The following is a 228604-nucleotide window of genomic DNA, read 5'->3' as shown; positions in this document are numbered from 1 at the left end:
CCGGACGGGTCGGCCACGATCACGGGATACGGGGCCAGACTCCAGATGCCTGACACGGGACGCTGCTCGGTTCTCGTAACGGAGTTTCCCTTGGTAGAGGCCATGAAGGGGGGCCCGCCAACGGCGAACCGCACCACCTTCCAACTGGACAAGAAATACTTACCTGACGGCAACCATCCCGCACCTTCGCTCTCCATGGCAACCGACCCCCCGCCCGTCGGCGCCCGGAAGAGTCATGCCGCGCGAGGACTTTCACGCGGAAGTGCCAGATCCTTCACAGAAGAACCATGGGGCTGGGAACCTCGCTCCGCCGGTGGGGAACGCGCCCCGATCCGGGTGCGTCAGACCGCTGCCGGGCGGCCGTGCCAGTCCAGGCACACCACCAGGGAGTCGTCCGCGGCCGGTCCGGAACCCCGGTGCCCCAGCAGCTCTTCCAGCATCGCCCGGGGAACTTGGGAAGCGGGCAGCAGACGCGTGCCGATGATCACCCTGGCCAGGGCGTGGAGGCTGTACTTCTCACCCGCGGGGGACAGGGCGTCGTAGACACCGTCACTGATGAACAGCAGCCGATCGCCGGGCGCGACGGCGAAGTGCTGCGGGACGTGGACGGAGTCCTCGAACATCCCCAGGGGTATCTGCGGGTCCATGGCGATCGGCTCGACGACGTCCGCGCGAAGCCGCCAGATCCGGGGCGACCCGGCGTCGATGATCTCCACGTTGCCGGTCGGCAGGTGAAAGCGGAGCAGCAGGGTGGAGAGGTACTGGTGTCCTTGGTGCTGGCCGTAGATCGCCTGGTCGGCGAGGAAAGCCTGGCCGGCCAGGTCCAGGCCGGCCCGCCGGGCGTTGCGCAGGGCATTGATCGCGAGGTTGGTGAGCAGAGCGGCGTCGATCCCTTCGCCCATGCCGTTGCTCACGGTGAGAACCAGGTCGTCGGCGGAGGCCGACCAGTCGAAGCTGTCGCCGAAGATGGCGTAGGCGGGCTCCAGTTGGGCGCCGATGCTGTACTCGGGCCGGGAGCAGGAGCGTCCAGGGAGCAACTGCCACTGCATCTCCGCGGCCAGGGTCAGGCGCTCGGTCCGGCGGGCCTGGAGAAACAGATCGGTGTCCCGTCCCGCGACCACGATTTCGTGCGCGAGCGCGTCCGCGCACTCCCTGAGCTCTTCCCTGACGTCCGCGCCGAGACCGTTCGCGCCGAGACCGTCCGCGCCGAGATTGTCCGCGTCGACGGGCAGGGTGACGCTCAGCACCCCCAGCCGGTCGCCACGAACACTCACGGGCACGAACACCGTTACGGTGGACGCGGGGCCGTCGACGCAGTGCGGCTCCTGGGTGCCGAACGCGCGGCCCGCGGCCGTGCCGAGAAGAGGGAGCGGGGGAGCGGTGTGGGGCAGGACGTGCACCAGCCGCAGCTCGGTCATGGCGTAGTCGGCCATCAAGAGCTCCACCGACACCGCGCGGTGCCGATGTTCGATCAGGGCACGGAGTACGTCGAAAATCTCATGTGGCGCGGCCTCGCGCAGTACGCGTTCCACCGCGCGGGGTCTGTCCACCGGTACGGGACCTGCTTTCCTTGACATATCTTCATCACGCGACTGCCCACGAATCGACCAGCCGGAACGAGCACGCCGTGCTCCATGGGAGTGTCACATGCGCGAGGACCCCGTTCACCTCCATCCGCGGGTGCCCGAGCCCCTGCCTGAGGTCACACACGCCCTCGATCTCATGGAGATGGCCTGGGACCACGGCCGGGACGTCCTGAGCACCGCACCGGTCTCCAGCGCCCAGATCCGTGTGATGTACGTCATCGAACGCGAGCCCGGCATCAACCTCAGCGCGCTCCGGCGCCATCTCGCGGTGGCCGCGCCGTCGGCCACCCGCCTCTGCGACCGACTTCAGGCTGCCGGGTTCCTCCGCAGAATCCCACGTCCCGAGGACCGGCGCGAGACGCGACTGGAACTCACCGAAGCCGGTGTCGCGCACCTGCGCGAGATCCGCCGTCGGCGCGAGCAGGCCCTCCGGCTGGCCATGAGCCGTATGACGCCCACCACCCGTGACGCCCTGGTCACCGGGCTGGCCGCACTCTGCGAAGCCGTCGCCGAAACGCGCCCGCACACCGGCGAGTTGCCGCACCACAAGAGCGCCTGACCGGCCCGTCCCGCGCGCGGGCGGATCCCCGTCGGCAGGGGGCCGGTCCGAGCCCTTGCTCGCGCTCGTCGAGGTCTGGGGTCACACGAAGAAAGCGGTGAGTTCCCGCACGATGTCGTCGGGGCGTTCCTCGGCGAGATAGTGCCCCGCCCCTCTCAACTCGACGTAGCGTGCGTCTGCCGCCAATCCCTCCATCTGTGCGAGAAGGAGGTCGTAGTACTTGCCGCCGATTCCGAGCAGCGGCATGGCCAGTACCGGGTAGTCCTTCAGGTCCGCTATGTCCTGCTGAAAGGTCTGGTACCAGCCATTGCCCCCGCGGATCGCGTCCGGCGCGTTGTACGCGGCGGCGTATACGGTCCGGGCCTCCTCGCTGAAGGCTCCGGGGTCCCCGCCCTGGAAGTCGATCAGCCAGTCGATGATGAACCGGAACCGCCCCTCCAGGAGCTGTTCGGGCAACTGGTCGAGCTGGTTGAACGCGAACCACCACGGCGCCGGTTGGCCGGGCTGGGGCAGCATGCGCAGTTCGTTGAACACCTCGGTGGGATGCCCGGCCTCCCACAGGGCGACCTTCCGGGTCGCCTCGGGGTGGTTCGCGGCGAAGCTGTGCGCCACCATCGACCCGATGTCCTCGCCTGCGACATAGGCCCTGCTGTGCCCGAGGGAGCGGAGCAGTTCGTAGATGTCTCGGGCCATGTTCTTCTTGTCGTACCCGCCCGCGGGCTTGTCGGAGTCGCCCATGCCGCGCAGGTCCGGGGCGATGACCTGGTAGTGCCGCGCCAGCGGCGGCATGATCTTGTGGAACTGGTACCAGGTGCGTGGCCACCCGGGGAGCAGGACCAGGGGGTCCCCCTGGCCTCCGGTGACATAGTGCAGCCACGTGCCGTTGACTTCGGCGAAGCGGCTCGTGAAGCCCTTGACCATCAGTGTCGTCGGTGTCGTCGGGGTCCTTGGTTTCCGGGGCCTCGGGGCGGCGGCCGCGGTGCCGGTCGACAGGCCGAGCAGGGCCGCGGTACCGGCACCCGCGGCGACGCCGAGCACGTTGCGTCTGCCCAGCCGGTGGGAGAGCGCGGGGCGGTCGGACTCCTTGGGGCTCATGTGTGGAACTCCTTCTCGTTTCGGGTGCGTTCGCCGTGTTCGCCTGTCGTGGAGTGGCAGCGGTACGGGCGGTCGTCCCGGCGGGTGAGCGCATCGGTCCCGCCCTTGCTCCACCCGTGGCCGTGCCCTCCACGGGAATTAAGCACCGATCGGTACCGATTGGCGCGGAGGGGACTGTAGTGCTTCCGAACCGATTAGTACAGAAGCGCCAAGTGGTCGGCCGCGGTTGCCCATCACGGCCGTACCCGCTGTTCGGCGATGATGGGGTGTCACACGCCCCTCCGTCCCATCTGCCGCCAGCAGGAGCCCCATGGACATCGACCTGCTCGTCATCTACACCGACAAGCTCGACGCCTGCCACGCCTTCTACACCGGGCTCGGACTCACCTTCGCCAAGGAGCGGCACGGGGCAGGCCCGGAGCACTACGCGGCCGAGTCGGGCGGCACGGTTTTCGAGCTGTACCCCAGCAGTGCCCGCCGTCCCGCCACCGGCTCACTGCGCCTCGGTCTCACCCTCCCGGCCGGCGCAGGCGCCACCCCCGGCCGGCGCACCCTCACCGACCCCGACGGCCGTACGGTCGTACTCACCGTCCAGGAACAGACGTGACCGCGGTGCCATGCCGGCGGAAGGGGGCACCCGTCGCGCGTCTCCACCCTGGTCCGCACACGACCTAGGCCGGCAGGCGTGGGTCAGTCCTCGCTCCGGTGGGTGACCGGAGCGTCGGTGCGGTCGCCGGGGAACTCGTACCAGCGGCGCTGGAGGCATACGAACTCCACGTCGGCGCGTACCAGTCGCATGAACCCGCAGACGGTGTCGGTGAGCCGCTCCTGGGAGCCGGAGTGGGCGAGTCGGCCGTCCTCGGTGAATGCCTCGTACGCGCGGGGCAGGCTGAACATGTCGGGGTAGACCCGTGTCCCCAGGTGCTCCAGCGGGACCCGCAGCGCCCACAGGCCGCGGTTGCCGCCGATCATCGACGGGGAGGACGAGACCAGCAGCGCGTGCTTGGTCTTGAACGGCTGCGGCTGGACTCGGGAGACCCAGTCGATGGCGTTCTTCAGCAGTCCTGGAACGGAGGCGTTGTACTCGGGCGACGAGATCACGAACGCGTCGCAGCGCTTGATCCGTTCACACAGGGCCAGGGCGCCGGTCGGCAGCCCTTCGGAGTCCTCCACATCCCCGTCGTACAGCGGCATGTCGAATTCCCGCATCCTGGCCAGGTCGACGTCGGCGCCGGTCTCGGCGATCAGGTTCGACGCCAGCGAGGCGAGCCGCGCGTTGGTGGACCCGGCGCGCAGCGCGGCGCCGAATACCAGGACCCGAACGGGATCCGGCTGAGCGTCCATGGTCATCCTGCGGTCTCTTTCCCCGGGCGGTTGTCCCCGTCAGTCAGTCTTCCCCAGCCCGGCCCGCCGCACCACACGACACTCGACCACCCCTGCCGGAAGCCGGGTTCTCCAGGGTGCGGTCAGAGCGCGATCACCAGCACGGGGCCCTCCCCGCATTTGCCGTAACAGCAAACGCTTTTGCTTGATCGTTCGGCGCGAGCGCACCATCCACACCATCGACCGGTGATCGACCGGCCTTCGAGCGGCCACCGAGCGGCCGTCGAACCGGTCGGGGTTTCCGGCCGACGACACGTCCTGACGGCGGTCGCGGCTGACCGCCACCTACAGAGGAGAGCACTGTGTCCAGCGATTGCATCGATGGTGACGACGCGTTGACCGGGTACGACAGGTGGCGTCGGAGCCGGTGGGAGGAGATGGCGGGCCCGGACGGGAAGGCGGGCCGCATCGCCTATCGACTGATCACGGAACCGGGTCAGGAAGTCCCCGAGGTTCCGGGGCGGTGGACGTCCACCGGCTTCTCGGAGAGCCTGACGCTGACCGCGGCCCGTGCGGAGGGCGTGTCCGTCGATGACCAGGCCGTCGACGGCGCGGTGGAACTGACCGGCGCCAGCCGTCTGTCCTTCCCCGGCGGGCGGCGCGGCACCATCGAGGAACTGCGGGGAGCCCATGTCCTGGTCGTGTGGGATCCGGCCGCGCCCGGCCTCGTCGGCCTGCGTGGGATCGAGGCGTGGCCGTGGGACCCGGCCTGGACCGTCGAGGCGGAGTACCGTCCGGCGGATGCCGGACGCCTCCTGGAGTTCACCCGGCTGACCAGCCCGAAGATGCGGGACACCCTCCCGGCCCCTGGTGACCTCGTCTTCGATCTGGGAGGTGAGCGGCACACGCTCCGGGCGTTCGGTGTGGGCGGCGACACCCTGCTGATCACGTTCACCGACGACACCAGCGGCACGGACACACCCGGCATGGGCCGGTGGCTGATCCTGCCCCGGCCCCAGGACGGTACCGGTACCGCCCGTCTCGACTTCAACCGGGCCGTCGTTCCCCACCACATGTTCGCGGCGGCCTTCCCCTGCCCCCTGCCTCCCCGGGAGAACCACCTCCCCCTGCGCGTCGAAGCGGGGGAACGCGCCCCCGTCTTCGAAGAGAACGCGGCCGTCGGCACCACCGTCGGCCCCCCCGTCTGACATCCGCCGCAACCGGCGCACCCCGAAAGGAAGAAACACATGACACCCGACCAGGACCTTCGCGTGGCAGCGGTGCACTACCTCCGGCAGTGGGAGGCGCGGGACTACGCCACGATGCGATCCCTGTGCACCGAGACCGCCGTCGTGTGGCACAACGACGGAAGCGGTGACCAGCCGATCGACGAGAACATGGAACTGCTGAAGCAATTGGCCGCCGACGTCGGGACACTTCGGTACGACATCGTGCGGCAGTTCCAGCACGGCGACGAAGTGCTCCAGCAGCAAGTGCTCCACCTGACCATGACCGACGGGTCCCGCAGCGACGTACACGCGGCGATGTACTTCCGGTTCGACGGCGGCCTCATCGACCGCATCGAGGAGTACTTCAACGTCGTACCGCTCGACGCATCCCTGCCGTCGCCGTCGCCGTCGTCGCCGTCGTCCGGCTCGCCCGAACAGCGCTGACCGGGGCCGCTCCCGCCGAGCGGTCGGCCGAGGCAGGGCCCGGCAGCAGCGCCGGCCCGGGCCCTGCCCCCGCTCCCCACCGCGAGACCCCACCGAGTACCCGAGTTGGGTGAGGCGGTGCCCGGCAAGGGGCGCTTCCCATCTTCAAATACCCCGCAGGGGCGCACCGTTCAAGAGGAGTCCTAGTCGTGTTCTTCGTCGACATCCTGGAATTCGAGGGCCTGGGCAACCGCAGTTACCTGTCCGGCGGCCCCCGTTCGGCGGTGGTCATCGATCCGCCGCGTGACATCGATCAGGTCATCGCCGCGGCGGCCCGGCGAGGCGTGCGCATCGCTTTCGTCGCCGAGACCCACGTACACAACGACTATGTCACCGGCGGCCTGGAACTGGCCCGGGTGACCGGGGCCCGCTACCTGGTGCCGGCCGCCGCGCACGTGTCCTTCGCCCACACCCCGGTGGCCGACGGCGACACCGTGACGGTGGACGAGGGCCTGGTGCTGCGCGCGCTCGCCACCCCCGGGCACACCCCGCACCACACCTCCTACGTCCTCGCCGAGGACGGGCGCGGTGTGGCGGCGTTCACCGGCGGATCGCTGCTGATCGGCACGGTGGGCCGCCCCGATCTGGTCGAGCCGCGGCTGACCGGGCAACTGGCCCGTGCCCAGCATGCCTCCGCCCACCGCCTGGCCGACGAGCTGGACGACGAGGTGCCGGTGCTGCCCACCCACGGCTTCGGCAGCTTCTGCTCCTCCTCGCAGGCCGAGGGGGACGCGACCACGATCGGCCAGGAACGCGCCACCAACGACGCGCTGGCCCTGGACGTGGACACCTTCGTCGCACGGATGCTCGCCGGGCTGGACGACGTGCCCGCCTACTACGCGCACATGGGCCCGGCCAACGCCGCGGGGCCCGCGCCGGTCGACCTCACCCCGCCGGGGCGTGCGGACGCCGAGGAGATCGCCTCCCGGCTGGCCGCCGGTGAGTGGGTGGTGGACCTGCGCGGCAGAACGGCCTTCGCCGAGGGGCATGTGACGGGGTCGTTCAACTTCGAGAGTGCGGGCAAGCTCGCCACCTACCTGGCCTGGCTGATCCCGTGGGGCAAGCCTGTCACCCTGCTCGCCGACACCCCCGCGCAGATCACCGACGCACAGCGAGAACTGACCCGGGTGGGCATCGACCGCCCGGCCTCCGCCGCCACCGGCGACCCGGGCACCTGGGTCCGCGCCGGCGAGCGGCTCGCTTCCTTCCCCCGCGCCCGCTTCGCCGATCTCGCCGATGTCCGTGAGCGCGGCGACGGCGCGGTCGTCCTGGACGTGCGCCGGGACTCCGAGCGCGCGGGCGGCTTCATCGACGGCTCGGTCCACATCCCGATCCACGAACTGCCCGGCCGCATCTCCGAAGTACCGCCGGGGACGGTGTGGGTGCACTGCGCCGGCGGGATGCGCGCGGCGATCGCCGCCTCCCTGCTGGACGCCGCCGGGCGCGACGTGGTCGCCGTCGACGACGGCTTCGACGCCGCCGCCGGGGCGGGACTGATCCTCACCCGTCCCGACGGCACCGCCGTACTGGACGGCACCGCCGTACTGCCGGATGTCCGCGAGACACCGGAGCGGAGCGCCGGGCACGCGCCCGGCGCGCTGCTCACCGGCGAAGGCGGCGGCAGCGGTGTCCCAGCGTGAGCGCGCTGATCCTGGCCCTGATCTGCGGGGCCGTGGTCGGACTCGCCCTCGGCGCCCTCGGCGGGGGCGGCAGCGTCCTGGCGGTGCCCGCGCTGATCTACCTGCTCGGTTTCACCCCGGCCGCCGCCACCACCGCCGGCCTGATCATCGTCACCGCCACCTCGCTCACCGCCCTGTACGCCCACGCCCGAGGCGGCACCGTCCGCTGGAGGGCCGGCGCCCTGTTCGCGGCGGCCGGATTCCTGCCCGCCGCCGCGGCCGGAGCCGCCGCCTCCCGCCTGCCGCAACCGGTGCTGACCGCCGCGTTCGCCGGCGTCGCCGCGCTCGCCGCCGTCAGAATGCTGTGTCCCAGCCGGGCGAGCACCGGTCGGACGCCTGGGGTGCGACCCGTGAAGGCGGCCGGCACCGGCGCCGGGCTGGGTGCGCTGACCGGGCTCCTCGGGGTCGGCGGGGGCTTCCTCGCCGTCCCCGCCCTGGTCACCGTGCTGGCCTTCGAGATGCGGGCGGCCGTCGGCACCAGCCTGCTGGTCATCTCGGCGAACTCGCTGGCCTCCCTGGCCACCCGCGGCGCCACCACCGCCGGCATCGACTGGGCGGTGGTCGGCCCCTTCACGGGCGCTGCGATCCTCGGCGTCCGGGACGGCAGACGCCTGGCCGCCAAGGTCACCGGGCTCCTGCTGCAACGTACCTTCGCCGTCGTGCTGTTGGCCGTGGCCGCCTTCATGCTCGTCGACGGCCTCACCTGAACCGGGCCGTCCGGCGCCGGGTGGAAGATGTCCTCGACGAGTTCGCTGGTGACGGTGGACCTGGGAGGTCCTTCGGCGACGACCTGTCCCTCCTTCATCGCGATGATGTGGGTCGCGTAGCGGGCGGCGTGGTCACGCGTGATCTCGCATCTGCTCGGTGGGGTGCTGGGCGTCCTCGCGTTCGCCCGTGCTGACCAGCCCTGTCTCGTAGGCGACGATGACCGCTTGGACACGATCACGGAGTCCGAGTTTGGCGAGGATGCGGGCGACATGGGTCTTGACGGTCGTCTCGGCCAGGTGGAGGCGGGTGGCGAGTTCGGCGTTGCTCAGTCCTCGGGCCAGCAGGCCGAGGACCTCCAGTTCGCGCGGTGTGAGCGAGGCGAGGTCACGGTGGAGGGCGGCGGTGTCGCTGCCGCGCCGGGCGAACCGCTGCACGAGACGGCGGGTGATGGCCGGTGCCAGGAGGGCGTCGCCGGTACGGACCGTGCGGACGGCCGCGGCCAGGAGCTCGGGCGTGACGTCCTTGAGGAGGAAGCCGCTGGCGCCGGCGGACAGTGCCGCGTAGACGTACCGGTCGAGGTCGAAGGTGGTCAGAATGATGACGCGGGGTTCGCCAGGGGCGCCGGTGAGGATACGGCGGGTGGCCTCCAGGCCGTCCGTCCCGGGCATCCGGATGTCCATCAGGACCACGTCGGGCCGGGTGCGGCGGGCCGCTTCGACGGCTTCGGCCCCGTTGGCCGCCTCGGCGACGACATCGATGCCGTCGGCGCCGAGGATCATGCGGAATCCGGTACGGACCAGAGTCTGGTCGTCGGCGAGGAGCACGCGCGGCGGCTCGGTCACGGTGCCTCCAGGGGAATCAGCGCTTCCACACGATAGCCACCGGACAGACGCCGGCCGGCGTTCAGGGTTCCGTCGTGGACGGCGAGGCGCTCGCGCAGCCCGATCAGGCCCCGGCCGTCTCCGGTGGCCGAGCCGGCGCCCGAGTGCCCACCGGTGTCGGTGACTTCCACCCGGAGCCGGTCAGGGCCGTACTCGACGGTCACGGCGGCGAGGGCGCCCGACGCGTGCTTCACGGTGTTGGTCAGGGCCTCCTGGACCACGCGGTACGCGGCGAGTTCGAGGCCGGGCGGGAGGGGACAGGGCGGGCCCGTCACGGTGAGGTCGACCGCCAGGCCGGTGTCCCGGACCCGCCCCACGAGGGTCTCCAACTGGTCCAGGCCGGGCTGCGGGGCCAGCTCCGCCGCCGTATCGACGTCCGCGCCCCCGTCCGTCCCCTCGTCCCCGTCGGCCATGGTGAGCAGTCCCATGACATGACGCAGCTCGGTCATGGCCGCCCGGCCGCCCGCCTCGACGGCGAGCAGCGCCCTGCCGGCCTGCTCGGGGGAGGTGTCCATGATCTTGCGGGCGGCGCCCGCCTGGATGATCATCACGCTGACGTTGTGCGTGACGACGTCGTGCAGTTCGCGGGCGATCCTGGCCCGCTCGTACTCGACCGCCCGGCGCAGCGCCTCGGTCTGTTCACGTTCCAGGGCGGAGAGACGGGTGCGGCCCTCGTCGGTCCGGAGTTTCCAGGTGCGCACCCCGATCGCGGCCACCGCCATCGGAGCCAGGATCAGCAGCGCCACGTACTCGTTGGGGACGATCGGTGTCACCGAGTTCCCGGACGTGCCGACCAGCAGGACCGCCACCGGCAGCGCCGCCAGGGTCGCCACCCGGTAGGGGCTGTGGACGGCGGCGCTGTAGACGGCGATGACGAACGCGTAGAAGGTGAGCCGCGATACGTCGTACGGGGTGAGCAGCGTCGCGGCCGTCACGACGCACAGCACGGCGAGCGGGTAGCGGCGGCGGAGCGCGAGGGCGGCCGAGGCGACGAGCGCGAGGGTCGCCATGAGGATGAGGCCGTCGAGGCCGGAGGGCGGCACATGGTGGACCACGCCCGGTGGGAGCAGGCGTACCTGGTGCTTCGAGTTGTCGACGGCGTAGTAGAGGGTGGCGATGCCCATCGCCAGCGCCAGGAGCGTGTCGAACCGCCGGGCGCACCGGGTGAGTTGCGGCGGCGGGCCGGCCGGGTGCCTGACGTCACGGATCGCCGTGCGCAGCCGCTCCGGCGTCGTACGTACGTTCATCACCGGTTCATTGTCGCCGCCGCGCGCGGCCCCGCGAGTCCGTCCCGGTGGCCATTCCCTGCGCGGCGGATACATCAGCCGCCTACATCGCAGGGATGACGTTTCCGGGGCTCGTCCCAGCGCGGTACCGCAAGGGGTCCGGGCGGGCGACGTGTGCGGGCGGGGCCCGCTCCTAGCGTTCACGGAGCCATCCGCCCTTACCCGAGGAGCCCTTTCATGACCACGCCGGTGATCGAACTGAGCGGGGTGAGCCGCCGATACGATGACGGCCCGCCCGCGCTGCACGAGGCGTCGCTGACCGTACGGCCCGGCGAGGCCGTCGCGATCCTCGGCCCTTCCGGCAGCGGTAAGTCCACGCTGCTCAACCTGATCGCGGGCCTGGACCGGCCGGACACGGGGACCGTCACCGTGGACGGGGTACGGGTGGATCATCTGGGCGAGGCCGGATCGGCGCTGTACCGGCGGTCGAAGATCGGCATGGTCTTCCAGTTCTTCAACCTGCTCGACGATCTGACCGTCGCCGACAATGTCGCCCTGCCCGCGCGGCTCGCGGGGGTGGCCCGTGGCGAGGCCGACCGCCGGTCGGCGGAACTCCTGGAGACCCTCGGCATCGACCGGCACGCCCGCGCCTACCCGGGGCGGCTGTCCGGCGGCGAGCGGCAGCGCGTCGCGGTGGCCCGGGCGTTGATGAACCGGCCGCCGCTGCTCCTGGCCGACGAGCCGACCGGGGCCCTGGACACGGCGGCCGGACAGGACGTCAGCACGCTGCTCACCGACCTCAACGCGGAGGGCCAGACCATCGTCGTGGTCACCCACGACCTGGCGCTGGCCGCGTCCTGCACGCACCGTACGGTCAGGATCGCCGACGGCCGGATCACCGAGGACGTCCGGTCGGGCGCCACCGCCCCGGAGGCCGTCCGATGAGCGCGCTCGGCACGGTGGTGCGCTCGGGGGTGGGACGGCGCCGGGTGCAGACGCTGGTCATCGGGCTCGCCGCGATGATGGCGGTGGCCGCCTCCGTCCTCGGCGGATCGCTGCTCGTGGTCTCCGGCGCGCCCTTCGGCGACGCCTTCGCCAAGCAGCACGGGGCGCATCTGTCCGTCCAGTTCGACGCGGGCACGGTGAGCGCCGCGCGGTTGTCGGCGTCCAAGGACGCCGAAGGGGTGAGCGGCGCGGCCGGTCCGTTCCGTACGGCGACGGTCACCCCGCGGTCGGACGGGGCCAACCCCGGATGGCCGATGACCGTGGCCGGCCGGGGCGATCCCGGCCGGGGCGTGGACGAGGTGACGCTGCTCGACGGGCGGTGGCCCGCGCGCCCCGGCGAGATCGTGCTGTCCGCAGGGGCCGCGCTCATCCCGACCATGGGCATGAGGATCGCCTTCACCGGTCTGCCCGGCGACCCGACGCTGACGGTGGTCGGTGTGGCCCGCTCGGTGACCGGGACCGCCGACGCCTGGGTGGTTCCGTCCCAGATGCCGGCGCTCACCGCGCCCGGCAGCGGCGGCTACCAGATGCTCTACCGCCTCACCGACGCGGGGACCGCCGCGCAGATCGCCGCGGGCCGCGCGGCCGTGACGGAAACCCTGCCGCCGGGGGCGGCCGTCGGCGAACGGTCCTGGCTCACCGTCAAGAGGTCCGCCGAGCGCGACACCGCCGTCTACGTCCCGTTCCTCATCGCGTTCGGCGCCCTCGGCCTGGTCATGTCGGTGCTCATCGTCGGCAACGTCGTCGCGTCGGCCGTCGGCATGGGGACGCGCCGCATCGGCGTCCTCAAGGCCATCGGCTTCACCCCCGCCCAGGTGGTACGGGCCTACGTCGGCCAGGCGCTGATCCCGGCCGCGGTCGGCACGGCCCTCGGTGTCCTCGCCGGCCACCTGCTCGCCGTCCCCGTACTGGCCGAGACCGAGCAGGTCTACGGCACCTCGTCCCTGACCATCGCCCCCTGGGTCGACCTGGCGGTGATCGCCGGGGTGCTCGGCCTGGTGGCGGCGACCGCGTGGGCGAGTGCCTGGCGGGCCGGCCGGCTGCGTACGGTCGACGCGCTCGCCGTGGGGCGTACCGCCTCGGCGGGGCGCGGCCGGTGGGCGGCGCGCCTGGCCGGCCGGCTGCCGTTGCCGCAGCCGGTCTCCCTGGGCCTGGCCCGGCCCTTCGCCCGGCCCGCCCGCGCGCTGGCCATGGGCACGGCGGTCCTGTTCGGCACCATCGCGGTCACGTTCACCGTGGGGATGGGCGCCTCGCTCGGCGAGGTGATGAAGGCCAAGGCCCACGACGTCGCCGATGTCGTCGTCCCCGCGCCCTTGCCGGACTTCGGCCCCGAAGGCCCTGGCTCCCGCCCCGGCGAGCGGCCCGAGCCCGATCCCGCCGCGGTCGCGGCGGCCGTCGAGGCGGGCGCCGGGACCGGGAAGTACTACAGTGCCGCGACGGTACGGGCGACCGTGTCCGGCCTGACCGGCATCGTCGACGTGATCGCCTTCTCCGGCGACGCCTCCTGGGGCGGCTACACGATGGTCTCGGGCCGCTGGATCGACAAGCCCGGCGAGGCCACGGTCCCGACCCCCTTCCTGGCCGCCACCGGCACCCGCGTCGGCGACACCGTCACCCTGAACGGCCTGGCCGAGCCGGTCACGGTCCGGATCGTCGGCGAGGTCCTCGACCCCCGCAACGACGGCATGCAGGTCTTCACCGACGCGTCGACCCTCACGGCCGCGCGTCCCGACCTGACGGAGTCGAGCCATCACATCGCGGTCACGTCAGGCACCGACGTGTCCCGCTATGTCGAGGCGCTGAACAAGGACCTGGCACCGCTGGGGGCCACCGCCCGGGCCGGCGGGCTCGACGCGGGCGGCGACATGGTCGTCACGCTCAACGCGCTTTCCGCGGTCCTCACACTGATGCTCGTCGCCGTCGCCGCGCTCGGTGTGCTCAACGGGGTGCTGCTCGACACCCGCGAGCGCGTCCGGGAGATCGGTGTCCACAAGGCGCTCGGCATGACGCCCCGGCAGACCGTCACGATGGTCATCACCTCGGTCGTCCTGACCGGACTGGTCGCCGGCGCTCTGGGCGTGCCGCTCGGGGTTGCCCTGCACGGCTGGGTCATCCCCGCGATGGGCGACAGCGTGGGGCTCCGCTTCCCCGGTTCCGTCATCGCCGTCTACCACGGGGCCGAACTGCTCCCCCTCGCACTCGGCGGCCTGCTCATCGCCACCCTGGGTGCGCTGCTGCCCGCGAGCTGGGCCGCCAGGGCCCGGACCGCCACGTCCCTGCGTACCGAATAGGAGGTCGGGTGCGGCGCGCGTCGCTCGTGGCTCAGGGCATCAGGGCTTCAGGGCATCAGGGGGAGCTTGCCGATGATCTTGTCGACCCGGTTGCGCGGGCCGACGATGCTGACCGCGCAGTACTCGATGTCCTCGGTCCCGGTCTCGCCCACGGCCGCGATGAAGTCGCTGTAGACGCGGGTGCTCTGGGCGGCCGCGGGCACATCGGCCACGAAGGTGTCGGTGCGGGACACCGCCTTGGCGCGGATGGCACGCAGCGTGGCGGAGTCGGCGACGAGCACCGAGCAGCCCGTCCAGGGCAGGCCCGGGTGCACCGCGCCTTCCGCGTCGGCGGCGTGGCTGCCCAGCAGGCCGGGGACCGAGGTCACGGTGGGGGCCGCGGCGCAGACGGCTGCGTTGGCGGCCCGGCCGGGCGGAAGACCGGAGTCGACGACCACGACCCACTTCAGCCGGGCCTGACGGGTGGACAGGGAGTAGTCCATCTCCTCGGGCGCGAAGCCGACCGCCGTCGTCCCGGGAGCGTTCACCACAGACATAGAATCCTCTTTGCTTGTTCGACCAGGTAGGCAAAGACTAGGCAGACGTGCGGAACCGCAACGCCGGTTCTGAACTTCGTTCGCCTGACGCGGGAGGATCGAGGGTTTCGGCGCACGTGATGCGCCGGTCGCGGGAAATGCCCGGCATCCGTACGGAGCCGGGGAAGGAGAACCCCAGGCAACGCGGCCGGTGGCCGCACGTCGTACGCCGTAGGGTCGATTTCATGGAACTTGATGCGCTGGACCTGGCCCTTCTGCGGGAGCTGCAGAACGACGCACGGCAGACCAACCGCGACCTCGCGGCCAAGACCGGGGTCTCCCCCTCCACATCGCTGGAGCGGGTACGGCTGCTGCGCGAGCGCGGTGTGATCACCGGCTACCACGCCGCCCTGGACCTCGACGCGGCCGGCCGGCCCGTCCAGGCGCTCATCTCGGTACGCATCCGGCCCCCGGCCCGCCCCGTCATCGAGGGGTTCCGGGAATGGGCGGCACGGCTGCCGGAGGTGATCGGCCTGTTCGTCACCTCCGGCACGCACGACTTCCTCCTGCACATCGCCGTCGCCGACGTCGACGGCGTGTACGGCTTCGTCATCGACCGCCTCACCGAACGCAGAGAGGTCGCCGACGTGCAGACCACCATGGCCTACGAGCACGTCCAGTCCCGGTACATCGAGCCGGCCGGCCCCGCTCGCCCCCGCTTCTCACGCGGAGCCCGCTGACGTGGTCCAGGAGGAGTGCGTGCCTCCGGAGCCGCACTACACCTGGTGAACCCCTGAGGAGGCGGCCTCGCCGCTCGAACGGCGGTCCGCGGCCTGCGCCCGGTAGCGGCCCGGCGTCGTACCGAACTCCCGCTGGAAGGCGTGGGAGAGGGCGTACGGACTGCCGTAGCCGACCCGGCCGGCGATGGCGGCCAGCGTGTCCGGGGTGTCGCGGAGCAGGGTGGCGGCGAGGATCACCCGCCACCAGGCGAGGTAGGACATCGGAGGGCGGCCGACCAGGGTGGTGAACCGGCGCGCCAGGGTGGGCCGGGAGACGCCCGCCGCCGCGGCCAGCAGGTCGTTGCTCCACCGCGCGGCCGGGGCGGAGTGCAGCGCCCGCAGGGCGGCGGCCGTCACCGGGTCACCCAGCGCACCGGGCCAGGCTCCGCCGGTGGCTTCGGCCATCCAGGCGCGGATCATGTAGACGAGGAGCAGGTCGAGCAGGTTCGGCAGCGCGACGCAGGAGCCGGGCCGCACCTCGTCCAGCTCCCCGGCGAGCAGGTCGATGGCGGCCCGGAGTTCGAGGTGGCCGCCCACTCGGCTGGGCAGGTGGACGACCTCGGGGAGTTCCGCCATGAGCGGGTGCATACGGCTGCAGTCGAGCGAGTACGTGCCGCAGAGCACCTCCGTCCCATCGCGATCGGGCCGGGCTCGCGACCCCGGCCCCGGGCTCGCCCTCGCCGCGATCGCAGCCGCCGTACCCGACCCAGCCGCCGTCCCCAGGAGCAGTTGATCGGCCGGTACCGCCTTCTCCCTCGCGGTCGCCGCGTCGACCGGGGAATCGGCGAGCACACGGCCCGTGCCGTGGGGCAGCAGCACCGCGTCACCCACGCCGAGGGACACCTGGGCACCGCTGTCGGTCAGCAGCCAGCAACTGCCCTTCAGGACGACGTGAAAGCCCGCGCCGTCGTACGGGTCCAGCCGCGCGCACCAGCTACCGCCCATCCGCACCCGCTGGGACGCGGGGTGCCCGAGGCGCACGGCGGAGATCGCGTCGCTCACCACATCCATCCACCCAGGATATCTCCCGTCTGAGCCATGAGACGGAGGCGTATTTCATTGAGCTGGATGCGCATTGAGGGGATCGTTCGCCGTTCCTAGGGTCGAGCACATGAAGAATGAGAACGAGCGGGTGCAGAGCATGGTGCTGGGGGATGTCGAGGTCATCCGGGTCGTGGAGTGGCACGAGCCGTTCCTGCCCACCTCCGAGTTCCTCCCGGACGTCGGTGCCGAGGTGTGGAAGGACAACGAGCGGTGGCTCGCACCGGACCACTGGAGGCCGGACAGCGACAGGACGGTGATCGCGCTGCAGTCCTGGGTGCTGCGCAGTGCCGGACGGACCGTCCTGATCGACACAGGAGCGGGCAACGGGCGCGAACGACCGGGCATGGCGCCGTACTTCCACCGGCGTCAGGGGGATTTCCTCGGCCTCCTGGCGAGCGCCGGGGTCCGCCCGGGGGATGTCGACGTCGTCGTCAACACCCACCTCCATGTCGATCACGTCGGCTGGAACACCGTTGAGGCGGACGGGCAGTGGGTGCCGACGTTCCCCCACGCCCGCTACCTCATTCCGGCCGCCGACGACTTCCACTACGGTCCGGACAACGCGTACGGGAACGGCGCGCAGGAGGTCGACCGGCTGATCTACGAGGACAGCATCGCGCCCGTCCACCAGGCCGGACAGGCCGTGCTGTGGGACGGCCTCCACCGCATCGACGAACACCTCACCCTGGAGTCCGCGCCCGGCCACACCCCCGGCTCCGCCGTACTGCGACTCGCGTCCGGCGGCGACCGGGCGGTCTTCGTCGGAGATCTGGTGCACAGCCCGGTGCAGATCCTCGACCCCTGCTGCAACAGCAACGCCTGTCTGGCCCCGGAGCAGGCGGTGGCCAGCCGCCGCCGGATCCTCGGACGGGCGGCCGACGAGCGCGAACTGCTCGTCCCCGCACACTTCGGTGGCGCGGGCGCCCTGGAAGTCCGGCGCGGGAGCGGCGGGTTCGCCCTCGGCCCCTGGGCGGCATTCGGCCCGAAGGGGAGGGCCTCCGCCTCCGGGTGAGCCCTCCGGTCCCGCGTTCGCCCCCGCGCTCTCGCCGGCAGCCGTTCAGGCGGGCAGATGGATGGCGGTGGCGATCAGTCCGTGTGCGGCGATCCAGCGGCCCGGGAATTCACCGATACGCCGTCCTCCGACGACAGGACCCGGTACCAGAAGCCGTGCGTGGAAGGTCCGTCGGACCGGATCGATGTCGATCTCCGCCTCGGAGAAGTCGAGTTCGCGTCCGGTGAGGGGATACCACGTCTTGAAGACGCTCTCCTTGGCGCTGAACACCAGCCGGTCCCAGCTCACTTCCGCGTGACGTGCCGTCAGGGCCGCGAGGTGTGAGCGCTCGGAGGGGAGGGTGATCGCCTCCAGCACACCCTCCGGCAGCGGAGCGTCGGGCTCCGCGTCGATGCCGAGCGAGGCCGTCTCCCCGGACCGGGCCACGACCGCGGCGCGGTAGCCGTCGCAGTGCGTCATGCTGCCCACAATGCCCTCGGGCCACTGCGGCGCCCCGCGCCGGTTGGGCAGCAGCGGGACGGGCGGCAGGCCCAGGGTGTGCAGCGCGCGCCGGGCCAGGAGGCGTACGGTCGTGAACTCCCGCTGCCGTTTGGGGACCGCCGAGGCGACCTGCGCCTTCTCCTCGGGGAACAGCTCTTCGCCCGGCTCCGGCGTGTCGTCGTAGGCAGCCTCGACGGCGACCCCGGCGGGCAGAATCCCCCCGATCACCGGGCGCCCTGCCCGGCCGGTACGGGCAGGATCTGACGCAGCGGAAGTCGCGGCGGCCTCTTGCGCCACTCGCGCGGATAGCCGATGGAGACCTCCTCGAAGCGCACGCCGTCGTGCCAGGTGACCCGGGGGATGTGCAGATGCCCGTAGACCACCGAGGCGGCACGGAAGCGCACATGCCAGTCCGCGGTCAGTTCGGTGCCGCACCACTGGGCGAACTCCGGGTAGTGCAGGACGCGCGTGGGGTCCCGTACCAGCGGGAAGTGGTTGACCAGGACGGTGCGCAGCGAGGGGTCGACGGCCGACAGCCGGCGTTCGGTCTCCTCGACCCGGGCCCGGCACCAGGCGTCCCTGCCCGGGTAGGGGTCCGGATGCAGGAAGTACTCGTCCGAGCAGACCACACCGGACTCGTGGGCCAGCCGCAGCGACTCCTCCATGGTGGTGGCGCCGGGCGCCCGGAACGAGTAGTCGTAGAGGACGAACAGCGGCGCCACCGCGACCGGGCCGCCCGCGCCGCGCCACACCGGGTAGGGGTCCTCGGGGGTGGCGATGCCCAACTCCCGGCACAGCTCGACCAGACGGAGATAGCGCTTCTTGCCGCGCAGGTCGCACGGGTCCTGCGGGTGGGTCCACAGCTCATGGTTGCCCGGAGCCCAGACGACCTTGGTGAACCGGTCGCTCAACAGCCGCAGCGCCCATTCCACATCGGCGTACTTCTCGGCGACATCGCCCGCGACGATCAGCCAGTCCTGGTCCGATTCCGGGCGCAGCTCCTCGACCAGGGAACGGTTCTCGTCGTACACGACGTGCAGATCGCTGACGGCCAGAAGTTTTCCGTCGGGCACCATTCAGTCCTTTTCCGTAGGGCTCGAACAGCGTTGTCCGCACCGGGGCGTGGGGCACTTGCGATCATCACACGGAAGAGCGCGGGGAGCCATGGGCACCGGCCGCGTGCGGGCGTGCGTACGCGCCCTGTTCACGGATCGGTTCCTCGTGCGCCCCGCGCCCCGGCCCTGCCGTACGCGATGTTCCCGGCGAGCGTGCGGTGTCAGACGGACGGGGTGGTGAAGTAATGGCCCTGTTCGAGGTCGTCGACGAGTCCGGGCCCCGTCGGCCGCCACCCCAGCAGTTGGCGGGTGTACGCGCTGGAGGTGGGGCTGTCCATGCCGAGGAGGCCGGCCAGCCAGGTGAAGTGGTCGGCCGCGTCGTCGGGGGAGACCGGCGCCACGGGCAGGCCGAGGTGCCGTCCGATCACCTCGGCGACGGTACGGATCGGTACGCCCTCGTCCGCGACCGCGTGCAGCGTGGAGCCGGCCGGAGCGTTCTCCAGCGCGAGCAGGAAGAGACGCGCCGCGTCGGAGCGGTGCACGGCGGGCCAGCGGTTGGTGCCGTCGCCGATGTATCCGGAGACGCCCTTCTCGCGGGCGACGGCGACGATGGCGGCGAGGAAGCCGTGGTCCCCGTCCCCGTGCACGGTCGGTGGGAGCCGTACGACCGACGAGCGGACGCCGCGCTCCGCGAGGGCGACCGTCGCGCGCGCGTTGTCCTGCCGCTTGGCCAGGCCGTCGGCCTCGCCGGGCGTCTGGCCGTCCTGTTCGGTCGCGAGCCGCCCCGGCGCCACTCCGAGCGTCCCGGAGGCGAGGAGGAACGGGCGGTCCGAGCCGGCGAGTACGTCACCGAACGCGTCGATGGCGCGCCGGTCCGCGTCGGCGGCCTCGTCGAAGCCCCCGCTGAACGCGATGTCGTGCTTGAAGGCGAGGTGGATCACGCCGTCGGACTCGTCGGCCGCGTCCCGCAGCGCGCCGAGGTCGTCGAGCGTGCCGCGGCGTACGTCCGCCCCGGCCTCGGTGAGGGCGGCGGCCGAGGCGTCCGAGCGGGCCAGCCCGATGACCTGGTGGCCGGCGCCGATGAGTTCGGGGACGACGGCTGAACCGATCCAGCCGGACGCGCCGGTGACGAACACACGCATGGGAGAACCTCCGGGTGAGTCGACCCTCCTCGCCGCGGGGCGCCAGGACGCCAGGGTGCCAGGGCGCGCGAGGTATGGCGAACGGGTCCATGTCAGTTGCTGTCATCGACCGTAACACGGGATGTCAGTCACTGCCATGGCATGGGGACGCGGCATCAGGTCCGACGCGAAAGAGCCCCCGCCTCTCCATGAGGCGGGGGCTCGTCCGTACCGTCGGCGCGCGTTCGCGGGGGCGGGCGATGGCGCCGCCCCCGCGAACCGGGGCCGTCAGACGGTGGTGAAGGCGGCGAGGACACCGGCCGCCAGGGCGGAGCGTTCGACCATGCCGCTGAGCGTCACATGCTCGCCGCGGGCGTGCGCGCCGCCGCCCACCGCGCCGAGTCCGTCGAGGACGGGGGTGCCCGCGGCGAGGATGAAGTTCCCGTCGCTGGCGCCGCCCACGGCCGTCTCGCGCAGATCGAGGCCGAGCGGCGCGGCGCAGGACCTGGCGAGGGCGAAGACCCGGCCGACGCCCTCGGTGCGCTCGAAGACGGGGCGGTTCCAGCCGCCTTCGACCTTCAGGCCGGTCCGGGCGTCGACCGGGGCGAGTCCGGCCAGCGCTGCGTCCAGGCGGGCGCGTTCGCCGGAGGTCGCGACCCGGATGTCCAGATGCGCGGTCGCCTCTCCCGCCGTCACGTTGCTGCGGGTGCCGCCGCGCAGCACGCCGACGTTGACGGTGGTCCCGGCCGCCGGGTCGGCGAGGGCCTCCAGCGCGAGCACCTGACGGGCGATCTCGACGACCGCGCTGGCGCCCGACGTCGGGTCGAGCCCGGCGTGGGCCTCCACGCCGGTCACGGTGAGGGAGAACAGCCCGACGCCCTTGCGGGTCGTCTTGACCGCCCCGTCCGCGCTCGCCTCGAAGACCAGCGCCGCCCGGGACTTCCGCGCCTCGGCGACGATGACGCCGCTCGACGCCTCGCTGCCGGTCTCCTCGTCCCCGTTGAGCAGCAGGGTGCACTCGGGACGGGGCAGGCCGAGCGCCGTGAGCGCGCGCAGCGCCCAGACGGCCTGGACGAGTCCGGCCTTCATGTCGAACACGCCGGGCCCGGAGATACGGTCCCCCTCCCGGCGGTAGGGCCAGTCCGCCAGGGTTCCGGTGGACCAGACGGTGTCGTAGTGGCCGACGAGCAGCAGCGGGGCGCCGGTGGAAGGACCCGTACCGGCGTAGCGGCGGATCATGATGTCGCCCGCGTCCTCGCGCGGGATCAGCTCCTCGCTCGCCGGTGCGCCGAGGGAGGCGTCGAGCCAGCCGCGCAGCCAGTCGAGGCAGGCCGCGAGGGAGACGGTGTCGTCGCTGGAGCTCTCCTGGGAGGTGTACGCGGCGAGGTCGGCGTCCATCGCGTCACGGTGCTCGTCCAGCCAGCGGTGCACGGCGACGGCCTGCGCGTCGGTGAGCACGGGCCCGGCGGGCAGGCCGTGAAGCCCGCCGCCGTCCGGGTCCGCCGGGCCGGCGCCGGACCCGGCGAGGCGGTCGAGGGCGTCCAGCCGGGACTCGGACATGGTGGACGGGTCCTGCTCCAGCTCCCGCAGACCCTCCAGGACGGCCCGGAGCACCGGGGCGTCCAGGCCGGCGCGCCGCGCCTGCTCGAACACCGTCGCGTAGTGCGTGGTCACCTCCACCGGACGGCGGCGCACGGCCAGGTCGCGCCAGATGCCGCTGCGGTCCTTGGGCTGGGTACGCAGCCACGCGGTCAGCCGGTCGCAGGCGGCGTCGCGCAGGGCGGGGTCGTTGCCGGGCCGGAAGGCAGGCGCCTCGAAGGCGTCGAAGGACTCCAGGCGTATCCCGGCCGCGTCGGCCGCCGCGTACACCTCGGCGGTCAGCGCGTACATCGTGGCGCGGTGACGGTCCGTGAGGTCCGCCATCGGGGCGTCGGCCAGCGCGGTGGCCGAGAGCATCGCGCCGAACGCGGCCTTCGCCCACAGATAGCCCTCGACGTTGTCGCTCGCCAGGGCGGGACCCCACGCCTGGAGGTCGGCGACCAGGGCGCGCACCCGCGCGGAGACCGGCGCGCCGCCCACCTCGCCGATGACGAAGGCGCCGGGGCCGCCGTCACGTACCACGCCCGGTTCGACGAGGTCGGCGAAGATGTTGACGAAGGCGGCGACGGTACGGCCGGCGCCGACGTGCTCGGCGATGAGCGCCTCGTTGAAGCCGTTCTGTACGGAGACGACATAGCCGTCCGGGGCGAGGCGCGGCGCGATCCACTCCATGGCCGCGTCGGTGGCCTGCGCCTTGACGCTGAGCAGGACACGTCCGAGGGACGGGCCCTGGTACGTGTCGGGGGTGGCGGCGTCGAGGCGGACGCTCTCGCGTTCCTCGCCGCGCAGGATGGTCAGCCCGTCCGCCTGGATCGCGGCCACGTGGGCGGCGTCGGTGTCGATGACGGTGACCTGGTGTCCGGCCGCCGCGAGACGGTGGGCGAGGGTGCCGCCGATGGCGCCCGCTCCGACCACGGTGTAGGCATCGCCGGTCATGAGGTGTGTCCCTTCGGGGTGTTCGCGTGGGCGTCCTGTGCGGGGGAGCCGTCGGCCGGGGGCCACAGCCGGGGCAGGTGGGTCGCGCCGGTGCCGCTGCCGCCGTCCACCCGCAGGATCTCGCCGGTCACCCAGGAGGCGTCGGGACCGGCGATCCACACGACGGCGCGGGCGATGTCCGCCGGGGTCCCGGGCCGTCCCAGCGGGTTGACGGAGACGGCCGCCGCGTATTCGTCGGCCACGGGGTTGCAGGTGCTGTCGACGCCGATGAAGCCGGGGCTGACGGCGTTGACGCGGATGCCGTGCGGGCCCAGTTCGAGGGCCGCCGCGCGGGTCGCCATCTCCAGCGCCGCCTTGGAGCTGGCGTACGGGCCCCCGCCGGGCCGGGCGCGGAGCGCCGCGCCGGAGGAGATGTTGACCACCGAAGCGGTCCGGCCCGAGGCGATGGCGCGCCGGGCCAGTTCGGCCGTCGCGAGCACCGGGGCGCGGGTGTTGAGCGCGAAGACGCGGTCCCAGCCCTCGGCGGTGACCTCGGTCATGTCGAGCGACGGGTAGATGCCGGCCGCGTTGACCAGCACGTCCACCGGACCGTGGGTCTGCCAGCCGTCGCCGACGGCGGTGGCCGGTCCTTCGGCCGAGCACAGGTCGCGGACCTGGCAGGCCGCGCCCAGGGCGCTCGCGGTGTCCGCGAGCCGGGTGGCGTCGATGTCGACGAGCGTCAGTCGGTGGCCGGCGGCGGCGAAGTGCTCGGCCACGGCCCGTCCGATGCCGCTCGCGGCGCCGGTGACCAGTACGTGCGCCATCAGGCGAACTCCTTGTCCTTCGTCTCGGGCATGGTCAGGTAGATGATGAGGGAGATCAGGGCGGCGCCGGAGACGTACATCCAGAGCTTGTCGGCGTGGCCGGAGTCGCTCATCCAGGTCGTGACGTACGGGGCGGTTCCGCCGAAGACGGCGACGGCCAGCGCGTACGGGAGGGCGATGCCGGTGGCGCGCACCTCCGGCGGGAACTGCTCGGCCATGATCACCGCGCAGTTCGCGGAGTAGCCGAGGATCAGCAGCATGCCGGTGAGCTGGACCAGGAACAGGACGAGGAAGCTGTCGTTCAGGAGGTGCAGCATCGGCCAGGAGAGAAGGACGAAGCCTCCGGCGAACGCCGCCAGGGTGGGTTTGCGCCCCAGTTTGTCGGAGAGCAGCCCGGCGAAGGGCAGCAGCACGATGAAGACGATCAGACACAGGGTCTGCGAGAGCAGCGCCCGCTCCAGCGGGATACCGGTGGTGAGATTGGCGTAGGTCGGCAGGTAGTTGACCCAGATGTAGTACGTCAGTGTGCCGGCGACGGTGATGCCGGCGACCCGCAGCGCGGCGGCCGGATGCTCGACGAACATGGCCTTCAGCGGGTTCTTCCGGTCCTGTCCGCCGGCCTTGGTCTCGTTGAAGGAGTCGGTGTCCTCGACGGTGACGCGCAGCCAGAACCCGACGAGACCGAGCAGCGCGCCGATCATGAAGGCGGCCCGCCAGCCCCAGGAGTGCAGGGCGTCCTCGCTGAGCAGCGAGGTGAAGGTGGTACCGAGCAGCGAGGCGATCAGGACACCGCCCGCGACCGACACCTGCTGCCAGGACCCGGCGAAGGCGCGCCGTCCCGGCGCGGCGGACTCCACCAGGAACGCCGAGGACGAGCCGAACTCACCGCCCGCGGAGAAGCCCTGGGCGAGCCGCGCCAGCAGCAGGATCACCGGGGCGGCGATGCCGATCGTGTCGTAGCCGGGGGTGATCGCGATGACGAAACCGGCGCCCGCCATCAGACCGATGGTGAGGGCGAGCCCCTTCTTGCGGCCGTGCCGGTCGGCGTACGCGCCGAGGACGGCGGCCCCCACCGGCCGCATCACGAAGCCGACGGCGAAGACGGCGAGGGTGGAGAGGAGTGCGACAGCTCCGTCGGCCTTCGGGAAGAAGACATCCGCGATGATCTTCACGAAGATGCCGTAGAGGGCCCAGTCGACGAATTCGACGGTGTTGCCCACGGATCCGGCCACGATGGCCTTGCGCTGCTTGGGCGTCAGCTTGGTGGACGGGGCGGTGCCGGATGCGGCGGTGTCGGTTGTCACGAGGGGGTTCCTCGCCTTCCTTGGAGCGTCACAGGGGGACGGATCGGGATGCGGGAGTGCGGGTCCTGATTCCTGTGGGGGGTGCGGTGCCGTCGGGCCGGGACAGGGCGGGACGGACCTGGTGGAACGGGCGCGCCGGAGACAGGCGCGCGGTGTGTGCGCCCGCGCCGCCGGGGGAGCGGGGGCCGCGAGGGCGTCCCGGGGTTCGGGGACGCCGGGGTGCGACCGGCTGGTGACGGGGACGGGGCGTGCCGGTGGGCACAGGGCGCCGTCGTCGTCGAGGATCAGGGGATCAGGGGATCAAGGGATCGGGGGATCGGAGGAGTAACCCGTACGGGCCGGTCCTCCCCGAGCGCCGGGGTACGGCGTGGTGCGCGGGTGTGCGGGTCAGCGGGCCGGGTGCCGCGTGAGGCAGTACTCGGCGATCTCCCGGTGGGTGGCGAACCACACCCCGTCGTGCTCGCCGATGTGCGCGAGCAACTCGTCCAGTACGACGAGACGCGAGCGGTGGCCGATGATGTGCGGGTGCATGGTGAGCTGGAACAGGCCGCCGGCCGTGTACGCGGCGGCGAACTCGTCCTGCCAGATCCGGAGCACGTCGCGCGGCGCGATGTAGGGCCGCAGCGAGGCGAAGCGCTCCATCATGAAGTAGGGCGCGTCGTCGCGGATCCACTCCACGGGGATCTCCACCACGCCGGTCGCCTCGCCGTCCTCGACCAGCTCGTAGGGCTCGTCGTCGGCCATCAGCGAGGAGTCGTAGAGCAGGCCCATCTCACGGGTGATCGCCAGGGTGTGCGGTGAGAAGTCCCAGCTCGGCGTGCGGATGCCGACGGGACGTACGCCGCCGATCCGCTCCAGGGTGTCGGCGGCCCTGAACTGGAGTTCACGCTCGGTCTCCGGAGGGAGCGACGTGTTGCGCTCGTGGATCCAGCCGTGGACGGCCAGCTCGTGGCCGGCGGCCGTGTATGCCTTCGCCTCCTGCGGACGCAGCAGCGCGCAGACGGCTGGCATGAAGAAGCTCGCGGGTACGCGGTGGCGCTCCAGCAGGGCGAGGATCTTCGGCACGGCCACGCGGGCGCCGTACTCGCCCTGGGCGAGCTTCGCCGGACGCGTCTCGCCGTCGCGCAGCGCCGGGGTCTCGTGGTCCGAGTCGAAGGACACGGCCACGGCGCAGCGGGCCCCGCCGGGCCAGACGTCCGGCGCGAGCGAGCGTCCGGCGCGTACGTGTCCGACATGACCGCGCCAGGTCCGCTCGTCCCATTCCCACGGCTGCTGTTCGCTCTGCGGCATCGGAATCCGGCCTTCCGTGAGAGACATGTGTGCTCCGGGGCGTGCCCGGAGAGGTACCACTCCGTCCGCCACTGCTCTTGCGTGGCCCGTCGGTGATGGTCCATCGTGGCCATCTCCTGTTCACCAACCCGGGAAATCGACGAGAATCGCCATGGACCGACCTCGCGTGAAGGATTCCGCCGCTTCGCTCCAGGCCGAGCTGGACGAGACGGACCTGGCCATCGCCCACGCCCTGCAGATCGCGCCACGCGCCTCCTGGACGGCGATCAGCGAGGTCCTCGGACTCAGCGCGGTGACGGTCGCCCGCCGCTGGGGGCGGATCTCGGACCGCGGTCTGGCCTGGGTGACGGCGACCGGCAGCCCCGGCCTGTGGCGCTCGCTGTGCAACGCGTTCATCGACGTGGACTGCGAGCCGTCGGCCCGGCACGCGGTGGCGCTCGCGCTGGCCAGGGACCCGCGGACGAAGTCCGTGATGGAGCTGGCCAGCGGCCGGGACATCCACGTCAACGCCGTCACCCGGGATCTGCCGGGCCTCTCCCGGTTCATCCTGGAGCGGGTGAGCCGCCTGCCCGGTGTGGTGCGGGTCAACACCCAGATCACCACGCGCATCCTCGTCGCAGGGAGCGACTGGCGGCTGGACGCGCTCCCCCGTGCGGAGCGGACGCTCCTCCAGGCCGTCGCGGACGAGACCGCGCCGCGTCAGGCCGTACCCGGCGCGCTGGACGGCCCGGAAAGGGAACTGCTGCTGGCCCTCGCCCCGGACGGCCGGCTGCCCGTCTCCGATCTGGCGGAGCGCACGGGCACCAGTCAGACGGCGGCCCGGCGCCGTCTCGCCCGGCTGGAGCGTACGGGCGCCGTCGCGTTCCGCTGCGAGATCGCCCAGCACATCACGGGGTGGCCGGTCACCTCCCTCATGTGGGCGCGGGTGGCGGTCCCGCGGCGGCGGCAGATCTGTGAACAGCTCAGCCGGATGCCGGACGTCCGGCTGCTGACCGCGACCAGCGGCGAGACGAACCTCCTCTTCTCCACCTGGCTGCACTCCGTGGACAGCGCCCACGACCTGGAGGACCGGATCGGGGCCCAGTGCCCGGGGCTGGAGATCGTCGACCACGGCATCGTGCTGCGGACGGTGAAGCGGCAGGGATGGATCCTGGACGAGCTGGGGCGCTGCCAGGAGAGCGCGCCCATCGATCCGTGGTACGACGGGGACATCGCGCTCCCGGAGACCGGCCGGCCCGCCGGTGCGGGCTGACCCGCCGCCGTTCCGTTCATTTCCTCGTGGCCTCTCCCCAGGAGCGGACGGTTCCGGTGTCCGCGCCGAGCCGGGGCGCCGGCGCCGCGGCGGGCGCCGGGTCGCCGGAGAACACCAGCGGCGACCCCGGGGCGAGGAGCTTGCCGATGCCCGGCTGCTCGATCCAGGAGAAGAGCGGGTTCTCCGCCGAGCAGCGCGGATCCTCCTCGTACAGTTGCCGGAAGGTCTGGTACGGCCCCCACAGCACCCCCGAACCCTGGAGCACGGCGCGTACCCCGGCCAGCGTCCGGGACGCGAACCACGGTTCGAGCACCGCGGCGATGGCGTGCCGGGCGGCGTACCGTCCGCCCTCCGTCGTCAGGTCCACGTCCATCAGCGGGCCGGTCATCTCCAGCTTCTCGGTGAGCCCGGTGGCCCGGCCCAGGGAGCGGAACTGGCGGGTGGTGAGGGCCACCACCATGACCCGGCGGCCGTCGGCGGTACCGAAGTCCCGCCCGAAGGCGCCGTAGAGGCTGTTGCCGATCGGCTCCCGGGAAGCGCCGTTGACCTGGACGTCCGCGAGGTAGCCGAGGTTCCCCACCGTGGCGAGCATGACGTCGGAGAGGGCCAGCGACACCTCCTGGCCCTCTCCGGTCGCCCGTCGGCGGCGCTCGGCGGCCAGCAGCCCGACCGTCAGGTAGAGCCCGGCGGCCACGTCCCAGGCCGGCAGGACATGGTTGACCGGCGCCGGTCCTTCACCGGTGGCGTGCGGGAAGCCGCTCGCGCAGTTGACGGAGTAGTCGACCGCCGGGGAGCCGTCGTGGTCCCCGAGCAGGCGCATCATGATCAGGTCCGGCCGCCGTGCGGAAAGCCGTGCGTAGTCGAGCCAGCCGCGCCCCGGCAGATTGGTGACCAGGATGCCGGCGCCCGGGCCGTCCGCGCAGATGATGTCGGCCGCCGCCCGCTGCCCCTCGGGGGTGTCCAGCGGCAGGGTGACCGACCGTTTGCCCTTGTTGAGGCTGGCCCAGTAGAGACTCGTCCCGTCCTGGGTCTCCGGCCAGCGGTGGTAGTCGATGTTTCCGCCGACCGGGTCGATACGGATCACCTCGGCGCCCAACTGGGCCAGGGTCATGGACGCCAGCGGGGCCGCGACGAAGGCCGAGACCTCCACGACGCGCAGCCCCGCCAGGGGACCGCGCCGTTCCTCACGGGCGTTCGAAGACGGCTGCAATGCCCTGACCTCCCCCGACGCACATGGTCTCCAGTCCGAACCGGGCTTCCCTGCGCTCCAGTTCATGGAGCAGCGTGGTCATGATGCGTACGCCCGTCGCACCGACGGGGTGGCCCAGCGAGATACCCGAACCGTTGACATTGACCCGCTCCGCGTCATCGATGCCCCACTCCTTGAGCACCGCGAGCACCTGGCAGGCGAACGCCTCGTTGACCTCGATCAGGTCCATGTCCGCCAGGCTCAGGCCGAGCCGCTTCAGGAGCCGGCCGGTGGCGGGCACCGGGCCGATGCCCATCCGGGAGGGCTCGCACCCCGCCGCCGCCCAGCCCGTGAGGTACGCGATCGGGGTCAGCCCCAGCCGCTCCAGTTGGTCCTCGGCGACGACCAGACAGGCCGCCGCGGCGTCGTTCTGCTGACAGGCGTTCCCGGCGGTGACGGTCCCACCGGATTCCACCGTACGCAGCCCCGCCAGCTTCTCCGGCGTGGTGTCGGGACGCAGGCCCTCGTCGCGGTCGACGACCACGGGACCGCCCTTGCGCCGTGGCACCGTCACCGGAACGACCTCGTCGGCGAACGCGCCGGAGTCCCAGGCCGCCGCGGCCCGCCGCTGGCTGCGCACGGCGTAGGCGTCGGCCTCCTCGCGGCTGATCCCGTAGTCACGGGCCAGGTTCTCGGCGGTCTCGATCATCCCGGATATCTCCCCGAAGCGCTCCACGGGCTGGGCCCGTTCGCGGCCCCGGTCGAGCCGGTCGTGGAGGACGGTGGAGCCGAAGCGTCCGCCCCAGCGCATGTCGGTCGTGTAGTACTCGACGTTGCTCATGCTCTCGACGCCGCCCGCCATGACGACCTCGGCCGCCCCCGACTGCACCATCATGGCGGCCGTCGCGATCGCCTGGAGCCCGCCGCCGCAGCGCCGGTCGAGCTGCATCCCGGCGACCTCGACCGGGAATCCGGCTTCCAGCGCGATCCAGCGTCCTACACACGGCGTCTCGCTGCTGGCGTAGGACTGCGCGAAGACCACATCCTCGATCAGGGCGGGGTCGAGACCGGCCCGCTCGACCGCCGCCGTGGCGACGGCGGCGCCGAGTTTCTCGACGGGAACGTGGCGCAGGCTGCCGCCGAAGGCACCGATGGGGGTACGGACAGGGGCGACGATCGCCGCGCGGGTCATGCGTGTGTCTCCTTGCGTACGCTGCCGACGGACGCGGCGGATTCGACCGGCTCGACGGGCGCGACCGGCTCGGCGGATTCGACCGGCTCGACCGGCTCGACCGGCTCGGCGGTGGCGACGGGCCGGGCCCGGAAGTCGGGGGCGCGCTTGGCGAGGAACGCCCGGACCCCCTCGGCGCTCTCGGCGGAGGTGAACGCCTCGTCGCTCGCGGCCAGCGAACGCTCGATCAGCTCCTTCTCGGTGAGGTCGTGGGCCGCGTCGATCACCGATTTGCACAGGGCCGTCGCACGGGGCGGACGCCGTAGCAGAACGTCCGCCAGCTCCCTGGCGACCTCGACCGCCCGGCCGCGCGGCGCGACCCGGTTGACCAGGCCCCAGGCCAGCGCGGTCGCCGCGTCCACCGGCTCGCCCAGCAGTTGCATCTCCTTGGCACGCCCGGTCCCGATACGGCGGGCGACACGGAACGTGCCCCCGCTGCCGGGAAAGACCCCGAGCGTGATCTCCGGCGAGCCGATGCCGATCTGCTCCTCGGCGACGATCAGATCGCAGCAGACGGCGATCTCCAGACCTCCGCCGAGCGTGTGCCCGTTCAGCGCGGCGATCACCGGCCGGGGGAAGGCCGCCAGCCGCGCGAACAGCTCGTGCTGCGGGCGGAGCTTCTTCGCCACCGCCTCGCCCGGCGCCCGCATCGGCGCGAACTCGACGATGTCGGACCCCGCGCAGAACGCCCGGTCCCCGGCGCCGGTCAGGATCACGACGCCGACGGACGGGTCGTTCTCCACGGCGTCCAGCGCCTCGGTCAGGCCGCGGGTCATCGCGGCGTTCCACACGTGCAGGGGCGGGTTGTCGAGGACAACGGTCGCCACCCCGTCCGTGACATCCAGGCGGACCTGTGCGCCGCTCATCTGTCACCTCCATGGTCGGTGGTTCCTGTTCCGGTTCCTGTTCCGCTGTGTTGCTCAGCGGCGTCGGCCGCGGAGAGAAGGGCGCGGGCGCGGCGCAGGACGGGCGCGTCGACCATCTGTCCGTCGACGCGCAGGGCGCCCGGGGTGTGCCCGCCGGCGTGGGCGGCGTCCCAGGCCGTGGTCACCCTGCGGGCCCAGGCGGTCCCGGCCTCGTCCGGGGCCCGGGCCGCGTGGACGGCGGCCACCTGCTTCGGGTGCACGCACAGGGCTCCGGTGACGCCCAGCTCCCGGGCCTGCCGCGCGGCGTCCGCCAGCGCGTCGGGCCGGTCCAGAAGAGCCAGGGAGAGCGGCAGCGCGAAGGAGGCGATCCCGGCGGCCGAGGCGGCCAGCGCGATCCAGCGGCACGGCTCGGTCAGCACCGCCGGCGTGGGCGCCACACCCAGCGCCAGCGAGAAGTCCTCGCTGCCGAACGCCAGGGCGCACACCCGGGGCGCCCGTGCCAGGTCGGTCAGCGCGAACAGCGCGGCCGGCGACTCGATCAGCGCGATCAGCCCGACCGAGCCGTCGGGCAGCCCGCGCTCCTCCTCCAGTACGCGGAGGAACGCGGCCATCCCGGCGAGCTGTTCCGGGCGCTCGGCCTTGGGCAGCATCACCGCCCGCAGGCCGGGACGGAGCGCGGCCCGCAGGTCCTTCTCCCAGTCCTCGCGGGCCGAGTTGGTCCGTACCACCAGGTACTGGCCTTCCGAGGCCAGCCGGTCGACATGGCCGGACAGTTCGCGGCGCGCCGCTTCCTTCCCGGACGCCGGGACGGAGTCCTCCAGATCGAGGATCAGCCCGTCCGCGCCCCGACGGTGCGCGCCCGCCAGCAGACGTTCGTCGCCGGCGGGGACGAACAGCAGCGACCGCCGAGCGGTGAGGTCCGTACCGGTCATACGGCGTCCACCTCCGCGCTCATCACGGTCCGGCCCCGGTCGTCGGCGGCGTACAGGACCGCACCGGACCCGGTCGGTGTGGCGTGCAGGGTGAGCTCCCGGCCGTCGAAGGCGGGCCGTACCCCGCGGAAGCGGAAGCCGGTGACCCGCGCGCCGGGCCGCTGCCGTACGTAGAGGTCCAGCAGCAGCGTCGCGGTCAGCGGCCCGTGCACGACCAGTCCGGGGTAGCCCTCCTCCTGCCGCGCGTAGGGGCGGTCGTAGTGGATGCGGTGCGCGTTGAACGTCAGCGCCGAGTAGCGGAACAGCAGCACCGGGTCCGGTACGAGGGAGCGCTGCCAGATTCCGGGTGCGGGCGCCTCCTCCGGTGGCCGCTCCCGCGCCGCGACGGATCCCGCGGGTCCGGCGGCGGCGCGGTAGACGATGTCCTGCCGCTCGGTGAGGACCAGGGCGCCCTCCTGCCGCAGTTCGTGGTCGACGGTGACGAAGACCAGGGGGCCGCTGCGTCCCTCGGACTCCCGTACGTCCGCGACGACCGACGTACGGCGGACGGGTACGCCGGTACGCAGCGCCCGCGGGAAGCGGAGATCGCCGCCGGCCCACATGCGGCGGGGCAGCCGGACGGGGGGCAGGAAGCCGCCGCGCCGGGGGTGTCCGTCGGGTCCCAGTTCGCTGTGCGGAGCACGGGGCAGGAAGCAGAGCCAGTGCGCGAGGAGCGGTGCGGCTCCCGTACCGGCCGGGGCATGGTCCAGGGTCGCCGCCAGCCGGGACGCGGTGTCCGCGCTCAGTGTGTCCTCGGCCTCCTCGCGCCGCCCCTTCCAGGCCGCGTAGGTGTCCGTTGCCGTCATGCGGTGGTCTCCTTCAGACGGATGCGTTCGATACGGCCGACGACCAGCAGGAAGGACAGCGCCGCGCCCAGCCCGGAGGCGCCGACGAAGATCAGCGCGCCGTCGAAGGACCCGGTGATGTCGACGACGTAGCCGATGACGATGGGCGTGGTGATGCCGGCCAGGTTGGCGAAGGTGTTGAACAGGCCGCCGGAGAGCCCCGCGGCCTCCTTCGGGGAGGTGTCCGAGACGACGGTCCAGCCGAGACTGCCCAGCCCCTTGCCGAAGAACGCCACCGCCATCAGGACGATGACCACGGTCTGTGTCGAGGTCCAGGCGCAGGCGATGATGCAGGTGGACAGCAGGAGCCCGGTGACGATGGGGATCTTGCGGGCCGCGGTCACCGACATGCCCCGGCGTAGCAGGGCGTCGGAGAGCAGGCCGCCCAGGATGCCTCCGACGAAGCCGAAGAGGGCGGGGATGGACGCGGTGAACCCGGCTTCCAGCAGGGGCATGCCCAGTTCCTTGATCAGGTAGATCGGGAACCAGGTCAGGAAGAAGTAGACGATCGTGGTGATGAAGTACTGGCCCAGGTAGATGCCGATCATCATCCGGCTGCTGAGGAGCTGCCGTACGACGGACCAGGTGTCGACACCGTCCTTGGTGCCGACCGCGGCGGCCTCCTCGATGTCGACGAGCGCGCCGCCCTCGGTCAGGTGGTCCAACTCGGCCTGGTTGACGCGCGGGTGCTCACGCGGCTGACGGTAGGCGATCCACCACCAGACGCTGAGCACGACACCGACGCCGCCCATCACGAAGTACGCGGACGGCCAGCCCCAGCCGTGTGTGAGCCAGGCCATGAAAGGGGTGAAGACCACCGGCGCCGCGTACTGCGAGGAGTTGAAGATCGCGGAGGCGGTGCCGCGTTCGGCGGCCGGGAACCAGGTCGCCACCACACGTCCGTTGGCCGGGTAGGCGGGACCCTCGGCCAGGCCGACCGCGATCCGCAGGACGAACAGCGCGATCATCGCCGAGGCGAGTCCGAACAGCGGGACGAAGCCCTGGAGCAGGGTCGCCACCGACCACGCGAGAATGCTGCCCGCGTACACCCGGCGGGCGCCCCACCGGTCCACGATCCAGCCACCGGGCAACTGGGCCAGCATGTAGGCCCAGGAGAAGGCGGAGAACAGGTAGCCGAGGGTGACATCGCTGATGCCGATCTGGTCCTGGATCTCGGTGCCGGTGATGGACAGGATCGCCCGGTCGGCGTTGTTGAGCGTGGACACCAGGAACAGCAGCGCCACGATCAGGAAACGTGCTCTGCTGCGGCCGGGGGACGGTGACGAGCCGACGGGGCGTCGTGCCCCGGCGACGGCTTCCTGGGAAGCGGCCATGGGATATCTCCATTGACATCATCGGGCAGGTTGGGGGTCTTCGGCGCACCGCGGAATCCGCGCGGGCAGGTCGGCGCGGCCCGTGGGGGGTGCGGCGGCGAACGGGGAGTGACAGGGATGAGCGGTGTGGTGTGTACGGGGCCGGCGCCGCGGCGCCGGACGGTCAGCCGAACCGGCCGCCGGTCACGTGCAGGGTCTCGCCGGTGATGAAGGAGGCGCGCTCCGAGGCGAGGAACGCCACCGCGTCCGCGATGTCCGAGGGCTGCCCGGTACGGCGCAGCGGCTGGGCGGCCACGGCCTTCTCCCGGATCTTCTCGTAGTGGTCCAGCGCACGGACCGCCTCGGTCTCCATGAAGCCCGGCGCGACGGCGTTCACGGTGATGCCGTACCGCCCCTGCTCGGCGGCGAGCGCACGGGTGAAACCGAGAATGCCCGCCTTGGCGCTGGAGTAGTTGGCCTGGCCGGGGTTGCCCAGATAGCTGCGTGAGGAGATGTTGACCACCCGTCCCCAGCGCTGCTCGATCAGAAGCGGCATGACGGCCCGGGTGACCAGGAACGACCCTTTGAGGATCACCTCGATCACCGAGTCCCAGTCGGTGTCCGTCATCTTCGTGAGGAGGGTGTCGCGGGGGAAGCCGGCGTTGTTGACGAGGATGTCCACCCCGCCGAACGCTTTGACGGCCGTCGAGACCAGGGCCTCCACATCCGTGCCCGAGGTGATGTCGGCCCGGACCGCGATCGCCCGGTGGCCCAGGTCGGTGAGTTCCCCGGCGGTCGCTTCCGCGCCCTTCCCGTCGATGTCGGTGATGACGACGCGGGCGCCCTCCCGCGCCAGTCGGTGGGCCGTCGCCGCGCCCAGTCCCCGGGCCGAGCCGGTGATGACGGCGGTCTTGTCGCTGAGTTCCAGATCCATGGTGCGGCTCCTGCTGTGTGGGGTCGGATCAGGTCGTGTCGGGTCAGGGCGGATCAGACCGTGTCGGGCCGGATCAGGTCGGCGCGGCCGGCGTCCAGGACGACCGTGCCGCGTTCGACCGCGGTGGTGCGGAAGGACACGACGTCCCCGTCGGTCCAGGACTCGGTCCGCAGCGTCTCCCCGGGGAGTACGGGGGCGGTGAAGCGGACCCGTAGCCGGTGCAGCCGGGACTCGTCCCAGTCCAGGGCGCCGGACAGCAGGGCGTGCACGGCCACGCCGAAGGTGCACAGCCCGTGCAGGATGGGCCGGTCGAACCCCGCCGCACGGGCGGTCGCGGGGTCCGCGTGCACGGGGTTGGTGTCGCCGTTGAGCCGGTAGAGCAGCGCCGCCTGCGGCAGGGTGGGCAGGTCGCGGACGGCGTCCGGGGGCCGCGCGGGCATCCGGTGGGGCGGCGCGGCGGCGTCCGTCGTGCTGCCGCAGCCGCCGTCGCCGCGCAACAGGCTGACCTGGCCCACCTCCGCCAGGAGCCGTCCGCTGCCGGCCTCCACGATCCGCCGTTCCTGGTGGAGCAGCGCGCCCTTCTCCACGCCCTTGTCCACGACACCGGTGACCCGGGTGTGGCCCACCACCTCGCCCTCCGGCGCGAGGGGCGCGTGCAGGGTCATCGACTGCTCGACGTGCAGCAGCCGCCGCCAGTCGATGCCGGTGTCGGACTCGCGGGCCCAGAAACCGGGGTAGCCGAGCACGTTCGGCATGGTGGGGAAGACCCGCGCGTCCTCCTCCCGTACGTACGCGAGCTGGCGGGCGTCGAGCGGGTCGGTGCCGACACCCAGGCTCAGCGCGTAGAGGGCGCAGTCCCGGGCGGTGTAGCGCCGGCGCACCGGTGCGAACTCCCGCCGCAGCAGTCTCTGCGGATCCATCGTCATGACGCCACTCCCCGCGGCACCACCAGGGCGTCCAGGGCCAGCACACCCTGCCCGGCCTCCCGGACGACCACCGGGTTCAGCTCCAGGGTCTCGATCCGGTCGGCGTGGGCGACCGCGAACGCGGAGACCGTCACCAGCAGGTCTGCGACCGCGTCGACATCGGCCTCGGGCAGGCCGCGGAAGCCGGTGAGCAGGGCGTGCCCCCGCGTCTCGGCGATCATCCGCAGCGCCTCGTCCCGGTCGACGGCGCCGACCCGGGTCGCGACGTCGCGGAACAGCTCCGCCCGCACCCCGCCGGTGCCGAACATCACGACCGGGCCGAAGACCGGGTCGCGCCGTACGCCCACGATCACCTCAGCGCCGGGCGGCGCCGTCCGTGAGACGAGCACCCCCTCCACCCGGGCGTCGGGCCGCGCCGCGGCGGCGCGGGCGGTCAGCGCGGTGAACGCGGCCGCCGCGGCCTCCGCGTCCGCGACACCGAGCACCACACCGCCGATCTCCGTCTTGTGCGGGATGTCCGGCGAGACGATCTTCATGACGACCGGGAACCCGGTCCCCGCCGCGGCCTCGGCGGCCTCCGCGGGCGAGGTCACCAGCCGGGAGTCGGGGAACGGCACGCCCACCGAGGCGAGCAGCCGCTGCGCGGTGGCCTCGGACAGCGGTCCGTCCGGCACCTCCCGGCGCGGTGCCGCCGCCCCGTCCGGCGCGGGCGGCGGACGCTCGAACCCCTCCCGCAGCCGGGCGAGCCCGTCGAGGGCCGCGACGGCCCGCTCGGAGTCGTCGTACACGAGGAAGCCCGCCTCCTCGTAGGACCGTACGACCTCGGGGCGTGCCTCCATGCACAGCACGGTCGGCCGGTCCATGAAGTCCGAAGTGCCCTTGCGGATGGCCTCCTTGATGGACTCGCCGTACGTGGGCGAGTCCGGCAGCATGGTGAACGAGCCGATCACACTGTCGTAGTCCCCCTGGGCGTACATGACGCGGTAGGTGTCGGTGATCAGGCTCATGTCGTTGAGCCAGCCCGCCGTGGTGTCACAGGGGTTGTCGTCGCTGCCCATCGGGTTGATCTCGCGCAGCCGGGCCCTGGCCTCCTCGGGCAGGCCCGCGACGTCCAGCCCGTACCGCTCGGCGGCGTCGCACAGTTGCACACCGAAGCCGCCGGAGACGGTGACGATGCCCACCCTGCGCCCGGCCGGCAGCACCCCCCTGCTGCACGCGTAGGCCAGGTCGACCTGCTCCTGGGTGGTGCGGGCGCGGTGCACACCGTACTGACGGAAGAACGCGTCGTAGACGCTGTCGCTGCCCACCAGGGAGGCGGTGTGGGACTGCGCCGCGGCGGCGCCCGCGTCGGAGGACCCCACCTTCATGAACACCACCGGCTTGCGCTGCTCGTGAGCCACCGCCAGCGCGGTGCGCAGCCGCCCGGCGTCCTGTACGCCCTCGGCATAGGCGAGGATCACCGACACGTCGTCCTGGAGGGCGAGCCAGTGGATGCATTCGGCGACATCGGTGCCTGCCTCGTTGCCGGTCGACACCCAGTAACCGATGTCGATGTTACGGCGACGGCAGAGATAGGCGAGATGACCGCCGTACGCTCCGCTCTGACTGACCACCGCGACATTGCCGCCGGTGGGGATCGCCTCGTCGAAGGCGCTGCTGAAGGTGCCGACGAAGCCACTGGCGGCGTGCAGCAGGCCCAGACAGTTGGGGCCGAACAGCCGGAGATTTCCCTGCCGGGCGATGTCCGCCAGCTCTTCCTGGAGCGCCTGGCCCTCCTCGCCCGTCTCGGCGAAGCCGGCCGCGTAGATCACCGCGGCGCCCACGCCTTTCGCCACACAGTCGGTGACCGCCTGCTTGAGCAGACGCGAGGGGAGGCCGATCAGCGCCATGTCCGGCACCTCGGGCACCGCGTCCAGCGTGGGGTACGCCGGCAGCCCCTGCACCGTCGACCGCTTGTGGTTGACGGGGTGGATGTTGCCCCGGTAACCGGCACGGCGCAGGTAGTGCAAGGCCCGGCCCGAGATCCTGCTCGGGTCGTCCGAAGCGCCGATCACGGCGACCGAACGCGGACGGAATGCCTGCTCGAAGCCTGTCGGAACAGGCGGAGACGGCACGGCTGACATGGGGCGGCTCCCTGGGTGCTGTCCGTGCGTGTGTGGTGCGAGTCACCCTGCCGACCCCGCCGTGCTCATACAATGCCCGCAGCCCATTCGCCAACTCTTGATACACGTGAGGTATCACCATGGAGCTGCGGCAGCTCAGGCACTTCCTGGCGGTGGCCGAAACCCTCAACTTCCGTACGGCGGCGGATCGTCTGCACATGACACAGCCCCCGCTCTCGGTGTCCATCCGGAAGCTGGAGGACGAGATCGGCGCCCGGCTCTTCGTCCGGTCCACCCACAACGTCGAACTGACCGCGGCCGGCGAGGCGGCCCTGGAACACGCCCGCGCCGCCGTCTTCCACGCGGCGGAGCTGGCGCGGGTCGCCGAGTCCACCGCCGCGGGCGCCACCGGGACCCTGCGCGTCGGCTTCGTCGGCTCCGCGAAGAACCGGCTGCTGCCACTGCTGCTGCGCGCCTTCCGCCGGACCTACCCCGGCGTCACACTGAAGTTCACCGAGGACACCAACACGGGCCTCATCGATTCCCTGGAACGCCACACACTGGACGTCTGCATCGTCCGCGTCCCTCTCGTCCGCCGCAGCGACCTGCAGTACGTCACGGTGGAGGCCGACCGCTTCGTCCTCGCCCTGCCGAAGGAACACCGCTTCACGAGCCAGAAGCGGATCACACTCCGGGATCTCGCGGACGAGCCGTTCATCGACTACACCCAGCACGCCATCCCCGGTCTGCACGCCCTGTCCACCATGCTGTTCCGGGAGGCCGGGGTGACGCCGAGGGTCACCCAGGAGGCGGTGCAGGTGGAGACCGTGCTCTTCCTGGTCGGCAGCGGGATGGGGGTGGCCCTCGTCCCCTCCAGCGCCGCCCGGAAGGGCCGCGACGGTGTGGAGTTCCGCGAACTCATCACCGAGGTCGCCCAGCCCCGGCTCGGCCTCGCTGTCGCCTGGAACCCCCGCTACGAGAGCCAGGCCGGACTACGGTTCCGCGCACTGGCCGAAGAGGTCGGCACCGAGGCCGCCCGGCCCTGAGGAGCGGCGGAGCGCGGAGCCGGCAGGGTGGAGACGCAGGCCCGGCGGATCCACAGGCCCGGCGGATCCACGGGGCCGGCGGATCCACGGGGCCAGGGGCGCTACAGGTCCAGGAGCGCCCAGACGCGGCGCCCGTCCTCGCCGGTGTCGGTCCCGCAGTCGGTCACACCGAGCGCCATCAGGTCCTGAAGGACGTGGTCCGAGGGGGCCGCCATGCCGGGGCAGTGGTTCAGGACCAGGACCAGGGCGTGCCGCTTCTCGTCGGCCAGGTGCAGGCTCACCCGCGTACCGCCGTCCGCCGCCGCGGTACGGACCAGGAGCGCGACGACCCCGGCGACGGCCTCCTCGTCCGGCCGGTGCCCCCAGGCCCTGAGCTGGTCGACCACCCGTCGGCCGGCGACGGCCGGCGTCCACTCCTGGCGCTCCAGCGGCCAGTTGACGCCGCGGCGGCCGGCCATCATCACCCGGCGCCGGTCCCGCGTCGCCACGCGCCCGTCCGCCTTCGGCCTGGGCGGATCGGGAAACGGCGGCGAGACGGGCTTCTTGGGCGGAGGCGGTGTCTTCGGCGGGTAGTCGCGGCCGCCGCCGGATCCAGCGTCCACAGGAACCTCCCCACGATGCCGGGGACCCTTCCCCGCGCTGCTCACTCATCGTAGGGGAACCGTCACCGGGGCGTGGGCGTCCCGTTCCTCACGTCAGGGGCGGACCAGCACCTTCAGCGCCGAACGCTGGTCCATCGCCCGGTACCCCTCGGGCACGTCGTCCAGACCCACGGTCCGGTCGAACACCCGGCCGGGCTCGACGGTGCCGTCCAGGACGGCGGGCATGAGTTCGTCGATATAGGCGCGCACCGGAGCGGGCCCGCCCGTCAGGGTGACGTTGGGCCCGAACAGGCTGGCGAACCCGACGGGGGCCTCCTCGTACTGGGGTACGCCGACCCGGCTGATGACGCCCCCGGGGCGTACCGCGCCGAGCGCCATCTCGTACGCGCTCATGTACCCGACGGCCTCCAGCACCGCGTGGGTGCCCTCGCCACGAGTGAGTTCGCGGACCTTGTCGATGCCTTCCTGGCCGCGTGCGGCGACGACGTCGGTGGCGCCGAAGTCGCGGCCCAGGTCCGTGCGGTCCTTGTGCCGGCCCATGAGGATGATCCGCTCGGCACCGAGCTGTCGGGCGGACAGCACGGCCAGCAGCCCGACCGCGCCGTCCCCGATCACCGTGACCGTGGTGCGCGGGTTCACGCCGGCCCGTTTGGCGGCGTGGTACCCGGTGCCGTACACGTCGGACAGGGTCAGCAGGGACGGCAGCAGGGCGGAGTCCTCGCCCACCGGCAGCTTGACCAGGGAGCCCTGGGCCTGCGGTACGCGGATCGCCTCGGCCTGACCGCCGCCGACGTCGCCGTTGGCGAAGAACCCGCCCTGGGGGCAGGACGTGTGCAGACCTTCGCGGCAGAACACACAGGTGTTGTCGGCGTACGCGAACGGGGCCACGACGAGATCGCCGCGCCGGAGCCCGGAGACCTCCGAGCCGAGCTCTTCGACGACGCCGATGAACTCGTGGCCCATCGGCGCGCCCTGCTCGGACGTCTCCATGGTGTGGTACGGGTGCAGGTCGCTGCCGCAGACGCAGGCGCGCACGACCCGGACGATCGCGTCGGTCGGGTGGCGCAGGACGGGGTCGGGCGCCTCTTCCACGCGTACATCGCCGGCGCCGTACATGAACGTAGCTCGCATGAGGGAACTCTCGGTCTCGTCGTGTCGAGGGCATGTCGAGGGGGCGGGCCCGGGTTGCCCGGCAGGCTCTGTCTCCATGGAACGGGACGGGAGCCGTACGCGCATGTCCAGACCGCTTCCACGGTCGGGTGCGGCTTCCCGCTCAGGGCGGCTCGAAATTCCACGCACCCTCACAATGTGAGGATAATTGTTTCGGGTGCGTGGAAATCTTCACTCGATAAACACAGGACGGATATACGGGAACCTGGTCGTTGAAGCGTGGACGATTGGTCTACTATCTCTCGGGGCCACCCTCTTCGACGTACGACCGGACACTCGGCGAGGCAGTGGCGGAACGGCCGTGCGGCGAAACGCGGCCGATATTCTCGTAAAAGGGGGCCCACCGCTTCTCCGGGGGTCTCACGACTCCCTTTCGGTGTCTGAAGAAGGGTGTCATCATGGGCCTCTCGTTGCTGCGGCGGAGGAAGTCGAAAGCGGGCGGCAAGAGGGCGGGCCTGCTGTCCCGGATACCCCTGACGGCCGGGGCGTTCGCCCTGGAGGTCGGCCAGCCCAACGGCCACCCCCTGGACGGCGCGGGCGTCCAGGTGAAGGCGAACCACACCGGACACGTGGTGATGCAGGGCCGCACCGACCCGTTCGGTACCTTCACCGTCGGCCTGCCCACCGGGCGGTACACCGTCCTGATCACCGCGGACGGCCTGCTCCCGACCCACCTCACCGTCGATGTCGACGCGGGCCGCCAGAGCCATTTCCAGGTCACGCTGGAGCACTCGCGCCCCCTGGAACCGCCGCAGCCCGGAATCTGGCTCTTCGACCCGCCGCACACCGCCATTCGGTTCATCGCGCGGCACGTCGGCATGGCCAATGTGCACGGCCGGTTCACCCGGTTCGACGGCGGCGTACGCGTCGGGGAACGGCCCGAGGATTCCTACGCCGAGTGCACCATCGACGCGGCCAGTATCACCACCGGAAACAATACGCGCGACACCCATCTCCGCTCCGCCGACTTCCTGGATGTGGAGAATTATCCGTACATCCAGTTCGTCAGCGAACGTTTCCAGCGCCACGCGGGCAACCGGTGGACCGTGCACGGCAGCCTCACCCTGCACGGAATCAGCCGCACCATCAGTCTGGAAACCGACTATCTCGGATCCGTCAATGGCGGTTACGGGGAAGAACTGCGGTGCGCCGCCAAGGCGCGCACCGAACTCCATCGCGAGGACTACACCCTGAACTGGCGGTCGATGCTCGCCAGGGGGATCGCGATCGTGGGGCCGACCATCCAGCTCGAACTGGACATTCAGGTGATGTTCCGCTGCGACGAGACGCCGACCCCACCGGAATAGCCGCCCCTACGCGGAGCCCGACAGGGAGAAGGCGCCGGCCAGTTCACGCCACTGGGCGCGCGGCAGTCCCGCGGCCGGGTCGTGGTGGAGCACCTGGAGCGCGACATGGTCCGCGCCCGCCGCCCGGTACGCGTCGACGCGGGCGCGCACCGCGTCCGCGTCGCCCAGCGCGAACAGGGCGTCCAGCAGCCGGACACTGCCACCGTCGGTGAAGTCGTCCTCGGCGAAGCCGAGGCGCAGCAGATTGTCCGTGTAGTTGGGCAGTCCGAGGTAGAACGAGAGCATGGTGCGCGCGGTGGTCCTGGCCCGGTCGAGGTCGGTGTCCAGGACCACACCGAGTTCCGGCGCCAGCAGGGCGTCTGGACCGAGCGCCGCCCTGGCCCGAGCGGTGTGTTCCGGCGTGACCAGGTACGGATGCGCGCCCGCCGACCGCTCACTCGCCAGCGCCAGCATCTTCGGACCCAGCGCGGCGAGCACCCGGCTCCGGGCGGGCACCGGTTCGGGGGCGGCGTCCAGGGCGTCGAGATACGCGACCATCGTCGAGTACGGGCGCGCGTACCGCGGGGTGAGCGCGTCATGGCTCACCCCGAGGCCCAGGACGAACCGCCCCGGCGCGGTCCGCTCGATCGCGGCCACCTGCTCCGCGACGGCCGGCGCCTCGTGCTGCCAGATGCTGAGGATGCCGGTCGCCACCGTGATCCGGCGGGTCGCCCCGACGACGGCCCCGGCCTCCTCGACCGAGGGGCTGCCGCCCACCCAGATCGTTCCGTACCCCAGCTCGTCCAGTTCGGCCACGGCCTCCGCGACACGTGCGGCGTCACCGGGGGCGGGCTGGTGGAGGGCCGAACTCCAGATGCCGATCGGGCCGAAGCGGGCGGTGCGGTCAGCGCTGTCAGAAGTCATACGTCGGCCAACCAGGGCCCACGCCCGCCCTATTCCGGGCCCGGCGGAAGTTACTCCGTTCGGCCCCTCCTCAGTCCTGTCCGCCGAAGACGGTCGGACCCCAGTCGATGACCGAGCCCGTCACCACACCGCTGCGGTCGGAGAGCAGGAGGACGACGAAATCGGCGATCTCGTCGACCTGGCCGAGCTTGCCCATCGGCTGGGAGCGGGCCGCCTCCGCGCGCCAGGTGTCGTCAGCCCCGTGGAAGGCGCGCTGGACGACGTCCTCGCCCTCGGTGTCGGTCCAGCCGATGTTCAGCCCGTTGATCCGGATACGGTCCCAGCGGTGCGCGTGGGCGGCGTTGCGGGTCAGCCCCGCGAGCCCGGCCTTGGCCGCCGAGTACGGGGCGAGATGCGGCGGACCGCCGTGCGCGCACTCGGAGCCGATGTTGACGATCGTGCCCGGCTCCCCGCGCGCCACCAGGTCGGCGACCGCGGCCTGCATCGCGAAGAACGGCGCCCGCAGATTGATCGCCATGTGCGCGTCGAACAACTCGGGGGTGGTGTCCAGCAGGGAGCCCCGGGACGTCAGCCCGGCGGAGTTGACCAGGCAGTCGATCCGTCCGTACGCGGCCACGACCTGCTCGACACTGCCGCGCGCCTGCGCGGGGTCGGAGAGGTCGGCCCGTACGAAGGCGGCCTTCGCGCCCGCCGCCGTCACCTCCGCCGCCAGGGCCTCGCCCACCTCCTCGCGGCGCCCCGTGACGACCACGGTGGCGCCCTCCCGGGCGGCGGCCCGCGCGATGCCCGCGCCGACGCCCTGGCTGCCGCCGTTGACGAGGACGATCTTGCCGTCCAGCAGTCGTTCCCCACTCATTCCTGTCCCGCCCTCATTCCTGTCCTCATGCTTGTTCGGCCCCTCGTTCCGGTGTGTTCCGTGTTTCCGTGTGTTCCGTGTTTCCGTCAGGGACGGCGGCGCTCCGCGCCCGCCCGCAGCTCCGCGCGCAGTGTGTCCGGCGACCACTCCTCGGCCAGCGCGCGCCACACCACGTCGGCCTGGGACGGCGGCGCCAGCCCGTCGGCCGGCGGGTCGCGGTCCAGGTTGGTGGGGAAGGCGTACCCCTCGGCGGTGGCGGCGACCACCCGGCGCAGCCACCCCTCGTCGGCGCCCTCCTTCTTGCGCCGCAGCAGCACCGGATGGAGGGCCTCGCACATCGCCGCACGGTCGACGCTCTCCATCGCGCGGCCGAACGCCGAGGAGATCTGCAGCAGGTTCGCCATCCGCCGGATCCCCGCGGACCTGTTGTGTCCCGCGGCGTGGAAGAGCGCCGGGTTGAAGAAGACCGCGTCGCCCTTCTCCAGCGCCAACTGGACGTGGTGCTCCTCGAAGTACGCGGCGAACTCAGGGAGCCGCCAGGCGAGATAGCCCGGCGCGTACTTCTGCGAGTGGGGCAGGTAGAGCGTCGGCCCCGACTCCACGGGCATGTCGCAGTGGGCGACCGCGCCCTGGAGCGTCAGCGCGGGGGAGAGCCGGTGGACCTGGGCCGGATAGCCGGCCGCCCGCTCCTGCGAGAGGAAACCGAGGTGGTAGTCACGGTGCGCGCGCTGCGCGGCGCCGCCGGGGTTGACCACGTTGATCTGCGAGGTCACCTGGTAGCCGGGGCCGAGCCACGCCGTGGCGACGAGCGCCAGCGACTCGTTGGCGTAGTAGTCGGCGAAGACCTCGGGCTCCCGTACGGCCATCTTGCCCAGCGCGTTCCACAGCCGGTCGTTCGCGCCCGCCTCGGCGAAGTGGTCACCGCGGGCCGCGCCCGTCGCGCGCTCCTCCTCGATGAGCGCCCGGAAGGCCGCCGTGGCCCGGTCCACCACACCGTGATCGGCGAAGGCGCCCTTGAGGACGACGATGCCAGGACCGTCCAGCAGTACGCCGGCCAACTCGCCGCTCACCGTACGGAACCCCTCGGGCGTGGCGGCCAGGGCGCGCAGCCGCGCGCTGTCGTACAGCGGCACGTTCTGCTCGACCCGCTCGGCGGACGGGCAGTCGCCCGGGTCCGTCCGCGTCGAGACGAGGGCGCGCAGCTCCGCGAGATCGCAGTCGTCCGCACGCAGCCACGCCGGGGGTCCCGTGGGGATGTTGGACATGGCGGATCCTTCCCGGAAGAGGTGGTTTCTGTCAGTCTCAGGGGCAGGAAGGTGGCGGGCAACCCGCAGAAAGCCATCAAAAACCCCTCAGGCGCGAACCCCGTCGGCCCAGCTCAGGAAGTGGTCATGGCCCATCCGTACACGATCAGGGAAATCGCCCGGCAGGCCGGGCTGAGCGAGGCCACCGTCGACCGGGTCCTCAACGACCGGGGCGGGGTACGGGAGAGCACCGCCCGCGAGGTCCGCCAGGCCGTCAGGGATCTGGACCGGCAGCGCACCCAGGTACGCCTCGGCGGACGCACCTTCATGATCGACATCGTGATGCGGGCACCGGAGCGGTTCTCCTCCTCCGTGCGGGAGGCCCTGGAGTCCCAACTGCCCTCCCTGCGCCCCGCCGTGCTGCGCTCGCGCTTCCACTTCCGTGAGACGGGCCCGGTGTCCGAGCTGATCGGGACACTGGACCGGATCGCCGCGCGCGGCTCCCAGGGGGTGATCCTCAAGGCCCCGGACGTCCCCGGGACCACCGCTGCCGTCGGCCGGCTGGTCGAGGCGGGCATCCCGGTGGTGACCCTGGTGACCGATCTGCCCGGCAGCGCCCGGCTCGCCTATGTCGGCATCGACAACCGGGCCGCCGGGGCCACCGCCGCGTATCTCGTCGGACAGTGGCTGGGCGAGCGCCCCGCACACGTCCTGACCACCGTGAGCCGCGGGTTCTTCCGCGGCGAGGAGGAGCGGGAGATGGGGTTCCGCGCCGCGATGCGCGCCGCGCACCCGGCACGCACCCTCGTGGAGGTCACCGACAGCGACGGTCTCGACGCCACCCAGCGGGACCTCGTCCTGGCCGCGCTGGAACGCGACCGGGACATCAGGGCCGTCTACTCGATCGGCGGCGGCAACGCCGCGACGGTCGGGGCGTTCGAGGAGATGGGCCGGGAGTGCGCCGTGTTCGTGGCGCACGACCTCGACCACGACAACACCCGGCTGCTGGGCGAACGGCGGATCTCCGCGGTCCTCCACCACGATCTGCGCCAGGACCTCCGCCGCGCCTGCCAGATCGTCATGCGGGCCCACGGAGCGCTCCCCGCCGAGGCCGGGCCCGCGCTGCCCTCCGCGATCCAGGTCGTCACGCCGTACAACCTGCCCCCGGAGGTGACGGCCCCCGCACCGGCCGGCGGCTGACGCGGGGGCCGCCGGCGCGGAGGCCGTCCGGGGCCGTCAGCGCGCCGGGGCCAGCGCGGGCAGCGACGACGTGGGGGACGGCGCGGCGCTGTGCCCCTGCTGCCGCGCCAGGCCGGTGGGGCCCGCGGGGAGGCACGCCTGGAGCGCGGCCACCAGCCGCTGGACGTCCTCCTGCGGCCGGACCACCAGCCGCAGGAACTGGCTGGTGCTGCCGAGTTTGTTGCCGCACTCGCGGATGAAGACGCCGTACTGGGTGAGCATCCGGTCCCGCAGCGCCGCTCCGTCCACCCCGTCGGGCAACTTGACCAGCAGGAAGTTCCCCTGGGACAGGAAGACCACCAGGTCGGGGACGGCGGCGAGGGTCTGCGCCATGCTGGCCCGGTCGCGGGAGAGCAGCGCCAGGGACTGGTGGTACTCGACCCCGTACTCCTTGAGCATGAAGACGACGCTCTCGGCGAAGGAGTTGAGGTTCCACTTGGGCAGTGCCTTGCGTACCTTCGCCGCGAGCGCCGGGTTGGCCACCAGATAGCCGAATCTGATGCCGTGCAGCCCGAAGTTCTTGCCGAGGCTCTTCAGCACGATCACGTTCGAGCGGATGGACGCCTCGTCGGCGACGGACGGGGCGCGCTCCGCGTCGACGAAGTCGATGAACGACTCGTCGACCACCACCAGGTCGAGATCCGACAACTCGTCCAGCAGCCAGACCACTTGATGCCGCTTCAGATAGCCGCCGTCGGGGTTGTTCGGGTTGCAGATGACCGCGACCCGCGACCCGCGCTGGCGGATGAACCGTACGTACTCCTGGAGGTCCAGGGTGAAGTCCTGCTCCTCCTGGAGCGGGAACATGTCCACGCGCTTGCCGGTCTCCAGCGGCTGGTCCGTCCAGCGCCCGAAGGTGGGGATCGGGATGGCCAGGCTCTCGCGGACCAGCAGATGGTCGATCCAGGTGATCAGCTCGGTGGAGCCGTTGCCCATGGCGACCGTCTGGGGGTTGAGACCGAGCACGGAGCACAGTTCGGCGGTGACGGTGTCGGCGTCGCTCGGGTAGTACTTGAGGATCGACTCCAGGGACCCCTGCATACGGCCGAACATCTCGGGCGTGGGGAAGTAGGGGTTGCACGGGATGCAGAAGTCGACCCGCTGCTCATGCGCGGTTTCGGCCCTGCGGTAGGGCTCCTGTCCTGACGGGTCCGAGGGGCCGGTGCCCGGCGACAGGCGGCTCAGCATGGCCCAGGACGGACTGTGCGCGGTGGCACGCAGGAGGCCCGTTTCGAGGGGCTGGGACATGAAGGAGGTCTCCTTACGGTCGGTGCTTGCGGGGAGGCGCGCGGTGATCAGCGGGCGCGCCGCCTGAGCATCACGAACATTCCGATGCCCACGACCGCCATGACCCCGCCCGCTGCCACCGGCAGGTACTCGGACGGCGAGTTCGCGGATACGGGGACGGTCCGGGAAGCGGCGGCCACGGGTACGGACGGGTCGGCGCGGGGCGTGGGGGAGACGTTGGCGGCGTCGGAAGGCGGTACGACGGCCGCTTCGGGGGACGAGGGGACGGCGGGGGTCTCGGGGACCGGATCCGTGACGGCGGTGGGGGACGCCGGCGCGGTCGGGACCGGGGGCTGCCCGGGGGCGTTCTGCCCCGCGGAACCGGCGGATCCGGCGGAGTCGCCGGACCCCGCGGTGCCGCCGGAACCCTCGGGGAAGACGACGTCGGAGCACGAGTAGTACGTGTCCGGGGTGCTGGTGTTGCGCCACACCGTGTAGAGCACGTGCCGGCCGGTACGGTTCGCCGGAAGCGTGCCCGAGAGACGGTACGCGCCGTTCACGACCGGCGGGTCCGTGACCGAGATGAAGGGCTTCTCGGCCAGATCGTCCCAGCGCAGCGGGGTGGTCGGGTCGTATCCCTCCCGGGTGAGGTAGAGGTCGAACGTTCCCGTGTGCGGGATCGTCGTCCGATAGGTGAGGGTGAGGCCGGCGCCGGGGCTCAGCCGGGTGGCCGGCCAGTCGGCGCGGGCGAGGTCGAGGCCCCGGTACGCGTCGAGGCCGCCGCTGCAGAGCTGCCCGTCCGGCACGAACTGCCGGTCCCTGCCGTTGACATCGGCGATCCGGAGGTTGTCCCACGCCTCGAACGTCTGGCCGCCGTTGGCGCCGACGGCCGCCTGGCAGGCCGCTGTCGACGCCGCGGCGCCCCCCTCCGGGCCGCACGCGGCGGTGCGGCTCAGCGGGTCGGTCGGCGCACCGTGCGCGTACGCAGGTCCCGCCGTCAGCACCGCCGAGACCGTGAGCAGCAGGGGCACGGCACCGGTGAGAACCGTGGCGACGGTGCGATGGCGGAACATACCTGGCAGACCTCCTCGGCGGGCCCCGACAGCCTCGGCCCCAGCAGCGTGCTGTGTATTACGGCCGGGGCCCGCCGGGTGTTCAGCGAGAAACCAACGATCTTCAGGAGGTGTACGCGGGGCGTTCAGGACCGCCGGTCGGACCCTGCGGGGGACCTTTCGAACCCGCCCCGGTCGACGGTCTAGATCGGCGCGCCGGGCGGGATACGGGGCGGCGGACCGAGCCGTACGGAGTCGTCGCCGGCCAGGAACGCGCTCAGCGTCGCGGACGCCTCGCGTTCCGCCGGGCCGTCCGCCGCGCGCAGCTCCTCGGCGAGCCGCCGCAGCGCGGCGGTGAGCCGCGTCCGTACCACGCCGTGCAGCAGGTCGCCCCGCACCGCGTCGACGGCGGCGCGCAGCACCACCCACCCCGCGGTCTCCCGCACCGCCGCGGCCGCGACCGGGCCGTCGTCCGCCGGAGGGTCCCCCCGCCACACCGTGTCGAGCAGGGCGTCCAGGACCTCCCCGGGGCCCGGCACGGCCGGATCCGCCGCGTGCTGCCAGCCCAGCCGGTTGAGCCGGGCGGGATCCAGCAGCTCCTGCGTGACGAGCGCCGCCGTCGCCTCCACCGCGCCGAACGGGTCGAAGACCCGCCCGGCCCGGGTGTCGAAGTACTCGGGGCTCCGTTCGTAGCGGATGGCGGGCGGGGTGAGCGCGTCCAGCATCTGCCGGGGCAGGGCCAGGTGTTCGGGGCGCAGCAGCTCCGACAGCCGTGCCAGGGCCCGCCGTTGGTCCTCGCCCGCCACCGGTACGGCGCCGCCGCCCGTCTCGCCCGCCAGCCCGTAGCCGTACCGTGTACCGCCGATCAGCCGGGCCACGGCGGCGAGTTGGGAGCGGTGGTAGAGCTGGAGGAGGACCGCGCGCTCCTCCAGCTCGCCGGTCTGCCGGCCGGGCGGCAGCACCGCGCGCGAGAACCCCGCCAGCGCGACCCGCCGTACGGCCAGCGCCTCGTCCAGCGCGGCGAACGGGTCGGCGACGGGGGAGACCCAGAGCACCGCGTCGGCGTGCGCGGCGTCGGGGGCGTGCGCGTCCTCGTCGGTGATGTACACCAGGCCCTGTTCGGCCGCCGCTTGCCGCAGTTCGGCGAGCGCGCCCTCCTCGGCCTGAGCGTCGTCCTGGCTTCCGGCCCCGCCGGGGAAGCGGCCGTAGGCGTGGGCGACCAGGAAGTGGTCCCACGGGCCGAGCCCCTCGCCGTACGCCTCCGAGGAGTCGAGCCGCCCGTCGGGGGTGACGGTGACCCGGGGATGCGGATAGTCCATCACGGAGGGGCGGGGATGGTGCGTACTGGCGAAGTTGTGCATGAAGCCCAGCGCGTGACCGATCTCGTGCGCCGCGAGCTGCCGCATCCGGCCGAGCACCAGCCGCTCCACGGCGGCCAGCCGTTCCGGCTCGTCCGGCTGCCCGTACGGGGCGTGCAGCGCCTCGGCGAGCGCGGTGATCTGCTCCACCCGCTGCGAGCCGAGCCGGACCCGGCCGCTGATGATCTCGCCGGTACGGGGGTCGGTGAGGGCCTGGCCGTGCGACCAGCCGCGGCCGTCCCGGTGCACCCAGCGCACGGAGTTGACGGCGAGATCGTTGTCGTCGATCCCCTCGGGCGCCACCTCGACCCGGTAGGCGTCGGTGAACCCGGCCCGCTCGAAGGCATCCCGCCACCAGTTGCCGCCCTCCACGACGGCGCTCCGTACGGGCTCGGGGACGGCCGGGTCGACGCGGAAGACGATCGGGTGGCGCACCGGGCCCGACGGGGCGGCCGGGTCGAGCGGTTCCAGCCGGAACCGCGGCTGTACCTTCACCCGGCGGCCGGCCGTCGTACCGGCGCCGTGGTCGTCGTGGCCGATGCCGTACCCGCCGGAGCCCGGGTGGTAACGGCGTACCGGCAGCGGCGGGTCGGGCAGCGGGACGAGATGGAGCTGCTGGACGACGGTGAGCGAGCCCGGCACCGGCACCACGTCCCGCACCGCCGCACCCGGCGAGGAGCCGCGGAAGGTCAGCAGGGCGGGCAGCCGGAGACCGCGCGCACCGAGGCCCGCCTCGTCCGTCAGCGGGAAGGAGGCGTCCGGGTCGATCTCGTACGCGCCCTGCTCCAGCGCCGCCAACTGCGCGGCCACGCCGTGCAGATCGGTGAGCGCCAGCCCGGTCGCGTCCACGACCACGGCGCCGTCCTGCTCGCGCAGCGCCGGGGCGCTCCACAGCACCGACGTGGCGAAGGACTCCTCGCCCGCGCGCACGGCGGCGGCGTCACCGGTGGCGAGATGGTGCTTGTTGCGCTGGACGAGCACGACCCGCCCGGCGATCCGCCGGAACACGGCGACCCGCACCTTCCCCGCCTTGCCCCGGTCCAGGGCGAGCCGGCTGGAGCCCACGCCGTGCGAGAGCGAGGCCATCAGCAGGAAGGGTTCGTCGAACCGCCGGACGGCGAGGAGCGGCCGGTGCCCCTCGGTGTCCGCGCAGAGTTCGAGGAAGGGGTGAGGGTCCGGGGCCGCGCCCGGTGTCGGTGCGGGCGACAGGTCGTTCACGCCGGGCTCGCTTCTCGCTGGGGGATCTGAGGGCCGAGGGTCTGAGGGCAGGGGGATCTGAGTGCAGGGGAGATGGTACGTCCCCGGTCCGCGCGGCCCGCGGTGTGCTCAACGGCCGCTGTGCTCAACGGTCGCTGTGCTCAGGCGTCGGCGGGCTCGGCGGGGATCTCGTACGCGAGCCGGAAGCGCTCGCCGGGTACGACGAGATCCGCGGTCTCCAGAGGGCGTTCCCCGGCGAAGTACGTGCGCTCGATGGCGGCGACGGGCGCGCCGGGCGTCAGATCGAGGGCGTCCGCCTCCTCGCGGGTGGCGGTCCGCGCGGTGACGGTCTCGGTGGAGCGGGTGATCTGGAGGCCGATGTACGACATCCGCGCCACCACGCTGCTGCCCGCCAGCGGACCGGCGCCGGGCAGCGAGACGGGGGTGCCGCCGGTGATGCCCAGCGGCTCCCAGCTCACACAGAGCATGGCCGGTCTGCCGTCCCGGGTGAGCAGGTACTCACTGCGGATCACCGGCTCGGCGGCGGGGACCCCGAGGCGCCGGGCGATCTCCTCGGGGGCCTCGCCGGTGGTGGAACGGGGGGTGCCGCGCACCGTACGGCCGTCGTCGGCGGGGGATCCGTCGCCGGGGCGGCCGGTGTCGCCGGGGTGGCCAGTGTCGAGCACGGCGCGCTCGGGGTCCGAAGGGCTTCCCTGGGAGCCCGTGCCGGACGCCTCCCCGCCGCCCGCCGTGACCGCGAGCCTGCCCTGCAACCGCTCCTGGGTCCACGAGCGGGCCATCGTCCCGGAGGAGGGCCGCTCCCGTACGAACACACCGCGCCCCGCGCGCCCCTTGACGAGGCCCTCCGTGGTCAGCAGCCGTACCGCCGCCGTGGCGACGTTCGAGCCGACGCCGTAGTGGTCCGCGAGAGCGGCGCGCGAGGGGAGCGGATCGCCCGGGGCGAACTCGCCCTCGTCGATCCGGCGCCGCAGATCCTCCGCGACCGTCCGGTACGCCGCGACCGCCATCCCTGTCTCACCTTCTGGACCGCGTCTCATCATGCGAGAAGTTTTCCCTGGGTCGGCCCGGCCGGAGTCCGCCCGAAACGGATCTTCCGGATGGTTCACCGATGGCCTGATGCATCAGGTGAGGCCGAAAATCCACTTTCCACGGCAGTCTGCCACGCCCCTCGCGGAACCTGATGCATCAAGGGGCCGCCCGCACGCAACCCCGTACCGCCGCACGAGGGGTCTGAACAGCGCTGTTCGGGATCGGGAAGGGGCTTTGCGCGGCGCCCCCGCCGGGGCTAACTTTCACTTCCTGTCCGCACGAGGCCGTCCGTACGCACGAGGCTGTCCGTACGAGCGTCTCACCAGGCGGGCAGAACGGTGGACAGAAGCACGGCCCCCCCGGACGACAGGTGAGGAGGACGGACCATGACCCAGCGGATCGGGCAGCACGCCGGAACCGGTACCGCCCCCCGCGCCGGAATCAGCGAGCACACGGCCGCCACCCGCAGCGTCCTGCTCGTACCGTCACTCCCCGGGACCCTCGCCACCGGGCTGCGGATCGCCGCCGCCGCCCGCGCCGCCGAACTCGCCGGACAGCCCGCGCTCGCCGCCGCCTACCGCGACCTGGCCCCCGGACACACTGCGGAGGATGCGCGGGACGACGCGCGGACCGCCGCCGTCCTCGCCTTCACCGACCGTGTCACCCTCGCCCCTGACCGGGCCGGCGCCGACCTGCTGGCCTCCCTGGGCGCCCAGGGGCTCGACGCGCCCGCCGTCGTCGCCCTCGCCCAGATCTGCGCCTTCGTCGCGTACGAGGCGCGTGTCGCCGCCGGGCTCGCGCTCCTGGCCGGCGGCCCGGCCGCACGGACCGACGGCCCGCCCGTCACGGACCGGACGACGCCCGGGGCCGGGGACGCCGCGCCCTTCACGCTCGACGAGCTCACCTGGCAGCCCCGGATCCCCGCCGTCGACGCGGACGCGCTCACCGCCGCGCAGCGCGCCGTCATCGACGCGCACGCCACGCTCTCCACGGCCTCGCCGTACTACCGCACCCTGCTCCACGACCCGGCCGCACTCGACCACCGCACCCATGTCTACAACGCGGTCATGTACGGCCGCGGCGGCCTGCCCCGCGCCGAGCGCGAGCTCGCCACGCTGGTGGTCTCCCGGGTCAACGGGTGCGTGTACTGCGCCTCCGTGCACGGCCGGAAGTACGCCCAGCTCTCCCGCGACGAGGCGAGGGCGCTGCGCGTCCTGCGCGACGGGGCCGACGCGTTCACCGCCCCCGGGACACCGCAGGCAGCGGAAGCGGGCACGGACGCCGTCGCCGACGCGCGCGGCTCCGCCGTCGCCCGCTTCGCCGAGGCGCAGACCCGTACACCCCCGGAGGCCGGCGCCCGTCACCTCGCCGCACTGCGCGCCGCCGGGCTCGACGACGCCGAACTGACCGACCTGGTCCACGCCGTCGCCCTCTTCGGCTGGGCCAACCGGCTGATGCTCGTCCTCGGCGACGCGCACCACCCCGGCTCCCCGCTCCCGGACGCCGGATCCCCGCGCACCGACGCGCGGGAGTCCTGTAGGGGGACGTCGGCCCCCGAGCCACGGACCGGCGACGCATAGCCGTCCCCGTGGCCCCGGCCCGACGTCGCCCCGGCTTCCGCCCCCTCGCCCGTATCTTCCGATCCGCCCGACCGGAGACCGCCATGCCTTCCCGCCGTACCCTCCGCACCACCCTCACCGCCGCAGCCGCGCTGACCACCACCGCCCTGCTGGCCACCGCCTGCACCTCCAACGCCGCCGCCCCGTCCGGTGCGGCGGCGGACGGCGGGAACGCCGGAGGCAAGCAGACCATCACCTTCATGGGGTTCTACGGCACTTTCCAGGACTCCTTCACCAAGACGGTGATCGAGCCCTTCGAGAAGGCCAACCCCGACATCACGGTCAAGTACGTCCCCATCCAGAACTCCGCCGAGGTGCTGGCCAAGCTGCGCGCGAGCAGCGGCCGGCCGGTCGCCGACGTCGCCCTCATGGACAGCTCCGTGGCCCCGACGGCCAACAAGGAGAAGCTCTTCGCCCCGATCGACGCGTCGAAGGTCACCAACCTCACGCACCTCGTCGACACCGCGAAGAGCCCGGACGGCTACGGCCCCGCCGTCACCTTCGACAGCCTCTCGATCCTCTACAACGCGAAGAACGTCAAGAAGGCGCCGACGAGCTGGAACGACCTCTGGGACGCCCAGTACAAGGGCAAGCTGGCGATGCCCATCGCGGACACCCGCGGCGTCGCCCTGATCATCGCCCTGGAGAAGATCCTCGGCGGCGACTACAAGAAGGACATCGACCCGGCGATCGGCGAACTGAAGAAGCTGTCGCCCGCCGTCCAGACCTGGCAGCCCTCGCCGGACGTCTACACCGCGATCCAGTCCGGTGACGCGGACGTCGCCGTCGGCTGGAACGCCCGCGGCCAGTACTACAAGGACGCGTCCAAGGGCGTCGTCCAGCCCGTCCTCCCCCAGGAGGGCACCGTCACCCAGGTCAACACGATCAACCTGGTGAACAAGTCCCGGCACAGCGCCGCCGCGCAGAAGTTCATCAACTACGCGATCGGCGCCGAGGCCCAGAAGGCGTTCGACGACGAGGCGTTCTACGCGCCCGTCAACAAGGACGTCGAGCTGGCCGCGGCGACCAAGGAGCGCACCACGGCCTCCGACCAGCAGCAGAAGAACCAGATACCCGTCGACTGGCGCTGGCTCACCACGCGCTACACCGGCTGGGTCGACCGCATCAAGCAGGAGGTCATCGGTGGCTGACGCGCCGGAGGCGGCCACCGGGCACCTGGTGCTCGACGGGCTCGCCAAGATCTACCCCGGCAAGGACGGCGCCGCCGTGCGCGGTATCGACCTCGCCGTGGAACGCGGGAAGATGCTCGCCGTCCTCGGTCCTTCCGGCTGCGGCAAGTCCACCACGCTGCGCATGATCGCGGGGCTGGTCCCGCCCACCGCCGGGCGGGTACGGGTCGACGGCCGCGACATCACCGACGCCCCCGTGCACCGCCGCGACATGGGCGTGGTCTTCCAGTCGTACGCGCTCTTCCCGCACCTGGACGTCGCCCGCAACATCGCCTTCGGCCTGGAGATGCGCAAGATCCCCAAGGCCGAGCTGAAGCGCCGGGTCGACGACGCGCTCACACTCGTACGCCTCGGCCATCTCGCCGGGCGCCGGATCGCCCAGCTCTCCGGCGGCCAGCAGCAGCGCGTGGCCCTGGCCCGCGCGCTGGTCGTCGAGCCGGCCGTGCTGCTGCTCGACGAGCCCCTGTCGAACCTGGACGCCCAACTGCGCTCAGCGATGCGCGACGAGATCTGCCGGATCCAGCGCGAGACCGGTGTCACCACCGTCTTCGTCACGCACGACCAGCAGGAAGCCCTCTCCATGGCCGACCGCGTCGCCGTCATGAACCAGGGCCGGATCGAACAGGTCGGCACCCCCGAGGACATCTACGAGCGGCCGGAGCGCGCCTTCGTCGCCCGCTTCGTCGGCCGCGCCAACCTGCTGGACGGTACGGCCCGCGAGCGCGAAGGGGACCGTACCCCGGTCGACCTGCCCGGCCTCGGCACCGTCCCCGCGGCGGGCGACGCCGTGGAGTCCGGCCGTACGGCCACCGTGATGCTGCGCCCGCACCGGATCGCCCTCGCCCCGGCCACCCAGGGCAGCGGCGGCGGCGCGCGCGGCACGGTGCTCTCCGCCGGGTACGCGGGCGAGACCGTCGCCTACCGGGTGCGCGTCGGCGCCGACGGGCCCGTCCTGGACGTCGAGCGGCCCACCGGGACGCAGGAGCCGTTCGGCCCCGGCGCCGGGGTGGAGTTGTCCTGGGACCCGGCGGCGCCGCGACTGGTGGCCGGTCAGGAGAGCACGGACCGCCCGGAGGACCCGTCATGACGGCGGACCCCGACTCCGTACCCACAGAGCCGCAGGCACCCACGAAGACGCAGGCACCCACGACGGCGCAGGCACCCACGAAGACGACGCCGGACACGGAGGCACCCGCGAAGACGCGCCCGCGCCGCGGCGGCACCGCCCGGCTCGCCCTCGCGCTGCTGCTGCCCGGCCTGCTGGCGCTGCTGCTGACGTACGCGCTGCCGCTGGTCTGGGTGGTGCGCATGTCGTTCAACGAGTCGATGGACGGCGGTCTCATCCGGCAGACCTTCTCCCTCGCCACCTTCGGCGAGGTGCTGTCCAGCTCCCACTACTGGAACGTCATCGGGCAGACGATCGAACTCGGCGCCCTCGTCACCGTGTTCACCCTTGTCGTCTCCTACCCGGTCGCGCTCTTCCTCTCCCGTACCACCAGCCGCTGGCGCAGTCTGCTCGTCGCGCTCGCCATCGCGCCGCTGCTGATCTCCTCCGTGGCGCGCACCTTCGGGTGGATGGCGATCCTCGGCAGCCAGGGCGTCGTCAACAAGACGCTCACCGGCATCGGAGTGATCGACAGCCCGCTCCATCTCGCCAACAACCTCACCGGTGTGGTCATCGCCTCGACGGAGATCTACATGCCGTTCGCCATCCTCGCGATGATCAGCGGCTTCGGCCGGCTCGATCCCGCGCTGGAGCACGCCGCCGCGTCCCTGGGCGCGCCCCGCCGTACCGTCTTCCGCCGCGTCGTCCTGCCGCTCACCCTGCCCGGGGTGCTCACCGCCGCGCTGCTGGTCTTCGTGCTCAGCCTCAGCGGCTACGTCACCCCCCGGCTCATCGGCGGCGGCCGGGTCTTCGTCCTGGCCACCGAGATCTACGACGAGGCCATCACCAGCCTCGACTGGCCGGTCGCCGCCGTCCTGTCGATGCTGCTGCTCGCCGTGTTCGGCGTGGTCATCACGGTCTACCTGTGGGCCCAGCGCGCCCTCGAAGCCCGCTTCACCGGACCCGGGGAGGCCCGCCCATGAACGCGAGCCGTCCGACCCGCGCCGTGTGGGCCGTCGTTCTGACCGTCCTCTATCTGTTCCTCCTCGCGCCCATCCTCATCGTGCTCGTGGAGTCCTTCGACACCTCCACCTATCTGCGCTTCCCACCCGAGGGCTTCAGCCTCGACGCCTACCGGCAGGTCTTCGCCAACGACGCCTTCCGTGAGGGCTTCAAGGTCAGCGGGGTCACCGCCGCGGTGACCGCGCTGCTCGCCGTCGTCACGGGCGTACCGGCGGCCCTCGCGCTGACCCGGCTGCGCTTCCGGGGCCGCGCCGCGCTGGAGGCGGTCTTCCTCTCGCCGCTGCTCGTGCCGCACATCGTGCTCGGGCTCGCGCTGCTGCTGATCCTGGCGCCCATCCCGCTCACCGACACCTACTGGGGGCTGATCCTGGCCCACCTCGGGGTGACCGTCCCCTATGTCGTACGGACGGTCGCCGCCTCCCTGGTCTCGGCCGACCCGCGCGCGGAGGAGGCGGCGCGGACCCTCGGCGCCAACGGGCTCGTCACGTTCTGGCGGATCACCCTGCCGACCATCAGGTCCGGTCTGTTCTCCGGCGCGATCATCGCGTTCCTGCTCTCCTTCGACGAGACGGTCATCTCCCTGTTCGTCTCCGGGCAGAACACCGTGCCGCTGCCGGTGGCCGTACTCCAGTACGTCGAGTACCGCAGCGACCCGTCCGTCGCCTCCCTCTCCGTCCTGCTCGTCCTGCTCTCCGTCGTCGTGGTCGTCCTGGTGGAACGCGGACTCGGGCTGCGGCGCACCCTGCGATCCGGCTGAGCGGACCCCACCCCCCTCCACGTACCGACCGAACGCCCCACCCGCCGTAAGGAGAACACCGTGCCCGTCACCTCGGCGCAGCCCCTCGACCCCACCGCACTCCACCGGGACAGCGTCGTCTTCAACGCGCTCGACTGCACCCCGCTGCCCTGGGCCGACGAGACCTACCTCGGCAAGCTCGCCGTCTCCGGGGTCACGGCGATCAACCACGCGGTCTCCATCTCCCAGGGGTACGACGCCGCCGCGGCGGCCATCGTCGGCTGGCGCCACCGGCTGGCCGAGACCGGCGGCCGGGTCTTCCAGGCGTACGGTCTGGACGACGTCGCCCGCGCCCAGCGCGAGGGCAGCGTGGCCTGGTTCGCCGGGTTCGAGGACAGCAAGCCGGTGGGGGAGGACCTGTGGCGGCTGGAGACCCTCCACCAACTGGGTCTGCGCTTCATGGGGCTGACGTACCAGAACCGGAACTACGCGGGTGACGGCAGCGGCGAGAGCGCCAACGGCGGGCTGAGCCGCTTCGGCCGCTCCCTCGTCAAGGAGTCCAACCGGCTGGGCGTCGCCCTCGACCTGTCGCACACCGGCGAGCGCTCCACCCTGGAGACCATCGAGGTCTCCGGGAAGCCCGTCCTCGTCACCCACGCGGGCCTGACCCACTTCGTCGACAGCCCGCGCAACAAGAGCGATGTCGTCGCCCGTGAACTGGCGGCGCGCGGCGGTGTGTTCGGCCTCGCCGCCAAGTCCGGCTTCCTCACCCCCGACGGGCTGACCCGCAGGCCGGGCGCCGAGGTCTTCGCCGACAACATCGACTACCTGGTCGAGCTGATCGGCATCGACCACGTCATCATCGGCACGGACGTCGGCGACGAGCGCAAGTACTCCCGCGAGGGCATGGCGCGGGTGCGCAGGCTCTACCCGGAGATCCCCATCGTCGGCGAGGACCTCGACCTCGACCGGATCCACCCCGAGGGCCTCGGCACCCCCGCCGACCTGCCCCTCATCACCGAGCTGCTGGCCGGCCGCGGCTACACCGCCGAGGACATCACCAAGATCCTCGGCGGTAACATGCACCGTGTGCTGACCGACATCTGGGACACCGAGGCGTGAGCGCCCGGCCGCTCCGTATCGCCGTCATCGGGGCCGGGCCGCGCGGCACCGCCGTACTGGAGCGCCTCACGGCCAACCTCGGCCCGGCGGGGCCCTGGGCGGACACCCCGGCCGAGGTGCACGTCGTGGACGAGCACCCGCCGGGCGCCGGGCGGATCTGGCACCCCGGGCAGTCCGGACACCTGCTCATGAACACGCTCTCCGGGCACGCCACCGCGTTCCCCGACGACACCGTGACGATGGCGGGACCCGCGACCACCGGGCCCTCCCTGGCCCAGTGGGCGAGCGAACACGAACCGGGCACCGAATCCTGGGAGTTCCCCTCCCGGGCGCTGATGGGCCGCTATCTCGCCTGGGCCCACGACCGGATCGTCCGGGGCGCCGCCCCCTCCGTCCGGATCGTCCCGCACCCGAGGCGCGCCGTCGCCCTGGACGAGGCCGCGGACGGGCGGCTGCTGCTCCGGCTCGACGACGGCACGCGCCTGCTCGTCGACGCGGCCGTCCTCGCCACCGGCCACACCGACCAGCGCCCCTCGGACGAGGCACGGACGCTGACCGCCGCCGCCGAGCGGCACGGGCTGCGTCATCTGCCGCCCGGCCATCCGCACGAGGCCCCGCTCGATCTGCTGGAGCCGGCCGAGCCGGTCCTCGTACGCGGCCTCGCGCTCAACTTCTTCGACCAGCTCACCCTGGTCACCGCGGGGCGCGGCGGCCGGTTCGAGGAGACGGGGAGCGGCACGCTGCGCTATCTGCCCTCGGGCCGCGAACCGCGCCTGATCGCGGGCTCCGGCCGGGGCGTGCCGTACCTCGCGCGCGCCGAGACACCGGGCCGGATGCCGCCGGGACACACCCTGGCCTTCTTCGACGAGGCGGCGGTCGGACGGCTGACCGCCCGCGCGCCGGGCACGGTCGGCTTCCGCACCGAGGTGTGGCCGCTGATCGCCCAGGAGGCGGGCGCGGCCTGGTACCGGACGCTCCTCGATCTCCGGCCCTCGGCGGCCCTACTGCCGGCCGAAACGTTCCTGGAGCGGTACGCGGCGGCCGGGCACGGCTCCGACGCCCAGGCGGAGCTGCTCGCCGACGGGCTGCGCGACGACGCCGACCGCTTCGACGCGCTCGACCTCGACACCCCGCTGGCCGGCCGGACCTTCCCCGACCGGGCGGCGTTCGGCGTCTGGGCGCGGGAGTGGATGCGTACGGACCTGGCGGCGGCGCGCGCACCGGGGCGCAGCCCGGTCAAGGCCGCCGCCGCGGCGGTCGCCGCGGTGAAGGGGCAGGTACGGCGGGTCGTCGCCGCGGGTGTGCTCACCGGCGCCTCGCACCCCGAACTGGCGTGGTTCCGGTCGTACGGCGCCCATGTCGCCAGCGGCCCGCCCGCCCGCAGGATCGCCGAACTGATCGCGCTGAGCGAGGCGGGCGTCGTCGAGTTCCTGGGCGCGCGCCCCACCGTCACCGTCGACGGCGGGGCGGGCCGCTTCACCGCGCTCTCCCCGACCACCGGCGGCCCGCCCGCCACCGCCCGCGCCCTGCTGGACGCCTGGCTGCCCGGCCAGGACCTGGCCCGTACCGCCGACCCGCTGCTGGCCGGGCTCGTCGCTTCGGGGCTGGCCCGCCCGCACCTGGCGGGCGTGGGGGAGGACGCCACGGCGACCGGCGCGCTCGACATCGTCCCCGCCGAGCTGCGGGTGCGCGACGCCTCCGGCCGGCCGCATCCGCAGCTCTTCGCGTTCGGCATCCCCGTCGAGGGCGTGGAGTGGAACACCGCCATCGGCGCGCGGGCGCGCGGCAACGCCGCGATGTTCCGGCAGGCCGACACGATCGCCCGCTCCGCGCTCGGAGCGGCGACCGGCCGGCCGTGAAGGCCGTGAAGGCCGTGAAGCCCGTGAAGGCCGTGAGAGTCGTGTGGGCCGTGCGGGCAGTGGGAGCCGTGGAAGCCGTGCGGGAGCCTCCTCAGCCGAGGAGCGCCGCGATCACCACCAGGACCGGCACCGACAGCAGTGTGGAGAGCAGGATCGACTCCCGCGCCAGCCGTTCGGCGACCCGGTAGCGCGAGGCGTACGTGAACAGGTTCTGCGCCGCCGGCAGCGCCGAGGTCACCACGACGTCGAGCAGCGCCGCGCCGTGCAGCCCGAACACCAGAGCGCCCAGCGCCCAGGCGGCGGCGGGCTGACCGACCGACTTCAGCGCGGCGGAGAGCAGCACGGGGTGACGGTCGGGGCCGCGCCCCGGCAGCGCGGAGCCGCACAGCGAGATCCCGAAGGCCAGCAGGACGGCCGGGACCGACATGTTGCCGATCAGCAGCAGCGGGTCGAGTACGGGTCCCGGCACCGTCCACCCCGTGGCCGCGACGGCGACCCCGCACAGCGAGCTCACGCCGATCGGGTTGCGCAGCGGTGTGGTCAGGCGCTGCCAGAGCGGCAGCTTCTCGCCCGGCCGCGCGAGGTCGAGCACCGTCAGGGCGATCGGTGTCATCACGAGCTGCTGGAAGAGCAGGACGGGCGCCACCAGCGAGGCGTCCCCGAGGACGTACACGGCGATCGGGATACCGAGGTTCCCCGCGTTGACATAGCTGGAGCACAGCGCGCCGATCGTGGTGCGCCCGAGGTCCCAGCGGCGGACCAGGGCGACGGCCACGAAGGCCCCGGCCGCCAGGGCCGTACTGATCGCCGTGATCAGCAGCCGGCTGGAGAGGACGACCGAGAGATCGGCCCGCGCGAGGGTGGTGAACAGCAGGGCGGGCGTGGCCACGTGGAAGGCCAGCTTGGTGAGCACCTCACGCCCGTTGTCGCCGAGATATCTGCGCCGCCCGATCACATACCCGACCCCGATGACGACGGCGATGACGGCGAAGCCGGTCAGTACTCCCTGCACGGCATGTCCCCGTCACGAAGCGGCGCGGACGACGGCGGTGGAGCACATAGGTGGGTCATGCAGCCAACCCTCCCGAGGAACGTCGCTCCAGGTCAACGTGGGCTGGCTCACGCCGGCTCACCCCGGGCCGGGAAGTGGTGGGAACGGCGGACGATCTCACCCGGGGCCGGTGTCGCTCGACGGCGCGCGCTCCTTGCGCCCGTCCCCCTCCTCCCCGTCCAGATGGCCCAGGGTGCCGGTGACCCGCAGCACCCGCTCCAGCGACGGCCTGCGCTCCGTCAGCACGAGGCGCACGCCGTCGGACTCCGCGAGGCGCCGGATCATCAGCAGCGCCGAGAGGCCCATCGAGTCGCACAGCGTGAGCCCACCGCAGTGCAGCTCCAGCCGCGCCACACCCCGGTGGGTACGGAGCAACTGCCGTACGGTGTCGATCACTTCGTACGAGGTCTCGTAGTCCATCTCGCCGTCGAGCCGTACCTCCACGATGTCGGGTGAGGGCGTGGTGACGACGACGGCCAGCGGTTCCGGCGGTGTGGTGGTCATCCGGGCCGTCCTCGGGACGGTACCGGCAGGGCGGGCGGGGCTTGGCGGTGAGGCGCCGGAGCCGAGTGTGTACGGGTCATGGGGTGAACCTGCCCGGTCCGTGGCCTCCCACCGCACTGAGACGGTTCCGGCGCGGCGCGGTGACGGCGACGAGCGCCATGTCGTCGTGGCCGCCCGGGCCCACCCACTCCGTCGCGAGCGTCTGGACGCGCTCGACGACGGCCTCCGCCGGCATACCGGCGCACTCGCCGAGGGCGGACATCAGCCGCTCCTCGCCGAACAGGGCGTCACCGAACGGCCCGCCCCTGGCCTCCGTGATCCCGTCGGAGTACAGGAGGCAGGTCTCGCCAGGACGCAGGAGCGTACGGAACGTCAGCGCCGACACCTCGGGCAGCGCTCCGATGAGGGTGCCGCTGGTCCGCGCCACCTCCACGGTGCCGTCGGACCGTACGATCAGCGGCGCGGGATGACCGCCGCTGGTCAGCCGCAGCTCCACCCCGTGCGCCCGGCGCGTCACCGAGGCGAGCACCAGCGTCGCGAACCGGGTGTGGTGCGAGGTGAGCAGCGCCCCGTTGAGGAGCTTCAGCAGCCGCTCGTGGTCGGGCTCGACCAGCCGCAGGGCCTGGAGGGTGTTGCGGATCTTGCCGGTCAGTACGGCGGCTTCCAGCCCCTTGCCGCAGACGTCGCCCAGCACGGCCTGGCTCTCGCCGCCCCGCTGTTCGGCCGGGTAGAAGTCGTAGAAGTCCCCGCCCACGCGCTGACCGTCACGGGAGGGGCGGTAGCCCCCGGCGAACTCCACCCCGTCGTAGTGGTGCAGCCGGGGCGGCAGCAGATCGCGCATCAGCAGATCCGCGACGGAGGACCGTTCGGCGAAGAGCAGGGCGGCCGAGACGGCCGCGCCCGCGCGGGCGGCGAAGATCCGGGCGAAGGTCTCCTCGCCCTCCGTGAACGGGGCGCGGCCGGGCCGGCGCAGCAGGATCAGCGCGCCCGCGGGGACCCCGTTGCCGGGCAGCGGCGTCACCACGACCGGGCCGATCTCGCCGAACCCCTCGGGCGCCAGCCACGCCGGGGCGGACCCCGGGGCGATCCAGCGCGAGGGCACCGGCGGGAAGCCCCGGAGCGCCTCGGCCAGACCGGGCACGTCCGCCGGGTCGGCCACCGGCGTCCCGTGGGTGAGGGAACCGTCCCGCGCGGCGCGGGTGAGCGGCAGCCGGCGGCCCGTACGCGGTCCGACGACGACCGCCGCGTCGGCGAGGTGCGCGGCGGCGAGGAGCGCCGTGGTGTCCACGCACGTGCGGGCGTCGAGGGACGACAGCAGTTGGTTGGACGCCTCGACGAGGAACGCGGTGCGCTTGCGCTCCGTGTCCAGGGCCCGCTGCGTGGCCCGGTGGTCCGTCTCGTCGCTGAGCCACCAGGTCGTCAGGGAGCCCGAGCCGGTCTCGGCGCCACACGCGCGGTACGAGCGCTCGCCCACGGATCCGTACGCGGTGTGTTCGCGCCCCGCGTGCGCCTCGGCGAGCCAGTGCGGGCCCCGCCGGGAGAGGTCGCTGCCCGCGGTGAGGCCGGGCAGCAGGGTGGCGGCCGCCGCGTTGGCCAGCCGGACCACACCGGTCCTGTCGGCCACGATCACCGGGTGCGGCGAGGACTCCAGGGCCACCTCGCCCACGGCCCCGCCGGTCGCGGAGGAGGTCTTCGGTGAATGCCTCACATAGTGGGACGCCGTGCCTCGGCACGAATCCCCTTCACCCTCTCACTGCTTCGCGTACGTCGTTGTCGTCGTTGTCGTCGTCATGGGGAAAGGAATCCCCTTCCGGGGCGGCCGGAACTCAGGGAGCATCAGCATGCCATGAGCGGCCACGGGAGAGGCCCGGAACGGGGCGGGCGGCCCGAACGGCCAGGACCCGGCGGCGCCACCGCGCCGTTCAGTGCCGTACCAGCGCCCTGATCAGCTTGCCGCCGTCCCCGAGGAGCGTGACCGTCACCTCGGCCAGCCGGTGCACCAGCGGCCACCCGTAGCCGCCCGGCAGCCACTCCTCGCGCCGCTGCGCGAGCGCGGGCAGCCGCGGACTCGCGTCCCGTACCGCGATCTCGACCACTCCGGTGCCCGCCGAGATCCGGAAGCCCGTCACCCCGCCCGCGTGCCGTATGGCGTTCGTCACCAGCTCCGACACCACCAGGAGCACATCGACCGCCGCCTGCTCGGGCACGCCCGGCGCGTGCCGGTCCAGGAAGGAGCGCGCCAGCGCGCGGGCCTCCGCCGTACCCGTCGGGCGCGCGTCCAGCCACGACTGCGCCCCCGACACCGCGTTGTCCGCCCCGTCGTCGACCGTTGTCAATCCCCGCACCCCCCGTACGGCTCCGGCTTCCCTGCCGCTGAGTTCTGCCCGGCGTCAGCTCCGTGACACACCGCACACGGCCCCGAGCCCGGCGGAGAGCATCGCATGTTTCCCCCGCGCGCGGACCGGTGCGCGGCAACCAGTGTGCGGGAACGCCGCGCTCCGCTCCGCCGGTTTGCCGTAACTTCTCCCGGGGGAGCGTTCCTCACACCGCGTGCGGAGCGGCACTCCGGATGTCGCATATGCTTCCCGCCGGGATGACACCGGGTGACCGGCGACGCCGGGTGAGGGGGTGGAGTGTGGTCGAGTTGCCCATGGGCCTCTCGTCGCGTCCGGTGCGAGGCCGCCGTACCTCCGGAGCCATGTCCCCGCCCGCCCCGCGCGAGGGCACATCCGTACGGGAAGCCACCCCCGCCGTACGCGACTCCCTGTGGGCCGTCGACGCGGTCATGCTGCTCGTCGAGGACGACGCGGGGGACGCGCTGCTCGTCGAGGAGATGCTCGCCGACAGCGATCTCGACTCCTCGCTCACGTGGTGCCAGACGCTCGCCGAGGGCCAGCGGTTCCTCGCCGACCGCACCGCTCCCGTCTGCGTCCTGCTCGACCTCCACCTCCCGGACGTCCACGGCGTCGACGCGGTCACCCGTATCCTGCGCACCGCCCCGGACGCCGCCATCGTCGTCCTCACGGGCATGGCCGAGGGCGAGGCCGGGCTCTCCGCCGTGGCCACCGGCGCGCAGGACTACCTCGTCAAGGGGCGCATCGATCCGGAGGCGCTGAGCCGCGCCGTCCGCTACGCCCTCCAGCGCAAGCAGGTCGAACAGGCCGCCGCCGCCCTGCGCGCCAATGAACTGATCGCCCAGGAGAACGCCCGGCTGGAACGCGGCCTGCTGCCCGTTCCCCTGCTGCGCGGCGACGACTTCGAGGCGAAGGCGCGGTACGAACCGGGCCGGGTCCACGGCCTGCTCAGCGGAGACTTCTACGACGTCGTCCAGACCGAGGACGGCACCGTCCACGCGGTGATAGGGGACGTGTCCGGCCACGGAGCCGCGGAGGCGGCCCTCGGGGTCTGCCTGCGCGTCGCCTGGCGCACCGCCGTCCTGTGCGGCACACCGCCGCTGGACCGGGTACGACTCCTGGAGGAGATCCTCGTCGCGGAACGGTCCGACCACCACCTCTTCGCCACCGTCACCTCCCTGGTCTTCCCGCCGGGGGGCCGCGAGTTCCGCGTCGTGCGCGCCGGGCACCCCGGTCTGCTCGTACGCCACGGCGCCGCCGTCACCTGGAAGGAACCACAGGTCGGCATGGCCCTCGGACTGCTGCCCGGCGCGGGCCGCTGGACCGAGACCACGATCCCGCTGCCGCCCGGCGGCCATGTGGTGCTCTTCACCGACGGCCTCTTCGAAGGCCGTACGGGGCCGGCGACCCGGCTCGGCGAGGACGGACTCCTGCGACTGGCGCGGCTCCACGGCGAACTGCCCGCGCGCGCCTTCGTGGACGCGCTGGTCGACGGCGCCACCGAAGGGGCGGCGCCGTACGGCGGACTCGCGGACGACGTCGCCGTGCTCCACCTCGGCTGGGGCGGTACCCCGTGACGCGGCCCCCGCGGGCGCGCCCCTCCTCGCTGTGGCGCACCGCGCGCGCCCGGCTCTCGGTCCAGGGATGGGTGCGCCTCATCCTGGTCACCCTGGTACTGGTCGTCTGCGGCTGCACCGTCATAGCGGGTGTGCTGCTGTCCCGGACCAACGACCGCACCAACGAACTCGTCGACCGGATCCAGCCCGCCCGGTCCACCGCCTTCCAGCTCCAGCGGGCCCTGCTCGACCAGGAGACCGGGGTGCGCGGCTTCGCGCTGACCGCCGACCCGTCGTTCCTCGCGCCGTACGACCAGGGCCGCGCCGACGAGAAGCGGTTCACCGCGCGGATGCGCGTCGTCGTCGGGTCCGACCGGCGGGCCGCCACCGATCTCGACCGGCTCACCCGCGCCGCCGGACAGTGGCGGCGCGACGAGGCGGAGCCCCTGATCGAGTCCGTACGGACCATGGGCACCGTCACGGCCTCCGGGGAACGGCTCGCCGGGAACAAGGCCGCGTTCGACGAACTGCGCCGGCTCTTCACCGTCCAGCAGCGCCATCTCGACGAGGCCAGGGACCACGCACGCGCCGATCTGAGCGACGCCCGCGCGCTGCGCGACACCGTCTTCCTCGTGATCCTCGCCGGCTTCGTCCTGGCCGTGCTGGGCCTCGCCGTCGTCCTGCACCGGATGGTCGGCCGGCCGCTGAACGCGCTGCGGGCCGCGACCGACGGCGTACGCGCCGGGGCGTTCGACCGGCGCATCGAGGTACGGGGCCCCTCCGACCTGCGGGCCGTCGGCGCCGCGGTGGAGGACATGCGCCGCCGGCTGGTCGACGAGATCGCGGCCACGCGGCTGCGTGAGGACCTGCTCGCGGAACAGACCGAGGAACTGCGCCGCTCGAACTCGGAGCTGGAGCAGTTCGCCTACGTGGCCTCGCACGACCTCCAGGAGCCGCTGCGCAAGGTCGCCTCGTTCTGCCAGTTGCTGGAGAAGCGGTACGGCGAGCAGCTCGACGGCCGGGGCAAGCAGTACATCGACTTCGCCGTCGACGGCGCCAAGCGCATGCAGATCCTGATCAACGATCTGCTCACCTTCTCCCGGGTGGGCCGCGTGCACGACGCGTGGCAGGCCGTCGAACTGGACCAGGTCCTGGACCGCGCCCTCGGCAATCTCGCGCTCGCCGTCGAGGAGTCCGGGGTCACGGTCGTACGGGAGGACCCGCTGCCCCGCGTGACCGGCGACCCGACCACCCTCGCCATGCTTCTCCAGAACCTCGTCGGGAACGCGGTCAAGTTCCGCCGCCCGGACGGCCCCGGCCGGATCACCGTCGGATGCGTCGCCGAGGGCGAGGAGTGGCACGTCACCGTCACCGACGACGGCATCGGCGTCGCGCCCGAGTTCGCCGAGAAGGTCTTCATCATCTTCCAGCGGCTGCACGCCAGGGACGAGTACGACGGCACCGGTATCGGGCTGGCGCTCTGCCGTAAGATCGTCGAGTTCCACGGGGGCCGGATCTGGCTGGAGTCCGTGGCCGAGGGCGGCACCCGTATCCACTTCACGTTGCCCGCCATCCCGGACGAGCCCGAGCCGTCCGACGGATCGTCCGGGTCCGCCGACCGGACCGATCGATCCGATCAGCCCGATCTTCCCGAGCCGGCCGAGCCGACCGAGTCGCCCGACGAGGCGGCCGGTGGGGCGAGGCCGCCGCACACCTCCCCTGGAGCCGCCCTGTGAACTCGCACCCCCCGCGCGCCGAACCGATCGAGGTCCTGCTCGTCGAGGACGACGCGGGCGACGAGCTGATGACCCGCGAGGCGTTCGAGGACAACAAGATCCGTAACACCCTGCACGTGGTGCGCGACGGGGAGGAGGCCCTCGACTTCCTCTACCGGCGAGGGGCCTACCCGGACGCGCCCCGGCCCGATCTGGTCCTGCTCGACCTCAATCTGCCGAAGTACGACGGCCGCCAGGTCCTGGAGCAGATCAAGACCGACCCCGAGCTCTCCCTGATCCCCGTCGTCGTCCTCACCACCTCGTCGGCGGAGGAGGACATCCTGCGCAGCTACAAACTGCACGCGAACGCTTACGTGACGAAACCGGTCGACCTCGATCAATTCATCGCAGCCGTCCGGCAGATCGATGAGTTCTTCGTCACCGTGGTCCGCCTTCCCGGGCGGATTCCCGGGCACAGGTGACACCTTTCACGAAACCGGCGGGCATACCGACGGCGTGTGAGGGCATAAGGGCAATCGGAGAAGGGGGTCCCCCGATCGCCTCACCGGTGCGCGGGCAGGAGCTATGAACGAACAGACCATCGCGGGAACGGCCCTCACGGCCATGACCGATTCCGTACAGCCACTGCGGCGGGCCGGCGAGTTCAGCGGAGAGCCCGGCTGTATCGCCGAGGCCCGGCTGCTGGCCGAACGGTTCCTCCAGCAGTTGGAGGCCGAGTGGTTCGCCGCCCTCGGTGACCGTGCCACCGGCGATCTGCTGCTGGTCGTCAGCGAGCTGGTCACCAACGCCGAGCGGCACAGCCACGGACCGTACGTGCTGGAGCTGGAGGGCACGGACCAGCAGGTGCTCGTGACCGTGTACGACAGCAGCTCGGCCCTGCCGCGCCGCTACCCGCGCGACCCCGCCCGGCTCGGCGGGCACGGTCTGGAGATCGTCCACGCGCTCGCCGACCGGCTCACGGCGGAGCGCGTCCCGGTGGGCAAGCGGGTCCAGGCCGTCTTCGACCTGGCGGCCCGCGGGGTCCCGGCCTGACACACACTGCGCCGTACCGCACGTCGCACGGGCCTTCGCCGTCACCTCTCCCGGGTCACCCGGGACACTCGGCTCTCCTGGGCCACCCGGCCCGGGTCTCACTCCTCCTGGCGGCCGAACCAGTCCAGGCAGAGCACCAGCGCGTCGTCCGTCGACTCGGCGTCCCGGTAGGCCGCCAGCTCCCGCAGCACCGCGCGCGGCACCATGGCCGCCGGCAGCAGACTCGTCGCGCTGATCGCCCGCGCCAGCGCCCGGTCCCCGTACGCCTCGCCCTGCGGCGAGACCGCCGCGTACACCCCGTCGCTCACGAAGAGCAGCCGGTCGCCGGGGAGCACCTGGAACGACTCCGCCACGTAGTCCGACTCCTCGAACATGCCCAGCGGGAGCTGCGCGTCGAGGTCGATGCGTTCCACGGTCTTGTCGCGCTGCCGCCACAGCTCGGGCGACCCGGCGTCCACCGCCTCGACCCGCCCCGTGGCCAGCTCGAAACGGAGCAGGAGCGTCGACACGTACGAGGCGCCCCGGTGCTGCTCGTACAGCGCCTGGTCGGCCAGCGCCGCCTGGTCGGCGATGCCGATGCCCGCCCGGCGCGCGTTGCGCAGGGCGTTGACGGCAAGATTGGTCAGCAGGGAGGCATGGATGCCCTCGCCCATCCCGTTGGTCACCGCGAGGGTCAGCTCGTCCGCGTCCGACGCCCAGTCGAAGTTGTCGCCGTGGATCGCGTAGGCGGGTTCGAGCTGGGCGCCGATGGCGTACTCCCGGGCGGTGCAGGCGCGGGCCGGGAGCAGCTCCCACTGCATCTCGGCCGCCAGGGTCAGCCGGCTCGCCCTGCGCGCCCGCTGGTAGAGGTCCGTGTCCCGCTCCGCCACCAGGATCTCGTGGCCCAGCAGATCGGCGACCTGCGTCAGGTCGTCGACGGTCCCCGGGGTGGAGAGCTCGCTCGGCAGCCGGACCGTGAGGATGCCGAGCCGTTCGCCGCGCACGGTGACCGGAAGGTGGTGGTCCACCGCGTCCCGGTGCCTGACCTCCTGCTCACGCGGCTCCTGGCTGCCGAACGCCCGGCCTTCCGGCGAGTTGTGCAGCGACAGCCCCTCGGCGGCGGGGGCCGTGGGGTCGTCGACCGTACGGAGCACCGTGAGCGCGTAGTCGGCGAGGTACAGCGTGACGGAGGTCGTGCCGTACGCCGTGGCGAGCACGCCGCGCAACGTGCCCACCAGGTCGTGCGGCGCCGCCGCGCGGACCGCTCTTTCCACATCCGCGAGTAGAGTCACTGTCGTTCAGCTTTCCTCAAGGGGCCGGTTCGGTCCGGGGTCGGTCCGGGCTGACAGAAGGCAACACCGGATGAAAGGGTGGATCGATGTCCCGTTTCACCGGTCAGCCGTGCCGTCGCGAGCAGGTCGCCGAGGCCGCCTGTGCCGCCTCGGAACTGCTCGAAGTGCTGTGGGGGCGTGGCCAGGAGGCCGCGCCGTCGGGTCCGGTCCCGCCGTCCCAGCTACGGGCCCTTCTCGTCATCGAAACGCATGAGGGAGCCAATCTGCGGACCCTCGGCGAGGCGCTCGGGTCGCGTCCCTCCTCCGTGAGCAGACTCTGCGACCGGATGGAGGCCATGGGGCTCGTCACCCGCTCCCAGAGCCGTGCGAGCCGGCGAGAGGTCGAGCTGCGGCTGAGCCGGCGCGGCCACCAGGCGCTGGACGAGTACCGCGCCTTCCGCACCCGTGAGGTGGGGCTGGTGCTGGAGCGGATGGAGCCGTCGGACGTGCTGATGCTCGCGGAGGGGCTGAGCGCCTTCCGCGCCGCGGCGAACCAGGGGCGGGGGGCCGGGGCGGAGGCGGCCGAGGCCCCGGTACGGAGCCACGTGGCGGACAGCGCGTAGCTCGGCGCATAGCTTCATTCGGGCCCACTTCCTGGCATCGACGCGTTACTCTCCGCGCAGAGCACTTGTGCGGAAGCAGTGAACAGATTGTTGCGCACCAGAGAATGTTGTCAAATGGCAACTATCACTTCTATCGTGGTGCCACTCCTGACCTCTACAGCCCACGAAGGAATCCTGTGCAACCTCATCACAGCGCAGGTCAGGCCATGAGAGTGGCCACGGGACAGAACGGCGACGCGGTCGTGGTCACCGTCAGCGGTGATCTCGACGTGGAGAACATCGCCCCGCTCGTCACCGCGCTGACCGAGGCGGGGGAGAGCGCCACGGGCCCCGTCGTCGTGGATCTGTCCCGCATCACCTTCGCGGACTCCACCACGGTGAACGTGCTCCTCCAGGCCCACGGCACGCTGGGCCCGAGGCTGCGGCTCGCCCAGCCCTCCTCCTTCGTCCAGCGCCTGTTCGACGTCATCGGACTGGAACAGGCCGTGCCGGTGTACTCCACGATCGAGGCCGCGCTCGCGTCCGAGGGAGCCGCGGGGGCGCCCGCCGACGGGACCGACGCGGCCGGCTGACGCGGTGCGCCGGCCGGTGCGCGAACGTCCCGGCCGGGGCGGCCGGCCGGACGGCCCCGGCTCTCAGAGGTAGCGGCGGATGGGGGCGACCGCCCGTTCCAGCGCGCGCCGCCCCACGGAGCGCCGCTTCCACCGGCCCGGCTCGATCCGCTCGCTCACCCGCAGGTCCTCGTCGAAGTCGGCGTCCAGGACAGCGGTGAACTCCTCGTCGTGCACCGCGAGCATGACCTCCTCGTCATGGTCCAGGGAACGCCGGTTGAAGTTGCTGGAGCCGACGAGCGCGGCCTGCCCGTCCACGGTGATCACCTTGGCGTGCATCATCGTCGGCCGGTACTCCCAGATCCGTGCACCGCACGCGAGCAGGTCCTCGTAATGACGCTGCCCGGCCAGCGAGCAGACCCGCTTGTCGGTGTGCGGCCCCGGCAGCAGGATCTCCACCTCCACCCCGCGCCCGGCCGCCCGGCAGAGCAGCTCGACGAAGTACGGGTCGGGCGCGAAGTAGGCGGTGGCCAGCCGCAGCCGCTCCTGCGAGGACTCGATCACCACCCGCATCAGGGTCTGCATGTCCTGCCAGCCGAAGCTGGCGGAACCCCGCACGATCTGTACGGCGGCGCCGCCCCGCGGCGGGTGCTCGACGAACCGGTCCCGCTCGTCGAAGAGCGTGTCGTGGCACTCCGCCCAGTTCTGGGAGAACGCGGCGGCGATACCGTCCACGGCCGGGCCGCGCACCCGTACATGGGTGTCCCGCCACTCGTGCTCGTTCCTGGCGTCGCCGCACCACTCCTCGGCGATCCCCACCCCGCCGGTGTACCCGGTCGACTCGTCCACCACCAGGACCTTCCGGTGGCAGCGGTGGTTCTGCTTGAGCGGGGTGATCCAGAGCGGTTTACGGAACCAGGCCACCTCGACCCCGGCCTCCGTCATCGCGGTCAGCAGCCCCCGCTCGATCAGCCGGCTGCCGAAACCGTCCAGCAGGAGCCGCACCCGTACCCCCGCGCGGGCCCGGTCGGCGAGCGCCCCGGCGAACTCCGCGGCGATGTCACCGCGCCAGTAGACGAAGGTCATCATGTCGACGGTGTGCTCCGCGCCCCGGATGCTCGCCAGCATCGCGGCGAAGATCTGATCGCCGTTGCGCAGCCTGACGAGCTCGTTGCCCTCGGTCGCGGCGATCCCGAGCAGCCGCTCCAGCCGGCGCCGCAGCATCTGAGGCCCCGCTGCCGGAGCGGCGGCGACCGACGAGGTGACCGGAGCGGGCGTCGGGGCGGTGGGCTCCGGCGGCTCCTGGCAGACCGTCATCGGACCCTCGGAACGGGGAGCGCGCGCGGTATCGGGAGGTGGGTCATGTGCACGGACGTGCCTTCCGTCGTCGGATCGGTGGTGCGGAGGGCGCGCGTGGCGTGGTCCCCGCGCCGGGCGCCACCGTCCGCCGTGCTCGCGTATGCCCCCGCCGGTGGAGACCATGTGCCCCCATAGCGGACTTCCTGTACGACTCACCGAAAACAAGATGCACTCGGACACTCTTCGATGGTGATTGCTGGGGTAAACGACGGCAGGAGACAGCCGCACCGACATCCGAACGACGGGGTGAGTCCGATGCAACAACCTCCCATGAGTGACACGCGACCCCACGACCATGTCGAGTGGGCGCTGCGCCCGGAGCTGGCGGCAGAGGCGCGGGAGGCGACCTACGGATTCCTGGCCGGCCTCTCTCCCGAGCCCTCCGCGCACACCTCCCAGAATCTGGTCCTGCTCGTCTCCGAGCTGGTGACGAACGCGATCCGGCACGCGGGCGAGGTGACCTCTTTGCACTTGCGTGCGGACCGCCGCAGCCTGCAGATCGTGGTGCACGACCCGAGCCCCACCCCACCGCAGGACCGGACCCCCGATCTCACCGGCCGGACCGGCGGCTTCGGCTGGCCGATGATCCAGCGCCTGGCCGAGAGGGTCACCGTCCTGCCGCGCGCGGGCGGCGGCAAGACCATCCGCGCCGTGCTCACGCGGTAGCGCGCGGACGCCCGGCGCCGGGCCGCTGCCCGTCACGTCCTCCGTGGCGGGCAGCCGCCGTGTGGCCACGCACCCGGTCCGACGCCCCGTGCGGGCGGCCACCCCTCCCGCACCTCTTGCCGCGTCCGCACCTCTTGTGAGCGCGGACAGGTCGGCCCTACGATGCATACCCGGGACATGAAACGTTTCAATTCTGGGGGCTGCGATGGGCATGGGCTGGACGCGCCGGGGTCTTCTGCACACCTCCGCGCTGGGGGTGGGGGCCGGCCTGCTCGCCGGGCCGGCCATGGGCTCCCCGGCCGCGGCGGCGGCCCCGACCGGGGGCCGGGCCGGGCGGCTCCGTATCGCCTCCGCCACCGTCGAGTACGCCGACCACGTCCTCGGCACCGATGTCGCCGCGCCCCTGCTGTCCTGGGTGCTCGACGGCGGCCGGGGCGCGAGGCAGGGCGCGTACCAGATCCGGGCCGCCACCGGCCGCCGCGCCCTCGCGGCCGGCCGTGAACTCCTCTGGGACACCGGCCGCGTGGCCTCGGACCGTACCGTCGCCGTGCCCTACGCGGGCCCCGTACTGCCGCCCCGTACCCGCTGCCACTGGCAGGTCCGCGTCTGGGACCACGAGGGGCGCGCCTCGGCGTGGAGCGAGCCCGGCTGGTGGGAGACCGCGCTCGGTACGGAGCGGTGGCACGCGCGGTGGATAGGCGCCGACCAGCCCGCCGCGCCGCCCGGATTCGACGGCGCGTCCTGGATCTGGACGGCGGGGGCGACCACGGGCGGCGCCCCCGTCGGACCGCGCTGGTTCCGCGGCTCCCTCGTCCTTCCCGCGGGCACGGACATCGCGCGGGCCACACTCGTCGCCACCGCCGACGACGACTTCACCCTCCACCTGAACGGCCGCCAGGTCCTGCACACCCCCGAGCAGGTGGACGCCTGGCGCACCGGCGCGGCCGCCGATGTCACCGCCGCCGTACGCGCCGCGGCCGGTGGCCCGGTCGTCCTGGCGGCGGTCGCCACCAACCGCGGCGCCGCCTCCGTCAACCCGGCCGGACTGCTCGGGCGCCTCCTGGTCGAGACGGCCGACGGCGCCACCCACCAACTGACCACCGGGGAGCGGTGGCGCGCCAGTGACACCGAGCAACCGGGCTGGGAGCGGCCCGAGTTCGACGACACCGGCTGGACCGCCGCCACCGTGCTCGCGCCCTACGGCCAAGGACCGTGGGGCAGCGGGGTCTCGATCGCCACGCCGGAGGCGCCCGCGCCCCTGCTGCGCCGCGCGTTCACCCTGCCCAAGCCCGTCAGCCGCGCCCGTCTCTACATCAGCGGACTGGCCTACTACGTGGCCGAGTTGAACGGGGAGCGGGTCGGGAGCCAGGTGCTCGACCCGGCCTTCACCGACTACGACGAGACCGTGATGTACGCGGTGCACGATGTGACGGCGCTCCTGAAGCGCGGCGCCAACGCGATCGGTGTCACCCTGGGGCGCGGCTTCTACGGCATGACCACCCCCAACGTGTGGAACTGGCACCGGCCCCCGTGGCACGGCGAACCGCGCCTGCTGTGCCGGCTGGAGGCCGACCACCCCGACGGCTCCCGTACCACCGTCGTCTCCGACACCGACTGGCGCCTCACCGAGGGCCCGACCCTCACCAACTCCCTCTACGCGGGGGAGACGTACGACGCCCGGCTGGCCCCGGCGGGCTGGACCCTGCCCGGTTTCGACGACAGCTCCTGGCGTCACCCCGCCGAGCAGTCCGCCCCCGGGGGCACCCTGCGCGCCCAGCCGCACGACCCCATCGAGGTCATCGAGACCCACACCCCCACCGCGATCACCGAGCAGGCCCCCGGGGTGTACGTCGTGGACCTGGGCCGTACGACGGCGGGATGGACCCGCTTGAGCGTACGGGCACCGGCCGGCACCGTCGTGTCGCTGGTCCACGGCGAGAAACTGAAGGAGGACGGCAGCGTCCACGCCGAGACCGGGCATGTGCCGGGCCGGTTCCAGCGCGACGAGTACATCTGCGCGGGCGGCGGTGCCACCGAGGTGTGGGAGCCGTCGTTCTCGTACAAAGGCTTCCGGTATGTGCAGGTCAGCGGGTTGCCGACCCGTCCGCGCCCGTCCGACGTGGTGGGCAGGACGGTCCATACGAAGGTGGCCGAGGTCAGCGGCTTCGACTGCTCCGAGCCGTTCTACGAACAGCTCGACCGGGCGATGCGCCGCACCCTGCTCAACAACCTGCACGGGATACCCACCGACACCCCGATGTACGAGAAGAACGGCTGGACCGGCGACGCCCAACTCGGCGCGCCCGTCATGGAGTACGCCTTCGGAGTGCACCGCTTCCTCACCAAGTGGCTCGGCGACCTGGCGGACAGCCAGAACCCCGACGGGCAACTGCCGGTGATCGTCCCCAGCGGCGGCTGGGGTTACGGCGACCTCGGCCCCTCGCCCGAGTGGACGACCGTATACCCGTTCCTGATACGGGAGATGTACCGGATCTATGGCGACGACCGGGTGGCCGGGGAGCACTGGACCACCCTGACCCGTTATCTGGACTGGGAGTTGGAGCGGCTGGTCGGCGGTCTCGCGATCACCGCGCTCGGCGACTACCTGCCGCCCGGCTACGGCGGCAACCCGCCCGAGGACACCCGGCTGACGGCCACCGCCTATCTGCACCGCGCGCTCATCCAGACGGCCGAGATGGGCGAACTGCTGGGCCACGGCGGGACGGCGGCCCGCTACCGCACCGCGGCGAACGGTCTCAAGGACGCCTTCAACGCCACCTTCCTCGACGCCTCCGGCCACTACAGAACGGCGAAGGACCCCGGCTACCGGCAGACGTCCAACGCCCTCCCACTGGCCTTCGGACTGGTCCCGAGCGGCGCCCGTGCCTCGGTCGTCGACAGCCTCGTCGCGGACATCACCGCGCGCGGCAACCACCTCAACACCGGGGCGCTCGGCACGAGCGTGCTGCTGCGCGTCCTGTGCGCACACGGCCACCCCGAGGTGGCACACGCCATCGCCACCCAGCGCACGTACCCGAGTTGGGGCTACTGGTTCGACAACGGCGCCGACACCATGTGGGAGATGTGGCCCGTCGACTCGCGCTCGCGCGACCACTACTTCCAGGGCACGGTCGCCCAGTGGCTGTACGAGAACGTGGCCGGGCTGCGCCCCGGGGACGCGGGCTACCGCACCTTCACCGTACGGCCCGACGGCCGCACCGGGGTCACCTGGGCCCGCACCTGGATCCGTACCGTCCGGGGCGAGGCGTCGGTGGCCTGGTCGGCGATCGGCGGCGCGCTGCGGCTCTCCGTCCGTGTCCCCGTCGGCGCGACGGCGGAGGTCCACGTACCGGCCGCCCACCCCGACCAGGTCACGGCGCCCGGCGGCGCCGCCTACCTGCGCACGGAGCCCGGGTTCGTGGTCTACCGGGCGGGCCACGGTGCCTGGGACTTCGTGGGGCGCGCCTGATGAGAGCCCTGCCCGGATGACGGCGACGACAGCGACCGTGGCGACGGCGGCGTGGACCGTATCGACGGCCCGCGCCCCGGCCGCCGGGGTTCGCGCCCCGGCCCCGGCGCCCCCGCGCGGGAACGGTTCACTCCCGTCGCAGCAGATACGTGTCCATGATCCAGCCCTTGCGGGCCCGCGCCGCGGCCCGCAGCTCCCCGATCCGCTCCGCCACCTCGGAGAGCCGGCCGGAGACCAGGATCTCGTCCTCGGTGCCCACATAGGCGCCCCAGTGGATGACGGGGTCGGTATCCAGATGGCGCAGATATGCCTGCTGCGCGTCGAGCATGACCACCACGTCGTCCACCCCGTCGGGCCAGCCCTCGGCGAGCCGCCGTCCCGTGGTGATCTGGACGGGCCGGCCCACCCGGGTCAGCCCGACGCGGTGGCGCGCGGCCAGCGCGGAGACGCTGCTGATGCCGGGGATCACCTCGTACTCGAAACGGACCCTGCCACGGGCCAGGACCTCCTCCAGCACGGCGAGCGTCGAGTCGTACAGGGAGGGATCGCCCCAGACCAGGAACGCCCCGGTCCGCGCGCCGTCCGGGCCCCCGTCCCCGTCCAGTTCGCCGGCGATGGCGCGCTCGATCAGCGCGGCCCGCCGGCCGCGCCAGGCACCGACGGCCCCCGGGTAGCCGGCGCCGTCGGTGTTCCGGTCCCGCTCGGGGTCGGGGATCTCGACCAGCCGATGGACGTGCCCGCCCGTGTGGCGGCGCAGGATCTCAGGGCGCAGGTCGACGGGACCGGCCCTCTCCCCGCCCTTGTCGAGCAGAAAGAACACATCCACGCGCTGGAGCGCCTTGACCGCAGAGACGGTCAGATGGTCGGGGTCGCCCGCCCCGATACCGATGACATAGATCTTCCTCACCCTGCGGAGTCTGCCGTACGGCGGCCGGATCCGCAGGGGACAGCACCACGAGAGCGGACACATTCATAGGATGTCTGAGAACCCATCACCCGGCGCGGGGGACTACCGTGCGGAACCGGAGCCGACATATGCTCCGCCCATGCGCGCCGCCCTCTTCGTCACCTGCGTCAATGACGCCGTGTACCCGTCCACCGGGATCGCGACCGTACGCCTCCTCGAACGCCTCGGTGTCGACGTCGACTTCCCCGAGGCGCAGACCTGCTGCGGCCAGCCGCAGTTCAACACGGGCTACCGGCGTGAGACGGAGCCGCTGGTACGGCGGATGACCAGGGCCTTCGAGGGGTACGACTATGTGGTCACCCCGTCCGGTTCCTGCGCGGCGATGGTCCGCCACCACTACCCGAAGATCGGCGACGAGGCGGCGGCGTCCCTGGCGGCGCGCACCTACGAGCTGACCGAGTTCCTGGTCGACGTGGTCGGCGTGACCGATGTCGGGGCGTACTTCCCCCACACCGTCACCTACCACCCCTCCTGTCACGGAGTGCGTCTGCTGGGCCTCGGCGAGCGCCCCCGCACCCTGCTCGAAGCGGTGCGCGGGCTGGAGCTGAGAGAGCTGCCGGGCGCGATGGAGTGCTGCGGCTTCGGCGGCACCTTCGCCGTGAAGAACTCCGATGTTTCCGCCGCGATGGGCCAGGACAAGGTCCAGCACGCCGTCTCCACCGGAGCCGAGGTGCTGTGCGGCGCCGACAATTCCTGTCTGATGCACATCGACGGCATCGCGAGCCGCGAGGCCGCCCCGCTGCGATCCGTGCATCTCGCGGAGATCCTGGCGTCGACCGAAGAGGAGCCCTGGTCATGAGCGGTACGTATCTGGGGATGCCGGCCTTCCCGGTGGCCGCCAAGGAAGCCGTCGCCAACGAGACACTGCGCGGCAACCTGCGCCACGCCACCCACACCATCCGCGACAAGCGCGCGGTGGCCGTGGCGGAGCTGGCCGACTGGGACCGGCTCAGGGAGGCGGGCAAACGGATCAAGGACCACACGCTGCGCCATCTCGACCGCTACCTGGTCCAGTTGGAGGAGTCCGTCACGGCGGCGGGCGGCACCGTCCACTGGGCCGCCGACGCCGACGAGGCGAACCGGATCGTCGCGGACCTGGTCAAGGCCACCGGCGAGACGGAGGTCGTCAAGGTCAAGTCGATGGCCACCCAGGAGATCGGACTCAACGAGGCGCTCGCCGCCGAGGGCATCTCCGCGTACGAGACCGACCTCGCCGAACTCATCGTGCAGCTCGGCGACGACCGGCCCTCCCACATCCTGGTCCCGGCGATCCACCGCAACCGCGGCGAGATCCGCGACATCTTCCGCGACCGGATGGCCGACTGGGGCAAGGCCGCCCCCGACGGCCTCTCCGACACCCCCGCCGAACTCGCCGAGGCGGCGAGGCTGCACCTGCGCGAGAAGTTCCTGCGCGCCAAGGTCGGCGTCTCCGGCGCCAACTTCATGGTCGCCGAGACCGGCACGCTCGTGGTCTTCGAGTCCGAGGGCAACGGACGGATGTGCCTGACGCTCCCCGAGACACTGATCTCCGTGGTGGGCATCGAGAAGGTGGTGCCGAGCTGGCGGGACCTGGAGGTCTTCCTCCAGACGCTGCCGCGCTCCTCGACCGCCGAGCGGATGAACCCGTACACGAGCATGTGGACGGGCACCCATGACACCGACGGCCCGAGCACCTTCCACCTGGTCCTGCTCGACAACGGCCGCACGGACACCCTGGCCGACGAGGTCGGCCGGCAGGCGCTGCGCTGCATCCGCTGCTCGGCCTGCCTCAACGTCTGCCCGGTGTACGAACGGGCCGGCGGACACGCGTACGGCTCGGTCTACCCCGGTCCGATCGGCGCCATCCTCAGCCCTCAACTCCGGGGCACGGAGAGCGAGATCGACGCCTCGCTGCCGTACGCCTCCTCGCTCTGCGGGGCGTGTTACGAAGTGTGCCCCGTGGCCATCGACATCCCCGAGGTCCTGGTCCACCTCCGCGAACGGGTCGCGGACCAGGGGGGCAAGGGGCACCGGCTGGAGAAGGCGGCGATGAAGGCGGCGGGCTGGGTCTTCGACCACCCCCGCGTCCTGGCGGCGGGGGAGCGCGTCGCGTCCAGGACCCGGGCGCTGCACCCCGCCAAGCCGCCGGGCGCGGGGGCCTGGACGGACGCGCGGGACCTGCCGAAGATGCCGGCCGAGTCGTTCCGCGACTGGTGGAAGCACCACCGCGAGAACGGCGCCGACAACACCGGCAAGGCCGGCGGCGAGAACAACAACCGTAAGGACAACGGGACATGACCAGCACCGCTTCCGGTTCGCGTGAGCGGATCCTCGCCCGAATCCGCAGCGCCGTCGCCGATGCCCCCGACGCCCCGGAGGCCCCCCGCGACTACCTCGACACGCACACCCCGGGCAGCCGGATCGTCGACCTGCTCGCCGAGAACCTCGCCGACTACCGCGCCCTGGTCCACCGCACCGACACCGCCGGGCTCCCCGCCCTCGTCGCCCGCCTCCTGGCCGAACGGGGCGCCCGTACCGTCCTCGTCCCCCCGCTGCTCCCGGAGACCTGGCTCTCCGCGACACCGGAGACGGTGACCCGGGTACCGGACGACCCCGGCGCGAGCGCGGGCGCCCTCGACACGGTCGACAGCGTCGTCACCGGCTGCGCCCTGGCCATCGCCGAGACCGGCACGCTCGTCCTCGACGCGGCGCCGGACCAGGGCCGCCGCAGGATCACCCTCGTACCCGATCACCACATCTGCGTCGTCCGCACCCAGGACCAGGTGGTCGGCTCCGTACCCCAGGCGATGCCGCGCCTGGACCCGACCCGCCCGCTCACCTGGATCTCCGGCCCGTCCGCCACCAGCGACATCGAACTCGACCGGGTCGAGGGCGTACACGGCCCCCGGAGACTCGAAGTCGTCCTGCTCACCGACTGACCACGACCACGGCGGGGGACCGGTGGGCCGGGTCAGGTCAGCCGGGGCGCCTCACGGGCGGCGTCCACCGGCCCGTCAGCGACCCGCGCCGCCAGCTCCGAGGCCCACGCCGTCAGCCCGGCCACGTCGATGCCGTGCGGAGAACGGTCCGGATAGGCGTCGATCACCCCCGCCCCACGCAACAGCAGCCGCGCCCCGCCCGCCGTATTGCCCCGGGCGGCATGCGTCAGCCCGACCGCGAGCTGGGCCATCCCCCGCCACAGCGACCGCTCCGCCTCAGGACCGGACTTCCACGCGTCCTCGAACACCTCGTGCGCATGGAACGGCATCCCCGCGTCCAGCAGCCGCTGCGCCTCCCGAAGGGTCTCCGCGGGCGTACGCACCACCCCCTCCGGCTGCCGCTCCACCCCAGCAGCCCCGTACGCCAACGGCCGCCCCAACCCGTCCCGCGGCCGCGCACTGCGCGCCCGCCCCTCGCTGTCACGATCCCGCCGCTCTTCCTTCATGTACCGATTGTCGCGCGGACGGGCCGCGTCTTTCCGTAGCGCGGAGTGGGGTAATGTTCTCTGCGTGGCCAGCCGCCGGGGGATCTTCCCCGGGAGGCAGGACGCCGGGACGTGGCGCAGCTTGGTAGCGCACTTGACTGGGGGTCAAGGGGTCGCAGGTTCAAATCCTGTCGTCCCGACTTGTGTTTTCGCAGGTCGTAGGCGGTATCGGAGAAATCCGGTGCCGCCTTTCGGTGTTTCCTGGGGGCCGGTTGGGGGCCGGTTGAGGGCCGGTTGGGGATCACGGGGGTCCAGCGGCGTCGATGTTGCGGAGGACGTGTGCGGGGACGCCGACGTCGGCGAGCCAGACCAAGCTGGTCAACATCGTCGTCATCGTGCAGTACACCCGTCGTACGGCCGACGGTGAATACGATGCGGGCAAGGGGAAGAAGATCGGCGTCATCACGGCCTACTGCAAGGGCATGAACAAATGCCCGAACTGGATCAACGAGTGAAGGGCCCCCACGAGGAGAAGACCGAGCAGCAGGCGTACCTCACACGCTTCCTCCTCGACTACAGCGCGGTGCCCCTGACCGGGGGCGTTTTCGTGCGCGGCATCCTCCCGACACCGGACGCGGTCCGGATCGTCACCGGAGCTGCCGACGCCACGGTCCCGGGGGAGCTGACCGCCTATGAGATCCCGCTGTCGGACGAGGACGACGAGCCGCTCACCGCCCCACTGCTGCTGGGCTGGACACGCGCGCTCGTATCCGGCGCCCGCCCCCGCACCGACGCGTCCGTGATGAACATCCCCCTGATCACGGTGGACACCGCCACCCTCGCGCCGGCTCCCCCGACCGATACGGACCGGGCGCTGCGCGTGCTGCGCGCGCTGGCCCGGCCGTTCGTCGAAACCCCACCGGACCCTGCCCTGTGCGGATTCCTCCGCACCGGACAGGACCGTATGCGGCTCTACCTCGCCACCGATCGGACCGACGCCCTGATCGCGGCCGACGTGCAGCTCACCGGCGCGCTGACCGCCCTTCTGGCTGCCCTGCCCGCACTCATCGGAGAGGAGGAACGCTGGATGACAGACCCTTCCGATCCCCACTGCGCCTACGCGGTCGACCTGACGACGTGGTGACCCGCGCTCCGCTCACCCCTTATGTGTAGATATTCGGGGGACCCGCACGCCTGGGGGGCAACGGGTCGCAGGTTGAAATCCTGTCGTCCGAAGGGTGAGGTTCTTACTCCGCCCGGCGCAGGAGCTCTTGCCCGAGTGTTGTCCGTTATATATGACTATTTTTAGCTATACATCGGAAATGCTGCGCCGACGAGCAATCCGGTGCGCCGTGGTGCGAGTGGACGCGAGCCGAAGGACGCGCAGCATGGGTGTCATCCAGGACCGGGCCATGGCCCGGCTCACCGACAAGGCCGGCCTCGCGCAACTGCTCACCCCCCGGGCCCGGCTCCTCGTCGAGATGACCCATGAGCTGGAGTACGAGCGCGTCGATTCCGTGACGGACCTCAGGGTCGGCTCCGTCACCCCCCAGTCCCCGCTCTTCCCGCCCGACTCCCGCCAGGGCTACTGGAGCCAGGTCGTTCCCTCGATCACCCGCGCCGACTTCGGCTGGGCGGGCGAGACGGCGGAACCGGTGTGGATCGACGTGCTCGCCGAGGTGGAGGTCGACCTGGTCGCCGAGACCGACCCCGGCGGGCTCGACTCGCTCGTGGTGAAGGCGGTCGACGACTACACCACGCTCGACGAGTTCCGCGCGCAGTTCCGATTCCTGGACCTCGACGCCTTCATGGCGAGCCACGGCCTTCACACCGTCGAGGACCTGCGCGACTCGGGCGAGTACCTGCGCACCGAGGTCAGGCTGCGCCGGCCGCCTGTCTTCGACCCGGCCGACCCGGCCAACCGCCGTACCGTCGGCCTGGACACCGCCGTTGTGATCGGGGCGATGGACGACGTCGCCGGAGCGGTACGGACGGCCCGCCGCGTCGCCGCCGCGGCGCGCGACCGGCCGCTCGCGCCAGGGCCGTTCGGGGTGCGCGTCGCTCCGTACGCGCTGGCCGTCGCCTTCCCGGTACCGTCGCCCAGGCCGCCGCCCCCGCAACAGGGGCTCGGTCAGGCAGAGATCGAGACCCTGCTCGGCGCCGCCGGCATCGCGGCGCTCTTCCTCGCCTGAACCCCCGGCCCACCACCCGAAGCCCCGGCCCCTCGGCCGCGGTTCCCGGCGCCGCACACCGCGCCCCACACCCTCCCGCTGCCGGAAGGACGCACGTCCCATGCCCACCGATCCCGTCCGCTACGTCCGCGTCAAGACCGGGGGCGTCCCGTTCGCCCCCGCCACTCGCGCCTACGGCAACATCGCCATCCTCGGCCTCGTGGATCCGCCCGCCACCCCACCCGACGACTTCGTCCAGCCCAATGTGCCCACCCTGATCGTCGACACCGGCGTCGCCCGCAGGATCGCCACCGGACCCCTGGGCGACGCCGTGGCGACCGCGCTCGTCCAGGAGCCGGGGCCCAGCGAGGTGTGGGCCGTGCGCCTCACCGACGCCACCTCCGCGTCCCTCGACGCCGCCTTCGCCGAAGTGGCCACGCTCGACGTCCAGCTCGTCGCGCTCGCCGACACCCCGCTCGTCAACACCGCGGCCGCCGGGGTCACGGCCGTACCCACCCCGGCGATCGTCAGGCTCGCCGAACACGTCTCCGCGCCCGCCGGCGACGGCCTGGAACGGATGGGCATCGCCATGCTCCGCAAGGGCGACGCCGACCCGGCCGTGGTCTCCGGCACCCTCGTCACCGACCGCATGGTGTACATGGCGCACAAGAGCGACGAGGACGTCGCCGCCGCCGTGGCCGGCACGATCGCCGGCTACGAGCCCCATGTCTCCCTGCTTCTGAAGAAGGTCAAGGTGAGCTCCGGGGCCTTCAGCGCCGCGGACATCCTCAAGATCAACGGAAGCGAGGGCAAGGACAGCGGCGGCCCGGGAGGCTTCGGCGTCAACTGGCTGGTCGATCCGCCGCTGATCCCCGGTGCGGGTGTCTACCTCGGAGAGGGCTACACCGGCGACCACGGGCCCGGCGCCAAGAAGTACATCGACATGGTCCGCACCGTCGACGACATCACCTTCCGGCTCAAGGCCCAGCTCATCGCCTCCATCGGCAACCTGCGGATCAGCCGCTCCGGGCTGCGCGGTCTCGTCGCCGAGATGGAGACCGTCCTCGAACCCCTGCGGCGGGCCGAGGTCATCGACAGCTACGAGATCGTCGTCCCCATCCTCGTCCTGCTCGACAAGCCACAGCCCAGCCCCGTCGAGGAAGGGCTGATCCTCAAGGCCCGGACCGAGCGGGCCGCCGAGGCCATGGTGAAGGTCGTCTACGCCGGGGCGATCCACCGCATCAACATCGCCTTGAACTTCGAGTAGTCCGAGTCATTCGAGTAAGGAGCCGCCCCATGCCCGACTGGAACACCCGGCTGGAAGTGAAACTCGGTGGCCGGACCATCACGCCGATCACCAACTTCTCCCCGTCGTTCAACGTCCCGCACACGGTCATCCACAGCCTGGAGGCCGACGGCGTCGGCTATGTCCGCCAGCCCTTCACCTTCACCTTCACACTGACCGTCCCCGCGATCGCCTCCGCCGTCGCCGAGCTGACCGAACTCGCGGTCACAGGCGGCGAGTTCGCCATCGCCGTCGCCGAGAAGAAGGGCATCGACTGGGCGTTCTCCTCGCTCAAGTTCGGCCGCTGCGTGGTCAGCGCCGCCCAGCCGAGCAATGTCACCGTCGACGGCGTCCCGCAGGCCACCTTCACCTGCATGGCGCTCAACGTCGGTGTGGAGCAGTGAGCGTGGCCGCCTCGGACGAGCCCGGCGGCGACGCGGGTGACGCCGGCGCCGGCGCGGCCCGGGTCGAGCGGACCGGCATCGCGCTCGTCCACGAGGGCGAGTACGTCCTGCCCGCGCCGGGCAGCGAGGCCGTCGTCACCCACCACGCGGGCGGCGGCACCGCCGTCCACTACCACTTCCCCGTGGAGGTGGAGGTCGTCGGCACCCTCCAGGACCACCACCTGCGGCGGATCGCCGACCACGTCTTCGACGCGCTCGACAGCGAACTCGGCAGCCGGGGGTGAACCGTGACGGACAAGGTGCTGGTCGGCGCGATCCCGCTGCTGTACGTGCAGAGCCTCACCCTCAGCGAGGGCTACCGCGTCGAGCGGATCCTGGGCAGCCGGTTCGCCCAGGCCACCCAGCCGTCCACGAAGACGATCGCCATCGAGGCGCTGCTGCTCGGCCCGGACCGGCTCGCCGTCAAGAAGGCCCTGGAGGTCCTGGCGCTCACCTCGCGCGCCCTGCTCTCGGCGGCCGGGCCGGCCCTCGCGGCCGGCGGCATCCCCGTCGTGTGCGGGCTCACGCTCAGCCTCGACATGCAGATCACCGACCTGCGCTTCGCGCAGAGCGTGCAGAAACGCGACGCGTTCGACGTGTCGCTGACGCTCCAGCACGTACCGCGGGCGAGCCTGACGGCGCTGCTCGGCGAGGCCGCCGACCTGGCCCTCGCCGCGGGCAGCGCCCCCGTCCCCTCCGTACCCGCGCCCGGCGCCGTACCCCGGGCCCCGGGCCCGCCCCTGGGCTGAGCCCCAGGACACCCTGACCCTCGACCATCCGAGAGGAGGCCCCGTGCAAGCGAGCCTGCCCGTCGACGCGGACGAGGGCTTTCCGCAGTCCTTCCGGCTGCGCTTCGGCGACCGCGTCCACCGGATCGAGCTGTACGTCAACGCCACCGAGGACACCGTGGCCCGTGGCGGCCTCCTCGACCTGCTCGGCACCGGGCCGTTCCTCGTCGTCGCCGTCCACCGCGAGGGACCCGCCGCCCTCGTCCCGCTGCTGCGCCGCAAGGCCGTACGCGACCTGCCCTGCCCGGCCGGCGACCTCAGCATCGTCTTCAAGGAGGCCGTCGTCGACGTCCGCAACCTCAACGGCACCGGCAGCTACGGCTCCCGGATCCGCGCGGGGGTGTCCGCCCGATGAGCTTCGCCATCCGCTACAGCGTCACCGTCGACGAGGACAAGCCCGCCGGCGGCGGACCGCTCGGGGCCGTCGCCGCCACCGCCGGCTCCCTCCTCGGCATCGCCGGACTGCCCCTCGACGTCTCCAACGACATCTTCGGCGGCTCGCTCATCCTCGACGCCGACATCACCGTCACCATGCACGAGGGCGCCCTCGCGAGCACTTTCGAGATCGTCCTCGTCAACCCGCCCGGCGACGCCGTCGAGATGCTCCGCGGCAAGCTCGCCGACCAGGCCCTCAAAGTCACCGTCAAACTCGGCTACTTCGACGACCCGGGCCTCGGCCGCGAACCCGTCATGGAAGGCCGGGTCGTCAAACTCGCCTCCTGGGTCGGCGAGGACGGCCTGAACCGGGCTCGGCTCACCGGCCAGGACACCGGCGGCTACGCCCTGCGCATGACCCGGGCCGCCGCCCACCGGGCCAGCTCCTGCCACGCCACGGAGTTCGCCGAGAAGGTCGTCAAGGCCGCCGGACTCACTCTCGCCGAGGGCTCCGTGCTCCTCGCCGACCTCCAGGACTACACCGTGCGCAACCCCACCGCGCTCGGCGCGCTCCGCGACCTCGCCGCCACCGTTCCCGCCCCCGTCGTCATCCGCGGGAAGCGGGTCCTGGTCGGCCCCGTCGTCGGCTCCGACGACCCCGCGCCCGTCGCCTTCGACCCGGCCGTCAACCTCGTCTCGTACGGTGACGCGCAGGGCGAGGAGAGCATCGTCGTCGCCCCCGGCGAGGAACGCCCGCCCAACCGCACCAGCATGGACCTCGTCGTCCTCGGCCACCCCGGCCTGCGGGCCGGCCAGGTCGCCACCGTGAACAACGTCGACCACGTCCCCGACGGCCCGCTGCGCATCACCCGGGTCGTGCACCGCTTCGGTGTCCGTACCGGTTACGTGTGCGAGGTCAAGCTCGCCGCCGCGGCAGCGGGTGAGTACGTCGAGGTCAGCGACGGCGTCCGTTCCTGTGTCGACCGGATGGAGGCCGGCGCCGAACGGCAGCGCCTCGCCCGCCCGGCCGTCGACGTCGGCCAGGTCACCGCGTACAGGGCAGCCGGTCACCAGGTCTCCCTCGCGTACGGGCAGGACCCGCCGCCCGCCATGAGCATGCCCAGCGTGCACGGGGGAGTGGAGGACGATGTCCCCCTCCTCGACAAACCCGTCGCCGCGCCCTTCGCCTTCGGCCCCTGCGGCCTGATGACCCCCGTCTACCCCGGCATGCGCGCCCTGCTCGCGCACAACCGCGGCCTCGTCAACGACGCCGTCGTCGTCGGCTACCTCTGGCCGCGCACCCCCGGCGCCCGCGCCCCCTCGCCGGAACCCGGCGACCACTGGCTCGCCCTGCCCACCGGACTCGGCCCGGACGGCCGGCCCTTCGGCCCCGGCGTCAACGACCTCACCGACGCCAAGGGCGGCCGGATCGTCCAGGCCCGCGGCCTCCGCGTCGGCGTCGGCACCAAAGCCCTCCCGCAGGTCGGCGTCCGGCCCACCCCGCCGGGCGACGACACCCTCACCATCGAGCACCACACCGGCACCACCATCGCCATCGACACCACCGGAGCGGTCACCGTGAGCACGACGGGAAGCAGGATCAGTCTCACCAACGGGGCCGTGAGCCTCTCCCTCGACGGCCCCTCCGTGGAGGTGAAGTGATGCCCTTCGTCCTCACCACCGCCGCCGTGATCCGCTGCAAGCACCAGGGCACCTTCCGCGTCACCGCCTCCCAGCACGCCCTGACCGTCGACGGGAACCCCGTCCTCCTCGTCAGCGACCTGCTCACCGCCACCGTCCCCGACTGCAAGAACATCGACGCCAGCAAGAGCCAACTGCCCTGCGTGAAGATCACGGCGGTCAGCACCGGCGCCAGCCGGCTGCTCTCCGTCCACGGCACCCCCGTCGCCCTCGACACCGCCGAGGGCACCACCCAGGCCAGCCCCGTCCTCCCCGTGGCCTGGCAGGTCGCCTCCGCCGGCCAGACCCGGCTGAGCACCGACTGAAGGACCGAAGGAGCGCACCGACCGTCATGAACGCCCCGGAACCCCTCGGATACAGCCTGCTCCTCGACGACGGCGATCTCGTCGTCGACGGCACCGGCCTCGTCGAGGTGCACGGCCTCGCCAACCTCGTCCAGGCCCTCACCCTGCGGCTGCTCACCCCGTACGGCACCGACCGCTGCGACCACCGGTACGGGCTGAGCGCCGGCGCGGCCTTCGGGCACCCCGGCGGGAAGAGCGCCCTCAAGGACCTGCTGAGCCTGGAGATCGTCCGCACCCTCGCCGCCGACCCGCGCGTCCACGAGGTCGTCGATGTCGCCTTCACCGAGGAAGCGCCCGACAAGCCCGGCGCATCCCGCCCCCGGGTGCTGTCCGTGCGCGTCCTCGTCGAGGCCGTCGACGGCCGCACCACCGCTCTCACCGCCGACGTGGAGGTGTGAACCATGACGTTCGGTGTCACCGACGAAGGCTTCGTCCTCAAGGGCTTCGACGTGATCCTCGCCGAGAGCAGGACCCGCACCCTGGCCGCCCTCGGGCAGAACCTCGACCTGTCGCCCACCAGCCCGCTCGGCAAACTCCTGGAGGTCGGCGCCCAGGAGGACGCCGAGCTGTGGAAGGCGCTGGAGGACCTGTACTACGCGCAGTTCCCCGCCACCGCCACCGGCGCCTCCCTCGACCTGCTCGGTGACGACGCAGGACTGCCCCGGCAGGGCGGCCGCCTTGGCGGCGACGTCACCCTCACCCTCGGTGGCGGCGTCCCCGGCCGCACCTACGTGGTGCCCCAGGGGACGATCCTGCTGACCACCGGGCCCGACGTCCGGGCCTTCGCCACCACAGCCCCCGTCGAACTCGCCGCCGGTACCCCGTCCCGTACCGTACGGGTCCTCGCCCTCGAACCGGGCGACGCCGATGTGCCCGCGGCCGCCGTGAACGACGTCCACCCCGACGACCACGCCCAGTACCTCGCCGACTGGGCGCCCGCCACCCTCATCGTCGGCAACGCCGGCCCCCTCACCGAACTCGTGGCCGAGGACGACGACGCCTACCGGGCCCGGCTCATCGCCCTGCCGTACGCCCTGTGGACCCCGGACGCCGTCCGGCAGGCCGCGCTGCGCGTGCCCGACGTCATCGACGCCCGGGTCTCCGACCCGTACGGCGGCCTCGACGTCTCCCAGGCGTACTTCGGCAGCTTCGACTTCGGCGGCCGCACCTTCACCGAGGACCGCCGCATCGGCGAGCCCTACTTCGCCGAGGTCGCCGTCGCCCACCGCGGCCTGCGCCCCTGGGACAGCCGGACCGGCCCCGGCGGCGCGCCCGTGACCGGCGTCCACGACCTCGTCGCCCAGGAGGTCGACCGGGTCCGGCCCATCGGCATCCACGTCAACGTCGTCGAGGCCGACCACATCGACATCGCCGTCCGCGCCGAGATCGTCCTCATCCACGGCTTCGACAGCGGCCCCGTCATCGACCGCATCCGGGCCCGGCTCGCCGCCGAGATCGGCCGGCTCCGACTCGGCGACGACGTGCTGTACGCCCGGGTGATGTGCGCCGTCGTCGATCAGCCCGGCGTCCAGGACGTCCGCCGGCTCCATCTGCGGCGCTGCCCGCCCGCGTTCGGCCGCTTCGGCTTCGGCGGGGTGCCCTACCAGCTCGCCACCGTCGAGGCCGCCGTCGGCGAGAGCCTCGCCATGGGCCCCACCGAGATGGCCGTCTTCGCCACCGACCCCGCCCTCAGCAGCATCGAGGTGGCCAACCCGTGACCACCGCCACCGACCCGACCACCGCCACCGACCCGGCCGCCGAGCCCGACCCGACCGCCGCGCCCGAACGGCCCCGCCTCGCCGTCGCCGACATGGCGGCCCGGCTCACCGTGCCCTTCGCCCGCGGCTCCGACCAGCTCCACCTCACCGTACGGGGCACAGGCATCGACGCGTACACCTTCGACCTGCACCTCGCCCAGTTCGGCAGCCTCCCGGAACCTCTCTACATCCTCCAGGCCCGGCAGGAGACCGAAGCCACCACCGTCACCCTCACCGTCACCGGCGGCGACACCTTCGACGTCCCGCTGCCCGACGGCCTCGCCGCCGGCACCTCCGTCCCGCTGCCCACCCCCACGGGCCTCCTGACAGGCATTCAATCCACCGGCCTCGCCGGACCGCAGGAGGACTACTGGCGGATCACCGTGCTGCTCGGCACCATGGCCCGCCTGCTGTGGGCCGTCGGCTGGGAACGCGACCACCTGCGCGGCCAGATCGCCCGCACCCTCGGCGTGCGCGGCGTCGAACACGCGGGAGGTGTCCAACTGGACCACATCGGTGCCGGACTCGGCGTCGTCCGCTCCCCGGGAGAGACCGACGACGCCTACAAACGCCGGCTCACCGTCGCTCGCCGCTGGACCCTGCCCACCCCGGCCGGACTCGAAGCCGCCCTCAACGACGCCGTGGGACCCGTCGACGGCAAGGAGAACCCGTTCGTCGTCGAGGACACCGACGCCGAACTCCGCCGCGGCCTGCTGCCCTTGCGGATCGTCCCCACCACCGTCCTCGCCGGCCGCAGCATCGACATCCGCGGCACCGTCGGCGTCCTCGGCATCGACCTGACTCCGCCCGACGCCGACGACCCCTTCCACCCCGACCTCCTCGTCACCCTCGACCCCGCCCACGCCGACACCGACCCGCCCGCCGGACCTGACGCCGACCCCCGTAAGGTCCAGCCGGGCGTCGCCGCCGCCCTCGGCCGGCTCGCCCCCCTGCTCACCGGCCGCGTCCGGGTCCGCGCCGGCTACGACCCGCACGCCGCCGACGCCCGCGCCACCGGCCGCGCCGTCCTCCTCAGCCACCCGGCCACCGACGCCGGCCGGCTCGCCGCCCTCGCCCACCGGGTCGGCTTCGACCTCGTCACCCACCGCCAGGACGGACTCGTGCACGCCGAGTGCGCCCCCGGCGACCTCCTCGGCATCGACCTCGGCACCGGCGTCCTCCCCGTCGGCGGCACCCTCATCCTCACCGCTCTGCCCACTCCACCGCCGTCCGACTCCCTCGTCCGCTGGTCCACGGTGCCCTGCGGGGCCGGACGCGCCCAGTTCGCCCCGCCGGCCGGCGCACCCCCCGGCACGCCCGCGTCCACGACCGCCGAAGGCCCCACCGCCACCCTCACCGGCACCGCCGCCGGCCGGCTCGTCGTCGCCGCCGAACTCCGCCTCGGCGGCCTCACCCTCACGGCCTCCCGCGAGATCACCGTCCAGCCCGTCACCGTCGCCGACGGCCACGCGATCGGCTCCGACGGCACCCCCGACCCCGACCCGCCACCCCCCGAACCCCCCGGCGACGCCCAGCACCCCGTCTTCCTCGTCCGGCACGACGACCCCGTCCACGTCGACTACGGGGCCGAGCCCGGCAACCACGTGATGCGCCGCGAGACCTTCGAACACCTCGACCGGCTGATCGCCCTCCTGCCCGCTGGCGCCGCCAAGCTCGCCGTCCGCCGGGACCTCGGCGCGGGAGCGAGCGCGCTCGCCACGGAAGGCAGGGAACTGCGCCTCGCCCACCCGGACCTGGCAGCCGGGCCGCTCGCGGCGCTCGCCCACCGGGCCGGCTTCACCCACGTCCGGGTCGCCGGCACCACCGTGGTCGTCTCCCAGGCCGCCCAGGACCCCGTACGGGTCACCGCCCCGCACCTCTCCGACGGCGTCCTGGAGACCGGCGCCACCACGACCCTGGCCGTCGTCCCCACCGCCGCCGAGGTCGGCGCCGCCGGCGTGCTCGTCTGGTCCACCGGAGACGGCGCTGCCTCGCTCGTGACCACCGGCCCAGGCGAGACGTCGGTACGGGGTGAACGCCCCGGCCCCGCCTGGGTGCAGGCCGCCTACCGCATCGGCGACAAGTCCGGTCCGTACCAGATGACCGTACGGCTGCGCGACGAACTCGCCGGCCACACCCTGACCCCCGCCACCCACGCGCTTGTCGTGAACCTCCTCGCCGGCCTGCGCCCCCTGGGCGTCGAGGTCGTCACCCGCACCCTCACCGGAGGCAGTCCATGACCGACATCAGTTTCGTCCCCACCTTCAAACACCTCGCCTGGGTGGACAACCGCGACCGGGTCGCGGCCGGCGGACAGAACGGTTTCAACGTCCGCTTCGACGCCATCCAGAAGGACCTGGAGGAACTGTCCACGGTCGTCGGCGATATCGACACCGGCATCAAGGCGGCCGGCCAGCACCCCGCCGTGCCGCGCCTGCTCTCCCTCGCCCCCGTCTTCGTCGCCCTCCCGCCCAGCACGGCCTGGGGCCTGAACCGTTACGGCGTCGCGGTCCGCCGCACCACGAGCGACTCCGACGTCACCGGGCTCCTGAATGTCGCCCCACCCGACGGCGCCAGACTGGTCAACTTCCGTGCCACCGGCCAGAACTCCGGCGCCGGAAGCCTCGCCATCACTCTCTTCCGTTCCCCGCTCACCGGCACCAGCAGCCGCGAACCCCTCGCCCAGATCGCGGCCACCGGTACCTTCGGCGACCCCGTCGCCATCACCCCGGGCAAGGACAAGGTCGAGATGACGGCCTTCCGCTACTTCGTCACGGCGACGCTCTCCGGTGCCGTCGACGGCGACAGCATCGACATCACCAGCATCCAGCTCACCTACATCGCCGACTGAAGGGACCCCCTCATGACCGGAAACCTCTTCATCTCCATGGACTTCGGCCTGAACACGCCGGAGCAGCCGGGAACCGACGACGGCACCCAACGCCCCTGGACGAGCGACAAGCCCGTCTGGTACTCCAACAACAGCATCCGGCTCGACCCGGGCGTCGACATCGCCACCGTCGACCAGCCGACTCACATCAAGGTCCGGGTCAGCAACAAGGGTGCGCAGGTGATGAAGTCCGTCATGGTCGAGGCATGGTTCTTCATCCCCGGCATCGGCGACATGAAACCGCCGGGTGCGTTCCACACCTTCGTCTCCGGGCTGGCCGACGTCCCGGCCGGCGGCTCGACCGTGTTCACCTGTGACACCGATCCGGTGTGGGTCCCCAGCGATACCGACCTGGCGAAGACCAACGGCGGTCACGCGTGCATCATCGCCAACTGCTTCCAGAGCGACGAGTTCGTCGCCGACCCCGAGGGCAGACCCGTCGACATCAACCAGCCCGTCGCCTCCAACGGCGACCAGCACCAGGGTCAGCGCAACATCCAGATCATCAAGGTCCAGAAGGCCGTCGCGTCCGCCCCGCAGAGGGTCACCTACACCACCTACCCGCCAACCAGCAGCAGTCACCACGAGTACCTGGTCAGCGCCACTCACGTGAACCCCGGGATCGAGCGGTTCGACCCCACCACCGAGTCCGTCCTCGTGAGCCAGGAGGGCGTCGAGGCGTTCGAGACCGGCGTGAACGGTGGAAGCGGACTCAACCTGATCACCTCCGGGGGCCCCGTCGAGATCAGGCCCGCCACCGATCCGCCCACCTTCGAACTGCGCACCGAGGGCATGCCGAGGGAGCTCGGCACCCGGTTCCGTTTCGAAGAGGACCGCGCCGACCAGATCGACTCCGAGGTGATCGTCCAACTGCCCCCGGACGCCGAGGTCGGCAGCCTGCACAGCTTCGACCTCGGCATGTGGGCGGACAACGGCGAGCTGGTCGGATCCGGCATGCACGTGCTGGTCCTGGTCACCGAGTAGTCCGGGGCCGGACCGTCGTGGAGACCAGGGAGATCCACGTCCGGGTGCCGGTGAGGATCCGCCTCACCGGCGACCCGGGCCCCGCCGAACTGGCCGCGCTGACCCGCCGCCTCACCGCACTGGTCACCGCCCGGCTCGCCGCCGCCGACCGCGAACTCGCGCGCGGACAGCGCCCCTTGGCCTCACCGGGTGCGGCGGCGGAGGCCCGCGAGCCGTACGACCCGGCCCGGGACGCGGGCCCCGGCTACGGCCTCCCCTCGTACGCGGACGGCGGCCGGCCCGCACAGGTGCCGGTCCGAGGCCGCGCCGAATCCCCTTGGACCGTGGTGCGCACCGGCCGCGCCGGGATCCCCGTCGAACGGTTCCTCGGGTACGTCGAGGAGGTGCTGCACACGCCCTTCCCGCAGGCCGTGCTCTACACCGCCCTCACCGGCACCAGCCGCCCCGTCGACGTCTGGCTCGTCCGCGTCGACCGGCCCTACGTCCCCGACGAACTCGGCCAGGAGATCCTGGCCAGGGCCGCCGCCGGCGCCCGCTCCGAACAGGGTCGGCGCACCGAACCCGCCTGGGTGCTCACCGGCTCCGAAGAGGCACTGCACCGGCTCGTCGAGGCCGACGAGGACGGCACCCTCGCCCCGCGTGTCCGCGGTGTGCCGCCCGGCCATGTCCTGTTCGCCTTCATGCAACTGCCGCGCGTCGACCTCACCGACGTCGCCGTGCCAGGCCCCGGACTGTCCCTCACCATGACCGTGCGCGAGGTCGGCTTCTGCGTCGACCCCGAGGTCTTCGCCCGGGCCGTCGGCGTCCCCTGGAGCCGTTACGCCGAGGAGTTCGCCGAGGACACCGTCACCGTCTGGACCCAGCCCGCCGTGCTGCGCCCCGCCTCCACCCTCGCCGGCGCCGACGAGGACACCCGGCACGAGGCCCTGTTCCTCCTCTTCGACCGGCAGGCCGGCAGCGGCAGCCCGCGCCACGAACCCGCCGCCCGGCTCTTCGTCGCCGACGACACCCACCTGCCCGGACTGCCCGAGGCCGTCCGGCGGCAGACCACCTGGCCGCCCGGCGAAGCGGGCGTCCGGGTCCTCTACTGCCGCGCCGACCTCGACCTCGCACCCGAACGCCTCGGCGCCGCGATCTTCCGCCCCGTCGCCCGGCAGATGGCCGCCGCCCTGGTCGCGCGCTTCGGCGACGCCCGCTTCGGCGACCTCCTCGACCGCGTCCTCGACGAGGCGGCCCCGCACGCCCGCGGCCGCTTCGGCAGCCTCTTCGGCCATGTCCTCGCCGTCCTCGAACAGGAGGGAAAACTCGGCGAGTTCTTCGACGCGGCCGACACCACCGGCCGGTTCGCCCTGCGCCTGGGGCTGCTTCAGCAGTGCGAGGCCACCCCGTACGCCCGCCACCCACGCGTAGGAGCACTGCGCGCCGCCCTCACCGAGGAGCGCCGCGCCACCACCGCCAACGCCTACACCGCGGGCGGCCCCGGGCAGGGCGAGATCCAGCTCCTCCACGACCCCACGGCCACCGTCCCCGTGGGCGGCCTCCTCGGCGACGCCGACCCGATCTACACCAAGCGGGCCGAGGCGATGCGCCCCAAACCGGGCAAGGCCGAGGCCCTGCGGGCCGAACTCCTCGCCCAGCGGCAGAAGCTGGTCGCCGACCTCCTCGCCGGACGGGAGCAACGTGACTACAGCGAAGGGGAGTTCGCCAACGAGGTCATCGAGCGGGCAGCTCGCGCCGCGCATGTCACCGCCGACGACTTCGAGAAGATCCAGGTCGAGTACGGCATCCGGCTGCTGGAGGTCATCCCCGCCGAACACAGCGGACTCGCGTCCTACGACATCAAGTTCGAGATCGTCTCGCGGGCGCTGGGCGGCGTCGAGCCCTGGGGCACGGCCGCCGGACCGCTCGTCGAGGGCGTCGGCGAGTTCGAGGCCCGGCTGGTGCAGTGGCGCCTCGGCCGCCACGGCGAGGTCTTCCGGACCATCAACCTCGCCGTGCTCGTCGTCGGCGGAATCGGCATCGCCTTGGAGGCCGGTATCGTCGCCCTGCTCGTCGAACTCGGCGGCGGCGGAACAGCGGTCGGCATCGGCATCGGCCTCTCCGAGGCGGCCTATCTCCTGAAGGTGCTGCTCGGCCAGGAGGAGGCGAGCCTCGGCGGCTTCGTCATGGCCGCTATCGACGGCTATCTCGGCGCCGTGGGCTTCCGCGTCGGCGCCGGACTGGGCGGCTGGGCCGGCGGCCGCATCGGCACCGCCACCCTGCGCGGCCGGGTCACCTCCTGGCTCACCACCAAGCTCATCACCGGCGCCGTCGGCGGCGCCGCCACCGCCGGCCTGGAGACCTTCGCCCACGACGTCGTCTCCGTCGCCTTCCAGGACGGGCGGTGGAGCGGCATCGACACCTATGTGCGCCGGATGGAGTACGCGGCCGTGGTCGGCATCGTCGCCGAGTTCACCGTCGTTCCCGTCCTGCGTGCCCTCCTCAAACGCGCCGCGCCGACCCTCGTGCGCGCCGCCCTCCTCACCCAACTCCTGCGCGAGGAAGGCGTGTCGGCCCAGCGCTGGGCGGAGGCCATGGCCCTCACCCGTGAGCGCATGGAGCAGACCCTCGGCCGGACCGTAGCCCCACCGGAGGCGCGCGCTTGGACCACCGCCCTGACCGAACGCGTGGACGAGGCCGCGCAGGAGCTCGGCCCCGCGCCCCGGGCGGGCGCGGGCCCGCACGCTGGGCCCGAACCGGCCGGCACCGCACCCGAGGCCGAAGGTGCCGCGGCGCGCCCGCGCCCCGGCCCCGCCGCCCGCTGGCAGAGCCGGGAACAGCTTGAGCAGGCGGCTCTGAAGGACCCGGAGGCGGGCCTCGACCGGGCCTGGTACGAGAACGCGAGCGAGGCCCAACTGCGGGCCCGCGAGGCCGGCGACCCGGTCGCCAAGGAGTACCTGGACGAGCGGTGGGGTGGCCCCCGGCGCCCGTTCCAGCCCGACCGGCCCAGCGACCCCGCCCTCCAGGAACGGCTCCGGTCCGACCTGCGCGAGGCGCGCGCCGCCGTCGAGGCCGAGCGGCGCCGCCTGGAACAGGAGGGGCTGCGCGAACCCGGCACGCGCGAGCGCGGCGGCTTCGAGACCCGTGACCCCCGCGCCGGGCGGCAGAGCGTGCCGCCGACCGCCAAGTCCGCCGCCGGGTACGAGGGCACGGTCGCCGTCGCCCGCACCGACATCCCGGCCCTGGCAGGCGAGCGCTTCTCCGGCGGCTCGCCGCGCGCCCTCGGCTCGTACGACCCCACGCACGGGATCCGGCCGCCGGAGAACGTGGTCGTGCCACAGGCCCACGGCCACGCCGAACAGGACCTCGGCCAGCAGCTCGACGCCCGCCTGAACGCCCTCACCCCGGCCGAGCGGGAGGCGGCGCGGGGCCACACCGTGTCCATCCGCGTCGACCAGGAGGTCTGCTCGATCTGCGCGGCGGCCCTCGGCGGCGGCCCGCGCGCCGGGGTCCTGGCCCGGCTCAGCGCCCGCCACCCCGACCTCGTCTTCGAGGTCACCGCGGACGACACCAGCGCCGTCTACCGGATCGTCGGCGGCAGGAGGGTCCGATGAACCGGCCCGCGAGCACCGGGCCCGGCGGTGGCGGGGCGGGCACCCCGTACCCTCGCCGGTACCACCTGCCCGAGAGCCTCCCGAGGCCCGTCGGGCTCTCCCCGGACACCGCCCGGCTGCTCGGCATCGCCGTCCGGCAGGCCCTCGACGACGCCGTCCGTGCCGCCGAGGCCCGCCGGAACGCGTCGGAGACCTTCACCGGGCCCGCCTCCGGTTCCGGCGGGCGGGGGAGCTCGTCGGGCGAGCAGGCCGTCGGTGCCTATCCGGTGCCCAGCTACGACGACCGGGGCAGCCCGGTCGCCCTGCCGCTCGTACGGGCCTCCGGCCAGGGCGGCGGCCCCGTCGCCGCGGGACGCCCGGCGGGCGGGATCGGCGCCGGCGCGGGCCCGGCCGACGGCGGTCGCGACCTCGGCCGCGGCGCCGGCACCCGCCCGGAGCCGACTCCCGCGCCGCCCAGGGCATGGACCCCGCAGGCCCTGGAGGCTCTGCGCGCCCGCATGGGCCACGGCTACCGCGACGCGGTGATCGGCCGGATCTCCGCGGACAGCCTCGTCGTCGGCGAGCAGAGCATCCGGCTCGTGCCCGCCCTCGGCGACGGCGCCGACCGGGAACGTACCGTCGCCGCCCGGATCGGCGACGGCGCCTTCTACCTCGACCCGATCCCGCGCGACCGGTTCAGGTTGCTGGCCGCCGCCGTGCCCGGCGCGGGCTACGCCGTGCACCGGGTCGGTGCCGACGGGCGCCGCCAGGACACCGGGCTACGCGTACTCACCTGGAACACCGCCACCGTCCCGGCCGGCATCCTCGCGTACACCAGAGACCTCACCACACTCCGCGAGATCACCGTCGTCGGCCGCAGGCCCGGTGACCCACGCGCCGCGGCAGCCCGCATCGCCGATGTCCTGCACCACCTCACCCAGGCTCCGGGCTCGGTGGCGGCGGTCACCCTCAAGGCGTACCTGCGCGACCTCGACGACGACGAAGTCATGGCCTGCTTCGAGGAGTTGCGCAAGCTCGGCCGGCTCGGCGAGACCCTGGCCCTGGTCCGCGTCCGCGAGTTCCGTGCCTACCTCAAGGAACGACACGTGCCCTGGTCGTACATCTTCGCCAACTGGGAGCCCAACCTGGCGGACGGCGCGGCCGTGTTCAGCGGTGTGCTGTGGGGAGCGGGCGAGAGCGTCACCGACGTCCTGGAGATCATCGGCATGCTCGCCGGCTCCGTGTTCTCCGAACGGCTCGCCCAGGAGCGCCACCAGTTCTGGACGGCGGTCGTCACCGCCGTCCAGAACCCGCTGATCACCGGGCAGGAAGGGCTGCGGCAACTCCGCGACACCTTCTGGGAACGCCTTGAGCAACTGGAGTTCTTCGACGCGGGCCGCTTCCTGGGGCAACTGGTGGTGGCCGTCATGACCCTGCCCGAGGCGGTCCGCGCGCTGCCCAAGCTGGGCCGGAGCGCCGTCCGGGTCGTCGCCGCCTTCAACCGGATCGGGGTGGCGGTGCTCGACCGCATCGGGCTCACCCTCAGGGACATGGTCCGCTTCCTCCTCACGGAGCAGCGCGCCTTCGTCACCGACAACAACGTCGTGCTGATGATGAGCGGTGGTGACGACATCCTCGCCTCGGGCCCGAAGGTGAAGGGCACCGTCGCGATCGCGCACGGCGAGGTCGTCCAGGCGGTCAAGGGCGGCACCGCCCTCTTCTCCGATGCCGAGATCGACGCGTGGCTGAAGCGGCTCGACGAACTCCTCAAGCAACCCGCGAAGTCCGGCGCCACCGGGGCCGGCGCGGCAGGAAAGGCCGTGCTGACCGTGGAGGCCCTGGAGGAGCTCGTCGGCGCGGCCCTCGCGGAGCTCGGCGAGGCCCCCGGGAGCGCGACCCTCCCGAACAGCGTGAAGGGCACCAAGCTGCACACCATCTTCAGCCGCCTGGTCAAGGAGCGCTTCGCGTTCAGCGGACTGGAACTCGTCAGCGAGACCAGCCTGCGCTCCTTCGCGAAGCTCCCGGCCGAGCTCCTGGACCTGCCGATCGAGACCTATGTGAAGCGGACCCCGGGCCTGATGCCGTACGAGCGGGAGCTGACCCCGCTGTTCCGCGGCGAGGGCGGCAAGCTCCGGCTGATCGGTGACCTCACGCCCGACCTCGTCGTCCGGGCGCCGGGCGAACTGGTCGTGTTCGACCTGACCAGTGTCGAGCGTGCCCGGCACCTGGCGAAGGACATCCTCTACACCCATCTGCTGAGCGCGACGGGGGAGATCGCCCGGGTCGGCGAGACGTACTGGCGCCACTTCGGCAGGACCACGGCCGAGATCGAGTCCCTCTACCCGAAGGAGGTACGGGCGGCCCGAAAGCAGGCCGAACTCGCCCGGCGCCTCAAGGCCCTGCACGACGCGAAGAAGGGCACCTCACCCTGAACGCCCGAGTCCTGAACACCCGGCATCCCACGCCCAGTTGACCTTGACCTTGACCTTGGCCTTGGTTTGGCCTTCGTCGGCGGCGGGTCGTCCCGCGGTGTGCCGGGGGCGGCCTGGCGGTCGGCGCGTGGCCGTACCCTCACAGGCCGGGCCCCCGGCGGTGCGGCGGCCGGGTCTAGAAGTCGACGGCCAGGTCGGCGGAGTCGAAGAGGACGGTGCCCAGGGCGGTCGCCGGGGGCGCGGTGCCGTCGTTGGAGCCGACGGTGTTGTCGCGGCCCGCGTTGAAGTTGTCGTCCCCGGCGTACTGCACGTTGCTGCCGATGATGTAGACGTTCGTGTCCCCGGGACCCGCGGCGAACGCCGGGGCGGACACGGAGGCCAGGGCCCCGGCGACCAGCACGGTGAGGGCGGCCAGGGCGGGTCTGCGCAGGGAACGGTTCATGACGGTGCCTTCCGGAAGGAGTCAGGGGCTACAACGCAGAACGTAGGGGCCGTTGGCATGCGGCGCGCTCCGACACACAGGCGTCGGATGCCGATGGCGCCGTTCGGCGGAGGGCCGCGGCAGGGGCCGGTACGCGGCGCGCGGTCAGCGCATGGCCTTCCTGACGAGGCTGGTGATCGCCTCCTCGGCCCGGTCGCTCAACTCGGTCACGGCGTAGGACGTGGGCCACAGGCCGTTTCCGTCGTCGAGACGCGCTTCGGTGGTGAAACCGAAGGTCGAGTAACGCTCCTTGTCGACGTGCCCGCTGTGGAAGAAACACACGACCTTTCCCTTCCTGGCGTAGGCCGGCTGCCCGTACCACAGCTTCGGCGACAGCTCCGGGGCGTGGGTGGTGACGATGGCGTGGATACGTTCGGCCACTGCCCGGTCCGGAGCCTCCATCTCCGCGATCTTCGCCAGCACGTCGAGTTCCTGGGTGGCCGCCTTGTTGCCGCGACCACGGTTCGCCTCCTTCCTCAGCTCCGTGGCGCGCTCCTTCATGGCAGCGCGCTCTTCCTCGGAGAAGCCGTCCGTGCTCCTCTTGCCTTTCGCGCCGGCGTCCGCGCCCATCATGGTCACCTTCCTGGTCGTGAACGGTGTGAGGTGCTGCTGACGCTAACCGTGCCGGGGAACCGGCGCTTCTCGATTCCTGATCGATGTGTGTCCCGTGAACGGCTCCATGGCCTTACGATCCGGTCATGACGTCCCCGGACTGCTACACCTGCGGCCAGGAAGCCCGTCTTGAAGAGTTGCCGCTCAGCGAACGGATCGTTCTGGACCGGCACTGGCGTGTGGCTCATGCCTTTGACACCGCACTGCCCGGCTGGCTGGTTCTGCTGCCTCGCCGTCATGTCACAGCGGTTCATGAACTCACCGACGCCGAGGCGGCGACGCTGGGAACGTGGCAGGTGCGGTTGTCCCGTGCGCTGCGCGACGTGACGGGCTGCGTCAAGACCTACGTGGCGCAGTTCGCCGAGCTCGAGGGCTTCGCACATGTGCACTTCCACGTGGTGCCGCGTGGTGCGGACCTGTCTCAGGATCTGCGCGGACCGCGTGTGTTCGAACTGCTCGGGCGGCCCGAACGGCAACGGGTGGCCGCTGACCTGGTGGACGGAATCGCCCGCTCTCTGCACACCCGTCTCACCCCGCCGTCCGAACCCCGGTGACCGACAACGGCGGCCCGATGGTTCAGGCGTCGCCCCCGGCGGCCGGAGCGGTCGACTTCCGGACGACGAGGTCCACCGACATGTCGAGTCGTACGGGAGCCGGCGGCGGGTCGTCGGTGACGGCGCCCAGGACTCGGATGCTCTCCGCGGCCATCGCCTCGAAGGGCTGGCGCACGGTGGTCAGCGCGGGGGCCGAGGACCGCGCGGCGTCGATGTCGTCGAAGCCGACCACCGAGATGTCCTCCGGGACCCGTAGTCCGCGCTCGGCGCACGCCTCGATCACGCCCAGGGCCTGGAGGTCGTTGCCGGTCACGAAAGAGGTCGGGGTGCGGCAGTTGTCCAGCAGGGCGTGGGCCGCGCGCCGGGCCGGTTCCGCCTGGAAGCGTACGGAACGGATCAGCGCGCGGTCCGGGCGGATGTCCGCCTCGCGCAGGGCCGAGAGGTATCCGCCGAAGCGCGCGCGACAGCAGACCAGGTCCAGTGGTCCGGTGATGAGCGCGATCCTCTCGTGGCCGAGAGCGGTGAGGTGCTGGGCCGCCAGCGCCCCGCCGCGCCACTGGGTGGCCCCGACGGCGTGCATCTCCGGGGGAGCGTCGCCGATCGTGTCGAGGATGACCGTGGGCAGACGGGTCTCGGCCAGCCGTCGGCGGACGTCGGGCGGCACGGGGGACAGGACGCATACGGCGCCGGCCGGCCGGTGGGCGAGCAGTTGTTCCAGCCAGTCGGGGTCACCGTCGGCATGGCTGACGGTGAGCGGCCGGCCGGCCGCTCGGAGCACGGCGGAGAACCCGCGCAGGAGCGGCGCGTTGAGGGCGCTGCCCACATTGCCGAAGACCACCTCCACCGACCCGTGGCGCGGCACGCGGCGATGCCACTGGTAGCCGGTCGCCGCGACGGCGTCCATGACCCGTCGCCGCAGTTCGGGGGAGAGGCCGGGCCGGCCGTTGAGCACCTTGGAGACGGAGCTCTGCGATACGTTGGCGAGCTCGGCCACCGTGGTCATCCGTACGGTCGTCCGTCCGTTCATCGCGGTCTCCTCCAAGAGGTCACGTGCGGACCGGGGGCCTTCCCCCGACGGCATGAGGCGGTGCGGTGCTGTCCCGGATCACGAGCGAGGTCGCCAGCTCGATCCGCCGCCCCAGCGACGAGCCGGGCAGCGCCCGTTCCTGCGCGATGAGGCGTACCCCTTCCGCCGCCATCTCCGCCAGGGGCTGGCGGACCGTGGTCAGCGGCGGGGCGAGCATCGTGCAGATCGTGGTGTCGTCGAACCCGACGACGGAGAGGTCCTCGGGGATGCGCAGCCCGCGCGCGCGGGCCATCTGGTAGACGCCGGCGGCCTGCCCGTCGGAGCCCGCGAAGATCGCGGTGGGCCGATCGGGGAGGTCCAGCAGCGCGGCGCCGTGCGCGACTCCACCGGTGAGGAGGAAGTTCCCGTACCGGGTGAGGGCGGGATCGGGGGCGAGTGAGAACTCGCGGTGTGCGGCGAGGTAGCCCTCGTGCCGCTCGCGGGTGCACTGGATCTCGGAGGGCCCGCCGATGAACCCGATGCGCCGGTGCCCGAGTTCGAGGAGGTGGCGGGTGGCGGCGGCGCCGCCCGACCAGTTCGTGGCGCCGACGGTCGGGATGGTGGGTTCGCTGGTGCCCACCGGATCGAGCAGGATGAGCGGCGCCGACAGATCGGCCAGCGCGGCGATCTCGTCGTGGCGGGCGCGGGAGAGCACGAGGATCACACCGTCCGTCGGGCGCGCCCTGCGGACGGCGATCCATTCGCGGATGCTGAAACGCGGATGGCCGGTGGTGGTGAGCGCCAGGGTGTATCCGAGACCGAACGCGGTGGTCTGCACTCCGGATATGAGTTCCCCCGCCCAGGGCGTGGTGATTCCGTCGATGAGAACGTCGAGGATGCCGTCCTGTGGCCGCTGTCGCCCCTTGCGCAGTACGTATCCGGTTTCCTTCGCCGCCCGCGTGACGCGGCCCCGGGTCTCCTCGGAGATATCCGGTTTGTCGGCAAGGACCCGTGACACCGTGGAGATCGAGACCCCCGCCGCCTTGGCCACCGCCGCCATCGTTGCCCGACCGGTCATGCCGGCTCCCTCTCGTAGAGCGCTCTGACGGTACGGCTGTACCGCAAATTCCCGCAACAGTTGGCGGAATATTCCGCCAACTCCTCATGCAAACAACGCGTGTTCCGCGAGTTCTCAACAGCTTCCTTGACACCCGTTTTTACCCGGACTTAGCGTCCGCGTCATGAATCTCCCGCAACTCTTGCGGTCGGTTGCGGAGATCCACGTGCCGGGAATTGCGGGATGGCCCGCCGAACGCGGAGAAGTGATACGTGTCTGCCCCCCAAGACGAAGTGGCCGGCCTCGGTCGCCGCCGGGTCACCGTCCCCGATCTGATCACCTTCGGTTCGCCGGCCGCCGCCGGGCTGCCGCTGCTCACGGCGGTCCTCGGCCGGATCACCCGCCACTACGGCACCGGGCCACTGGATCCCTCCGAGGGGCGGGCGCCGTCGCGGGTGTGCTCAGCGGACGCGTCAACCCGTCCGGCCGTATGCCGATGAGCCTGCCGCGCGGTGCCGGCGGCCAACCGTACAGCTACCTGCATCCGCCGTTGGGCGGGGCGAGTTCCGTCACCGGTATCGACACCGCTCCGGCGGCCCGGTACGGATTCGGGCTGAGCTACACGGAGTTCGCCTACCAGGACTTCGCGGTCGGGGCACGCCGGGTCGACGTCGCCGACGTGATCCGCTGCGCGGTCACCGTACGCAACGCCGGTGATCGCGGCGGCGCGGAGGTCGTGCAGGTGTACGCGTCCGATCCGGTGGCCTCCGTCACGCGTCCGCTCGCCCAACTGGTGGCGTTCGAGCGGATATTCCTGGAACCGGGGGAGTCCGTCCGGGTCCGCTTCGCCGTGCCCACCCGGCTGCTGGCGTTCACCGGCCGCGACGGGCGCCGGTTGGTCGAACCCGGGGCGATCACGGTCGGCGTCCGGCGTGACGCCGGTGATGTGATCAGCGAGGAGACCGTCCGGCTCGCGGGCGCCGTGCACCACGTCGACGGAACGGAGCCCCGTATCAGCACGGTCACGGTCTCCGCTCCGTCGGTGGCCGACACCTGGGACACCTCGGAGACCTTGGAGGAATCGGCGTGAACGCTCGCTGTCCAGCTCCTGGGCGTCCTAGGAGGCCCAGGGCGCCCAGGGCGCCCAGGGCGCCCAGGAGGCCCAGGGTGCCGGGGGAACCTGGGGCGTACGTCGCCCGCTCAGGCGTCCACCACCTCGCGCAGCCAGGAGAGTTGCTTGCGCACGTGCACCGCGTCACCCCCTTCGTGCCCGTTGAAGGGGTACGTGTGCATCTCCCGGTGCGGTGTGCGGCCGGCCAGTTCGCCGTAGCGGTTGAAGGCGGAGTAGGCGCCGCTGGGCGGACACACCGTGTCGCGCAGCCCGACACCGAAGTGCGCCGGGGCGTGGGCGCGGCGCGCGAAGGAGGCCCCCTCCATGTAGGAGAGCGTCCGCAGCGCGGCCTCCGCGGCGTCGCGGCGCACGGCGAGGTAGGCGGCGATCTCGTCGTAAGGACCGGCGCCCGCGAGGTCCAGCGCACGGCGGATGCCGCACAGCAGCGGAGCGCTCACCAGCACCGCCGCGAGGTCCGGGACGAGGCCCGCGACAGCCAGCGCGAGCCCTCCGCCCTGGCTGTTGCCGACCGCGGTCACCCGCGTGCCGTCCACGCCCGGCAGCGCGCGTACGGCGGCGACCGCGCGCACCGCGTCCGTGATCAGCCGCCGGTAGTGGTGGTCGCGCGGCGCGAGCAGGCCGCGCGTGGCGGGGCCGGGGCCACCGGGCGCGGAAGCGTGCGGATCCGGGGTGTCACCCCCGCACCCGTACTGGTCACCCTGGCCCCTGTTGTCCATGAGGAGGTGCGCGAACCCGGCGGCGGCCCAGGTGATCCGTTCGTGCGGGAGGCCGCGCCCGCGCCCGTACCCCGCGTACTCGACGACGGCGGGCAGGGGGTGCGACGCCCCGGCGGGGCGCGTGTACCAGGCGCGCACCGGTTCGCCGGCGAATCCGCGGAAGGCCACGTCCCAGCTCTCGACCAGCCGCAGGCCGGTGTCCACGGGGCGCGCCGACACGACGGGGTCGTGCCGGCCGGCCTCCTTCAGGGTGTCCTGCCAGAAGGCGTCGAAGTCGGCGGGCTCGTCGAGCACGGGCCGGTAGCGCTGCAACTCGTCCAGGGGGAGATCGAAGGCGGGCACGGCACCTCGCACGGCGGTCGGGGACGGCGTACAGCCGTCCGGCCGTTCCGCTGTCCGTCGAACATCTCCGGAGGACGGTAACAGCCCCCGAGGGGAGTTGACGCCCCCTGCGCGGGGCGACGGGGGCACCCGGACGTACTCACGCACCACCACCCTCTGCGGCCGGGCCCCCGGGCCCGGCCACCCACCCCGCACCCACCACGGAGGCCCGAGCATGAGCACCTCCACCGCACTGGACCCGCCACCGGACGGAACCCGTAAACCGCCGCACAGCACCCCTGAGCGGCGGGCGGCCGACGCACAGCCCCCGCCCCGCGAGCTGCCTTCCGCGCGCCGCACCTGGCGCCAGGCGCTGGGCCGTGACTGGCAGTTGTACTCGCTGGCGGTGCTGCCGCTGCTGTTCTTCCTGGTCTTCCGCTACCTGCCGATGATCGGGAACGTGATCGCCTTCCGCCGCTTCCAGCCGGGCGGTTCGATCCTGGGCGAGGACTGGGTGGGCCTGCGCTACGTCCAGATGTTCCTCAGCGACCCCACCTTCTGGCAGGTCTTCACCAACACACTGTGGCTGGGCACGCTCACGCTCGTGTTCTGCTTCCCGATCCCGATCGTGCTGGCGCTGCTGCTCAACGAGGTGCGTACGCGGGCGCTGAAGCGGTTCGTGCAGTCGGTGTCGTACCTCCCGCACTTCCTCTCCGTCGTGATCGTCGCGGGCATCACCATGCAGATCCTCGCCACGGACGGCCCCGTCAACCACGCGCTGCGGACGTTCGGCCACGCGGCGATCCCGTTCCTCCAGGAGCCGGAGTGGTTCCGTACCGTCTATGTCGGCTCGGAGATCTGGCAGACCGCCGGCTGGGGCACCATCCTCTACCTCGCCGCGCTCACCACCGTCGACGACGAGCTGTACGAGGCGGCGCGGATCGACGGCGCCAACCGCTGGCAGCAGACCTGGCACATCACCCTGCCCGGCATCCGCCCCACCATGATCACACTGCTGATCCTCAACATCGGCACGTTCATGGCGGTGGGATTCGAGAAGATCATGCTGATCTACAACCCGCTGACCTACCCCACCGCCGACGTCATCTCCACCTATCTGTACCGGGCCGGCGTGGAGTCCAACAGCTTCAGCTACGCCGCCGCGATCGGCCTGTTCGAAGCGGTCATCGGTCTGGTGCTGATCTTCTCGGCGAACCAGCTCTCCCGTCGTACGGTGGGGACGAGCCTGTGGTGACCGTGTCGGGCGGCCCTCGGCGCCGCACTCCGCGCCCGCGTACCTCGGTGCACGAGCCCTCCCGGGGCTACCGCGTCTTCCAGAGTGTGAACGGGCTGGTCCTGACCGGGGTCGTGGCCGTGACCCTCTACCCCTTCGTGAACATCATCGCCCGCTCCCTCAGCGCGGAGGACCGTATCCGGGCCGGTCAGGTGAACCTGCTGCCCGAGGGGTTCAACCTGACCACGTACCGCCTCGTCGTCTCGGACGGCATGTTCTGGCGGAACTACGGCAACACCGTGCTCTACACGGTGGTGGCCACCGTCATCGCCATGGTGCTCACCACCTGCTACGCGTACGTCCTCTCGAAACACCACCTGAAGGGCCGCAACGCCCTGATCGGCATCGCCGTCTTCACCATGTTCTTCTCCGGCGGCCTGATCCCGAACTACGTCCTCATCACCAGCCTCGACATGAAGAACACCCTGTGGGCGCTGGTGATCCCGAACGCGATCAGCGTCTTCAACCTGCTGGTGATGAAAGCCTTCTTCGAAAGCCTGCCGTCCGAACTCGAAGAGGCCGCGCAGATCGACGGTCTGAGCACCTACGGCATTCTCTTCCGTATCGTGCTGCCCCTGTCCAAAGCGGTGATCGCGACGATGGTGCTCTTCTACTCGGTCTCCTTCTGGAATTCCTGGTTCGGCGCCTTCCTCTACATGGACAGGGCCGAACTGATGCCGGTCACGGTCTATCTCCGCAACATGATCGCCGGCGCGACCGGCGGCGGGAACCTCGGCGCCGAGACGGAACAGCTCACCCAGGTGGGGGCGAACATCCAGGCCGTCACGATCCTGCTCACCGCACTGCCCATCCTCGCCGTCTACCCGTTCGTCCAGCGTTACTTCGTCTCCGGCGTCACGCTCGGCGCGGTCAAGGGCTGACGCGCACCCCCGACTTCGGAACAGAGGAGCAATCGTGAAGAACTCCGGACAGCTATCGCGGCGGAGCCTGCTCGCCGCCGCCGGATTCGCCGGCCTCACCGTGCTCGTCGGCTGCGGCAGCGGTGCGGACGACGCGGACGCGAAGGACCTCTCCGGGAAACAGGCCGGCGCGATGAAGAAGTACGGAGTGGGTGACCAGTTCAAGGCCACCGAGCCGCTCTCGTTCACCATCCTCCACAACAACATGCCGACCTATCCGCTCAAGGAGAGCTGGCTCTTCTGGAAGGAGCTGACCAGGCGCACCGGCGTCACACTCAAGGCGACCGCCGTCCCGTACAGCGACTACGAGAAGAAGAGGGGCCTGCTCATCGGGGCGGGGGACGCGCCCTTCCTCATCCCCAAGACGTATCCGGGCGCGGAGACCGCGTTCGTCTCCTCGGGGGCCATCCTCCCGGTCAGCGAGTACACGCACCTGATGCCGCACTTCCGGGACAAGGTCAGGAAGTGGGGGCTGGAGGGCGATCTGGACTCCATCCGGCAGTCCGACGGCAAGTACTACCTCCTGCCGGGCCTGCACGAGAAGGTGAGGGTCGGCTACTCCCTCGCCCTGCGCACCGACGTACTGGAGAAGGCCGGGCTCGCTCTGCCGACCACCTGGGACGAGGTCCACGAGGTGCTGAAGGGCCTCAAGGAGGCCCACCCCGACGTGTATCCCTTCTCGGACCGCTGGAACCAGCCCGAGCCGGGCGGGGCGCTGCTCAACTTCCTTGCCCCGTCCTACGGCACCAAGGGCGGCTGGGGCTACCAGAACGCCACCTGGGACGCCGACGCGCGGAAGTTCGTCTTCACCGGCGCCATGGACGCGTACCGCCGGATGCTCACGTACCTGAAGAAGCTGGTGTCCGACGGCCTGGTGGACCCGGAGAGCTTCACCCAGTCCGACGACCAGGCCAAGCAGAAGCTCTTCGGCGGCAGGTCCTTCGTGATCAGCAGCAATCCGCAGGTCCTGGCGGACGAGTACCGCACCAACCTGGCGAAGCAGATCAAGGGCGCGTCGATCGGGATGATCCCCGTGCCGGTCGGTCCGGCCGGACCCGTGGTGGCGGGCAGCCGTCTGGAGAACGGCATGCTGATCTCCAGCAAGGCCCTGAAGAGTGAGAACTTCGTCGCGATGATGCAGTTCGTGGACTGGCTGTGGTACTCGGACGCCGGGCAGGAATTCGCCAAGTGGGGCGTCAGGAACGTCACGTACACGACGACCGGAGCCGGCCGGTACCAGCCCCTCGACGGCATCAAGGTCCTGGGCCTGAACCCGGAGGCGAAGAAGGACCTCCAGAAGGACTACGGATTCTCCAACGGGGTCTTCGCCTACGGCGGCAACTGGTCCCTGGTCGCCTCCTCCTTCACACCGGACGAGACGACGTTCCAGGACTCGATGGCCCGGCGCAAGCGCCTCCCCGTCGAGCCCGCCCACCCGCTCCAGGCCATGGAGCAGGAGCAGGCCACGCTCTGGGAGACCCCGCTGAGGGACCACGTCAAGCAGAACACCCTTCAATTCGCCCTCGGCAGACGCCCGTTGTCCGAGTGGGACGACTACGTCGCCGAACTGAAGGCCAAGAACATGCAGCAGTTCATCGACGTGACCAACAAGGCGTACGAACGCTTCCGGAAGGAGAACGGCTGACGATGACGGCCACACTCCCACGCCACCGCGGACCGGACCGTCCGACCGCGACGAGCCCGCCCGCGACGAGCCCGCCCGGAACGGCCGGCCGGCACACCTTCGGCACGGGAGCGCTCTCCCGCGCCGCCGCCCTGGTCCACACCCTGCTCACCGTCGAGCTGATGGTGCTCGCGACCGCCTCACCCGGCCTGGCCGCCCTGCTCCTGCTGCCCCGCTCCGCGTCCAACCTGCCGCTCGCCGCCGTCTGTCTGCTGCCGCTCGGCCCCGCCCTGTCCGCCGCGCTGTACGCCCTGCACCACCGTGGCCGGGACCTCACGGAGCTGCGTCCGGCCCGCGCGTACCTGCGCGGCTGGCGGCTGAACGCCGGGCCCGTGCTCGCACTGTGGGCGCCGCTGCTCGGCTGGCTCTCCGTCATCGGCTTCTCGCTCGTCCACTTCCCCGCTTCGGGCCTTCCCCGCTGGTGGGCCTGGCTGCTGGCGCTCACCGGCCTGGTGTCGGTGCTGTGGGGGACGTACGCACTGGTGCTCACCTCGCTCTTCACGTTCCGCGCCGCCGACACCGCACGCCTGGCCGCGTACCTCCTGCTCCGGCACGCCACGGCCACCCTCGGCACCGCCTCCCTGCTCGTCCTCGCCGGCGGCCTCACCGTGCTCTGCACCGAGGCCCTGCCCGCCCTGCTCGCCGCCCCCCTGCTGCTCTGCCTGCTCCACACGATCCGTCCGGTGACCACCGAGGCCCAGGAGGAGTTCACCGTATGACCACCCCCGAGACCGGCAGGATCGCCTACGGCGGTGACTACAACCCGGAGCAGTGGCCCGAACCCGTCTGGGCCGAGGACCACCGGCTGTTCGACGAGGCCCGCATCGACACCCTCACGGTCGGTGTCTTCTCCTGGTCGCTCACCCAACCCGCCGAGGACACCTACGACTTCACCGTCCTCGACCGGGTCCTGGACCGTGCGGCGGCCGAAGGGAGGCAGGTGTGTCTCGCCACCGGCACCGCCGCACTCCCGCCCTGGCTGGCCCGCGCCCACCCCGAGGTCAACCGCACCGACTTCGAGGGCCGCCGCCACCGCTACGGACAACGCCACAACTTCTGCCCCAGCTCACCCGCGTACCGCCGGCTCGCCGCCGCACTCGCTGACCGCGTCGCCGAGCGCTACGCCGCCCATCCGGCCCTGCTCGCCTGGCACATCAACAACGAGTACGGCGGGGCCTGTTACTGCGACCTGTGCGCCGAGGCGTTCCGCGGTTGGCTGCGCGAGCGGCACGGCGCCCTCGCCGCGCTCAACGACGCCTGGTGCACGACCTTCTGGTCGCACCGCTACACGAGCTGGGACGAGATCGAGCCGCCCAGCGCCCTCACCGAGCACTGGCGCGGACCCGACCACACCGCCTTCCAGGGCATCACCCTCGACTACCACCGCTTCACCACGGACGCCCTCCTCGGCTGCTTCCGGGCCGAGAAGGAGGCGATCCGCCGCCACGACCCGCACACACCGGTCACCACCAACTTCATGGGCGCGTACCGGCCGTTGGACTACCACCGCTGGGCGCCCCACCTCGACTTCGCCTCCTGGGACAGCTATCCGCCGCTCGACGCCCCGCCCACCCGGGCCGCCCTCGGGCACGACCTGACGCGCGGCCTCAAGGACGGCGCGCCCTTCTGGCTCATGGAACAGACCCCCTCCACCACCGCCTGCCGCGACGTGAACCCGCTCAGGCGCCCCGGTGAGCTGCGGCTCGCCACCTGGCAGGCCGTCGCCCACGGCGCGGACGCCGCCCTGTACTTCCAGATGCGCGCCTCGCGCGGCGCCTGCGAGAAGTACCACGGGGCGGTCATCGGCCACGCCGGACGCGACGACACCCGGGTCTTCCGCGAAGTGGCCGAGCTGGGAAGGGAGTTGGCGGAGCTGGGGCCGGTCGCGCTCGGCGCCCGCACCCCGGCCCGTACCGCCCTCCTCTTCGACTGGGACAGTTGGTGGGCGCTGGAGTTCTCGGACGGGCCGTCCCGCCTCGTCCGCTACCAGGAGGTCGTCCACGCGTACTACCGGGCCGCCCGCGCGGCGGGCGCCGACGTGGACGTCGTCGCGGTGACCGCGGACCTCACCCCGTACGACGTGGTGCTCACCCCCGCCCTGCACATGGTCAAGGGCGACCTCGCCCCACGCCTGGAGGCCGTCGCCGCCCGGGGCGGCACCGTCCTGACGACCTTCCTCTCCGGCCGGGTCGACGAGCACGACAACGCCTTCCTCACCGACGTCCCCGGCCCGCTGGCCGGCCTGATGGGCATCCGCGTCGACGAGTGGGACTCCCGCCCCGCCGACACCGCCCACCCGGTCGTACTCGGCACGGGCGACGAAGCCCTGCACACCGACGCCCGCCTGGTCTTCGAGATCGTGCTGCCGCGCGGCGCCGAGCCGGTCGGCACCTACCAGGCCGACTTCTACGCGGGCACCCCGGCGGTCACCCGGCACCCCGTCGGCGGGAGCGGGGGAGAGGGCTGGTACGTCGCGACCGCGCTCGACCAGCCGGGCGTCGACTGGGTGGTACGCCGCGTCCTCGCCCGCCACGGACTCGTCGGCCCGTACACCGGCCACCCCTCGGTCGAGACCGCCGCCCGCACCGCCCCCGACGGCACCCGCCTGTTCTTCCTGCTCAACCACGCGCCCGACCCGGTCTCCGTGACCCTCCACGCGACGGCCGTTGACCTGCTCACCGGTAAACGCGCCGAGCACGGTGAGACGCTCACGATGGACCCGCGCGGGGTCTGCGTTCTGCGCCTGGAATAGGGGGACTTACGACAGCGGTGTGGCCGGTTCAGTGGATCCGGCGCCCGCGGGCGTCCGGCACGCCCGACTTCCGGAAGAAGTACGTGTTGATGTGGTCGCGCCACTCGCGGGCACCGCGCACCTGCTCCTCGTAGCGCTCCGCCACCCGGGCATGGCGTGCCGGATCCACCAGGCCGACGAGGCCGGCCCACACCCGACGCGCCTCCTCGGCCTCCGCCACACCCTCGAAGTGGGTGTCGTAGATGTGCTGGATCACCGTTTCGCCACTGTGCAGCACATGTCCGTACGGCACATGGTGGAAGAAGAGCAGCAGCTCGTCCGGGCAGGTCCCGGGCGACTCGTACACCTCGGCCCACGGCTTCGCGTACTGTCCCGCGAACCCGGTGCCGGTCGCCCGGCTCCGGTCGACACCGACCCCGTCCCGGTCGGCGAAGTGGTACGTACCCCACGGGCTGTACTCGTAGCCGTCCACGCTCGGCCCGTAGTGGTGCCCCGGCTGCACCATGAAGCCGACGCCGAGCGGCGCCGTGTACTTCTCGTACGTACGCCACGAGCCGTCCAGGACCGCGTGCAGCCCGCCGCGCAGCCGCTCCGGACCGGCGGTCTCCTCCGGCACGAAGGACAGCTCGATCCACTCGCGCAGGACGGCGCGCGGATCCGCGTCGGGCCGCCACGCCAGCCGGCCGACCGTGTACAGGTTGGCCTGCGCGAGGGGATGCCCGGTCCAGAACGGGTCGTCCCCCGCGTTCGACACCGCCACCAGGCCGCCGCCGCGCGCCAGCTCCCCGACGCTCGGGCGCCCCTCGCCCTCGGGGCGGAACCGCAGCGCCTCGCTCCACATCGGGCCGAGCCAGCACGCGTGCCGCTGCTGCCCCGTGTACTCCTGGGTGGCCTGGATCTCCACCGCGAGGCGGGTGCCCGGCATCGCGCCGATCACCGGGGAGAGCGGCTCGCGCACCTGGAAGTCCAGTGGCCCGTGCTTCACCTGGAGCACCGCGTTCGGCGCGAACTCACCGTCCAGCGGGGCGAAATGGTCGTACGCCGCGCGCGCCCGGTCCGTCGACCGGTCCCGCCAGTCCTGCCGGTGGTCGTAGACAAAGGCCCGCCAGTGCACCGTACCGCCGTACGGGGCGAGCGCCCCGGCCAGCAGGTTGGCGCCGTCCGCGTGGCTGCGTCCGTAGGCGAACGGCCCCGGCTGCCCCTCGGAGTCGGCCTTCACCACGTACCCGCCGAAGTCGGGGATCGCCGCGTACACCCGGCCGGTCGTCTCCGCCCACCAGTCGGTCACCGCCTCGTGCAGCGGATCGGCGGTGGGCAGGCCGCCGAGCCCCATGGGGGCGGCGAAGGAGACGGACAGATGCGTCCGGATCCCGTACGGGCGCAGCGCGTCCGCGATCGCGGCCACCTCGCCGACGCGATCGGTCAGCAGACGCGCCTCGGCCTCGTGCACGTTCACGTTGTTCACGGCGACCGCGTTGACACCGCACGCGGCGAGCAGCCTGCCGTACCAGCGCACCCGCGCCAACTCCTCCGGTGTGGACCGCGCCAGACCGTCCCGCCAGAACAGCGAACCGCCCGCGTACCCCCGCTCCACCTGGCCCATCACCGGATGCACGGCCACGTTGTCCCAGTGGTCCAGCATCCGCAGCGCCAGCGCCGGGCGGTGCGTCTCACGCGCCCGCTCGCCCCGGAAGGCCGCCTCCCCGAGCCGCACCAGATGGAACAGCCCGTACAGCAACCCGGCCTGGCCCCCGGCCGTCACCCGGGTGACACCACCGGCCCGCACCAGCGCGAACCCCTCGTCCCCGAGCGCGTCCCGGTCGCCGCCCTCTCCGACCTCCAGCACCACGTCGTACGACACACCCGGCGCCCGCACCCCTCTGGCCACCCGACCGCCGAACCGCGCGCAGGCGTACGCCACTTCGCCGTGCACCGTGTCCACCAGCGGCCCCGTACCGGAGATCAGCGTGCGCCGCGAACCGAGGGGACGGAAGACCGCGGGCGGCAACCACGCCGGGTCGACACCGCCGGGCAGTTCGGGCACGGGCACGGGCTCGGATGCGGATGCGGACACGGGCACGGGCACGGGCACGGACACGGGCACGGGCACGGGTTCGGGTTCGGATGCGGGCGCTGTCACTGAGCCTCCTGGGCGCGGGCGGGCCCAAGTATGCCGTGGGAGAGGCGGGGTGGGGAGAGGGCCGTCACCGAGCGGGCGCCGACGGCCCGCGGTAAGCGCTCTCTATAGGCTGGGGTGATGGACTCGGAACCGTCCTTCGAGGACGCCTACTTCGACTACTGCCCCTGGGACTTCCCTCGCCACGCCTCCGCCGCGCAGCGCGCCGCGCAGGCCGCGCGTCAGCGACACCTGTCCGACGCGGGCGCGCGGTTCGGGCCGCGCTGCTTCGTCTCCGGGGCCGCCGGAGTCTTCCCGGACGCCCTTCTCCTCGGCGAGGGCTCCTACATCGCCGGGCACGCCTATGTCACCGGCGAGGTGACGACCGGCGCCGACTGCACCGTCAACCCGTATGCCACCGTGCGCGGGCGGATCACCCTGGGCGACGGTGTGCGGATCGGTGCGCACAGCTCCCTGCTCGGCTTCAACCACGGTTTCGCCCCCGACGAGCCCGTCCACCGGCAGCCCCTGAGCAGCGAAGGGATCACCGTCGGCGACGACGTGTGGATCGGGTCGAACGTCGTTGTCCTGGACGGGGTGACGATCGGCGACCACTGTGTGGTGGGGGCCGGCTCCGTGGTCACCAAGGACCTGGCACCGTGGACGATCGCCGCCGGCAACCCGGCCCGGCCGATGCGCGACCGGCGTGCGCCCGGCGCGTCGCGTGGCGGGGCGCCCTCGGGCGGTACGGGTGACGCCGTCGCCCGCTTCGGCGACCGGGTCCGCGCACAGGCGGCGGAGGTCGTCGAGCGCTGCTGGAACGCCGGCACCGGCCGGTACAGCGACCGTCCTGGCGTCGCGGCGACCGTACGCGCGCACTGCGACGCCGTCGAGGTCGCCGACCTGCTGCTGGGCTCGCCGCCCGCGCACCTGACCGCCGCCGAGCACGCCGAGCGGCTCCGGAGCCTCCAGGACCCCACCGAGGGACTCGTCCCGGAACTGGCCCCCGACGGCGGACCCGGTGTGCTGCCCGCACCCGCCCACGACGGCTGGGTCGAGGACGGCGGCGCCGAGTACCACGTCCTGGCGGTGGGTTACGCCCTGGAGCTGCTGGACTCCGGCTTCGCCCACCCGGTCCACGCCGCGGCGCGTATGACGCCCGAACAGCTCGTCGCCCGGCTGGAGAAGCTGCCGTGGCGGACCCGGGCCTGGTCGGCCGGCGCCTGGGTGGACTGCTGGGCGACCGCCGCCCACCGCAACCGCGCGTGGGGAGCCGGAGCCCCGGGCGCGTGGGAGACGCTGTTCGGCTGGCTGACCACACGGGTGGATCCGTGGACCGGGATGTGGGGCGAGGCCGCCTCGCCCGCCGAGGGACGGCTGCAACTGGTCAACGGCTACTACCGCCTCACCCGCGGCTCCTTCGCGCAGTTCGGGCTGGCGGTGCCGTACCCGGAGCGGGTCCTGGACACCGTACTGGACCACGGCCGTGATCCGCGCTGGTTCGCGGCGGGCCGGGAGAACGCCTGCAACGTACTGGACGTCGCGCATCCGTTGTGGCTCGCCGGGCGGCAGACCGGCCATCGGGCGGCCGAGGTACGGGCATGGGCCGAGGAGCAGTTGACACGCGCGCTGGGGCGCTGGCGGGACGGGGCCGGTTTCGGTTTCGGTCCGGCGGGGGAGGGAGGCGCGGGCCCCGGCCGGGAGCCGGGGCTGCAGGGCACCGAGATGTGGCTGGCGATCATCTGGCTGCTGGCCGATCTGGTCGGCGTGGCGGACCGGCTGGGCTACCGGCCGCGCGGCGTCCACCGTCCGGAACCTGCCGGGCGGCCCCGGGGCGGTGGAAGCGGAGCCCTGGCGCCTTCCTAGCCGAGATGGAGGAGTTCCTCCAGCGGTACGCCCTCGGCGATCCGGCGCAGCAGGTCCGGTTCCGCGCCGTCCGACAGCTCCGCCCGGTGCAGTACGTCCTCCAGCGTGTCCGGCGCCAGGGCGAGCACTCCGCTGGCGTCGCCGAGGATGATGTCCCCCGGCTCGACGCGCACGCCGCCGACCTCGACGGGCACCTGCCGACGCCCCCTCTCGCCGTCGAGCCTCTTGGTGGTGAGGCAGGTGGTGCCGCGTGCGTGGACGGGCAGGCCGGTCCGCGGGTCCTGGAGCGCGTCCACGTCGGTGACCGCCCCGTCGACGAGGATTCCCGCCGCGCCGCGGGCCCGTGCGGCGGCCACCGTCACCGCGCCCACGACCGCGTGCGTGTGATGGCCGCGCGCGTCGATGACCAGGACTTCCGCGGGCCGGAGCCGGATGATCGCCCGGTTGACCGTCGCGGCGTCCGGTTCGTCGAGGGCCAGGGTGGCCGCCGTTCCGATCATGCGCCGCGCGAGACCGGTCCGCCGGATGGACAGGTCCATGAACCCCTCCTCCAGGAAGTGGCCCAGGGTCGGGAAATCGACACCCGCCGCGCGTGCGAGCAGCCGGGTGAGGCGGGGGCGGTCGCGTCCGTCCGGCTCGCCGTTGTCGTCGCCGGCGCCCTGCCCGGTCCGTACCGTCACCGTCACACCTCCTGTTCCGAGGCGACGACGGCGATGCAGTCGATCTCCATCGAGACGCCCCAGAGCCCCACGCACACGGTCGTCCTGGCGGGGCGCCGGCCGGCCATGAAGGTCTCGTACACCCGGTTGTAGGTGTCGAGTTGGCCGGGGTCGCTGAGGTACGCGTTGACCTTCACGATGTGCTGAAGACTCGATCCGGCGGCCGTCAGTACGGATTCGAGGTGGCGCAGGGTCGCGTACACCTCGTCCTCGAAGGTACCGATCGCCTCCCCGGGAGCCGCCGGGATCTGGCCGGTGGTGAAGACGAACCCGCCGGCCGACGTGGCCTGGACGTACGGTCCGACGGCCGCCGGGACACCAGGGGCCGACGCGAAGCGCTCGACGCCGCTCATACGCGGGCCTCACCCTCCGGCGCCGCGGTGCCGGCGCCCTCCTCGGTGATGCTGCCGAAGCGGGTCTCGGAGAGGAGGAAGAGAGCGACCAGGGAGGCCCCGGCGGCCGCGAGGATGTACCAGGCGACGGACGAGCTGTTTCCCGTCAGGGACAGCAGCCAGACGGTGACCGCCGGAGTCGCCGCGGACCCCAGGAGACCGGACAGCATATAGGCGACCGAAAGCCCGGAATACCGGACCCGTGTGCCGAAGAGTTCGGCGAGAAAGGTCGCGATGGGGCCGTAGTTGGCGGAGAAGGCGACGGTCATCAGGGCGTACGCCACGAATGCGAGCGGCGCCGATCCGGTGTCGAGAAGCCAGAAGAAGGGGAAGGAGAGAACGGCCTCCGCCAGGATGCCGGCATAGATGACCGGTTTCCTCCCGAAGCGGTCGGAGAGATGACCGAAAAGGGGAATCAGCAGGAAGGCGATGGCACAGGACGCCATGACCACCCACAGCATCAGATTCTCCGAATGCCCGAGTTCCTGCGTCCCGTAATTCACGCCCGAGGTGATCATCAGGGTGAAGGTCGACCCCGTGGAGAGCGTCGCGACGCCGCCCAGCAGGACCTGGCGCCAGTACTGGCGCATCAGGGCGAAGAACGGGATCTTGGCGTTCGCCCCCGCCTCGCGGACGGCCTGGAAGGTGGAGGTCTCCTCGATGTTCAGCCGGATGTAGATACCGACGCCGACGAGGATCGCGGAGATCAGGAACGGGATCCGCCAGCCCCACGCGAGCAGTTCGGCGGAGTCCGTGAGGGATGCCACCAGCAGGAAGACCGCGTTGGCGAGAAGCGTCCCGATCGGTACGCCGACCTGGACCGTGGAGCCGAAGAAGCCGCGGCGGTCGGCGGGCGCGTGCTCGACCGTCATCAGGACGGCGCCGCCCCACTCACCGCCGAGGGCCAGGCCCTGGACGACGCGGAGCGCGAGAAGCAGGAAGGGCGCGGCGACCCCGATGGTGTTGTAGTCCGGCACGAGGCCGATCGCGAAGGTCGCGGCGCCCATCATCATGAGGGAGACCAGCAGCATGGACTTGCGGCCGACCCGGTCACCGAAGTGACCGAAGAGGACGGCGCCGACCATCCGCGCGAGATACGCGGAGGCGAAGGTGAGGAAGGCGAGGATCGTGCCGACCGCGCCGTCGAGCTGCGGAAAGAAGATCTGGTCGAACACGAGCGCCGAGGCGGTGCCGAAGACGAAGAGGTCGTACCACTCGACGGTGGTGCCGATCACGCTCGCGACGGCGATCTTGCGCATCTTCCGCGGATCGGACGCGGGACCAGGGCCAGGACCGGGACCTGGACCAGGACCTGGCCCAGGACCGGCGGGACGACCGGTGGCGGCCGTTCCGGTGGTGGCAGGCCCGGATGAGGCCGGTTCGGCGCCGGCAGGTCCGGTGGGCTCGGTTCCGGTGAGGGCGGGTTCGGGGACGCGGGGCGTCATGGAAAGCTCCGTTCGGGCACGGCTCGTCGGAAGGCTCTGCTTGCGCGGAATGGATTGGTCAACCTTGTGGCGCGCCCCGGACGGCCGCAAGGAGCATTCGTACACCGTTGACTGCGCTCGGCTGTTCAATTGACCAGTGTGCCTGTCACCGGGGGATGCTCCCGCCCGTCGGTGTGCATGTGCACCGTGTACGGCCGTCAATGCGGATGAGTACGTCCGGTGCCCCGGACGGGGTCGCTCATGACAATGGGAAAGGAAAACGCGGCCCCGAGAAGGAATGAGCAGCGATCGTGAATGTCGAATCTCCCCCACGGTCCGTATCCGCCGGTCATCTGATCGTCGGCCAACTGGAGCGGGAGGGCGTCCGCCGTGTGTACGGCGTTCCCGGGGAGTCCTACCTCGATGTTCTCGACGGTCTGCACGACTCGGACATCTCCACGGTCGTGACGCGGCACGAGGGCGGGGCGGGCTTCATGGCGCTGGCGGAGGGCCGGCTGACCGGACGCCCCGGCGTCGCGCTCGTCACCCGGGGCCCCGGCGCCGCGAACGCCTTCATCGCCGTCCACACCGCCTACCAGGATGCCACCCCCCTGCTCCTCTTCGTCGGCCTGATACCCGTGCCGGACCGGGGGAGGGAGGCGTTCCAGGAGTTCGATCTCACGGGGTGGTTCGGCAGCACGGCGAAGAAGGTCGTCACCCTGGACGATCCCACCGCGGCGGCCCGTGTCGTCGCCGAATGCCTCCACACCGCCCGCAGTGGACGTCCCGGCCCCGTGGTGATCGGGCTGCCGGAGGACGTCCTCGCCCGTTCCGCCGGTACGGCCCGTACCGTCGCACCGCTTCCCGTGGCCCGGCCGTACGTGTCCGAACCGCAGCTCAAGGAGTTGGCAGGCCGGATCGAGCGGGCCCGCAGGCCGCTCGTCGTCGTCGGGGGAGAGGGCTGGACCGCCGAGAGCGGCCGGGCGCTCGTCCGGTGGGCGGCGGAGCGCTCCGTCCCCGTCGTCGCCGACTTCCGCGCGTACGACGCGGTGCCCCACGAACTCGACGGTGGCAACGCCTTCGTGGGCTCCCTCGGATACGGCCGCGGGGACCACGCGGCGGCGCTGCTGGACGAGGCCGATCTCGCCGTCTTCCTCGGGGCTCCGCGCGCCGATGTCCTGAGCGACGGCTACCGGCGCGGTCTCGACGCCGAAACCGTGCTGGTCCTTCCCGGCGACACGCTCGGCCACGCGGGCCGGGTCGACCAGTTCGTCGCGGCGCACGCCCCGGACCTCGCGCTCGGCCTCGCGACCTCGGCCCTGGCGGCCGTGTCCGCGCGGGCGGACGACGGCCGCTTCGCGGCGGCCCGCGCGGCGTACCTCCGCTTCAGCACCCCGGCGCCCGCGGCCCCTCCCGCCACGGCGCACCAGCCCCCGTACGTGGACATGACCGCCGTGATGGAGGTCCTGCGCACCGAACTCACCGACGACGCCGTCATCACCTTCGGCGCCGGCAACCACGCGCTGTGGCCGGCCCGCTATCTGCCGCACCGCGCCCCGGCGTCGCTCGTGGCACCCCGCAACGGCGCGATGGGGATGGGGGTGCCCGCCGCCGTGGCGGCCTCGCTCGCCTTCCCCGGCCGCGAGGTCGTCTCCGTCGCGGGCGACGGCTGCTTCATGATGAACGGTCAGGAGATCGCCACGGCGGTGGCGTACGGCGCCACGCCCCTCGTGCTCGTGGTCGACAACGGCTGTTACGCGACGATCCGGGAGCACCAGGAGAACACGTACCCCGGACGTCCGTCGGGCACCGGGCTGACCAACCCGGACTTCGCCGCCTGGGCCCGTTCCTACGGTGCCTTCGGCGAATCCGTCACCTCGACCGGGGACTTCCGCGGCGCCTTCCTGCGCGCCCGTGCGAGCGGTCTGCCCGCCGTGCTCCACCTCTTCCAGGACCCGTCCGTGCGCGCGCCGTCCGCGACGGCCTGAGGCCACGGCCGCGCCCCCGAACCCTCACCGCCCGCACCGAGAGGAAGACACAGTGAAGTCAACGACCGCATCCGCCCAGGCCCTGCCCCCGCAGCCCGCGCTCAGCCCCGCCGACGAGGCGTTCCTGGAGGACTTCGCCACGATGAGCGCCTTCGGGGCCACCGCCTCGGGCGGTGTCGACCGGCAGGCGGCGAGCGCGGCCGATGTGAGCCAGCGGCAGTGGTTCGCCGAGCGACTGGAGGCCCACGGCCTCCGGGTCGAGTACGACCGGATCGGCAACCAGTTCGGCCTGCTGGAGCGCGTGCCCGGAGCGCCGTTCGTCGTCGTCGGTTCGCACATGGACTCGCAGCCGACCGCGGGCCGGTTCGACGGCGCGTACGGTGTGCTCGCCGCGGCGCACGCCGCGTTCCGGCTGGCCGGGGAGTGGGAGCGGTCCGGCGAGGTGCCCCGGTTCAACATCGCCGTCGTCAACTGGTTCAACGAGGAGGGCTCGCGCTTCGTACCGTCCATGATGGGCAGCTCCGTCTTCACCGGGAAACTGCCGCTGGACAAGGCCCTCGCGACCTGTGACCGCGACGGTGTGTCGGTCAGGGAAGCCCTGGAGCCGACCGGATTCCTGGGCGACGGCGACGGCCCGACGGCGGCGTTCTGCGCGGAGATCCATATCGAGCAGGGCAGGAACCTGGAGAACTCCGGGACGACCATCGGGCTGGTGACGTCGAGTTGGGCGGCGAACAAGTACGAGTTCGTCGTCAACGGGGACCAGGCGCACTCCGGGGCGACCCTGATGGAGGACCGCCGTGACGCGCTGCTCGGCGCGTCCCTGCTCGTCGTCGCGGCGCGTGAGATCGCCGACCGCTTCCCTGGCGTCCTGCACACCTCGGTGGGACAGCTCGACGTCTACCCCAACTCGCCGGTGGTCGTCGCCTCCCGGGTCTCCCTGCTGCTCGACCTCCGCTCCGCCGACGAGTCGGTGCTCCGGCTGGCCGACGAACTCCTCCACACCAGGATCGAGGAGATCGAGGCGACCGCCCGGGTGACCGTCGAGCGCCACCACTCGCACAGTTGGGGTGTCACGCCCTACCAGCGGGAGGGTGTCGAGCTGGCGCGGCGCGGCGCCGAGCGGCTCGGCCTGTCGCACACCGACATCATGACGGTCGCGGGACACGACTCCATCAACATGAAGGACCTCGTACCGACCGTGATGCTCTTCGTGCCGTCCTCGGAGGGCATCTCGCACAACGAGTTCGAGTTCACCACCGACGAGGACATGGTCGCCGGGCTCCGGCTGCTGACCGAGGTCGTACGGGGCCTCGCGGCCGGCGAAATCACCGGGTGACGGGCGGAGAACACGACGGGCTCCGCCCACCCCGGACGGGGTGGGCGGAGCCCGTTGGTCCGGTGGCCCCGCGACTGTGCGCGGCTACGCCTGTGACAGTTGTTGCTGGACGCCCGCCATGTCCCAGAACGCCTTCTGCCGGATGATGAGTCCGTCGGCCCCCACCTCGTAGGTGTTGACGCCGTCGAAGTCGGCGCCGCGGCCGTCCGCCTCGACATGGCAGGTCCAGGTGACGGCCGCCTGGTGGCCGCCGTAGTAGTGGGTGACCGGTCGCAGTGACATGACGGGGAACGCGTCGAAGATTCCCTGCTGGAAGGCGCGGAGGGCCTCCCGGCCGACGACCGGTTCCCCGCCGACGGGGTCCTCGCTGCGGCCGTGCGCCGCGAAGTTCTCCGCCCACGCGAGCGCGTCCCGGCCGGCGATGGCGGCGAAGTAACGGGCGACGGCGGCTTCGGCGGGGAAGCGGCCGGTGGTGTGCTCTGCCACGGTCATGGAGATTCCCTTCGTCAGGGGGCGGTGTGGGAGACCATCACGTGCTTGACCCGCGTGTAGTCGTCGAATCCGTACCGGCTGAGGTCCCGCCCGGTGCCCGACTGCTTGTAGCCGCCGTGCGGCAGCTCGGCCAGGATCACCTGGTGGCAGTTGAGCCAGACGCAGCCGAAGTCCAGCTCCGCGCTGATCCGCGTCGCGCGCCCCAGATCGGCGGTCCACACACTGGAGGCCAGCCCGAAGTCGACGCCGTTCGCCAGCTCCAGCGCCTCCTCCTCCGTGTCGAAGGGCTGGACGGTGACGACCGGGCCGAAGGTCTCGTGCTGGACCACGTCGTCGTCCTGCCGTACGCCGGAGACGACCGTGGGCGCGAAGAAGTAGCCGGTACGGTCCAGACGTGCGCCGCCGGTCTCCACCACGGCGTGCGCCGGCAGGCCGGCGACGACCGCCGAGACCCGTTCGGCCTGGGCCGCGCTGTTGAGCGGCCCGTAGAAGGCGTCCTCGGACGCATCGCCCGTACGGGTGTCACGCGCCGCCCCGACGAGCGCGGCGAGCAGCGCGTCATGGGCCTCCCGCTGCACCAGCACGCGGGTGACGGCCGTACAGTCCTGGCCCGCGTTGAAGAACGCCGCGTCGGCCAGGGCGCGGGCGGTCCGCACCGGGTCGGCATCGGCGAAGACGACCGCGGGCGCCTTGCCGCCGAGTTCCAGATGGACGTTCTTCAGATCGGCAGCGGCGGCGCTCATCACCTGGGACCCGGCCCGGGTGCTGCCGGTGATCGCGACCATGTCCACATCGGGGTGGGAGACCAGGGCGCGGCCGGTGTCGCGGTCACCGCAGACGATGTTGACCACGCCGGGCGGGAAGACCCGGGCGGCCAGCTCGCCGAGGAGCACGGTGGACCACGGCGTGGTGTCCGAGGGCTTGAGCACGACGGTGTTCCCCGCGGCGAGGGCGGGACCGAGCTTCCACACCGCCATCATCAGCGGATAGTTCCACGGGGTCACCTGGCCGATGACACCGACGGGCTCCCGCCGGACGTACGAGGTGTGCCCCTCCGCGTACTCGCCGCCCGCCAGCCCCTCCAGCACCCGCGCGGCACCGGCGAAGAACCGCAACTGGTCCACGCACCGGTCGACCTCCACGACCCGCGTGGTCTCCCGCGGCTTCCCGGTGCTCCGTACCTCCGCGTCCAGCAGCCGGTCGGCGTTCTCCGCGACGAGATCGGCCAGGCGCAGCAGGGCCGCCTGACGCCGGGCGGGCGTACTGCGCCGCCAGCCGGTGAAGGCACGGCGGGCGGCGGCGACGGCGGTGTCGACGTCCGACGCCGACGACCGGGGAGCGGTGCCGTAGACCTTGCCGGTGGCGGGGTCGGTCAGCTCCATCCGGGCCGCGACCTCGGCCGGTTCGCCGTCGACGATGTTGTGCAGGGACAGGTCGGACATTCCGTAGCTCCTTGCGTGCGTGGACGGCCGGGCCCGGCCGTGGTGACCCGTCCTGCTCGCGAGGAGTCAGATGCACAGCCGTAACCCCTTGGGGGGCGGGGCGCCCGGCGCTGTTCTCCCGGATTCCTCAGCATCCCGGCCCGGCGGATGACGGCCAACGTTGAAACATCGCCAATGAAGGCGCCAGAATTGTGCATATGCACGACCACCTCCATGCGCTGCCGGATCCGACGCCCCGGGTCGTCCAGCTCGCGAAAGACTGCCTGGACGACATCGAGCTCCTCACCGGGGAGTGGATCGACGTCGTGCGGCCGGTACGGTCCGCCTACGCCGACCGCGTCCCCGACCAGGAGTTCCGGGACGCCGCCCGGCACGCCTTCGAACTGCTGCTGCGCACCGTCGCCCAGCTCCGCGTCCCCGAGGACGTGGCCACGGTGTCCGAACGGGTCGGTGAGCGCCGGGCACGCCAGGGGGTGCCGCTGGAATCCCTGCTGGACGCGGCCCGGCTGGACTTCCGCGTCGTCTGGGGAGCCATGGTCAACCGGGCACGGGCCGAGGACATGGCCCAGCTCGCGGTGTCGGCGTACCACGTCTGGGAGGCCGTCGAGGGGCACGTGACCGGCATCATGCGCGCCTATCAGCGCACGGTCCTGGAGATGGGGCGCAGGGCGGAGGACGAGCGGCGGATGTGGTTCGCCCGCCTGCTGGACAACGCGGGCCGCAACCCCACCGTCGTACGCGACGCCGCCCTGGCCCTCGGCTTCGACGGCGCGGGCCGCTTCCTGTGCGCCGCCGCCGCCGCGCGGGACGGTGCCCGGCTGCTGCGGGCCACCGCGGCGCTACGGGCCGCCGGGGTGATCCTCCAGCAGCAGCCGGTCGCCTCGGACGAGGTGCTCACCGTCCAGTTGGGGCCCCGCGTCACCCCGCAGAGCGTGCTCGCCCAGCTCGGTGACGTCCCGTGCGGGGTCTCGCCCGTGGTGGAGGGGCTGGGCGCCGTACCGCGCGCGGTCCAGCTCGCCACCGCCACGACGAGGGTCCTCCCGGTCGGGGCGTCGGGGCCGCGCAGGCTGGAGGACAGTTGGCTCGACGTCGTGGTCCACCGGTCGGGGGAACTGAGCGGTGAACTCGCCGACGACGTGCTGGGCGGACTGAACGCGACCGGTGTGGCCGACGTCGAGAAGGACCGCCTGCTGGAGACGGTACGGACCCACCTGGCGGGCAGCGGCTCCATCGTGGACACGGCCGCCGCGCTGTACTGCCACCGCAACACGGTGCAGCAGCGCTTCAACCGGTTCCACGAACTCACCGGCCGCGACGTGCGCCGCCCCGAGGACGCGGCGCTGATAGCGCTCGCGCTCCGGGCCGGGGAACAGCGCGTCCTGGCCCCGCAGAACTGACCGCGCGGGCGGAACCGGCCGCGCGGTCAGCTCTGCGGCGACCTGCCCCGTGGCGACCTGCCCCGTGGCGACCCGCCGCGTGGACAGTCCCGCCGCCGCGCGCGTCAGGCGCGGCGCGCCGCGTTCCGGTGGACGGATTCGGCCGCTCCGGTCAGCGGATGGCTGAAGCCCTGTTCCGAGATCAGCCCGGCCACCTCGGCCAGATCGGCCGCGAAGCGCTCGATCGCCTCGTACGGGAAGCGGTGGCTCGGACCGCTCAGGGAGAGCGAGGCGATCACGGCGCCCGACCGGCCGGTGACCGGTACGGCGACGGCGGTCAGCCCGTCGTCCCACTCGCCGCTGCTCACCGCGTAGCCGCGGCGCCGCGCCTCCCGCGCCGTCGTGCGCAGCTCCGCCACGGCGGGCTCACCGTCCGGTGAGGCGAGCGCGACCCGCCGCAGCAGCGCGTCCGAGGCGTCACCGAGCAGGATCTTCGAGGAGGCGCCGGCCCACAGCGGCTGCTGGTCGCCCACCTCGATCACATGGCGCAGCGGATGCGGGCTCTCCTCGTGCGCGACGCACACCCGGTGCAGATCGTGGGCGACGAAGAGGTTGACCGTCTCTCGGCTCCGGTCGGCGAGTTCCCGCATCAGCCCGCGGGTCTCCCGGGTGACCTCCCACTGCCCGCGCGCGAGATGCGCCCACCGCCACAGGCCGGGCCCCGCGGTGTAGCCGCCGGCGGCGGACCACAGCAGCCCGCTCTGTTCCAGTGTGTGGACCAGGCGCAGCACCGTCGTCTTCGGCAGCCCGGTGGCCTCGGTGATCTCCCGCAGCGAGACGACCGGCCGGTCCTCCGTCAGCAGGGTGAGGATGTCCAGGGCCCGCCGGACACTGCGCACCCCCGCGCCGCCGGCGTCCCGTTCGCCGTCGGACCGGTCGGTTCCGTCGTCCACCGCCACCGCCTCCACGCTCCCGTCGTACCGCGTCCCCCGCACCTTATCCCCGTGGGCGCGGGGCCCTTGCCGGTCCCGTCCGTCCACCGTACGCTCCGCAGGACGGACCGTTTGATCCGCAGAGTGGACCATCGGAGGTTGTCGTGCGCAAGTCCATCGCCACCGTCTCGCTGAGCGGCTCGCTCGGCGAGAAGCTCGCCGCCGCCGCGCGCGCGGGCTTCGACGGCGTCGAGATCTTCGAGAACGACCTGCTCGCCTCCCCGCTCGCGCCGGAAGAGGTACGGGACCGCGCCGCGGACCTGGGCCTGACCATCGACCTGTACCAGCCGATGCGGGACATCGAGGCCGTCCCCGCGGAGCTGTTCGCGCGCAACCTGCGCCGCGCCGGGCGGAAGTTCGAGGTCATGCGCCGGCTCGGCACCGACACGCTGCTGGTCTGCTCCAGCGTCTCCCCGCACGCCGAGGACGACGACGCGCTCGCCGCCGCCCAGCTCCACGCCCTCGCCGAGCGGGCGCGGGAGGCCGGGGTGCGGATCGCCTACGAGGCGCTGGCCTGGGGGCGCCATGTCTCCACGTACGACCACGCCTGGCGGATCGTGGCGGCGGCCGGGCACCCGGCGCTCGGGATCTGCCTCGACAGCTTCCACATCCTGTCCCGGGGCTCCGACCTCCGGGGCATCGCGGACATCCCCGGCGAGAAGATCTTCTTCCTCCAGCTCGCCGACGCCCCGCTGATGGCGATGGACGTCCTCCAGTGGAGCCGGCACTACCGCTGCTTCCCGGGGCAGGGCGGTTTCGATGTCGCCGGACTGGTCCGCCAGGCGGTCCGCGCCGGATACGAGGGGCCGCTCTCGCTGGAGGTCTTCAACGATGTCTTCCGGCAGGCGGAGGCGGGATCCACGGCCGTGGACGCGCTGCGCTCGCTGATCGCCCTGGAGGACGCCGCCGGGATCGCCGGACTGCCGGGACCCGTGGTGCCCTCCGGGGTCGCCTTCGCCGAACTGGCCACCCCCGACCCCGGACCCGTCGGGGAACTGCTGGGCGCCCTCGGCTTCGCCCGTACCGGGAAGCACACCACCAAGCCGGTGGAGCTGTGGACCCAGGGCGAGGCGCGGGTCCTGCTGAACACCGCGGCGGGCGGCCGGCGCGCCTCCACCGCGCTCGCCGCGATCGGCCTGGAGACCCCCGACCCCGGCGGCGCCGCCCGGCGGGCCGAGGCGCTGCTCGCTCCGGTCCTGCCGCGCCGCCGCGCCGCCGGCGACGTACCGCTGGACGCGGTCGCGGCCCCCGACGGCACCGCGCTCTTCTTCTGCGCCACCGGCCGCGGTGGACTGCCCGACTGGACCGGCGACTTCGCCGCGGTGCCCGCCCGGGGCGCGGCGCGGGGGACCGGGATCGGCCGCGTCGACCACGTGGCGCTCACCCAGCCGTGGCACCAGTACGACGAGGCGGTCCTGTTCCACCGCACCGTGCTCGGCCTGAGCCCGCACGACAGCGTCGAGATCGCCGACCCGTACGGCCTGTTCCGCAGCCGCGCGCTCACCGGCGGTACCGGGGAGGCGCGGCTCGGGGAGGCGCGGCTCGTCCTCAACCTCGCCCCCGTACCGACCGAGGACGCGGGACGCGCACAGCACCTCGCCTTCGCCACGGACGACATCGTCGCCACGGCCCGGCTGGTACGGGAGAGGGGCGCGGCGCTGCTGGCCATCCCGGCCAACTACCACGACGACCTCGACGCCCGCTTCGTGTTCGCCCCCGGCGAGCTGGACACCTACCGAGAACTGGGCATCCTCTACGACCGCGACGAACGGGGCGGGGAGTTCCGCCACTTCTACACGGCGTCGACCGGCCGGATCTTCTTCGAGGTGGTCCAGCGCACCGGCGGCTACCAGGGGTACGGCGCGGCCAACGCCCCCGTCCGGCTCGCGGCCCAGGGCGCGGCGGGCCACTGAGCGGACCGGCGGCGCCGCCCGCCCCGCCCGACGCTGCCCTGCCCGTGCTACGTCTCGCCGTTCTCCTCGTGGAGGAGCTGCTCCGCCCAGATCGTCTTGCCCGTCGGGTTGTGCCGGCTGCCCCAGCGCTGCGTGAGCTGGGCGACCAGCAGCAGCCCCCGGCCGCCCTCGTCGAAGGCGCGCGCCCGGCGCAGGTGCGGCACGGTCGTGCTGGAGTCGGAGACCTCGCAGATCAGCGACAGGTCGTGGATCAGCCGGAGCTGGATCGGCGGCGTGGCGTGCCGGATGGCGTTGGTGACCAGTTCGCTGGTGATGAGCTCGGTCGCGAAGATCGCGTCCTCCAGCCGCCAGTCCCTGAGCTGCTCGGTGACATAGCCGCGGGTCCTGGCCACCTCGGCGGGGTCGGCGGGCACGTCCCAGGTGGCCACGTGCGCGGCGTCCAGCACCTTCGTACGGGCCAGCAGCAGCGCCACGTCGTCCGGCGCACCGCCGTCCGGCAGCAGCGCGCTCAGGACCGCCCCGCAGACCGCGTCCAGCGACGCGGCGGGGCGCGCCAGGATCTCGCCGAGCACCCGGCGGCCCTCGTCGGTGTCACGGCCCCTGCCGTCCACCAGACCGTCCGTGTACAGCGCGAGCACGGTGCCCTCGGGCAGCTCGAAGTCGACCGACTCGAAGGGCAGTCCGCCGACCCCGAGCGGCGGACCGACCGACATCTCGACGGGGTGCGTCCGGCCGTCCGGGGTGACCACGACGGGCGGCGGATGGCCCGCCCCCGCCAGGGTGCAGCGCCGCGAGATGGGGTCGTACACCGCGTACAGACAGGTGGCGCCCACCTCGCCCGAGGTCTGCTCGGCGCCCGCCTCCGCGGAGAGCCGGATCACGAGATCGTCGAGGTGGGTGAGGAGTTCGTCCGGCGGCAGATCGACATCGGCGAGGGTGCGCACCGCCGTACGCAGCCGGCCCATCGTGGCCGACGCCTGGATGCCGTGCCCCACCACGTCGCCCACCACCAGCGCGACCCGCGCGCCGGAGAGCGGGATCACGTCGAACCAGTCCCCGCCGACCCCGGGGTGCGGGGTGGCCGGCAGATAGCGGGAGGCGATCTCCACGGCGTTCGCACGGGGCAGGTGGTGCGGCAGCAGACTGCGCTGGAGCGCGAGCGAGGTGTTCTGCTCCCGGGTGAAGCGGCGCGCGTTGTCGATGCACACCGCCGCCCGCGCGGTGATCTCCTCCGCCAGCAGCACATCGTCGGGGGCGAACGGCACGGCGCCCAGGAACCGGGAGAAGACCGCCACCCCGAGTGTCGTACCGCGCGCCAGGACCGGTACGGCCATCACCCAGTGGAAGCCGTACTTCCTGGCGTACGAGGCGCGTTCGGGGATCAGCTCGGCCCAGCGGCGCATGGCCGGGTCGGTCATCACGTTCAGGACGGGACGGCCCGACGCCAGACTGGCCGCCAGGGGAGTGAAGTCCGGATAGACCTGTACGTCCCCCTCCTTCACCCAGGCGTCGGGAGCGCCCTCCTCCGAACGGGAGCGGTGCGCCACCCTGCGCAGCGGTACGGGGCCGGTGACCGGGCCGGGCGGCGGCTCGGCCCCGGCGCTGAGATGCTCCAGCAGATCGACGCTGACGAAATCCGCGAGCTGCGGCACGCACACGTCGGCCAGCTCCCACGCGGTCCGGTTCACGTCCAGGGTGGTGCCGATCCGCAGGCTCGCGCTGTTGAGCAGCAGCAGCCGCTCCCGGGCCAGGACCTCCTCGGTGACGTCGTGCGCGGCCAGGCACACACCCCGCACCCGGCCCTCCTCGTCGCGCAGCGGGGCGAGCCGGGCGGACCAGGCGTGCTCCTCGGCCTCGCCCCCGGTCCGCATGTAGGTGCGGGCGTCGATCCCGGTGCCGCTGTCCAGCACCGCGCGCATCTGCTCGTCCAGCTCACGGCTCTGCGGCTTGCCGCCGATCTCGGAGAGGCTCAGACCGCGGATCTCGTCCTCCGGGAGTCCGATGACCCCGCCCATCGCCGTGTTCACCCGGCGCAGCCGCAGCCCGGTGTCGTACACGGCGATGGCACACGGGCACTGGTCGAACGCCCAGCGGCCCAGCTCGGCGTCCTCGGCCACCGCCTCCGTACCGCGCAGCGCGGACACCAGCAGCCAGCCGCCCGGGGAACCGTCCGTCGCGTCCTGCCGGTGGGCCAGGACCCGGACGTCCAGCGGACGGCCGTCCCGGTGCCGCAGCGTGACCGTACCGTTCCAGCGCGGCGCCCCGCCGTCGGGCAGCAGCCCCGCGGGCAGACCCCCCTCGGGCACCCCGTCCGCCAGCAGCATCGTGGCCCCGCGCCCCACGGCCTCCGACTCCGCGTACCCCAGCAGCCGCTCGGCGCCCTCGCTCCACGAGGTGAGGACGCCCCGCCCGTCCACCGTGGCCGTGGCCGCGGCGGGACAGCCGAAGGGGTCCCCGGGCCGGTCGCCGGGGCCAGAGGGAGGACTGCCTTGGCGCGTCATCGTCGACCGTCCCACGTTCGCCGCACTGCCCCCACACGCGGCTCGGCGCCACGCCGTACGGAACCACGTCCCCAGCGTGGTGCACACGGGGCTCCCCAACAACCGGGGCTGCTCCTTTAAGACCGCCCTCCGAGAAGGGCGGAGAGAGGGTGGGACGGAGGAGAAAGGGGAAAACTGAGGGAAGGGGGTGGTTCATCCCGAGTTGTAGCCTTGACCCCTGGGCCGCCGGTGGTTGTCCGGAAGCCCAGGGCATAGCCCGGCGGGGAGCGAAACACGATGGATGACACGCGCGGAGCGGCTTTCTGGCAGGCGCTGTCATTCACCCAGTCGGACCTGCCCATGGCGGTGTACGACGCCGACCTGCGGCTGCTCCACGCGAACGAACGGATGGGCCGGATCACCGGCCGCACCGAGGACGAGATGCGCGGCCACCGCTCCGGCTTCCTGCTGTACGACGGAGCCGACGTCGACCGTACGGACGACGCGGGCGGCACCGCTGCCCCGGCCGGCGGGATCGAAGCCGCCATGCGAAGGGTGCTGCGCACGGGCGAGGCCGAGTCCCTCCAGACCTCCCGCCGCGCCCCCGGCGAGCGGCACGCCCGCTCCTGGGCCCTCTCCCTCTCCCCGCTCAGGGACACGGCGGGACGGGTGTACGCCCTCGCCCTGACCGGCTTCGAGAACAGCGCGCAGCGCAGGGCCCGCGCGAGCCTCGCCCTGCTCAACGAGGCCAGCATGCGGATCGGCACCACCCTGGACGTCACCCGCACCGCCCAGGAACTGGCGAGCACACCGCTCCCCGCCTTCGCCGACTTCATCAGCGTCGACCTCCTGGACTCCGTACTGCACGGCGACGAACCGACCCCGGGACCGGTCTCCGGCGACGTACCGCTGCGCCGTGTCGCCCACGAGTCCGCCCAGCACCCGGACGCCCGCGAGGCCGCCGTCGCCGTCGGGGACCTCGACAGCTACCCCGAGTTCTCGCCCCCGGCCCGCTGCCTCGCCACCGGGCGCGCCGTGCTCACCGGCCCCGGGGACCGGGCGTACACCGACTGGATGGCGCGCGATCCCCGGCGCAGCGCGAAGAGCACCGACTTCGGGGCCGAGTCGGTGGTGGCGGCGCCGCTGGTCGCCCGGGGCAACGTCCTGGGCGCGGCGCTCTTCACCCGGCGCCTGTACCCGGAGCCCTTCACCGAGGACGATCTCGCCCTCGCCGAGCAGTTGGCGGCCCGGGCGGCGATCTGCATCGACAACGCCCGCCGCTACACCCGCGAGCGCGCCACCGCCGTCACCCTCCAGCGCAGCCTGCTGCCGCGCGGAGTGCCCGCGCAGTCGGCCGCCGAGGTCGCCACGCGCTACCGCCCGGCCGACCCCCGGCACGGGGTGGGCGGCGACTGGTTCGACGTCATCCCGCTGGCCGGCTCCCGGGTCGCGCTGGTGGTGGGGGACGTCGTCGGGCACGGCATCCACGCGTCCGCCACCATGGGCCGCCTCCGTACGGCCGTGCGCACCCTCGCCGACATCGACCTGCCGCCGGACGAACTCCTCACCCACCTCGACGACGTGGTCGTACGGCTCGCCTCGGAGAACTCCGGGAGTACGGGCCCGGACGGCGCCCCCGGCACCGACGAGTACACCGGAGCGAGCTGTCTGTACGTGGTCTACGACCCCGTCTCCCGCCGCTGCTGCGCGGCCAGGGCCGGTCATCCGCCGCCCGTGCTCGCCACCCCCGACGGCGTGGCGCGCCTGCTCGACCTGCCCGGGGGGCCGCCGCTGGGCCTGGGCGGTCTGCCCTTCGAAAGCGCCGAGTTCGAGGTCCCCGTGGGCAGCACGCTCGCCCTCTACACCGACGGACTGATCGAGTCCCACGAGCACGGCGCGGGCACCGGCAGGGGGATGGGCACGGACCCCGGCTCCGGCGTCGACGGCCTCTGCGCGATCCTCGCCGCGCCGTCCCCTTCGCTGGAGACCACCTGCGACACCGTCCTCGACAAGCTGCTCTCGCCGTCCCGTACCGACGACGTCGCCCTGCTGCTCGCCCGTACCCGCGCCCTCGACGTCGACCAGGTCGCCACCTGGGAACTGGCCGCGGAGCCCGAACTCGTCGCCGAGGTGCGCGAGCGCGTCTCCGGCCAACTGGCCGCGTGGGGACTCGAAGAGCTGGCCTTCACCACCGAACTGGTCGTCAGCGAGCTGTTCACCAACGCGATCCTGCACGGCGGCGGCCCCGTACAGCTCCGGCTGATCCGCGACCGTACGCTCCTGTGCGAGGTCTGCGACACCAGCACCTCCGCCCCGCATCTGCGCCGGGCCCGGGTCTACGACGAGGGCGGGCGCGGGCTGCTGCTGGTCGCCCGGCTCACCCAGCGCTGGGGCACCCGCCAGCTCCCCGGCGGCAAGGCGATCTGGGCGGAGCAGCCCCTCCCGAGCCCTGACCCGGAGCTCTCCGCCCCGGCGCCCTGACCCGCTCGGGAGGGCCGTCTCAGACCTCGTCCCGCTCCCGGTGGAAGCCCAGCCCTCCCGGCACCTGGAAGGTCGGCAGGATCTCGAGGTGACCGATGTTGACGTGCCGGGGCGCGCCGATCGCGTAGTCGACGGCGTCCGCGATGTCCTCGGGCTTCAGACACTCGTAGCCCTCGTAGTAGAGGCGCCCGGCCTTCTCCATGTCGCCGAGCAGCCGCCCGAAGATCTCGGTCTCGACCCGTCCCGGGCAGATCTCGGTGACCCGGACCCGGGTGCCGAACGCGTCGATCCTGAGCTGGCGGGAGAGCGTGTGCACGGCGGACTTGGTCGCGTGGTAGACCGTGTTGCCGGCGAAGTTGTGGACCCCGGCGATCGAACTGACGTTGACGACATGGCCGAGGTCCCGCTCCACCATGCGCGGCACGAGCAGCCGTACGAGATGGAGCACGGCCCGGAGGTTCACCGCGACCTGCTCGTCCACGGCGAACGCGTCGGCGGTCAGTACGGTGCCGGTGCGCGAGACCCCGGCGTTGTTGACGAGCACATCGACATCGATCCCCGCGACCGTCGCGGCCAGCGCGTCGGTGTCCGTGATGTCCACGGCGTGCGGTACGCATCCGGTGCGGGCGGCGAGCGCGGCGAGCCGGTCCGTGTCACGCGCCACGGCGTGCACCCGGAGCCCCTGGCGCGCGAGGCGTTCGACGACGACGGCGCCGATCCCGCTCGACGCGCCGGTCACCAGCGCGGTCCTGTAGTCGGAAAAGGTCATGGCGGGTGTTCTCTCCTCAGGTGCCTCAGGTGGGTGCCACCGGTCGCGCGGCGGGTTGTCCGCGTCGCCCGGCGGCGGGCTCCGGAGCGCCGCGCCGCCGGGATCCGCCCGGTCGCGCGGCCCCGGGCCCCCGCCGGACGGGTCAGCCGTCCAGAGCCGCCGAGACCACGGCCTTCGCCTCCTCCTGGACACGGCCGAGATGGTCGGCGCCGAGGAAGGACTCCGCGTAGATCTTGTAGACGTCCTCGGTGCCGGAGGGGCGGGCGGCGAACCAGGCGTTCTCCGTGGACACCTTGATGCCGCCGATCGGCGCGCCGTTGCCGGGCGCCTCGGTGAGCACCTCCGTGACCGGTTCCCCGGCGAGGGTGTCCGCGGTGACCTGCTCCGGCGAGAGGCGCCCGAGCACCGCCTTCTCCGCCGGGGTGGCGGGCGCGTCGATCCGGGCGTACGCGGGCTCCCCGAACCGCGCGGTGAGCGCGGCGTACTGCTCGGAGGGGGTCTTCCCGGTCACCGCGAGGATCTCGGAGGCGAGCAGCGCCAGGATGATGCCGTCCTTGTCGGTGGTCCACACCGAGCCGTCGCGGCGCAGGAACGACGCCCCGGCCGACTCCTCCCCGCCGAAGCCGAGCGATCCGCCGGCCAGCCCGTCCACGAACCACTTGAAGCCGACGGGCACCTCGACCAGCGGCCGGCCGAGGTCCGCGGCGACCCGGTCGATCATCCCCGAGGACACCAGCGTCTTGCCGATCCCGGCGCCCGCGGGCCACCGCTCGCGGTGGGCGTAGAGATAGGAGATCGCGGTCGCGAGGTAGTGGTTGGGGTTCATCAGCCCGCCGTCCGGCGTGACGATGCCGTGCCGGTCCGCGTCGGCGTCGTTGCCCGTCGCGATCGCGAACCGGTCGCGCCGCTCGATCAGCGAGGCCATCGCGTACGGCGACGAGCAGTCCATCCGGATCTTCCCGTCCCAGTCCAGCGTCATGAACCGCCAGGTCGGATCGGTCAGCGGATTGACCACGGTCAGGTCGAGCCGGTGCTCCTCGGCGATCCGGCCCCAGTACGCGACCGACGCGCCGCCCAGCGGGTCCGCGCCGATCCGTACCCCCGCCGCGCGCACCGCGTCCAGGTCGAGCACGGACGGCAGATCGGCCACGTACGTACCGAGGAAGTCGTACCGCCCGGTGCCGGGGGCGGCCAGCGCGCGCCGGTAGGGCAGTCTGCGGACGTCCTTGAGGCCGCCCGCGATGATGTCGTTGGCGCGGTCCTGGATCCAGTTGGTCGCGTCGGACCCGGCGGGGCCGCCGCTCGGCGGGTTGTACTTGAAACCGCCGTCGGCGGGCGGGTTGTGGGACGGGGTGACCACCACGCCGTCCGAGAGACCCACCGTACGGCCGCGGTTGTGCGTGAGGATCGCGTGCGAGACCGCCGGGGTGGGGGTGTAGCCGTCGGCGCTGTCGATGAGCACGGTCACCGAGTTGGCCGCGAACACCTCGACGGCGGTCACCCGGGCGGGCTCGGAGAGCGCGTGGGTGTCGGCGCCGAGGAAGAGCGGCCCGTCGGTGCCCTGGAGGGACCGGTACTCGCAGATCGCCTGGCTGGTCGCGGCGATGTGGTCCTCGTTGAACGCGGTGGCGAGGGAGGAGCCGCGGTGCCCCGACGTCCCGAACGCCACGCGCTGGCCCGGCTCCTGGGGGTCGGGGTGCAGCGCGTAGTACGCGGTCACCAGCTTGGCGACATCGATGAGGTCCTCCGGCCGGGCCGGCTGTCCCGCTCGTTCGTGCGGCATCTGCCCACTCCTCCAGATCGGTCGATCGTTTTGTCGGTTCATCTTCGCGGGTCGCCGCCGCGACCGGCGACCGCCCCGCCGGACAGCCCGTCAGGCCGGTTGGTCCTGCTGGTCCTACCGGTCAGGTTGGTCGGGGGCGACCGTGGACGCGCGCACCATCAGCTCCGGGGTGAACCGGCGCGACCGGGCGGGGCGCCCCTCGGCCATCCCCACCAGCGCGGTCGCCGCCCGCTCTCCCATGACGCGCATCGGCGAACGTACGGACGTGAGGGGGATGGGCAGTTGGGCCGAGAGCGGGACATCGTTGAAGCCCGCCACCGCGACGTCCCGCCCCGGCACCAGACCGGAGGCGCGCAGCGCGCCCATGACCCCGATCGCGGCGAAGTCGTTGACCGCGAAGACCGCCGTGGGGCGGGGCTCGGCGGCCAGCAGCCGGTGCGCGGCGCGCTCGCCGCCGTACACGTCGAACGGCGCGTTGACGACCAGCGCCGGATCCACCGGCACCCCCGCCTTCGCGTACGCGTCCGTGAAGCCCTTCGTCCGCTCGACCCCGGTGGAGGCGTACGGCTCGCCCGCCACGACCGCCACCCTGCGGTGCCCCAGCGACAGCAGATGCTCCGCCACCAGACGCCCGCCGACGATGTCGTCGCAGGTGAAGGAGGTGACCCCGCGTAGTCGTCGGGAGACCAGCGCCACCGGCACCCCCCGCGCGACCAGTTCGGAGGCGAGCGTCGTGTCGCCCCGCGCGTCCCCGAGGAGCAGCCCGTCCACCCGCAGGGCCAGCAGCCGCTCGACCTTGGCCCGCTGGACCGCCGGATCGTCCCCGGTGTTGGCGACGACGGCCTGGTACCCGGCCGCCGCCGCGCCCGCCTCGATGCCCTCGTAGACCGTGGCCAGCACGATGTCCGTGAGCCGGGGGACCAGCACGCCCAGCAGCCGGGAGCGGCCGGTCCGCAGGCTGGACGCGGCGGGGTTCACGACATAGCCGAGCCGTCTCGCCGACTCCCGTACGCGGTCGGCGGTGGCCGCCCCCACCCCGGCCCCGTCGCGCAGCGCCCGGGACGCGGTGGACTGGTGCACACCCGCGTCGGCGGCCACATCGGCCAGGGTCACACCGTTCTCGCCCGGGTCGCGGCCGGCCGGGGGCTGTCGTATCAAGGCGGTGGTCCTCGTTCCTGTCCTGCTGGGAGTGACGGGCCGGGAGCGGCCCGTCACGGCGCCGGCGCCGTCGGCCCGGGTGCCCGTGTTTCGGGAGCCATCATCTTCCATGAAGATCCGATCAAGGGGGTTGCCCTCCGGGGTGAGTGTGGAGCATGGTTGCGCAATCGTTCTCGCAATCGATTGTGGAGCCTCGTATGCAGCTTCGTCTCATCGGCACGGGTGGCACCATCGCCAGCCGCTCCACGCCCACCGGGAGGGTCGCCTCCGTCACGGTGAAGGAGCTGCTGGAGACCGCGCGCGCCTTCCCCGTGCCGGAGTGTGCCGAGGTGACCTGCGTGGAGATGGGCCTGCGGGCCAGCTTCTCGCTCGGCCTCCCCGACCTCGCAGCGCTCGCCGGAGCCGTCGGTGAGAGCCTGCGCGACGGGGCCGACGCGGTGGTCATCACCCACGGCACGGACTCCATGGAGGAGACCGCCTTCGCGCTCTCCCTCGTCCACGCCGACGACCGCCCCATCGTGCTCACCGGCGCGCAGCGCCCCGCCGACGACCCGGCGGCCGACGGGCCGCGCAACCTCGCCACCGCCCTGACCTGGGCCGCCCACCCCGCGGCCCGCGGCCATGGCGTCAGCGCGGTCTTCGACGGCGCGGTCTGGCCCGCCATCGGGCTCCGCAAGACCGACACCCTGGCCCCCGCCGCCTTCGGCGCACCGGGCCGGGGCCCCGTCGCCCGGGTGGACGACGGCCGCGTCCGGCTGATCGGCCGGCCGCCCCGCCCCGCCCCGCTGATCAGCGCCGACGACCTCGGCCGGCTGCCCCGGGTGGACATCGTCCCGCTCTACGTCGGCTGCGACACCGCGCTGCTCGACGCCGCGGTCGCCGCCGGTGCGCGCGGCGTGGTGCTGTGCGCCTTCGGGGCGGGCAACGCCCCGCCGGACGTCACCGAGGCCGTCGCGCGGCTGGTGGCGGACGGGGTCGCGGTCGCCGTCGCCAGCCGGGTGCCGGCCGGGGCGACCTCGGCGGCGTACGGCGCGGGCGGCGGCGCCGACCTGCTGCGGGCCGGCGCGGTCTTCGCCGCCGACCTCTCCCCGTGGCATCTGCGGCTGCTCCTGGCCGCGGCGCTGCACCGGGCCGAGGGGCGGGGGCCCGCAGGGGCCGCCGTGGTGATCCGCGACTGGCTCGCCGACGCGGGACACCACGACGCCGCGCACCCCTGGAGCGGACACCACGACGCCGCGCACCCCGGCGGCTGATCACGAAGGACCACCACCGGCCGGGCGCGCCTCCCTCACGGGCGACCGGCCACCACGTACACCACCACCGGCAGACACCACCACCGGCAGACACCACCACCGGTACATCTGGAGGAGAACCGACATGGCGAAAGAGATTCTGGTTGCCTACGGCGTCGACGTCGACGCGGTCGGCGGTTGGCTCGGCTCGTACGGGGGAGAGGACTCCCCCTGTGACATCTCGCGCGGCCTGTTCGCGGGCGAGGTGGGCGTGCCCCGGATGCTGGAGCTGTTCCGGCGCCGCGGGATGACCACCACCTGGTTCTGGCCGGGCCACTCGATCGAGACGTTCCCCGAGCAGTTCGAGGCGTGTACCGCCGCCGGTCACGAGATCGGGGTGCACGGCTACAGCCACGAGAACCCGATCGCGATGAGCCGGACGCAGGAGTCCGACATCCTCGACCACTGCATCGACCTCATCACCACCCGCACCGGACGGCGGCCCACCGGCTATGTCGCCCCCTGGTGGGAGTTCTCCCCGGTCACCAACGAACTCCTGCTGGAGCGGGGCATCGCGTACGACCACTCCCTGATGCACCGCGACTTCGAGCCGTACTACGTGCGGGTCGGCGACAGTTGGTCGAAGATCGACTACGACCGTCCGGCGGCGGACTGGATGAAGCCGCTGGAACGGGGCGAGGAGACCGACCTGGTGGAGATCCCCGCCAACTGGTACCTCGACGACCTGCCGCCGATGATGTTCGTCAAGGCCAGCCCCAACAGCCACGGCTTCGTCAGCCCCCGTGAGCTCGAACAGACGTGGCGCGACCAGTTCGACTGGGTCTACCGCGAGAACGACTACGCCGTCTTCACCATGACCGTGCACCCCGACGTGTCGGGACGGCCGCAGAACCTGCTGATGCACGAGCGGCTGATCGACCACATCAGCAGCCACGAGGGCGTCCGCTGGGTCACCTTCGACGAGATCGCCAAGGACTTCGTCCGCCGCCGTCCCCGCGGCTGACCCGGCCCCGTCCCGCTCCCTCTCCCCGCTCCCCTCTCCCCGCTCCTCCCCGTGGTGGCCGCCGCCCTCCGTGCCCCGGCCACCGGCGCGGCGCCGGCCCCGTCCCCGGGCCGGCGCCGGGGCCCGGCCCGCTCCCGGCACCGCGCTGTCACGGCGCCACCCCGCGCCCCGTCACCTCCGCACCTCCCCGCCCGCGCGTTCCACTACCGCGGCATCCCCGTCCCCGCGTCCTCTTCGTACGTATCGGAGTCCGCCCGTGAACCCCTCAGCGACATCCTCGTCAGCCGCCGAAACCCCCGGCATAGCCGACCCGGACACCAACACCCCGCCCCGCAAGCTCGTCGTCCGCGCCTCGGTCATCTGCTTCCTGGCCTGGGTCTTCAGCGTGTACGACTTCACCCTCTTCGGCACCCTGCTCCCCAAGATCGCCGAGGACTTCGGCTGGTCCACCGCCACCGCCGCCAATGTCGTCACCGGCGTCACCGCGGGCACCTTCGTCGTCTCGCTCTGCGTCGGCCCGATCCTCGACCGCTTCGGCCGCCGCCCGGCCCTGATGATCACCTCGGCCGGGGCCGCACTCACCTCCGCGGCGACCGCCCTGGCGGGCGGCGCGATCTCCATGGTCGGCATCCGCGCCTTCTCCGGGTTCGGATACTCCGAGGAGGTCGTCAACACCGTCTATCTCAACGAGATCTACGGGAAGCACCCCCGGCGCGGACTGCTCTTCAGCTTCGTCCAGAGCGGCTGGCCGGTCGGCGCCCTGGTCGGCGCCGGAGTGACGGCCCTGACCCTGCCCACCTTCGGCTGGCGCGGCAGCTTCGTGATCGCGGCCGTCCCCGCGCTCGTCATCGCCCTGCTGATGCGCACCCTGCCCGAGTCCCCGGTCTTCCTCGGCCTGAAGAAGGCCCGAGCCCTGCGCGCCGAGGGGCGCCGCGCCGAGGCCGAGGCCGTCGAGAAATCGGCCGGGATCGAGACCGACGCGTCCAAGGCCGGTCTGCGGGAGGTCTTCGCGCCCGCGCTGCGCCGTCACACGCTCTGCCTCTCGGCCGCCTGGCTGCTCAACTGGATGGGCATCCAGATCTTCTCGGTGCTGGGCACGACCGTGCTCGTCGAGGCCAAGGGCGTCTCGTTCAGCAGCGCGCTGCTGGTTCTCGTCCTCGCCAACCTGGCCGGCTTCTTCGGCTACGTCTTCCACGGCTGGCTCGGTGACCGGATCGGCCGCCGTACGACCATCATCATCGGCTGGAGCTGCGGCGGTGTCGCCATGACCGCCATGCTCTTCGGCCCCACCTCGACGGCGGCCGTGATCGGCCTCTACGCGCTCGGGCTGTTCTTCCTGACCGGCCCCTACTCGGCGATGTTGTTCTACATGAGCGAGTCGTTCCCCGAGCAGGTCCGCGGGATCGGCTCCAACGTCGCCCACACCATGGGCCCGGTCGGCGCCATCGTCGGCTCCGCGCTGCTCGGCGCGTTGCTCTCGGCCGGTGCCTCGATGACCCTCGCCGCCTTCATCGCCGGAGCCGTCGGCATCTTCGGCTCCGGACTGGTGATGCTCGGCGCCCGGGACGTCGACCGCCGCCGTACACCCGTACCGGCCCCCGCGGCCGTCTGACCCCTACCGGTCCCCCTACCCGTCCCTCTCCCCGTCCCCCTTCCCGTCCAGCCCGTCCGACAAGGAGATCCCGACACCATGACCGGAGAACGACAGCGCGGCGCGGCCCTCATCACCGGAGGCGCCAGCGGTATCGGCCGGGCGACGGCGGTCGCCTTCGCCGAAGCGGGCATCGACACGGTGATCGGCTTCCACACCGCCGATCCGCACGACCCGGCCGAGACCGTCGAAGCGGTCCGCGCGGCCGGCGGCCGATGTCTCGCCGTCGAGGCGGACGTCGCGACCGAAGCGGGCCCCGAACGGCTGGCGCGGGCCGCCGTGGACACGTACGGCCGGCTCGACATCGCCGTCGCGGCGGCCGGCATCCTGCGCCGGGCGCCGCTCGCCGAACTCACCGACGACGCCTGGCAGGACATGCTCGGCGTCGACCTCACCGGCGTCATGCGCACCTTCCGCTCCGCGGCGGCGCGGATGACAGGACCCGGCGCGCTGCTCGCCGTCTCGTCCATCGCGGGCGGGGTGTACGGCTGGGGCGAGCACGCCCACTACGCCGCCGCCAAGGCCGGGGTGCTGGGCCTGGTCCGCTCCCTCGCCGTGGAGCTGGCGCCCCGGGGCATCCGCGCCAACTCCGTGATCCCCGGGCTGATCGAGACGCCGCAGTCGCTGGACGCGCGCAACTCGCTCGGCCCCGAGGGGCTGCGCGCGGCGGGCGCGTCCATCCCGGCCGGCCGGGTCGGACGCCCGGCGGAGGTGGCCGCCGCCATCCGCTTCCTGTGCGCGCCCGAAGCCTCGTACATCACCGGACAGCAGCTCGTCGTGGACGGCGGTCTGACGGTCCGCTTCCCCGACTGACCCCGCCCTACCCTCACCCCGCCCGGGCCCGACCACCTCACGGAGACTCCATGACCACCCCGACCCCGACCCCGCCCCCATCCTCGGCCCCGGCCCCGCGCACCGTTCTGATCACCGGTGCGGCCAGCGGCATCGGCGCCGCCGTCGCCGAGGCGTTCGCCCGTGAGGGGGCCGGGCTCGCCCTCGCCGACCGCGACACCGACCGGCTGGAAGCCCTGCGCGAGCGGCTGCCCCGTACGGCCGCCGTCACCCTGCACACGCTCGACGTCGCCGACGCCGACCAGGTCAGGGAGACGGTCGAGGAGGTCGTACGCCGCCACGGAGGGGTGGACGTCCTCGTCAACTCGGCGGGTATCCTCACCGAGGTTCCGCTGGCGGAGATGGATCCGGCCGTCTGGGACGAGACCATCGCCGTGGATCTGCGCGGAGTCTTCCTGAGCTGCCGCTACACCCTTCCGCACATGATCGCGCGGGGCGGCGGCCGGATCGTCAACATCGCCTCGCAGCTCGGCCAGAAGGGCGCCGAGGGGCTGACCCACTACTCGGCCGCCAAGGCCGGGGTCATCGGCTTCACCAAGGCGCTCGCCCGGGAGGCCGCCCCGCACCACGTGCTGGTCAACGCGGTCGCCCCCGGGCCGGTGGAGACCCCGCTGGTGGACGGGCTCAGCCCCGAGTGGAAGCGCGCCAAGCAGGCGGAGCTGCCGCTCGGCCGGTTCGGACGGCCGGAGGAGATCGCGCCGACCGTGCTGCTCCTCGCCTCCGACCCCGGTGGCAACCTCTACGTGGGGCAGACCCTCGGCCCCAACAGCGGCGACGTGATGGCATGACGGCCGGCCAGGAGCGGGACGGGCGCTTCGCGGGCCGCCGCGTCCCGGTGGCCCGCCGTACGGTGAGGGGCTGACCGGCGGTGTGCGGAGGGTGCGGCCGTCCCGCGACCCGCTGGACGGAGCGCGTGGCGCCGCTCGGCCCCGGCGGTACGGCCGCCCGGCACCGCGCCGTACGACGGCTGCTCGCCGGGACCCGGCTGACCGCCAGGCCCTGGCCGGGCGGCGGCTGGCAGCTCGCCGACCGGGCCGGGCGCTGGCGCCACTACGAAGGGCTCGACGCGCTCTGGACCGCCGTACGCGCCCTGTCGGGGCCGGTGATCACCCCTGACCCCGGGGACACCACCCGCGTCTGGAGCCTGCCCGATCCGTACGCGCCCGATCCGCACGCGCTGGTCGTCTGGACGGCGGCGGCGCTGCGCGCGGGCCCGGCGTCCGGCGCGCTCACCGTACGGGCGGCGGGCTGGTCGCTGACCGGCGGGCCGGATCCGGACACCGCTCCCGTGCTCCACCGCGAGGAGGCGGATCCGGCGACCGGGGGTGCCGGCGGTGTGTGTGTCGAGGCCCCGTGGGGCGCCCGCGCGCTCGCCACGGACCTGGCGCGGGTGTGCGCGCCGCCGGACGAGCCGGCCTGACCTCCGTACCCGCTCAGGAGCTACCGGCGCAGGAGCGCGCCCCGACCGGTGCGTCAACCCGTTCGATACGATGAACGACCAGGGCTGCCGCACGTCCTCCGGCGTCGTTCCCGCATCACCGAAGGGGTCGAGATGGCTACCATCAGGGACGTCGCCCAGCGGGCCGGGGTCGCGCCCAGCACCGTCAGCTATGTCTTCAACGGCTCCCGTTCGATCTCCGAGGAGACCCGCAGACGCGTCCAGGAGGCCGTCGACGCGCTCGGCTACCACCCGCGCGCCAGCGCCAGGACCCTGCGCAGCAGCCGCACCCATGTGATCGCCCTCGCGCTTCCCCGCGCCGCCGGTGAACGGCACGCCGTGGACGGCCGGTTCGCGATCGAGGTCAGCGACGCCGCCAACACCCTCGGCCACGACCTGCTGCTGACGACCTCCCAGGACAAGGCGGAGGGGCTGCGGCGCGTGGCGCTCAGCGGGCTCGCGGACGCCGCGGTCCTGATGGCGGTCGACATGGAGGACGCGCGGATCGACGTCGTACGCGAACTGGTCTTCCCCGCGGCCCTGATCGGGCGGCCCGCCGACGAGGACGCCCTGCCCTGGACCGACCTCGACTGGGAGGAGGCCGCGGTGCTCGCCGTCCGTGAACTCGCCGCCGCCGGCCACCGCGAGCTGGTCTATCTCGCGCCCGGCGAACCGGAGGTACGGGGGCGGCGCAGCTACGCGCTGCGCGGCATCGCCGGCGCCCGCCGGGGCGCCCGTACCACCGGCGCGGCCGTCCGGGTCGTCCACTCCGTCGGCGATCCGGCCAAACTGGCGCACCGGCTCCGTACGCTGCTGGGGGAGCGGACGGCCGACGGGACCCGGCGGCCGGGCAGCGACGCCGGGACCGGCGCGGCGCCGACCGCCCTGATCGTGCAGCACCCCTCCGCGCACCACCACATCCTGGCGTCCGTGACCGCGGCCGGACTGCGGGTGCCGGAGGACGTCACCGTCGTCGTCATCGGCACGCTCCCGGGCGATCCGTCGAGCAGCCGGCTGCCCCGGATCGACCTGCCGGTGCGGACGCTGGCCACCGAGGTCACCCGGCTCGCCGTGACCGCCGCCGCCGTGCTGCGGGAGGACACCGCGCGCGGTACGGAGCACGCGGAGCCGGGCGCACGGCTGCTCGCCGACTCCGTCGGACATCTGCTGATCGCACCGGTCCTGCTGCCGGGCGCGCTGCCGCTCGGCGCGCCGCGCGACTGACCCCGGCCGGATCCCGCCCGTACGCACCGAAGACCCCGCTCGGCTCTTGTCGCCGTTTCGGCGAGCGCCTACCATCACCGCAGCGCTCAATCGAATCGATTCGACACCTGTTCTCCCACGCGCTCGCACCTGTTCCCCCACCTGCTCGACACCTGTTCTCCCCGCCAGTTCCCTCCGTCGCCGCTCACCCCTCACCCACCCCCACCGCACGTCCGTGCACCCTCCGTACCTCTCCGTCTCCATACAGCGTTGTAGACCGAACGGAGCCCCTCGTATGCACCCGATCCGCCGCCTCCCGGCGCCGGCCGTGCTCCTCACCGCGCTCGTGGCCGTCATCCCTCTCGCCGGCTGCGCGCGGCTGCCCGACCCCGGCACGCTGACGGTTCTCAACTCGGCCACCGACACCCACGAACACGACGAGGAACAGAAGTTCTTCGACCGCTGCGCGAAGCCGCTCGGCGTGAAGGTCAGACAGACCAGCGTCCCCGCCGACCAGGTGGTGTCCAAGGCGCTGCGGATGGCCTCGTCCCACTCGCTGACCGACATCCTCGAACTGGACGGCTCCGAACTCCCGCAGTTCGCCGACACCGGCGGTCTCGTCCCGCTGAAGGACGCGGGCGTGGACGTGACCGGGATGTCACCCGGCGCCGTCTCCATGGGCAGCTTCCGGGGCGACCAGTACGGCATCGCCCGCTCGGTCAACTCCCTCGCGCTGATCTACAACGCCGAGCTGCTGCGCAAGGCGGGCGTCGAACCACCCACCACCTGGGACGAGTTGAAGGCAGCCGCCAGAAAGCTCACCCAGGGCCGGACGTTCGGGATGGCCTTCAGCGCGACCCCCGACGCGGACGGCGTCTACCAGTTCCTGCCGTTCTTCTGGTCGGCCGGCGGCGACGAGGCGCGGCTCGACGACGGCCGGGGCGCCCCCGCCCTGCGCCTCTGGAAGGACCTGATCGACGACAAGTCCGCCTCCAGCGCCGTCGTCACCTGGAACCAGCAGGACGTCAACGACCAGTTCATCGCGGGACGGGCCGCGATGATGATCAACGGGCCGTGGCAGGTCCCGGTGCTCGGCGAGCACAAGGACCTCGACTGGGCGGTCGCCGCGATCCCCGTCCCCGAGGCCGGCCGCCCTCCGGTGCCACCGATCGGCGGTACGGTCATGGCCCTTCCCCGCACCGGCGACACCGGGCGCCAGAGGACCGCGGCACGGATCATCGACTGCCTCAACGAGCAGCGCAACCAGGTCGCCTGGGGCGAGGCCGTCTACAACGTGCCCACCCGTACGGCCGCCGCCGCCGCGTACAAGGCCCAGAACCCGAAGCTCGGCGCGTTCGCCGACCAGGTCGCCACCGCCCGCTCCCGCACCGACCGGGTCGGCTCCCGCTGGCCGGTCGTCTCCGACGCCCTCGCGGGCGCCTTCCAGTCCGTGCTGACCGGCCGCTCCACACCCGAAGCCGCCCTGAAGCAGGCCCAGTCACGGGCCACGGCCGGCGAGTGACGTGAGGAGACCCGCCATGACACCCACCACACCGGCCGCCGTCCCGGCGCCCACCCCAAGACCCTCCGGAAACGCCGACACCGCCACCGACACCGCCACCGACACCGGCACCCGCACCTCGGGCGCCACCGGCGCGCCCGCACAGCGCCGACGCCGGACCGCGGTCCTGCGGATGCTCTTCGTCGCCCCCGCCGTCCTCTACATGCTGGCCTTCTTCGGCTATCCGCTCGTGCGCAACGTCGTCATGAGCTTCCAGCGCTTCACCCCGCGCACCTACTTCACCGGCGAGGCCCCCTTCAACGGGCTCGACAACTGGCGCGGGGTCTTCGGCAATCCGCTCTTCACCGGCTCCCTCTGGCACACCCTGCTCTTCACCGCGGGCTCCCTGCTCGGCCAGTTCGTCATCGGCCTCGCGCTCGCCGTGTTCTTCTCCCGCCGCTTCCGGCTCTCCGGCTTCGTCCGCGCGGTCCTGCTGCTGCCCTGGCTCGTCCCGATGGTCGTCTCGGCCGTCGTCTGGCGCAAACTCCTCGACCAGGACACCGGCGTCCTCAACACACTCCTGATGGACCTGCACCTCACCTCGTCCGCCGTGCCCTGGCTCAGCAGCCCGAGTGTGGCCCTGCTCTCCGCGATCCTCGTCAACATCTGGATCGGCATCCCGTTCAACATGGTGATCCTCTACGGCGGGCTCCAGGAGATACCCCGCGACCTGTACGAGGCCGCAGCGCTGGACGGCGCCGGTCCCTGGCGCACCTTCCGCGGTCTCACCCTGCCGCTGCTGCGTCCGGTCGTCACCGTGGTCCTCATCCTCGGTTTCATGTCCACGGTGAAGATCCTCGACCTGATCCTCGCCCTGACCGGTGGCGGCCCCGCCGACTCCACCCAGACCCTCGGCACCGTCACCTACCAACTCTCCTTCCAGCAGCTCAACTTCGGGCAGGGCGCGGTGGTCGGCAACGTTCTCATCCTGGTCAGCGCGGTCTTCGCCGTGCTCTATCTGCGCGCCAACCGCTCCGACTTCGGCCAGGGGAAGTGACCGCCATGTCCACCACCCACTCCGTCACCCGCCCCACCACCCACTCCACCCCCCACTCCACCGGCCGCCCGCGCGGCGGCCTCTCCACCGCCTTCGCGCTCCTGGTCCTCGCCGTCCTGCTCTTCCCGCTCTACTGGATGGTCAACATCGCCCTCCAGCCCGGCGAGAGCCTGGCCGCCACCCACTGGCTGCCCACCTCACCCGGCTGGGACAACTTCCAGCGGGCGCTGAGCAGTCAGGGCGGCTCGCTGGTGACCAGCCTGGTCGTCGCGCTCGGCGCCGTCGTGGTCTGTCTGGCGCTGGCCGCGCCCGCCGCGTACGGCCTGGCCCAGCTCGGGCTGCGCGGCAGCCGTACGATCGTGTTCGCCACGCTGATCACCCAGATGGTCCCGGGCATCGTCATCGCCAACGCCCTCTACAGCGCCTATGTCGAACTGCGGCTGGTCAACTCCTCGTTGGGGCTGATCCTCGCCGACGCCTCGCTCGGACTGCCGTTCTCCATCGTGCTGCTGCGCGCCTTCATGGTGTCGGTCCCGCGCGAGATCGTGGAGGCGGCGCTCGTCGACGGCGCCAACCGGTTCACCGCCTTCGTCCGGATCGTCCTGCCGATGAGCCGCAACGCCCTGATCACGGCGGGCCTGTTCACCTTCCTCTTCGCCTGGTCCGACTTCATGTTCGCGCTGACGCTCAACACCACGGACGACGTCAAACCGATCACGCTCGCCATGTACGAGTACATCGGCGCCCATGTCAGCGACTGGGGCGCGGTGATGGCGACCGCCGTCGTCTCCGCGGTCCCCGCCGCGATCCTGCTGGTCGTGGCCCAGAAGTACGTGGCCGCCGGGATCACCGGCGGGTCCGTCAAATAACGGCCGCCGCGCCGAACAGGGACCATCGACCCGACGGCCCCTCCGCACCAGCCCCTTCCACAGAGCAGGAGCACTGATGAAGTTCACCGACGGGTACTGGCAGATGCGCCCCGGGGTGACCGCCCGGTACGCGGTCTCCGTCGCCGACGCCGATGTCACCGACGACCGCGTCACCCTCTACGCTCCGGTGGGGCGGGTGACCCACCGCGGAGACACCCTCAACGCCCCTCTTGTGACCGTCGACTGCTGGTCGCCCGCCGAGGGCGTCATCGGCGTCCGCGTCACCCACCACGGCGGACGCGCCCCGAGGACACCGGAGTTCGCGCTCACCACCGGGTCCAGGACCGACGCCGGCAAGGTGGTCAGGGAGGGCTCCACGATCGAACTCGCCTCCGGTGACCTCTCCTTGAGGACCGACACCGACGCGCCCTGGCAGCTCGACTTCACGGCCGGCGGACAGACCCTGACCTCGATCGGCAGCCGCGGCGCCGGCTTCGCGACCGACGCCGAGGGCCGCCACTTCATGCTCGCGCAGCTCTCCCTCGCCGTCGGGGAGAGCGTGTACGGGCTGGGCGAACGCTTCACCCCGTTCGTCAAGAACGGCCAGACCGTGGACATCTGGCAGGCGGACGGCGGCACCAGCAGCGAACAGGCGTACAAGAACATCCCGTTCCATCTCACCAGCCGGGGCTACGGCGTCTTCGTCAACCACCCGGGCCAGGTCTCCTACGAGGTGGGCTCCGAGGCCGTCGGCCGCGTCCAGTTCAGCGTCGAGGACCAGAGCCTGGAGTTCTACGTCATCCACGGTCCCGGACCCCGGGAGATCCTGGCCCGGTACACCGCGCTCACCGGCCGCCCCGCGCTGCCGCCCGCCTGGTCCTTCGGCCTGTGGCTCTCGACCTCCTTCACCACCTCGTACGACGAGGCCACCGTCAACCGGTTCGTCCAGGGCATGGCCGACGCCGAGATCCCCCTGAGCGTCTTCCACTTCGACTGCTTCTGGATGCGCGAGTACCAGTGGAGCGACTTCGTCTGGGACCCGGACGTCTTCCCCGACCCGGAGGGCATGCTCGCCCGGCTGCGCGAGCGCGGGCTGCGCGTCTGCGCCTGGATCAACCCGTACATCGCGCAGAAGTCCCCCCTCTTCGCGGAGGGGATGGCCGCGGGCTATCTGGTCAGGAAGCCCGACGGCGACGTCTGGCAGTGGGACCGCTGGCAGCCCGGCATGGCGCTGGTCGACTTCACCAACCCGGCCGCCCGTGCCTGGTACGCCGACAAGCTGCGCGTCCTGCTCGACCAGGGCGTCGACTGCTTCAAGACGGACTTCGGCGAGCGCGTCCCCGTCGACGTCGCGTGGTACGACGGCTCCGACCCGGAGCGGATGCACAACTACTACACGCAGATCTACAACGAGACCGTCTTCGAACTGCTGCGCGAGGAGCGCGGCGAGGGCGAGGCCGTCGTCTTCGCCCGTTCCGCGACCACCGGCGGCCAGCGGCTGCCCGTGCACTGGGGCGGCGACTGCGAGTCGACGTTCGAGGCCATGGCCGAGTCGCTGCGCGGCGGGCTGTCGCTGGGCCTGTCGGGCTTCGGCTTCTGGAGCCATGACATCGGCGGGTTCGAGGGCACCCCGACGCCCGCGCTCTTCAAGCGCTGGGTCCAGTTCGGCCTGCTGTCCTCGCACAGCAGGCTGCACGGCTCCAAGTCCTACCGGGTGCCGTGGGACTACGGCGACGAGGCCGTCACCGTCACCCGCGACTTCACCCGGCTCAAGCACCGGCTGATGCCGTACCTCTACCGCGCCGCGACCCAGGCCAGGGACGTCGGCACCCCCGTGATGCGCGCCATGGTGCTGGAGTTCCCCGACGACCCGGCGTGCCGCCCGCTCGACCGGCAGTACCTGCTCGGCGACGACCTGCTGGTCGCCCCCGTCTTCACCGAGGACGGCTCCGTCGAGTACTACGTGCCCGACGGCGTCTGGACCAACATCCTCACCGGCGCCCAGGTCACCGGCCCCGGCTGGCGGAGCGAGACCCACGGCTTCGACACCCTGCCGCTGCTGGCCAGGCCGGGCTCGGTGCTGCCGCTCGGCGCCGTGGACGAGGGCCCCGAGTACGACTGGGCGGACGGCGTCACCCTGCGCGTGCACACCCCGGCGGACGGCGCCGAGGTCGTCACGACCGTCCCCGCGCCCGACGGCTCAGGGCCCGCCGCGGTCTTCACCACCCGGCGCGACGGCGACGAACTCGTCGTGGAGACGGGGAGCGCACTGCCCTGGAAGGTCCTGCTGGTGGGCGCCGAACCCACCGGGGACGCCGCCCCCGATCCGCTCGGCGCCCTCCACAGCGCCCCGGCGGGCACCCACCGGCTGGCGGTCCGCCTGAGCTGAGCCCCGGCCGCGTTCCCTCCGCGTTCCCCCAGAGCGTCACCATCGCCATCCTGATCAAATGGGGAGAAATGACCGCATGTGAATGACCGCATGTGTCATGGACGGCTGATGTTCGCACCCTCTGGGGGTACGCATGACCGCACCGAGCGGCACGGACGGTACGGCGGGGACGCCGCCGGCGGACCGGGCGGTCCCCGGCCTTCTCCAGCGCCTCGGGGAGTGGTGCGCACGCCACTTCGTCGTGGTCGTCGTCGCCTGGCTGGTCGCCCTCGGCGGGCTGCACGTGCTCGCGAACACCTTCGGGGGCACCTACTCCGACGACTTCGTCCTCCCGGGAACCCAGTCGGACACCGGCGCCCGGGTGCTCAGCGAGCACGCGCCCGGGGCGGGCGGCACCGGCGCCCAGATCGTCCTGCACGACGGGCGGCAGTCCCTCACCGCCGTACAGAGCCAGATCGACCAGACGGTCGCCTCCCTCCAGAAACTCCCGCACGTCCTGTCCGTCGCGAACCCGCTGCCCGCCACGCCCTCCTCGCCGCCCACCGGAGCGCTCACCTCCGACGGGCGGACGGGCTACATCACCGTCCGCTTCAGCACCAGCCCCACCACGTTCGGCCACTCCTATCTCGACGGCGTGGACCGGGCCGTACAACCACTGCGCGCCGCGGGCGTCGAGGTCGAGTACGGCGGGCCGCTCGGCGAACTGGCCCGCCCCAAGGCCGAGGAGCTGACCAGCGAGGTCATCGGGTTCGGCGTGGCGGTGATCGTCCTGCTGATCGGCTTCGGCAGCGTCATCGCCGCCGGGATCCCGCTGCTCACCGCGCTGATCGCGGTCGTCGTCGGGCTGGCCTGCCTGGGCCTGATCGCCGCTGCCTTCACCTTCGCGAGCGTCTCGCCCACCCTGGCCACGATGATCGGCCTCGGCGTCGGCATCGACTACGCGCTCTTCCTGATCACTCGCCACCGCCAGCAGGCGATGGACGGCGCCCACCCGGTGACCGCGGCGGGCCGCGCGGTCGCCACCAGCGGCCGGGCCGTCATCGTCTCCGGCTGTACGGTCATCGTCGCCCTGGCCGGGCTGTACGTCTCCCAGATCAGCTTCATCGGCAAGCTCGGCGCCGCGGCGGCCGTCACCGTCGTCACCGCCGTCATCGGCGCGGTCACCCTCGTACCGGCCCTGCTCGGGCTCGCCGGGCGCCGTATCGACCGCTACCGGGTCCGCCGCCCGGTCGCGGAAGGTGTCGCCGACCCGGCGGTCGTACGCGCCGAGCGGCGCGCCGGCAGTACCCGGGTCCACACCGGGGCGAGCGGCGGCTGGCACCGGTACGCCCAGCGCGTGGAGCACCACCCGTGGTGGTTCCTGCTGGCCGGGCTGGTGGTCGTCGGCGTCCTCGCGATCCCCCTGTTCTCCATCCGCCTCGGCCATATCGACGACGGGGCCGACCCCACCAGCTTCACGGACCGGCGCGCCTACGACCTGATCTCCGAGGGCTTCGGGCCCGGCGCCAACGGCCCGCTCACCGTCGTCGTCGACCAGAGCGCGGTCCCGTCGGCCGACCGTTCGGCGCTCGCGGCGAACATGACGAAGGCGCTCACCGGCGTCCCCGGCGCGGCGAGCGTCGGCCCGCTCGCCCCGACCAGCGACGGCCAGGTGCTGACCACCACGGTGCTCTCCCGTACCTCCCCGCAGTCCGCCGGGACCGCCGCGCTCTTCCGCCATCTCAAGGACGACGTCCTGCCGCGCGGCGCGGCGGGCACCGACGCGGCGACCTATGTGACGGGCACGACCGCCGCCCAGGAGGACTTCCTCGACCTCATCTCGGCCCGGCTGCCGCTCATCATCGGCGCGGTCGTCGCCCTGGCGTTCCTCATCGTGCTCACCGTGTTCCGCGGGCTCCTGGTCGCGCTGAAGGCCGCCGTGCTCAACCTCCTCTCGATCGCCGCGTCGTACGGAGTGGTCGTCGCCGTCTTCCAGTGGGGCTGGGGCGGTCCCGCGCTGGGAGTCTCAGGGACCGTGCCCATCGAGAGCTACGTGCCGATGATGATGTTCGCCATCGTCTTCGGACTGAGCATGGACTACGAGGTCTTCCTGCTCTCCCGGGTCCACGAGGCGTGGCGGCGCACCCATGACAGCGGGGGCAGCGTCGCGCACGGTCTGGAGATCACCGCGCGGGTGATCACCTGCGCGGCGCTCATCATGGTCAGCGTCTTCGCCGCGTTCATCCTGAGCGACAACATCGTGGTCAAGATGCTCGGCCTCGGTCTGGCCGTCAGCGTCCTGATCGACGCCACGGTCGTCCGGCTGCTGATGGTCCCCGCCGTGATGACGCTGCTGGGCCCCGCCGCCTGGTGGACACCCCGCTGGCTGGACCGCGTCCTGCCGCACGTGGACACGGAGGGCGGGACGGTGGAGGCGAGGGCCGTCACCCCGCCGCGCTGAGAGCGCCCGGTGTCCCCGTGGTGGACCGCGCCGGGGTGCGCGACGGCCGGGGAGCGGTGATGGTGGTCGGGGATACGTTCCGAGCGAGGAGCCGAACATGTCGATGCTCGACAAGCTGAAGAGCCTCATCAAGGGGCACGAGAGCACCGCCCGACAAGGGGTGGAGAAGGCCGGTGACGCGTTCGACCGGAAGACGGGGAACAAGTACCGGGGCCAGGTCGACACCGCCCAGAAGAAGATCAACGAAGAGCTCGGGACGCAGGAGCCGCCCCGGGGCGGCGACCGTCCGCCGCAGAGCTGACCCTCCCGGCCGATACGGCGTGTGCCGCGCGCGAGCGTGGCACACGCCGTACGCGTACGGCAGGACCGTTCCGCCCCGCCGCCCGGCGCGTCGAACCGGAAGCGCTCCGTGCCCGTGTCATGAAGTGAGGTCACACTTGGAGGTGGCCTCACTTCATGACATGGGCACGACTGTCGCTACGAGAGGCATCAACCCGCAATGAGAAGTGTGGAGTTACCTCGCCGCGCCCGGCGCGCGGCCGTCGTCATGGCCTTCGCCCTCGGTGCCGTCGCCACCGTTCCCCCGGCGGCCTCGGCCGCCCCCGCCGCGCGCACCACCCCCGTGGTCACCTGGGCCGCCAGCGCCGACCGGCTGGACACCGCCGTCCCCGAACGGACCCATCGCGTCCTCGTCCGCACCAGCGCGGCTGGCAGCGCCCTGCGGATCCGGCTCTCCAACGCCTTCGGTGAGCAGCCGGTGACCTTCGGCCGCGCCTACGCGGGCACCGTGGCCTCGGGCGCCTCCGTGGTGCCCGGCACCAACCGCCCGCTGACCTTCCGCGGCGCCGCGTCCGTCACCGTACCGGCGGGCGGCTCCGTCTACAGCGATCCGCTGCCGGGCACCGTACGGCCGTACGCGGACCTGGCCGTCAGTCTGTACGTACGGGACGCGTCCGGCACCGCCACCGGTCACCGGATGGGGCACCAGACCTCGTACATCGCGCCCACCGGCGACCACGCAGCCGAGGACGGCGCCACGGCGTACACCCAGCGCACGAGCTTCCGCTACTACCTGGACGCCGTGGTGGCCGACGCGCCGCGCGGCACCGGGGCCGTCGTCACGCTGGGCGACTCGATCACCGACGGCGCCGGCTCCACCGCCGACACCAACCGCCGCTGGCCCGACTTCCTCGCGCAGCGGCTCGGCGACGACCGGCGGACCACGGTCAAGGGCGTCGCCAACGAGGGGATCTCCGCCAACAAGCTCCTCTCCGACGGCGCGGGGGAGAGCGCGCTGAAGCGGCTGGACCGGGACGTCCTGTCCCAGCGCGGGCTGCGGACGGTGATCCTGCTCGAAGGCGTCAACGACATCAAGGCCACCCCGGCGCCCACGGCCGCCCAGGTGATCGACGGCTACCGGCGGATCATCGCGCGGACGCACGCCGCGGGGGCCTGCGCGGTCGGCGCGACCGTCATGCCGTACCAGGGCTGGGGCGAGTGGAACGCGAACGGTGAGGCGGTACGCCAGGAGGTCAACGCCTTCGTCCGGAGCGGCGCGTTCGACGCCGTCGTCGACTTCGACGCGGCGACCGGGGACCCGGCCGCCCCGGCGCGCCTGCTGCCCGCGTACGACAGCGGGGACCATCTGCACCCGAACGACGCGGGCATGAAGGCCATGGCGGACACGGTCGACATCCCCGCCCTGCGCTGCGGCAGGTAGGCCGCGGGCCGCGCGGCGCGCGGTGCGGGGGACCCGTACGGCCCAGCAACGGGCCCCCCTCCGGCGCCGCGCGGCCGAGAGTGGAGACGTACGCCCGATCACGTCCGTGCCACCGAGACCCCCGGAGCCCCGCCATGACCTGTTCCGTCCGACGCGATCTCGGCCTGCTCGCCCTGCGACTCGGCACCGGTGCGGTGCTCGCCGCGCACGGCACGCAGAAACTGTTCGGCTGGTTCGGCGGCGCCGGGCTCGACGGAACCGCCCAGGGGATGGAGGCCATGGGCTTCCGCCCCGGCCGGGAGAGCGCGATCGCCTCCGGGCTCGCCGAGACGGGCGGCGGCGTCCTGCTGGCGCTCGGCCTCGCCACCCCGGCGGCCGGCGCGGCGGCGGCGGGCGGCATGGCGGGCGCGGCGTCCGTGCACGCGCCCAGCGGGTTCTTCGCCCAGTCGGGCGGCTTCGAGTACCCCGGCTTCCTCGGCTGGACGGCCGCCTCCATCGGGCTGATGGGCGCGGGCCGTTACTCCCTCGACCACGCCACCTGCCATGTGCTCGACCGGCACTGGATGGTCCCCGTGGCCTTCGCCGCCAGCGCGGCGGCGGCGGTCGTGGTGATCGGCAAGCGGGCCAGGGCCCTGGCGGCGGAGACCGGGAACGGCGCGGCGGACGACGACGCCACCGGGCACTGACCCGCCGACGCCGGACTACCGGTACGCGCGAGGGGTGGACCACCGCCGACGGTGGCCCACCCCTCGTACGCGTACCGGTCGCTACACCTCCGTGGGCGGCCTGTCTCCGGACGGCGCGTCGGGCGCCGGCCTGCCGGCGGAAGGGCCCGTCGGCACGGGGGCGTCCTTGGCCGGGACACGGCCCTCCTCGGTCGGTCCGCCGCGCGCCCTGATGATCGGGGCGATCAGCCGCTCGTAGAGCTGGGATCCGATGATGCCGCCGATGAGCGGCCCGACGATGGGGATCCACCAGTAGTGGCTGAACCACTGGTAGCTGCCCGGCAGTGCGATGGAGCCCCAGCCCTCGAAGAAGGTGAAGAGCCGGGGACCGAAGTCCCTGGCCGGGTTGATCGCGTAACCGGCGTTCGTGCCGAAGGTCAGACCGATCGCGAAGACGACCAGACCGGTGAGGAACGGGCCGAGGTTGGACCCCGGTGCCAGATTCCTTGTGTCGATGAGCGCACAGATCAGCAGAAGCAGGACCGCGGTCCCCACGATCTGGTCGAGCAGCGGTCCCCACCAGGAATTGCCGAAATACTCCGCGGGGAACGTGGCGAAGATCGAGTAGGTGGAAAGGGACTGTTCTCGCCCGATTCCCGCTTTGGTGTTGGCCGCGTCGATCGCCCACCGATAGGTGGCATAGACGAGCGCGGCGCCGACAAAAGCGCCCACCAATTGGGCGCCCCAGTAGGGGAGGACCTTCCGCCACGGAAAGGTCCGCCGGACCGCGAACGCGAGGGTCACAGCGGGGTTGATGTGCGCGCCGCTGATACCGCCGGCGACATAGACGCCGAACACCACGGCGAGGCCCCAGCCCCACGAGATGATGAGCCAGTTGGCGGGCCCGAAGGCCGCGACCTGACGGCCCGAACCCGGCAGGCCGACGACGGCGACGGCCACGGATCCGCAGCCCAGCAGGAGCAGGACGAGCGTGCCCAGGAACTCGGCGACGAGTTCGCCGCCGAGTCCTTCCGGATAACCTCTTCGGCGTGGACTGCGTACGGCCATGTGCTCTCCTTTTCCCGGGCGGTTCCGCACCGCGCATCACACCTGCCTGACATTAGGTGCCGGGCCTGGCCACCGCGTCCGGGCGGCCGCTCGGAAAAGCCGTCCGTTCCTTCCGACGGCGTACGGCAGACCGGTGATTCCACGCGCCGCGCGGGGGCCGGGAATTACGGAAAGGGAATCAGAACGGCCGCCGGAGGGCAGGGAACGCACGGACACCGGCGCGCACTCCACCCGTGGCCGGGGAACGCGGCGGAGCTTCGCGGGAAACGCGTGGGTTTTCCTCGCGGGCCCGTCGGCCGTCCGGGCGATCCCGCCGCGCGCCCGGCCCGAGCGGCGCCCCGACCGACCAGCAGGGAGACAGGCCCCATGGCAGACCTGAACATCCGTGACAACCGGCCCAAGGGCCGCTTCGAGGCGTACGAGGACGGTCACGCCGTCGGCGCCATCGCGTACGTCGCCCTGGAGGCCACCCCGGAGACCCCCGCCGTGCCCGCCGCGCTGGTCGCGGTGCACACCGCCGTGGAGGAGGGGTACGAGGGCAAGGGCATCGCGGGCACCCTCGTGCGGGAGTTCTACGCGATGGCGGCGCGCGAGGGCGCCTTCGTCGTCCCGCTCTGCCCGTACGCGGCCCGCTGGGCGCAGCGCCACCCCGAAGCGGCGCCGGAGGCCCCGCCGGAGGTGGTCGAGGCCGCGAAGGCGCAGGTGAGGAGCGGCTGACGGCGGAGGAGGGGAGGCGCGGCCACGGCATAGCATCGGGCCATGCTCGTTCTGCTGCACACCTCCCCGGTCCATGTCCCGGTCTTCGACGCCCTGCGGGACGCCGCCCACCCGGGGGTGACACTGCGCCATCTCGTCGCCGAGGAGCTGCTCGCCCGCGCCAGGGCCGAGGGGCCCGAGGCCGTCGCGGCGGAGATCCGGGCCGTGCTCGCCCCGGCGGTGGCCGCGGGCGCGAGCGCCGTGCTCTGCACCTGTTCGACGATCGGGGAGGTGGCGGAGCAGGCCGGGCCCGCGCTCGGCGTGCCCGTGCTGCGGGTCGACCGGCCGATGGCCGAGGCAGCGGCGGCGGCGGGCCGGGTCGTGGTGGTCGCGGCGCTGGAGTCCACCCTGGAGCCGACGGCCGCGCTGATCCGCGAGGCGGCGGCGGGGCGGCCCCTGGAGCTGCGTACGGTACTGGCCGACGGCGCCTGGGAGCGCTTCGAGGCCGGGGACCGGGACGGCTATCTGGACGCGGTCGCCGCGGCCGTCGACGCGGTCACGGAGCCCGGCGCGGCCGAGGTGGTCGTCCTGGCCCAGGTGTCGATGGCGGACGCGGCCGGGCGGGTCCGAGGCGATGTGCCCGTGCTCGCGGGCCCGGGGAGCGGACTGGCCGCGGCGGTGGCGGCCGTGACTGCCGCCCGCTGACCGGGCCGTACGGCCCGGTACGCCGCGCGATCCGTCCGGCGGAAGATCACGGGATCATGCGTGGACCCGGCGCGCGTGGGCAGGCGCACCGGGAGACATTGGGAAGGCACGACTCCCGCACCTCAGGAGGACAGGCATGACCAGTCCGTACCCCGACCCGGTTCCGCCGTCGCCCACCCCGCCGCCCGGCCCGCCAGGACCGGGGCCGGCGCCGGATCCCGTACCCCCGGGACCCGCGCCGTCCCCCGTGCCCTCGCCGCCGAGTCCGGCGCCAGTGCCGGGCCCCGACCCGGTTCCGGGCCCGCCGGACCCCGGCCCCCTGCCGCAGCCGGAGCCGCAGCCGGCGCCGGGGCCCCTCGGCTGAGAACGGCCCCGGCCGGACCGCCGCCGGTCCGGCCGGGGCGTCGTCGGATCAGCCCGTCTTGACCTCGGAACGGTCGCCGCCCCACAGAGTGTGGAACGAGCCCTCACGGTCCGTGCGCCGGTAGGTGTGCGCGCCGAAGAAGTCGCGCTGGCCCTGGGTCAGCGCGGCGGGCAGCCGCTCGGCGCGCAGCGCGTCGTAGTACGCGAGCGCCGCGGCGAAGCCCGGCGTCGGGACACCCTGGTGCACGGCGGAGGCGACCACCGCGCGCCAGTCCTCCTGCGCCGCGCCGATCTCCTCGGCGAACTGCTTGTCGGAGAGCAGGCTCGGCAGGTCGCGCTGCGTGTCGTACGCCTCGCGGATCCGGTCGAGGAACGCGGCGCGGATGATGCAGCCCGCCCGCCAGATCGCGGCGATCGAACCGAGGTCGAGGTCCCAGCCGTACTCCGCGCTGCCCGCCTGGAGCTGGTGGAAGCCCTGCGTGTACGACACGATCTTCGACGCGTACAGCGCCTGCTCGACCTGGTCGGCGAAGCGGGCCGCGTCGGCCTCGCCCAGCGGCGCCGCCGACGGGCCCGGCAGCGTACGCGAGGCATCCCGCAGCCCGGCGTGGCCGGAGACCGAACGGGCGAAGACCGCCTCGGCGATGCCGGAGACCGGGACGCCCAGGTCGAGGGCGATCTGCACGGTCCAGCGGCCGGTGCCCTTCTGCTCGGCCTGGTCGGTCACGACGTCCACGAACGCCTTGCCGGTCGCCTCATCCGTATGGGCCAGCACCTCGGCCGTGATCTCGATCAGATACGAGTCGAGGCGGCCGGTGTTCCACGCCTTGAAAGTCTCCGCGATCTTCGCGGGGGAATAGCCGGCGACGGACCGCAGCAGGTGGTACGCCTCGGCGATGAGCTGCATGTCGGCGTACTCGATGCCGTTGTGCACCATCTTGACGAAGTGGCCGGCGCCGTCCGGGCCGATGTGCGTGGAGCACGGCGTGCCGTCCTTCGCCTTGCCGGCGATCTTCTCCAGCAGCGGGCCGAGCGAGGCGTACGACTCGGTGGAGCCGCCCGGCATGATGCTCGGTCCGTGCAGCGCGCCCTCCTCGCCGCCGGAGATGCCGACGCCGACGAAGTGGATGCCGCGCTCGCGCAGGTCCTTCTCGCGCCGCCGGGTGTCCGCGAAGTGGGCGTTGCCGCCGTCGATGATGACGTCGCCCTCCTCCAGCAGCGGGGCGAACTCCTCGATCACGGCGTCGGTCGGGTCGCCGGCCTTCACCATGATGACCAGTCGGCGGGGCCGCTCCAGCGCCGCCACGAACTCCTCGGCCGACTCCGCCGCGACGAACGTGCCCTCGTCACCGAACTCGTCCACCAGTGCACGGGTCTTCGACGCGGTGCGGTTGTGCAGAGCGACGGTGAATCCGTTGCGGGCGAAGTTCCGGGCGAGATTGCGGCCCATCACCGCGAGCCCCGTGACACCGATCTGGGCTGTACCACTCATGCGTGTGCTCCTGGATATCCGTCGAATTGTGCCGTGCACCGCCAGTAAAGACCCCCACACCCGGGCACGCCAAGAAATACCTGTGGGCACGGGGCCGGCCGGACCGGGCCGCCGGGGAGGGATACGTACCTCCGAACACGGCCGTTCACCGCGTCCCGCGCCGCCCGCACCTGCCCGCGTCCGCCCGGAAACGGGCTCCGTTTGCCGTCATGGCCCGGACCGCACCGGGCGCCGATCGGGCACCGAAGTGACCCCATTCGGGCAGTGATCCGTGTAACACCGACCCCGGCAGTGGGTGTGACCAGGGCATACGTCCTTGGTCAAACGGGCAGACTCGGACTCACTCAATGCCGTGAAGAGCCTGGTCGCAGCGGGTTCCCTGCTTGTACAAACGACGCATGAGCCCGAACGGGTGCTGAGCCGCAGCAAAGCAGGGAAGTGTGTGGTCGTGGACACCGACGAGCGTCGACGAGAAATCCTGGAGATCGCCCGGAGCGACGGGTCGGTGGAAGTCACCGCGTTGGCCGGGAGGCTCCAGGTCGCCAAGGAGACCGTACGGCGGGACCTGCACGCCCTGGAGGGGCACGGGCTGGTACGGCGCACCCACGGCGGCGCCTATCCGGTGGAGAGCGCCGGGTTCGAGACGACCCTGGCGGAGCGCACCACCCGGCTCGTCCCCCAGAAGTCCCGGATCGCGGCGGCCGCCGCCGACCTCCTCGGCGACGCCGAGACGGTCTTCGTCGACGAGGGGTTCACCCCGCAGCTCGTCGCCGAGGCGCTGCCCCGCGACCGGCCGCTGACCGTGGTCACCGCCTCGCTCGCCGTGGCCACCGCCCTCGCCGACGCCGAGAAGATCGCCGTACTGCTGCTCGGCGGCCGGGTCCGCGGCTCCACGATGGCCACCGTCGACCACTGGACCACCCGGATGCTCTCCGAATTCGTCATCGACCTGGCGTACGTCGGAGCGAACGGCATCTCACGCGAGTACGGGCTCACCACCCCCGACCCGGCCGTCAGCGAGGTGAAGGCGCAGGCGATGCGCAGCGCCCGCCGCCGGGTCTTCGCCGGGATCCACACCAAGTTCGGCGCGGTGAGCTTCTGCCGCTTCGCCGAGGTCGGTGACTTCGAGTCCATCGTCACGGACTCCGGGCTGCCCTCGGCGGAGGCCCAGCGGTACTCGCTGCTCGGGCCGCAGGTCATACGCGTCTGACGGCGCGGCCCCGCGCCCGACCGCGCACCGCACCACCCCTGACATCCCGTCACCCCCCCCGTGGCGCACCGGCCATCCCGGCGCACCGCCCTCCCTCTGACCATCCCCCACTTCCCACCCGAACAATCAGGAGATCTCACATGCACTTCCAACAACGACGTCGTGGAGTCCGCATGCGTATGGGCGCGAGCGTGGCCTTGACGGCGCTTCTCGCGGGGTGCAGTGGCGCGGGTGGGGGTTCCTCCGCCGGCGGCGACGACACGCTCAACGTCCTCATGGTGAACAACCCGCAGATGGTCGACCTGCAGAAGCTGACCGCGGACAACTTCACCAAGGAGACCGGCATCAAGGTGAACTTCACCGTGCTGCCGGAGAACGACGTCCGGGACAAGATCACCCAGGACTTCTCCAACCAGGCCGGCCAGTACGACGTCGCCACCATCAGCAACTTCGAGGTGCCGTTCTTCGCGAAGAACGGCTGGCTGCACGCTCTCGACGAGTACACCGAGAAGGACACGAAGTTCGACCAGGGCGACATACTCAAGCCCCTCTCCGACTCCCTCACCGCGGAGGACGGCAAGCTCTACGGCCAGCCCTTCTACGGCGAGTCGTCCTTCCTGATGTACCGCAAGGACGTCTTCGAGGCGAAGAAGCTGACCATGCCCGACAAGCCCACCTGGCAGCAGGTCGCGGACCTCGCCGCCAAGGCGGACGGCGCGGAGAAGGGCATGAAGGGCATCTGTCTGCGCGGGCTGCCCGGCTGGGGCGAGGTCATCGCGCCGCTGACGACCGTGGTCAACACGATGGGCGGCACCTGGTTCACCAAGGACTGGGAGGCGCAGCTCGACTCGCCCGAGTTCACCAGGGCCACCCAGTTCTACGTCGACCTGGTGCGCGAGCACGGTGAGGCCGGCGCCCCGCAGGCCGGTTACGCCGAGTGCCTCAACAACATGACACAGGGCAAGTCGGCCATGTGGTACGACGCCACCGCCGGCGCCGGTTCGCTGGAGGCCAAGGGCTCCCCGGTCAAGGGCAAGATCGGCTACGTGCCCGCCCCGGTCGACAAGACGGACAGCTCCGGCTGGCTCTACACCTGGGCCTGGGGCATGCAGAAGGCGTCCAGCAAGACCGAGAACGCCTGGAAGTTCATCTCCTGGGCGTCCAGCAAGGAGTACGAGACCCTCGCCGGTGAGAAGGTCGGCTGGTCCAACGTCCCGGCCGGCAAGCGCGCCTCGACGTACGAGAACCCGGAGTACCTGAAGGAAGCCGCCGCGTTCGCCGAGGTGACCAAGGACGCCATCGCCAACGCCAACCCGACCGACCCGGGCACCCAGCCCCGTCCCACCGTCGGCATCCAGTTCGTCGACATCCCCGAGTTCACCGACCTCGGCACCAAGGTCTCGCAGGAGATCAGTGCCGCCATCGCCGGCAAGAAGACCGTGGCCGAAGCGCTGAAGAACTCGCAGGCGCTGGCCGAAAAGGTGGGCAAGGACCAGAAGTGAGTACCTCCGTCGGCACACCCCCACGTTCCCCGGCCGGAGCGCCGCGCCCCTCCGCGTCGCACCAGTCCGGCCGGGGCGGCTCCAAGGCCCGCGCATGGGCCACCCGGGCCCCCCTGCTGCCCGCCCTGATCTTCCTCGTCGCGGTCACCCAACTGCCCTTCGTGGCCACCCTGGTGATCTCGCTCTTCGACTGGAACTCGCTCGCCCCCGACGACCGCAGCTTCGCCGGGATCAGCAACTACGGCTCGGTCTTCACGGACGCGGCCCTGCGCGAATCGGTGTTCACCACCGTGCTGCTCACCGCGACCGTCGTGATCGTCAGCGTGGTGCTCGGACTGCTGCTCGCGCTGCTGCTCGACCGCAAGTTCATCGGCCGCGGCTTCGTCCGTACGCTGCTGATCACGCCGTTCCTGCTGGTCCCGGTCTCGGCCGCGCTCATGTGGAAGCACGTCCTCTACAACCCGGAGTACGGGCTCCTCAACGGCGGCTGGGCCTGGTTCACCGGGCTCTTCGGCGTGGAGAACCCCACCCAGCCCGACTGGATCTCCGACATGCCGCTGCTCGCGGTCGAGGCCGCGCTGATCTGGCAGTGGACACCGTTCATGATGCTCATCCTGCTCGCCGGACTCCAGAGCAGGCCCGCCGAGATCATGGAGGCGGCCAAGCTGGACGGCGCGACCGGATGGCAGATGTTCGGCTATCTGACCCTGCCCCACCTGCGCCGCTATCTCGAACTGGGCATCCTGCTCGGCTCGATCTACATCGTGCAGAACTTCGACGCCGTGTTCACCCTCACCTCCGGGGGACTCGGCACCGCGAACCTGCCGTACACCATCTACCAGACCTTCTACCAGGCTCACGAGTACGGACTGGCCTCCGCCGCCGGAGTCGTCGTCGTGATCGGTACGATCGTGATCGCGACCTTCGCCCTGCGCGTCGTCTCGTCCCTCTTCAGTGAGGAGGCGAACCGCGCATGAGCGCTCTGTCCGTGTCCACCACCGGTGTGGCCGCCCGGCCGCATGTCGACAAGTACGCCCCCGCCGCCCGGCGGGCCAGGCGGCGCTCCGCCGGACTGGGCCTGCTGGCCTGGATCGTCGGCATCGTCTTCTGCCTGCCGGCCCTCTGGATGCTGCTGACCTCCTTCCACTCGGAGGCCGACGCGGCGACCAACCCGCCCTCCCTCACCGCCGGGCTCACCCTCGACAGCTACCGGGTGTTCTTCGGCGAGGGCGGCGGCGCGAGCCCCTGGCCGCCGCTGATCAACTCCGTGACCGCGTCGCTCTTCTCCACGCTCTTCGTGCTCCTGCTGGCCCTCCCGGCGGCGTACGCGCTCTCCATCAAGCGGGTGGAGAAGTGGACGGACGTCATGTTCTTCTTCCTCTCCACGAAGATGCTGCCGGTGGTCGCCGGGCTGCTGCCCGTCTACCTCTTCGCGAAGAACGTCGGCATGCTGGACAACATCTGGCTGCTGGTCATCCTCTACACCTCGATGAACCTGCCGATCGCCGTGTGGATGATGCAGTCCTTCCTCGCGGACGTGCCGGTCTCCATCATCGAGGCCGCGCAGGTCGACGGGGCCAGGCTGCCGACCGTCCTGCTGCGGGTGGTGGCGCCGGTCGCCGCGCCCGGGATCGCGGCGACCTCGCTGATCTGCTTCATCTTCAGTTGGAACGAGCTGCTCTTCGCCCGGGTCCTCACCGGGGTCACGGCGCAGACCGCTCCCGTGTTCCTGACGGGCTTCGTCACCAGCCAGGGGCTCTTCCTCGCCCAACTGTGCGCGGCCTCCGTCGTCGTGTCCCTTCCTGTGCTCGCCGCAGGATTCGCCGCCCAGGACAAGCTGGTCCAGGGCCTTTCTCTTGGAGCTGTTAAGTAATGAGGGCTGCGATCGTCGAAGCCGTCGGCAAGGTCTCCGTCACGACGGTTCCCGACCCCACCCCTGGCCCTCGGGACGTGGTTGTCTCCGTCGCCGCGTGCGGACTGTGCGGCACCGATCTGCACATCCTGCAAGGCGAGTTCGCGCCCACGCTGCCGATCATTCCGGGGCACGAGTTCGCCGGTGAGATCGTCGGGATCGGCGCCGACGTCACCGAACTGGCGATCGGCGACAAGGTCGCCGTCGACCCGTCCCTTTACTGCCACGAATGCCGCTACTGCCGTACCGGACGGGGCAACCTGTGCGACCGGTGGAACGCGATCGGGGTCAGCAAGCCGGGCGGTGCGGCGGAGTTCGCCGTCGCGCCCGTCGCCAACTGCGTCAAACTGCCCGACCACATCGACGTCAAGGACGCGGCGCTGATCGAGCCGCTCTCCTGCGCCGTACGCGGATACGACGTGCTCAGGTCGACCCTCGGCGCCGAGGTGCTGATCTACGGCTCCGGCACCATGGGCCTGATGATGCTGGAGCTGGCCAAGCGGACCGGCGCCGCCTCCGTGGACATGCTCGACATCAACCCGGAGCGGCTGGCGACCGCCGGCACGCTCGGCTGCTCGCGCTCCGGCTCCTCCGCGGACGAGTTCGACCGGCCCACCGGCTGGGACGTCGTCATCGACGCCACCGGCAACGCGGGCGCCATCCAGGACGGTCTGGGCCGGGTCGCCAAGGGCGGTACGTTCCTCCAGTTCGGGGTCGCCGACTACGCGACGACCGCCGTCATCGAGCCGTACCGGATCTACAACCAGGAGATCACGATCACCGGCTCCATGGCGGTGCTGCACAGCTACGAGCGGGCCGCCGCGCTCTTCGCCTCCGGGGTGCTCGACCCGGCGGTCTTCATCAGCGACCGGCTGTCCCTGGAGGAGTACCCGCAGGCCATCGAGAAGTTCAAGGCGGGCCAGGGACGCAAGATCGTGGTCCAGCCGTGACCGAGGCCGGCCCCGCCCCCGGCGCCGTGCTCGTCATGGGCGAGGCGCTCATCGACCTCGTCCCCGTGCCGGACGACCCGGAGACTTACCGGGCCCAGCCCGGCGGCGCGCCCGCCAACGTCGCGGCCGGGCTGGCCCGGCTCGGTACGCCGAGCTGGTTCGCCGGGGCGCTCGGCGGCGACGGCTTCGCCCGCATGATCGAGCGGCGGCTGGCCGACTCCGGTACCCAACTCGGCCTGTGCGCGCGCTCGGAGCTGCCCACGACGCTCGCGGTCGCCGACCCGGGCCCGGACGGCACCGGCTACCACTTCCACGTCAGCCGGACGGCGACCTTCCAACTGCCCGACCTCTCGGCCCACGTGGCACGGTTCGCCGCCGTGTACGTGGGCGGGGTCGCGGCCGTCGTCGAACCGGCGGCCGGGGCCGTCGAGGCCACCGCCCGCGCGGGCGCCGCGGGTTCGCTGCTGGTGGTGGACCCCAATGTGCGCGAGGACCGGACGATCGACCCGGAGCCCGCCCTGCGGCGGCTGCGCGAGCTCTGCTCGCTGGCCCATGTCGTCAAGGCGAGCGACGAGGACCTCGTCCGGCTCTGGCCGGGCACGGACCCCGACGAGAGCGGCCGGCGGCTGGCCGCGGAGGGGCGCCTCGTGGTGCTCACCCGGGGTGCCAAGGGCGCCACGGCGTTCGCGGGGAGCGCGGAGCCGGTCTCCGTGCCCGCGGTGCCCGTCGAGGTGGTCAACACGATCGGCGCCGGTGACGCCTTCATGGCGGGCGTCGTCAACTGGCTGACCGCGCACGGCGTGGACGGGGCCGAAGGCGTCGCCGGGCTGCCCCGCGAGCGGGTGACGGAGATGCTCGACTTCGCGTCCCGGGTGGCCGCCTCGGTCTGCGCCCAGACCGGCACGGAGCCGACGAGACCGCCGGGCACCTGACCACCCCCGTACGGCGGACGCCGTACCCGGACCACGCCGTGGGCCGCCGCCCCGCCTCCCCGCGCGACGGCGGCCCACGGCGTGTGCGGCCCCCCGTACCCGAGCGCTGAGATACCGGTGGCGAATTTCGCGACTCCGGGGACGCCACGGGTCCTGGGATGGCACGCTGTGTGCCGATACGCGGCCGTCCGGTGACCGGGACGCGGCCAGTGAGGTCTTGTCACGGTCCTTGCGGAGCCTTTACGTTGGCCGCTGCGACGTGTCCTACAGCCAGTGGGGGAGCCACATCATGGCCGCAACCGGTCGGCATCGCCGATACCAGCCGAGCCGTATCAACCGTGCGTCCCTCACCGTCACGGCGGGCGGCGCGGGCATGGCGCTGCCGCTCCTCGCCGCGGCGACCGCCCACGCGGCGCCGGTGGACGTGTGGGAGAAGGTCGCGGCCTGCGAGTCGACCGGCAACTGGCAGATCAACACCGCCAACGGCTATTACGGCGGGCTCCAGTTCACCCAGTCCACCTGGGAGGCGTACGGCGGCACCCGCTACGCGCCGCGCGCCGACCTCGCCACCAAGGACCAGCAGATCGCCGTCGCGGAGAAGGTGCTCAAGGGGCAGGGCCCCGGCGCCTGGCCCGCCTGCTCGGTCCGCGCCGGACTGACCCGGGGCGGCGACGCGCCCGAGATCACCCCGGCGAAGGCCCGCGACACCGGGACCGCGGTCCAGGCCGACGTCCGGACGAAGAGCGCGAAGGCCGAGCCGAAGAAGGCCGACACGCGGAAGGCCGCCTCGCCCACCTCCGTACCGACACAGCGCGAGGGGTACACCGTCGCCCGGGGCGACTCCCTCTCGGGGATCGCCGCCGAGGAGTCCGTCAAGGGCGGCTGGCAGCGGCTGTACGAGGAGAACCGCCGGATCATCGGCAGCGACCCCGATCTGATCTTCCCGGGGCAGAAGCTCGTGCTCCAGGCGCCCGCCAAGGGCACCGCCGCCGCGCCCAAGGAGACGGCCGCGCCCGTCCCCACCGAGAAGCAGAAGAAGACCGAGGCGCCGAAGCGGACCGCCAAGACCCAGGAGACGGCGAAGCCGAAGCAGCAGGAGAAGCCGAAGCAGCAGCAGGAACGGAAGCAGGAACAGAAGCCCAAGCAGGAGGAGAAGCGGCAGGTCAAGGCGGAAGCCCCGGCCGCGAAACCGAAGACGGCCGACATGTCCGCCCCGGTCTCCGCCTCCACCGGCACCCAGTACCGCCAGTCCGGCTCGTGGGCCAGCGGCTACCACACGGGCGTCGACTTCCCCGTCCCCACCGGCACCTCGGTGAAGGCCGTCGCCGCCGGCCGCGTGGTCTCGGCGGGCTGGGCCGGGGCGTACGGCTACGAGGTCGTCATCCGGCACGCGGACGGCAAGTACAGCCAGTACGCGCACCTCTCCGCGCTCACCGTACGAGAGGGCCAGAACGTCGGCGGCGGCCAGCGGATCGCCCGGTCAGGATCCACCGGCAACAGCACGGGACCGCATCTCCACTTCGAGATGCGTACGGGGCCCGGCTACGGCTCCGACATCGACCCGCTCGCCTACCTGCGCGCGGGCGGCGTCCGCCTCTGAGTCCTGCTCCTGCGGGCGTGGCGCCCGTGGCGTCCGGGCGGCCGGGACCGATGACCCCGCGCTGCCCTCCCGCGCCGTCCGGGACGCGGCCAGCCGCTCCCTGGTGAGCAGGATCAGCCCGCCCGCCGCGACCACACCCGAGGTCAGCGCCAGCGCCGTACCCAGCGACCCGTACCGGAACTCCTCGCCGAACAGCGTCAGTCCCACGGCCGCCGCCACCACCGGGTTCACGACCGTGACCGTGGCCAGCGGGCCCGCCAGCCCCGCGCCCCGGTACGACGCCTGGGAGAGCAGCAGCCCGCCCGCGGCGAGGACCGCGATCACCGCCAGACTCGGCACCTGCACGGTCGGCCGGTCCGAGGTCCAGTCCACCGCGACGGTCTTGGTGAAGACCGAGGCGATGCCGAACGCGACCCCGGCCGAGGCCGCCAGCAGCATGCTCCGCACGGCGGGCCGCCCCACGAGCTGCGCTGCCAGGAAGAGCACCCCCACCGCGCCGAACGTGCCGGCGGCCAGGACCAGCCGCTCCCCGCCGTCCAGCGAATGCGTGTCCGTACCCTCGGTGAGGGCCAGCAGCCCCGCCAGACCCACGGACGCCATGAGCGCGCCCCGCCACGCGGTGCGTCCGGCCCTGCGCCCCACGAAGAGCGCCGCCATGGGTAGCGCGAAGACGATGGTGAGCGCGCCGAGCGGCTGGACGACGCTGAGCGGCCCGTAGGCCAGCGCGACGACGTGCAGCGCCGCCCCGAGCCCGTTGAGGGCCACGGCGGCCCACCACACCCCGTGGTGCAGCGGCGCGTACGGGCGGGCGGGGGTGTCCGTGGCGACATGCTCCTGGAGGATCGCCCCGGACGCGTAGGCGACCGCGGAGACCAGCGACAGGAGAACGGACAGGGCGAGTGCACTCATGCCTTCCACGATCTCTCGCCCGGACGGTTCGCGCGTCGTCCTGGAGAGGTCATTGCGGTGTAATGCCGCAGGAGGACGGACCCGGGCCGATCTCCACCCGTGGGCGGTATTCCAGGTCAGCGCCGTCCCCATGGGCCCGGGACGGCGCTGACCTGGAACAGGACGAACCGGGCACGTACCCACTCCACGCGACCGGCGGTCGCGGAGCGTGACCGCCCGGGTGGGCCGGGTCGCCGACCGGGCGCCGCAGCGGTCTTCCGCGCGGACGGAATCCGGGTGACCATGACAGGGCCGCGTGCGATCGCCGGGCGAGGACGGGGGTGGGGCGTGCGGATCGGTCTGCTCACCCGCGAGTATCCGCCGGAGGTCTACGGCGGCGCGGGCGTCCATGTGGAGTTCCTGGCCGGGGAGCTGCGTGCGCTGGCCGACCTCGAAGTGCACTGCTGGACGGAGGCCACGGAGGCCACGGAGGCCACGGAGGCCACGGAGACGGCGGAGACCGCTGCCGCGGCCGCCCCCGTCGCGGGCACGGACGCCGGGGGAGTGGTACGCCACCGGGCCGCGCCAGGGCTCGCGGGCGCCAACGACGCCCTGCGCACCTTCTCGGTCGACCTGTCGATGGCCGCCGCGCTCGGCGGACGCGACCTGGTCCACTCACACACCTGGTACGCCCACCTCGCCGGTCATCTCGCCAAACTGCTCCACGGCATCCCGCACGTGGTGACGGCGCACTCCCTGGAACCCCTGCGCCCCTGGAAGGCCGAGCAACTCGGCGGCGGCTACGCGCTGTCGCGCTGGGCCGAGCGCACCGCCTTCGAGGCGGCGGACGCCGTGATCGCCGTGTCCCGGGGGATGCGCGCCGACATCCTCGCGTGCTACCCCGCCCTCGACCCCGAGCGGGTGCGCGTCGTCCACAACGGCATCGACACCCGGCTCTACCGCCCCGACCCCGGCACCGGCGTACTGGAGCGGATCGGTCTCGACCCGGACCGGCCCTACGTCCTCTTCGTCGGCCGGATCACCCGCCAGAAGGGCGTCCCGCACCTGCTGCGCGCGGCCCGCGCCCTCGACCCGCAGGCGCAGCTCGTCCTCTGCGCGGGCGCGCCGGACACCCCGGAGATCGGCGCCGAATTCCGGGAACTGGTCGAGGAGTTGGACCGTACCCGCGACGGGGTGCACTGGATCCCCGAGATGCTGCCGCGCCCCGAGGTGATCCAACTCCTCTCCCACGCGGCGGTGTTCGTCTGCCCCTCGGTGTACGAGCCGCTGGGCATCGTCAATCTGGAGGCCATGGCGTGCGGGACCGCCGTGGTCGCCTCGGCGGTCGGCGGGATCCCCGAGGTCGTCGACGACGGCGGTACGGGGCTGCTCGTGCCGTACGACGAACGCCACCCGGAGGACTTCGAGTTTGGGCTCACCGAAGCCGTCAACCGGGTGCTCGACGACCCCGAGTCGGCGCGGAGGATGGGCGCCGCGGGCCGCGAACGTGCCGTACGGGAGTTCGGCTGGGACCAGGTGGCCCGCCGTACGTACGAGGTGTACCAGGAGCTTCTCAGGACCCAGTAGAGGGAGCGGCCATGCGCGGTGGACCTTCGGTGCTCGGGATCGTCCTGGCCGGCGGGGAGGGCAAGCGTCTGCTGCCGCTCACCGCCGACCGGGCCAAACCGGCGGTGACGTTCGGCGGTACGTACCGGCTCGTCGACTTCGTCCTGTCGAATCTGGTGAACGGCGACATCCTGCGGATGTGCGTGCTGACCCAGTACAAGTCGCACTCGCTGGACCGCCATGTCAGCACCACCTGGCGGATGTCGAGCCTGCTCGGCAACTATGTGACCCCCGTGCCCGCGCAGCAGCGGCTCGGACCGCGCTGGTACCTGGGCAGCGCCGACGCGATCCTCCAGTCCCTCAACCTCGTCCACGACGAACGCCCCGACTACATCGCGGTGTTCGGCGCGGACCACGTCTACCGGATGGACCCGCGCCAGATGCTCGCCCAGCACGTCGAGAACGGCGCGGGCGTCACCGTCGCGGGCATCAGGGTGCCGCGCGCCGAGGCGTCGTCGTTCGGGGTCATCACCCCGGGCGCCGACGGTGTCCAGGTCGAACGGTTCCTGGAGAAGCCGACCGATCCGCCGGGGCTGCCGGGCGACCCCGAGCAGGTGTTCGCCTCGATGGGTAACTACCTCTTCACCACGAAGGTCCTCGTCGACGCGCTGCACCGGGACGCCGAGGACGAGAACTCCGTGCACGACATGGGCGGTTCCATCCTGCCGATGCTGACCGAGCGGGGCATGGCCCAGGTCTACGACTTCCGGAACAACCATGTGCCGGGCGAGTCGGCGCGCCAGCACGGCTACTGGCGCGACGTGGGCACCCTCGACTCGTACTACGACGCGCACATGGACCTGATCTCGCCCCAGCCGGAGTTCGACCTCGACAACCGCCGCTGGCCCATCTACACCCACCCGGGCCAACTGCCCCCGGCCCGCTTCGTGGCGGGCGGTATCGCGACCGACTCCGTCGTCGGTCCGGGCTGTGTGATCCGGGGCCAGGTGAGCCGGTCCGTGCTCTCCCCCGGTGTGGTGGTGGCCGAGGGCGCGATGGTGCAGGGCTCGGTGCTCCACGACAACGTCCGGGTCGGACGCGGGGCGGTGGTGCGCGGCTCGATCCTGGACAAGAACGTGGACGTGCCGCCCGGGGCGACGATCGGTGTCAACCCCGGGCGCGACCGGGAGCTGTACACCGTGTCGGAGAACGGTGTCATCGCGCTGGGCAAGGGACAGCGGGTGGTCTGACCGGGGTCCGCGGTCCGGTCCCGCCGCCCGGTCCCGACGCCCGGTCCCTCCCCGGGCGGCGGGACCGGACCTCAGAGCATCCGGCGCCGCCGCCCCAGCCAGGTCTGGGCGATCACCACGACCGCCAGGAAGGCGCCGCTGACGACCTGTTGGTAGGCGGAGTCCAGCGAGCCGATCTGGTTGATGACGTTCTGGATGACCTTCAGCAGCAGCACCCCGACGAGCGATCCGCTGATGAAGCCGAAGCCGCCCGTGAGCAGGGTGCCCCCGATGACGACGGCGGAGATCGCCTCCAGCTCCATCCCCGTACCGAGAATGGTCACCCCGGAGACCAGCCAGGCCGCGTTGAGCGCCCCGGCGAGCCCGGCGCAGAGCCCCGAGAGGGTGTAGACGGCGATCTTCGTACGGGCCACCGGGGCGCCCATCAGTGCCGCGGCGTCCTCGTTGCCGCCGACCGCGTACACGTACTGGCCGAAGCGGCTGCGGCGCAGCACGACCGCGCCCAGCACGAAGAGCGCCGCCGTGATCCACACCGGCAGGCCGATCCCGAACAGGGTGTCCTGGCCGAGCCGGGCGAAGAAGGACGACCCGTCCACCAGATAGGTGTTGGCGCCCTCGTCGGTGACCGACAGCAGCACCCCGCGCGCCAGCAGCATCGCGGCGAGCGTGACGATGAACGGGGCCAGCCGCGCCCGTGCGATCAGCAGACCGTTGACCAGGCCGATCAGCCCGCAGACCGCGAGCGGCAGCAGCAGCGCGACGGCCGTGCCGTACCGCGAACCCCAGGCGGCGAGCACCCCGCCGAGCGCGAAGAGCGAACCCACCGAGAGATCGATCCCGCCGGTGATGATCACAAAGGTCATACCGAGCGCGACGACGGCGAGGAACGCCGAGGAGACCGCCATGTTCGCCACGTTGTCGCCGGTCGCGAAGGTGTCGAAGCCGGCCGAGGCGGCGACGGCCACCACCACGAGGGTGACGAGCGCGCCGTGCCGCTGGGCGAGCGCGCTGAGCCGCTCGGCCCGGCTCGCACCGAACGGATCCCCGTCGTCGTTCAGGGAGTTGGCCTCCCGGGTGTCCACCGTGGTCACCGCTTCCCCCGTTCCCGTGCCGCGTACACCGCGAGCACGATCACCACGGCCTGGGCGATCTGGGTCCAGGACGGCGGCAGGTCGTGTTTGATGAGCGTGGCGGTCAGGAGCTGGATGAGCACGGCGCCCGCCACGGTCCCGCCGATCCTGATCCGGCCGCCGCTCAGCGGCGTACCGCCCACCACCACGGCGGTGATGGCCGACAGCTCCATCAGGGTGCCGAGCGAGGTCGGGTCGCTCGCCTGGAGCCTGGCGGTGGCCAGCACCCCGGCGACCGCGGCCAGGACGCCCGAGCCGACGTAGACGAGGATCAGCACCCGGCGCACCGGCAGCCCGGCGAGCCGGGCCGCCGGTCTGCTGTCGCCGATCGCGAGGAGCTGCCGGCCGAAGGTCGTGCGCCGTACGGTGAAGCCCACCGCCAGCGCCAGCGCGGCGGCGATCAGCACGAGGTACGGGACGCCCAGCAGATCGCCCGAGCCCAGCGCGGCCAGACCCGGGTCCCTGACGTCCTTGAGCTGGGGGAGCAGGACCAGCGCGAGACCGCGCCCGGCGACCATCAGGGCGAGCGTCGCCACGATGGGCTGCACCCCGATGAACGCGATCAGCGAACCGTTGGCGAGCCCGACGGCGGCCCCGCCGATCACGGCGACGAGCAGCGCGATCCACGGCCCGTACCCGAGGTAGAGGGAGAGCAGCGAGGTGGAGAGCGCCATCACCGCGCCCACGGAGAGGTCCACGCCCTCGCTGCCGATGGCCAGCGCCATCCCGAGCGCCACGATGATGACGGGCGCGACCTGCACGGCCTGGGTGCGGAAGTTCTCCGCGGACAGGAAGTGCGGGGTGAGCAGGACATTGGCGAGCAGCAGGGCGGCCACGCCCGCGTAGACGCCGTACTCCTGGAGGAGCGTCAACAGGCGGGCCCGGTCCAGGGGTACGCGCCGCGGCGCCGCGAGATCAGTCATGACGGCCCTCGTCCTCCTGGGGTGCGCTCCCCGCCGCGATGGCGTGCAGCAGCCGGTCCTCCGTCACCTCGGCGCCGGTCAACTCCGCGACCACCGCACCGTCCTTGAGCACCACGACCCGGTCGGAGCCCTCGATCAGCTCCTCCATGTCGGAGGAGATCAGCACCACCCCGAGCCCCTCGCCCGCGAGTTCGTCGATCAGCCCCTGCACCTCCGCCTTCGCACCGACGTCGATACCGCGCGTGGGCTCGTCCAGGAGCAGCACCTTGGGCCGCATCGCCAGCCACCGGGCGAGCAGCACCTTCTGCTGGTTGCCGCCGGACAGCTCACCGACCTTCTGGTGCGGGCCCGACGCCTTGATGCGCAGCCGCTTCATGAAGGTGTCCACCAGCCGGTCGATCCGCGCGTCGTCGACCAGCCCGAAACGGGACAGCCCCGGCAGCGCGGCCAGCGCGATGTTCTCCCGTACGGAGAGCCCGGGAACGATGCCCTCGGCCTTGCGGTCCTCGGGCAGCAGGCTGATACCGGCCCTGATCGCGGCGGGCGTGGACCCGGTCCGTACGGGCGCCCCCGCCACCACCACCCGGCCCGTGTCGGGCGGCAGCGCGCCCGCGATGGCCTTCGCGGTCTCGCTGCGGCCCGAACCGAGCAGCCCGCCCAGCCCCACCACTTCGCCGGGCCGCACCCGTACCGACACCCCGTGCAGAACTTGACGCACCGTCAGGTCATGGGCCTCCAGGACGGGTTCGCCACCCGTGTCGTGCCCGCCGGAGAACTTGGTGAGCCCTTCGCCGCGCACCTCGCCCATCTCGCGGCCGAGCATCAGCGAGACCAGCCGCAGCCGGTCCAGTCCGGCGATCGGGCCGGTGTGGACCCGGCGGCCGTCGCGCAGCACGGTGACGGTGTCGCAGATCTCGTACAGCTCGTCCAGCCGGTGGCTGACGTAGATCACCGCGATCCCGCGCTCCCTGAGCATCCTGATCACCCCGAACAGGGTGCGGACCTCGCGCGGTTCGAGCGACGACGTGGGCTCGTCCATGACGACGACCCGCGCGTCGACCGAGACCGCCCGCGCCAGGGCCACCATCTGCTGGGCGCCGACCCCGAGCGAGCGCAGCGGCCGGCGGACGTCCACCCGCAGTCCGAGACCGCGCAGCGCCTCGTCGGCGGCGCGGTGCATCCGCCCGAAGTCGATCAGCCCGAGCCGGCCGCGGGGCTCGCGCCCCAGGAAGAGATTGCGGGCCACGCTCATCAGGGGGACGAGATTGACCTCCTGGTAGATCGTGGAGATCCCGGCGTGCTGCGCCTCCAGCGGGGTGGCGAACCGTACCGGCTCGCCCCGCAGGACGATCTCGCCCCCGTCGGGCCGGTACACACCGGTGAGCACCTTGATGAGGGTGGACTTGCCCGCGCCGTTCTCGCCGATCAGCGCGTGGACCTCGCCGGGACCGACGCTGAGGTCCACCCCGTCCAGGGCCCGCGCGCCGGGGAAGGACTTGGTCAGCCCGGTGACCGACAGCAGGTGCGGCCGTACGCCGTCCGTCACCTCCGTGAGGGCGTCCGACGGCACGTCAGTATGCCTTGCCCAGATCGGCCTTGGCGTTCTCGGGGGTGTACGCGGTGTCCTGGATGACGATGTCCTGGGAGACCTTCTCGCCCCGGGTGAAGGTGTCCAGGGTCTGGAAGGCCAGCGGTCCGAAGCGCGGATTGGACTCGATGACGCCGGAGATCCAGCCGTCCACGATGCCCTGCACCGCGTTGCGCGTGCCGTCGACCGTCACGATCTTGATGTCGCCCGCCTTCTTGCCCGCGCTCTTGAGGGCGTTGACGGCGCCGAGGCCCATCTCGTCGTTCTCGGCGTAGATCCCGGTGATGTCCGGGTTGGACTGGATGAGCTGCTCGGTGACCTGCTGGCCCTTCTCCCTGGCGAACTCGCCGGTCTGCTCGAACACCACCCGGAGTCCGGGCGCCTCGGCCTTGATCCGGTCCTTGAACCCCTTGGTGCGTTCGGTGGTGACATTGTTCCCGGCGGCGCCGAGGAGGATGGCGACCTTGCCCTTGCCGCCGGTCGCCTCGATCATCCGGTCCGCCGCGCGGCTGCCCTGCTCGACGAAGTCCGAGCCGATGAAGCTCACATAGTCCTTGCAGGCCGTCGCGTTGATCTTCCGGTCGATGGTGATGATCGGGATCTTCTTCGCCGCCGCCGAGCGCAGCACCGGGCCCCAGCCGTCCGAGTTGAGCGGGGCGATGACCAGCAGGTCCGCCCCCTTGGTGATCAGGTCCTGGACATCGCTGATCTGCTTGGAGAACTGCGACTGGGCGTTGGCCGTGAGGAGCTTGATCCCTCGGTCGGCCGCCTCCGCCTTGATGGAGGCCGTCTCCGCGATACGGAAGGGGTTGGCCTCCTTCTCGGACTGGGAGAAACCGACGGTCGCGCCGGCGAGGTCCAGCTTCTTCCCGCCGAACTGGTCGAGGGCGCAGGTCCTGTCGGTCCCGGCGCTGGGGGAGGCCACCACCTGGTCGCCGCCCCCGGCCGCCGCCTTGCTGTCGCCGGAGGCGTCGTCCTCCGACTTGGCGCAGCCGGTCAGGGCGAGTGCGGCGACGAGACTCGCGGCGAGAACGGTCGTGGTGGTGGAGCGGACAGCGGAAGACTTCATGGCGGAACCCCATCTCGGCACGGCCCCGGCGCGCGGAACACCGCCCGGGAGATCTGCTCGTACGGTCTGCTGGTCTGCACGGTCTGCTGCGCTTGTTCGGAAGGTTTTTTACATCGTTGTACGGATCCTGTAAACCCTTCGCGCGAGAACGGCGCCACACGGTCCCGCGAACACTCCGTACGGGCACGTCACGCTCTGCCGCGGGTGCTCTCACGCTCCACCAGCCGGAATTCCGCGCGGAGTTCACGCGCCCGCCGCTCGCCCGTGCCCTGCTCACCGGCCTCGTCCCGGCCGCCGTGCAGCCGCTCCACGAGGGACTGCACGGCGAGCCGCGCGATGGTGTGTTTCGCGGGCGAGACCGTGGTCAGGGTGACCGTCCCGTACCGGCCCTCGGTGACGTCGTCGAAGCCCACCACCGCCACATCCTCGGGCACCCGCAACCCCCGCTCGGAGAGCACCCGCATCGCGCCGATGGCGATCAGGTCGTTGTACGCGAAGACCGCGTCCGGCAGCTCGCCCGAGTCCAGCAGCCGGGCCATCGCCGCCGCGCCGTCCGCGTGCGCCCAGCCGCCGGTCGGCGCGATCAGCGAGTCCGGAGCCGGCATCCCCGCCGCCGCCAACTCCGCACGCCAGCCGCGCAGTCGGAGCTGGGAGGGCTCGTTGACCATGTCCGTGCGCGCCCCGAGGAACGCGATCCGCGACCGGCCCAGCGCGAGCAGATGGCGCACGGCGGTCCTGGCCGCCGCGACATTGTCGATCGCGATGTGGTCGTAGGGCAGGTCGTACTCCCGCTCGCCGAGCAGCACCAGCGGCGCGTCCTGGTCACGGCCGCGCAGATCCTCCGCCTCCAGCTCGATCGGGCTCAGGATCAGCCCGTCGATGACCCGCGCCCGGAACCCCTGGCTGACCAGGATCTCCCGCTCCCGGCTGCCCCCGGTGTGGTCGAGCAGCACGGTGTACTCGTGCTCGGCGGCGGCGTCGATGACCGCGCCCGCCAGCTCGGCGAAGTACGGGTTGCCCAGCTCGGGCACGGCCAGCGCGAGGATGCCCGTACGGCCCTTGCGGAGATGGCGGGCCGTCAGGTTCGGCACATACCCCAGCTCGTCGATGGCCCGCTGCACCCGGGACCGCATCGAGGGCGTGACGTGCCGGTAGTTGTTGACCACGTTCGACACGGTCTTGATCGAGACGCCCGCGCGTTCCGCGACGTCCTTGAGGCTGACGCTCACCGATATCTGCTCCCCGACTCTGGACAGTGCCGCAAATGGCGTGCTGTCATGCCAACTGCCGTTCCTTCCAACGTTGTACAGACTGACGCAACGAGCCGCCACCCTCTCTTCGCAAGGAGGATTCGTGCGCATCCGAAGAAAACTGGCCCTCCTGCTCGCCGCCGTCCTCGGCGTCGCCGGACTCACCGCGGCCCCCGCCGCCTCGGCCGCGGACGACCCGGCCGAGGCACGTGGACTCAAGGGTGAGTACTACACCCAGTCCGCCCCGGGCGCCTTCGACTTCCACGAGCTGAAGGCCACCGTGTTCGACCCGGTCATCGACTTCGCCAATCTGGAGCCGCGGCTGACCGCCACCACCGGACGGGCCGACGACGTCTCCGTACGCTGGACCGGGAAGATCGTCCCGGAGACCTCCGGCGCCCACACGTTCTCGATGACCGGCGACAACGGCTTCCGGCTCTGGGTCGACGGACGCCTCGCCATCGACCACTGGGTCGACGACTGGGACAAGGAACAGACCGCCCAGCCCCTCGACCTGACGAAGGGGCAGGCGTACGACATCAAGGTGGAGTACTTCGAGCACTACGGCGGCTCCAGCCTCCGCCTGCGGTGGACCGAGCCCGGCGGCACCAAGGAGCCCGTGCCCTCCTCCGCGTTCCGGCTGCCCGACGGCTTCGCGTACAACGGCGCCCTCGCCACCACCGTCCTGCCCGACGGCCGCACCCTGCGCCTGGACTTCGGGCAGAAGCTCGCCGCCCCGCCCGCCGGTCTGGCCGGCCACCTCAGCGCGGTCATCGGCGGCGCGCAGTGGCCGCTCGGCACCGTCAAGAAGGACCCGAAAGACGCCCGGCGGCTGCTGGTCACGCTCAAGGAACCGGTCGTCGGCAGGGGCGGCAGCGCCGACCTCCGCTACGACGGGGCCGGCGGTCTCACCGCCGACCTCGGCGCACCCGTCGACCCCTTCTGGAGCAGCGGGCCCAACACCTCGGAGTACCAGCTCACGACCCCCTGGGCCAAGGAGGTCGGGCCCCGCAACGCCCTGCCCGAGTACCCCAGGCCGCAGTTGACCCGTGACGCCTGGCAGAACCTCAACGGGCAGTGGCAGTTCGCCGCGGCGACGAAGGGCGAGAGCCCGCCGGTCGGCAAGAACCTCCGCGAGAAGATCCTCGTCCCCTACCCCGTGGAGTCGAAGCTCTCCGGCGTCGAACGGCACGAGGACCGGATGTGGTACCGCCGCACCTTCACCGTGCCGTCCACCTGGCAGGTGGGCCAGGGCAAGCGGCTCAACCTCAACTTCGACGCCGTCGACTGGCAGGCCGAGGTCTATGTCAACGGCACCAAGGTCACCGAGCACAAGGGCGGTTACGACCGCTTCACCGCCGATGTCACCGACGCGCTGAAGCCCGGCCGCACCCAGGAACTGATCGTCGGCGTCTACGACCCCACCGACTCCCGGGACGGCGAGAACCCGCCGATCGGCAAGCAGCGCCTGGACCCCAGCGGCATCTGGTACACCCCGTCCTCCGGGATCTGGCAGACGGTGTGGATGGAGCCGGTCGCGGCCGACCACATCGGCTCCCTGAAGCTCACCCCCGACGTCGCGGGCGAGAAGCTCGCCGTCGAGGTGCGCGGCGTACGGGACGGCGTGCGCGTCACGGCCACCGCGTACGACGGCCGGCGCAAGGTCGGCACGGTCACCGGCCGCAGCGGCACCGCCCTCAGCGTGCCGGTCCGTGACCCCCACCTGTGGTCGCCGGACGATCCGCACCTCTACCGCCTCGAAGTGACGGCGGGCAAGGACCGCGTCGGCAGCTACTTCGGGATGCGCTCGCTCACGGTCGAGAAGGTCGACGGCACCCCCAGGACCGTCCTCAACGGCACGCCCACCTTCCTGATGGCCACACTCGACCAGGGCTTCTGGCCGGACGGGCTGCACACGGCGCCGACCGACGAGGCCCTCGCGTACGACCTGAAGGCGCACAAGAAGCTCGGCTACAACTCCGTACGCAAACACATCAAGGTCGAACCCGACCGGTGGTTCTACTGGGCGGACCGGCTCGGGCTGCTGGTCTGGCAGGACATGCCCGCCATGAACACGATCAACCCGAACGCGGCGTCCCGTACCCAGTACGAGCACGAGATGAAGCGGATGATCGACCAGCACAGCAGCAGCCCCTCGGTGATCATGTGGGTCACCTTCAACGAGGGCTGGGGCCAGTACGACCAGGCGCGCGTCGCCGACCAGGCCAAGGCATGGGACCCGACCCGGCTGATCAACAACATGAGCGGGGTGAACTGCTGCGGCGCGGTCGACGGCCGCAACGGGGACATCGCCGACGCCCACGGCTATCCGAGCGCCCAACTGCCGGCGCCCGACGGCAAGCGGGCGCTGGTCAGCGGGGAGTACGGCGGCCTCGGCCTCGCCGTTCCCGGCCACGCCTGGCCGGTGCAGCACACCTATGTGGGGGTGGACCAGGCCGCGTACACCGACGCGTATCTGGCCGAACTCGACAAGGTGCGCGCGCTCGCCTGCAAGGGGAGCAACGGCGCGGTCTACACCCAGATCGCCGATGTGGAGGGCGAGCTGAACGGACTGCTCACCTACGACCGGAAGGTGCTGAAGCCCGACACCCAGCGGCTCAAGGCGGCCCACGAGGCGCTGATCCGCGACGCCGAGAACCCGGCCGCCATGGAGTGCGCCACCTCCTGACGGCCGTCCCACGGCCCTGACGACCGACACCGGTGGCCCCGGTCCGCCCCCGCCAGGGACGGACCGGGGCCACCGGCGTCGGACGCTCCGGGCCGCCGGGGCCGGGGCGGGGCGCTCCGGGCGGCCGGAATAGCCTGCCACCTGTCCGCATTACCAAGGGGAGGTTGCCTCAGGGGCGACCGAGCCCACCGGTCAGATGGAGGAGCCCCGTCCATGCCCCACGCCCCTGTGCCGCACCCGCTCGACAACCCCGTGCGCGCCGCCCTCACCGGACCGCACGCGCACGTCGCCGAGCGGTACGGCGCGCTGCTGCGCTACCCGGCCGACATGGCGCCCTGGCTGGCGCTGCCCGCCGACCCGGACGAGACCGACTGGGCCGACGTCGCCGCGTTCGCCGGGCCCGGCGGCGCCCTGGCGCTCGCCGGGTTCGCCGGGGCGCCGCCGGCCGGCTGGGAGGTCACCTTCCAGGGCGACGGCGTCCAGATGGTCGACGCCGGACTCGCCGCGAAGCCGGACGAGGAGGCCGTACGCCTCGGCCCCGCCGACGTGCCCGAGATCCTCGACCTGATCGAGCGCACCCGTCCGGGCCCCTTCTTCCCCCGCACCGTCGAACTCGGCACCTACCTGGGCATCCGCCGCGGCGGCGCGCTCGTCGCGATGGCGGGGGAGCGGATGCGCCCGCCGGGCTGGACCGAGATCAGCGCCGTCTGCACCGACCCGGAATTCCGTGGCCAGGGACTCGCGGCCCGGCTGGTCCTGGCCGTCGCCGACGGCATCCGGTCCCGCGGTGAGACGCCCTTCCTGCACGCCGCCGCCGACAACACCAACGCCGTACGGCTCTACGAGTCGCTCGGCTTCCGGCTGCGCCGGCCCATGAAGTTCCTGGGCGTACAGGTTCCGGCCGGGACGGTCGTCACGACGGTGTAGCGCGGCGGGATGGCGCGGCGGGATAGGATGATGGGATTTTGTTGGCTCCCGCTCCGTCGGTACGCTCCTGACCCGCGGTGATGATCTCGGCAGCCGGCACCACCCCCAGTGATCAGTGATCAGTGTTTCGAGGAACGGCAACAACGATGACGGTGACAGAGGACAGCCCGGCGTACGGCGGCGGCCAGGCGGGCCCGGCCGGCCCGGCCGGGGGCGGCATCCCGGAGCCCCGGGACGGCGTCCCGGAGTTCGGTCCCGGCATCGACCCCGAGCGGATGGCCGTCTGCCTGAGCGTGCTGGACGAACTCGACAAGCTGGACGTCGACCACCCGGACGCGATCGCGGTCCGGCGTGCCACCGCCGGGATCTACCGGACGGTGAAGCAGCGCCGCCGCCAGGAGCGCAGGGCCGCCAAGACCGCCCACGACAAGGCCGTCACCGAGGCCACCGCCACCGGCTCGGCCGAGCGCATCGACGACGAGACCCAGGGCCTGCTGCCGTCCTCCTCGGCCGCCGGGGAGATCGCGGGCATCCTCCAGCGCCCGCGCTCCTGCTACATCTGCAAGACCCGCTACACCGAGGTCGACGCCTTCTACCACCAGCTCTGCACCTCCTGTGCCGCGGAGAACCGGTCCCGGCGCGACGCCCGTACGGATCTGACGGGACGCCGCGCCCTGCTGACCGGCGGCCGGGCCAAGATCGGCATGTACATCGCGCTGCGGCTGCTGCGCGACGGCGCCCACACCACCATCACCACCCGGTTCCCCGCCGACGCGGTCCGCCGCTTCAAGGCCATGCCGGACAGCGACGACTGGATCCACCGGCTGAAGATCGTCGGCATCGACCTGCGGGACCCGGCGCAGGTGGTCGCCCTCGCGGACTCCGTCGCCGCCGCGGGGCCGCTGGACATCCTGATCAACAACGCCGCGCAGACGGTACGCCGCTCCCCGCAGGCGTACAGCGAACTGCTCGCCGCCGAGTCGGCGCCCCTGCCCGCGGGCGAGCTGCCCGCCTCGCAGGTCATCGGCGCGTTCGGCAGCGGCTCCCAGGCCGTGCTGTCGGCGGGCGGCGCCGAGGCCCTGAGCGCGTCCGACGTCACCGGACTGGCGCTGGTCGGCGGCTCCGCCACGCTCGCCAGGATCGAGGCGGGCACGGCGATCGACGCGGGCGGCCTCGTCCCCGATCTGCACGACTCCAACAGTTGGGTGCAGACTGTCTCCGAGGTGGACGCGGTCGAACTCCTCGAAGTGCAACTGTGCAACTCCACCGCGCCGTTCATCCTCATCAGCAGGCTGCGCCCGGCGATGGCCCGGGCCGCCGCCGCCCGCGCCTACGTCGTCAACGTCTCCGCGATGGAAGGGGTGTTCAGCCGCGGCTACAAGGGCGCGGGACACCCGCACACGAACATGGCCAAGGCCGCGCTGAACATGCTCACCCGCACCAGCGCGCAGGAGATGTTCGAGTCCGACTCCATCCTGATGACGGCCGTCGACACCGGCTGGATCACCGACGAACGCCCGCATCCGGACAAGATGCGCCTCGCCGACGAGGGCTTCCACGCCCCGCTGGACCTGATCGACGGCGCCGCCCGGGTGTACGACCCCATCGTGCGGGGCGAGAGCGGCGAGGACCTGTACGGCTGCTTCCTCAAGGACTACGCGCCCGCCAATTGGTAGCCCCGGGACCGACACCCCGTCACAGGACTCCCGCTACACCACCGGCGGAACCCCGGCCGACCGGAACTGGTCCGGTTGGCCGGAAGTTCACCCGAAAGCCAGCCCTATAGAGCGGACTGGCGCTCATCTGGTTACTCTGATGCGCACGGACGGCCAAGCAGGGGACACACCATCCCCACGGCCGTGCTGGGACAGGCCCCCTACCACGGCCGCGGTCCCGTCCGACAAAACGGCGCCACCGCGACGGAACCACCTGTCCCAGAGTTACCCGACACAGAGGAGTGCGCGGTGACACCAGATCTGACGCAGCGAGAACAACGTCCGACGGAGCCCGCCGAGCGTGGTCGCGGGCCCGAGAAGCGTGGTCGGGGGCCCGAGAAGATCGGCAACCTGGAGGTCTGGGCCCGATCGGCCCCGATCCGGCTCGCGGGGTACGAGGACGACCTCGCCGAACCGCACATCCTGCCCGGGGTCGACTGACCGGCCCGTGGAACGCTCCCGTACCCCCGCGCGAGCCGGGGTACGGGACGGCGCGTCTCAGGCGTCGCGCGCGATCCCGGCCAGGGTCCGGCCCAGCCACCGGGCGTACGCGCGCTGGAGCACCGGCACCAGCGGGCCCGCGAGCCGGGCGTACCGGCGGGCCGGGCGGCTGAAGGCCGTGACGGTGAACCAGACGGAGCCGTCCTCGCCCAGCTCGACCACGAAGGACTCCTCGCCGCACTCCGGATGCCCGGTCAGGGTGCCGTACGCGAAGCCCGTACGGTCCCTCTCGTACGCGGTCCACACCACCTCGCACGGCGCGGTCACCCGCAGCCGCCCCACCCCGAGCGAGACCCGCACCCCGGTGCCCGGCTCCGCCCGGGGCGAGGTGGCCGCGACCCCGGCGCCCGACCGCCGGTGCAGGGCGAAGGTGGTGACGGCGGCTCCCGCCGCCTCGAAGGCGGGGCGGCCCCGGCCGATCCTGGTCCGGTGGTGGAGATGGTGATAGCCGTCCGGCAGCGGGCCGAGCCGTGTGGCGCCCACGTCGGGGTAGGTGAAGGTGGCGGCATTCATGCGGCGGTCTCCTTGAGTCGTCGCCAGGACAGGATCGAGCAGAGGGCGAAACCGAGGGCGTTGCCCAGGCCGTGCGTGGCCGCCATCCAGGTGAGGGTGGGACGGGGGAGCCCGGTGGCCTCGCCGAGCGCCCAGCTCAGCGCGAGGGCCATGGTCGCCGCCAGCACACCCGAGGAGACGGCGAGCAGCGCGCGCGTGCACCGGTCCCGCGCGCCGGGTCTGATGTCACGCCAGGTCAGCACCGCGACCGTCCACATTCCCGCGGTCAGCACGACCGCGCCGGCCAGCTCGGTCGCCTCGCCGGTGAAGTAGCCGATCAGGACCGTCAGGGTGCCGAGCGGGACGCTCAGCGCCGCGAACCGGCCCGCGGGGCCCGGCACCGTACGGCAGACCAGGCCGGCGGTGAGTGCCGCGGCGAAGCCGGCGAAGTGGAAGTGCGCGACCGTCAGCCGCAGGGTCGTCAGGTCGAAGCCGAGCAGGTGATGTCCCCACCGCTCCGCGACCAGGGCGACCCCCGCGATCGACGGGGTCACGAGCGCGGTGAGCGCCGCCACCTCCGCCGGGGCGGGGAGCGGGGGTCGGCTCTTCACGGCGCGGATCACGGCGAGCAGCGCCAGGGCGAGGGTGGCGAGCGCGTAGCAGACGGCGAGCGCGGTGGCCGGCGCCCCGCGTGGCAGCCAGAGGGAGACGGCGCCCAGCAGGCCCGGCAGGGGCCACAGGCGGCGTAGCGCCCGCAGACCGGCGGTGGCGGGCCTCTCCGGTGTCTCCAGCAGCCGCAGCCCCAGCGGCACGATCGCCAGCACGCCGACCGTCACGATCATGCTGACCAGCACGGACATCCCACGCCACCCCCGGACTTGAACGCGTTCAGTTCCTTCGGTGAGCCTAAGTCGTTTATTGAACGTGTTCAAGTCCCGGGCGTGTCGGGCTCCTCCGGCTTGCGGGCCGTGGGGGGATCCGGCACACATGGGGAGACATTCACGGAGGAAAAGGCGGGAGATTCTGGTGCGCTCACCCATCGGTCGACGGAGTGCCGCGCTCGTCGCGCTGTCCACGGGCGTTCTGATCACGGCGGGCTGCGGGTGGGGCGGCGGCGGTGGCGGTGGCGGTGGGGAGAACGCGCCGACCGGCAAGGACCTGCACTTCCAGCCCGTCGCGGCCCCCGGACCGGACCCTTTCACCTCGTCGACCGCCGTGGCCCTGCCCGCCCCCGTGGGGCCGGCGGGGCGTGACGCGCGGAGCTCCCCGGGCCCGGCGGCCCCGCAGGGGGGCGCGCGGGGCCGGGCCGCGGACGTACGGACGCCACGCGCCCTGCCCGGCTCCACCCCCGGCCTCTACGGCGGCTCCCCGTCGGCCAGTTGCGATGTGGAGCGGCAGGTCGCCCTGCTCGCCGGGGACCCGGCGAAGGCCCGCGCCTTCGCGCGGGGCGCGGCGCTCGGCCAGACGCCCGTCCCCGACTTCCTGCGCGGACTGACCCCCGTGGTGGTACGGGCGGACGTCCGGGTCACGGCCCACGGCTACCGCGACGGCGCGGCCACCGCCTTCCAGTCCGTGCTCCAGGCGGGCACCGCCGTCATGGTGGACGAGTACGGCATGCCCAGGGTGCGCTGCGCGGGCGGCAGCCCCCTCGGCGCGCCGGTCGCCGCCCAGGGCTCCGTCACCTACAAGGGCAAGCCCTGGCGGGGCTACGAGGCCGACCGGGTCGTCGTCGTCAACCGTGCCGCGCGCCCCGTCGACGCCCTGGTCATCGTGGACCTGGTCGACCACGTCTGGGTCGAGCGGCGGATCGGTACCGACGGCGGCGAGGACCGGCCCCCCGGGACGCCGCCGCCGTACGCCCCGGACGCCGACATCACCGACCCCGAGGCGGTGAAGGCGCCGGGAGCGGTCACCCCCGAAGCCGCCGGCCGCGCGGAGTCCGCGCCGCCCGGCGGCGGCGCCTCACCGTCGGGCGCCCCGGCCGGCCGGGAGCGGCCCGCCGTACCGGAGCAGCCGCTCCCCGCGGACGAGGCGGAGCCCCTGCCGGAGGCCGAGGCGGGCCCCGGTGGCGGATCCGGCGGGGTGCCCGGCGACGACCTCGCCCCGCCCGTGGACGAGCTGTACCCGCCGGAGCCGGACGGGCAGCCCGACGGCCGGTCCGACGGGCAGCCGGACCCCGGTGGGCCGGTCCCGCCCGACGGACCGGCCGCCGACGCCGCCGCGTTCCCGGGCTGACCGGGCGGGTTCGCCGGGCTGACCGGGCGGTTCGCCGGGCTCGTCGAGCCGACCGGGCCCGCCGTACCGTCCCGGGCGCACCGGGATCACTCGAAGAATCCGACAAATGATGACAGAGTGTCCACATGGTTGAACGGGCAGCGGGTCCCCTGTCGCTCCCCGACGACTGGCCCGCCCACGCCGACATCAGCCTGTCCCTCAACCGGATGGGCACCTTCGACTGGGATCTCGACAGCGGACGGCTGCATCTCGACGCCCCGGCCCTCGACGTCTTCGACCTCTGCCCCGACGAGTACGAGGGCCGCCCCGAGGACCTGGCGCCCCGGGTCCCGACCATCGAGTCCACCCGTCTCGACGAACTGGTCTCCCAGGCGCTCCGGGACGGCAGCGAGGGGTACGGCGCGTACTTCCGCGTCCGGCGGCGGGACGGAAGCCTGCGCTGGACCCACATGCAGGGCGTCATCCGCCGGGACGGCACGGGGCGGCCCCACCGGGTGATCGGTCTCGTCCGCGACGCGGCCCAGGAGCTGGCCGACTCCGTCGCGCGCCATGAACTGGGCGCTCTGCGCCGGGTGGGCGCGGGCGTCGTCGAGGGCACCACCCCCGCGCTCGCCCACGCCAGGACCGTCCAGGACGTCATCGACGTCCTCAAGCAGTCCCACGGGCTGGCCCACCTCGGCGCCAGCAGCCTGGTCATGGGCCTGGTGGACGCGGGCCGTATCCATCTGGTCGCCGAGGGCCCCGAGGGCTCCTACGTACCGGGCACCCGGGTCACCCGTACCGACGAGGCGTACCCGATGAGCGAGGTGGTGCGCACGCTCGTGCCCCGCTTCATCGAATCCGCCCAGGAGTTCGCGGACAGCTACCCCATCCTCTGGCCCTCCATCAACGGCCTCGGCATCAACGCCGCCGCCTATCTGCCGCTGATCGCCCAGGCGCGGCCCATCGGGGCGCTCGGGCTGCTCTACCGCGACAGGATCGGCTTCAGCGCCGAGGACCGCAATCTGCTCGTCGCCCTCGGCAGCAGCATCGCGCAGAGCCTCCAGCGGGCCGTGCTCTTCGAGCAGGAGCACGATCTCGCGGAGGGGCTCCAGCAGGCGATGCTGCCGCGCCGGATCCCGGCGGTGCCGGGGGCCGAGATCGCCGTACGCTACCGCTCCGCGCGGCTCGGCCGGGACATCGGCGGCGACTGGTACGACGTGATCCCGCTGCCCGGCGGCCGGGTCGGGACGGTCATCGGGGACGTCCAGGGCCATGACACCCACGCCGCCGCCGTGATGGGGCAGCTCAGGATCGTGCTGCGCGCGTACGCCGCCGAGGGGCACGAGCCCGCCACCGTGATGGCCCGCGCCTCGGTCTTCCTGCACGAACTGGACACCGACCGCTTCGCGACCTGCACCTACGCGGAGGCCGACCTGACGACCGGGGTCGTCCAGCTCGTCCGGGCCGGCCATGTCGATCCGCTCCTCAGGGACACCGACGGAACCTGCCGCAGGCTGCCGTTGCCCGGCGGGATGCCGCTCGGGCTCTCCGCCGCCTTCGGCGGGCTCGACTACCCGGTCGAGACCGTCGAGCTGGACCCGGGACAGACCCTGCTGCTCTACACCGACGGCCTCGTGGAGCAGCCGGGCGCCGATCTCGACGACGGGATGCAGATCCTGGCCACGCTGGTACGGGACGGGCCGCGCGATCTCCAGCACCTCGCCGACCGGCTCTGCGAGGTCGTGGACGCCCGCGGCGGCGAGGACGACGTCGCCGTCCTGCTGCTGCGCCGTGGCGGTACGCGCGCCCCGCGCTCCGGCGGCCGGCTCTACCAGCGGGTCGAGCGGGACGACGCCGAGGGGCTGGCCACCGCCCGCCACATGATCAGGGCGGCGGTCACCGCCTGGGGCGCCCGGGAGCGCTCCGACGCGATCGAACTGGCCGCCGACGAGCTGATCACCAACGCCCTGGTGCACACCGACGGCGGCGCGGCCGTCGTGGTCCGTGTGCTGCCACGACCGGAGCGCCCGGAGCCGGAGCGGCCCGGGACCGGCCGGCGGCTGCGCGTGGAGGTCGAGGACGGGTCGAGCGCGCTGCCGCACCGCCGCGAGGCCGGGGAGTCCGGAGTCTCGGGGCGCGGACTGCTGCTCGTGGACGAACTGGCGGACGCCTGGGGCGTGGAGTCGCGCGGCAGCGGCAAGTGCGTGTGGTGCGAATTCGTCGTCCCGGACCGGCCCGGGCGCTGAACCGCTTCCCCGCCCTCGGTCGATAGATCGGACAGGTCGGCGGCGAAAAATCCCCGAAGGCTTCTTCAGGGGTGTTGACGTCCTCAGTCATCCGATGAATATTCGTCGTGATCGACGACGGACGGACGTCGGCACAGGGGAGGCGGCAGCGGTATGCGGCACACCACGCTCAGGACCGGCGGCACGGTCCGGGTGACCGACCTGTCCTTCGGGGCGGCCGGGATCGGCAATCTCTACACCCCGGTCGACCCCGGGCAGGCGCGCGAGGCCGTCGACGCCGCCTGGGAGGCGGGCATCCGGTACTTCGACACCGCGCCCCACTACGGCCTCGGCCTCTCCGAACGACGGCTCGGCGAGGCGCTGCGCGAGCGGCCCCGGAGCGCGTACACGCTCTCCACCAAGGCCGGCCGGATCCTCGAACCCGTGCCCGGCGCCGCCACCACCGTGCCGGACGATCTGGCCCACGGTTTCGCCGTACCGGCGACGCACCGCAGGGTGTGGGACTTCAGCGCCGACGGCGTACGCCGCTCCGTCGAGGAGAGCCTGACCCGGCTCGGCCTCGACCGGATCGACATCGTCTATCTGCACGACCCCGACGACCACGCCGAGGAAGCCTTCACCCAGGCGTACCCGGCGCTGGAGCGGCTGCGCGCCGAGGGGACCGTCGGCGCCATCGGCGCCGGGATGAACCGGACCGCGATGCTCACCCGCTTCCTGCGCGACACCGACACCGATGTCGTCCTGTGCGCCGGCCGCTTCACCCTGCTCGACGGGTCGGCGCTCACCGAACTGCTCCCCGAGGCCACGGCGCGCGGCCGGAGCGTCGTGGTCGGCGGGGTCTTCAACTCCGGGCTGCTCGCCGACCCGCGCCCCGGCGCGACGTACGACTACACCGCCGCGCCGCCCGCCCTGCTCGACCGGGCCCTGCGCATGGACGCGGTCACCCGGCGGTACGGCGTCCCGCTGCGCGCCGCCGCCCTCCAGTACCCCCGGAGCCATCCGGCCGTCGCGAGCGTCCTGGTCGGCACCCGATCCGCCGCCGAGGTACGGGACGCCGCCGCACTGGCCGAACTGCCCCTCCCCGACGACCTCTGGGCCGAACTGCGCGCCGAGGGACTGCTCACCGAGAACGGAGCCCCCGCATGAGAGTCGCCCTGCACACCAGGGTCCGCGCCGACCGGATCGAGGCGTACGAGGAGGCCCACCGCGAGGTGCCCGCCGAACTCACCGCCGCGATCCGCGCCGCGGGCGCCACCTCCTGGACGATCTGGCGCAGCGGCACCGACCTGTTCCACCTGCTGGAGTGCGCGGACTACGCGGCCCTGCTCGCCGCCCTGGACCGGCTCCCGGTCAACATCGCCTGGCAGGCGCGGATGGCCGAACTCCTCGATGTCGTCCACGACTACTCGGAAGGCGGCGCGGACGCCGGACTGCCCGTGGTGTGGGAGCTGTGACCCCGGTGACCCCCGCCCCCGTCGTCGACGCCCACCACCACGTCTGGGACCTGTCCGTACGCCCCCAGGAGTGGATGACCGGCAGCCGGATGGACCCCATCCGCCGGAACTTCACCCTGGCGGAACTGGCCGTCGAGACACGGGCCGCCGGGGTGGGCGCCACCGTCCTCGTCCAGACCGTCGCCGTCGCCGAGGAGACCCCCGAGTTCCTGGCCCTCGCCGACGGCAGCGATCTCGTCGCGGGCGTCGTCGGCTGGACCGACCTCACCGCGCCCGGCGTCGCCGACACCCTCGCCGAACTGCGCGCCCGCCCCGGCGGCCGGAAGCTCGTCTCCGTACGCCACCCGGTGGAGGGCGAGGCCGACCCGGAGTGGCTGCTCCGCCCCGACGTGCTGCGCGGGCTGGCCGCCGTCGCGGACGCGGGGCTCGCGTACGACCTGCTGGTGCGCCCGCACCAGCTTCCCGCCGCGACCCGGGCGGCCCGGTCCCTGCCGGGGCTCACCTTCGTCCTCGACCATCTCGCCAAACCACCCGTCGCCGAGGGCCGCACCACCCCCTGGGCGGAGCGCTTCCGGGAGCTGGCCGCCCTGCCCAACACCGTCTGCAAGCTCTCCGGGATGGTCACGGAGGCGGCCTGGGACTCCTGGACGGCCGAGGACCTGCGCCCGTACGCGGACATCGCGCTCGACGCCTTCGGGCCGGAGCGGCTGATGTTCGGCTCCGACTGGCCGGTGTGCCGGCTGGCCGCACCGTACGGCGACGTGCTCGACGCGGCGCGTACGGTCACCGACGGGCTCGGCACGGCCGAGCGTGACGCCGTCTTCGGAGGCACCGCGCGCCGCGTCTACACCCTCTGAACCGGATCCGTCTCCTCCCCGGCGGCGGCCCGCGCGAAGGCGTCCCGCACCTCGTCGGGGAACCGGCCGAGCCCGAGCAGCCCGGTGACCGAACCGGTCGCCAGCGCGTGCCAGGTCCCGGCCCTGCGCAGCATCGGGTGGTCGCCGCCGGCCAGCAGCACGGCACACGCCTCGGCGCCCGCGTCCCTGGCGCGGGCGGCCAGCGCCACGCTCTCCCGGGGATCCGTCGTCCGGTCGCGGTCGCCGTGCAGCAGCACGATCCGGCGGCCCCCGAGATGGTCCGCCGGTTCGTCCGGCGGGCACCACGGGGCGAGCCCCACCACGCCGATGACCTGCTCGGCCGCGGCGGCGGCCAGTGCGGCGCGCCCGCCCATCGAATGCCCCACCAGCACCACGGGCACCGGTCCGACCAACTGCTCCAGCTCGTCCAGCGCCCGCCGGGCGTCCCGCGCGGCGTCGGCGCGGGCCCCGTTCCACCCCTGGTGGCGGTAGCGGACCCGGCCCACCACCACGTCGTACCCCTCGGTGGCGCGGAGCACCGCGCGGGTGAACGGCCGCATGCGCGCCCCCGGCGGATTGAGCCGGGTCGGCGGGCGCTCGCTCTCCGAACGTCCGCCGTGCAGCATCAGCACGACGGCGCGGGGGCGCGCGGCCGTCCTGTCGAGGACAAGGGCGGGCCGGACTGCGGCTCGCCGGTCGCTTACAGGCACGTGGGCCTTCCTTCCTGCGGGTGCGGGGATCCCCGCCGGGCGTTCCCCGGAGCCCTGCGGCACGCTGGAACCATGCCGGAAGTACCCGAAGTCGAAGCGCTGCGCACCTTTCTCGACGGCCACCTGGTCGGCAAGGAAATCGTCCGTGTCCTGCCGCTGACGGTCAATGTCCTGAAGACCTATGATCCGCCGCTCTCGGCGCTCGAAGGCACCACGGTCACCGCCGTCGGCCGCCACGGCAAGTATCTCGACATCGTCACCGCGGGCGCAGGCGCAGGCGGTACGGGGGACGGCGGCACGGGGGACGGCGCGCTCCACCTCGCCATCCATCTGGCCCGCGCGGGCTGGCTGCGCTGGAAGGACTCGTTCACCGGCGCCCCGCCGCGCCCCGGCAAGGGGCCGCTCGCCTGGCGGACCGTCCTCGCCGAGGGCGACGGCTTCGACCTGACCGAGGCGGGCACCACCAAGCGCCTCGCCGTCCACCTCGTCCGCGACCCGGCGGACGTCCCCGGCATCGCCCGGCTCGGCCCCGATCCGCTCGCCGCCTCCTTCGACCGTGCCGCGTTCGCCCGGCTGCTCGCCGGTGAACGCCGCCAGATCAAGGGCGCCCTGCGCGACCAGCGGCTCCTCGCGGGCATCGGCAACGCCTACAGCGACGAGATCCTGCACGCCGCGCGGATGTCGCCGTTCAAACCGGTCAAGAACCTCTCCGAGGACGAGATCACCGAGCTGTACCAGGCGCTGCGCACCACCCTCGGCGACGCCGTCGAGCGCTCGCGCGGGGTGGCCGCGGGAGCGCTCAAGGCGGAGAAGAGGACCGGGCTGCGGGTGCACGGCCGTACCGGCGAGGCGTGCCCCGTCTGCGGGGACACCATCAGGGAGGTCTCCTTCAGCGACTCCTCGCTCCAGTACTGCCCCACCTGCCAGACGGGCGGCAGACCGCTCGCCGACCGCAGGATGTCCCGGCTGCTCAAATAGCCGGGACGGGCCGGTCAGCCGCCGCCGATCCGTACCAGCGTGCGGCCGTCCACGGCCCGTACCTCGAAGTGGTCGATCTGGCCGGGCCGCATCGACGCGCCGCCGCGGGTGACCAGCCGCTCGCCGTCCTCCGTACGGGACGCCCAGGTCGTCACCGTCTCCCAGGAGCCGTCCACGCCCACGGCGATCAGCGCGCAGACCCCGGTGACGGCGGGCCGCACCAGCTCCAGATCGATGTTCGTGCCCCAGTCGGTCTCCGTCGTCGTCACCATCGCCGCCGTCCCCGTCGTGTGGTCCGACGCCGTCCACTGCGTGCTCGCCGCGGGGCCCGCGACCGTCGTACGCGTCACCCCGAGGACGGTGAGCGGACCGCCCATCACCAGCGCCGCCGCCACGGCCACCAGCGCGAGCCGCCGCCTGCGGCTGCGGCGCCGCCCCTCCGCCGTACGCCCGAGCAGCCGCGCCAGCATCTCCGGGCCCGCGACGACGACCGGCGCCGTCCCGGCCGGGGTCTGCCGCGCGTAGAGGTCGAGCTGTGTCTTCACCCCGCCGAAGTCACCCAGCGACAGGGTGCACTGCGGGCACTCCATGAGGTGATCCTCGAAGCGAAAGGCGTCCGCGGCGTCGAGCACGCCCAGTGCATAGGCGCCGACATCGCGATGGAGGTCCAAGGTCCGCATGGTGTCTGGTACGCAGCCGGGCGCCGAATCACTCAAAGAAGCCGAATCACACCGAGAAGCCGTGTCCGCCACCGACGACCAGGTCGTTACACTCCGGCGTCATGCTGCGCGTACTGGCTGTGGACGACGAAGAACCGGCCCTGGAGGAGCTGCTCTACCTGCTCAGGGCCGATCCGCGGATCCGGCGGGCCGAGGGCGCCACCAGCGCGACCGAGGCGCTGCGCGGGATCGGCGCCGCGCTCGACGCCGGGCCGGACGACTCCGCCGCCGTCGACGTCGTCTTCCTCGACATCCACATGGCCGGACTGAGCGGACTCGACGTCGCCCGGCTGCTCGCGGGGTTCGCCGAGCCCCCGCTGATCGTCTTCGTCACGGCCCACGAGGGCTTCGCCGTCCAGGCGTTCGACCTGAAGGCCGTCGACTACGTCCTCAAGCCCGTCCGCAGGGAGCGGCTGGCTGAGGCCGTACGCCGGGTCGCCGAACTGGTGGGGGAGCGTACGCCGCACGCCGCCCCGGCCGCCGACCAGATAGCCGTCGAGCTGGGCGGGGTGATCCGCTTCGTCGCCGTCGACGACATCGCCTACGTGGAGGCGCAGGGCGACTACGCCCGGCTGCACACCTGCACCGGCAGCCATCTCGTACGGATCCCCCTGACCACGCTGGAGGAGCGCTGGCGGGCGCGCGGGTTCGTACGGATCCACCGCCGCCATCTCGTCGCGCTGGCCAGGATCGACGAGATGCGGCTGGACGCGGGCGCGATGAGCGTGCGCGTCGGCGACGCCGAGCTGGCCGTCAGCCGCCGGCACGCCCGCGCGCTGAGGGATCTGCTGATGCGGCAGACCGGTCGCTGACCAGGGCCTTCCCCTCGGATCACCGGGCTGCGTACACTCCGGGCGCGAGCCGCTGCCCGACCAGGGCACGACGGGTCGACGGGCACGACGGGGGAGGGGACACCATGGCGGGGGAGCCCGCGGCGCCGCGCCGCGAGATCGTCACCGGGGAGCCCCGGCGGGTACGGCCCCTGCCGCGCTACCGCGCCCAGGCGGAGATAGCCGAGCAGACCGCGCTCGGCGACGCGTACGTACGCTCCCTGATGCGCAGTCAACTGCGCGCCGGACTCACCGCGTTCGCCGTCCTCGCCCTCGTCGCTGGCACCCTGCCCCTGGCCTTCGCCACGCTGCGCGACGCCACCGTCGTGTGGGCCGTGCTGGGCTTCGCCGCCTATCCGCTGCTCACCCTGCTCGCCTGGTGGTACGTACGGCGCGCCGAACGCAACGAACGTGACTTCGCCCGGCTGGTGAAGGGCCGGCCCGTTCCGTGAGCCAGAGCCATCCGGCGGTGGCGATCGCCGTCGTCGTCCTCGCCACCGTCCTCGTCGGCGGTTTCGGGCTGCGGATCTCCCGTACCACCTCCGACTTCTACGTCGCCTCCCGCACCGTCGGGCCGGCCCTCAACGCCGCCGCGATCAGCGGCGAGTACCTCTCCGCCGCCTCCTTCCTCGGGGTCGCGGGACTGGTGCTGCTGCACGGCCCGGACATGCTCTGGTACCCGGTCGGCTACACCGCCGGCTATCTCGTGCTGCTCGTCTTCGTCGCGGCCCCGCTGCGCCGGTCGGGCGCGTACACCCTGCCCGACTTCGCGGAGGGGCGGCTGGAGTCCCGGGCGGTCCGGCGGCTGGTGAGCGTCTTCGTGGTCGGCGCCGGCTGGCTCTATCTCGTACCCCAACTCCAGGGTGCCGGGCTGACGTTGAAGATCCTCACCGGAGCGCCCGACTGGTTCGGCGGGGTGCTGGTCTCCCTCGTCGTGGTGGTGGCCGTCGCGGCGGGCGGGATGCGCAGCATCACCTTCGTACAGGCGTTCCAGTACTGGCTCAAGCTCACCGCGCTGCTGGTGCCCGCGATCTTCCTGCTGCTGGCCTGGCAGGGCGACGGCCGGCCGGCCGTGGACCTCGATCTGACGGCCGCCGTCGCCGGACGCGCCGACCATCCCCTCTACGCGACCTACGGGCTGATCGTGGCGACCTTCCTCGGCACGATGGGACTGCCCCATGTCGTCGTCCGCTTCTACACCAGCCCCAACGGGCGGGCCGCCCGCCGCACCACCGTGTTCGTCCTGGCGCTGATCGGCACGTTCTACCTGCTGCCGCCGATCTACGGCGCGCTGGGCCGGCTGTACGTGCCCGAACTCCCGGGCGCCGAGTACGCCGACGCCGCCGTCCTGCTGCTGCCGGAGCGCGCGATCGGCGGGCTCGGCGGGGATCTGCTGGGCGCGCTCGTCGCGGGCGGGGCGTTCGCGGCGTTCCTGTCGACCGCCTCAGGGCTGACGACCGCCGTCGCGGGGGTGCTCACCCAGGACGTCCTTCCCTCGCGCGGCGTACGGGACTTCCGGCTGGCGACCCCGCTCGCCATGGCCGTCCCGCTCGGCGGCTCCCTGCTGGTCAGCGGGATCCCCGTGGCGGACTCGGTCGGGATGGCCTTCGCGGTCTCCGCGTCGTCGTTCTGCCCGCTGCTCGTGCTCGGGATCTGGTGGCGGCGGCTCACCCCGCCCGGCGCGATCGCCGGGCTGCTGCTCGGCGGCGGTCTCGCGTTCGCGGCGACGGTGATCACGGTGAGCGGTACGGTACGGTCCGGCTGGCCGCACGCGCTGCTGGCCTGGCCCGCCGTGTGGTCCGTACCGGTCGGCTTCCTCGCGATGATCCTGGTGTCCCTGGCCACCCGGAGCCGGATACCGTCCGGCACCAACGCCGCCATGACACGCTTCCACCTCCCGGAGACGCTGATGCCGGGCGGCCGGGACGGCAAGGGAGGCGCGCGATGAGCGGAGCCGCAGGGGGCGCGCGATGAGCGGAGCCGCCCTCGCCGTGCTGATCGTGCTCGGCCCGCTGCTCCTCGCGGGCGGCTTCGTCCTCGGCCGCCGTACCGCGCGCCCCGAGCGGACCAGCGACGTCGGCACCCCCGTCGAGCACGCCACCTTCGAGACCCTGCACACCGCGTCGCTCGCCGCGCCCCCGCTCCGGGCCGGCCTCACCGAGGAGAGCGCCCGCAAGGCCGCCCGCCGGCTGCGCTCCCTGCTCGGCACGGACGCGCTCTGCCTCACCGACCGCGAGCGGGTCCTCGCCTGGGACGGGCTCGGCGGACACCACGCCGAGCGGGCGATGGAGCGGGCCCGGGAACTGCTCGCCAGCGGGCGCGGCACGGCCTTCAGCGACGGCTGCGACGATCTCGACTGCCCGCTGCGCTGGGGCGTGGCGGCCCCGCTGACCGTCGACAACCGGGTGCTCGGCACCCTGATCGCCTACGCGCCGCGCGAGTCCGCGGTGCTCGCCCGCGCGGCCGGCGAGGTGGCCCGCTGGGTCTCCGTGCAGCTCGAACTCGCCGAACTGGACCGCTCCCGCACCCGGTTGATCGAGGCGGAGATCAAGGCGCTGCGGGCACAGATCTCCCCGCACTTCATCTTCAACTCGCTCGCCGCCATCGCCTCGTTCGTCCGCACCGACCCGGAACGGGCCCGTGAACTCCTGCTGGAGTTCGCGGACTTCACCCGCTACTCGTTCCGCAGGCGCGGCGAGTTCACCACCCTCGCCGACGAACTCCACTCCATCGACCAGTATCTGGCCCTCGTCCGGGCCCGGTTCGGCGAACGGCTCTCGGTCACCCTGCAGATCGCCCCCGAAGTGCTGCCCGTGGCACTGCCGTTCCTCTGTCTCCAGCCGCTCGTCGAGAACGCCGTCAAACACGGACTCGAAGGCGCCGTCACCACGAGCCGGATCACCATCAGCGCGCTCGACGCGGGCGCCGAGGCGGAGGTGGTGATCGAGGACGACGGGGTCGGCATGGAGCCGGACCGGCTGCGCCGGATCCTGCGCGGCGAGGGCGACGCCGCCACCGGCATCGGGCTGCTCAACGTGGACGAGCGGCTGCGCCAGGTCTACGGCGACGCGTACGGCCTGGTCATCGAGACCGGGGTCGGCGCGGGTATGAAGATCACGGTACGGGTGCCCAAGTACCGCGCGGGGGTGCACGGCACCTGACCGGCGGGGTCAGAAGAGATGGATCGCGAGATGGCCCAGCGGCAGCCCGAGCTGCCAGGCCGGGGTCCACACCCGCGGCCCCTCCTCCTCTCCCGGGAACTCGCCCGTGCACTCCGGGGCCGGTTCCGCCGCGGAACCACCCGGGCGGAGCGCGCTCCCGCGCGGTGGCGCCACCGCGTCGAGGTCCGGCGCCAGCAGCTCCGTCTCCTCCAGCCAGCGCCAGGCGTCACCGGCCAGCGCCAGATCGGGGTCGCGAACCTCCGAGGCCGACTCGAAGTCGGCCGCCTCCAGCAGGTCCAGGCGTCCGCACACCCAGTCCCGCCAGGACGTCCCGTACGCCGTCAGTGAGCGCCACTCCTCCATCCTGGCCACGACACGCGGGCCGCCCACCGAGCCGTCCGAGAGGAAAATGGTCAGGGCGAGCGCGTCCCGGCCCGCCCGGTACTCCAGTGTCGTCGGCGGCATCAGATCCCCGGTGCGCAGCAGCTCGTCGGCGATGTACTCGGCGTACATCCAAGCCATGGGCACCAGAAGGCCGCCGCCGGCCCCTTCGGTACATTCCGGACGCATTGCTTTTCCGCCTTCCTTTCCTCCCCCGAAGCCTGCTGGGACCGACCACCAATTGCCGGTCGGTCTTAAGGGAGCATTGAACCGGCGGAGACCGCCCCGCGTGGCCAGAAGAGCAGGATCCGGCGGCGGACGGGAGCGGATTGTGACGGGTGAGGCCGAGAGTGACGCGCCCGGCGATGGAGCGGACGATTCCGGTCCGCATGTGCGGTCGCTTCTCGGTGCCTATGTGCTGGAGGCGCTGGAGCCGGCGGAGGACCGGCGGGTCGCGGACCACCTCGCGGGGTGCGACGCGTGCGGCGCCGCCTATCTGGAGGTGGCCGACGCGCCGTCGCTGCTCGCGCTGCTGGACGAGGGCGACCTGCTGTAGCCGGGCAGCTCGCGGGAGAGCGCCCGCAGGGCGTAGTACGAGCGGGACTTGACCGTGCCGGGCGGGATGCCCAGCACCCGCGCCGCCTCGTTCACGCTCAGTCCGCGGAAGTAGATCTGGGCCAGCACCGCGCGGTGCTCACGGCTCAGCGCCCGGACCGCCCGGCGTACGTCGAGCGCCGCGACCGTGCTCTCCGTACGGTCCTCGGGGTCGGCCGTGGCGGCGAGGGTCCCGTCGCTGACCTCCGGGGGGCGCGCGAGGCGTGAGCGGCGCGCGTCGATCGCCAGCCTGCGGGCGACGGTGAAGAGCCAGGGCCGCATCGACTCGAAGGGCCCCTCGAACGCCTCGGGGTGGAGCCAGGCCCGTACCAGGGTCTCCTGGAGCAGATCCTCGGCCCGCTGCCGGTCGCCGTAGGTGAGCCCCAGCAGGAAGTTCAGCAGGGCGGGCCCGTGGTCGCGCTGAAGCTCCGTCAGCGCCCGCTCGTCGGTCGTCTCCGTGGCCGTGGCGGTGGTCATGGTGAACGCCCTTTCCCGTCGGGGTCGCTGTCCTGCGGTGTGCGCTGCCGCCTGCCGTATACGAACCCATGGCGGCGCCGAGGGACAGGGAGCGCACCGAGATCTGCGACGAGCGGTCGCTCACTGCGGCGAGTGGTGCGGTGAACGGTCGGGCGGTGGCGTTCGGCCCCATTCGGGCGTGCTGTCGGCTTGGCTCCTTGACATGCATTTATATGACTATATGGATTCATTGGGTTGGTATTCCGCCCTTTTGTTCCACCGTCCCGTCCGCCAACTCGCGCCCCTTCACGGAAACCGGAGCCCACCCGATGACCCAGCGCATCCGACAGGGAGCCGTGGCCGCCGCCCTGCTCCTCGGCACCACGGCGGCCTGTGCCGGCCCCGGACAGCCGCCCGCCCCGCACGGACCACCGGCACACGGCCCCGCCGCGCAGCGCGGCTTCACGCTGGTGGCCTCCGGCGATGTCCTGCCGCACGACTCCGTCATCGCGTGGGGCAACGAGGCAGCGGACGGTGACGGTTACGACTTCCGGCCCATGCTCGCCGGGGTGAAACCGGTCGTGTCCGGGGCCGATCTGGCGATCTGCCACATGGAGACCGTGTACGGCGAGGAGGAAGGGCCGTTCTCCGGCTACCCGGCCTTCGTCTCCCCGCCCCAGATCGCCGCCGGCCTGCGCGCCACCGGCTACGACTCCTGCTCCACCGCCTCGAACCACGCCCTGGACGACGGCGCCGACGGCGTACGCCGCACCCTCGGCGCCTTCGACAAGGCGGGGGTGAAGCACACGGGCTCGGCGCGCTCCGCGGCCGAGGCCGGCCGCCCCGCCCTGCTGACCGCGGGCGGCGCCCGGGTCGCGCAGCTCGCGTACACCTTCGGCGTCAACGACCAGCCGCTCCCCGATGGGCAGCCCTGGGCCGTCAACCTCATCGACGAACGCCGGATCGTCGCCGACGCGCGCGCCGCCCGCACGGCGGGCGCCGATGTCGTCGTGGTCAGCCTGCACTGGGGCACCGAATGGCAGACCGACCCGGACGACGACCAGCTCGACCTCGGCCGGAAGCTCACCGCGTCCCGCACCGGGGGCCGTCCCGACATCGACCTGATCCTCGGCACCCACGCCCATGTCCCGCAGGCGTACGAGAAGGTCAACGGGACCTGGATCATCTACGGGATGGGCGACCAGATCGCCGGCACGATGGCCAACGACGACGGCGACCAGGACGGACGCGGCAACCAGGGCTCGATCGGCCGCTTCACCTTCGCGCCGCCCGCCGCGCCGGGGCAGCGCTGGCGCGTCGAGAAGGCCGAGTTCGTCCCGCAGCTCATGGACCTCACGTCCGGCCGCGTCGTCAGCCTGCCGCGCGCCCTGCGCGACGAGCCCGACCGCGACGACTACCAGGAGGCCAGGTCGTCGATCACCGCTGCGGTGCTGAGCCGCGGCGCCGCCGCCGACGGACTGACCGAGGGCGACGGCTGACGGGAACGGTGGACGCCCGCTCCGACCAGGCCCCTACGGGACGACGGTCACCGGCCAGCGGCCCGCCTTGACCAGCCGTACCGCCACCGAACCGACGAACCGGTGTCCCGCCGACTCCGAAGCGCCGACCACCACCGCGTCCGCCGTCAGCTCCTCGGCGGCGGTGACCAGGCCGTTGTACGGATCCCCGTGGAAGGTGTGGAACTCCCAGCGGACGTCCCAGGTGTCCTTGACCCGCTCCAGCGATCCGCGGATCTCGGCCACCAGACCCTCGGCGATCTCCCCGGTCGTCTCGGCGACCGGGGCCCCCAGGGCGGCGCCCGCCGCCAGCACGGGCTGTACGTAGACGATCGCCAGCAGCGCGTTCTGCCGCCGGGCGAGACCACTGGCGTACGCGGCGGCACGGAACGAGGACTGGGAACCGTCCATACCGACGACGATCACCTTCGGGCCGTCGGTCCCGCGTTCGAATTCGGTTGGCTGCTGAGTCACGGCACGCAGGCTATCCGCTCTGGTCGGGCCGCCCGGCGCCGGGCCGCCCGGCCCGGCACGGTCCCCACCGGGCCGACCGTCCCGTGAGACACTGCCGTTCCCGCCGGCGCGCGGGGGCCGGGTCGGGCTCCCTCCCTCATCCCATCGGGTGCTTTCCCCGGGATAACCAGTGTTGGTGAACGGCGCGGAGCATCCGCCGTACGAACCATTGGTCATGAAAAAGGATCAGATGATTCTGGGGCGCCGTGGGGTGCTGCGGCTCGCCGCCTGTCTCGGCGTCGCGGTCACCGCCCGGCTGCTGACCGCGGGCGAGGCCGGGACACCGGGCCGCCCCGCCGGGCCGCCGCCCGCGGCGGGGCCGGAGGTGCCGGTGCCGGTGCCGGACCTGCCCCCGCAGGGCGCCGCGGGGCCGCCGGCCGGCGTCGGGCTGCGGCCCTCCGCGTACCGGCTCCAGCCCATGACCGAAGGGGCGCCGAGCGGCCTCGGCAGACCCCTGCCCCCCGTACGCCACAAGCCCTTCCTCGAACTGCCCGAACTGGGCCACACCATGGTGCTCACCTTCGACGACGGACCCGACCCCGCGTACACCCCCGGCATCCTGCGCACCCTGCGCGACCACGACGTCCGGGCGATGTTCTTCGTCTGCGGCGAGATGGTCGACGTCCACCGCGACCTGCTGCGGGAGATCGCCGACGACGGCCATGTCATCGGCAACCACTCCTGGTCGCATCCGCAGATGACCAAGCTCACCCGCTCCGGGATCCGCGGTGAGCTGGAACGGACCAGCGAGGTGGTCGAGGAGACCGTCGGGGCCGCGCCGCTCTGGTACCGCGCGCCGTACGGCGCCTGGAACCGGCACTCCTTCGAACTCGGCGCTGAGATGGGCATGGAACCCCTCGCCTGGACCGTCGACTCCCTCGACTGGACCACACCCGGCACCCGGACGATCGTCCGCAGGGTGCTGGACGGCGCGGGACCGGGCGTCGTCATCCTCTCGCACGACGCGGGCGGCGACCGCTCGCAGAGCGTGACGGCGCTGCGCCGGTATCTGCCCCGGCTGCTGGACGAGGGCTACCGCATCGCGGTGCCGCACCGCTGAACCGCCGGGGGCGGGGGACGGGGGTGTGTACGGCGGTGCGTGGGTACGGGGCCGGTCCCACCGCGGGACCGGCCCCCTGCCGTCAGCGGGTGCCGACCATCCGGGCGAAGACGACGACGTTGCCGTCGTACCCCCGCGTCCTGGAGTAACCGCCGCCGCAGGTGATCACCCGCAGCTCGGCGTGGCCGGTGTCGCCGTAGACCCGGGAGCCGGGGAAGTCGTTCTTGGCGAAGACCTCGACCCCGTACACCTCGAACACGGCGGTGCTGCCGTCGTACCGGTCGACCTCGACGTGCCGGCCCTTCGCCACCGCGCCCAGACCGTAGAAGACGGTGGGACCCGCCTGGTTGTCGACATGGCCGACGACCACCGCCGTACCGCGCTGCCCCGGTGACACTCCGTTCTGGTACCAGCCGGCCAGATTGGGGTCCTGCGGGGGCGGCGCGGCGACCCAGCCGTCCGGGTCGAGCCCCACGTCCATCACCGGCGCGTCCACCTTGATCGCCGGAATGCGGATCCGGGACATCGGTGCGTACGGCAGCGGTTTGATGTCCGGCAGTGCCGAGGTGGCCAGGGCGGCCGGGTCGGGCCTGCTGACCGGCGCCGCAGCGGCCGCCGGCTGCGGCGGTCCCAGCGGTACGTCCACCCCGTTGCGCATCACGGCGATTCCCGTGAGCATGACGAGAGCCAGTACGCCCCAGGGCGAGCGCTTCCTCGACTCCGGGGCGTGATGGTCCTGGCCCATGGTTCTCCCTTCGTGGACGCCTGCACGCACGGTAAGGGCGGAGCGGCCGACCGGCGATCACTGGCGGGCGAACGGGTGGTGCGGGTGCCCGGAGTACCCCAAGCGAGTAACCGGAACGCTCCAACCGAGTAATCCGCCGACAAAACTTCTGACGGTCCGTGACCTGCGGCTCTGCCCGGCCGGACGGCTTTCTGACGGCGTGTCGGCACACCTGCGCGTACCGGGTCGAAATGCGCGCTTCCGGTTGCCCCGTGAGGGTTCGTCATGGAAGGCGTTCTCGTCGAATTTCCCGGAGCGCCGCTTTGGGGCGTCTTCCGCTGGAGGTTCAACGATGCGTGCTTCACGCGCTCTCGCGGTGACCGCGACCGCCTGCGCGGCCGTGGCGCTCTCCGCTCCGCTGGCCGGCGCCACCAATGGCCCCCGCGATGTCTCCGTCAACCCGTTCGAGGTCCACCGGGGCGGCACACTCCACATCCGGGTGGAGGGCTGCGGTCACGGAGGCACGGTCACCTCCAACGCCTTCTCCCGGGTCGAACTGTCCGTCAACTCGTCGGGACACTCCTCGGCGCGCGCCCGGATCCACGACTTCACCACGCCCGGTCACTACAACCTGGCGGTCCGGTGCAGCGACGACCCCCGTACCGTCACGCACCAGTTCCGGGTGCTGGAGGGGCGGGGCGCGCTCGGCGGGCTCGGCGGTTCCGTCGGCCCCAGTTCCACGGAGATGGCGCTCGGCGGCGGCCTGGTCGCCGCGGCGGCCGTCGGCGGATCGTTCTTCCTCACCCGCCGCCGGCGCCTGCACACCGTGGGCGTCTGACCGGACGGGTCCCGGCGGGCCGCCCCGGCCGGGAGCGCCCGAACGGGCAAGGAGGAGCGCGGACGCCGGACGCCCGTCGCCCCGAGCCGGAACGTGGCTCGGGGCGACGGGCGTCCGGCGTCGGGCGCCGGGCGGGTGCGAGGGCGCGGGTGTGGTCAGTGGCCGCGGCCCTCCGCCCGTCGGCGCGCGGTCCAGACCGTTCCGGCCGCGGCGGCCACCACGAGCGCCGTGCCCGCGGCGAGTTCACCCGTACCGACACCGCCCATGCTGCCGCCCAGACCGCCCCGTACCCCGGCGGGCGCGACGCTCGTGGCGGACACGGTCGGCGCGCGGGTCGAGGTGGTCGCCGAGGCCGCGACGGTGAGGTTGGTGCGGCCCGTCGTCCCGTTGCAGGTGAACGAGACCTGGTACACCGCGCCCCGCTTCGCGTCCCAGTCCACGGTGGCGGTTCCCGTACGGCCCGTGGGGATGTTCACGGTGTCGAAGACCGCGGAGGAAGCGGTCGCGGAGGACGCGCAGTTGGTGACGCCGAGGGTCACCCTCCCGCCCGGGGCCACGGTGGAGGGTGTGACGGTGAATCCGAACGGCGTGGAGCCGCCGTGCACCGCCGCGACCGCGGTGGGCGCCGTCAGGGCGAGTGCGGCCACTCCCAGCAGAGCGGTGGTCGTGGCACGTATCGCGCGCATGATGAGCCTCCGGGTCCCCGAGGAGCAGCAGTGGAACCTATTTCCACAGAAGCCGGTACGTGCGCCTCGATGCCGGAAACGCTAGGAGCGCCCTACCACAGCCGCGATCGCTGACGGGCGAATGGGGCACGGCCGTCCCCCGGGTGGCGGACGGCCGTACCCCGTTCGCCGCCGGTCAGCGGCCGATCTGCGGGAACAGTTCGAGGAACGGCGCCGTGGTCGCGCCGATGCCGCGCCCGTACGGGGCGTCGAAGTCCCAGATGAGGAAGAGGAGGAAGGCGATCAGCACACTGAAGAGCCCCGCGAGCAGCAGTTCACGGAACGAGCGGCGGATCTGGAGGACGAAGATCATCCCCACGGTGACCACCGCGCCGATGATGAGGCCGAACCAGACCACCCCCGGCATCGTGTCGCCCGCGTTCTGTCCGCGGGCGCCTCTGGCGTCGTCGGCGGCGGCCACCTGGTCGACCAGCGGCTGGTATGCCTGGCCCTCCAGGTCGGTGCGCGGCGCGTACTGCGAGACATCGGCGCGCAGCTTGTCGAGGAGTTGGGTGCCCTTCGCGCTGAGCGCCTCGTGCCGGGACATGTGCGGCCACTCGGTGTGCACGACGTACGAGACGTACGCGTCGACGTCGCCGCGGATCTGCTCCCGTACCTCCGTGGGGTAGACCTGTACGCGCTGCTGGATCTCGTGGAGCGCCTGCGCCTCCTGGCGTACCGACTCCTGGGCGGCGCCCCTGGCCTCCCAGACGCCGGCGATCGCGAGGCCGAGGACGATCGCGTAGACCACGCCGATCATCATGGTCATGTAGTCCATGACCCCGGGGACATCGGCGGGGTCGTCGGCTTCCTCGCTGACGCCCCGGTTGTTGAAGATGACGATGGTGAGGACGACCGCGCAGGCGGCGGCCATCGCGATGCCCAGGACGAGCCAGTCCGACATGGGACCTCCGTGGATCAGCGGGAACGGGAGCGGGAGCGGGGGCGCAGCACGGCCGCGGCGAGTACGGCGGGGGCCGTGATCAGAAGCATCCGCAGGACGGGGGAGGTGCCGCTCGGCGGCTGTTGACGGGTCGCCTGGCGGTAGGCCGGCAGGGCCACGGCGGGCGGCGACGGTTCGGCGGACGGGGTCGGGCTCGGGCTCGGACTCGGTGTCGGAGAGGGAGCGGGTGGGGGCGGCGTGGGACGGGGCGGCGCGGGCGCGACGGTCACCGGACGCGGCCGGGGCGCGGCGGCGGGCGGCGGTGCCGGTGCCGGGCGGGGCGGTCGCGGGGTGGGCCGGACGACGGGCGGGGGCGGCGGCTTCGGCGTGACCACCACGGGCGGTGGCGGCGGTGGTGGCGGCGTCGGCGGGGGAGGCGGCGGTGGCGGAGGAGGTGGTGGTGGAGGCGGAGGTGGTGGGGGTGGTGGCTTCGGCGGTGGTTCGGGTGGCGGGGGAGGCGTCGGTGTCGGCCGGCAGCCGCCACTGCCCGCCACGGCCACCACCTCCACCGCGTCGCCCGTACCGGTCGAGGCGTAGGCGCAACTGTCCGCCGCGGCGGGCGCCGGGGCGGCGGCCGACAGCGAGATGAGTGCGGCGGCTGTGAGCAGCCGTCCGACGAGCGATCCATACACGGGCAGGAGCTTGGTCATGATCGGGCCCCGGCACGCCGGAAGTTGCTCGGATTCCCCCTGATAGGGGGTATTTGGCACCGGCGAGAACACGCCGCGGAAGTTTTTTCCGGCCGCGTTGAACGGGATGCCGCCTCCGTTCCGTACTTAGGACCATGAGCAGCGCACCCGAGCGCCTCAACCGGCCCATGGATATCAGGAGTTGACATGAACACCTGGCGGAACGCCTCGCTCGCGGTCACCGCGGCGGCCGTACTGGCCCTGACGACGGCGTGCGGTCAGGACCCTGGCACCAACACCAACGGACAGTCCGTCGGCGCCGCGAACCCGGCCGGCGCCGCCGACAGCGGATACGGCGCGGACACCGGCGCCGGGGCGGGGACGGGGGCCGGCGCCGCCGGGGCCGGCACGGCGGCAGCGGCCAAGCCCGCGGGGCAACTCGCCGTGTGGGACAGCAAGAAGCTCGGCAAGGTCCTCACCGACAGTGAGGGCTTCACCCTCTACCGCTTCGACAAGGACACTCCGGCCCCGCCGAAGTCCAACTGCGAGGGCGACTGCGCCACCACGTGGCCCGTCGTGACCGCGGGCGACGCCAAGGCCGCCGCCGGCACCGAGGCATCCCTGCTCGGTGAGGTCACCAGGGCCGACGGGACCAAGCAACTCACCGTCGACGGCTGGCCGATGTACCGCTACGTCAAGGACACCAGCCCCGGCGACGCCAAGGGCCAGGCCGTGGGCGGCACCTGGTTCGCGTCCGCCCCCGACGGCAAGAAGGCATCCCCGGCGGCCGCCGGCGGCGGTTCGGGCGCCGCGGCCGAGGAGCCCTCGGGCGACCTGGCGGGCCTCTCGGTCCGCAAGGACCCGAAGCTCGGCGACGTCGTGGTGGACGCGAAGGGCATGACGGTCTACCGGTTCACGAAGGACACGGCGTGGCCGATGAAGACCGCGTGCACCGGCGCCTGCCTCGACAAGTGGCCGGTGGTCGCCCCCGTCTCCAAGAACGACGTCGACGGCGTCACCACCAAGGGCTTCGTCACCTTCGACCGGCCCGACGGAATCAAGCAGCAGACCCTCAACTGCTCGCCCATCTACACCTTTGTGGGCGACAAGAAGCCCGGCGACACCAACGGTCAGGGCGTCGGCGGCACCTGGTTCGCCGTCACTCCCGACAATGAGCTGGTCGGAGCGTCCGAGTAGTCCCCACGCCGCGTCTCCGACCCAACGGTCCGCCGTCACACTCCTCGGTGTGGCGGCGGACCACATGCACATGCCGACTGTATGTGACCAAGAACGGATCGCTAATTTCCGTTTGGGCTCGCTCTCTTGGCGGTCGATCAGTAGCCTCGGCTCGAACAACCGGCCGTTATCAGGCCGCACCCCGTGGCGACTTGTTGGAGACATCGATGGAGCGTCCCGCCTGGGCCCCGCAGGGCATCGACATTTCGGTGCCGAGCGTTTCCCGCATTTATGACTACTATCTGGGCGGTTCGCACAATTTCGAGGTGGACAGGGAAGCCGCGCGCCGGGCCATGGGGTTCATGCCGGGACTTCCCAAGATCATGAAAGCGAACCGCGCGTTCATGCGCCGCACCGTGGAATTCGCGTCCGCCGAAGGCATCGGCCAGTTCCTCGACATCGGATCCGGGATTCCGGCCTTCGGCAATGTCCACGAAGTCGCCGCCTCGCTCGACCCGGACGCCAAGGTGCTCTACGTCGATCACGACCCGGTCGCCGTCGCCCACAGCCGGGCCGTCCTCGAAGGCAACGCCAACGCCGCCGTCGTGAACGCCGATCTCCGCGAGCCCCGCAAGATCCTGCACAGCCAGGAGGCCGCCGGGCTGTTCGACCTGGAGCGGCCCGTGGCGGTGCTGCTCAACTTCGTCCTGCACTTCCTGGAGGACAAGGACCAGCCCTACCGGGCCGTGGCCGAACTGCGCGACGCGCTCGCCCCCGGCAGCCTCATCACCGTCACCCACGCCTCCTACGACGGCGTCCCGGCCTCCGTGGAGGACACGGACGCCGCCGTCGCCGTCTACACGGAGACCCGCAGCCCGCTGGTGATGCGCTCCCGCGAGCAGATAGCCCGCTTCTTCGACGGCTTCGAGCTGGTCAGGCCCGGCCTGGTGTCCATGCCCGACTGGCGCCCCGGCAGCCCCGCCGACCAGGAGGATCCGTACGCCTACTCGGGCTTCGCCGGAGTGGGACGCAAGGCGTGAGGGAGCAGGGGCAGGAGCCGGGCCCGGCGGACCCGGACGGCCTGGAGGACAGACTCAGAAGGTTCGCGACGATCTGGAGCCGGGCGATCTTCCCGGCGACGGCCACGTCGCTCACGCGCGCCGAGTTCGAGGAGTGCCTGCTGCCGCTGGCCCGCACGCTGCGCGAGGCGCTGCACGCCCGCCCCTTCGACAGCACCCCCGCGGGAGCGGCGGGCACCGCCCTGGTCGCCGCGCACTGCACCGACCCCGAGGCCCTGAGCCGTACCCTCGGCGTCATCGACTCGTACCTGGTCCTGTACTGCGGTACGGACGAACTGCCCGGGGAGGAGAGCCGCGCCCGGTGCGCCCGTCTCCAGCACGCCCTGGCCGCCGGGTACGCCCTGGCCCTGCGGGAGCGGACCCTCGCCGAGCAGGAGGCCGTCGCACGCTCCGCGCTGGCGGCGCGCAGCGACGCGGAGGACGCGCTCCACGCCACCCAGGCCCGCTTCCACGCGGTCTTCGAGGGCGCGGCCATCGGGATCGGCATCGCCGACCTCGACGGCAACGTCCTGGAGGTCAACGACACCCTCACCGAGATGTTCGGCGGGCTCGAACACCATGTCCGCAGCCGCAACGTGAGCGAGTGGGTCCATCCCGAGGACGGCCCCCACGTGTGGCGTCTGTACGGCGAACTGGTGCGCGGCGAGCGTGAGCACTTCCGGGTCGAGAAGGCGTTCTACCGCAACGACGGCACCGTGCTCTGGACCAATCTGACGCTCTCGCTGCTCCGGGACCCCGAGGGCGCCCCGCAGTACCAGCTCGCGCTGATGGAGGACACCACCGAGCGGCGGCTGCTCAATCTGCGGCTGCGGTACGAGGCCACCCACGACGCGCTGACCGGACTGCCCAACCGGACGCTGTTCTTCGAGCGCCTGGAGAAGACGCTCGCCGCGGGCGACGACGCGCGCTTCGGCCTCTGCTACCTCGATCTCGACGGCTTCAAGGCGATCAACGACAGCCTCGGCCACTCCTCGGGCGACCGGCTGCTGGTCGAGGTCGCGGACCGGCTCCAGTCGTGCGCCACCGCGCCGGGCGAGATGGTGGCCAGGATCGGCGGCGACGAGTTCGTGGCCCTGACGACCGGGCCCGGCACCGAGAGCGAGGTGACCGACCTCGCCTCCCGGATCCTCGGCGTGCTGACCACCCCGATCCGGCTGGAGGGCCGGGAGTTCACCGTACGCGGCTCCATCGGCATCGTGGAGGGACCGGCCGCCGGGCGGAGCCCCGCGGAGGTGCTGCGCAGCGCGGACATCACCATGTACCGGGCCAAGGCGGCGGGCGGCAACCGCTTCGAGCTGGCCGACCCGGAGGCCGACGCCCGCGCCATCACCCGGCACGGGCTGACCACGGCGCTGCCGACCGCCCTGGAACGCGGTGAGTTCTTCATCGAGTACCAGCCGCTGGTCCATCTCGACGACGGCACCGTGCACGGCGCTGAGGCGCTGGTGCGCTGGTCCCATCCGCAGCACGGTGTGCTCGGCCCGGACCGGTTCATCCCGCTCGCCGAGCACACCGGGCTGATCGTGCCGCTCGGCCGCTGGGTGCTGGAACAGTCCGTACGGCAGGCCCGGTTCTGGCAGCAGGAGCTGCCGGAGGGCGCGCTCGGCGGACCGCTGCGGATCAATGTGAACCTCTCCCCGGCCCAGCTCCACCACCCCGGACTCGTCGCCGACACGGTCGAGGTGCTGGAGCGGGTCGGGCTGCCGCCGGGCGCGCTCTGCCTGGAGGTCACGGAGTCGGCGCTGATCGGCGCCGACGAGGATCTGCTCAAACCGCTGCGCCAGCTCGCCGAGATGGGCGTGGACATCGCGCTCGACGACTTCGGCACCGGCTACTCCAACCTGGCCAATCTGCGCCGGCTGCCGGTGAGCGTGCTCAAGCTGGATCGTTCCTTCACCCAGGGGATGCAGCAGCATCCGGCCGACCCGGTCGATCTGAAGATCGTCGAGGGGATCGTCTCCCTGGCGCACAGCCTGGAGCTGGCCGTGACGGTGGAGGGCGTGGAGACCGGGGCGCAGGCGGAACATCTGCGCCGACTGGGCTGCGACACGGCGCAGGGCTGGTACTACGCCAGGCCGGGACCGCCCGAGCACCTTCACACCCTGTCGCTGGCGGACGCGGTCTGAGCGGAGCGGCGGCCGGACGGCGACGAACCCGCGGTCCGGGCCGCCGCCGTTCCGGCCTCGCCCTGCGTGGACAGCAGCACCCTCTGCAGCTCCCGGGCGGCACGCGGCGGGGCGACGTCGCTGCGGTGGGCGAGCGCGATCGTACGGCTCAGCCCCGGCCTGGCCAGGGGCGTCACCCGCAGGTCGTGCGCCCGCGCCGCCACCATGCTCGGCACCACCGCCATGCCGAGCTCGGCCCGTACGAAACCGAGCACGGCGTCCATCTCGCCGCCCTCCACGGTGAACGACGGCTCGAACCCGGCGGCCCGACAGGCGGCCACGGTCAGCTCGCGCAGGTCGTAGCCGTGCCGGAACATCACCAGCGGCCGGCCCTCCAGATCGGCGATCCGCACCGGACTCCTGGGGGCCGGGGCGCCGGGCGAGGAGACCACCACCAGGTCCTCGTGGAGCAGTTCGACCGTGGTCAGCGCGGGGGACGCGGCCGGCAGCGGCATCGCCACCAGCGCCAGATCGAGCGCGCCGCGGGCCAGCTCCCGCACCAGATCGTGCGAACCGCTCTCCTCGATCAGCAGCTCGATGCCGGGATGCTGATCATGGAAGGCGCGCAGCACCTCGGGCAGCAGGCCGGTGCACAGACTCGGCGGCGCGCCCAGCCTGACCCGGCCGCGCCGGAGCTGCGCCAGCTCCTGGACCTCGACCCGCGCGGTCTCCGCGTCGGCGAGGATCCGCCGGGCCAGCGGGAGCAGCGCCTCGCCCGCGTCGGTGAGGGCGACATTGCCCCGGGCGCGGCTCAGCAGCTCGGCGCCCAGCTCCTTCTCCAGCGCCCTGATCTGCTGCGACAGCGACGGCTGTGAGACATGCACGCGCTCGGCGGCGCGGGTGAAGTGGCGGGTCTCGGCGACGGCCACGAAATAGACGAGCTGCTGGAACTGCATCTCCCCAGGATACGTCCACGATAGGCACTGTCTATGGACATCAGCCGGACCATGTCTTGGACCTCTCGGGTGCGGCGGCCTAGCGTCATGAACATGGCTCTGGCAACGCGGACGGACAAACGGGCGTCCATGCCCCGCACCCTCTGGGGATCGACGATCGGGAAAAAGACGGTCATGGCCGTGAGCGGCCTGATCATGCTCGGCTACCTCGTCGCGCACATGCTCGGCAATCTCAAGATCTTCTTCGGGGCGTCCGAGTTCAACGGGTACGCCCACTGGCTGCGCACCCTGGGCGAGCCCCTGCTGCACTACGAGTGGGCGCTGTGGCTCGTACGGATCGTCCTCGTCGCCGCCGTCGTCCTGCACGGGGTCTGCGCGTACCAGCTCAGCCGCCGCGACATCGCGGCGCGCCCCAGCCGCTACGTCCACCGGCGGGCGCGCGCGAGCTACGCGACCCGCACCATGCGCTGGGGCGGGATCATCCTCGCCCTGTTCATCGTCTGGCACATCCTCGACCTGACGACCGGCACCGCGCACCCCGGCGGCTTCCAGCCGGGCCATCCGTACCAGAACGTCGTGGACACCTTCTCCACCTGGTACGGCAACACGATCTACATCACCGCGATGGTCGCCCTCGGGCTCCACGTCCGGCACGGCTTCTGGAGCGCCGCGCAGACCCTCGGCGTGGGCAGCGCCGCCCGCGACCGTGTTCTCAAGACCACGGCCGACGTGCTGGCGCTGGCGCTGACCGCGGGCTTCGTCGCCGTACCCGTCGCCGTCATGACCGGAGTGGTGAGCTGAGATGAACGAACCCACCCGTTACACCGAGTACACCACCGGCGCGCCGCTCGCCGACACCAAGGCACCGGACGGGCCCGTCGCCGAGCGGTGGAACCGGCGCCGCTTCGAGGCCAAGCTCGTCAACCCCGCCAACCGCCGCAAACACACCGTGATCGTCGTCGGCACGGGCCTCGCGGGCGGCGCCGCGGGCGCCACCCTCGCCGAACAGGGCTACCGCGTCGTCCAGTTCTGCTACCAGGACTCCCCGCGCCGCGCCCACTCCATCGCCGCCCAGGGCGGCATCAACGCCGCGAAGAACTACCGCAACGACGGCGACTCCGTCCAGCGGCTCTTCTACGACACCGTCAAGGGCGGCGACTTCCGCGCCCGCGAGTCCAATGTGCACCGGCTCGCCGAGGTCTCCGTCGAGATCATCGACCAGTGTGTCGCCCAGGGCGTCCCGTTCGCCCGGGAGTACGGCGGACTCCTCGACACCCGCTCCTTCGGCGGCGTCCAGGTCTCCCGTACGTTCTACGCGCGCGGCCAGACGGGCCAGCAACTCCTGCTCGGCGCCTACCAGGCGCTCTCCCGGCAGATCGCCGCCGGCGCCGTCGAGATGCATGCCCGCACCGAGATGCTCGACCTGCTCGTCATCGACGGGCGGGCGCGCGGCATCGTCGCCCGCGACCTGATCACCGGCGAGATCACCCCGTACTTCGCCGACGCGGTGGTCCTCGCCTCCGGCGGCTACGGCAACGTCTTCCATCTGTCGACCAACGCCAAGAACAGCAACGCCACCGCGATCTGGCGGGCACACCGGCGCGGCGCGCACTTCGCCAACCCCTGCTTCACCCAGATCCACCCCACCTGCATCCCGCGCTCCGGCGACCACCAGTCGAAACTGACCCTGATGAGCGAGTCGCTGCGCAACGACGGCCGGATCTGGGTGCCCGTGGCGCCCGGCGACACCCGCCCGCCGGCCGAGATCCCCGAGGACGAGCGCGACTACTACCTGGAGCGGATCTACCCGTCCTTCGGCAACCTCGTCCCCCGCGACATCGCCTCGCGCGCCGCGAAGAACGTCTGCGACCAGGGACGCGGTGTCGGCCCCGGCGGCCAGGGCGTCTACCTCGACTTCACCGACGCCATCGCCCGGCTCGGCCGCCGGGCCGTCGAGGAGAAGTACGGCAACCTCTTCGAGATGTACGAGCGGATCACCGCCGAGAACCCGTACGAGGTCCCGATGCGGATCTACCCGGCGATCCACTACACCATGGGCGGACTCTGGGTCGACTACGACCTCCAGACCACCGTGCCCGGCCTGTTCGCGATCGGTGAGGCCAACTTCTCCGACCACGGCGCCAACCGGCTCGGCGCGTCCGCCCTCATGCAGGGGCTCGCGGACGGCTACTTCGTCCTGCCGTCCACCATCAACGACTACCTCGCCCGCCACCCGCACCACGACACGGTCGACGACTCCCACCCCGATGTCGCCGAGGCCGTCGCCGACACCGAGGACCGGCTGCGGCTGCTGCTCGCGGTCGACGGCGACCGTACGCCCGAGTCGTTCCACAAGGAGATCGGCGAACTCCTCTGGGAACACTGCGGGATGGCCCGCACCGACAGCGGGCTGCGCAAGGCGCTCGACCGCATCCCGCAGATCCGCGAGGAGTTCTGGCGCCGGATCAAGGTGCCGGGCACCGGCGAACAGCTCAACCAGTCGCTGGAGAAGGCCAATCGCGTCGTCGACTACCTGGAACTCGCCGAGCTGATGTGCCTGGACGCCCTGCACCGCACCGAGTCCTGCGGCGGCCACTTCCGTGACGAGTCGCAGACCGAGGGCGGTGAGGCGGCCCGCCGGGACGAGGAGTTCTCGTACGCGGCGGCCTGGGAGTTCAAAGGCACGGGCAGCGCACCCGTCCTGCACAAGGAAGACCTCGTCTTCGAGTACGTCCACCCCACCCAGCGGAGCTACGCATGAGGCTCACCCTGCGCGTCTGGCGCCAGCCCGACGCCGACACCCCCGGCGCCATGGTCACCTACGGGCTCGACGGCATCTCCGAGGACATGTCGTTCCTGGAGATGCTCGACACCCTCAACGAGGAGCTGATCCTCAAGGGCGACGAGCCGGTGGCCTTCGACCACGACTGCCGCGAGGGCATCTGCGGCGCCTGCGGTGTCGTCATCAACGGGGACGCCCACGGCCCCGAACGCACCACCACCTGCCAGCTCCACATGCGCCACTTCGACGACGGCGACACCATCGACGTCGAACCCTGGCGGGCCGGTGCCTTCCCCGTCGTCAAGGACCTGGTCGTGGACCGCTCCTCCTTCGACCGGATCATCGGGGCCGGCGGATACATCACCGCCCCCACCGGCGCCGCCCCCGAGGCACACGCCACCCCGGTGCCCAAACCCGACGCCGACTCCGCCTTCGAGCACGCCGAGTGCATCGGCTGCGGCGCCTGCGTCGCGGCCTGCCCCAACGGCTCGGCGATGCTCTTCACCTCGGCCAAGATCAACCACCTCAATGTCCTGCCGCAGGGCGCGCCCGAGCGCGAGACCCGCGTCCTGGACATGGTCGCCACCATGGACGAGGAGGGCTTCGGCGGCTGCACGCTCGCGGGGGAGTGCGCCACCGCCTGCCCGAAGGGGATCCCCCTGCCGTCGATCGCGGCGATGAACAAGGAGTGGCTGCGGGCCACCCGTAAAGTCGCCCGCTGACGGCCCGTCGGACCCCGGCGGCGCGCGGCGGCGCGCGGCCGGGCCCGATGTCCCGCACCCTGGAGCACAGGAACGACCAGGGAGCGGGTGGAGCCATGGGACTCGGACGGCGGGCGCTGCTGCTGGGCACCGGCGGGCTGCTGGCGGGGGCCGCCACCGGGTGCTCCGGGGGCGCCCGGACGGGGGCCGCCGTCCGGGCGCGTCCGTCCGTACCGCTGCCGACGACCACCCCGTGGCGGCCCGACCGCGACGACGTGGACCCCGCCGTCAAGCTGCGCGCCGTACAGGTCGTGGAGGCCATCGGCGCCTGGCCGGCCGGGCAGGGCGGCGCGGCGGCGGCGAAACGGCGGGTGGCCGCGCTGGGCGCGGCGCCGGCGCTCGTGGACGCGGCGGGGGCGCTGCTGCCCGCCGCCGACGAGGCCGTGCTCCAGGTGATCGACGCCCAGTACGGCGGGATCCTGGCGGCCTCGGCCAGTGTGCTGGTGGTCTGCCGGCAGTGGACCCCGGACCACCCGACCGGCACGACCGGTACCACCGTGGACGTACGGCTCAGCCGGGCGCGGCCCCGCTGGGAGGTCACCGCGCTCCACCCGGCCAGGCCCGGCGCCGCCGTCCCCGCGCTGCCCGCCGCCGCGCGCGAGGTGCTGGCGGAGTCGCGGATCACCCTGCCGCCCGCCGCGGCGGCGGACATCCGCAGCGGCCACATCCACGAGAGCGTGCTGCGGGCACTGCTCCGACTGGCCGGTACGTACCGGATGTACGTGAGTGTGATCCGCTCCGGCCATCCGCTGGACGTCTTCGGCACCGACCGGCCCAGCGACCACCCGCGTGGCCGGGCCTTCGACGTCTGGCAGATCGACGGCCACGCGGTCGTGGACCCGGCCACCTCCCGCCGGCTCGTGGAGACCTTCATGCGGGACGCGGCGGCGGCAGGCTCGTACAACGTGGGCGGTCCGGTCCAGCTCTCCGGCGGCGCCGCGGGCCAGTTCTTCAGCGACGCCACCCATCACGACCACGTCCACGCGGGGTTCACGGCCTGAGCGCCGGTCTCCGGCCCGCCGGGCGGTGGGCGCCCGGGAGCCGCACTCCGTGCCGCGCCCGGGAGCCGCACTCCGTGCCGCGCCCGGGAGTGTCACTCCGTGTCGTCGAGCCGGAATCCGACCTTCATGCCGACCTGGTAGTGCTCGATGTCGCCGTCGACGATGTGGCCGCGTACTTGTGTCACCTCGAACCAGTCCAGCCCGCGCAGCGTCTGGGCCGCGCGGCTGACGCCGTTGCGGATGGCGTCGTCGACGCCCTCGTGCGAGGTGCCGACGATCTCGGTGACCCGGTAGGTGTGGTGCGACATGGGGCCGTTCTCCTCTGCAGGTTTCACGTTCACGCCTTCACACGTCGCGGGGGCCGCGGCGTCACTCCACCGTGCCCCACCCGGCCGTTCCCCGCGAGGCCACGGTGGCGCCCGCCGCCCTCTGGGAGAGTGGTACGGATACCCGTACCCCCATCCGGAGGATGCGACCTCATGCGCCTGCTGCTGATCCGCCACGGCCAGACACCGTCCAACCTCGCCGGCCTCCTGGACACCGCCGCGCCCGGTCCCGGGCTCACCGCGACGGGGGAGCGGCAGGCCGCCGCGCTGCCCGCCGCGCTGGCCGACGAGGACATCGGGGCGCTGTTCGTGTCGACCCTGGTCCGTACGCGGCTCACGGCGGCCCCGCTGGCCGTCGCGCGCGGACTGGAGATCCGGGTCAGGGAGGGGATCAGGGAGCTGGCGGCGGGGGAGCTGGAGATGCGCGGCGACGAGGAGTCGATCCGGCGCTATCTGACCACCGCGTTCGCCTGGTCCGCGGGCGAAACGGAGCTGCGGATGCCGGGCGGTGAGAGCGGGGCGGAGGCGCTGGCCCGGTTCGACGCGGTGGTCGCGGAGGCGGCGGCGACGGGCGCCGGTACGGTCGCGCTGGTCAGCCATGGCGCGGCGATCCGGATGTGGACCGCCGCCCGCGCGCGGAACGTGGACGTGGACTTCGCCGCGGCCCACGCGCTGGCCAACACGGGCGTCGTGGCCCTGGAGGGCGCCCCCGAGGCTGGCTGGAAGGCTCTGACCTGGGCGGGCACGGTGCTCTCCCCGCGCGACGTCGTGGCCGAGGACGGCGGCCCCGCCGGCCGCGTGCTGTAGGGGAAGCCCCTGGAGTGGTGTGGTCCCCGCCATTCAGCCGCCTCACATCCGCACTCCGCCGTGTGGTCATGTCAAATCCAGTCGGTCACGGAAGAAACGAGGTGCCGGGTCCACGCGCCCGCGACGGACCCGGCACCCTGCCCTCCCTACGGCACAGGAGTCCGCCATGCCCGCCCCCGCTCCCGCCACCGTCCTCTCCCCCGCCCCGCTCCCCACCCCGGGCCCCGCCGCCGGTGCCGAGCCGCGCTACCTCGTCTCGCTCGCCCGCACCCAGGAGGACGTACGGGCCGCCCAGCGCCTGCGGCACCTCGTCTTCGCCGGGGAGCTCGGCGCCCGGCTCGACGGACCCGAGCCCGGTCTCGACACCGACGAGTTCGACGCGTACTGCGACCATCTGCTGGTCCGGGAGGAGTCCACCGGCGAGGTCGTCGGCACGTACCGGCTGCTGCCGCCCGAGCGCGCCAGGGCCGCCGGACGGATCTACTCCGACAGCGAGTTCGACCTCGCCCGGCTCGCCCCGATCCGCCACGACCTGGTCGAGGTGGGCCGCTCCTGCGTCCACCCGCTGCACCGCACCGGCGGCGTCATCGCCCTGATCTGGGCCGGGCTCGCCCGCTACATGACCACCACAGGACACAACTGGCTGGCGGGCTGCTGCTCGGTGCCCCTCGCCGACGGCGGCGCGCTGGCCGCCTCCACCTGGAACCGCGTCAAGGACAAGCACCTCGCCCCCGAGGAGTACTGGGTCACCCCGCACCGGCTCTGGACCCCGGAGCCCGCCGCCGAGGCCGCCGCCCCCGCCGAACTGCCGCCGCTGCTCCGCGGCTATCTGCGGCTCGGCGCCTGGGTGTGCGGCGCCCCCGCGCACGACCCGGAGTTCGGCGTCGCCGACCTGTACGTCCTGCTGTCGATGCGCCGCACCAACCCGCGCTATCTGCGGCACTTCCTCTCCCTCGCCCCCGCCGCATGAGCGCCTGGCTGCCCACCGCGCCCTGCACCCCGCGCGACTGCTCGCGCCACCGCGGCCCGGCGGCCGGTACGGCGACCGGAGCCGGCCGTCTGCTGCTGGGGATCCCGCTCGTCCTGTGCGGCGCGCTGCTCGCGCCGCTCCTCGCCCCGCTGGGCGCGGCGGTACGCGACCGGCTCACCCGGAGCTGGTCCCGTACCGTACTGCGCGCCTTCGGCCTGCGGATCACGGTGCACGGCGCGGGGTCGTACGGCGCGGGGTCGTACGGGACGGGGGAGTACGGGACGGGGGCGCGTGGGGCGGCGCGCGCCGTGGCCCCACGCGGCGCCGGGATGCTGGTCGTCGCCAACCACATCTCCTGGCTGGACATCCCGCTCCTCGCCGCCGTCTTCCCCGGCCGGATGCTGGCCAAGAGCGAGATCCGGCGCTGGCCGCTGCTGGGCGCGCTCGCCGCCCGGGGCGGCACGCTGTTCGTCGAGCGTGAGCGGCTGCGCGCGCTGCCCGACGCCGTACGCACCCTCTCCGGCGCCCTCGGGGCGGGCTCACGGGTGATCGCCTTCCCCGAGGCGTGCACCTGGTGCGGCCGGGAGCAGGGCCGGTTCACCTCGGCCGTCTTCCAGGCCGCCGTGGACGCGGGCGCCGCCGTCCGGCCCGTACGGATCACCTACCGGGCCCCGGACGGGGAGCCCTCGGGGGCGCCCGCCTTCGTCGGGGACGACACACTGCCCGCGTCGCTGTGGCGGGTCGTGGCGGCCGGCGGGCTCATCGCGGAGATCACCCTCCTGCCGCCGATCCCGGCCGGCCACCACACCGACCGCCGCGCGCTGGCCCGTACGGCGCACCGCGCGATCACCTACGGCGCCCTCGCGTACGGCCCCCTCGCGCACGGCGGCGGCTCCCGTGGGGGCGCCGCGCCGTACGCGAGGGCCGGGGGCGTCCCCCGTCAGACCGCCGTCGCGAGCGACAGGGCGAACCGGCCCGCCGCGTCGGTCCACCAGTGCGTCAACTCCATCCGCGCGGCGGACAGTTCGGACCTCACCCGGTCCTGACGGAACTTGGCCGACACCTCCGTACGTACCTCCTCACCCGCGTCGAAGTGCACCACCAGATCCAGCTCCGGGATCTTCACGGTGAGCCGGGAGCGGGCCCGCAGCCGCATCTCGATCCACTCGTTCTCCGCGTCCCAGAGCGCCACATGGTCGAAGGCGTCCGGCGGGAAGTCGGCGCCCAGCTCACGGTTCATGACGGTCAGCACGTTCTTGTTGAACGCGGCCGTCACACCGGCCGCGTCGTCGTACGCCCTGACCAGTACGGACTCCTCCTTGACCAGGTCCGTGCCGAGCAGCAGCCCGTCCCCGGGGGCCAGCAGCCCGCGGACCGAGGCGAGGAACGCGGCGCGCTCGGCGGGCAGCAGATTGCCGATCGTGCCGCCGAGGAACGCGACCAGCCGGGGCCCCGGGGTGTCCGGCAGCGAGAGGCCGCCGGTGAAGTCGGCGACCATCGCGTGCACTTCGAGCCCCGGATGGTCGGCTAGCAGCCCCTCGGCGGCCCCGCTCAGCGCGCTCTCGCTGACGTCGACCGGTACGTAACTGGTCAGGTCGGGCGCCGACTCCAGCAGCAGACGGGTCTTCTCGGACGACCCCGACCCCAGCTCGATCAGGGTGCGCGCGCCCGTCGCCGCCGCGATCTCGGGCGCCCGGGTGTGCAGGATCTCCCGCTCGGCGCGCGTCGGATAGTACTCGGGCAGTGTGGTGATCTCCTCGAACAGCTCACTGCCCCGGGCGTCGTAGAACCACTTGGGCGGCAGTGTCTTGGGCGTACGGGTCAGCCCGTGGAGCACATCGGCGCGCAGCGCGGCGTCCGTGGCGTCCTCGGGCAGCGTGCGGGTCAGCAGGAACGGGCTCACGCGGGAAGCTCCTTGAGAGGGGAGAGCAGGACGTCGCCGCGGCTCGCCACGAGCAGCGTGCGGTCGGGGACCTCGCGCCAGCGCGGGTCGTCGTCGTACGGCTCCGAGGCCACCAGGGTGGGATCGTCACCGGATCCGGCGCGGTACCAGAGTGTGTCCCCCCAGGCTGTCGCCGCTATCCGGGCACCGTCGGTGAGCAGCAGGTTGAGCCGGGACCCGGGCGCCGCGTCCGCCACCTCGACGACGGTGTCGGCCAGCGCCTGACCGAGGTCGTCGCCCGCCCGCAGCCGGTGCAGCACCAGCGCCCACACCAGCCCCGAGTCGCTGCGCGCCACCAGCGAGAGCAGCTCCTCGGCGGGCAGCGCCGCGGCCGGGCCCGCGAGCGAGCCGGGCCAGCCGCCCACCGAGCCGTTGTGGCTGAACAGCCAGGGCCCGGCGGCGAAGGGCGCCGCGGCGGCCTCCCCGTCGGCGCCGGGCAGGGTGGCGTCCCGTACGGCGGCGAGCAGCGCGCCGGTACGGATCACCCGGGCCAGGTCGGTGAAGCCCAGGTCGCCCCAGATGGGGCCGGCGCGGCGGTAGCGCGCGGGCACCGGATCACCCTCGGCGTACCAACCGACGCCGAAGCCGTCGGCGTTGACCGTCCCGTTGCGCTGTCTGCGCGGCGCCCAGGACTGCCGGTAGAGCGCGTGCGGCGGCTCGACGAGCACCGCGCCGATCCTCATCGGCGGTCCCAGGGCCGCGATATGACGGCACATCAGAGAGCTCCGGGGTGCGCGGCGGAGGAGGTCAGGGCGCCGGGGGCCGCGGTGCGCGCCGTTCGGAACCCCGAGAAGATCTGCCGGCGCACCGGCAGGTCCCAGTTGCGGAAGGTGCCCCGGCAGGCCACCTGGTCCACCGCGAACGACCCGCCCCGCAGCACCTTGTGCGCACCGCCGAAGAACACCTCCGAGTACTCGCGGTAGGGGAAGGCGGCGAAGCCCGGGTACGGCAGGAAGTCGCTCGACGTCCACTCCCACACGTCCCCGATCAACTGCCGTACCCCGAGCGGCGACGCGCCCGCCGGGTAGCTGCCCGCCGGGGCCGGCTGGAGATGGCGCTGGCCGAGGTTGGCGTGGAGTTCGGTGGGTTCGCCGTCGCCCCAGGGATGGCGCAGCGACCGTCCTGAGACGGGGTCGTGGCGCGCGGCCTTCTCCCACTCCTCCTCGGTCGGCAGCCGCCGGCCCGCCCAGCGGGCGTAGGCGTCGGCCTCGTACCAGCTCACATGGAGCACCGGCTCGTCCGCCGGGACCGGCTCCAGCACCGAGAACCGGCGGCGCAGCCACTGCCCGCCGTCGCGCCGCCAGAACAGCGGGGCGCCGATGGAGTGTTCCCGGATCTGCGCCCATCCTTCCGGCGCCCACCAGCGCTCCTCGGTGTAGCCGCCGTCCTCGATGAACCGCTGGTAGTCGCCGTTGGTCACGGGCACGGTGTCGATCCAGAACGCCGGGACGATCCGTTGGTGGGCCGGCCGCTCGTTGTCCAGCGCCCAGGGCTCCGTGGAGGTTCCCATGGTGAACGGGCCACCGGGTACGAGGACTTCGGCGGGCAGCCCCGTGGTGTCCCCGGCCGGTGGCGGGGGCGCGGTCAGCGCGGTCGGCCCCGTGCGCAACTGGTGGGTGATGAGCATCGTCTCGTCGTGCTGCTGTTCGTGCTGCGCGATCATCCCGAAGGCGAAGCCCGCGTCCAGCAGGGGACCGCCGTGCAGCGGGGTGCGCTCGATGATGTCGAGGACCCGGCCGCGTACGTCGGCGGCGTACGCCCGTGCCTCGGTGGGCGGCAGCAGCGGCAGGGTGGGCCGGGCGGCCCTGGGGTGCTCGAACGCGTCGTACACGGAGTCGATCTCGGGGCGTACGGCGGGGCGGCCCCCGACGGTCCGCAGGAGCCACTGCTCCTCCTGGTTGCCGATGTGCGCGAGGTCCCAGACCAGAGGGGACATCAGCGGCGAGTGCTGTGCGGTGAGGTCGTGGTCGTCGACACAGGAGGTCAGCAGGGCGGTACGGGCCCGGGCCGCCGTCAGCGAGTCGACGGCACGCTGCTTGAGCTGCTCCTCGGTGGACAGGCCGGCGAGGTCGGTCATGTGCGGAGGTCCTTCCCTGTCACGGGTGCGCGCAGATCATCGGCCGGACACCGGCCCGGCAGGACGTAACGGTCGAAGAACCGGTCGACCGCCTCCTGTACGTGGGGTGTCGCGCCGATGCGCGGCAGCGCTTCCCGTGCGGCGGCGAAAGCGGCGATCGCCGCCGCGTGCAGCTCCGGGTCGGCCAGCCCGTACCGGGCGGCGTTGATCCAGAGCGGATTGGCCGGGGCGGGCAGCGGGCCCGCCGTCTCGGCGAGCGGTTTGACGGTGCGGTACACCGTCTCCGCCGCCTCGGGGTCGTCGAACAGCGCGGTCGTGACGGCGAGCGGCACCAGCCAGCCGTCCTCACCGGGCTGCGCGTCGATCATCCGCAGTTCGAGATGGCCGCGCGGTCTGACCGGCGGGAAGAGCGTCGTGAGGTGGTAGTCGAGGTCGGCGCGGACCGGCGGACGCGGCAGCCCGGAGCGGATCCACTCCCGGAAGGTCAGCCCTTCGGGAACGGTCCAGGGCCCCTCGGCGGCCCGTACGCACATCACCGGCGCGTCGAGCGCGTACGCGGCCCAGGCGTCCCGCGGTGGCAGTGCGGAGGACGGCGCGGCCGTACGGGGCGGGTCGAGCTGGGTCCACATGGCCTGCCGGGTGGAGCGCCAGCCCGTCTCCCCGCCCTCCCGCATCGGAGAGTTCGCGAAGGCGGCGACGAGCACCGCGCCCAGCAGGTGGGCGAGCTGCCAGCGCCGTCCGTGGCCGAGCGGCCCCGGCTCCTCGTGCCCCGCGTCCAGACAGACCTGGATGGAGGCGGTCGACCGCATCATGGCGCGGCCGGCCGGACCGATCCGGTCGAGATAGGTCTCCATGGCGTCGTAACGGGGCTCCCGCAGCATCCGCTCCGGGGAGTTCCAGGGGTCCTGACCCAGCCCCGTGAGGGTGAGTCCCGCGGCGCGCAGCACCGGACGCACGGCGTCCAGGTCGGCGGAGGTGGAGGTGACGCACTCCGTCAGGGACGCGGCGGGCGCGGAGCTGAGCTCCACCTGGCCGCCGGGTTCGAAGGTGAGTGCGGATCGGAGGTGCAGGGCCCGCAGCCCCTCGAACGCCTCTCGGAGGCGGTGGGCCGGGACGGGGATTTCGGGGGTACGCAGATCGTGGACGAGCCATTCCAGTTCGACACCCACGGTGCGGGGCGGGCCCGTCTTGAAACAGATGCCGCGCAGCAGATCCTCGGCATCGTCCTCGCCGAGCGGTGATCCCTCGTTGAAACTGTCGGGTGGCATGTGCGGATCCTCCTGTCGAAGACCGCGTGACCGTACTCCGCCCCGGGTTCGGGGCGAGCGCTTCGTCCAACCTAAAGCCACTCTCGCCGCTTCGCACAAGAGTGCCCGCGCGGTCACTTTATCGTCAGAAATGCGATTGCCCCGAGGGTGATCGTTCACGCAGGATTTCCGCATGAGCGCACGGCTGCGGGGCATCGCGAAGGAAACAGAGGAGATCGTCCGATCGGGGGTCTACCGTGCTCCGGACGGCCGTGAGGTGGTCCTTCGCGCGGCGGTGGACGCGGCGGTGGCGGGTACCCGGATGTACGGCCCGGGGCGGGTCGGCCCGGCGGGGCCGCCCGTACGGCCGACGGCTTCCGGCGGTACGGACCGTAACGCTTCCGGGGGTACGGACCGTAACGCTTCCGGGGGTACGGACCGTAACGCTTCCGGGGGTACGGACCGGGCCGCGCCGGCCGTCGAGGTCACCGGCGAGAGCAGCCTGGACGCGGCGCGCCGGCTGACGGCGGCGGACCCCGGGGCGCCCGTGGCCGTACTGAACTTCGCGTCCGCGCGGAACCCGGGCGGCGGCTATCTGAACGGCGCGCAGGCCCAGGAGGAGGCGCTGTGCCGGGCCTCCGCGCTCCACACCACACTGCGGGCGGCGCCGGAGTTCTACGCCCACCACCGCGCCGACCGGGACCCGTTCTACACCGACCGGGTGATCCACTCACCGGGGGTGCCGGTCTTCCGCGACGACCGGGGCCGACTGCTCGACACGCCGTACCAGGTGGGCTTCCTCACCTCGCCCGCGCCGAACGCCGGGGTGATCGCACGCCGCGCCCCCGAGGACGTCCACCGGATCCCTGCCGCGCTCGCCGCCCGCGCGGAACGGGTCCTGGAGACGGCCGTGGCGGGCGGCTACCGGCGGCTGGTGCTGGGCGCCTGGGGGTGCGGTGTGTTCCGCAACGACCCGGCGGCCGTCGCGGCGGCCTTCCGGGCGCTGCTCACCGGGGCGGGCCGGTTCGCCGGGGCCTTCGACGAGACGGTCTTCGCGGTGCTGGACCGGACGCGGGAGACCACGACCCTGGGGGCGTTCCGGCGGGTCCTGGGGCAACCGGAACGCCCCGACCCGCCTGCCCAGGAGCTCACTTCCAGCCGTACAGCTCCTTCAGCCGGTTGACGACCAGATTGAACCGCCCCCGGTCCAGGGCGCACGCCTCGCGCCGCATCCCCCGGTCGTGGACGCGGAGCACCCGGTCCACGTCCACCCACGACTCGCGCCCCTCGCGGTCCCACGGCCCGACCCCGATCGGCACCCACTCGCGGTCCCGGTCATGGCGCTTGCTGGAGAGCTGCACGGCGAGCAGGGTGCCCGCCGCCTCGCGCGCCACCACCAGGACCGGACGGTCCTTGCCGCGCCCGTCGTTCTCCTCGAACGGCACCCAGGTCCAGACGATCTCGCCGGGGTCGGGGTCGCCGTCGTGCTCGGGCGCGTAGGAGGTACGGACCGGGCCGACGGCGCGCGGGTCGGCCTCGGCCGTGGCGCCGGGCCCGCCGCGGCCGGGGGAGTCGGGAGACGCGGAGGAGCTGGAGGAACCGGGGGAACCGGGGGACGAAGCGATCATCCGTAGACGGTAGAACGTGGCCGGCCGCGAGCCCCCGGCGGGGCACCCGGCAGACCGGATCGGTTTGCCGGGTGCCCCGCCGGGGGCCGTTCTGGCAGGATGCCGGGTGCGATGAGCCAGCCCACCGAGCACTCCGCCGACCGAGCCGCCCCGGCGGCCGGTCCCCTGCCGACCAGTTCCGATGTCGCACGGCTGGCGGGGGTGTCCCGGGCCACCGTCTCGTACGTGCTCAACGGCATCACCGCCGTACGGATCAGCGAGCCCACCCGGCTGCGGGTCAGGGAGGCGGCCGAGCGGCTCGGGTACGTGCCGCACGCCGCCGCCCGCAGCCTGCGCGCCGGACACACCCGGACGGTGCTGCTGCCCACCGGCCATGTCCCCGTGGGCCCGCTCTACAGCCGGATCTTCGACGAGTTCCAGCGGGCGCTGCGCCGGCTCGGCTACACGGTGGTGCAGTACGGCGGCCTCGGCCTGGACGCGGCGGGCGCGGCCCGCGCCTGGGCCGAGTTGCGGCCCGTCGCCGTGGTCTCGCTCGGCGAGACGCCCCTCACCCCGGAGGCGGTGGACCTGCTCAAGAGGTCAGGGGCCCGGGCCGTGATCACGCTCGGCTCGGAGCGGATCGCGGGCGCGCACGCGCTCGTCATGGACCAGCGGACGATCGGCGGCCGGGCGGTCGCCCATCTCGTCGCACGCGGGCGCCGCGCGATCGGGGTGGTGATGCCGCGGGAACCGGGCCTGGAGCTGTACGCCGCCCCGCGCCTCGCGGGCGCCCGCTCCGCCGCCCGGGACGCGGGCGGCGCCGCCCGCGTCACGCCGCTGCCCCTGGCGTACACGGAGGAGTCCGCCGCCGCCCTCGCGGCCCGCTGGCGCGGTCTCGGCCTGGACGCCGTCTTCGCGTACAACGACGAGTACGCGATGCTCCTGATGCGGGCCCTCCAGGACGAGGGGATCGGCGTACCGGACCGGACCGCGGTGATCGGCGCCGACGATCTGCTGCTCGGGCGGCTGCTGCGCCCCCGGCTCTCCACGATCCGTGTCGACATGGCGACCGGGCCGCGGCTGGCCCAGCTCGTCGACCGCGCCGTCCGTGACCCGGAGGCCGAACCGGAGCGTCATGACCTGATGGGGGCGCGGGTCGTCCACCGCGAGTCGAGCTGACGTCCGGTGGAGGTCTTCCACACGGCCACGTGACGTGCGGCGGTCACACGAGATGCGGCGACATGCGGCGGCCACGCGACCTGCGGCGGTCACGCGACGTGCGGCGGCCCGGCCGGATGGCTAGCGTCGGCGGTATGACTACTGTTCCGCGCCGCTTCGAGCTTCTGCTGGTCGCCGAGTTCACCGAGGAGCACGAGGGGCCGCCCTGGCCGGAGAACGCCCTGCGCTCGGCCGTGGTCGAGGCGACGGGCGACACCGGGGCCTCCGGTTATCCGCGGTACGCGGGCAACGGGATGGAGGCGGACATCGACCCCGATACCCGCACCGTGGAGGCGCTGCTGATCGACGGGGAGGAGCTGGACTACGGGCTGTCGGTGCGGGTGGTCGCCGTACCGCCGGACCAGGACCCCGCCTGATTCCCCATTCCCCCGGCTTCTCTCCGCCGCTCGACGGCCCTTGACGCCTGTCGACGCCCCGTGACGGCCGTTGACAGCGGTCGGCCGCGGGCAGAGACTCTGACGGTCGCCGTTATGAACCAAAGTTCACCAGGCGAACAACCGTCGAGCTGGCGGGTGTGCGCCAGGGGAGAGAAGCCGGAGATCCGATGAGCATTCGCGACGTCTACATCGTCGACGCCGTCCGTACCCCGATCGGCAGGTTCGGGGGCGCCCTCTCCTCCGTACGCCCCGACGACCTCGCCGCCCATGTGGTGAAGGCGCTGGTGGACCGCTCGCCCGACCTCGATCCGGCCAGGATCGACGACGTGGTCCTCGGGGACGCCAACGGCGCGGGCGAGGACAACCGCGACGTGGCGCGGATGGCCGTGCTGCTCGCCGGACTCCCCGTCTCCGTCCCGGGCGTGACCGTCAACCGGCTCTGCGGCTCCGGCCTCGAAGCGGTCATCCAGGCCGCCCGCGCGGTGGCCCTCGGCGACGCCTCCGTCGTCGTGGCGGGCGGCGTCGAGTCCATGTCACGGGCCCCGTGGGTGCTCCAGAAGCCGGAACGCGCCTTCCCGGCCGGCCACCAGCAGCTCCACTCGACCACCCTGGGCTGGCGCATGACCAACCCGAGGATGCCCGCACAGTGGAGCGTTCCGCTCGGCGAGGGCGCCGAACTGATCGCGGACAAGCACGCCATCGGCCGCGAACAGCAGGACGCCTTCGCCCTCGCCAGCCACCGCAAGGCCGCCGATGCCTGGGCGGCCGGACTGTACGACGGTGAGGTCGTCCCGTACGACGGGGTGGAACTCACCCGGGACGAATGCGTCCGCGACACCACGTCCATGGAGGCGCTCGCCAAGCTGAAGCCGTCGTTCCGCAAGGACGGCACCGGGACGGTGACCGCCGGGAACGCCTCGCCCCTCAACGACGGCGCCGCCGCCCTGCTCCTCGTCGACGAGGACGGCCTGCGCGAGACCGGCCGCGAACCGCTCGCCCGGATCCGCGCCTCCGCGGTCACCGGCATCGAGCCGCAGCTCTTCGGCCTCGGCCCGGTCGAGGCCGTCCGGCGCGCCCTGGGCAAGGCGGGCCGCACCTTCGCCGACCTCACCACCTTCGAGCTGAACGAGGCGTTCGCCGCCCAGTCGCTGGGCTGCCTCGCCGAGTGGCCCGAGCTGGACCCGGCCCTCGTCAACCCGCGCGGCGGCGCCCTCGCGATCGGCCATCCGCTGGGCGCCTCCGGGGCCCGGCTCGCCGGATCCGTCGCCCACCAGCTCGCCGCGGCCGGCTCGGGCACGGGGCTCGCCGCGCTCTGCATCGGGGTGGGTCAGGGGCTCGCGCTCGTCCTCGAACGCTGACCGCGACGCCAACTCCCGGCAGAGGAAACGGAGTTCGGCCGAAGGTGGTGGGGCGCCGGGTTCGCGGAACCCGCCGCCGCGGCCGCCGGATCCGCTGTACCGTACCCGATCATCCGAGCCACTGGAGAGCCTTCATGACCTTGCTCGACCCCAAGACCTGGCAGCCCGTCGGACTCTCGGGAGGTGAGTCCTCGGTCGTGGAGCCCGCGACCGGCGACGTCCTGGGAACGATCGCCCTCGCCTCTCCCGAGGACGTCACCGCCGCCGCTGAGGCCGCCGAGGCGGCGCAGCGGGCCTGGTCGGCCACCCCGCACCTGGTACGGGCCGGGGTGCTGCGGCGCGCGGGCGACCTGTTCGCCGCGCACGCCGACGAACTGCGCGACTGGCTGATACGGGAATCGGGGTCCGTCCCCGGCAAGGCGGCCTTCGAACTGCATGTCGCCGCGCAGGAGTGCTACGAGGCCGCGGCGCTCGCCTCCCGCCCCACCGGCCAGGTGCTGCCCAGCGAGGAGCCCAGGCTCTCCTACACCCGCCGGGTCCCGGCCGGTGTCGTCGGCGTCATCGCCCCCTTCAACGCCCCGCTGATCCTCTCCATCCGGTCGGTCGCCCCGGCCCTGGCGCTCGGCAACGCGGTGCTGCTCAAGCCGGACCCGCGCACCGCCGTCTGCGGCGGGCTCTCGCTCGCCGCCGTCCTCGCGGAGGCCGGGCTGCCGGAGGGGCTGCTGCACATCCTGCCCGGCGGCGCCGAGACCGGACAGGCGCTGGTCGCGGACGCGCGGGTACCGGTGATCTCCTTCACCGGCTCCACGGCGGCCGGGCGCGCGGTGGGCCGGGCGGCGGGCGGCGCCCTCAAACGCGCCCATCTCGAACTCGGCGGCAACTCCGCCCTCGTCGTCCTGGCCGACGCCGACATCGAGGCCGCCGTCTCCCAGGCGACCTGGGGATCCTTCTTCCACCAGGGCCAGATCTGCATGACCACCGGACGCCACCTCGTCCACGCCTCGCTGTACGACGAGTACGTGGAGCGGCTGGCCGCCAAGGCCGAGTCGCTGGCCGTGGGGGACCCGTACCGTGAGCAGGTCCATCTCGGCCCGATCATCGACGCGGCCCAACTGGCCAAGATCGACGCCCTGGTGGAGGCGAGCGCGGCGCGCGGGGCCAGGGTCGTCGCCGGCGGCACCCACCGCGACCTCTTCTACCGGCCCACGGTCCTCGCCGACGCCGACGACCACACCCCCGCCTACACGGAGGAGGTGTTCGGCCCCGTCGCACCCGTACGCCCGTTCACCAGCCTGGACGAGGCCGCCTCGCTCGCGGCGGCGGGCCCGTACGGCCTCGCCCTGGGCATCGTCACCCGGGACACGGCGCTCGGCCTGGAGCTGGCGGACCGTATCCCCACTGGGATCGCCCACATCAACGACCAGACCGTCAGCGACGAGGCGGTCGCGCCCTTCGGCGGTATCGCCGCGTCGGGAACGGGCGCGCGCTTCGGCGGCGAGGCCAACCTGGAGGCGTTCACGGAGCTGCGCTGGACGACCGTACGGCGCGAACCGGCGGGGCACCCCTTCTAGCCATTCGGTGAGTGAGTGCGGTCGGGGGCCCGGGGCCCCCCCGCCCCCCCCCCCCAACCCCCCCCCCACCCCCCGCCCCCCCCCCCCGCCCCCCCCACCCCCCCGCCCCCCCCCCCCCCAACCCCCCCCACCGCCAGGCGCACCGCCCCCCCC

At 72.5% G+C, this 228604-nt stretch carries 206 protein-coding genes and 1 tRNA gene (1 of these 207 only partly in view); 124 read left to right on the top strand and 83 right to left on the bottom strand.

The window, feature by feature from the left end; translation table 11 throughout:
* Positions 1–104 carry the 5' portion of a SpoIIE family protein phosphatase gene (locus ACIO3P_RS33000; protein WP_401850160.1) on the bottom strand. Its footprint begins 1579 nt before the window's first position, so 104 of the gene's 1683 nt are visible here — the first part of the coding sequence; it begins with the start codon at positions 102–104; its stop codon lies beyond the left edge, outside the window.
* A gap of 237 nt (positions 105–341) precedes the next feature.
* Positions 342–1550: a PP2C family protein-serine/threonine phosphatase gene (locus ACIO3P_RS32995; RefSeq protein WP_401850158.1), complete on the bottom strand. Its 1209-nt coding sequence runs from the start codon at positions 1548–1550 to the stop codon at positions 342–344.
* Between the two features lie 97 nt (positions 1551–1647).
* Between ACIO3P_RS32995 and ACIO3P_RS32990 the strand changes: the two genes are divergently transcribed.
* Entirely contained in the window at positions 1648–2145 is a 498-nt protein-coding gene (locus ACIO3P_RS32990; protein ID WP_329823843.1) for a MarR family transcriptional regulator, read from the top strand.
* A gap of 81 nt (positions 2146–2226) precedes the next feature.
* On the opposite strand, the gene ACIO3P_RS32985 is transcribed toward ACIO3P_RS32990, so the two are convergent.
* The gene (locus ACIO3P_RS32985) at positions 2227–3240 is read right to left on the bottom strand and encodes an alpha/beta fold hydrolase (RefSeq protein WP_401786370.1); all 1014 of its coding nucleotides are present in this window, start codon (positions 3238–3240) and stop codon (positions 2227–2229) included.
* Positions 3241–3550: 310 nt separating this feature from the next.
* Here ACIO3P_RS32985 and ACIO3P_RS32980 point away from each other — a divergent pair, with 310 nt between their 5' ends.
* Positions 3551–3847, top strand: coding sequence for a VOC family protein (locus ACIO3P_RS32980; protein WP_329823841.1), 297 nt, complete (start codon positions 3551–3553; stop codon positions 3845–3847).
* 83 nt (positions 3848–3930) lie between these two features.
* On the opposite strand, the gene ACIO3P_RS32975 is transcribed toward ACIO3P_RS32980, so the two are convergent.
* Positions 3931–4590, bottom strand: a complete 660-nt coding sequence (locus ACIO3P_RS32975) for an NAD(P)H-dependent oxidoreductase (RefSeq protein ID WP_329823840.1) — start codon at positions 4588–4590, stop codon at positions 3931–3933.
* Between the two features lie 335 nt (positions 4591–4925).
* Here ACIO3P_RS32975 and ACIO3P_RS32970 point away from each other — a divergent pair, with 335 nt between their 5' ends.
* The 4 genes from ACIO3P_RS32970 to ACIO3P_RS32955 all read left to right on the top strand — a co-directional run bounded on the left by ACIO3P_RS32970 (position 4926) and on the right by ACIO3P_RS32955 (position 8661).
* Entirely contained in the window at positions 4926–5771 is an 846-nt protein-coding gene (locus ACIO3P_RS32970) for a DUF1684 domain-containing protein (protein WP_401850157.1), read from the top strand.
* A 39-nt stretch (positions 5772–5810) separates the two neighbouring features.
* Positions 5811–6236 carry a nuclear transport factor 2 family protein gene (locus ACIO3P_RS32965; RefSeq protein ID WP_401850156.1) on the top strand — a complete coding sequence of 142 codons (426 nt, stop codon included), beginning with the start codon at positions 5811–5813 and terminating at the stop codon, positions 6234–6236.
* A gap of 188 nt (positions 6237–6424) precedes the next feature.
* Entirely contained in the window at positions 6425–7915 is a 1491-nt protein-coding gene (locus tag ACIO3P_RS32960; RefSeq protein WP_401850155.1) for a rhodanese-like domain-containing protein, read from the top strand.
* Positions 7912–8661 (top strand): sulfite exporter TauE/SafE family protein, encoded by a 750-nt coding sequence (locus ACIO3P_RS32955; protein WP_401850154.1) that lies wholly within the window; start codon positions 7912–7914, stop codon positions 8659–8661. The genes ACIO3P_RS32960 and ACIO3P_RS32955 overlap by 4 nt, the downstream gene beginning before the upstream one ends.
* Positions 8662–8793: 132 nt before the next feature.
* Here ACIO3P_RS32955 and ACIO3P_RS32950 read toward each other — a convergent pair whose 3' ends face one another.
* Positions 8794–9504 carry a response regulator gene (locus tag ACIO3P_RS32950; protein ID WP_401850152.1) on the bottom strand — a complete coding sequence of 237 codons (711 nt, stop codon included), beginning with the start codon at positions 9502–9504 and terminating at the stop codon, positions 8794–8796.
* On the bottom strand, positions 9501–10790 hold the full coding sequence (locus ACIO3P_RS32945; protein ID WP_401850151.1) for a sensor histidine kinase: 1290 nt from the start codon (positions 10788–10790) through the stop codon (positions 9501–9503). Before ACIO3P_RS32945 ends, ACIO3P_RS32950 begins: the two co-directional genes overlap by 4 nt.
* Positions 10791–11006: 216 nt before the next feature.
* On the opposite strand from ACIO3P_RS32945, the gene ACIO3P_RS32940 reads away from it, so the two are divergent.
* Together ACIO3P_RS32940 and ACIO3P_RS32935 are read left to right on the top strand one after the other, a co-directional pair.
* Entirely contained in the window at positions 11007–11714 is a 708-nt protein-coding gene (locus ACIO3P_RS32940) for an ABC transporter ATP-binding protein (RefSeq protein WP_401850149.1), read from the top strand.
* The gene (locus ACIO3P_RS32935; protein WP_401850147.1) at positions 11711–14065 is read left to right on the top strand and encodes an ABC transporter permease; all 2355 of its coding nucleotides are present in this window, start codon (positions 11711–11713) and stop codon (positions 14063–14065) included. Before ACIO3P_RS32940 ends, ACIO3P_RS32935 begins: the two co-directional genes overlap by 4 nt.
* 47 nt (positions 14066–14112) lie before the next feature.
* On the opposite strand, the gene ACIO3P_RS32930 is transcribed toward ACIO3P_RS32935, so the two are convergent.
* Entirely contained in the window at positions 14113–14601 is a 489-nt protein-coding gene (locus ACIO3P_RS32930; RefSeq protein ID WP_401850146.1) for a DUF2000 domain-containing protein, read from the bottom strand.
* Positions 14602–14825: 224 nt separating this feature from the next.
* On the opposite strand from ACIO3P_RS32930, the gene ACIO3P_RS32925 reads away from it, so the two are divergent.
* On the top strand, positions 14826–15320 hold the full coding sequence (locus ACIO3P_RS32925) for an Lrp/AsnC family transcriptional regulator (protein ID WP_329823830.1): 495 nt from the start codon (positions 14826–14828) through the stop codon (positions 15318–15320).
* Positions 15321–15356: 36 nt separating this feature from the next.
* Here the strand turns inward: ACIO3P_RS32925 and ACIO3P_RS32920 are convergent, their stop codons facing one another.
* Positions 15357–16370, bottom strand: coding sequence for a cupin domain-containing protein (locus ACIO3P_RS32920; RefSeq protein ID WP_401850145.1), 1014 nt, complete (start codon positions 16368–16370; stop codon positions 15357–15359).
* A 100-nt stretch (positions 16371–16470) separates the two neighbouring features.
* Here ACIO3P_RS32920 and ACIO3P_RS32915 point away from each other — a divergent pair, with 100 nt between their 5' ends.
* A complete protein-coding gene (locus tag ACIO3P_RS32915) occupies positions 16471–17415 on the top strand; it encodes an MBL fold metallo-hydrolase (RefSeq protein ID WP_329823828.1) in 945 nt (314 codons plus the stop codon).
* Between the two features lie 45 nt (positions 17416–17460).
* On the opposite strand, the gene ACIO3P_RS32910 is transcribed toward ACIO3P_RS32915, so the two are convergent.
* The 7 genes from ACIO3P_RS32910 to ACIO3P_RS32880 all read right to left on the bottom strand — a co-directional run bounded on the left by ACIO3P_RS32910 (position 17461) and on the right by ACIO3P_RS32880 (position 26030).
* On the bottom strand, positions 17461–18123 hold the full coding sequence (locus ACIO3P_RS32910) for a 4'-phosphopantetheinyl transferase superfamily protein (protein WP_329823827.1): 663 nt from the start codon (positions 18121–18123) through the stop codon (positions 17461–17463).
* Entirely contained in the window at positions 18120–18968 is an 849-nt protein-coding gene (locus ACIO3P_RS32905; protein WP_401850143.1) for a metallophosphoesterase family protein, read from the bottom strand. The genes ACIO3P_RS32910 and ACIO3P_RS32905 overlap by 4 nt, the downstream gene beginning before the upstream one ends.
* Before the next feature lie 203 nt (positions 18969–19171).
* Positions 19172–20092: an SDR family oxidoreductase gene (locus tag ACIO3P_RS32900; protein ID WP_329823825.1), complete on the bottom strand. Its 921-nt coding sequence runs from the start codon at positions 20090–20092 to the stop codon at positions 19172–19174.
* Between the two features lie 267 nt (positions 20093–20359).
* Complete coding sequence (locus ACIO3P_RS32895; RefSeq protein ID WP_401850141.1) at positions 20360–22606, bottom strand: 2-dehydropantoate 2-reductase; 2247 nt, start codon at positions 22604–22606, stop codon at positions 20360–20362.
* Positions 22603–23409, bottom strand: a complete 807-nt coding sequence (locus ACIO3P_RS32890) for an SDR family NAD(P)-dependent oxidoreductase (protein ID WP_401850139.1) — start codon at positions 23407–23409, stop codon at positions 22603–22605. The genes ACIO3P_RS32895 and ACIO3P_RS32890 overlap by 4 nt, the downstream gene beginning before the upstream one ends.
* Positions 23409–24713: an MFS transporter gene (locus tag ACIO3P_RS32885; RefSeq protein WP_329823822.1), complete on the bottom strand. Its 1305-nt coding sequence runs from the start codon at positions 24711–24713 to the stop codon at positions 23409–23411. The genes ACIO3P_RS32890 and ACIO3P_RS32885 overlap by 1 nt, the downstream gene beginning before the upstream one ends.
* Before the next feature lie 387 nt (positions 24714–25100).
* Positions 25101–26030 carry a polysaccharide deacetylase gene (locus ACIO3P_RS32880; RefSeq protein ID WP_401850138.1) on the bottom strand — a complete coding sequence of 310 codons (930 nt, stop codon included), beginning with the start codon at positions 26028–26030 and terminating at the stop codon, positions 25101–25103.
* Positions 26031–26169: 139 nt separating this feature from the next.
* On the opposite strand from ACIO3P_RS32880, the gene ACIO3P_RS32875 reads away from it, so the two are divergent.
* Positions 26170–27255, top strand: a complete 1086-nt coding sequence (locus ACIO3P_RS32875; protein WP_329823820.1) for an Lrp/AsnC family transcriptional regulator — start codon at positions 26170–26172, stop codon at positions 27253–27255.
* A 16-nt stretch (positions 27256–27271) separates the two neighbouring features.
* Here ACIO3P_RS32875 and ACIO3P_RS32870 read toward each other — a convergent pair whose 3' ends face one another.
* The 9 genes from ACIO3P_RS32870 to ACIO3P_RS32830 all read right to left on the bottom strand — a co-directional run bounded on the left by ACIO3P_RS32870 (position 27272) and on the right by ACIO3P_RS32830 (position 37653).
* On the bottom strand, positions 27272–28465 hold the full coding sequence (locus tag ACIO3P_RS32870; protein WP_329823819.1) for a CoA transferase: 1194 nt from the start codon (positions 28463–28465) through the stop codon (positions 27272–27274).
* Complete coding sequence (locus ACIO3P_RS32865) at positions 28440–29636, bottom strand: acetyl-CoA C-acetyltransferase (RefSeq protein ID WP_401850135.1); 1197 nt, start codon at positions 29634–29636, stop codon at positions 28440–28442. The genes ACIO3P_RS32870 and ACIO3P_RS32865 overlap by 26 nt, the downstream gene beginning before the upstream one ends.
* Positions 29633–30541 carry an enoyl-CoA hydratase/isomerase family protein gene (locus ACIO3P_RS32860; RefSeq protein WP_401850134.1) on the bottom strand — a complete coding sequence of 303 codons (909 nt, stop codon included), beginning with the start codon at positions 30539–30541 and terminating at the stop codon, positions 29633–29635. The genes ACIO3P_RS32865 and ACIO3P_RS32860 overlap by 4 nt, the downstream gene beginning before the upstream one ends.
* On the bottom strand, positions 30538–31473 hold the full coding sequence (locus ACIO3P_RS32855) for an HpcH/HpaI aldolase/citrate lyase family protein (protein WP_401850132.1): 936 nt from the start codon (positions 31471–31473) through the stop codon (positions 30538–30540). The genes ACIO3P_RS32860 and ACIO3P_RS32855 overlap by 4 nt, the downstream gene beginning before the upstream one ends.
* Positions 31470–32318 (bottom strand): MaoC family dehydratase N-terminal domain-containing protein, encoded by an 849-nt coding sequence (locus ACIO3P_RS32850; RefSeq protein ID WP_401850131.1) that lies wholly within the window; start codon positions 32316–32318, stop codon positions 31470–31472. The genes ACIO3P_RS32855 and ACIO3P_RS32850 overlap by 4 nt, the downstream gene beginning before the upstream one ends.
* Positions 32315–33691, bottom strand: coding sequence for an MFS transporter (locus ACIO3P_RS32845; RefSeq protein WP_401850129.1), 1377 nt, complete (start codon positions 33689–33691; stop codon positions 32315–32317). The genes ACIO3P_RS32850 and ACIO3P_RS32845 overlap by 4 nt, the downstream gene beginning before the upstream one ends.
* A 163-nt stretch (positions 33692–33854) precedes the next feature.
* On the bottom strand, positions 33855–34604 hold the full coding sequence (fabG, locus tag ACIO3P_RS32840) for a 3-oxoacyl-ACP reductase FabG (protein WP_401850128.1): 750 nt from the start codon (positions 34602–34604) through the stop codon (positions 33855–33857).
* A gap of 53 nt (positions 34605–34657) precedes the next feature.
* Complete coding sequence (locus ACIO3P_RS32835; RefSeq protein WP_329823812.1) at positions 34658–35530, bottom strand: MaoC/PaaZ C-terminal domain-containing protein; 873 nt, start codon at positions 35528–35530, stop codon at positions 34658–34660.
* Entirely contained in the window at positions 35527–37653 is a 2127-nt protein-coding gene (locus ACIO3P_RS32830) for an acetate--CoA ligase family protein (RefSeq protein WP_401850127.1), read from the bottom strand. Before ACIO3P_RS32830 ends, ACIO3P_RS32835 begins: the two co-directional genes overlap by 4 nt.
* Positions 37654–37772: 119 nt before the next feature.
* On the opposite strand from ACIO3P_RS32830, the gene ACIO3P_RS32825 reads away from it, so the two are divergent.
* Positions 37773–38678, top strand: coding sequence for a LysR family transcriptional regulator (locus tag ACIO3P_RS32825; RefSeq protein WP_329823810.1), 906 nt, complete (start codon positions 37773–37775; stop codon positions 38676–38678).
* Positions 38679–38779: 101 nt separating this feature from the next.
* Here the strand turns inward: ACIO3P_RS32825 and ACIO3P_RS32820 are convergent, their stop codons facing one another.
* On the bottom strand, positions 38780–39280 hold the full coding sequence (locus tag ACIO3P_RS32820; protein ID WP_401850126.1) for a hypothetical protein: 501 nt from the start codon (positions 39278–39280) through the stop codon (positions 38780–38782).
* 93 nt (positions 39281–39373) lie between these two features.
* Positions 39374–40411, bottom strand: a complete 1038-nt coding sequence (locus ACIO3P_RS32815; protein WP_329823808.1) for a zinc-dependent alcohol dehydrogenase family protein — start codon at positions 40409–40411, stop codon at positions 39374–39376.
* A 437-nt stretch (positions 40412–40848) separates the two neighbouring features.
* On the opposite strand from ACIO3P_RS32815, the gene ACIO3P_RS32810 reads away from it, so the two are divergent.
* On the top strand, positions 40849–41757 hold the full coding sequence (locus tag ACIO3P_RS32810) for a YceI family protein (RefSeq protein ID WP_329823807.1): 909 nt from the start codon (positions 40849–40851) through the stop codon (positions 41755–41757).
* A 6-nt stretch (positions 41758–41763) separates the two neighbouring features.
* On the opposite strand, the gene ACIO3P_RS32805 is transcribed toward ACIO3P_RS32810, so the two are convergent.
* From ACIO3P_RS32805 to ACIO3P_RS32795, 3 genes are all read right to left on the bottom strand, one after another.
* Positions 41764–42660, bottom strand: a complete 897-nt coding sequence (locus ACIO3P_RS32805; RefSeq protein WP_401850125.1) for an LLM class F420-dependent oxidoreductase — start codon at positions 42658–42660, stop codon at positions 41764–41766.
* A 70-nt stretch (positions 42661–42730) separates the two neighbouring features.
* Positions 42731–43516: an SDR family oxidoreductase gene (locus tag ACIO3P_RS32800; RefSeq protein WP_401850124.1), complete on the bottom strand. Its 786-nt coding sequence runs from the start codon at positions 43514–43516 to the stop codon at positions 42731–42733.
* 86 nt (positions 43517–43602) lie between these two features.
* The gene (locus ACIO3P_RS32795; protein ID WP_401850122.1) at positions 43603–44781 is read right to left on the bottom strand and encodes a phytanoyl-CoA dioxygenase family protein; all 1179 of its coding nucleotides are present in this window, start codon (positions 44779–44781) and stop codon (positions 43603–43605) included.
* A 126-nt stretch (positions 44782–44907) separates the two neighbouring features.
* On the opposite strand from ACIO3P_RS32795, the gene ACIO3P_RS32790 reads away from it, so the two are divergent.
* Positions 44908–45960: a LacI family DNA-binding transcriptional regulator gene (locus tag ACIO3P_RS32790; RefSeq protein ID WP_401850120.1), complete on the top strand. Its 1053-nt coding sequence runs from the start codon at positions 44908–44910 to the stop codon at positions 45958–45960.
* Between the two features lie 36 nt (positions 45961–45996).
* Here ACIO3P_RS32790 and ACIO3P_RS32785 read toward each other — a convergent pair whose 3' ends face one another.
* From ACIO3P_RS32785 to ACIO3P_RS32770, 4 genes are all read right to left on the bottom strand, one after another.
* Complete coding sequence (locus ACIO3P_RS32785; protein WP_401850119.1) at positions 45997–47247, bottom strand: pyridoxal phosphate-dependent aminotransferase; 1251 nt, start codon at positions 47245–47247, stop codon at positions 45997–45999.
* 47 nt (positions 47248–47294) lie between these two features.
* Complete coding sequence (locus tag ACIO3P_RS32780) at positions 47295–48299, bottom strand: lytic polysaccharide monooxygenase (protein ID WP_401850118.1); 1005 nt, start codon at positions 48297–48299, stop codon at positions 47295–47297.
* A gap of 182 nt (positions 48300–48481) precedes the next feature.
* On the bottom strand, positions 48482–50854 hold the full coding sequence (locus ACIO3P_RS32775; RefSeq protein WP_401850116.1) for a zinc-dependent metalloprotease: 2373 nt from the start codon (positions 50852–50854) through the stop codon (positions 48482–48484).
* Positions 50855–50994: 140 nt separating this feature from the next.
* Positions 50995–51861, bottom strand: a complete 867-nt coding sequence (locus ACIO3P_RS32770; RefSeq protein ID WP_401850115.1) for a GntR family transcriptional regulator — start codon at positions 51859–51861, stop codon at positions 50995–50997.
* 408 nt (positions 51862–52269) lie between these two features.
* Between ACIO3P_RS32770 and ACIO3P_RS32765 the strand changes: the two genes are divergently transcribed.
* From ACIO3P_RS32765 to ACIO3P_RS32735, 7 genes are all read left to right on the top strand, one after another.
* A complete protein-coding gene (locus tag ACIO3P_RS32765; RefSeq protein WP_401850114.1) occupies positions 52270–53463 on the top strand; it encodes a peroxidase-related enzyme in 1194 nt (397 codons plus the stop codon).
* Between the two features lie 83 nt (positions 53464–53546).
* Positions 53547–54653 carry an ABC transporter substrate-binding protein gene (locus ACIO3P_RS32760; protein ID WP_401850113.1) on the top strand — a complete coding sequence of 369 codons (1107 nt, stop codon included), beginning with the start codon at positions 53547–53549 and terminating at the stop codon, positions 54651–54653.
* Positions 54646–55779 (top strand): ABC transporter ATP-binding protein, encoded by a 1134-nt coding sequence (locus ACIO3P_RS32755; protein WP_329823797.1) that lies wholly within the window; start codon positions 54646–54648, stop codon positions 55777–55779. The genes ACIO3P_RS32760 and ACIO3P_RS32755 overlap by 8 nt, the downstream gene beginning before the upstream one ends.
* Positions 55776–56780 carry an ABC transporter permease gene (locus ACIO3P_RS32750; RefSeq protein ID WP_401850111.1) on the top strand — a complete coding sequence of 335 codons (1005 nt, stop codon included), beginning with the start codon at positions 55776–55778 and terminating at the stop codon, positions 56778–56780. The genes ACIO3P_RS32755 and ACIO3P_RS32750 overlap by 4 nt, the downstream gene beginning before the upstream one ends.
* Positions 56777–57577, top strand: a complete 801-nt coding sequence (locus ACIO3P_RS32745; RefSeq protein WP_329823795.1) for an ABC transporter permease — start codon at positions 56777–56779, stop codon at positions 57575–57577. The genes ACIO3P_RS32750 and ACIO3P_RS32745 overlap by 4 nt, the downstream gene beginning before the upstream one ends.
* 60 nt (positions 57578–57637) lie before the next feature.
* The gene (locus tag ACIO3P_RS32740; protein ID WP_401850109.1) at positions 57638–58678 is read left to right on the top strand and encodes a dipeptidase; all 1041 of its coding nucleotides are present in this window, start codon (positions 57638–57640) and stop codon (positions 58676–58678) included.
* A complete protein-coding gene (locus ACIO3P_RS32735) occupies positions 58675–60537 on the top strand; it encodes an FAD/NAD(P)-binding protein (protein WP_401850108.1) in 1863 nt (620 codons plus the stop codon). Before ACIO3P_RS32740 ends, ACIO3P_RS32735 begins: the two co-directional genes overlap by 4 nt.
* Before the next feature lie 91 nt (positions 60538–60628).
* Here the strand turns inward: ACIO3P_RS32735 and ACIO3P_RS32730 are convergent, their stop codons facing one another.
* The 4 genes from ACIO3P_RS32730 to ACIO3P_RS32715 all read right to left on the bottom strand — a co-directional run bounded on the left by ACIO3P_RS32730 (position 60629) and on the right by ACIO3P_RS32715 (position 64428).
* On the bottom strand, positions 60629–61549 hold the full coding sequence (locus ACIO3P_RS32730; RefSeq protein WP_329823792.1) for an AEC family transporter: 921 nt from the start codon (positions 61547–61549) through the stop codon (positions 60629–60631).
* A gap of 156 nt (positions 61550–61705) precedes the next feature.
* Positions 61706–62092 (bottom strand): STAS domain-containing protein, encoded by a 387-nt coding sequence (locus ACIO3P_RS32725; protein ID WP_401850106.1) that lies wholly within the window; start codon positions 62090–62092, stop codon positions 61706–61708.
* A gap of 76 nt (positions 62093–62168) precedes the next feature.
* Positions 62169–63800, bottom strand: coding sequence for a PP2C family protein-serine/threonine phosphatase (locus ACIO3P_RS32720; protein ID WP_329823790.1), 1632 nt, complete (start codon positions 63798–63800; stop codon positions 62169–62171).
* A 214-nt stretch (positions 63801–64014) separates the two neighbouring features.
* Positions 64015–64428, bottom strand: a complete 414-nt coding sequence (locus ACIO3P_RS32715) for an ATP-binding protein (protein WP_329823789.1) — start codon at positions 64426–64428, stop codon at positions 64015–64017.
* A 314-nt stretch (positions 64429–64742) separates the two neighbouring features.
* Here ACIO3P_RS32715 and ACIO3P_RS32710 point away from each other — a divergent pair, with 314 nt between their 5' ends.
* From ACIO3P_RS32710 to ACIO3P_RS32695, 4 genes are all read left to right on the top strand, one after another.
* Positions 64743–66023 carry a PP2C family protein-serine/threonine phosphatase gene (locus tag ACIO3P_RS32710; protein ID WP_401850201.1) on the top strand — a complete coding sequence of 427 codons (1281 nt, stop codon included), beginning with the start codon at positions 64743–64745 and terminating at the stop codon, positions 66021–66023.
* The gene (locus tag ACIO3P_RS32705; RefSeq protein ID WP_401850104.1) at positions 66020–67738 is read left to right on the top strand and encodes an ATP-binding protein; all 1719 of its coding nucleotides are present in this window, start codon (positions 66020–66022) and stop codon (positions 67736–67738) included. The genes ACIO3P_RS32710 and ACIO3P_RS32705 overlap by 4 nt, the downstream gene beginning before the upstream one ends.
* Positions 67735–68199 (top strand): response regulator, encoded by a 465-nt coding sequence (locus ACIO3P_RS32700; RefSeq protein WP_329823786.1) that lies wholly within the window; start codon positions 67735–67737, stop codon positions 68197–68199. The genes ACIO3P_RS32705 and ACIO3P_RS32700 overlap by 4 nt, the downstream gene beginning before the upstream one ends.
* A gap of 103 nt (positions 68200–68302) precedes the next feature.
* Positions 68303–68770: an ATP-binding protein gene (locus tag ACIO3P_RS32695; RefSeq protein ID WP_329823785.1), complete on the top strand. Its 468-nt coding sequence runs from the start codon at positions 68303–68305 to the stop codon at positions 68768–68770.
* A 98-nt stretch (positions 68771–68868) separates the two neighbouring features.
* Here the strand turns inward: ACIO3P_RS32695 and ACIO3P_RS32690 are convergent, their stop codons facing one another.
* Positions 68869–70023 carry a PP2C family protein-serine/threonine phosphatase gene (locus tag ACIO3P_RS32690; RefSeq protein WP_329823784.1) on the bottom strand — a complete coding sequence of 385 codons (1155 nt, stop codon included), beginning with the start codon at positions 70021–70023 and terminating at the stop codon, positions 68869–68871.
* 104 nt (positions 70024–70127) lie between these two features.
* On the opposite strand from ACIO3P_RS32690, the gene ACIO3P_RS32685 reads away from it, so the two are divergent.
* Together ACIO3P_RS32685 and ACIO3P_RS32680 are read left to right on the top strand one after the other, a co-directional pair.
* The gene (locus tag ACIO3P_RS32685) at positions 70128–70643 is read left to right on the top strand and encodes a MarR family winged helix-turn-helix transcriptional regulator (protein ID WP_401850103.1); all 516 of its coding nucleotides are present in this window, start codon (positions 70128–70130) and stop codon (positions 70641–70643) included.
* 206 nt (positions 70644–70849) lie between these two features.
* On the top strand, positions 70850–71215 hold the full coding sequence (locus ACIO3P_RS32680; protein ID WP_401850102.1) for an STAS domain-containing protein: 366 nt from the start codon (positions 70850–70852) through the stop codon (positions 71213–71215).
* A 63-nt stretch (positions 71216–71278) separates the two neighbouring features.
* On the opposite strand, the gene ACIO3P_RS32675 is transcribed toward ACIO3P_RS32680, so the two are convergent.
* Positions 71279–72511, bottom strand: coding sequence for a phosphatidylserine/phosphatidylglycerophosphate/cardiolipin synthase family protein (locus tag ACIO3P_RS32675; protein ID WP_401850101.1), 1233 nt, complete (start codon positions 72509–72511; stop codon positions 71279–71281).
* 312 nt (positions 72512–72823) lie between these two features.
* Between ACIO3P_RS32675 and ACIO3P_RS32670 the strand changes: the two genes are divergently transcribed.
* Together ACIO3P_RS32670 and ACIO3P_RS32665 are read left to right on the top strand one after the other, a co-directional pair.
* Positions 72824–73219, top strand: coding sequence for an ATP-binding protein (locus ACIO3P_RS32670; protein WP_329823781.1), 396 nt, complete (start codon positions 72824–72826; stop codon positions 73217–73219).
* 211 nt (positions 73220–73430) lie between these two features.
* Entirely contained in the window at positions 73431–76688 is a 3258-nt protein-coding gene (locus ACIO3P_RS32665; protein WP_401850099.1) for a family 78 glycoside hydrolase catalytic domain, read from the top strand.
* Positions 76689–76815: 127 nt separating this feature from the next.
* Here the strand turns inward: ACIO3P_RS32665 and cobF are convergent, their stop codons facing one another.
* Entirely contained in the window at positions 76816–77595 is a 780-nt protein-coding gene (gene cobF, locus ACIO3P_RS32660; RefSeq protein WP_401850098.1) for a precorrin-6A synthase (deacetylating), read from the bottom strand.
* 139 nt (positions 77596–77734) lie between these two features.
* On the opposite strand from cobF, the gene ACIO3P_RS32655 reads away from it, so the two are divergent.
* Genes ACIO3P_RS32655 through ACIO3P_RS32645 form a run of 3 tightly spaced genes read left to right on the top strand, consistent with a single transcriptional unit; the run spans position 77735 to position 80573 of the window.
* On the top strand, positions 77735–78454 hold the full coding sequence (locus tag ACIO3P_RS32655; protein ID WP_329823778.1) for a (Fe-S)-binding protein: 720 nt from the start codon (positions 77735–77737) through the stop codon (positions 78452–78454).
* Entirely contained in the window at positions 78451–79932 is a 1482-nt protein-coding gene (locus ACIO3P_RS32650) for a LutB/LldF family L-lactate oxidation iron-sulfur protein (protein ID WP_401850097.1), read from the top strand. Before ACIO3P_RS32655 ends, ACIO3P_RS32650 begins: the two co-directional genes overlap by 4 nt.
* Complete coding sequence (locus ACIO3P_RS32645; protein WP_329823776.1) at positions 79929–80573, top strand: lactate utilization protein C; 645 nt, start codon at positions 79929–79931, stop codon at positions 80571–80573. Before ACIO3P_RS32650 ends, ACIO3P_RS32645 begins: the two co-directional genes overlap by 4 nt.
* Before the next feature lie 32 nt (positions 80574–80605).
* Here the strand turns inward: ACIO3P_RS32645 and ACIO3P_RS32640 are convergent, their stop codons facing one another.
* Entirely contained in the window at positions 80606–81079 is a 474-nt protein-coding gene (locus ACIO3P_RS32640; RefSeq protein WP_329823775.1) for a DUF309 domain-containing protein, read from the bottom strand.
* Positions 81080–81184: 105 nt separating this feature from the next.
* Here ACIO3P_RS32640 and ACIO3P_RS32635 point away from each other — a divergent pair.
* The 18 genes from ACIO3P_RS32635 (at position 81185) to ACIO3P_RS32550 (ending at position 99800) form a co-directional block, all read left to right on the top strand.
* Positions 81185–81258: transfer RNA gene (locus ACIO3P_RS32635), tRNA-Pro, on the top strand.
* A 123-nt stretch (positions 81259–81381) separates the two neighbouring features.
* Positions 81382–81573 carry a hypothetical protein gene (locus ACIO3P_RS32630; protein WP_401850096.1) on the top strand — a complete coding sequence of 64 codons (192 nt, stop codon included), beginning with the start codon at positions 81382–81384 and terminating at the stop codon, positions 81571–81573.
* Positions 81549–82202, top strand: coding sequence for a hypothetical protein (locus ACIO3P_RS32625; RefSeq protein ID WP_401850094.1), 654 nt, complete (start codon positions 81549–81551; stop codon positions 82200–82202). The genes ACIO3P_RS32630 and ACIO3P_RS32625 overlap by 25 nt, the downstream gene beginning before the upstream one ends.
* A 244-nt stretch (positions 82203–82446) precedes the next feature.
* Positions 82447–83250: a hypothetical protein gene (locus ACIO3P_RS32620; RefSeq protein ID WP_329826378.1), complete on the top strand. Its 804-nt coding sequence runs from the start codon at positions 82447–82449 to the stop codon at positions 83248–83250.
* A 100-nt stretch (positions 83251–83350) separates the two neighbouring features.
* Positions 83351–84496 carry a hypothetical protein gene (locus ACIO3P_RS32615; RefSeq protein ID WP_401850092.1) on the top strand — a complete coding sequence of 382 codons (1146 nt, stop codon included), beginning with the start codon at positions 83351–83353 and terminating at the stop codon, positions 84494–84496.
* A 29-nt stretch (positions 84497–84525) separates the two neighbouring features.
* Positions 84526–84918 carry a hypothetical protein gene (locus tag ACIO3P_RS32610; protein WP_329826380.1) on the top strand — a complete coding sequence of 131 codons (393 nt, stop codon included), beginning with the start codon at positions 84526–84528 and terminating at the stop codon, positions 84916–84918.
* A gap of 2 nt (positions 84919–84920) precedes the next feature.
* Positions 84921–85202, top strand: coding sequence for a hypothetical protein (locus tag ACIO3P_RS32605; RefSeq protein ID WP_329826381.1), 282 nt, complete (start codon positions 84921–84923; stop codon positions 85200–85202).
* Between the two features lie 3 nt (positions 85203–85205).
* A complete protein-coding gene (locus ACIO3P_RS32600; RefSeq protein ID WP_329826382.1) occupies positions 85206–85706 on the top strand; it encodes a hypothetical protein in 501 nt (166 codons plus the stop codon).
* A 43-nt stretch (positions 85707–85749) separates the two neighbouring features.
* Complete coding sequence (locus ACIO3P_RS32595; protein ID WP_329826383.1) at positions 85750–86100, top strand: hypothetical protein; 351 nt, start codon at positions 85750–85752, stop codon at positions 86098–86100.
* The gene (locus tag ACIO3P_RS32590; protein ID WP_401850091.1) at positions 86097–87782 is read left to right on the top strand and encodes a hypothetical protein; all 1686 of its coding nucleotides are present in this window, start codon (positions 86097–86099) and stop codon (positions 87780–87782) included. Before ACIO3P_RS32595 ends, ACIO3P_RS32590 begins: the two co-directional genes overlap by 4 nt.
* Entirely contained in the window at positions 87782–88126 is a 345-nt protein-coding gene (locus tag ACIO3P_RS32585) for a hypothetical protein (RefSeq protein ID WP_401786518.1), read from the top strand. Before ACIO3P_RS32590 ends, ACIO3P_RS32585 begins: the two co-directional genes overlap by 1 nt.
* Before the next feature lie 26 nt (positions 88127–88152).
* Positions 88153–88563, top strand: a complete 411-nt coding sequence (locus ACIO3P_RS32580) for a hypothetical protein (RefSeq protein WP_329826386.1) — start codon at positions 88153–88155, stop codon at positions 88561–88563.
* A 3-nt stretch (positions 88564–88566) separates the two neighbouring features.
* Positions 88567–89883: a baseplate J/gp47 family protein gene (locus ACIO3P_RS32575; protein ID WP_401850089.1), complete on the top strand. Its 1317-nt coding sequence runs from the start codon at positions 88567–88569 to the stop codon at positions 89881–89883.
* Positions 89880–92162, top strand: coding sequence for a hypothetical protein (locus tag ACIO3P_RS32570; protein WP_401850088.1), 2283 nt, complete (start codon positions 89880–89882; stop codon positions 92160–92162). Before ACIO3P_RS32575 ends, ACIO3P_RS32570 begins: the two co-directional genes overlap by 4 nt.
* The gene (locus tag ACIO3P_RS32565; RefSeq protein WP_329826389.1) at positions 92159–92773 is read left to right on the top strand and encodes a hypothetical protein; all 615 of its coding nucleotides are present in this window, start codon (positions 92159–92161) and stop codon (positions 92771–92773) included. The genes ACIO3P_RS32570 and ACIO3P_RS32565 overlap by 4 nt, the downstream gene beginning before the upstream one ends.
* A 12-nt stretch (positions 92774–92785) precedes the next feature.
* A complete protein-coding gene (locus ACIO3P_RS32560; protein ID WP_401850086.1) occupies positions 92786–93796 on the top strand; it encodes a hypothetical protein in 1011 nt (336 codons plus the stop codon).
* 17 nt (positions 93797–93813) lie between these two features.
* On the top strand, positions 93814–97389 hold the full coding sequence (locus ACIO3P_RS32555; RefSeq protein ID WP_401850085.1) for a hypothetical protein: 3576 nt from the start codon (positions 93814–93816) through the stop codon (positions 97387–97389).
* Complete coding sequence (locus ACIO3P_RS32550; RefSeq protein ID WP_401850084.1) at positions 97386–99800, top strand: hypothetical protein; 2415 nt, start codon at positions 97386–97388, stop codon at positions 99798–99800. Before ACIO3P_RS32555 ends, ACIO3P_RS32550 begins: the two co-directional genes overlap by 4 nt.
* A 175-nt stretch (positions 99801–99975) precedes the next feature.
* Here ACIO3P_RS32550 and ACIO3P_RS32545 read toward each other — a convergent pair whose 3' ends face one another.
* Both ACIO3P_RS32545 and ACIO3P_RS32540 read right to left on the bottom strand, forming a co-directional pair.
* Entirely contained in the window at positions 99976–100242 is a 267-nt protein-coding gene (locus tag ACIO3P_RS32545; protein WP_329826393.1) for a hypothetical protein, read from the bottom strand.
* Positions 100243–100386: 144 nt separating this feature from the next.
* A complete protein-coding gene (locus tag ACIO3P_RS32540) occupies positions 100387–100851 on the bottom strand; it encodes a DUF1801 domain-containing protein (RefSeq protein WP_401850083.1) in 465 nt (154 codons plus the stop codon).
* Positions 100852–100979: 128 nt separating this feature from the next.
* Between ACIO3P_RS32540 and ACIO3P_RS32535 the strand changes: the two genes are divergently transcribed.
* On the top strand, positions 100980–101447 hold the full coding sequence (locus ACIO3P_RS32535) for an HIT family protein (protein WP_329826395.1): 468 nt from the start codon (positions 100980–100982) through the stop codon (positions 101445–101447).
* Between the two features lie 22 nt (positions 101448–101469).
* Here the strand turns inward: ACIO3P_RS32535 and ACIO3P_RS32530 are convergent, their stop codons facing one another.
* Positions 101470–102474 carry a LacI family DNA-binding transcriptional regulator gene (locus ACIO3P_RS32530; protein ID WP_329826397.1) on the bottom strand — a complete coding sequence of 335 codons (1005 nt, stop codon included), beginning with the start codon at positions 102472–102474 and terminating at the stop codon, positions 101470–101472.
* A gap of 19 nt (positions 102475–102493) precedes the next feature.
* Complete coding sequence (locus tag ACIO3P_RS32525) at positions 102494–103531, bottom strand: LacI family DNA-binding transcriptional regulator (RefSeq protein WP_329826398.1); 1038 nt, start codon at positions 103529–103531, stop codon at positions 102494–102496.
* Between the two features lie 251 nt (positions 103532–103782).
* On the opposite strand from ACIO3P_RS32525, the gene ACIO3P_RS32520 reads away from it, so the two are divergent.
* Together ACIO3P_RS32520 and ACIO3P_RS32515 are read left to right on the top strand one after the other, a co-directional pair.
* The gene (locus ACIO3P_RS32520; RefSeq protein ID WP_401850081.1) at positions 103783–104010 is read left to right on the top strand and encodes a hypothetical protein; all 228 of its coding nucleotides are present in this window, start codon (positions 103783–103785) and stop codon (positions 104008–104010) included.
* Positions 104007–104600, top strand: a complete 594-nt coding sequence (locus ACIO3P_RS32515) for a fibronectin type III-like domain-contianing protein (protein WP_401850080.1) — start codon at positions 104007–104009, stop codon at positions 104598–104600. Before ACIO3P_RS32520 ends, ACIO3P_RS32515 begins: the two co-directional genes overlap by 4 nt.
* Positions 104601–104710: 110 nt before the next feature.
* Here the strand turns inward: ACIO3P_RS32515 and ACIO3P_RS32510 are convergent, their stop codons facing one another.
* Positions 104711–105700 (bottom strand): acetylxylan esterase, encoded by a 990-nt coding sequence (locus tag ACIO3P_RS32510; RefSeq protein WP_329826401.1) that lies wholly within the window; start codon positions 105698–105700, stop codon positions 104711–104713.
* Between the two features lie 214 nt (positions 105701–105914).
* On the opposite strand from ACIO3P_RS32510, the gene ACIO3P_RS32505 reads away from it, so the two are divergent.
* From ACIO3P_RS32505 to ACIO3P_RS32485, 5 genes are read left to right on the top strand one after another with little or no spacing between them, the layout of a single operon-like run.
* Positions 105915–106934, top strand: a complete 1020-nt coding sequence (locus ACIO3P_RS32505) for an ABC transporter permease (RefSeq protein WP_401850079.1) — start codon at positions 105915–105917, stop codon at positions 106932–106934.
* 47 nt (positions 106935–106981) lie between these two features.
* Entirely contained in the window at positions 106982–107854 is an 873-nt protein-coding gene (locus tag ACIO3P_RS32500; protein ID WP_329826403.1) for a carbohydrate ABC transporter permease, read from the top strand.
* Between the two features lie 34 nt (positions 107855–107888).
* Positions 107889–109538, top strand: coding sequence for an extracellular solute-binding protein (locus ACIO3P_RS32495; protein ID WP_329826404.1), 1650 nt, complete (start codon positions 107889–107891; stop codon positions 109536–109538).
* Positions 109539–109540: 2 nt separating this feature from the next.
* Positions 109541–110296: a hypothetical protein gene (locus ACIO3P_RS32490; RefSeq protein ID WP_401850076.1), complete on the top strand. Its 756-nt coding sequence runs from the start codon at positions 109541–109543 to the stop codon at positions 110294–110296.
* Positions 110293–112329, top strand: coding sequence for a beta-galactosidase (locus ACIO3P_RS32485; RefSeq protein ID WP_401850075.1), 2037 nt, complete (start codon positions 110293–110295; stop codon positions 112327–112329). Before ACIO3P_RS32490 ends, ACIO3P_RS32485 begins: the two co-directional genes overlap by 4 nt.
* A 28-nt stretch (positions 112330–112357) precedes the next feature.
* Here the strand turns inward: ACIO3P_RS32485 and ACIO3P_RS32480 are convergent, their stop codons facing one another.
* Positions 112358–114403 (bottom strand): alpha-glucuronidase, encoded by a 2046-nt coding sequence (locus tag ACIO3P_RS32480; RefSeq protein ID WP_401978249.1) that lies wholly within the window; start codon positions 114401–114403, stop codon positions 112358–112360.
* Positions 114404–114586: 183 nt separating this feature from the next.
* On the opposite strand from ACIO3P_RS32480, the gene ACIO3P_RS32475 reads away from it, so the two are divergent.
* On the top strand, positions 114587–116311 hold the full coding sequence (locus ACIO3P_RS32475) for an acyltransferase (RefSeq protein ID WP_401850071.1): 1725 nt from the start codon (positions 114587–114589) through the stop codon (positions 116309–116311).
* Here ACIO3P_RS32475 and ACIO3P_RS32470 read toward each other — a convergent pair.
* From ACIO3P_RS32470 to ACIO3P_RS32460, 3 genes are read right to left on the bottom strand one after another with little or no spacing between them, the layout of a single operon-like run.
* Complete coding sequence (locus tag ACIO3P_RS32470) at positions 116308–116991, bottom strand: RraA family protein (protein ID WP_401850070.1); 684 nt, start codon at positions 116989–116991, stop codon at positions 116308–116310. The two genes, ACIO3P_RS32475 and ACIO3P_RS32470, sit on opposite strands and share 4 nt — an antisense overlap.
* 2 nt (positions 116992–116993) lie before the next feature.
* Positions 116994–117383: a RidA family protein gene (locus ACIO3P_RS32465; protein WP_401786568.1), complete on the bottom strand. Its 390-nt coding sequence runs from the start codon at positions 117381–117383 to the stop codon at positions 116994–116996.
* Complete coding sequence (locus ACIO3P_RS32460) at positions 117380–118681, bottom strand: MFS transporter (protein WP_329826411.1); 1302 nt, start codon at positions 118679–118681, stop codon at positions 117380–117382. The genes ACIO3P_RS32465 and ACIO3P_RS32460 overlap by 4 nt, the downstream gene beginning before the upstream one ends.
* A 476-nt stretch (positions 118682–119157) precedes the next feature.
* Here ACIO3P_RS32460 and ACIO3P_RS32455 point away from each other — a divergent pair, with 476 nt between their 5' ends.
* A complete protein-coding gene (locus ACIO3P_RS32455; protein ID WP_329826412.1) occupies positions 119158–120834 on the top strand; it encodes a thiamine pyrophosphate-dependent enzyme in 1677 nt (558 codons plus the stop codon).
* Between the two features lie 52 nt (positions 120835–120886).
* On the top strand, positions 120887–122173 hold the full coding sequence (locus ACIO3P_RS32450) for a M20 family metallo-hydrolase (RefSeq protein ID WP_401850069.1): 1287 nt from the start codon (positions 120887–120889) through the stop codon (positions 122171–122173).
* An 84-nt stretch (positions 122174–122257) separates the two neighbouring features.
* Here the strand turns inward: ACIO3P_RS32450 and ACIO3P_RS32445 are convergent, their stop codons facing one another.
* Both ACIO3P_RS32445 and ACIO3P_RS32440 read right to left on the bottom strand, forming a co-directional pair.
* Positions 122258–122665 carry a nuclear transport factor 2 family protein gene (locus tag ACIO3P_RS32445; RefSeq protein ID WP_401850068.1) on the bottom strand — a complete coding sequence of 136 codons (408 nt, stop codon included), beginning with the start codon at positions 122663–122665 and terminating at the stop codon, positions 122258–122260.
* A gap of 14 nt (positions 122666–122679) precedes the next feature.
* On the bottom strand, positions 122680–124107 hold the full coding sequence (locus ACIO3P_RS32440) for a gamma-aminobutyraldehyde dehydrogenase (protein WP_401850066.1): 1428 nt from the start codon (positions 124105–124107) through the stop codon (positions 122680–122682).
* A gap of 197 nt (positions 124108–124304) precedes the next feature.
* Here ACIO3P_RS32440 and ACIO3P_RS32435 point away from each other — a divergent pair, with 197 nt between their 5' ends.
* Positions 124305–125504 carry a helix-turn-helix domain-containing protein gene (locus ACIO3P_RS32435; protein WP_329826416.1) on the top strand — a complete coding sequence of 400 codons (1200 nt, stop codon included), beginning with the start codon at positions 124305–124307 and terminating at the stop codon, positions 125502–125504.
* Positions 125505–125608: 104 nt separating this feature from the next.
* Here ACIO3P_RS32435 and ACIO3P_RS32430 read toward each other — a convergent pair whose 3' ends face one another.
* On the bottom strand, positions 125609–126436 hold the full coding sequence (locus tag ACIO3P_RS32430; RefSeq protein ID WP_401850065.1) for an IclR family transcriptional regulator: 828 nt from the start codon (positions 126434–126436) through the stop codon (positions 125609–125611).
* A 143-nt stretch (positions 126437–126579) separates the two neighbouring features.
* Here ACIO3P_RS32430 and ACIO3P_RS32425 point away from each other — a divergent pair, with 143 nt between their 5' ends.
* Positions 126580–128388, top strand: a complete 1809-nt coding sequence (locus ACIO3P_RS32425) for a bifunctional sugar phosphate isomerase/epimerase/4-hydroxyphenylpyruvate dioxygenase family protein (protein ID WP_401850064.1) — start codon at positions 126580–126582, stop codon at positions 128386–128388.
* A gap of 47 nt (positions 128389–128435) precedes the next feature.
* On the opposite strand, the gene ACIO3P_RS32420 is transcribed toward ACIO3P_RS32425, so the two are convergent.
* Positions 128436–130889 carry a SpoIIE family protein phosphatase gene (locus tag ACIO3P_RS32420; protein ID WP_401850063.1) on the bottom strand — a complete coding sequence of 818 codons (2454 nt, stop codon included), beginning with the start codon at positions 130887–130889 and terminating at the stop codon, positions 128436–128438.
* A gap of 276 nt (positions 130890–131165) precedes the next feature.
* On the opposite strand from ACIO3P_RS32420, the gene ACIO3P_RS32415 reads away from it, so the two are divergent.
* On the top strand, positions 131166–133349 hold the full coding sequence (locus ACIO3P_RS32415; protein WP_401850061.1) for a SpoIIE family protein phosphatase: 2184 nt from the start codon (positions 131166–131168) through the stop codon (positions 133347–133349).
* A gap of 19 nt (positions 133350–133368) precedes the next feature.
* On the opposite strand, the gene ACIO3P_RS32410 is transcribed toward ACIO3P_RS32415, so the two are convergent.
* The 3 genes from ACIO3P_RS32410 to ACIO3P_RS32400 form a co-directional block, all read right to left on the bottom strand.
* Positions 133369–134118 carry an SDR family oxidoreductase gene (locus tag ACIO3P_RS32410; protein WP_329826422.1) on the bottom strand — a complete coding sequence of 250 codons (750 nt, stop codon included), beginning with the start codon at positions 134116–134118 and terminating at the stop codon, positions 133369–133371.
* A gap of 142 nt (positions 134119–134260) precedes the next feature.
* Positions 134261–135901 carry a phosphoglucomutase (alpha-D-glucose-1,6-bisphosphate-dependent) gene (gene pgm / locus ACIO3P_RS32405; RefSeq protein WP_401850059.1) on the bottom strand — a complete coding sequence of 547 codons (1641 nt, stop codon included), beginning with the start codon at positions 135899–135901 and terminating at the stop codon, positions 134261–134263.
* Positions 135902–136015: 114 nt separating this feature from the next.
* Positions 136016–137059 (bottom strand): LacI family DNA-binding transcriptional regulator, encoded by a 1044-nt coding sequence (locus ACIO3P_RS32400; protein WP_401850058.1) that lies wholly within the window; start codon positions 137057–137059, stop codon positions 136016–136018.
* Between the two features lie 197 nt (positions 137060–137256).
* On the opposite strand from ACIO3P_RS32400, the gene ACIO3P_RS32395 reads away from it, so the two are divergent.
* The 15 genes from ACIO3P_RS32395 to ACIO3P_RS32325 all read left to right on the top strand — a co-directional run bounded on the left by ACIO3P_RS32395 (position 137257) and on the right by ACIO3P_RS32325 (position 155121).
* Complete coding sequence (locus tag ACIO3P_RS32395; protein ID WP_401786595.1) at positions 137257–138312, top strand: asparaginase; 1056 nt, start codon at positions 137257–137259, stop codon at positions 138310–138312.
* Between the two features lie 124 nt (positions 138313–138436).
* Positions 138437–139315, top strand: a complete 879-nt coding sequence (locus ACIO3P_RS32390; RefSeq protein WP_329826426.1) for a polysaccharide deacetylase — start codon at positions 138437–138439, stop codon at positions 139313–139315.
* Positions 139316–139571: 256 nt separating this feature from the next.
* On the top strand, positions 139572–140927 hold the full coding sequence (locus ACIO3P_RS32385) for an MFS transporter (RefSeq protein ID WP_401786598.1): 1356 nt from the start codon (positions 139572–139574) through the stop codon (positions 140925–140927).
* Between the two features lie 78 nt (positions 140928–141005).
* The gene (locus ACIO3P_RS32380; protein WP_329826428.1) at positions 141006–141779 is read left to right on the top strand and encodes an SDR family oxidoreductase; all 774 of its coding nucleotides are present in this window, start codon (positions 141006–141008) and stop codon (positions 141777–141779) included.
* Between the two features lie 50 nt (positions 141780–141829).
* Positions 141830–142606 carry an SDR family NAD(P)-dependent oxidoreductase gene (locus tag ACIO3P_RS32375; RefSeq protein WP_329826429.1) on the top strand — a complete coding sequence of 259 codons (777 nt, stop codon included), beginning with the start codon at positions 141830–141832 and terminating at the stop codon, positions 142604–142606.
* A 125-nt stretch (positions 142607–142731) separates the two neighbouring features.
* Positions 142732–143238 (top strand): hypothetical protein, encoded by a 507-nt coding sequence (locus ACIO3P_RS32370; protein ID WP_401786602.1) that lies wholly within the window; start codon positions 142732–142734, stop codon positions 143236–143238.
* Positions 143239–143370: 132 nt separating this feature from the next.
* Positions 143371–144480 carry a LacI family DNA-binding transcriptional regulator gene (locus ACIO3P_RS32365; protein ID WP_329826432.1) on the top strand — a complete coding sequence of 370 codons (1110 nt, stop codon included), beginning with the start codon at positions 143371–143373 and terminating at the stop codon, positions 144478–144480.
* 274 nt (positions 144481–144754) lie between these two features.
* The gene (locus ACIO3P_RS32360; RefSeq protein WP_329826433.1) at positions 144755–145981 is read left to right on the top strand and encodes an extracellular solute-binding protein; all 1227 of its coding nucleotides are present in this window, start codon (positions 144755–144757) and stop codon (positions 145979–145981) included.
* Positions 145982–145997: 16 nt separating this feature from the next.
* A complete protein-coding gene (locus ACIO3P_RS32355; protein ID WP_329826434.1) occupies positions 145998–147017 on the top strand; it encodes a sugar ABC transporter permease in 1020 nt (339 codons plus the stop codon).
* A gap of 5 nt (positions 147018–147022) precedes the next feature.
* On the top strand, positions 147023–147886 hold the full coding sequence (locus tag ACIO3P_RS32350; RefSeq protein WP_401850057.1) for a carbohydrate ABC transporter permease: 864 nt from the start codon (positions 147023–147025) through the stop codon (positions 147884–147886).
* A 76-nt stretch (positions 147887–147962) separates the two neighbouring features.
* Entirely contained in the window at positions 147963–150275 is a 2313-nt protein-coding gene (yicI, locus tag ACIO3P_RS32345; protein WP_401786607.1) for an alpha-xylosidase, read from the top strand.
* 133 nt (positions 150276–150408) lie between these two features.
* Entirely contained in the window at positions 150409–152715 is a 2307-nt protein-coding gene (locus tag ACIO3P_RS32340) for an MMPL family transporter (RefSeq protein WP_401850055.1), read from the top strand.
* Positions 152716–152812: 97 nt separating this feature from the next.
* Positions 152813–153016 (top strand): antitoxin, encoded by a 204-nt coding sequence (locus ACIO3P_RS32335; RefSeq protein WP_329826438.1) that lies wholly within the window; start codon positions 152813–152815, stop codon positions 153014–153016.
* Between the two features lie 198 nt (positions 153017–153214).
* Positions 153215–154435, top strand: a complete 1221-nt coding sequence (locus ACIO3P_RS32330) for an SGNH/GDSL hydrolase family protein (RefSeq protein ID WP_401850054.1) — start codon at positions 153215–153217, stop codon at positions 154433–154435.
* A 134-nt stretch (positions 154436–154569) separates the two neighbouring features.
* Entirely contained in the window at positions 154570–155121 is a 552-nt protein-coding gene (locus ACIO3P_RS32325; RefSeq protein WP_329826440.1) for a DoxX family protein, read from the top strand.
* A gap of 81 nt (positions 155122–155202) precedes the next feature.
* On the opposite strand, the gene ACIO3P_RS32320 is transcribed toward ACIO3P_RS32325, so the two are convergent.
* Positions 155203–156168: an MIP family channel protein gene (locus ACIO3P_RS32320; RefSeq protein ID WP_329826441.1), complete on the bottom strand. Its 966-nt coding sequence runs from the start codon at positions 156166–156168 to the stop codon at positions 155203–155205.
* A gap of 366 nt (positions 156169–156534) precedes the next feature.
* Between ACIO3P_RS32320 and ACIO3P_RS32315 the strand changes: the two genes are divergently transcribed.
* Positions 156535–156885, top strand: a complete 351-nt coding sequence (locus ACIO3P_RS32315) for a GNAT family N-acetyltransferase (RefSeq protein ID WP_401786613.1) — start codon at positions 156535–156537, stop codon at positions 156883–156885.
* Positions 156886–156927: 42 nt separating this feature from the next.
* Positions 156928–157569: an aspartate/glutamate racemase family protein gene (locus ACIO3P_RS32310; RefSeq protein ID WP_329826444.1), complete on the top strand. Its 642-nt coding sequence runs from the start codon at positions 156928–156930 to the stop codon at positions 157567–157569.
* 412 nt (positions 157570–157981) lie between these two features.
* Here ACIO3P_RS32310 and gndA read toward each other — a convergent pair whose 3' ends face one another.
* Positions 157982–159424 (bottom strand): NADP-dependent phosphogluconate dehydrogenase, encoded by a 1443-nt coding sequence (gndA, locus tag ACIO3P_RS32305; RefSeq protein WP_329826445.1) that lies wholly within the window; start codon positions 159422–159424, stop codon positions 157982–157984.
* Between the two features lie 448 nt (positions 159425–159872).
* On the opposite strand from gndA, the gene ACIO3P_RS32300 reads away from it, so the two are divergent.
* From ACIO3P_RS32300 to ACIO3P_RS32270, 7 genes are all read left to right on the top strand, one after another.
* A complete protein-coding gene (locus ACIO3P_RS32300; protein WP_329826446.1) occupies positions 159873–160634 on the top strand; it encodes a DeoR/GlpR family DNA-binding transcription regulator in 762 nt (253 codons plus the stop codon).
* 140 nt (positions 160635–160774) lie between these two features.
* Positions 160775–162136, top strand: coding sequence for an ABC transporter substrate-binding protein (locus ACIO3P_RS32295; RefSeq protein ID WP_401786616.1), 1362 nt, complete (start codon positions 160775–160777; stop codon positions 162134–162136).
* A complete protein-coding gene (locus ACIO3P_RS32290; protein WP_329826449.1) occupies positions 162133–163113 on the top strand; it encodes a sugar ABC transporter permease in 981 nt (326 codons plus the stop codon). Before ACIO3P_RS32295 ends, ACIO3P_RS32290 begins: the two co-directional genes overlap by 4 nt.
* A gap of 5 nt (positions 163114–163118) precedes the next feature.
* On the top strand, positions 163119–164009 hold the full coding sequence (locus tag ACIO3P_RS32285) for a carbohydrate ABC transporter permease (protein WP_401787598.1): 891 nt from the start codon (positions 163119–163121) through the stop codon (positions 164007–164009).
* Positions 164009–164998, top strand: a complete 990-nt coding sequence (locus ACIO3P_RS32280) for a zinc-dependent alcohol dehydrogenase family protein (protein WP_329826451.1) — start codon at positions 164009–164011, stop codon at positions 164996–164998. Before ACIO3P_RS32285 ends, ACIO3P_RS32280 begins: the two co-directional genes overlap by 1 nt.
* On the top strand, positions 164995–165930 hold the full coding sequence (locus tag ACIO3P_RS32275; RefSeq protein ID WP_329826452.1) for a carbohydrate kinase: 936 nt from the start codon (positions 164995–164997) through the stop codon (positions 165928–165930). Before ACIO3P_RS32280 ends, ACIO3P_RS32275 begins: the two co-directional genes overlap by 4 nt.
* 289 nt (positions 165931–166219) lie before the next feature.
* Positions 166220–167530 carry a transglycosylase family protein gene (locus ACIO3P_RS32270; RefSeq protein WP_401850053.1) on the top strand — a complete coding sequence of 437 codons (1311 nt, stop codon included), beginning with the start codon at positions 166220–166222 and terminating at the stop codon, positions 167528–167530.
* Here the strand turns inward: ACIO3P_RS32270 and ACIO3P_RS32265 are convergent.
* A complete protein-coding gene (locus ACIO3P_RS32265; RefSeq protein ID WP_329826454.1) occupies positions 167411–168439 on the bottom strand; it encodes a DMT family transporter in 1029 nt (342 codons plus the stop codon). The genes ACIO3P_RS32270 and ACIO3P_RS32265 overlap by 120 nt on opposite strands.
* A 327-nt stretch (positions 168440–168766) precedes the next feature.
* Between ACIO3P_RS32265 and glgA the strand changes: the two genes are divergently transcribed.
* Together glgA and glgC are read left to right on the top strand one after the other, a co-directional pair.
* Entirely contained in the window at positions 168767–170005 is a 1239-nt protein-coding gene (gene glgA, locus ACIO3P_RS32260; RefSeq protein WP_401850200.1) for a glycogen synthase, read from the top strand.
* Between the two features lie 11 nt (positions 170006–170016).
* Positions 170017–171234 carry a glucose-1-phosphate adenylyltransferase gene (glgC, locus tag ACIO3P_RS32255; RefSeq protein WP_401850052.1) on the top strand — a complete coding sequence of 406 codons (1218 nt, stop codon included), beginning with the start codon at positions 170017–170019 and terminating at the stop codon, positions 171232–171234.
* A gap of 71 nt (positions 171235–171305) precedes the next feature.
* Here glgC and ACIO3P_RS32250 read toward each other — a convergent pair whose 3' ends face one another.
* From ACIO3P_RS32250 to ACIO3P_RS32230, 5 genes are all read right to left on the bottom strand, one after another.
* Positions 171306–172316 (bottom strand): ABC transporter permease, encoded by a 1011-nt coding sequence (locus ACIO3P_RS32250; protein WP_401787603.1) that lies wholly within the window; start codon positions 172314–172316, stop codon positions 171306–171308.
* 5 nt (positions 172317–172321) lie between these two features.
* A complete protein-coding gene (locus tag ACIO3P_RS32245) occupies positions 172322–173287 on the bottom strand; it encodes an ABC transporter permease (RefSeq protein ID WP_329826456.1) in 966 nt (321 codons plus the stop codon).
* Positions 173280–174809, bottom strand: a complete 1530-nt coding sequence (locus tag ACIO3P_RS32240; RefSeq protein WP_401850198.1) for a sugar ABC transporter ATP-binding protein — start codon at positions 174807–174809, stop codon at positions 173280–173282. Before ACIO3P_RS32240 ends, ACIO3P_RS32245 begins: the two co-directional genes overlap by 8 nt.
* A 49-nt stretch (positions 174810–174858) precedes the next feature.
* Entirely contained in the window at positions 174859–175944 is a 1086-nt protein-coding gene (locus tag ACIO3P_RS32235; RefSeq protein ID WP_401850049.1) for an ABC transporter substrate-binding protein, read from the bottom strand.
* Between the two features lie 188 nt (positions 175945–176132).
* Positions 176133–177173, bottom strand: a complete 1041-nt coding sequence (locus ACIO3P_RS32230) for a LacI family DNA-binding transcriptional regulator (RefSeq protein ID WP_329826458.1) — start codon at positions 177171–177173, stop codon at positions 176133–176135.
* A gap of 124 nt (positions 177174–177297) precedes the next feature.
* Here ACIO3P_RS32230 and ACIO3P_RS32225 point away from each other — a divergent pair, with 124 nt between their 5' ends.
* From ACIO3P_RS32225 to ACIO3P_RS32210, 4 genes are all read left to right on the top strand, one after another.
* On the top strand, positions 177298–179883 hold the full coding sequence (locus ACIO3P_RS32225; protein WP_401786630.1) for a PA14 domain-containing protein: 2586 nt from the start codon (positions 177298–177300) through the stop codon (positions 179881–179883).
* A 213-nt stretch (positions 179884–180096) separates the two neighbouring features.
* Positions 180097–180810 carry a GNAT family N-acetyltransferase gene (locus tag ACIO3P_RS32220; RefSeq protein ID WP_401850047.1) on the top strand — a complete coding sequence of 238 codons (714 nt, stop codon included), beginning with the start codon at positions 180097–180099 and terminating at the stop codon, positions 180808–180810.
* Between the two features lie 146 nt (positions 180811–180956).
* On the top strand, positions 180957–182486 hold the full coding sequence (locus ACIO3P_RS32215; protein WP_401850045.1) for an SDR family NAD(P)-dependent oxidoreductase: 1530 nt from the start codon (positions 180957–180959) through the stop codon (positions 182484–182486).
* Positions 182487–182774: 288 nt separating this feature from the next.
* Complete coding sequence (locus ACIO3P_RS32210) at positions 182775–182966, top strand: hypothetical protein (RefSeq protein ID WP_329826462.1); 192 nt, start codon at positions 182775–182777, stop codon at positions 182964–182966.
* Between the two features lie 57 nt (positions 182967–183023).
* Here the strand turns inward: ACIO3P_RS32210 and ACIO3P_RS32205 are convergent, their stop codons facing one another.
* Both ACIO3P_RS32205 and ACIO3P_RS32200 read right to left on the bottom strand, forming a co-directional pair.
* A complete protein-coding gene (locus ACIO3P_RS32205) occupies positions 183024–183539 on the bottom strand; it encodes a DUF1990 domain-containing protein (protein WP_329826463.1) in 516 nt (171 codons plus the stop codon).
* Positions 183536–184378 (bottom strand): YndJ family protein, encoded by an 843-nt coding sequence (locus ACIO3P_RS32200; protein WP_401850044.1) that lies wholly within the window; start codon positions 184376–184378, stop codon positions 183536–183538. The genes ACIO3P_RS32205 and ACIO3P_RS32200 overlap by 4 nt, the downstream gene beginning before the upstream one ends.
* 166 nt (positions 184379–184544) lie before the next feature.
* On the opposite strand from ACIO3P_RS32200, the gene ACIO3P_RS32195 reads away from it, so the two are divergent.
* The 5 genes from ACIO3P_RS32195 (at position 184545) to ACIO3P_RS32175 (ending at position 190292) form a co-directional block, all read left to right on the top strand.
* Positions 184545–185753 carry a DUF6777 domain-containing protein gene (locus ACIO3P_RS32195; RefSeq protein ID WP_401850043.1) on the top strand — a complete coding sequence of 403 codons (1209 nt, stop codon included), beginning with the start codon at positions 184545–184547 and terminating at the stop codon, positions 185751–185753.
* A 125-nt stretch (positions 185754–185878) separates the two neighbouring features.
* Positions 185879–187981 (top strand): SpoIIE family protein phosphatase, encoded by a 2103-nt coding sequence (locus ACIO3P_RS32190; RefSeq protein ID WP_401850041.1) that lies wholly within the window; start codon positions 185879–185881, stop codon positions 187979–187981.
* A 153-nt stretch (positions 187982–188134) separates the two neighbouring features.
* Positions 188135–189127: an aldo/keto reductase gene (locus ACIO3P_RS32185; RefSeq protein WP_401850040.1), complete on the top strand. Its 993-nt coding sequence runs from the start codon at positions 188135–188137 to the stop codon at positions 189125–189127.
* Complete coding sequence (locus tag ACIO3P_RS32180) at positions 189124–189435, top strand: L-rhamnose mutarotase (protein ID WP_329826468.1); 312 nt, start codon at positions 189124–189126, stop codon at positions 189433–189435. Before ACIO3P_RS32185 ends, ACIO3P_RS32180 begins: the two co-directional genes overlap by 4 nt.
* A 5-nt stretch (positions 189436–189440) precedes the next feature.
* A complete protein-coding gene (locus tag ACIO3P_RS32175) occupies positions 189441–190292 on the top strand; it encodes an amidohydrolase family protein (protein WP_401787608.1) in 852 nt (283 codons plus the stop codon).
* On the opposite strand, the gene ACIO3P_RS32170 is transcribed toward ACIO3P_RS32175, so the two are convergent.
* Entirely contained in the window at positions 190280–191002 is a 723-nt protein-coding gene (locus ACIO3P_RS32170; protein ID WP_401850038.1) for an alpha/beta fold hydrolase, read from the bottom strand. The two genes, ACIO3P_RS32175 and ACIO3P_RS32170, sit on opposite strands and share 13 nt — an antisense overlap.
* A gap of 72 nt (positions 191003–191074) precedes the next feature.
* Here ACIO3P_RS32170 and ACIO3P_RS32165 point away from each other — a divergent pair, with 72 nt between their 5' ends.
* Positions 191075–191980, top strand: coding sequence for an Fpg/Nei family DNA glycosylase (locus ACIO3P_RS32165; RefSeq protein WP_401850036.1), 906 nt, complete (start codon positions 191075–191077; stop codon positions 191978–191980).
* Between the two features lie 14 nt (positions 191981–191994).
* On the opposite strand, the gene ACIO3P_RS32160 is transcribed toward ACIO3P_RS32165, so the two are convergent.
* Positions 191995–192660, bottom strand: a complete 666-nt coding sequence (locus tag ACIO3P_RS32160) for a zf-HC2 domain-containing protein (protein WP_329826472.1) — start codon at positions 192658–192660, stop codon at positions 191995–191997.
* A gap of 101 nt (positions 192661–192761) precedes the next feature.
* On the opposite strand from ACIO3P_RS32160, the gene ACIO3P_RS32155 reads away from it, so the two are divergent.
* From ACIO3P_RS32155 to ACIO3P_RS32140, 4 genes are all read left to right on the top strand, one after another.
* Positions 192762–193511: a LytR/AlgR family response regulator transcription factor gene (locus ACIO3P_RS32155; RefSeq protein WP_401850034.1), complete on the top strand. Its 750-nt coding sequence runs from the start codon at positions 192762–192764 to the stop codon at positions 193509–193511.
* A gap of 104 nt (positions 193512–193615) precedes the next feature.
* Entirely contained in the window at positions 193616–193981 is a 366-nt protein-coding gene (locus ACIO3P_RS32150) for a hypothetical protein (protein ID WP_329826474.1), read from the top strand.
* Entirely contained in the window at positions 193978–195477 is a 1500-nt protein-coding gene (locus ACIO3P_RS32145; protein WP_401850033.1) for a cation acetate symporter, read from the top strand. Before ACIO3P_RS32150 ends, ACIO3P_RS32145 begins: the two co-directional genes overlap by 4 nt.
* Before the next feature lie 22 nt (positions 195478–195499).
* Positions 195500–196690: a histidine kinase gene (locus tag ACIO3P_RS32140; RefSeq protein WP_329826476.1), complete on the top strand. Its 1191-nt coding sequence runs from the start codon at positions 195500–195502 to the stop codon at positions 196688–196690.
* A 9-nt stretch (positions 196691–196699) separates the two neighbouring features.
* Here the strand turns inward: ACIO3P_RS32140 and ACIO3P_RS32135 are convergent, their stop codons facing one another.
* Positions 196700–197260, bottom strand: a complete 561-nt coding sequence (locus ACIO3P_RS32135) for a hypothetical protein (RefSeq protein WP_329826477.1) — start codon at positions 197258–197260, stop codon at positions 196700–196702.
* Between the two features lie 142 nt (positions 197261–197402).
* Here ACIO3P_RS32135 and ACIO3P_RS32130 point away from each other — a divergent pair, with 142 nt between their 5' ends.
* Positions 197403–197627: a zf-HC2 domain-containing protein gene (locus ACIO3P_RS32130; protein ID WP_399288054.1), complete on the top strand. Its 225-nt coding sequence runs from the start codon at positions 197403–197405 to the stop codon at positions 197625–197627.
* Here ACIO3P_RS32130 and ACIO3P_RS32125 read toward each other — a convergent pair.
* Positions 197564–198142, bottom strand: a complete 579-nt coding sequence (locus ACIO3P_RS32125) for a sigma-70 family RNA polymerase sigma factor (RefSeq protein ID WP_401850032.1) — start codon at positions 198140–198142, stop codon at positions 197564–197566. The two genes, ACIO3P_RS32130 and ACIO3P_RS32125, sit on opposite strands and share 64 nt — an antisense overlap.
* A 308-nt stretch (positions 198143–198450) precedes the next feature.
* On the opposite strand from ACIO3P_RS32125, the gene ACIO3P_RS32120 reads away from it, so the two are divergent.
* Positions 198451–199620: a CapA family protein gene (locus ACIO3P_RS32120; protein ID WP_401850031.1), complete on the top strand. Its 1170-nt coding sequence runs from the start codon at positions 198451–198453 to the stop codon at positions 199618–199620.
* A gap of 33 nt (positions 199621–199653) precedes the next feature.
* Here the strand turns inward: ACIO3P_RS32120 and ACIO3P_RS32115 are convergent, their stop codons facing one another.
* Entirely contained in the window at positions 199654–200112 is a 459-nt protein-coding gene (locus ACIO3P_RS32115) for a universal stress protein (protein ID WP_329826481.1), read from the bottom strand.
* 214 nt (positions 200113–200326) lie between these two features.
* On the opposite strand from ACIO3P_RS32115, the gene ACIO3P_RS32110 reads away from it, so the two are divergent.
* On the top strand, positions 200327–201211 hold the full coding sequence (locus ACIO3P_RS32110; RefSeq protein ID WP_329826482.1) for a polysaccharide deacetylase family protein: 885 nt from the start codon (positions 200327–200329) through the stop codon (positions 201209–201211).
* Positions 201212–201293: 82 nt separating this feature from the next.
* On the opposite strand, the gene ACIO3P_RS32105 is transcribed toward ACIO3P_RS32110, so the two are convergent.
* Positions 201294–201956 carry a class F sortase gene (locus tag ACIO3P_RS32105; protein WP_329826483.1) on the bottom strand — a complete coding sequence of 221 codons (663 nt, stop codon included), beginning with the start codon at positions 201954–201956 and terminating at the stop codon, positions 201294–201296.
* Positions 201957–202287: 331 nt separating this feature from the next.
* Between ACIO3P_RS32105 and ACIO3P_RS32100 the strand changes: the two genes are divergently transcribed.
* Positions 202288–202773, top strand: coding sequence for a hypothetical protein (locus ACIO3P_RS32100; protein ID WP_329826484.1), 486 nt, complete (start codon positions 202288–202290; stop codon positions 202771–202773).
* 155 nt (positions 202774–202928) lie between these two features.
* Here the strand turns inward: ACIO3P_RS32100 and ACIO3P_RS32095 are convergent, their stop codons facing one another.
* The 3 genes from ACIO3P_RS32095 to ACIO3P_RS32085 all read right to left on the bottom strand — a co-directional run bounded on the left by ACIO3P_RS32095 (position 202929) and on the right by ACIO3P_RS32085 (position 204560).
* The gene (locus ACIO3P_RS32095) at positions 202929–203459 is read right to left on the bottom strand and encodes a hypothetical protein (RefSeq protein WP_401850029.1); all 531 of its coding nucleotides are present in this window, start codon (positions 203457–203459) and stop codon (positions 202929–202931) included.
* A 175-nt stretch (positions 203460–203634) separates the two neighbouring features.
* On the bottom strand, positions 203635–204402 hold the full coding sequence (locus tag ACIO3P_RS32090; RefSeq protein ID WP_329826695.1) for a hypothetical protein: 768 nt from the start codon (positions 204400–204402) through the stop codon (positions 203635–203637).
* A gap of 14 nt (positions 204403–204416) precedes the next feature.
* A complete protein-coding gene (locus ACIO3P_RS32085; protein WP_401850027.1) occupies positions 204417–204560 on the bottom strand; it encodes a hypothetical protein in 144 nt (47 codons plus the stop codon).
* Between the two features lie 79 nt (positions 204561–204639).
* Here ACIO3P_RS32085 and ACIO3P_RS32080 point away from each other — a divergent pair, with 79 nt between their 5' ends.
* The 4 genes from ACIO3P_RS32080 to ACIO3P_RS32065 all read left to right on the top strand — a co-directional run bounded on the left by ACIO3P_RS32080 (position 204640) and on the right by ACIO3P_RS32065 (position 209451).
* Positions 204640–204978, top strand: a complete 339-nt coding sequence (locus ACIO3P_RS32080) for a hypothetical protein (protein ID WP_401850025.1) — start codon at positions 204640–204642, stop codon at positions 204976–204978.
* 299 nt (positions 204979–205277) lie between these two features.
* The gene (locus ACIO3P_RS32075) at positions 205278–206267 is read left to right on the top strand and encodes an SCO0930 family lipoprotein (protein WP_401850023.1); all 990 of its coding nucleotides are present in this window, start codon (positions 205278–205280) and stop codon (positions 206265–206267) included.
* 206 nt (positions 206268–206473) lie between these two features.
* Complete coding sequence (locus ACIO3P_RS32070; RefSeq protein ID WP_329826487.1) at positions 206474–207286, top strand: SAM-dependent methyltransferase; 813 nt, start codon at positions 206474–206476, stop codon at positions 207284–207286.
* On the top strand, positions 207283–209451 hold the full coding sequence (locus tag ACIO3P_RS32065; RefSeq protein ID WP_329826488.1) for an EAL domain-containing protein: 2169 nt from the start codon (positions 207283–207285) through the stop codon (positions 209449–209451). Before ACIO3P_RS32070 ends, ACIO3P_RS32065 begins: the two co-directional genes overlap by 4 nt.
* On the opposite strand, the gene ACIO3P_RS32060 is transcribed toward ACIO3P_RS32065, so the two are convergent.
* On the bottom strand, positions 209421–210386 hold the full coding sequence (locus tag ACIO3P_RS32060; protein WP_401850022.1) for a LysR family transcriptional regulator: 966 nt from the start codon (positions 210384–210386) through the stop codon (positions 209421–209423). The genes ACIO3P_RS32065 and ACIO3P_RS32060 overlap by 31 nt on opposite strands.
* A 93-nt stretch (positions 210387–210479) precedes the next feature.
* On the opposite strand from ACIO3P_RS32060, the gene ACIO3P_RS32055 reads away from it, so the two are divergent.
* The 4 genes from ACIO3P_RS32055 (at position 210480) to ACIO3P_RS32040 (ending at position 214930) form a co-directional block, all read left to right on the top strand.
* Entirely contained in the window at positions 210480–211187 is a 708-nt protein-coding gene (locus ACIO3P_RS32055; protein WP_329826490.1) for a succinate dehydrogenase, read from the top strand.
* 1 nt (position 211188) lies between these two features.
* Positions 211189–213147, top strand: a complete 1959-nt coding sequence (locus ACIO3P_RS32050) for a fumarate reductase/succinate dehydrogenase flavoprotein subunit (RefSeq protein WP_401850021.1) — start codon at positions 211189–211191, stop codon at positions 213145–213147.
* On the top strand, positions 213144–213890 hold the full coding sequence (locus tag ACIO3P_RS32045; RefSeq protein WP_329826492.1) for a succinate dehydrogenase/fumarate reductase iron-sulfur subunit: 747 nt from the start codon (positions 213144–213146) through the stop codon (positions 213888–213890). The genes ACIO3P_RS32050 and ACIO3P_RS32045 overlap by 4 nt, the downstream gene beginning before the upstream one ends.
* Before the next feature lie 95 nt (positions 213891–213985).
* Positions 213986–214930, top strand: a complete 945-nt coding sequence (locus ACIO3P_RS32040; protein WP_329826493.1) for a hypothetical protein — start codon at positions 213986–213988, stop codon at positions 214928–214930.
* 92 nt (positions 214931–215022) lie between these two features.
* On the opposite strand, the gene ACIO3P_RS32035 is transcribed toward ACIO3P_RS32040, so the two are convergent.
* A complete protein-coding gene (locus ACIO3P_RS32035) occupies positions 215023–215238 on the bottom strand; it encodes a dodecin (RefSeq protein ID WP_329826494.1) in 216 nt (71 codons plus the stop codon).
* 171 nt (positions 215239–215409) lie between these two features.
* On the opposite strand from ACIO3P_RS32035, the gene ACIO3P_RS32030 reads away from it, so the two are divergent.
* The 3 genes from ACIO3P_RS32030 (at position 215410) to ACIO3P_RS32020 (ending at position 218079) form a co-directional block, all read left to right on the top strand.
* Positions 215410–216063, top strand: coding sequence for a histidine phosphatase family protein (locus ACIO3P_RS32030; protein ID WP_329826495.1), 654 nt, complete (start codon positions 215410–215412; stop codon positions 216061–216063).
* Between the two features lie 166 nt (positions 216064–216229).
* Positions 216230–217033, top strand: coding sequence for a GNAT family N-acyltransferase (locus tag ACIO3P_RS32025; protein WP_329826496.1), 804 nt, complete (start codon positions 216230–216232; stop codon positions 217031–217033).
* Positions 217030–218079 (top strand): lysophospholipid acyltransferase family protein, encoded by a 1050-nt coding sequence (locus ACIO3P_RS32020; RefSeq protein WP_329826497.1) that lies wholly within the window; start codon positions 217030–217032, stop codon positions 218077–218079. Before ACIO3P_RS32025 ends, ACIO3P_RS32020 begins: the two co-directional genes overlap by 4 nt.
* Here the strand turns inward: ACIO3P_RS32020 and egtD are convergent.
* The 4 genes from egtD to egtA are packed head-to-tail and all read right to left on the bottom strand — an operon-like array spanning position 217974 to position 222320.
* A complete protein-coding gene (gene egtD, locus ACIO3P_RS32015; protein WP_329826498.1) occupies positions 217974–218936 on the bottom strand; it encodes an L-histidine N(alpha)-methyltransferase in 963 nt (320 codons plus the stop codon). The genes ACIO3P_RS32020 and egtD overlap by 106 nt on opposite strands.
* Positions 218933–219691: an ergothioneine biosynthesis protein EgtC gene (egtC, locus tag ACIO3P_RS32010; protein WP_401850019.1), complete on the bottom strand. Its 759-nt coding sequence runs from the start codon at positions 219689–219691 to the stop codon at positions 218933–218935. Before egtC ends, egtD begins: the two co-directional genes overlap by 4 nt.
* Positions 219691–221052: an ergothioneine biosynthesis protein EgtB gene (gene egtB / locus ACIO3P_RS32005; protein WP_401850018.1), complete on the bottom strand. Its 1362-nt coding sequence runs from the start codon at positions 221050–221052 to the stop codon at positions 219691–219693. The genes egtC and egtB overlap by 1 nt, the downstream gene beginning before the upstream one ends.
* The gene (gene egtA / locus ACIO3P_RS32000) at positions 221049–222320 is read right to left on the bottom strand and encodes an ergothioneine biosynthesis glutamate--cysteine ligase EgtA (protein ID WP_329826501.1); all 1272 of its coding nucleotides are present in this window, start codon (positions 222318–222320) and stop codon (positions 221049–221051) included. The genes egtB and egtA overlap by 4 nt, the downstream gene beginning before the upstream one ends.
* Positions 222321–222492: 172 nt before the next feature.
* On the opposite strand from egtA, the gene ACIO3P_RS31995 reads away from it, so the two are divergent.
* On the top strand, positions 222493–223482 hold the full coding sequence (locus ACIO3P_RS31995; RefSeq protein ID WP_401850017.1) for a TIGR02452 family protein: 990 nt from the start codon (positions 222493–222495) through the stop codon (positions 223480–223482).
* Here ACIO3P_RS31995 and ACIO3P_RS31990 read toward each other — a convergent pair.
* Positions 223448–223927 (bottom strand): type II toxin-antitoxin system PemK/MazF family toxin, encoded by a 480-nt coding sequence (locus ACIO3P_RS31990; RefSeq protein WP_329826503.1) that lies wholly within the window; start codon positions 223925–223927, stop codon positions 223448–223450. The genes ACIO3P_RS31995 and ACIO3P_RS31990 overlap by 35 nt on opposite strands.
* A gap of 111 nt (positions 223928–224038) precedes the next feature.
* Between ACIO3P_RS31990 and ACIO3P_RS31985 the strand changes: the two genes are divergently transcribed.
* From ACIO3P_RS31985 to ACIO3P_RS31970, 4 genes are all read left to right on the top strand, one after another.
* Entirely contained in the window at positions 224039–225085 is a 1047-nt protein-coding gene (locus tag ACIO3P_RS31985) for a LacI family DNA-binding transcriptional regulator (RefSeq protein ID WP_329826504.1), read from the top strand.
* 134 nt (positions 225086–225219) lie between these two features.
* Positions 225220–225501 (top strand): hypothetical protein, encoded by a 282-nt coding sequence (locus ACIO3P_RS31980; RefSeq protein WP_329826505.1) that lies wholly within the window; start codon positions 225220–225222, stop codon positions 225499–225501.
* Positions 225502–225689: 188 nt separating this feature from the next.
* Positions 225690–226880: a thiolase family protein gene (locus tag ACIO3P_RS31975; RefSeq protein ID WP_329826506.1), complete on the top strand. Its 1191-nt coding sequence runs from the start codon at positions 225690–225692 to the stop codon at positions 226878–226880.
* Between the two features lie 134 nt (positions 226881–227014).
* A complete protein-coding gene (locus ACIO3P_RS31970) occupies positions 227015–228451 on the top strand; it encodes an aldehyde dehydrogenase family protein (RefSeq protein ID WP_329826507.1) in 1437 nt (478 codons plus the stop codon).
* The last annotated feature ends 153 nt before the right edge of the window (positions 228452–228604 follow it).

Origin of the sequence: Streptomyces sp. NPDC087310 (assembly GCF_044744405.1) — a bacterium.
Taxonomy (GTDB): domain Bacteria; phylum Actinomycetota; class Actinomycetes; order Streptomycetales; family Streptomycetaceae; genus Streptomyces.
Note: the sequence above shows the minus strand (reverse complement) of the source record. Positions and strands in the feature narration are given on the sequence as shown.

What these genes read in the sequence shown, in the direction of transcription:
- ACIO3P_RS32990 (WP_329823843.1), top strand. Translation starts at nt 1,648, where the DNA reads ATGCGCGAGGACCCCGTTCACCTCCATCCGCGGGTGCCCGAGCCCCTG.
- ACIO3P_RS32985 (WP_401786370.1), bottom strand. Translation starts at nt 3,240, where the DNA reads ATGAGCCCCAAGGAGTCCGACCGCCCCGCGCTCTCCCACCGGCTGGGC.
- ACIO3P_RS32980 (WP_329823841.1), top strand. Translation starts at nt 3,551, where the DNA reads ATGGACATCGACCTGCTCGTCATCTACACCGACAAGCTCGACGCCTGC.
- ACIO3P_RS32975 (WP_329823840.1), bottom strand. Translation starts at nt 4,590, where the DNA reads ATGACCATGGACGCTCAGCCGGATCCCGTTCGGGTCCTGGTATTCGGC.
- ACIO3P_RS32965 (WP_401850156.1), top strand. Translation starts at nt 5,811, where the DNA reads ATGACACCCGACCAGGACCTTCGCGTGGCAGCGGTGCACTACCTCCGG.
- ACIO3P_RS32945 (WP_401850151.1), bottom strand. Translation starts at nt 10,790, where the DNA reads ATGAACGTACGTACGACGCCGGAGCGGCTGCGCACGGCGATCCGTGAC.
- ACIO3P_RS32940 (WP_401850149.1), top strand. Translation starts at nt 11,007, where the DNA reads ATGACCACGCCGGTGATCGAACTGAGCGGGGTGAGCCGCCGATACGAT.
- ACIO3P_RS32935 (WP_401850147.1), top strand. Translation starts at nt 11,711, where the DNA reads ATGAGCGCGCTCGGCACGGTGGTGCGCTCGGGGGTGGGACGGCGCCGG.
- ACIO3P_RS32930 (WP_401850146.1), bottom strand. Translation starts at nt 14,601, where the DNA reads ATGTCTGTGGTGAACGCTCCCGGGACGACGGCGGTCGGCTTCGCGCCC.
- ACIO3P_RS32925 (WP_329823830.1), top strand. Translation starts at nt 14,826, where the DNA reads ATGGAACTTGATGCGCTGGACCTGGCCCTTCTGCGGGAGCTGCAGAAC.
- ACIO3P_RS32920 (WP_401850145.1), bottom strand. Translation starts at nt 16,370, where the DNA reads ATGGATGTGGTGAGCGACGCGATCTCCGCCGTGCGCCTCGGGCACCCC.
- ACIO3P_RS32915 (WP_329823828.1), top strand. Translation starts at nt 16,471, where the DNA reads ATGAAGAATGAGAACGAGCGGGTGCAGAGCATGGTGCTGGGGGATGTC.
- ACIO3P_RS32900 (WP_329823825.1), bottom strand. Translation starts at nt 20,092, where the DNA reads ATGCGTGTGTTCGTCACCGGCGCGTCCGGCTGGATCGGTTCAGCCGTC.
- ACIO3P_RS32895 (WP_401850141.1), bottom strand. Translation starts at nt 22,606, where the DNA reads ATGACCGGCGATGCCTACACCGTGGTCGGAGCGGGCGCCATCGGCGGC.
- ACIO3P_RS32890 (WP_401850139.1), bottom strand. Translation starts at nt 23,409, where the DNA reads ATGGCGCACGTACTGGTCACCGGCGCCGCGAGCGGCATCGGACGGGCC.
- ACIO3P_RS32880 (WP_401850138.1), bottom strand. Translation starts at nt 26,030, where the DNA reads ATGTCTCTCACGGAAGGCCGGATTCCGATGCCGCAGAGCGAACAGCAG.
- ACIO3P_RS32865 (WP_401850135.1), bottom strand. Translation starts at nt 29,636, where the DNA reads ATGACCCGCGCGGCGATCGTCGCCCCTGTCCGTACCCCCATCGGTGCC.
- ACIO3P_RS32860 (WP_401850134.1), bottom strand. Translation starts at nt 30,541, where the DNA reads ATGAGCGGCGCACAGGTCCGCCTGGATGTCACGGACGGGGTGGCGACC.
- ACIO3P_RS32855 (WP_401850132.1), bottom strand. Translation starts at nt 31,473, where the DNA reads ATGACCGGTACGGACCTCACCGCTCGGCGGTCGCTGCTGTTCGTCCCC.
- ACIO3P_RS32850 (WP_401850131.1), bottom strand. Translation starts at nt 32,318, where the DNA reads ATGACGGCAACGGACACCTACGCGGCCTGGAAGGGGCGGCGCGAGGAG.
- ACIO3P_RS32845 (WP_401850129.1), bottom strand. Translation starts at nt 33,691, where the DNA reads ATGGCCGCTTCCCAGGAAGCCGTCGCCGGGGCACGACGCCCCGTCGGC.
- fabG (WP_401850128.1), bottom strand. Translation starts at nt 34,604, where the DNA reads ATGGATCTGGAACTCAGCGACAAGACCGCCGTCATCACCGGCTCGGCC.
- ACIO3P_RS32835 (WP_329823812.1), bottom strand. Translation starts at nt 35,530, where the DNA reads ATGACGATGGATCCGCAGAGACTGCTGCGGCGGGAGTTCGCACCGGTG.
- ACIO3P_RS32830 (WP_401850127.1), bottom strand. Translation starts at nt 37,653, where the DNA reads ATGTCAGCCGTGCCGTCTCCGCCTGTTCCGACAGGCTTCGAGCAGGCA.
- ACIO3P_RS32825 (WP_329823810.1), top strand. Translation starts at nt 37,773, where the DNA reads ATGGAGCTGCGGCAGCTCAGGCACTTCCTGGCGGTGGCCGAAACCCTC.
- ACIO3P_RS32815 (WP_329823808.1), bottom strand. Translation starts at nt 40,411, where the DNA reads ATGCGAGCTACGTTCATGTACGGCGCCGGCGATGTACGCGTGGAAGAG.
- ACIO3P_RS32810 (WP_329823807.1), top strand. Translation starts at nt 40,849, where the DNA reads ATGGGCCTCTCGTTGCTGCGGCGGAGGAAGTCGAAAGCGGGCGGCAAG.
- ACIO3P_RS32805 (WP_401850125.1), bottom strand. Translation starts at nt 42,660, where the DNA reads ATGACTTCTGACAGCGCTGACCGCACCGCCCGCTTCGGCCCGATCGGC.
- ACIO3P_RS32800 (WP_401850124.1), bottom strand. Translation starts at nt 43,516, where the DNA reads ATGAGTGGGGAACGACTGCTGGACGGCAAGATCGTCCTCGTCAACGGC.
- ACIO3P_RS32795 (WP_401850122.1), bottom strand. Translation starts at nt 44,781, where the DNA reads ATGTCCAACATCCCCACGGGACCCCCGGCGTGGCTGCGTGCGGACGAC.
- ACIO3P_RS32790 (WP_401850120.1), top strand. Translation starts at nt 44,908, where the DNA reads ATGGCCCATCCGTACACGATCAGGGAAATCGCCCGGCAGGCCGGGCTG.
- ACIO3P_RS32785 (WP_401850119.1), bottom strand. Translation starts at nt 47,247, where the DNA reads ATGTCCCAGCCCCTCGAAACGGGCCTCCTGCGTGCCACCGCGCACAGT.
- ACIO3P_RS32780 (WP_401850118.1), bottom strand. Translation starts at nt 48,299, where the DNA reads ATGTTCCGCCATCGCACCGTCGCCACGGTTCTCACCGGTGCCGTGCCC.
- ACIO3P_RS32770 (WP_401850115.1), bottom strand. Translation starts at nt 51,861, where the DNA reads ATGGCGGTCGCGGCGTACCGGACGGTCGCGGAGGATCTGCGGCGCCGG.
- ACIO3P_RS32765 (WP_401850114.1), top strand. Translation starts at nt 52,270, where the DNA reads ATGACCCAGCGGATCGGGCAGCACGCCGGAACCGGTACCGCCCCCCGC.
- ACIO3P_RS32760 (WP_401850113.1), top strand. Translation starts at nt 53,547, where the DNA reads ATGCCTTCCCGCCGTACCCTCCGCACCACCCTCACCGCCGCAGCCGCG.
- ACIO3P_RS32750 (WP_401850111.1), top strand. Translation starts at nt 55,776, where the DNA reads ATGACGGCGGACCCCGACTCCGTACCCACAGAGCCGCAGGCACCCACG.
- ACIO3P_RS32745 (WP_329823795.1), top strand. Translation starts at nt 56,777, where the DNA reads ATGAACGCGAGCCGTCCGACCCGCGCCGTGTGGGCCGTCGTTCTGACC.
- ACIO3P_RS32725 (WP_401850106.1), bottom strand. Translation starts at nt 62,092, where the DNA reads ATGACCACCACACCGCCGGAACCGCTGGCCGTCGTCGTCACCACGCCC.
- ACIO3P_RS32710 (WP_401850201.1), top strand. Translation starts at nt 64,743, where the DNA reads ATGGGCCTCTCGTCGCGTCCGGTGCGAGGCCGCCGTACCTCCGGAGCC.
- ACIO3P_RS32695 (WP_329823785.1), top strand. Translation starts at nt 68,303, where the DNA reads ATGAACGAACAGACCATCGCGGGAACGGCCCTCACGGCCATGACCGAT.
- ACIO3P_RS32685 (WP_401850103.1), top strand. Translation starts at nt 70,128, where the DNA reads ATGTCCCGTTTCACCGGTCAGCCGTGCCGTCGCGAGCAGGTCGCCGAG.
- ACIO3P_RS32680 (WP_401850102.1), top strand. Translation starts at nt 70,850, where the DNA reads ATGAGAGTGGCCACGGGACAGAACGGCGACGCGGTCGTGGTCACCGTC.
- ACIO3P_RS32675 (WP_401850101.1), bottom strand. Translation starts at nt 72,511, where the DNA reads ATGACGGTCTGCCAGGAGCCGCCGGAGCCCACCGCCCCGACGCCCGCT.
- ACIO3P_RS32670 (WP_329823781.1), top strand. Translation starts at nt 72,824, where the DNA reads ATGAGTGACACGCGACCCCACGACCATGTCGAGTGGGCGCTGCGCCCG.
- ACIO3P_RS32665 (WP_401850099.1), top strand. Translation starts at nt 73,431, where the DNA reads ATGGGCTGGACGCGCCGGGGTCTTCTGCACACCTCCGCGCTGGGGGTG.
- ACIO3P_RS32655 (WP_329823778.1), top strand. Translation starts at nt 77,735, where the DNA reads ATGCGCGCCGCCCTCTTCGTCACCTGCGTCAATGACGCCGTGTACCCG.
- ACIO3P_RS32650 (WP_401850097.1), top strand. Translation starts at nt 78,451, where the DNA reads ATGAGCGGTACGTATCTGGGGATGCCGGCCTTCCCGGTGGCCGCCAAG.
- ACIO3P_RS32645 (WP_329823776.1), top strand. Translation starts at nt 79,929, where the DNA reads ATGACCAGCACCGCTTCCGGTTCGCGTGAGCGGATCCTCGCCCGAATC.
- ACIO3P_RS32640 (WP_329823775.1), bottom strand. Translation starts at nt 81,079, where the DNA reads ATGAAGGAAGAGCGGCGGGATCGTGACAGCGAGGGGCGGGCGCGCAGT.
- ACIO3P_RS32630 (WP_401850096.1), top strand. Translation starts at nt 81,382, where the DNA reads ATGTTGCGGAGGACGTGTGCGGGGACGCCGACGTCGGCGAGCCAGACC.
- ACIO3P_RS32625 (WP_401850094.1), top strand. Translation starts at nt 81,549, where the DNA reads ATGCCCGAACTGGATCAACGAGTGAAGGGCCCCCACGAGGAGAAGACC.
- ACIO3P_RS32620 (WP_329826378.1), top strand. Translation starts at nt 82,447, where the DNA reads ATGGGTGTCATCCAGGACCGGGCCATGGCCCGGCTCACCGACAAGGCC.
- ACIO3P_RS32615 (WP_401850092.1), top strand. Translation starts at nt 83,351, where the DNA reads ATGCCCACCGATCCCGTCCGCTACGTCCGCGTCAAGACCGGGGGCGTC.
- ACIO3P_RS32610 (WP_329826380.1), top strand. Translation starts at nt 84,526, where the DNA reads ATGCCCGACTGGAACACCCGGCTGGAAGTGAAACTCGGTGGCCGGACC.
- ACIO3P_RS32590 (WP_401850091.1), top strand. Translation starts at nt 86,097, where the DNA reads ATGAGCTTCGCCATCCGCTACAGCGTCACCGTCGACGAGGACAAGCCC.
- ACIO3P_RS32585 (WP_401786518.1), top strand. Translation starts at nt 87,782, where the DNA reads ATGCCCTTCGTCCTCACCACCGCCGCCGTGATCCGCTGCAAGCACCAG.
- ACIO3P_RS32580 (WP_329826386.1), top strand. Translation starts at nt 88,153, where the DNA reads ATGAACGCCCCGGAACCCCTCGGATACAGCCTGCTCCTCGACGACGGC.
- ACIO3P_RS32575 (WP_401850089.1), top strand. Translation starts at nt 88,567, where the DNA reads ATGACGTTCGGTGTCACCGACGAAGGCTTCGTCCTCAAGGGCTTCGAC.
- ACIO3P_RS32565 (WP_329826389.1), top strand. Translation starts at nt 92,159, where the DNA reads ATGACCGACATCAGTTTCGTCCCCACCTTCAAACACCTCGCCTGGGTG.
- ACIO3P_RS32560 (WP_401850086.1), top strand. Translation starts at nt 92,786, where the DNA reads ATGACCGGAAACCTCTTCATCTCCATGGACTTCGGCCTGAACACGCCG.
- ACIO3P_RS32550 (WP_401850084.1), top strand. Translation starts at nt 97,386, where the DNA reads ATGAACCGGCCCGCGAGCACCGGGCCCGGCGGTGGCGGGGCGGGCACC.
- ACIO3P_RS32545 (WP_329826393.1), bottom strand. Translation starts at nt 100,242, where the DNA reads ATGAACCGTTCCCTGCGCAGACCCGCCCTGGCCGCCCTCACCGTGCTG.
- ACIO3P_RS32540 (WP_401850083.1), bottom strand. Translation starts at nt 100,851, where the DNA reads ATGGGCGCGGACGCCGGCGCGAAAGGCAAGAGGAGCACGGACGGCTTC.
- ACIO3P_RS32535 (WP_329826395.1), top strand. Translation starts at nt 100,980, where the DNA reads ATGACGTCCCCGGACTGCTACACCTGCGGCCAGGAAGCCCGTCTTGAA.
- ACIO3P_RS32530 (WP_329826397.1), bottom strand. Translation starts at nt 102,474, where the DNA reads ATGAACGGACGGACGACCGTACGGATGACCACGGTGGCCGAGCTCGCC.
- ACIO3P_RS32525 (WP_329826398.1), bottom strand. Translation starts at nt 103,531, where the DNA reads ATGACCGGTCGGGCAACGATGGCGGCGGTGGCCAAGGCGGCGGGGGTC.
- ACIO3P_RS32515 (WP_401850080.1), top strand. Translation starts at nt 104,007, where the DNA reads ATGAGCCTGCCGCGCGGTGCCGGCGGCCAACCGTACAGCTACCTGCAT.
- ACIO3P_RS32505 (WP_401850079.1), top strand. Translation starts at nt 105,915, where the DNA reads ATGAGCACCTCCACCGCACTGGACCCGCCACCGGACGGAACCCGTAAA.
- ACIO3P_RS32490 (WP_401850076.1), top strand. Translation starts at nt 109,541, where the DNA reads ATGACGGCCACACTCCCACGCCACCGCGGACCGGACCGTCCGACCGCG.
- ACIO3P_RS32485 (WP_401850075.1), top strand. Translation starts at nt 110,293, where the DNA reads ATGACCACCCCCGAGACCGGCAGGATCGCCTACGGCGGTGACTACAAC.
- ACIO3P_RS32475 (WP_401850071.1), top strand. Translation starts at nt 114,587, where the DNA reads ATGGACTCGGAACCGTCCTTCGAGGACGCCTACTTCGACTACTGCCCC.
- ACIO3P_RS32465 (WP_401786568.1), bottom strand. Translation starts at nt 117,383, where the DNA reads ATGAGCGGCGTCGAGCGCTTCGCGTCGGCCCCTGGTGTCCCGGCGGCC.
- ACIO3P_RS32460 (WP_329826411.1), bottom strand. Translation starts at nt 118,681, where the DNA reads ATGCGCAAGATCGCCGTCGCGAGCGTGATCGGCACCACCGTCGAGTGG.
- ACIO3P_RS32445 (WP_401850068.1), bottom strand. Translation starts at nt 122,665, where the DNA reads ATGACCGTGGCAGAGCACACCACCGGCCGCTTCCCCGCCGAAGCCGCC.
- ACIO3P_RS32440 (WP_401850066.1), bottom strand. Translation starts at nt 124,107, where the DNA reads ATGTCCGACCTGTCCCTGCACAACATCGTCGACGGCGAACCGGCCGAG.
- ACIO3P_RS32435 (WP_329826416.1), top strand. Translation starts at nt 124,305, where the DNA reads ATGCACGACCACCTCCATGCGCTGCCGGATCCGACGCCCCGGGTCGTC.
- ACIO3P_RS32420 (WP_401850063.1), bottom strand. Translation starts at nt 130,889, where the DNA reads ATGACGCGCCAAGGCAGTCCTCCCTCTGGCCCCGGCGACCGGCCCGGG.
- ACIO3P_RS32415 (WP_401850061.1), top strand. Translation starts at nt 131,166, where the DNA reads ATGGATGACACGCGCGGAGCGGCTTTCTGGCAGGCGCTGTCATTCACC.
- ACIO3P_RS32410 (WP_329826422.1), bottom strand. Translation starts at nt 134,118, where the DNA reads ATGACCTTTTCCGACTACAGGACCGCGCTGGTGACCGGCGCGTCGAGC.
- pgm (WP_401850059.1), bottom strand. Translation starts at nt 135,901, where the DNA reads ATGCCGCACGAACGAGCGGGACAGCCGGCCCGGCCGGAGGACCTCATC.
- ACIO3P_RS32395 (WP_401786595.1), top strand. Translation starts at nt 137,257, where the DNA reads ATGCAGCTTCGTCTCATCGGCACGGGTGGCACCATCGCCAGCCGCTCC.
- ACIO3P_RS32390 (WP_329826426.1), top strand. Translation starts at nt 138,437, where the DNA reads ATGGCGAAAGAGATTCTGGTTGCCTACGGCGTCGACGTCGACGCGGTC.
- ACIO3P_RS32380 (WP_329826428.1), top strand. Translation starts at nt 141,006, where the DNA reads ATGACCGGAGAACGACAGCGCGGCGCGGCCCTCATCACCGGAGGCGCC.
- ACIO3P_RS32375 (WP_329826429.1), top strand. Translation starts at nt 141,830, where the DNA reads ATGACCACCCCGACCCCGACCCCGCCCCCATCCTCGGCCCCGGCCCCG.
- ACIO3P_RS32365 (WP_329826432.1), top strand. Translation starts at nt 143,371, where the DNA reads ATGGCTACCATCAGGGACGTCGCCCAGCGGGCCGGGGTCGCGCCCAGC.
- ACIO3P_RS32360 (WP_329826433.1), top strand. Translation starts at nt 144,755, where the DNA reads ATGCACCCGATCCGCCGCCTCCCGGCGCCGGCCGTGCTCCTCACCGCG.
- ACIO3P_RS32355 (WP_329826434.1), top strand. Translation starts at nt 145,998, where the DNA reads ATGACACCCACCACACCGGCCGCCGTCCCGGCGCCCACCCCAAGACCC.
- ACIO3P_RS32350 (WP_401850057.1), top strand. Translation starts at nt 147,023, where the DNA reads ATGTCCACCACCCACTCCGTCACCCGCCCCACCACCCACTCCACCCCC.
- yicI (WP_401786607.1), top strand. Translation starts at nt 147,963, where the DNA reads ATGAAGTTCACCGACGGGTACTGGCAGATGCGCCCCGGGGTGACCGCC.
- ACIO3P_RS32340 (WP_401850055.1), top strand. Translation starts at nt 150,409, where the DNA reads ATGACCGCACCGAGCGGCACGGACGGTACGGCGGGGACGCCGCCGGCG.
- ACIO3P_RS32335 (WP_329826438.1), top strand. Translation starts at nt 152,813, where the DNA reads ATGTCGATGCTCGACAAGCTGAAGAGCCTCATCAAGGGGCACGAGAGC.
- ACIO3P_RS32330 (WP_401850054.1), top strand. Translation starts at nt 153,215, where the DNA reads ATGAGAAGTGTGGAGTTACCTCGCCGCGCCCGGCGCGCGGCCGTCGTC.
- ACIO3P_RS32325 (WP_329826440.1), top strand. Translation starts at nt 154,570, where the DNA reads ATGACCTGTTCCGTCCGACGCGATCTCGGCCTGCTCGCCCTGCGACTC.
- ACIO3P_RS32320 (WP_329826441.1), bottom strand. Translation starts at nt 156,168, where the DNA reads ATGGCCGTACGCAGTCCACGCCGAAGAGGTTATCCGGAAGGACTCGGC.
- ACIO3P_RS32315 (WP_401786613.1), top strand. Translation starts at nt 156,535, where the DNA reads ATGGCAGACCTGAACATCCGTGACAACCGGCCCAAGGGCCGCTTCGAG.
- ACIO3P_RS32310 (WP_329826444.1), top strand. Translation starts at nt 156,928, where the DNA reads ATGCTCGTTCTGCTGCACACCTCCCCGGTCCATGTCCCGGTCTTCGAC.
- gndA (WP_329826445.1), bottom strand. Translation starts at nt 159,424, where the DNA reads ATGAGTGGTACAGCCCAGATCGGTGTCACGGGGCTCGCGGTGATGGGC.
- ACIO3P_RS32295 (WP_401786616.1), top strand. Translation starts at nt 160,775, where the DNA reads ATGCACTTCCAACAACGACGTCGTGGAGTCCGCATGCGTATGGGCGCG.
- ACIO3P_RS32280 (WP_329826451.1), top strand. Translation starts at nt 164,009, where the DNA reads ATGAGGGCTGCGATCGTCGAAGCCGTCGGCAAGGTCTCCGTCACGACG.
- ACIO3P_RS32270 (WP_401850053.1), top strand. Translation starts at nt 166,220, where the DNA reads ATGGCCGCAACCGGTCGGCATCGCCGATACCAGCCGAGCCGTATCAAC.
- ACIO3P_RS32265 (WP_329826454.1), bottom strand. Translation starts at nt 168,439, where the DNA reads ATGAGTGCACTCGCCCTGTCCGTTCTCCTGTCGCTGGTCTCCGCGGTC.
- glgC (WP_401850052.1), top strand. Translation starts at nt 170,017, where the DNA reads ATGCGCGGTGGACCTTCGGTGCTCGGGATCGTCCTGGCCGGCGGGGAG.
- ACIO3P_RS32245 (WP_329826456.1), bottom strand. Translation starts at nt 173,287, where the DNA reads ATGACTGATCTCGCGGCGCCGCGGCGCGTACCCCTGGACCGGGCCCGC.
- ACIO3P_RS32235 (WP_401850049.1), bottom strand. Translation starts at nt 175,944, where the DNA reads ATGAAGTCTTCCGCTGTCCGCTCCACCACCACGACCGTTCTCGCCGCG.
- ACIO3P_RS32220 (WP_401850047.1), top strand. Translation starts at nt 180,097, where the DNA reads ATGCCCCACGCCCCTGTGCCGCACCCGCTCGACAACCCCGTGCGCGCC.
- ACIO3P_RS32215 (WP_401850045.1), top strand. Translation starts at nt 180,957, where the DNA reads ATGACGGTGACAGAGGACAGCCCGGCGTACGGCGGCGGCCAGGCGGGC.
- ACIO3P_RS32205 (WP_329826463.1), bottom strand. Translation starts at nt 183,539, where the DNA reads ATGAATGCCGCCACCTTCACCTACCCCGACGTGGGCGCCACACGGCTC.
- ACIO3P_RS32200 (WP_401850044.1), bottom strand. Translation starts at nt 184,378, where the DNA reads ATGTCCGTGCTGGTCAGCATGATCGTGACGGTCGGCGTGCTGGCGATC.
- ACIO3P_RS32190 (WP_401850041.1), top strand. Translation starts at nt 185,879, where the DNA reads ATGGTTGAACGGGCAGCGGGTCCCCTGTCGCTCCCCGACGACTGGCCC.
- ACIO3P_RS32185 (WP_401850040.1), top strand. Translation starts at nt 188,135, where the DNA reads ATGCGGCACACCACGCTCAGGACCGGCGGCACGGTCCGGGTGACCGAC.
- ACIO3P_RS32180 (WP_329826468.1), top strand. Translation starts at nt 189,124, where the DNA reads ATGAGAGTCGCCCTGCACACCAGGGTCCGCGCCGACCGGATCGAGGCG.
- ACIO3P_RS32165 (WP_401850036.1), top strand. Translation starts at nt 191,075, where the DNA reads ATGCCGGAAGTACCCGAAGTCGAAGCGCTGCGCACCTTTCTCGACGGC.
- ACIO3P_RS32160 (WP_329826472.1), bottom strand. Translation starts at nt 192,660, where the DNA reads ATGCGGACCTTGGACCTCCATCGCGATGTCGGCGCCTATGCACTGGGC.
- ACIO3P_RS32155 (WP_401850034.1), top strand. Translation starts at nt 192,762, where the DNA reads ATGCTGCGCGTACTGGCTGTGGACGACGAAGAACCGGCCCTGGAGGAG.
- ACIO3P_RS32150 (WP_329826474.1), top strand. Translation starts at nt 193,616, where the DNA reads ATGGCGGGGGAGCCCGCGGCGCCGCGCCGCGAGATCGTCACCGGGGAG.
- ACIO3P_RS32140 (WP_329826476.1), top strand. Translation starts at nt 195,500, where the DNA reads ATGAGCGGAGCCGCCCTCGCCGTGCTGATCGTGCTCGGCCCGCTGCTC.
- ACIO3P_RS32135 (WP_329826477.1), bottom strand. Translation starts at nt 197,260, where the DNA reads ATGCGTCCGGAATGTACCGAAGGGGCCGGCGGCGGCCTTCTGGTGCCC.
- ACIO3P_RS32125 (WP_401850032.1), bottom strand. Translation starts at nt 198,142, where the DNA reads ATGACCACCGCCACGGCCACGGAGACGACCGACGAGCGGGCGCTGACG.
- ACIO3P_RS32120 (WP_401850031.1), top strand. Translation starts at nt 198,451, where the DNA reads ATGACCCAGCGCATCCGACAGGGAGCCGTGGCCGCCGCCCTGCTCCTC.
- ACIO3P_RS32110 (WP_329826482.1), top strand. Translation starts at nt 200,327, where the DNA reads ATGAAAAAGGATCAGATGATTCTGGGGCGCCGTGGGGTGCTGCGGCTC.
- ACIO3P_RS32105 (WP_329826483.1), bottom strand. Translation starts at nt 201,956, where the DNA reads ATGGGCCAGGACCATCACGCCCCGGAGTCGAGGAAGCGCTCGCCCTGG.
- ACIO3P_RS32100 (WP_329826484.1), top strand. Translation starts at nt 202,288, where the DNA reads ATGCGTGCTTCACGCGCTCTCGCGGTGACCGCGACCGCCTGCGCGGCC.
- ACIO3P_RS32095 (WP_401850029.1), bottom strand. Translation starts at nt 203,459, where the DNA reads ATGCGCGCGATACGTGCCACGACCACCGCTCTGCTGGGAGTGGCCGCA.
- ACIO3P_RS32090 (WP_329826695.1), bottom strand. Translation starts at nt 204,402, where the DNA reads ATGTCGGACTGGCTCGTCCTGGGCATCGCGATGGCCGCCGCCTGCGCG.
- ACIO3P_RS32075 (WP_401850023.1), top strand. Translation starts at nt 205,278, where the DNA reads ATGAACACCTGGCGGAACGCCTCGCTCGCGGTCACCGCGGCGGCCGTA.
- ACIO3P_RS32070 (WP_329826487.1), top strand. Translation starts at nt 206,474, where the DNA reads ATGGAGCGTCCCGCCTGGGCCCCGCAGGGCATCGACATTTCGGTGCCG.
- ACIO3P_RS32060 (WP_401850022.1), bottom strand. Translation starts at nt 210,386, where the DNA reads ATGCAGTTCCAGCAGCTCGTCTATTTCGTGGCCGTCGCCGAGACCCGC.
- ACIO3P_RS32055 (WP_329826490.1), top strand. Translation starts at nt 210,480, where the DNA reads ATGGCTCTGGCAACGCGGACGGACAAACGGGCGTCCATGCCCCGCACC.
- ACIO3P_RS32050 (WP_401850021.1), top strand. Translation starts at nt 211,189, where the DNA reads ATGAACGAACCCACCCGTTACACCGAGTACACCACCGGCGCGCCGCTC.
- ACIO3P_RS32045 (WP_329826492.1), top strand. Translation starts at nt 213,144, where the DNA reads ATGAGGCTCACCCTGCGCGTCTGGCGCCAGCCCGACGCCGACACCCCC.
- ACIO3P_RS32040 (WP_329826493.1), top strand. Translation starts at nt 213,986, where the DNA reads ATGGGACTCGGACGGCGGGCGCTGCTGCTGGGCACCGGCGGGCTGCTG.
- ACIO3P_RS32035 (WP_329826494.1), bottom strand. Translation starts at nt 215,238, where the DNA reads ATGTCGCACCACACCTACCGGGTCACCGAGATCGTCGGCACCTCGCAC.
- ACIO3P_RS32030 (WP_329826495.1), top strand. Translation starts at nt 215,410, where the DNA reads ATGCGCCTGCTGCTGATCCGCCACGGCCAGACACCGTCCAACCTCGCC.
- ACIO3P_RS32025 (WP_329826496.1), top strand. Translation starts at nt 216,230, where the DNA reads ATGCCCGCCCCCGCTCCCGCCACCGTCCTCTCCCCCGCCCCGCTCCCC.
- ACIO3P_RS32020 (WP_329826497.1), top strand. Translation starts at nt 217,030, where the DNA reads ATGAGCGCCTGGCTGCCCACCGCGCCCTGCACCCCGCGCGACTGCTCG.
- egtC (WP_401850019.1), bottom strand. Translation starts at nt 219,691, where the DNA reads ATGTGCCGTCATATCGCGGCCCTGGGACCGCCGATGAGGATCGGCGCG.
- egtB (WP_401850018.1), bottom strand. Translation starts at nt 221,052, where the DNA reads ATGACCGACCTCGCCGGCCTGTCCACCGAGGAGCAGCTCAAGCAGCGT.
- egtA (WP_329826501.1), bottom strand. Translation starts at nt 222,320, where the DNA reads ATGCCACCCGACAGTTTCAACGAGGGATCACCGCTCGGCGAGGACGAT.
- ACIO3P_RS31995 (WP_401850017.1), top strand. Translation starts at nt 222,493, where the DNA reads ATGAGCGCACGGCTGCGGGGCATCGCGAAGGAAACAGAGGAGATCGTC.
- ACIO3P_RS31990 (WP_329826503.1), bottom strand. Translation starts at nt 223,927, where the DNA reads ATGATCGCTTCGTCCCCCGGTTCCCCCGGTTCCTCCAGCTCCTCCGCG.
- ACIO3P_RS31985 (WP_329826504.1), top strand. Translation starts at nt 224,039, where the DNA reads ATGAGCCAGCCCACCGAGCACTCCGCCGACCGAGCCGCCCCGGCGGCC.
- ACIO3P_RS31980 (WP_329826505.1), top strand. Translation starts at nt 225,220, where the DNA reads ATGACTACTGTTCCGCGCCGCTTCGAGCTTCTGCTGGTCGCCGAGTTC.
- ACIO3P_RS31975 (WP_329826506.1), top strand. Translation starts at nt 225,690, where the DNA reads ATGAGCATTCGCGACGTCTACATCGTCGACGCCGTCCGTACCCCGATC.
- ACIO3P_RS31970 (WP_329826507.1), top strand. Translation starts at nt 227,015, where the DNA reads ATGACCTTGCTCGACCCCAAGACCTGGCAGCCCGTCGGACTCTCGGGA.